The following is a 230686-nucleotide window of genomic DNA, read 5'->3' as shown; positions in this document are numbered from 1 at the left end:
GGATGGGGTTTTCGTCTATGACACCGAGGGGCGTCGCTATATCGAAGCCATGTCGGGCCTGTGGAGTGCGGCACTTGGCTTCAGCGAGGTGCGACTGGTCGAGGCGGCCATGAGGCAGATGCGTAAGCTACCTTTCTACCACACCTTTACTCACAAAACGCATCAGCCTGCCGTGGATCTCGCGGAGAAGCTCATCTCGCTGGCGCCGGTGCCGATGAGCAAGGTTTTCTTTACCAACTCCGGTTCTGAGGCCAACGACACGGTGGTGAAAATGGTTCGTTACTACAATAACGCCCGTGGTCTGCCGCTGAAGAAAAAGGTGATATCCCGCATCGGAGCCTACCATGGCGTGACCATCGCTGCGGCGAGCCTAACTGGCTTGCCGAACAATCATCGTGCTTTCGACCTGCCTATGATGGACATAGCGCATGCAATGTGCCCGCATCACTATCGTTTCGGCGAACCCGGCGAGTCGGAGGAGGCATTTTCGGATCGTCTTGCAAAAGGGCTCGAAACCCTCATCCAACGCGAAGGGCCCGATACAGTTGCTGCGTTCATCGGCGAACCTTTGATGGCGGCCGGTGGGGTTATTGTTCCTCCGCGCGGCTACTGGCAAAAGATCCAGGCGGTTTGCCGCAAGTACGATATTTTGTTGGTAGCAGACGAGGTCGTCTGTGGATTTGGCCGCACTGGCAACATGTTCGGCTCGACTACGTTCGGCATCGAGCCAGACATTATGGTGCTGTCTAAACAGTTGACCTCGTCATATCAACCGCTTGCAGCAGTGTTGATCAACGAACGGATTTATCAGGAGATCGCGGGGCAAAGTTCGACCATCGGGACCTTTGGACACGGCTTCACCGCGAGCGGGCACCCAGTGGCTGCGGCAGTGGCGCTGGAGAACATCAAGTTGATTGAAGAGCGACACCTGGTAGAACACGCGGCCGAAATGGGCGCGCGACTGCGAGCTGGCCTTTCGCAATATGCTGACCACCCGTTAATCGGGGAAATCCGAAGTGTCGGCTTCATTGCCGCCGTTGAGCTGGTCGCAGATAAATCGGAGAAAACCCGGTTCGAGCCGCTTCGCCGAGTCGGTAGTTATTTCAATGCTCGCTGCCAAGAGCACGGCATGATTGTCCGCAACATTGGCGACAGCATTGCGTTCTGCCCACCCCTGGTCACTACAGCGGAAGAAGTCGACCTTATCATCAACTGTTTCAGCAAGGCGTTGGAGGATACGCAGCGGTGGCTGGCGCAGGGGCATTGAGTACGGGTACGGCTCGACTTTGATAGGTTTGGCGTCGTATCGCGGACGATCCTGTGAGAGTAGGTAGCGGGCCTGCTAAATGGCTTACAGGCAAGCCCGTTGTAGTATTCACGGAAAATGCCACGACATATATAAGTTAGAGCCCTGATTATTCGGGGCTTTTTCGTTGGTGCCTGCCCCGGCCTCGCCTGCACCGGTGGTGTTAATGAAGACCACAGCGGTGACATCTTGGGTAACAATAGGCGCGAATTACAAATATGCAGCCGATGTTAATTCTGCCGATGGGTCAGGAATCGCTGGATAAGCTTGTGTATTTGTTGAATATTTCCTCACCTAGTCGCTATGGTCGGGCTCAATGCTCGCGTCGATCACGGGTTGGCAATACCGAGCTTCTGCGCCACTTTCAGGCACTGTCTTGCACGGAGCTTTTGAAGCCGTGACCCCAAGCGACGATTAGTTCAGCATGTTGTCAATTCTGGCGTTAGGAATACTCTTTATGGTCAGTTCCAGTTCATCCCAGTCGATGCAAGACTTCAGTCAAAACTTGCGCCTTCTCTGCGGATATTATAAGTCGGTGGCTAAGGTGTGCCGCTCCCTTGATATCAACCGCCAGCAGTTCAACAAATACTTGGGGGCGCAAGCGACTCCCTCGTCCTTTACCCTGCGCAAGATCTGCACTTTTTTTGGGGTGGATGAGGAGGAAATATTCTCCGAGCATGAATCCTTCCGCGCTCTGCTCAACAGGCAACGCACGGCGCGAGAGCCGGACAGTGCGGTACCAGCCGATTTTTTCCCGAGCTCCGCGCAGGAGTTATCGAAGTACCAGGGTTACTACTTTGTCTATTTGATGTCGCCTGCCGCGCCGGGGGAGGTGATCAAGTCGATTACCCGCTTGACCCGCTCCGGCGAAAAGATCCTGAGTAAAACCTACGAGCGGATGAGGCTGGGCGATGACCAGCTGAACAGTTTCGGCATCAATAAATATCGTGGGTTCTGCTTTGCCTCATCGGATCTGATTTACATCGTCGAGCGCGAGTACCTCTCGTCCCGGGGCTATATCTGGTCAGCGCTTTATCCCTCCTACCGCAGTCGTTTCCGTTTTCTCAACGGCTTGGTGCTCGGCGTTTCAGGTGACAATTTCCGCCGTCCTTTTGGTGCCCATATTGTATTTGAGCACCTAGGCGAGTCGATCGACCTGCGTAACGCTCTCACCAGTTGTAGCTGTTTTCCGATTGATGCCCCTGAGATTCCCGACGAGGTGAGGTCGCGGCTGCTGGTACATCCATCAGAAGGTGAGTTCAACCTCGTCCCTCCGCTGTTTTAGTCTTTTTTTAAAATTGACGCTAGGTGACGCTTTGGGGCGTCACCTGGCGTTTTTTTCTTCGTGCTCGCGAAATTGAGCTGGCTGTGCGGCAGATCGATAATGCCATACACCACTCAGAAGTCAGTTTCGTTAACGGCCAATCACATCATTCATTCCAGTTGAATGAGTGCCTGTTTCTACAAGTGATCCGCTGCGCCCGCCATAAAAATAAGAGGAACACCGATGAAATTCAAAAGAACATTGATGGCGGGGTTGATGGCGCTGTCCATTACTGCGCCATTGACCAGTGGTTTGGTGTATGCGGCAAACAATACCTTGGTTGTCGCTGATCGAGCCTCTTTCAAGGATTGGGATCCAGCTTCGGCTTTTTCGGAGGAAGTGCGGGTACTGGGCAATATCTACGAGACACTAGTTGTATATAACGCGCCAGGCAGTGCTGAGGAGTTTTCCCCCGGGCTCGCCACGTCCTGGGAAAGCAGCGACAACGGCAAGACTTGGACCTTCAAGCTGCGGCACGGCGTTAAATTTCATGACGGTTCGGCCTTTAATGCCGCAGCGGTCAAAAAGTCCATTGATTACGTCAAGGAGCTGAAACAGGGCGCTGCGTTTGTATGGAACGGTCTGGATACCGTCGAGGCCCTCGCTGACGATACGGTAGTGCTCAAGTTTAAGAGTCCCACTCCGGCCAATTTGATCGCGGCAGGTCAGTATGCCGCATACATCATTGCCCCGGCGGCGGTGGAGAAAGGTCATGACTGGATGATGGCTCCCAACGCCATCGGTACCGGTCCCTACAAACTTGGGCAGGTCGAACAGGGCCAGCAAGTGGTGCTTGAGCGATTCGATGGCTACTGGGGAGGTTGGAAAGAAGGGCAATTTGATCGGGTCATCGTGAAGGTCGTGTCCGAAGCCGCCACTCGTACCCAGATGATCAAAAATGGCGAGGCCGGTGTCGCTTGGGATATCCCTCTTGATCAGCTCAAGGTGTTGGGAGAGAACCCCTCCATCAAGGTGAGCACCGCGCCTTCGTGGAAGAACTTTCAATTTTTGATCAATACCCAGAAGTACCCTACGAACAACCTGGCATTTCGTCAGGCGCTGCAGTACCTCTGGGACTATGAAAGTGTCACCAAAGATATTTTGCATGGCTACGGCAGCGTTCCCAAGGGGCCTTTGCCCACCAGTATCTGGGGGCATGCCAGCGTGCCTATGGCCTCTTACGATCTGGATAAAGCCCGACAATTGTTGGAAGCCTCCGGTGTACCTAAGCAGGACTGGAAGGTCTCGATGCAGTACATCAGTGGCATCTATGCAAACGCTGCTGAACTATTCCAGGCGACGGCGTCTCAGGTTGGCGTTGAGGTGGAGTTACTCCCCGGCGAGTGGGGTGTGATCTGGGATAAGGCAAAGAAGCTGGATACCGCTCCCAACATGCAATCTATGGCTTGGTGGCCGACGTATCCGACACCCAGCGATTGGCTTTTCAGTGAGTTCCATACCGAGAAAACCACGCTATTCAATCTGTCTCACTACAGCAACCCAAGCTTTGATCAGTTGATCGAAGAGGCGGCGGCGCTAGAAGGCAGTGATCGGGCCAAATCCACTGAAAAGTACGTGCAGGCCCAGCAGCTACTGGCCAAGGACGCTCCTGCGATCTGGTACGCCGACGTGCAGCAGATACGTGTCTCCCGCAAAGACATCAAGGGTATGGAGAAGAGCCTGAATCCTGCTTATGAGGCGATTCTCTACTACAGCTTGAATCGCTGAATGCTGAGTCGTCCTTGATGAAGTGGTACGTGTAATACCTGATTTGCCATGTAAATCGATAACCAGGCAGTTAGTTAATTTGCCTGGTCATTCCCTCAAGGGTTAATCCGCTTTTGGGGTTTTATGTAGGGCGTAAGAAGTCAGGGTCAAGTTTTTTAGCCACAAGGGGTATTCCAAATGGCGAAGTATATAGCTCAGCGATTGATAGTGATGTTCTTCATTCTTTTGGGAGTGTTGACCATCACCTTCGTTCTGAGCCGAGCTCTTCCGGGTTCCCCGGTAGAAATGATGCTGGGAAACCACCCCACGGTGGAGCAGATTGCCGTTGCACGGGAAAAACTAGGGTTGGATAAGCCTCTGCCGATCCAATACTTCAACTACGTCGGTGATCTTCTCCGAGGTGATTTTGGCACTAGTCTGCGCACCGGGCGGCCGGTGGTGGAGGAAGTGGTCAGGCGGGTTGGCGCGACTTTTGAACTGACATTCCTGGCGATGTTCTGGGTGGTGGTGCTGGGGGTGCCGATCGGTGTCATCTCAGCGGCGCGGCAGAACTCAGTGGTCGACAATGCGGCACGAGCGGGGTCCATCGCCGGGACGGCGTTTCCAGTTTTCATCCTGGCCATGGGCTTGCAGTTATTGTTCTACGGCAAGCTCAACTGGCTGCCCCTGCAAGGACGTATCGATGCTTCCATTCTTCTCGATAGCCCTTTTGAGCGTGTGACAGGCTTTTACCTGATCGACACTCTGCTGGCCGGTAATTTCGTAGCACTGTGGAGCGCCATCAAACACCTGACGCTACCCGTGCTCACCCTGGTCATCGTGACCTTGGCCACTGTCACCCGGATCACCCGCAACATGATGGTGGAGGTGCTATCCGAGGAGTACATCCGTACGGCCGTTTCTTACGGTGTACCCAAGTGGCGTATCCATTACGCCTATGCCCTGAAGGCAACAATGATTCCGCTCCTGACAGTGGTGGGCCTGACCTTCGGTTACCTGCTCGGTGGTGCGGTAGTGGTTGAGTTCGTTTTCGATTGGCCCGGCCTGGGCGGCTTCGTGGTGTTTTCGATTGCCCAGAATGATTTCCCCGCCGTGATGGGAGCCACCCTGGTGCTGGCCACGACGTATCTGTCGATCAACCTGATCGTTGATCTCTTGTATCACCTTGTTGATCCGAGGTTGCGAGTCCAATGAGTATCCAAGACGTATCCCTGTCCATGTCCTCGCGAGCCCCATCATGGCGTATCAAGGCCTTGGCGTTTACCAGCGATAACAAGTTGTTTGTATTCGGCGCGCTGTTATTGCTGCTGATCATCCTGGCGGCAGTCTTCGCCCCCTGGCTTGCACCTTATGAACCGAACAAAATTGTCTTTTCCCAGAAATTGCTGGCACCCAACTGGGCACACTGGATGGGCACCGACGAGTTTGGTCGCGACATTCTTTCACGGGTGCTTTATGGCGCACGCACCTCGCTGATCATCGGAGTGAGCGTGACTCTGATTGCGATGCTGATCGGGATTCCGATTGGGCTTGTTTCCGGTTACTTCGGTGGTCGAGTGGATACGCTGCTGATGCGTTTCTCAGATGTGTTTCTGGCCTTTCCGCCGCTGTTGTTGCCGATCGCTATCACTGCTGCGCTGGGATCGGGATTGGCCAACGCCATGTTAGCGCTCGCTGTCTCCTGGTTTCCCTGGTACGCGAGGATCATGCGCGGTGCGGTAGTACGGGTTCGTTCAGAAACCTATATCCATGCCGCCCGTTCCATGGGCGTCAGTCACTGCCGTATCTTGCTTCGCCATGTACTGCCCAATGCCACCACGCCTGTGATCGTGCAGGGCTCCATGGACTTTGGTTACACCATTCTCGCCGCTGCCTCGCTGAGCTTTATCGGGCTGGGGGCCAAGCCGCCCATGATCGAATGGGGGCTGATGGCCGCGGCGTCGCGCTCGCAGTTACTCGAGAATCCCTGGACGGTGCTGTTTCCCGGAGTGGCGATTTTTGTTCTGGTGCTGGCCGTCAACCTGGTAGGTGACGGGCTGCGCGATGTGCTTGATCCAAAGAAGGGGATGCGCTGATGATCGACGAATCCTTGCAGTATTCGACTATTGAGCGTCTCGCCGCTGCGAATAACGACGCAGCTCAAGACCTGGTGCTGGAAGTGGAAGGGCTGACGGTGTCTTTCCCTGGTTTGTTCAAGACCGTACAGGCCGTACGCGGCATCGACCTTAAGGTAAGGCGCGGCGAGATCCTCGGGTTGGTGGGTGAGTCGGGCTCGGGCAAGTCTATGACGGCCATGTCTTGCCTTGGATTGATGCCTGAGGCCGCTCGGCTGGAAGGCAGTGTCAGGGTCGCCGGACAGCAGGTCAACGGCGCCTCGGCATCGCAGCTGGCGGCTTTGCGTGGCGGTGGCGCGGCGATGATCTTCCAGAATCCGATGAAGGCGCTCAACCCGTTCTTCACCATCGGGCGGCAGATGTTCGACGTCATCGGCTGCCATCGGCAACTGAGTAAGGCACAAATCCGCGCCGAGGCGCTGAGCTCGCTGGAAGCGGTGAGCATGCCCGACCCCCCTCTGGCGCTAGCCAAGTACCCGCACCAGATGTCTGGCGGTCAGTTGCAGCGAGTGGTGATTGCCATGGCGCTGGCCTGTCGGCCGAAACTGCTGATCGCCGATGAGCCGACCACGGCGCTGGACGTCACCGTGCAGGCGCAGATCATCGCTCTGCTGCGCAAGCTGGCACGGGAGCAGGACCTGGCGATTCTGTTTATCACCCACAACCTAGGGGTAGTGGCTTCGCTCTGTGACCGGGTGGCGGTGATGTATGCCGGCGAAGTGGTGGAGAGCGGTCCGGTGGGCGAGGTGTTCAAGCGACCTGCACACCCCTACACCCTTAAGTTGATGGGCACCGTGCCCAAGTTGGGGCAGGGACCCCAAGCCCTGGGCTTCATCCCGGGGCAGGTGCCGAACATGGCGGCTCCCCCGGCTGGCTGTGCCTTCAACCCACGTTGTGAACGCGCCACCGGACGCTGTAATCACGCTGCGCCGAGGGTTGTCATCGGCAAGGAGCACTGGGCAGCTTGCCACAACATATTGGTCAAGGTGTGAGGCTTCTTTGAAAGGTAAACGGCTATGAATAACAACAAACAGCCCGCACTGTTGAGCGTCAATCAGTTGCACAAGACCTACGCCAGCAGCGATGGCCTGGTGACGGCCATTGACCACATCAGCCTGGAGGTGCAGGTCGGTGAGACGGTCGCGCTGGTGGGGGAATCCGGTTGTGGCAAAAGTACGGTGGCCGCGACCTTGCTCGGTCTGCTGCCAGCCGATAGTGGGCAAATTCTGGTCGAAGGTCGGCCGCTGCCCACTGATGCCAGGGCGCGGGGCAGGAGCTTGAGTATGGTGTTCCAGAACCCGTACGCCTCGCTGAACCCGAAAATGACGATCAAGGCGATTGTTGCCGAGCCGCTGAAGGTTGCCTTTGGTTTGCGCGGTAGCGCTTTGCACGCGCGCATTCTCACGCTGCTGGGAAATGTAGGGATGGGCGAGGAGCACATGGAACGCTATCCCCATGAATTCTCCGGTGGCCAGTTGCAGCGTATCGCTATCGCCCGGGCCCTGGCGCTGGAGTCAAAACTGCTGATCCTCGATGAGCCTACGGCGGCGCTCGACGTGTCGGTCCAGGCCCAGGTGCTGCAACTGCTCAAGACGCTGCAGACCGACAATGGCCTGAGCTACCTGTTCATTAGCCACGACCTTGCGACGGTCGAGTATCTGGCGCAGCAGGTGCTGGTGATGTACTTGGGGCGCATCGTCGAGGCCGGGCCTGTGGAACAGGTGTTCGGCCGACCGCGTCATCCCTACACTCGTGCGCTGCTCAATTCAGTGCCCTCCATCGACCCGGAGCGCCGTGACCAGTTGCAAATCCTGAGTGGCGAGATCCCCAGCCCCTTGAACCGGCCTGCCGGGTGCCACTTCGCGCCCCGTTGCCCGCGGGCCAGTGAGCGTTGTCGCCGAGAGGTGCCAGCCGAGACCCAGGATCACGGCCACCGCTTTTCTTGCCACCACCCTCTGAACGATGAGAGCTGAACCCCTATGTACAATAAAAAAGACATGACCGCTCCCGGCATTGGTTATCAGGACCTAAGTTTGATGCAGGGCTATCCGCCGCCCCGGGAAAAGCAAGTCGGCCTGCATAATTGGGACAGTCCGCCCTATAACCGCTGGTCGTTCCAGCACATCAGCCAGTTGTTTCCGGTGGCCGCTATTCATCGCAGTCCCGGGCCGGTCACCGAACTCGAGCGCAACGAACGCTCACTGGACGACGTACGTTTCCAGCGGATCGACGGCGGACAAACCGATCTGGCGACCTTCTTGACCGATAGCTACACCGATGGTTTTTTGGTGCTTCATCAAGGCAAGGTGGTTTCGGAGCAGTATTTCAACGGTATGCAGCCGCACACGTTGCATCTGTTGCAATCGGTATCCAAGACCGTCGTCGGTAGCCTGGTCGGCAGATTGATCGGCCAGGGCAGAATCGATCCCCAAGCGCGTGTCAGCGAATATGTGCCCGAGCTTTCGGCAAGCGGTTATGGCGACGCTCGGGTACAGGATCTTCTGGATATGCGCACGGGAGTGAGATTCAGGGAGGACTACACCGATCCTGATGCTGAATTCATCCAGTTGGATATCGCCTCGGGTTGGCGTGAACGGGGAGAGCGGGAGTCACCTGACAGCATTTATGGTTTGTTGAAGTCGCTGAGTAAAGACCGTGAACATGGCCAGTTCTTTGAGTATCGCTCAGTGGATACCGACATGTTGGCCTGGGTCTGTGAGCGGGCCTGCGGCGAACGGCTCCCCGTTTTACTGAGCCGGGAAATCTGGTCAAGACTGGGGGCAGAACAAGACGCGAATATCACCCTCGATTGCGTTGGAACTGCATTGGCCGATGGCGGGATGAGCGCCACGCTGCGTGATCTGGCGCGCTTTGCCCAGATGTATCTGCAGGGGGGACATTTCAACGGCCAACAGATTGTTCCAGAGGAGTTTGTGCGTGCATGCGGCCGTGGTTCCACACCGGCTTTTGAAGTCCTCTATGGCTTCTATGTCAAACACTTTCCTGACGCCGCCTATAGCAATCAGTGCTGGGTGCTGGACAGTGAACTAGGTACCTACTCGGCGCGCGGAGTATTTGGGCAGAGTATCTATTGGGATCCGGCCTCTGAAGTGGCAATCGTAAAACTTTCCAGTTGGCCGGACTTTATCAATCCAGAGTGGACGTTGAATACCTTCCGAGCCTGTGCGGCAGTAGTTGAAGAACTGCAACGCAGCTGACGCGGGAGTATGAATGACCGCGGCTTGTCAGACACCTCCCAGCCTTAATGAAGAGGTGCCATATACAGGCTCTGCATAGCTACACCCAGACCCTGCAGGCCGCCGGCGGCTGACCCTCCCGGCCCGCACCTGGACGCTGTTAACAGCCTTCGTCCTGGCGGGCCTTACCCCTTTTATCCAGACCGCGCTTTTGCCGTGGCCGGGATAGCTGTTGCCAAAAATAAGACCTAGAGAAGAGACGGAGCGACCATGAACTTGAATACAACCCGGGCCTTGCGCTCATTGACCCCACTGGCGCTATTGGGCGCCCTTTCCAGCCCTGCGATGGCGATCCAGGTTACCGATAACCTTGATCTCGGTGGTGCCGTCCGGGCGCGTTGGGACTATGACCCGGATCGCGACATCCAGACGTTCAACTTCGACACCGCGATCCTCAGCGCCAAGTACAACTCCGACACCTGGATTGGCGAAGCCAAGTACCGTTTCTACGGTCGAGCCTACCCTTACAAGTACACAAATAATGTCGGTGACGTCCAGTTCGCCGAGTTGGCGTGGATCGGCTACAAGTTCAACCCCGACCAGCAGGTCCAGGTCGGCCTGAACCAGCTGCCGTTCGGTTTGCAGCCGTACTTCGGCAGCACGTTCTATCAAACCCTGGGCAGCGTCATAGGACTGGAAGACATCGAAGAAGTCGGTGCCAAGTACATCCAGCAAAGCGGCGACTGGAATGTTCAGGCCGGTTATTACCTGCGCCCGGCCTGGCAGGGCAAAGGCACCAGCAACGGTGAAACCTACTCCACCGTGGTCTCCGAAGCGGACAGCTATGTCACCGACGGCAGTAACAACCAGGAACGCAACACAGTGGTCCTGCGGGTGGCCAAGGCGCTGGACCTGGGGCCGTGGAAGTCCGAAGTCGGGATCTCCGGCCTGACCTCGTCCCTGGAGAACCGCGACACCAACAACGATGGCCGGCGCAATGCCATGGCGGTGCACTACATCGGCAAAAACGGTCCGTGGGGCGTGCAACTACAAGCCGCGCGACAGCAGATGTCCCCGCGCAACCCCGGCACCGATGAACTGGTGACTTTCGGCGGTTACGACGGCACCTTCAACGTCGCCAGTCGCGGCAACTTGTACGTGGCGGATGTGAGCTACGACGTCAGCGGCAAGTACCTGTTCGATCAGATCAGCGGTGTGAAGCTGTACGCCAACTACAGCGCCTTCGATAAATCCGCCGACGATTTCAAAACCTCGCAACGGATGATTTTCGGCACCTCGTTCTCCCTCAGCAAACTGTGGATCGCCACGGAATGGTTGTACGGCAAGAATGATCCGGTCATCGGTGGCGGCAGCCTCACCCAGAGTCTGGGGGCTGGAGGTAGTAACCAGTGGGAAAACCAGTTGTACATGAACATCGGGTATTACTTCTGATCCGGATTTTTTGGCAACAGCCCTAACGTCCTTTTCGCGAGCGGGCTCGCTCCCACAGGTTTAGCGCATAACCTGTGGGAGCGAGCCCGCTCGCGAATACCCCAAACAACACTTGCATCAGCCCCTGCCAGAGGCGTCAGATAGACCGGCATCGCAGCTTCAGCCAAGCGGCGCTGGGTCTGAACGTTACCCAAGACGCGGTCAGCCGTCAGATCAAGCAGCTCGAAGACTACCTCAGTGAGCCCTGTTCATTCGCACGCCTCGCTGTCGCCCGGGCCTGGCGCTGAAGTCAAAACTGCTGATCCTCGATGAGCCTACGGCGGCGCTCGACGTGTCGGTCCAGGCCAAAGTGCTGCAATTGCCCAAGGCGCTGCAGACCGACAAGCGATCCGTCCCTGAACACCCGCGCCGTGCGTGAGTACCTTGAGGCACTCAGTAAAGAGGCTCTGGCCGAAACGCTACCGAAGCGCCTATCGCTGACTGATCTGGACCGCTGCTCCATGAGGCCCTGCGTTTTTCGCCTGTTCCGCGAACTATCTGATCGATACCGAGCACGACGTCATCGTGGATGCGGGCGGACAGCGTAGCGGCAGATCTGGTCGTATCTTGTCTTCCCGTCACTCTTAATCCCTCAGCACAACGTTTACACTTAACTGCTCCGCACCCTCGAAGGAATCTCCCCGGTGAACGTCAACGACGCCAGTTTCGAAGAACTGCTCAACGCTTTGCATGACGGCGTCTACATCACTGATGGCGACGGCAAGACGCTGAAGGTCAATCAAGCCTATGAGCGCCAGACCGGGCTCAGTGGTGCTGATCTCATCGGCCGATCCATGCAGGAGCTGGTGAAGGAGGGCGTTCTTTCGCAATCGGCCACACTGCGTGTATTGCATGAAGGTCGGCCGGTGTCGGTGATGCAGAGCCTGAGTCAGGGCAAGAAATTGTTAGTCAGCGCCACGCCGATTCTCGACGCTGAAAACCGGATTTCATATGTTGTCAGTACCGTACGCGACATGACTGAACTGCTGCGCATGAAACACGAGCGCGATGAGTTGCAACAGCTTAAACAACTGCGCAACAGCACCGCCAAACTTCATGCTGGTCAACGAGACAGCCTCCTGCGTTCTCCGCTTATGGCCGATCAGGAGGTTTCAGGCCGCGTCTTCTCGCTGGCCCGGCAGGTTGCCAGTAGCTCGGTGAAGGTTCTGCTTCAGGGAGAAACCGGTGTCGGAAAAACCCTCGTGGCGCAATTCATCCACAACGCCAGTCCGCGTGCCAGTGAACCATTTCTCGCGCTCAACTGCGGTGCACTGCCCGAGAATTTGATTGAAGCCGAGCTGTTTGGCTATGCGCCTGGAGCGTTCACAGGCGCAGGCCCCAAAGGCAAGCGTGGCCTGTTGGAATTGGCGCATCATGGAACATTGTTTCTCGACGAAATTGGTGATTTGCCACTGCCGGTGCAGGTCAAGTTACTCAAGGTGATCGAAGAAAATCGCTTCATTCCGGTCGGTGGCCTGGAGTTGAAGGAGGTCGACGTGCGCATCATTAGTGCCACCCACCACGACCTCAAGCGTCTGGTGGCAGAAGGTCGTTTTCGGGCTGATCTGTATTACCGGCTCAACGTGGTGCCGATCAACATTCCAGCACTGCGCGAGCGTCGTGAGGAGATTTTGCCGCTTCTGCATTACTACCTCGATAGATTCAATGTCCGTTATGAACGCCAGGTTCAATGGAGTCTCGAAGCCCTCGATCTGATGAGCGACTACGCCTGGCCCGGCAACATCCGCGAGTTGATCAACATCGTCGAACGGCTGGTGGTGACCAATCAGACCGGGACTATTGAGGCACTGGACATGCCTGAGGAGATCCTCGACCTCAACCCGCTGAATACCGATGACAGCCGCTTACCGCTGCGCAAGATATTGGAAAACGCCGAGCGCAGTGCGATTCGTGCCGCGCTGCGTGTGCACAAGACCACGCGCCTGGCGGCCAAGGCGTTGGGCGTGAGTCAGGCGACCGTGGTGCAGAAGATGAAACGCTGGGAACATTCTGATTAGGATTCTAATCAGCCCCGAATAAATCGATCAGAAAACTAATCGGGACTGACCGGTAAAAACCCTCTTATTTTCGTGTGAACTGCGTAAAGGCCCATGCCGCAGGGCTTTGCGGGTATTGGCACGTCTTTCGCTATCTCATATGGCACGTCTTCCAATAAAACAACATCCACTGGACGAGCACTATGAACATCTCTGCTTTTAAAATCGCGAACAAATTGATCACTGGGCAAGGCGCTATCGAGCAGCTTTCGGCTGAACTGACCCGCCTCAATGTCAAAAACCCGCTGATCGTGACAGACGCCGTTCTGGTCCAGTCCGGCACTGTGGACTTGGCGCTGGCACAGTTGGGTGGCCGCTGTTACGGCATTTTCGATCAGGTCAAACCGGAGCCTGAAATTGCCATTGTTGAGGACTGTACCCGCACCTATCGCGAGGGCAGTCACGACGGGTTGATTGCTGTGGGGGGCGGCAGTGCAATCGACATCGCCAAAGGCGTCGCAGCGTTTGCCGGACATGAAGGCCCGCTGGCCGAACTGTTCGGTGTCGATCAGGTGAAACGCAAAGGCCCCGTGCTGATTGCCATTCCGACGACCGCTGGTACCGGTTCGGAAGTGACCAACGTGGCCATCTTTTCTGATAAGCAAGCGAAGCTGAAGAAAGGCATTGTCAGCGACTACCTGCTGCCTGACGTAGCGTTGGTCAGCCCGATCATGACCCTGACTTGTCCACGCAGTGTGACGGCGGCCAGCGGTGTCGACGCGCTGGTGCATGCGGTCGAGTCCTATCTTTCGGTGAATGCTTCGCCCATCACTGATGCCATTGCGCTGGGTGCGATCAAGCTGATCGCCAAGGCGCTGCCCAAGACTTATGCCAATCCGTCCAACCTCCAAGCCCGGGAAGACATGGCCACCGCCAGCCTGATGGCCGGCATGGCCTTCGGTAACGCCGGGGTAGGCGCAGTGCATGCGCTGGCGTACCCATTGGGCGGCCGGTTCAACATCGCCCATGGTGTCAGCAATGCCTTGCTGCTGCCGTACGTGATGGAGTGGAACAAGATGGCCTGCGTCGAGCGCTTCCGTGACATTGCCGAAGCCATGGGCGTGCGTGTCGCCGACCTGAACGACAAGGATGCGGCGGATCAGGCTGTCAAAGCCATGGCGGATCTATGTGCCGCGGTGGATATCCCAACCGGTATGCGCAGTTTCAACGTGCCTGAGGATGCCATCCCGGCGATGGCCGAAGAGGCCAGTAAGATCGACCGCTTGATGCGCAACAACCCGCGCAAGTTGACCGCCACCGATATTGAGAAAATCTACCGCGCAGCCTACTGATCCCGAAAAGCCGCGACGCCCCAGCCTGCCGGTTCGGGCGTCTGCCATTACAAGACCAATAAAACAGGTGCACTCAATGTCCAACACTACTGCGCAACGGAGCGAAAGCCCGTACATCCCGCTGGGTCCTTTCAAGGTTCGGTTGCCGTTTGTTCACTACAAAATCGAGCTTCCGGACTACCTTCAAGGCTTGCTGATGTGTGCCGTGGATCTGGCTGCCATTCCGCTGATGACCGAACTGCTCGGCATGCCATTTGAGGTCGCACTGGCCGTCGTGATGCTCAACGGCTTGCTTTACCTCGTGCACCATTTGCTCGGTGACCCGACCGTACCTGGCTGGATCACCCCGGCGGTACCCCTGTTGATGGCTTACTGTGCTCAATTTCCAGTGGGCCCGGAGCGTGTCCACGCCTTGATTGCCTTCCAGTTGATGTTGGGGTTTTTTTCAATTGCCCTAGGGGCGACCGGGATGGCGAAGAAGGTTGTGGAATATGTTCCCTCGGCGATCAAGTCAGGGATTATCGTCGGTGCCGGCTTGAGTGCTGTGATCGCGGTGTTCCAGGTTGGCGGTAAATTCAATGTGCTGCCCTGGACCGTTTCCATTGCGGTCGGCATCGCCTTCTATCTGATCTTCTCCCAGCACTTCAACGAACTGAAGCAGCGCAACCGCTTCTGGTGGAACTTCGCCAAGCTCGGCATCTTGCCGATCATTCTGTTGGCAGTGGTGATTGCGCCGCTGTTCGGTGAGGCGCCATGGCCAACCATTCAGTGGGGCATCAGCAAACCGGATTTCGCCGGGCTGTGGAGCAACTACACCGTGTTCGGTCTGGGCATGCCGCCACTGTCGATGTTCATCTCCGCGCTGCCGACCATGCTGGCGGTGTACATCATTGTCTTCGGCGATGTGCTCAGTGCGAAATCGCTCCTCGATGAGGCAGAAACTGTCCGCACTGATGAAGTCGTCGACTACAACGCCGATCGCTCTCACCTGATCTTCGGCGCGCGTAATGCGTTCATGAGTATCTTTGGCCCGGATGTCGCCATGTGCGGCCCAAAATGGGCGGCGATGCTGGTGGTGGTGATCGAGCGTTTTAAAGGTGGGCCGAAGGCGATGAAATCGATCATCGGCGGTGTCGGGTCGTTCCGTTGGGGGACCAACACCGGTCTGCTGTTGTTGCCGGTAGTGACTCTGGTACAGCCGATTCTCGGTGTTGCCCTGTCGCTGACGTTGCTGATCCAGGGTTATGTGAGTGTGCGTCTGGGCATCCTTGAAGCTCGTAGCCAGCGCGACTTGGGTATCGCGGGCGTGATCGGCGCGGTACTGGCGATCAAGGGTGCGAGCTGGGCATTCGGGATTGGCGTTGTGTTGTGTTTGCTGATCTACGGCAAAAACTTCTTCAAAGGTGAGGTGGATGGGACATTTACCAAGGATCTGAAGGCGGCGGATACCAAGCCGGCCAAAGGTGCTGAGTCGCCCAAGACTACTAAAAAGGTAGCAGAAGAGGCTATGGCTGACTGACAGGCCTGAGTCGCTCAATCTGACACTATTGCGGTGAGCTTCCTCCCACAGGTTTTGTATTGATCACATCATCTGTGATCAACACTCATCCATTTGTGGGAGGAGCCACGGGCTAACTCCAGCCACGCCCCACGAAAGAAAGTTCGCCTTGCCTTCGCCATGCGAGCGATACCTTCCAGGTTAGCGATGGTGGTCGGGTTGCTGCGATCGTGAAGCTGTTAGCGTCAAGTGTGTCGCAGAATATGCGGGGAGGAGGGTACCTCCGACAATTCGCAGTCGTACTTCCACCGAGACGAATAGACAGATACAAGCTGTCGTCTCTATGCTGGCAGCGACTTTACAAAAACAATCAAAAAAAGCCATGAATCGTACTGCTTACTTCTGCTTGCTGCGCAACTGGCTCGCCCGGCCGCACGGCAGCCTGGTGGCACGCTATACCTTGCTGTCCGTCTTTGTGATGAGCATCGCCCTCATTATGCTGGCAGTGCTCTATGAGCAATTGGCCAAAGATTTGCTCAATCGCTTGACTGGTGAACGTCTGGACGCCCAGGCCTTGTCCACAGCGAACCGCTTGTCTTCATTTCTCGATGATCGCTTTTACCAGGTCTCGGCATTGTCCAATCACCCGAACATGCCGGGGTTTATTGCCGATCAGTCCGCCCCCGGCAGTGACGTGGAGTCTTTGCTCAAGATCGAAGCGGATTTTCCGTTTCTGTATGGCGTGTTGTTTTTCGATGAACAGGATCATTTGGTCAACGTGCTGCCGGGGCAAGCCGCCTCTGGTGAGCCCTATTGGGCCAACACTCATTGGTCTATCGCCGGACTGCCGATCCAGTGGGTCGGTGATATCGAAGTGATCGGGCCATTGCTGGCCGAACCCGGGCGCTCGGGTGGCTTCTTGATCCGCAAGACCATCCGCAATGGTCGCACCGATCACCGCGTGCGCATCGCCTTGCACCTGCGCCTTGCATCGCTCACCGAGTTGCTCGTCAGTGCCGGGATGAGCGGGGTGGTTGCGCCGCTGCTGCGGGTGCCAGGCGGTGCCTTTATCGACCCCACCGGGCGCGCGGTCGAGGCGCCGAATCAGTGGCGTGACGGCCCCCAGATAATTCCCGGTTGGCAACTGGTGTTCAGAGTGCAGCCTGGGGCCATCCTTAAGCCGTTGAACGATGCACGCTGGTGGTTGTACTGGATAGCTGCTGGTTTTATCGTGTTTATCCTCATAGTGTTTTTTACTCTGTCCCGACAGTTGCGCTCGCGGGTCAGCACCTTGTTACAGGGCGCTCATCAGTTGTCCATGGGCGACCTCAGTTATCGCCTGGCTGAACAGCCCCGTGACGACGAAATCAACCATGTAGCGCGGGCGTTCAATGTAATGGCCGCGCGCTTGGCGGATGTGTTGGAAAACACTGTGCGGACAGAAAATCTCGCGGTACTGGGGGCCTTTGCCACGGGCGTGGCCCATGAGGTACGCAATCCCCTGACAACCATGAAAACTACAGTGCAAGCCTTGCTGCGCCGAGAAGAAGAGCCCGAGCGACGCCACTTGCTGATCGACCTGGGCAAGGAAATCGACCGCTTATCCCATGTCACCAGCGATCTGTTGGAATATGGGAGGCCTCATCCGGCTCAACCCGAGGTGGTTGCCGTCGCGTCGTTATTCGAGCAGATCGTCCGGCTGGCAGGGCCGGACGACCCGCAATTGCTGTGCGAAACAGAACCAGGCTTGCAGCTTTACGTCGACCCGGACCAGATCCGGCAGATCCTGGTCAACCTTTGTTTGAATGCCTTCCAGGCCTGCGACAACCAGAGCCCCGTGCGCCTGTGCGCCCAAGTATGGGGTGGGCAGGTGCGAGTCATGGTCATTGATCAGGGATGCGGTATTTCCGAGGCGGACTTGCAGCGCATCCGCCAACCGTTTTTTACCTCCAAGGCGCGGGGTACCGGGCTGGGGCTAAGCATCAGTCAGCAACTGCTGGATGCCAACGGTGCGCGCATGGACATTATCAGTACGCTTGGCGTAGGGACTCAGGTGATCCTGGACTTCCCCGCGCCCCCAGGGAACGAGGCGAAGTAAACCACCGATGTCGGACATTCACGTTTTGATAGTAGATGACGAAGAGGCGCTGGTGCGCTCCCTCAGCTATGCCCTGCGCGGTGAAGGAATGCGCATCAGCACGGCCGGCAGTGGTGAGGCGGCGCTGGAGTTGTTGGCGGGGGAGACCACCGGCATCGATATCGTGCTGCTTGACCTCGGCTTACCGGGCATCGATGGCATGGCTACGTTGGACGGTATACGCCAGCTTCACGCACGACTGCCGGTGATCATGATTTCCGCTCACGGTGACACCCGCGCCGCCGTACAGGCAGTGAAAAGCGGCGCCACTGACTACCTTACAAAACCTTTTGAACTCGACGACCTGCTGGCGACCATCACCAGCACCTTGTCATTGGCCAGATGCGAAGAGCCCGCAGTGGCGGTGAGTGATGAACTGGCCGCTGGCCTGCTCGGTCATAGCCCGGCGATGAGCACCTTGCACGCAGCGGTGGGGCGCATTGCCCGTAGTTCCGCAACGCGGATTTTGTTGCTTGGAGAATCCGGCACAGGAAAGACTTTGGTCGCCCAAGCCCTGCACAACCATAGCGGGCGGGGCGGGCAACCGTTTATCGAGGTCAACTGTGCGGCATTGCCGGAGCAGTTGATCGAGGCAGAGTTGTTTGGTTCGGAAAAAGGCGCGTATACCGGCGCTCACCAAAAGCGTGCCGGGCTGGTCAGTCAGGCAAATGGCGGCACGCTGTTTCTCGATGAGATCGGCGAATTGCCGCTGGCGCTTCAAGCCAAGCTCCTGCATTTTCTTGAGAACGGCAGCTACCGAGCCGTGGGCGCCAGTGCCGCGAGTAGCGCGGATGTGCGGGTGGTGGCGGCAACCAATCGGGATCTGGCCGATGACGTGCAATCGGGACGGTTTCGTGAGGACCTGTTCTATCGCCTGAACGTGATCACACTGGATATTCCTTCACTGCGCGAGCGCGGTGAAGACGTGCTGTTGCTGGCCCAGCATTTCGCTCGGCGCCAGGCTGTAGAGGAAGGGGTCGAACCGATCCGCTTCCTGCCGGACAGCGCCCAGGCATTGGTCCGTCACCGCTGGCCGGGGAATGTGCGCGAGCTCAAAAACCTGGTAGAGCGCTTGACCATACTGTCACCGGGGCAGGCGATCAGCGTGGCGATGTTGCCTTCAGCATTGCAAGGCCTGCAGATCGAGCCACTGGTACTGGGCGAGCAGCTCGAGCTCGCCGAGCGTGATCTGGTCACCGATGCTCTAAGCCGCGCATCGGGCCATAAGGGCCTGGCAGCAAGCCTGTTGGGGATTTCCCGGCACGCGCTCAAGCGCCGTCTGCATCGCCTGGGACTGGATCGCTCGACCGAGCGGTAGCCGCTCAACAATGCGCGCAGGTTGAGCGCCAGGCGCTCAATGCAATCGTCGCAAATCTCAGTAGCCGCTGCCGAGGCAAGTGGCTGCGATCAATTTCAAGCGCGCTCACCCCGGGCGCCCAGGTATGCCTGGCAGATTGCATTTCCAGGCTGGCGGCCGCTATGCGTCCGATCACAGCCACTTGCCTCGGCAACGGCTACAAGCGTTTCAGCAGTTCTGGCACACCCTTTGCTCTATCCCTCTGGCGAACTAACAAGAGGCGTTGCCAACGCCCTAAAGGATACTTATGTCTCTGCCACGTCCATGGTTTTATTGCTCGCTCACAATGTGCAGTCTTTTGCTGAGCGTTGTTGCCTCGGCTCAAGTCGGCCGCGTGGAGTTGGGCGCGGCCGCCTCTCAGGCAGACCTGACGATGGGCTGCCTTTACCCGATGACCGAGCGCGCAGCGATCTACGGCCAGGACAGCATCGCCGGCATCCAGATTGCCCTAGGCGAGTTGCAGGCGCAGCGTGAGGCCGGCCAGCAAGTGCCACGACTGCGCGTGATCATCGATGACGATCAGTCCAAGGCTTCCTATGGCGTAGGCCTGGCGAAAAACTTCATCCATCAGGACGGTGTGCAAGTGCTGTGCGGTATGGTCTCGTCCGGCGTGGGGCTGGCGGTCAGTCAGTTGGCCAAGCGCGAGAAAGTACTGATGATCGGCACCGACCATGCGTCCTCGCGCATGACCCTGGAAAACGGCCACCCGTACTATTTCCGCGTCACCAATGACACTTGGACCTCGATGGCCGCCGGTGCCCGCTACCTGCAAGCCCTGCAACAACAAACCGGATGGAAGCGCCTGGCGTTCATAGGTCCGGATTACGAATACGGCCACGTGTCCCGCGATGACTTGCACGAGGCCTTTGCCCAACTGGGTGTCAAGTTCGAAGACGTCACCGAACTCTGGCCACGCCTGTATGAGCCTGACTACTCCGCCTATATCGCCGCTCTGGAACAAGCTAAACCCGACATCATTGTCTCGGCCCTGTGGGGCGGTGACTTCCAGGCCTTCGTCAAGCAGGCAGCAAGCACCCGGTTGTTCGCCACCTCGCGCCTCGCCAACTTCGACACCGGTGGTAACTACGATTTCCTGGTGTCCCTGGGCGACCAGGCCCTTCCGGGGCTGATCCTCTCGGCACGGCACCATAACAACTGGCCGGATACGCCGCGCAATCGTTTCTTTGTCGAGCGCTTCCAGGCCATCAACGGTCGCTACCCGACCTACGCCGCCGAAGGTGCCTACACCGGTGTCATGGTGTTAGCCAAAGCCTATGAAAAAGCGCTGGGCAGCACCGACTCCCAGGAGTTGATACGTGCCTTGGAAGGCTTGGAAATTGCCTTGCCAGAAGATCCGCCCGGGTTCGTCTCAAGGATCGATCCGCAAACCCACCAGATTCAGCAGACCCAGGCAATCGGCACTCCGGTGCTCAATAACGATTACCCGCCCGCCAAGGTGATGCTGGGTAATTGGGTGGTGTATTCCGCCCAGGAACTGCAGCAGAACAGCGCAACCATCAAGCGTCGAATGAGCGCTGAAAGCCCTAACTCGAAAAAGAGTCGTCCCGAGAGTCCCTAGTCAATTCATCAATCGAAAGTGGAAGCACAGATGAACAATTATAAGAAAAACATACTGAAGCACCGTTTGACCCTCGCCATTACCGCTGGCGTGGCCCTGTCCATGGGTTCCTCGGCCATGGCTGCCGAGAACGGTAAGTTTCGTATCGGCGTGGTGACTTTCCTATCGGGCCCAGCAGCCGGGCCGTTCGGCGAGCCCTCCGCGAACGCCGCCAAAGTGCTGGTGGAAGGGCTAAACCAAGGCAAGCTCCCGGCGCCTTACAACACCATTGGTATCAACGGTGCCGAAATCGAGGTGGTGATCATCGACGAAGCGGGCGGCGCGGCTAAACAGGTCGAAGAGTTCCGTAACCTGGTGCAGCGCCAGAAGGTCGATGCAGTGGTGGGCTACATTTCCTCCGGTGACTGCCTGGCCATTGCGCCTGTGGCCGAAGAGCTGGGGGCCATGACCGTGTTTTACGATTGCGGCACTTCTCAGCTGTTCAATGAAGACAAGACCCCGCAGTTTGTGTTCCGCACCGGCCTTGATGCGGTCGTGGACAATATCGGCGCCGCCCGTTACCTGACCAAGACCCGCCCCGACGCGCAGAAAGTTGCCGGCATCCAGCAGAACTACGCCTTTGGACAAGACAGCTGGAAAGACTTCACCCACTCCATGGAGCAGTTGATGCCCAAGGCCAAGGTGGTCGAGTCGCAGATGCCCAAGGTCTTCCAGGGTCAATACGGCGCCGAGATTTCCGCTCTGTCGGTCAAACGCCCGGACATCATCCACTCCAGCTTCTGGGGCGGTGACATGGAAGCGCTTGTGTTGCAAGCCAATGCCCGTGGATTGTTGGAAGACGCCACCGCGGTCCTGACCTGCGGCGAGTCCGCTCTGGATCGCTACAAGGACCAGGCTCCCAACGGCATGGTCATAGGTGGTCGTGGCCCGTTTGGTGCGTTCGCGCCAGATAACGAACTCAATCGCTGGTTCAAGGACAAGTACCAAACCGCGTACAACACCGCGCCAACTTACCCGGCGAGCAAAATGGCCCAAGCCATTCTCGGCCTCAAGCACGCAGCGGAAAACGCCAAGGTTGAACCGGGCAAGATCCCTGCGCCGCAGGAGATCGCCAAGGCGTTCAAGGGCGCGACCTTTGAGTCGGTGTCCGGCACGGTGCAAATGGCTCGCGCCGGGGGGCATCAGGCGATGCAGGGCATTTCCTATGGCGAGTACCAATTCGACAAGGCGAGCAAGACAGGCAGCGTGCAAAACGTCATCGCCTTCTCCGGCGAATGCGTGACTCCACCCGACGGCACTCCCGCCCTGGAATGGATCAAGGCTGGCTTCCCCGGTGCCCAGTGCAACTGATCAATCTCGATTGATTGTTCCGAAGTGGCGGCCCGTTCGGCGTCGCCACCTTTATGCCAAGGTAGGACCTCTATGATGAGTCTTTTCGCGGTGCTGATTGACGGCACCATCTATGCCTCGTGGCTGTTTTTGGTCGCGGCAGGGTTGACGGTGATCTACGGGGTCATGCGGATCCTGAACATGGCCCATGGCAGTTTTTATGCCATTGGCGCCTACACCGCAGCTTCGCTGGTGGGCTGGTATTTCAATAACGGTATCGGCCCGGTCTGGGCCGGTTACCTACTGATGCTTGGCTGTGCCCTGGTGGCTGGGCTGATCGTTGGCCTGATTATCGAGCGCGGGCTGCTCAAGTTTATGTACGGCCGAGACGAAGTGCTGATGGTGATCATCACCTACGCGCTGCTGCTGGTGTTGGAAGACACCATGAAAATGATCTGGGGCGTGAACCCCTATTTCGCCTATCAACCCTATGCCGAAATGGGCCGTAGCGCCTTGGCCGGGCTGAAGGTTTCCAATTACGACCTGATGCTGGTAGGCGTTTCGCTGGTGCTTGGACTCGGCTTGTACCTGTGGCTGGAACGCACCAACCAGGGCAAGGTCCTGCGGGCTGTGATCCACGACCGTGAAGTGGCTATGGCCATGGGCGTCAACGTCAAGCGCATGTTCACCCTGGTCTTTGTGTTGGGCACCATGCTCGGTACCTTGGCCGGTGCCTTGACCGCTCCGGCTATTTCCGTAGCGCCGGGCATCGGCGTGGAAATTATCGTCCTGGCCTTCGCCGTGGTGGTGATCGGTGGCATGGGCAGTATCGAAGGAGCAGCGGTAGGCGCCTTGCTAGTAGGGCTGAGCCGTGCGGCGGCGGTGCACTATGCGCCGGAATTCGAACTCTTTGTGATTTACGGCGTCATGGCGCTGGTTCTGGCGGTACGTCCGCAAGGCCTGTTCGGTCGCGTGTTAGCGAGGAAAATCTGATGCGCATGGATAAAACAGAACTGATTCTGCTGGCGGTTGCGGCGCTGCTGGCCGCCGGTGGCTGGATTGCTCCGCAATGGCTGGTGTTTTTGCTGACCATGGCGTTGGCCAAGGCCATGGTAGTGCAAGGCGTGGTGATGCAGATGCGCGCCGGTCTGGTGACCTTTGGCCAGGGCTTGTTCTTCTGCGTTGGCGGCTATGCCGTGGGCATGAGTGGGCATTTCCTAAATATCACCGACCTAGCCGTGTTGCTGATGATCGGCGTTGGCGTCGCGGTTTTATTGGCGATGATTCTAGGCCTGCTGATGACCCGCTATCGGGAGATTTTCTTCGCCATGCTGTCGTTGGCGTTCTCGATGATCCTCTATGGCGTGCTGGTGAAAAGCTCGGCCCTGGGCAGTACTGACGGCTTCAACGTCAAGGCCTGGACCCTGTTTGGCTGGTCGCCAGCCGCCGGGCAGGGACCGCTGGTTTTGTTCATGATCATTGTTGCCAGTTCGACGGTGCTGGCTGTGTTGCTGCATCGCTATAGCCGCAGCAATGCCGGGATGATGTGTGAAGCAATTCGTGAAAACGAAGTGCGTGTCGAATACCTCGGGCAGTCCCCACGCTGGGTGCTGTACATGAACTACGTCGCCGCCGCAGCCGTTTCGGCATTGGGCGGTGGTTTCATGGCCTTGTCCGCCGGGCATATCGATCCGGAAATGGCCTACTGGATCACCTCCGGTGAGTTCGTGTTCATCGCCTTACTCGGCGGCACCGCCCACGTGGCGGCACCCTTTATCGCCGCCATCGTGTTTGCCGTGGTGCGCACTTACGCCATCGAACTGGTGCCCCATAGCTGGCAGATGATTCTGGGCTTCACCTTACTGGCGATCATCGTGTTCCTACCCAAGGGCTTGTGGAGCCTGTTTACCGGTAACGCTAGGAGGGCAAAAGCATGACCTGCATTCTCGAAACCCAGGGTCTGTGCAAGGAGTTTGGCGCTGTCACTGCAGCCAAGGACGTCAATGTGCGGATCAACAAAGGGGAAGTGGTCGGTGTGATCGGCTCCAATGGTGCCGGCAAGACCACTTTCATCAATATGGTCACAGGTTACTTGAAGCCGAGTCGGGGCGAGATCCTGTTCAATAACCAGTCGATCATTGGTCGCACGCCTCGAGCGATTACCCGCTCGGGCATGGCCCGCTCGTTCCAGGTCGCCCAACTGTTTGCGCAATTGAGCGTGCTAGACAACCTGCTGATTGCGGTGGCGGCGGCCGAAAGCCCGTTTCCAGCGCTGCTTGTGCCTATGCGCAGCGCCTCACGGATTGCCCGTGCCGACGCCATTCTTGTCGAGTTCGGCATACCGCAATGGCGTGACACTCTGGTCACCGCGGTACCGCAGGGGGTGCGCAAACTCATCGATATTGCCATGGCGTTGATTGGTGATCCGCAGATGTTGCTGCTCGACGAACCCACCAGCGGCGTTAGCGCCGAAGAGAAAACCGCGCTGATGGACACCGTGATGCGCGTCGTTGCCGAGCATCAAGTAACCGTGCTGTTCGTCGAGCATGACATGGACGTGGTACGCCGCTATGTGTCGCGCATTCTCGCGTTCTACAGCGGTGAAGTCCTGGCCGACGGCGCCCCGGAAGACGTCTTGGCCAATGCCCGGGTGCAGGAGTTCGTCACTGGCGGCGCCAAAGCCCACGACAAGGCGCAAAGGAGTGCCGTGAAATGAGCCTGGAAATTCGCAATCTCAATGTATCGATTGAAGGTATACCGATCCTCAATGACGTCTCGCTGTCCATCGCCCCCGGGCAAATGGTCGGTCTGATCGGCCACAACGGTGCCGGTAAGACCACCTTGATTCGCGCCATCATGGGTTTGTTGCCCACGGACCGCGGCGAGATGTTTTTTGGCGGACAGGACCTGCGCGCGCAGCCGGCTTTTACTCGCGCAGCAGCGGGTATCAGCTACTTGCCCGAAGACAGACGCCTGATTCCGTCGCTGACCGTGGAAGAGAACATCATGCTGCCAGTGTGGGCCAACAAACTGGCCGACAGCAAACAGCGTTTGGACTGGGTCTATAGCCTGATTCCAGAGATCGCCCAGTTCCGTGACCGCAAGGCGATGCAGTTGTCCGGTGGTCAGCAGAAGCTGGTGGCCATGGCCCGGGCACTGATGCCGGGCAATCAACTGTTGATTCTGGACGAACCTTTCGAGGGCGTAGCGCCGGTCCTGTCCCGGCGTTTAAGCGAGGTGATTGCCAAGCTGGGCCAGGAAGGCCTGTGCGTGTTGATCTCTGAATCCGATGACACACATTCTGCCGACCTGGTCGATGCGTTGTTTCGCATCGAGCGCGGCAGCGTGACAGCAGGGTAGGGCAGATGTATGTCGACATTTAACTTTGAAACCACGCCACGTGTGATCTGTGAGATCGATGGCGCGTTGCGCCTGGGCACCTTATGTCGCGAGCTAAAGGCCGAGCGGGTATTGCTGGTCAGCGATCCGGGGTTGTTGCGCGCCGGTTTGCTCGATGCACCCTTGCGAGCCCTGCACGAAGCCGGGGTCGAAGCGACACTGTACAGCGATGTGCAGGCCGATCCACCGTCGGAATCGGTACAGCACGCGGTGGATGCCGCCCGTAACTGCCGTGCCCAAGCAGTGATCGGCCTGGGCGGTGGCAGCTCCCTGGACACCGCGAAGTTGGTAGCCTTGCTCTGTGGTCGCGAGCAGGCGCTGGAGTCGATCTACGGTATCAACCTGGCCCAAGGCCCGCGTTTGCCATTGATCCAGGTGCCGACCACGGCAGGGACGGGCTCGGAAGTGACGGCGGTAGCAATTGTCACCACTCCCAGCCATGAGAAAAAGGGCGTTGTCAGCCCATTGCTGTATCCGGATATCGCGCTGCTGGACGCCCGACTGACCGTCGGCCTGCCTGCAGCTGTCAGTGCCATGACCGGTATCGATGCCATGGTCCATGCCATCGAGGCCTACACCAGCGTGCACAAGAAGAATGTGCTGTCCGATGGCCTGGCAATGCAGGCGTTGCGCCTGCTGGCGGGTAATCTGGATCGGGTCCTGGCGACGCCTGGGGATTTACCGGCTCGCTCCGACATGCTTCTCGGTTCGATGCTAGCGGGCATGGCCTTTGCCAACTCGCCGGTGGCGGCGGTGCATGCCCTGGCGTACCCATTGGGCGGCCACTTCCATGTACCCCACGGCTTGAGCAACGCCTTGGTGCTAGTGCCGGTGCTGAACTTCAATCGTCCGGCAGCCGAGGCGCTGTATGCGCAACTGGCGGCGGCAGTGCTGCCAGGGCAGCGCTTTGCCAGCGAGGCGTTGGCCTGCGATGCCTTTGTTGAGTTCATGACCCGGTTGGTGGGACGCATGCCGTTTGCCCAGCGGCTACGGGATGTGGGCGTGACTGCCGACGACCTGGATCGCCTGACCGATGACGCGATGAAGGTCGAGCGCCTGCTTATCAATAATCCGCGCCCGGTAACACGCCAAGATGCCCGCGCCATCTATGCCTCGGTGCTGTAAACAAAAAGGACTGACCGATGAATTATGAATTCAGAAGCGTGCCGCGCATAGTCTGCGAAGCGGGCGCGTTGCACAGCGTGGGCAAGGTGTTCAAGGATCTCGGTGCGCAACGGGTGATGCTGGTGTGCGATCCTGGCATTGTCAGCCTGGGTTTTGCAGTTAAGGCCCAGGCCTCGCTTGAGGTGGCTGGCTGCGCAGTCACAGTGTTCGACCAAGTGGTTCCCGACCCTTCGTCCGCCGTGGTCAAAGAGGCCGCCGAGCAGGCCCGACAATTCAAGGCCGATGGCGTGCTGGGCCTCGGCGGCGGCAGTTCCTTGGACGCCGCCAAACTAGTGGCGTTGCTGATCAACAGCGAACAGCCTTTGGAGGAGTTGTATGGAACCGACAAAGCCCTGGGGCAGCGGGTGCCGCTGGTGTTGGTGCCGACCACGGCAGGCACCGGCTCTGAAGTGACTTGGGTCTCCGTCATCACTGACGAGCAACAGCGCAAGCAAGCGGTGTATTCGTCGCAACTGATGCCGGACGTGGCGGTGCTCGACCCGCAACTGACACTCGGACTGCCGGCCAGGGTCACCGCCGCCACCGGTTTGGATGCCATGGTGCATGCAGTCGAGGCCTACACCAGTCGCACACGCAAGAACCCGATTGCCGATGGCTTGGCCACCACCGCCTTGGGATTGCTGAGCGCCAACCTGCGCAAAGTATTGGCCAACGGTCAGGACGTGGTGGCGCGTACGGCGATGCTGCAAGGCTCGCTGATGGCGGGCATGGCCTTCGTCAACGCCTCGGTGGCGGCGATTCATGGGTTGGCCTATCCGCTAGGGGCACGCTTTCACATTCCCCACGGCCACGCCAATGCCCTGGTGATGGCGCCGGTACTGCGTTTCAACCTAAGCGCGGCGCAAAGCCAATATGCGGAGCTCGCGACGTACCTGTTGCCGGGCCGCCATTTCGAGCACGAAGCCGAGGCCGCCGAAGCCTTTGTTCAGGCAATTGAAGTGCTGGTGGCCGACAGTGGCCTGGAAACCCGGCTGTCGAAACTGGGAGTGGACGAACCCGCCCTCACCGAAATGGCCAACTCGGTGGTGGTGAACCTGCGTCGCCTGATCGACAGCAATCCCAGGGACATGACCGAGCAGGACGTAGAAGCCCTCTACCGCAGCATCTTCTAACCGACTGACGCGCATCGCTCATTAGCGTGCGGTGCGCCGAAGGGATACGCGCTCTGATTCGACAGTGTGTATCCATTTGTCCCTCCCTTTATTCACCTCGTCTGCCAACGCGGAGGGGAGGGTTTTGTGTGCTTTTTTAACCATGAGTATAAAAATAATGAACTGCTGCAATAAAAACAGCCGCATGTTGGCACCTGTCGTCGGTACCTATGTCTTAGGGCTGGCGCTGGCCGCGTCTGCCTTTCCGGCCGTTGCCGAGGGCTTTCTCGAAAACGCCAAGGCGAACCTTACCTCGCGCAACTTCTACATCAACCGCAACTTTACCAACCCGGCTTACCCGCAGAGCAAGGCCGAGGAGTGGACTCAGAGTTTTATCCTCGACGCCAAGTCCGGCTTCACTCAGGGCACCGTGGGTTTTGGTGTGGACGTGCTGGGGCTGTATGCGCTCAAACTCGATGGTGGTCGCGGTACCGCCAACACCCAGTTGCTGCCAGTGCATGACAATGGCCGTCCAGCCGATGATTTCGGGCGACTGGGCGTGGCGTTGAAGGCTCGGCTGGCAAAAACTGAGCTGAAGGTCGGCGAATGGATGCCGGTACTGCCGATCCTGCGTTCCGATGACGGCCGCGCCCTGCCGCAAACCTTCCGCGGGGGCCAGGTGACTTCCCAGGATATCGACGGTTTGACCCTGTACGGTGGGCAGTTCCGCGGCAACAGTCCACGCAACGACGCGAGCATGGACGATATGTCGATGACCGGGAGGGGCGGGGTTACCTCCGATCGCTTCAACTTTGCCGGGGGCGAGTACAGCTTCAACAGCAAGCAAACCATGATTGGCCTGTGGAATGCCGAGCTCAAGGACATCTACAACCAGCAGTTCATCAACCTGGTGCACAGCCAAACAGTGGGTAGCTGGGTATTGGGCGCCAATCTTGGCTACTTCATCGGCAAGGAGAGCGGCAGCGAGCGGGCAGGGGAGCTGGACAACAAAACCGCCTCCGCCATGTTCTCGGCCAAGTATGGCAGCAGCACCTTTTACCTGGGCTTGCAGAAAATCAGCGGCGACAACGCCTGGATGCGGGTCAATGGCACCAGCGGCGGCACCCTGGCCAACGACAGCTACAACTCCAGTTATGACAATGCCAAGGAGCGGTCCTGGCAGTTGCGTCACGACTTCAACTTCGTTGGTGTGGGCATTCCCGGGTTGACCCTGATGAACCGCTACATCAGCGGTGAAGACGTACACACCGCGACTGTGAGTGACGGCAAGGAGTGGGGCCGGGAGAGTGAGTTGGCCTATGTGATCCAGAGTGGCAGCCTGAAAAACCTGTCGCTGAAATGGCGCAACAGCACCCTGCGTCGCGATTACAGCAGCCTGGAGTTCGACGAGAACCGTCTGATTATCAACTACCCCTTCTCGGCGCTTTAATACCGCTAAACAGATCGCACGCTACGCCAGCGGCTACAGACTTTTGTAGCCGCCGCTCGTTTGTCATTAAGCGAGCACTTTCATTTCAATGTTTTGTATGTCCTGAGCGGTAAGGACGCAAGGCGCATTAGTCGTGCGCTTCAATAACCACCGTGACTGAAAAGGAAAACATCATGACTGCTGCAGTTCCTAAGATGGATGATTTTTTGAAGGACGCTCCTTCTAACTGGGGCAAGTGGGGCGCGGAAGATGAAGTTGGCTCTCTGAATTACCTGACCGCGCAAGAAGTCATGCGCGGGGTTGCGCATATTAAGACGGGAAGCGTATTTACTTTACAGCGTATGATCGGTGATCCCGCAGGCGATCCGGTTTGGCCAGGCCGTACCCCGGCGGAACGTACTATGGTTCTCGATGAGTCAAGCTGGGACAATGATCATGGCCCATGTTATCCCGGCGGGTTGCACTACGCTGATGACAAGATCGACGCGTTCCTGCAAGGCTCCACGCAATATGATGCGCTTGGCCACCTCTGGTACGGCGGGAAAATATGGAACGGCTACGACGCGCGAACAACTGTGGGTGGCCTCGACAAGGCCAGTGTCGCACCTATCGGCGAGCGAGGAGTGGTCGGGCGCGGCGTATTACTGGATATGGCACGGCATCGTGGCAAGCGTATGCTGGATAAAGGTGAGACATTCACTCACATGGATCTTATGGCGTGCGCAGAGGCTCAGGGCCATACGATCGAGCCCCACGATATCCTGATTATCAGGACTAACTTCCTTCAAGCTTTCTATGAGCAGGGCGAGGCGTTTTACGACGGATTCTGCGAGCCAGGCCTTACATATTCGGAGGAGCTTGTTCGATGGTTCCATGACAAGGAAATTCCAAACCTTGTCACCGATACCATCGCCAATGAGGTCACGACAGACCCAGTATCAGGTGTGGCTCTGCCACTACACTGCGCTTTGATGCGTAATCTTGGTATCGCCTTTACGGAGATCTGCGACCTGGAAAAACTAGCCGAAAGTTGCGCTAAAGACAGGCAGTATACTTTCCTTTATGTGGCCGCCCCGCTAAAAGTACATCGCGCTGCCGGATCACCGGTCAATCCGGTAGTGATCAAATAGTCGTTTATGCTGGGGCAGGGTTACTCCTGCCTCAGCATAAGTGAAAGTCGCCGATTTCTGTCTCAATCTAGTACATTTGCTGGCTCAGTGATAGAGATAATCAATCTGTAGCTGGGCGAACTCTATGGCTTCTTTGTGAGTGTCTGCCTCCATTGTTTTTTGCCAAGTGCCTGATACAGATTCGCGAATATGCTTATAAGCGCACAGCTTAGTTAGTGAGCTGAGCTGTTAATCAATTAATTCAATGTTAATAACGCTCGGCTTCGCCTTATGTACTTAAACGCACAGTATATCGTTACCGGTAGATCAATGAATTAACTGCTCAGGACACTAGAGTGGGCGGATATGCTCGCTTTAGCCGCCCCGTTCAACCCCAAACTCACGCGGCACTGCCCATTCCTTGCACCAACATAATCTCGGCGATGATCGGTACCGGCGTCATCAGGTGAGTGCGCATCATGGTGCTGGCCCGTGGCGCATCGCGCGCCAGAATAGCTTCAACCAGCGCAGCATGTTCCTTGCGCTTCAACGCCAGGGCTTCTTCGGAGAAAACCGTCTGGGTCAGCCAAAGGTGGCGGTAGCGTTCGGCCTGATCAAATAGATAGCCACGTGCCTGTAACAGGTGTTTTGAACCACAACCGGTAGCAATAGCCGTGTGGAAGGCCTTGTGCCGTTCGTCCCAGACATCCAAGACCTGCTCTCGGGTTTTGACATCCATAACTTTCGAGAGGGTATGGGACTGGGCAAGGATCTGCGCCTCCCAAGCGTCGTCACCGCGCTCAATGGCCAAGCCTACGATCATCGCCTCGAGGTTGGCGCGGGCATCGTAGATGTCCTGCATTTCTTTCAACGACATGGGCGCGACCCGGTAGCCCTTCTGGCTGATCACCACCACCAGATGTTCGGCCACCAATTGCGAAAGCGCCTCTCGCAGCGGGCCAACCCCCAAGTCATAACGCTCCTTGAGCCCACTCATGAGGAGCTTCTCTCCGGGCTTGAAGACCCCGCGAATGATGTCCTGTTTGAGTCGCTCATACCCGCTGAATGCATAGTTCTGCTTGGGGGTGAGGCTATCCAAAGGTACTGCTCCTGAAAACGACAAGGTCCAATCATACCTAAACATCTGTCATACGAAAAACATAAGACGAAACGGTGTTTTGTCGATAATGCTAAAAAATGTAGACATTTAGAATTTATGGCGATATTTTTGCTCTGAGCCTGATCCGCATCAATGCTGGAGGGGCCAATCCCTACCTTCTGCCCAGGAACTGCCATGAACGCCTTTACGCAAATTCAGGACCTTGTGATACCACTGCCATCGGAGTGCAAGGGTTTCACTCTCACCCCTTCCAGCCAGTCACCGCGCCTGCTTGAGCTGAAATTTGCCAAGCAAACCGTCGACGCGTTCATAAAGGCGGTGACGCAATGGCCGGTCCAGGCTCTGGAGTACAAATCGTTCCTGCGCTTCCGGGTTGGCCAGATACTTGACGAGCTGTGCGAAGGCACCCTGCGCCCGGTGTTGATCAACACCATTCTCGACCGCGCCACCGGCGGCATGCTGATCACGCCGGAGGGGTTGAACGAAGTGTCCCAGGCCGATGACATGGTCAAGTTTTCCTCGGCCGTCGCGCACTTGATCGGTCGCTCCAACTTCGATGCCATGAGCGGCCAGTTCTACGCGCGCTTTGCAGTGGTCAACACCGACAACTCCGACAGCTACCTGCGCCAGCCACACCGGGTCATGGAACTGCACAACGACGGCACATTTGTTCAGGAGCGCACTGACTATGTGCTGATGATGAAGATCGACGAGCAGAACATGGAGGGTGGCAACACCCTGCTGCTGCACCTGGACGATTGGGGAGACCTGAACCATTACTACACGCATCCGCTTGCCCGCCGTGAAATGCGCTTCACCGCGCCACCGAGCAAGAACGTGCGTGAAGACGTGTTCCATGCGGTGTTCGACAACGACGCCGAAGGCCGCCCGACGATGCGCTACATCGACCAGTTCGTGCAGCCCAAGGACTTTGAGGAAGGCATTTGGCTGACCGCCATGAGCGAATCCCTGGAAGGCAGTCAGGAGAAGGTTTCGGTACCGGTGCCGGTCGGAAGCTTCGTGCTCGTCAACAACATGTTCTGGCTGCACGGTCGTGACCGCTTCACCGCCCACCCGGGCCTGCGTCGTGAGCTGATGCGTCAGCGCGGCTACATCAGCTACCAAAAAACCATGTACCAGCGCGGCCAGTAAGGTTTGCCAAACGCTGAAGTGACGAGGGCCACCTCATGTGGCCCTTATCGCGCTTCCAACAAAAACGTAATTCAGGTGGGTGCAAGCTAATGGCTGCGTACGACTTCATCATCATCGGTGGCGGCATTGTGGGTATGTCCACGGCCATGCAACTGGCCCAGGTTTACCCGGACGCAAAAATCCTCTTGCTGGAGAAAGAGTCCGGCCCCGCCAAGCACCAGACCGGCCACAACAGTGGCGTAATCCATGCTGGCGTCTACTACACCCCGGGCAGTCTGAAGGCGCGCTTCTGCCTGGAAGGTAACAAGGCCACCAAGGCCTTCTGCGACAAGCACGGCATCCCTTTTGATGAGTGCGGCAAGCTGCTGGTGGCCACCAACGAGCTGGAAATGCAGCGCATGAGCGCGTTGTGGGACCGCACCGAAGCCAATGGACTGAGGCGTGCATGGCTTTCGGCCGCCGAGCTGCGCGAGCGCGAGCCGAACATCGTCGGCCTGGGCGGCATCTACGTGCCTTCGAGCGGCATTGTGAACTACGCCGAGGTCACTGCGGCCATGGGCCGAGAATTCGAGGCCGCCGGTGGTGAGATCCGCTACAACAGCGAAGTCGTCGCCATCGGCGAGCGCCCCGATGAAGTCGTGGTCCGCACCGACACCCTGGAGCACCACGGGCGCTTCCTGATCACCTGCTCGGGCCTGATGGCTGACCGCGTGGTGCGTATGCTCGGGATCAAGCCCAACTTCATCATCTGCCCGTTCCGCGGCGAGTATTACCTGCTGCCCAAACAGCATAATCAGATCGTCAACCACCTGATCTATCCGATCCCGGATCCGTCCATGCCATTTCTCGGCGTGCACCTGACCCGCATGATCGACGGCACCGTCACTGTCGGCCCCAACGCAGTGCTGGCGATGAAGCGCGAAGGCTATCGCAAGACCGATTTTTCGCTGTCGGACATGTTCGAAACCCTGACCACCCCGGGCATTCTGAAGGTGCTGATGAAGAACCTGCGCCCCGGCCTGATCGAGATGAAGAACTCACTGTTCAAGGGCGGCTACCTGAAGGAAGTGCAGAAGTACTGCCCGAGCATCAACAAGAGCGACCTCACCGCCTACCCGGCCGGTGTGCGCGCCCAGGCTGTCTCGCTTGACGGCAAGTTGATCGACGATTTCCTGTTCGTCAATACCGCCCGTAGCGTCAGCGTCTGCAACGCCCCGTCGCCTGCAGCGACCTCCGCCATCCCGATCGGCGCATACATCGTCGACAAGGTCCGTGAGCAGCTAGCAAGCACTGGTGTCAGTTTTGTCAAACCCGCCAACTCCACTCGGACCGCCCCGATGGCGGCTTCCGGCGTAACCCGCTAACGAGGAATTTCGCGTGCAACTCAACGATCCGAAACTGTTCCGCCAGCAAGCCTATATCGACGGTGCCTGGGCAGATGCTGACAGTGGTCAGACCCTCATGGTCAACAACCCGGCCACCGGTGAAATCATTGGCAGCGTGCCGAAGATGGGGGCGACCGAAACCCGTCGTGCCATTGAAGCCGCTGACAAGGCGCTACCGGCCTGGCGCGCCCTGACCGCCAAGGAGCGCGCCAACAAGCTTCGCAAGTGGTTCGACCTGATGATGGCCAACCAGGAAGACCTGGCCCGCCTGATGACCCTGGAGCAAGGCAAGCCACTGACCGAGTCCCGTGGCGAAATCGCTTATGCCGCTTCCTTTCTGGAGTGGTTCGGCGAAGAGGCCAAGCGCGTGTATGGCGACATGATCCCCGGTCACCAGGTCGACAAGCGCCTGATGGTGCTCAAGCAGCCGATCGGTGTCACCGCCGCCATCACTCCGTGGAACTTCCCTTCGGCGATGATCACCCGCAAGGCCGGTCCGGCCCTGGCCGCCGGCTGCACCATGGTCCTCAAGCCGGCCTCGCAAACGCCTTACTCGGCCCTGGCCTTGGCCGAGCTGGCCGAGCGCGCCGGCATTCCGAAAGGCGTGTTCAGCGTGGTCACCGGCAGTGCCGGCGAAGTCGGCAGCGAGCTGACCGGTAACCCGCTCGTGCGCAAGCTGACCTTCACCGGCTCCACCGAAATCGGCCGCCAGCTGATGATCGAGTGCGCCAAGGACATCAAGAAGGTGTCGCTGGAACTGGGCGGCAATGCACCCTTCATCGTCTTCGATGACGCCGACCTGGATGCGGCCGTCGAGGGCGCGCTGATCTCCAAGTACCGCAACAACGGCCAGACCTGCGTCTGCGCCAACCGCCTGTATATCCAGGACGGCATCTACGATGCCTTCGTCGACAAGCTCACCTCGGCCGTGGCCAAGTTGAACATTGGTAATGGCCTGGAAAACGGCATCACCACCGGCCCCCTGATCGACGCCAAAGCTATGGCCAAGGTTCAGGAACACATTGAAGATGCTGTGAGCAAAGGCGCTCGCGTGGTCGCCGGCGGCAAGCCGCACGCCCTGGGCGGGACCTTCTTCGAGCCGACCGTGCTGGTTGATGTACCGCGCAACGCCGCCGTCGCCAAGGAAGAAACCTTCGGCCCACTGGCGCCGCTGTTCCGCTTCAAGGATGAAGCCGATGTGATCGCCATGGCCAACGATACCGAATTCGGCCTGGCGTCTTACTTCTATGCTCGGGACTTGAGCCGGGTGTTCCGTGTGGGCGAAGCGCTGGAATACGGCATTGTCGGCGTCAACACCGGGATCATCTCCAACGAAGTCGCGCCGTTCGGTGGCATCAAGGCTTCGGGTCTGGGCCGTGAAGGCTCCAAGTACGGCATTGAGGACTACTTGGAAATCAAATACCTCTGTATCGGCGTGTAATCACTGCGGACATTCATCAAGCGTCAAGTGGGGGTGGAAATGAACACCCACCGAACCTGTAACAATGCCATATGGCTGTCATTCCCCGGAGTTCCTTAATATGAATCGCTCGTATCTTTCGCTCGCCGAAAAGGATGTTCAGCATCAACTGCACCCCTACACGGATGCGCGACTGCACCAGGAAGTAGGCCCGCTGATCATCGAGCGTGGCGAAGGCGTTTACGTCTATGACAATCAGGGCAAGCGTTATCTTGAAGCAATGTCGGGTCTTTGGAGTGTGGCGCTTGGTTTCAGTAATGAGCGCCTGATCAAGGCGGCAGAGCAACAGCTACGCAAACTGCCCTTTTATCACCTCTTCAGCCACAAGGCTCACACGCCCAGTATCGAATTGGCCGAGAAGCTGATCGAACTCGCCCCGGTGCCGATGAGCAAAGTCTTCTTCACTAACTCAGGCTCTGAAGCCAACGACACCGTCGTCAAGATGATCTGGTATCGCAACAATGCCATCGGCAAGCCTGGCAAAAAGAAGTTCATCAGCCGTCACAATGCGTATCACGGCATTACTGCTGTCAGCGCCAGTTTGACCGGGCTGCAGGTGAATCAACGTGGTTTTGATGTGCCGTTGCCCGGCTTCTTTCACGTTGCTTGTCCGCACCACTATCGCAATGCCAAACCTGGCGAGACCGAGGAACAATTTGCTGATCGCCTGGCAATCGAACTGGAAAATGTCATCCTCCGGGAGGGCCCGGAAACAGTAGCCGCTTTTTACGGCGAACCGCTGATGGGGGCGGGCGGCGTGATCGTGCCTCCGCGCACATATTGGGACAAGATTCAAGCGGTGTGCCGCAAATATGACGTGCTGGTCGTTGCGGATGAAGTGATTTGCGGCTTTGGTCGTACCGGTAAAATGTTTGGCTGCGAAACCTTCGGCATCAAGCCGGATGTAATGGTGGTTTCCAAGCAACTATCTTCTTCGTATCAACCGATCGCGGCAGTCCTGATCAACGATAAGGTCTTCGAGGGGATCGCCGATCAGAGCCACACCTTCGGTACTCTGGGCCATGGCTTCACCGGCAGCGGCCACCCGGTTGCGACTGCAGTTGCGCTGGAAAACATAAAGATCATCCAGGAAGATCGGCTTGTTGAGCGCGCCTGCGAGTTGGGCGAACAACTTCAGGCCGGACTGGCTCAATTTGCTGATCATCCGTTGGTAGGGGAGGTCAGGGGCTGTGGACTGATCGCCGCTGTGGAGCTCGTTGCGGATCGTCGGACAAAGGAGCCGCTGGATACGGTTGGGAAGCTGGGGCGCTACCTGGCGGGACGTGCGCAGGAGTACGGCATGATCACAAGGGCGATGGGAGACTCGATTGCATTCTGTCCACCACTGATATCCACGACAGAAGAAATACAGTTTGTGGTTGATACGTTTAGCCGTGCACTCGACGACACTGACCGTTGGTTTGGTCTGGGTGTCAACCAAAGCATGTGGCATCAGTGGGAGGGCTACACGCACAACTCCTGATAGCGCGTCTCGGTGTCATGAAGGTGTATCGATCATCGGCGCGGCCCAGGTACTGGTCGCGCCACCATCTTCGTTTCGTGAGTAAAAATGATTCTTCACGGATTACCGGGAAAGACGCTCTTGATCTTCATGAAAAAGCGCTCGCTGTCCCGGTAGCCGTACACCCTCTGTTTGATAACCATGATTTATATCTTTTTAATTAATCGGTGTGAGTTGACCAACGAATCCGGCTCACAATGTCTCTAGGTCAGCCTGTTGTTCCGGGTGGGTGCTGGCTAACCTCCAGGTCAAAAGCTGTATTCATTTCCACTACAGCCGCCTCGATTTGAGTGCGTCCCCCTCTAGCTCCAAACTTCGAAAAATGATCTGACCGCAACGCGGGTTTTAGTCAGGCCCGACAGGCAGGAAACGTGTGGAGTGAGGCGTCAAAGTACTTGTTTCAGTCGTTCACGGACTTCGTGAAGAACCCAGTGGCTGCACGACCCACTGCGGCTCCTTCTAAAGGTTATGATCTTCCAGTGTCGCGGCGAGAGTGCACAGCTTCGTCAATTCGGTTGAGATGATTCTTGTGCAATTGCCTAATGGAATAGGCGGCTAGAATGGGGGCCACTTTCGGTAGCAGAGTGCATGGCGACCTCCAGCCATCCATGGCAGGAGCTTTCATTCGGGGGGACTTTTCCTGATGCGCCTGGGTTGAGATTTGGTTCTTCAAACCAAGATGGAGTCTTGATCAAAACCTTGGGACAGGCCGCTCTACGACGCTCCAATATGACGATGTGTCGATAAGGCTCAGGACGCGACCCTGTTCTTTGTCCAGGCTCAGGGTGCCTCGGATCAAATCACCGGCCAGCCAACTCGGTGTGTTAGCCGCCAGCACTCTTCCTTCGGCGTTGAGTAACAACGCCTCATTACTGACTCGCATAAGGCTGCGCACGAGCAAGGGCTCCAAGGAGTGCAGAGAAATATCGGCAGCAGCTACACCAATGAAGCGATCTGCGAAAAAAATAGGAACCGAGAACGCAACGATGTACTGCTCCGTGCCGTACAAATCCACAAACGGGCCGTCTATGGAGGGCTGCCGGGTTTGCTGGGGGCGGGTGTACCAAGGCATGTGCAGGTAATCGTAAAAACGGTCGCTACGGCTATTAAAATTCAGCGTCAGAGGCTTGATTTCTTCTTTTTGGGTTCGGCACCACCATTCCAGATGCATTTCGCGGCCTTCCAGCTCACCAGGAGCGAATACCACGCCGGCACCATGAAACTTGAGGTTCTCCGAGTTCAGGATTTGCCGAATAATCGGCAGCAATGGCTTCAGGTCGCCTTGGCCGGGGCGCTCCTTTTTGCTACACGTATGCTCCCAAATGCTCAATACCGCGGCGCTCATATCGTTGAGCCCCTTGAATACGTTACTTACGGAAGCATTGATTAACGTGGCACATTGGGACAGCTCGTTTGCTGACATTTCGTTAGCCATGGCTCTACCTCATGACTCAGAGAAGACAATGCGGTGCCTGCAGTCGACGGGGTATGCGACACCGAGCTGCATAGCGAGCGAATAATTCAGCAAGTTTCGTTCCATTCATGAGTCGCCTTCTGCCATTTGTTGTAGTCGTAGGGTGCTTAGGCGGCGAACGCCTCGTGTTACATGTGCTTCTGCCAGTGCGCCGGCCAGATTGGCGTCGTTTGCTACGATGGCTTCCAGGATAGCTCTATGCTCCCGCTCGATGGCCTGTGGATCCGGTTGGCCGGCAAACGGCAGCCATAACAGTTCCCCAAGCTCCGCCTGCAGACGCGCTTCGCTGTGAGTCAGGCGCACAGACTGCGCTGCCACGGCTATTTCGATATGGAATCTGGCGTCTGCTCGGCGGCGCTCTCGCCGCTCTTGAGCGTTGGCCAGGGCGTCGACAAGGCTGCTCAGTCTTGTATGTTGCTCAGGCCCGGTGCGCTGAGCCGCCAGTCGGGCGGCGGCGCCTGAAATGGCAGCGTGTTCATCGGCGAGGTCACGCAGTTCAAGCGTGCTGAATTCACGTAGTTGATCGAACAGGGACTGATCTGAGGTTTGCGGCGCGGCGCAGATGAAGCTCCCGCCGCTGCGTCCGCGCCGGGTTTCGATAACCCCGCGCTCGCGCAAGCCCGCCAGCGCGTCCCGCAGCGTAACCGTGGCGACGCCGAGTTGGGTGGCCAGGGCACTTTCATTGGGGAGCTGTTCGCCTTCTGTGAACAACCCCAGATCGATCATTTCTATCAGGCGACGGGTAACAGACTCCGTTTTACCTTCCTGGTTAAGGCGTATGAGGCTTGAAGTAGGGCTCATGGTTGATTCATTCATGGGCGGCGCCATTTTACGCCTGTGGCAATAGTCCGATGTAGCGTCAAGCGCGTCCGGATGTGCGTTTCTTTTAAAATTCTATTTCATATTTAATATTATTTTTGTACGTATTCGTGGGGGAATTATAGAATTTTAACGCCTGAAAAGTCAAAAAAACACCTCATATTCGCTTTTCTGGGGTTCTCATGGGTTAAAAGATATGGTTCCATATGTTTAAGGCGATTTGAGATCGCATCCATCCGAACCCAGGAGCAGTTTTAACCATGAGTCAGTTGACCCGATCAGAGTGGGAAGCCAGAGCCAAGGCGCTGAGCATTGAAGGGCGAGCCTTCATCAATGGCAAATATGTGTCGGCCAGTTCAGGTGCAACCTTCGAGTGCATAAGTCCTATTGACGGGCGTGTGCTTGCCTTGGTCGCTAGTTGCGATGCGGCAGATGCGAATTTGGCGGTGGCCAGTGCCCGGTCGGTGTTCGAGTCCGGTGTCTGGTCACGCCAAGCACCGGCAATGCGCAAGGCAGTGATGGTGCGTTTTTCCGAATTGTTGCAGGCCCACGCCGAAGAGCTGGCTCTGCTGGAAACATTAGACATGGGCAAGCCGATTTCCGATTCGCTGTCGGTCGACCTCCCGGGGAGCATTGACAGTATCCGCTGGTGCGGTGAGGCAATAGACAAAATCTACGATGAGGTGGCAGCGACCTCGGTTGATCAGCTCGGGCTGGTTACCCGGGAGCCGGTAGGGGTGGTTGCGACTATCGTGCCGTGGAATTTCCCACTGATGATGGCGTCTTGGAAGTTGGGGCCGGCGCTGGCTGCCGGTAACTCAGTTGTCCTCAAACCCTCGGAGCGTTCTCCGCTGACGGCTATCCGCATCGCACAGCTTGCTCTGGAGGCGGGTCTTCCAGCGGGTGTGCTCAATGTTCTGCCGGGCTATGGCCACACCGTGGGCAAGGCGTTGGCCCTGCACAGTGATGTTGATACTTTGGCGTTTACCGGGTCGACCCAAGTGGCCAAGCAACTACTGGTTTATGCGGGTGAGTCGAATATGAAGCGAGTCTGGCTCGAGGCCGGCGGCAAAAGTCCCAACATCGTATTTGCTGATGCCCCCGATCTGCAGGTGGCGGCCGAAGCAGCAGCGACAGCCATCGCCTTCAACCAAGGTGAGGTTTGCACTGCCGGTTCACGTTTGCTGGTGCAGGCATCGATCAAAGAGCGTTTTGTACCGATGGTTGTCGAGGCCATGAAGGGCTGGAAGCCGGGTCATCCTCTCGACCCTGATACCAACGTCGGCGCAATGGTTGACGGCCGTCATCTGGATGGGGTGATGCAGTACATCGAAGAGGGTCAAGCGCAAGGTGCGCGGCTCTTGCTCGGGGGACGCGTTGCACGGGTAGAAGCCGGTGGCAGTTATGTAGAGCCAACCCTGTTCGACAACGTCAGCAACTCGATGAAAATCGCCCGGGAAGAAATATTCGGTCCCGTACTGTCAGTCATCGAATTCGACGAAGCAGAGGATGCGGTACGCATCGCCAATGACACCCCTTACGGTCTGGCCGCAGCTGTCTGGACGTCTGACCTGTCTCGAGCCCACAACATGGCCCGCGCACTTCGTGCCGGCAGTGTTTGGGTCAACCTCTATGACGGCGGTGACATGATGGCGCCATTCGGCGGCTTTAAACAGTCCGGTAATGGCCGTGACAAATCTCTGCATGCCTTTGATAAGTACACGGAGATCAAGGCCACCTGGATACAACTCTGAGTCAACTCTGGTTAATCGCGCAACGGATGGAATGGCACTGTCCGATCAACGCCTATTAAAACAAATTCCTTTTTGAAGGATGTTGCAATGAACAGCTCAATTAGCGCCAAGGTAGCTGTAGATCAAGACGCGGAACAACTCCGCGCCCTTGGGTACACCTCAAATTTCGAACGTAGTATGAGTCTGTGGCAGAACTTTGCCCTTGGATTCACCTATCTGTCCCCGGTAGTAGGGGTCTACACCTTGTTCGGCCTGTGCTTGGCCGCCGGCGGGCCACCAATGTTCTGGTCCTACCTGCTGGTGGGGTTCGGCCAGATGCTGGTGTGTCTGATTTTTTGCGAAGTGGTTTCTCAATACCCGATTTCCGGCGGTGTCTATCCTTGGGCCCGTCGTCTGGTTGGCAAGAAGTGGGCATGGATGGTCGGGTGGATTTATGCCATCTCCCTATGTGTCACCATCGCCGCCGTCGCGCTGGGGGCTGGCCCCTACATTGCAAACCTTCTAGGTTTCGAGTCGTCGCCGGTAACTAACACGTTGGTCGCGCTATTTTTGACGGCGACGGCGACGGTCTTGAATCTCAGTGGTACCAAGCTATTGGCGCGGGTGGCGATGTTCGGTTTTCTCTGCGAACTGGTCGGGGCTTTGTTGATCGGTGGATACCTGCTGATCTTCGAGCGCCACCAGCCTTTGAGCGTATTGTTCAATACTTTTGATATTTCCATTGATGGGGCCTATTGGCCTGCGTTTCTCACGGCCTCATTGGCGGGGATGTTTCTCTACTACGGCTTTGAAGCTTGCGGCGATGTTGCCGAGGAAACCCCAAATCCTAGCCGTCAAGTCCCAAAGGCGATGCGGATGACTATCTGGATCGGCGGCGCCGCCTCGATCTTTGCGGCTCTGGCGTTGATCCTTGCAGTTCCAGATATGGCTGCGGTCATTTCCGGGCAAGACAAAGACCCTATGTCGACCATATTCGGCAGCGCGTTCGGTCCTGTGGGTTCTCGGGTAGTCATGGCGGTCATTACGGTTTCGTTCGTTTCCTGCGTGCTGAGTTTGCAGGCATCCGCCAGTCGTCTGCTCTATGCCTATGCTCGAGACGAAATGCTCATGGGCAGTAATGTGCTGAAAAAACTCTCGCCTACGACACACGTCCCGACTGCAGCCTTGGTGGTGTGTGGCGTGCTGCCCGCGATCATTGTGTGTGTAGGCTTCTACCTTCAGAACGCTATTGCGCTGGTAGTGAGCTTTGCCGCCATCGGTATTTACCTGGCGTTCCAGATGATTGTTGGCGGTGCACTGTACGCCCGTATCCGTGGGTGGAAACCCAAGGGGCAGTTCACCATGGGGCGTTGGGGTTGGATAGTGAACATCGCTGCCCTCTGCTACGGCATGTTCGCGATCATCAATATGTCCTGGCCGCGTACCCCGGATGCGCCTTGGTATGTGAACTACGGCATCGCACTTGTCGGTGCCATCGTCATCCTTGTCGGTGTCCTATACATGACCCTGTTTCGTCCCTATGAAAAGGGCAAGGCACCAGCTTCGGATGCCTGGAAAAACCGCTAACTGACATCAATGCCTGCCGCTAAGCGCGGCAGGCAAACCGATCTTCTAACAATAAGGTTGAAGGCTATGACGTCTCGAATCCACTCACTACTGTTCGGGCTGTTTTTGGTTCTGGCCAGTCATGCAAGTTTTGCGGCAGGCCAAAACGATACCCTCAGCGTAATCCATGACTATATGAAGGCTTGGAATGCCCACAATGCGGATGCCGCGGCCGAGTACTTCTCTGATAACGTTGAGTTTCTCGACGCCTCGGTGGGCACACCTCAGGTTGGCCGCGAAAACGCAAAGTCTCAAGTAATTCAGGTGTTCATGCAGGCGGTGCCGGATTTGCAATGGAAAATGTTCGGCGAGCCGATTGTCAATGGAGACAACATTGCCTTTGAATGGGAGTTCAATGGCACAAATACCGGCCCCTGGAGTGCGGAGACCCCAGCCACTCAGCGCCCCCTCAGCTTTAAGGGTGTTAGTTTCATACATCTCAAGAACGGCAAAATTCTCACGCAGCATGACTACTACGATGCCCTTGGTTTTAACAAACAATTGGGCTGGTAACGGGTTATTACAGTTTGCAGTACCAGGGGAGGCCTGCTTACGCAGTGAGGTCACCCTGGGCAGGGTGCTGTCGATACTAGCGATCCGTACTTGTATTTAGTGGCGCGATTTATACCAGATGCACGATGCATGGGGAGTTTGACCATGTTCATCTGATGATTCACAGAGTTTACGGCACGATCTGCTTATTCCTGTTGGAGAAGATGTTCCAACAGCCATTTTGACGAAGTGGTCGAGGCTTCTCCTTAGGAAGCCAGTTCCCTTGCGCAGCCGAGAAATTCGCTTTCAAGCATTGTTCCTCGCTGGCCTGGGCGGGAACGAAAAAACCTATCTCGCGTTTTTGTCGAAGCTAAGTGGCGTATTCGCCATACCGCGCCACAAACTCGCCGACTTTTCCGAGATTGGGTGCGTCATGATGCGTTTCACGACTCCCTGGACGATGCAACTGAAGCTGATTTCAACGAGCAGTTACGCCCGCCTTGAGCAGGCTGGTTTGCTGTGAAACATCGTGTTAAAGATACGTGCCTCCACTGGTTTGCTAAGACGTGCAGGGTATCTAATCCGTAGATATACCTGGCTAGCGAGTTTCTCGACCTGAGGTAGCATCTCGATCCCGCCCTCCAGTTTGACCGCCTGTGCATCGGCTTTTCCTGTGCGCGTACCCCATCCTTCGTCATCCGTAAGCACAGGCGATTGAATTGAGTTTTCTGCTTGGAACAACCTGGATCCACAGCCGACTTCAATTCGAAGGAATGATGAAAAACGTCGCCATTGCAAAAAGCCCGGCATTTGGCCGGGCTCTCTTTGAATGCAAAACATCGTTATCATCCACGCCTCACGGCCGCCAGATCCCTACATCCTTCGCATCCACCGCCTTGGGCAACAGGCCGGCGGCAAAAAATGCATCGGCGATTTTCTGTTGCTCACCCAACTCGTCGCTTTTGACCGGCCAAACGTTATTTAGCATTACACAGACGTTGTTGCCCTCTAACTTCCAATAGCTCGACAAAGGCGCGTACCTTCTCGGGACGAAAACGTGGCAACTCGGATCTTACCTGTGTTTCGGTGGGTTTGATGTGCGAGGACCCTCCGGCGGCGATCAGCGTCTGTTAGCCATTTGTCCAGTGATGGCGGCCCTATGGGGCAGAAGCGCGACAGCCGGGAAAGCTGTCGCGCTCTGACATTCGACTCAGCGGTAGGCGTCGACCAGACCAGCCTCAATGAAGTGTACTGAGCTCTCCATCGCCTGCTGACCTTCTGGCAGCATGCAGGAGTAGAAGTGCCAGGCGTGGAACATTGCAGGCCACACTTCCAGATTGACTCGGACACGGTTGTCCGCCAAGTGGTTTGCAAGGCGCATAGCGTCACTTAGCATCAGCTCGTTCTCGCCAATCTGTACCAGCATTGGTGGGAGTCCAGTGACGTCCGCAAAAACAGGAGAAGCCAAAGGGTGGTTGGCCAGCGTGTCGCCCAGGAATGCTCTGGCAAGGATATCCAGAACAGGCTTGGAGTTCAGCGGATCGAGGCCTTCACGGTTGCTCATGGAGGCGCCTGTGTGTTCAAGGTTTGCCCAAGGCGAGATGGAGGAACCGACCGCAGGCAATGGAAGCCCTTTGGATTTTGCCGCCACCATGACGCTTACAACCATCGCGCCGCCAGCTGACTCGCCTGAAAATGCAATCTTGTTTGCCGGGATTTTTTGTTCAAGCAACCACTCATATGCGCGCAAAGTGTCGTCGATGGATGCTGGAAACTTATGCTCTGGAGCAAGGCGGTAGTCAGGCATGTACACCCGGGCTCCAAGCATTTTTGCGTAGTTGCCGCCAATGCCATGGTAGCCGTCAGGACGACCAACTATGTACGCCCCACCGTGGATGTACATTAAGACTGCGTCGGTCTTGACCTCATCCGGAGTTACCAGCGTGCCAGGGACACCGCCCATGTCCACGCCTTCAAACTTGACCCCAGCAGGCGCCGGATTCTGCGCAAGCATTTTTGCATAGGAATCGCGGATATCGCTCATTTTCGTGTTGGTATCGATTCCCTTAAGAACAGGTACCAAATCGCTCAGGCTGTTGGCCCAGGTTTGAACGGCTGTTTGTACTTCGGTATTCATATTGACCTCAATAGATCGGTGGGCAAAGGAGTGTCTAATTGAGATATTATTCTTGTTATTAGGGAATTTGGTTCCCTATAACGGGTGCAAAGGCGCCCCACCATCGTGAGAAGCTGAGGTCGTATGGAAATTCATAACCTGAACGACATCGCCGCTTTCGTAAGTTCAGTAAATTCTGGAAGCTTCACTGCGGCGGCCAAGCAACTCGGTCTTACCCGTTCGGCAGTGGGTAAGTCGATTGTCAGGCTAGAGACCCGATTGCGGGTGCGTTTACTCAACCGCACAACCCGCAGCCTGAGCATGACGGATGACGGTCAGGTTCTATATGAGCGATGTGTTGGGGTCTTACAGGATCTCGACGATGTTGAGGACGCGCTCGCGTTTCGTCGTTCGACACCTAGTGGGAGATTGCGGATGAGCCTGCCAGTTGCCTTGGGCAGGCTTCACGTTCTTCATCACATCGAATGCTGTTTGAAAGATTGGCCCTCACTCAGCATCGACGTCACGTTTTCGGACAGGCTGGTAGACCTGATCGATGAGGGGTTCGACTTAGCCATGCGCATTGGCCCTCCCAAGGAGGACTCTCGATTGCTCACGCGCACGGTGGCTTATCAGCAAATGATCACCTGTGTTTCGCCCAAGTATCTGGCTGAGCATCCAAAGCCTCAAACACCCGAAGATCTGTCCGCGCACGAGTGCCTGCATTTCGTGAGCGGGGGGAGATTGCTTCCCTGGAATTTCCGTGTGAAAGGTCAGCCTGTTTCGGTCACTCATGCTGGGCGGCTGCAGATGGACAGCGCAGAAGCGTTGCATCAAGCAACTATCGCAGGCTTGGGAATTGCGACGCTTCCGTCCTACGTGGTTAACGATGAGCTACGCAGCGGCAAGCTCGTTCAACTGCTTGCAGAGTATGTCGAGGCAGCAGAGCCTATCCGTGTGATCTACCCGAGCAAGCGACACCTGTCTCCCAAGGTACGCCTCTTCATCGATAAGCTTGTAGAGGCATGGTCACCTTGTCCGCCATGGGAACAGCGTTCGGCTGACAATGTCCGTCCTGCTTGATGGGAGGATTTTGCCAAAGGAGTGCAGTCCCTACCGAGCATGCGGCATGCTGATTCATTTGTCAGTCCAAGTGCTGTGTCCGTCCCCGATGTAGTCAGTGATCCTATTGATGCCGGAAAACCGCCAAGGCTGTTGCCGCTGACCGAAATACTGCCGTTAGACGATTGGGAAGCAGTGGCCGCAGTTCAGCAGGACAAGCTCGTGACAGATGTACGCGAAAGCATCGGGGATGCCTGCTGTAATCGCTATGACCTATTCAAACGACGTGAGTCACAAGTACAGGTAAGGTGGCAGGTCTTCACTTGGACTGTTTAACGCCCAGCGAACGCTGTAACAGCTGCCGCAATTGTGGTCGCAACGGCAATTCAAGGAACGAATAACCTTGAGTTATTCGCATACTGGTTACCCAAGGGCGCTCTCCTCAAGACCTTGGGCGACCTGAGCAAGGCACTGTAAATTTTCTTCGGCCCGATCGGTTGGTACGTATTCTTCATCGGCGTATTCGCGACGCTGTTTGCCAGTATTTCAGGCAAGACCACCGCGTCCCGATGCTGATTACCGATGCCTTTCAATACGTTCGTCCTGAACGTCGCGGGAAGTACGGCAAAGAGTTTCACCATGATCCGATGCACAAGTGGTTCATGCTGTTCATCCTGGTGACGCCGTTGGTCTGGTCGTTGCCAGGCATGCCGGATTTCGTGACCCTGACCATCGGTGTCAGCGCGCTGAACATCATTGGCATGCCGGTCATTTCCCTGGGCCTGCTGATCATGTCCAACCAGAAATCGCTGCTGGACAAGAAGTATCGCAACAGCCTGTTTGAAAACGTCGCGCTGCTGTTTGCGACAGGCCTCGCGCTGTGGGTCGCCTTCCAGTTGGGCGTCGATCTGTTCACCTGATATCGAGCCGTCGAGGGGACGCAAGGTCCCCTCGGTAGCCACCCTTCAGTCAGTCACAGAACCCTGCGGTATTCTCCCGGCGAAACTGTCCACCAGGCTCGCCACCACCATCTCTCCCATTCGCGTGCGGGTCTGCAGCGTCGCACTGGCGCGATGGGGTTGCAGTACCACGTTCTCGTTGCCGAACAGTGTCTCGGGGACGTACGGTTCATCGACAAACACATCCAGCGCCGCACCCGCGATCTCACCAGTAGCAAGCGCCGCCACCAGATCGACCTCGTTGACCAGCTTGCCGCGCGCCACGTTGATCAGATACCCCTCCTTGCCCAGCGCCTGCAGCACCTCGGCATTGATGATGGCTTCAGCCTTGTCGGCAGCGGCCGCGAGAATCAGCGCATCACTGTTGCTGGCTAGCTGCTTCAGATCGGCGATGAAAGTGTGGTTCACATCGCTCATCGGCTGCAGATCGGTGTAACTGATCGGGCAGCCGAACGCCGCGGCCCGGGTCGCCACGGCACGGCCGACCCGACCCATGCCGACGATGCCGATGCGCATGCCCGACACCTGACGCGCCAACGGCAACGGGGCCAACGGCGTCGGGCTATGGGGCCATTGCCCCGAACGCACATAACGATCACTGGTGCACAGACCCCGGCACACGGCAATCAACAAGCCGATGGCCAGGTCGGCGACATCTTCGGTCAGCGCGCCGATGGTTGCGGTCACGCGGATCCCGCGATCCCTGGCGTAAGCCAGATCCACCGCATCGGTGCCCACGCCATTGACCGCCACCACTTCCAGTTTGGGTAACTGGGCCATCAGCGCCTGGCTGATCCCGGTATGCCCGCCGGTGATCACCCCGCGAATGTCCGCGCCGTGTTCCTGCAAGTAAGCCGGCTTGTCGGCCTGCTGGAAGTAACGTCTGACGGTAAACAGCTCATCGAGCCGCGTGTTGATTTCGGGGATCAGGATCGGGCTGAGCTGCAAGACTTCTGGCTTCATGTAAACCTCGCGTAACAGAATAAAAAGTCCGGTTTAACCGCGACCGGCAAACGGCATGGCGCTGGCCATGACGGTCATGTTCAGGACGTTCGCCTCCAACGGCAGAGCGGCGATGTAGCGCACGGCATCCGCCACATGCTTGACGTCCACCATCGGCTCCACCGCGATGGTGCCGTTGGCCTGGCGCACGCCTTTGGTCATGCGCACCGACATGTCGGTCAGGGCGTTGCCGATGTCGATCTGGCTGCAGGCGATGTTGAATTCGCGCCCGTCCAGGGCGAGGGATTTGGTCAGTCCCAACACCGCGTGTTTGCTGGCGGTGTAGGCGCTGCTGAACGGGCGTGGGGTATGGGCTGAGATTGAGCCGTTATTAATGATGCGTCCGCCCTGTGGCTGCTGCCGGCGCATCAGTCCGAAGGCTCCACGGGCGCAGAGGAAAACGCCGTTGAGGTTGGTGTCGATCACGTTGCGCCACTGCTCGAACGTCAGCTCATCCAGCGGCACGGCAGGGGCGTTGACTCCGGCGTTGTTGAACACCACGTCGAGGCGTCCGTATACCTCGGTGATGGTGGCAAATAGCGCATCGACACTGGCCGGGTCGCGCACATCGGTGGGCACCGCCAACGCTTCGTGTCCCTCGCTGAGCGCCAATTCGACCAATGCCTGCAACGGCTCCGGCCGGCGACCGGCCAATACCAGGGTGAAGCCGTCGGCCATCAGAGCCAGGGCCACGGCGCGGCCGATTCCGCTACCGGCGCCGCTCACCAGGGCCACTTTCAAAGGACTGTTCATGTTGTTATCTCCTTCTTCAATTCACGAGGGCGTAAGCCGGGTTCAAGGTCGCTGACTGACGCGCATTTCCAGTTGGCCGATGCCATCGATCCCTGCGTTGATAATGTCGCCGGGGTGCAGCACATCGACGCCTGCCGGGCTGCCGGTCATGAGCAGGTCACCGGCCCGCAGCGCCACCGACTGCGAGATGCGGCTGATGATTTCACTGACCGACCAGATCTGCCTGTCGAGGCTGTCGCGCTGGCGCTCTTCGCCGTTGACGTTCAGCCACAACTCGCCGTCCGGGTGTCCGGCGCGAGTGACTGACACGATGGCGGTCATCGGCGCGGCGCCGTCGAACACCTTGGCACCTTCCCACGGCAAGCCATTGCTTTTGGCCGAGCGCTGGACATCACGACGGGTCAGATCAAGACCGGCGGCGTAGCCCCAGACATACGCCAGCGCCTGACTCTCCGGAATATTGGCGCCGCCTTCACCGATGGCGACGACCAATTCGATTTCGTGGACAAACTCTTCGGTCAGCGGCGGGAACGCCACTTCACCCAACGCATCCACCACGTTGCTCGCTGGTTTCATGAAAAACACGGGCGGCTGGCGGGACTGGCCCTGGGTGTCTGGCCAAGGGTAGTTGCGGCCGACGCAAAATACCCGACCAACGGGGAAACGCTGCTGGCTGCCGGCGACTGGCAAGGTCACGGGTAAATCCGGAGTGAAAACGTATTCGGTCATAGTCATTTTTGTCGTGGTCCTGTTGGAAGCATCAGCCTACGGCGGCTTCGTTTTGCGAAGTTGGACGAAAGCCGCCTCGTCTTGGAGAAAAACGCTTTTCTGCGCTCATGTTTTCCGGTTAGCGCGCCTTGAGCTCGATGCGATACAAGCGACCGAGCAACAACGAATAGGACAGGGTGCCAATCAGCGCCACGCCGCCAATGAACCAGAAGGCGTAGGCAAACGAGCCCGTCGCGTGGACGATGGCGCCAATCACGATCGGGGTGACGATCCCGCCGATGTTGGCGGCGAGGCTGGTGATCCCGCCGGTCAGGCCGATCAGTTCCTTGGGCGCGACTTCCGATACCGCCGCCCACGATGACGAGGCAATCCCTTGGGCGAAGAAAGCAATGGTCAGCACGGCAATGCAGATCACGTTCGAGTCGGTGAAATTCACCAGGACGATCGACATGCCCAGCATCGATCCGACCACCAATGGCAACTTGCGCGCGAAGGACATTGAGTAGCCGCGTCGTATCAGCAGGTCGGAGACGATGCCGGCCAGCAGAATGCCGACCGTTGCACCCACGAACGGCAGCACCGCGAAGATCCCGGCCTTGATCATGGTCAGCTTGCGTTCTTCGATCAGGTACGTCGGGAACCAGGTAAGGAAAAAGTACAACGCCGAGGTACTGGCGAACTTGCCGATGCAAATCGCCCAGATCTGCCGATAGCTGAACAGCTCGGCGATCTGCCGCCAGTTGAACCGGGTGCGCTCCTGGCTGCTCTTGACCAGGCCACCCCCGGCTTCGATGTACTTCAGTTCTTCCTGGCTGACGTTCTTGCAGCTCAGCGGATCGCGGTACAAGTAGAGCCAGATCAAACCGAACACAATGCCGAGTATCCCGGTGCTGTAGAAAACATGGCGCCAGTCATAGGTCGTGGCCAGCCATAACAGCACGCCGGTAAACAGTGCCGTGCCCAGATATTGGCCGCACACGTAAATGCTGCTGGCCAGGCCTCGTTCACGGGCCGGGAACCACACCGTGACCGCTCGGCTGTTGGCCGGAAACGCTGGAGCCTCCATGGCACCGACCGCCAGGCGCAGCCCGAACAGCGAAGCGAATCCTGTGGCAAAGCCTTGGCACACGGTGACCGTCGACCAACTGATCAGCGATACACCGTAGGTGAACCGGGAACCGAAGCGATCGGCGATGAACCCGGCGGGGACCAAGGCCAATGCGTAGGTCCAGGCAAACGCGGAAAAAATCAGGCCCATTTCGATCTTGTCCAGGCCCAGATCCTTGGCCATGAACGGTGCGGCAATCGAGATGTTCACGCGGTCGATGTAGTTGATGATGGTCGCAATCAGCAGCAATGACAGCATGAACCAGCGCCGACGCGTCGGCAGTCGCTGAGGCAACAGGGCGTCCCGGGCGCCGGCGCTCACCGACGGCGCGGTGGACGGGGAGGTTTGCGAGTTCGACATGAGTAGACCTTTTTATTGTTAGAAGAATCGAGATGTTCGCGCGCAGCCGAAGCCGATGCCCCCCAGTGTTGGGGCAGAGCAATCGCTACTTGAATGAGAGGCGCGGACAGCCGCTGTCAGGCGCTCAGATACGCCTTCGGACTGGCTCGATCGGGGGAGGGTTGGCGAGGGGGAAAAACAGGTTCATCACGTGCGCACCTTTTGATTGTTTTTGGACGGGTCGGGCTGCATTGGCTGTCACAGTGGTCGTACAACATCTCAAAATCAACTGAGGCGTTAGATCGTTTTTTCTTCTGAAAAAGGCGATTAATGCAGGTGTCCAAGAAAAATCAAATCAGCTCATTTCCTTCGTTACGTGTCATCGTTTTCATAACTATATGTTTATAAAAGAGTAATTGTTTTTGTGTGCTCGTATTTTTTTGGACAGACGACACATCACACACCGATACAATTAATTCTCTGTATTTCGTTGTCATCCTATGACGTGTTGAAGCCAACGGTGTCTGCCTTCACAATCACCGCGGTCGCCGCCTGCATCGCGGCGCGACGACAACCTGTCCATGTACCTGTCGAGGATCCTCAGGCGATGTCGTCACCGAGTCGAGTGCCCACTTACGTCATGCAGCAACGCAGCGAGTTGACGGACTTTTACATCCGCGACAAAAAGGGACGGCGCGCCGAAACCAGCCCGCATCGCCATGAGTATTTCCAGATCCAGGTCAACCTCGGTGGCGATACCGTGCAGCACATCGGTAACGTCGAACGTCCGTTTCCGCGCAATACGCTGGCCTTCATCCTGCCGCATCGCGTGCACGTGATTCCGCATCCGGCCGACAGCAATTTCATGGTGATCAATTTTTCCCAGACCTTCCTGCTGCCGCATTTGCAGTGCGACCCGATGGATCTGGAGGAGGTCTCGATTCTGCTGGCGCCAGAGTTGTCACCGTTCCGCTTTCAGGAGCATCTGGATTTCATTCTGGCCGATGAGGATTTCAGAAAAGTCTGTGGCTTGATCGAACAGATGCGAGTGCTCGATGAAAACCGTCAATTCGGTACCCGCGAGATGCTCAAGGGCCTGCTGCTGCAATTGGTGGGGAGTGTCTGCGCCCTGTATGCCGAGCCGCTGAAACGGTTGGCTGAAGAGAACGCCGCTGAAGTCAGTCGACGCGATGCATTGAGCCGGATGTCCGAATATTTGCGCAAAAACATCACTGACCCCGACCTCAACCTGATCAAGGTTGCTGCCGCGACCTACCTGTCACCGACGTACTTGACGCACTGGTTGCGCAAGGAAATCGACAAGACCTTCACCGAGCTGGTACTTGAACGCCGGATGCACGCGGCGCGCAATTATCTGCTCAATGGAACAAGGCCGGTGGGGGAGGTGGCGAGGTTGTGCGGCTTTGCCGACGAGGCCTATTTTTCGCGACGCTTCCGCCAGATCCACGGCCAGCCACCTGGACAATTCAGGCGTCAGCAGCTCAATCCTGATACGCCGCAATCGCCGTCGAATACGTGATTGGGGGGGCATTTTTATTAAACGGAGCGACTGTTTCGACTGCGCCAGAACTGGCCCGGCGTAGCGCCCATGATTGACTTGTAGACCCGGGTTAGATGCGGCTGGTCGGCGACCCCCGAGGCTATGGCTACCTCAGCCAGACCGATGCCAGTTCTCACCAGTTTATGCGCTCGTCGTACCGGTGCCTGCAACTGATACGCGTGTGGTGTCACCCCGCAGGCCTGGCGAAACGCTCGCGTCGGTTGAAACGACGGCAACCCGGTGAACTTCGCCAGGTCATTGAGCGTCACCTTGTCCGAGAGTTTTTCATCTAGGTAGCAACGCGCAGTACCGAGGCTGCTCGCAAACTGAGGGTACACATAGAGGTAGAAAAATTTTCGAACTCAAAATTTCCCTTTATTTTCAATAACAAAGAGAAAGGTTCGATTCCGGCTTCGGCACCATATATATCAAGGGTTTGCGAGCGAAAGCTAAGCAAACCCTTGTTCGTTTCTGGTCCGCAATTATTGATCTGGTCCGCAATTCACTTCGTTGGAGAGACCTTTTTCCCCTTTCGATTGCGGATGTACTGCTCGGTCATTACGACGGTCGTATGCCCAAGTTGATCTCTAGCCTGCAAAATATCGCCGCTTGACTCCGCCTTGTCCGTACCGGCTTTAGCGCGCAAATCGCGCATCTGGAACTCGGACTTTGCAACCCCGGCTGCATCTCTGGCCAAGTCAAACCTTCCCCGCAACATCGCCACCGACATTGGTGTGCCATCCTCGGTAACGATCAGCCGCGTTGAGCGGACCTTATGTTCTGACTTTCGGGACATGATTCGATCAATCAAATTCTTCAGCTCCCCAGTGATTTCGATTCGGCGCTTGGCGTTTGTTTTGCCCTGCAATAACCGCGCAGAACTCTTCCACCGCGGTGAGTCCGATAAACCCGCAGAAACCTTCGAGGTCGCCCTGCCAGGCCCGTCGTGTACGCGGGTTGTCGAGATTGGCGAACCCTTCCACTGACACCGGCACCGCCGCGAGCTGGTGGAACTGGTCGGCGGTCAGGAACGCAGCCGCCCAATGAAAACGGCCTGGCCCCCTTTGGGGGAGCCAGGCCGTCTACCTGCAGCAGCGTTCAGACAATGTCAGTGCTTGCCATGTTGGTCACACCGACCAACTGGATGATGTTGGTGATACCCACACCGTCACCGTCCTGTGCCAGGTAGCCGTCGCCTCCAATGACGCCGAAGTAGTAGTTGGTGGTGCCGTTCAGCGCGCCATCGGCGGCCGAGATGAATCCGGCCAGGGTGGCAACGGGTGTCAGCACTTCGCTGTAGTTGGCTCCAGAACCTGCCGTCGTGAAGTCCAGCTTGTCGACGCCGGAGACGAAACCGGCGGAGATCACGCTAGTCGTTGCGGACAGCAGCGCGTCGGTATCGGCATCCAGGGATTTGAAGCTGAAGGTGTCCATACCCGCGCCGCCGGTGAAGGTCTTGCCGCCAGCGATGGTCACGTCCAGGGTCTGGGCAGCGGTCGAATCTCCGTCATAATCCGTCACCGTCACGTCGAAGGTCAGGCGGGCGTCAGGCGTCGACGAGGTCACAAAGCCCATGTCGACGATCTTGACCACGTCGCCGTCCCATGTTCCTGCTTCGCCGGCCTCCACGGGATTGCTCTTGCTGCCTTCACCATCTTCGTTTCCGAATGCCAATGTGGCACCCGTGCTTGCCCCGGTGACGCCGACGTTGCCATTTAGGTTGTACCCGTTGCCGGTGACGCCCTCGGTGGAAACCAGCACCTGCAAGCCCTGGATCACGTAGTCCTCGGTGCCGAAGTTGTAGTCATTGCGCTCGAGGATCACCGCGCCGTCGTTCTGATCCAGTGTGATCCCGTACGCCGCGGGATTCGCAATTGGATGGAAGTTGTTGTTGGTGGTGGAGGGGGTTTTCAGAATGATGTCCTGGCTGTCGACAATGATCGCCCGGGTGATCGGATTGTTGGATCCGTCAGGATCGACCAGCTTCAACACCAGCACCAGATCCTCGCTGCCGATGCCGTCGAACTTGATGAAGATCCCGTTGCTCGTGGCGGTGGGCGCCAAGTTGGTGTCGCCGAATGGATTGGCGGTGAAGAAGTCCAGGTCCATCACCTCGCCCTGCTGGATGGTGTCGCCGGCCACGCCGGCCGCAGTCCCGGACACACTCACCCAGGACGTCGCCGCAGAGAACAGCTCACCAGGGCTGAAGGCGTTATCGCCACCCGCCTTGATGTTGTTGGCTCCGGTTCCACCGCTCGCTTCGGCGAATCCACTGAACTGCACGAAGAAATCGTCTGCCAACTTGGCCACCGAGACCGGCGGCTGTTGGTTGATCGGCGTCGTGCCGCCGATCGCATAACCGGTGAAGCCCTGCGCGGTCGACGTCCGCAGGATGCTGAAGCTTTCGATCTCGTCGGTCAGGCTCAGCGTGTAGGTGTCGGCCACCTTGTCGAACGTCAACGTACCGGTCGCATTGGTGGTAGCGCCCTGGTTCGGGTTGTTGGACACATAGGTAAAGGCGATGTTGAACACCGCCGTGGCGTCGGTTTCAGAGAACCAGGTTACCGACCTGTTGGTAATGGCGTTCGCTCCTACCGAGACGCCCGTCATGCTCAGGGACAAGTCGCTGTTCGAGGCGCTGTAGAGTGTTCCCAGTCGATCATCCGCGCCGATGTCGTAAGCGAAGGTGCCGGTGCCGCCGGGGGTCGGATTGGCGGAGTTCCGGTAGACCAGGTTCGACTTGGCCGTTACCAACGGCGAGTCATCATCGACCGTGATCACCAGCTTTTCGGCTGCGGCCGTCACCGTATCGCCATCTGCGTCGGTAGCCTGCAGGATGCTGCCGAGCTGGAGGACAAGGTCGTTCTCGGTGTTGTCGCCCGCCACCCCATTGAGGCTCGGGTGGTCGAGTTGGTCGAGCTGCGTGAAAACGTAGGCGCCGGTCGCCGCGGTCAGCGCAAAGGTGAACACTTCGCGGTCATCGGCTTGGTAAATGCCGTCGCTGGCTCCGACGTCCACGTAGGCCGTCAGCGTGTTGCCGGTCACGTCATATTTCACCGCCCCGCCCTTGGAGGTCAGCGTCTGCAGCAGATTGCTGGTGTCCGTGGACAGGCCATAGATCAGCGGATTGTCGACGCCGGACTGGAAGATCGAGTCGATGCTGCCTGAGGCGAACGCGACCTCCCCGCTAACATCGTTGGTCCCGCCTGCGATCCCGCCGGGCAACCCGTCCTCGTCCACCGTCGCTGTCACGGGCGTGCCGTTTGCCGTCGGCCCATCGTCCTGGAAGGCGACACGGGCGCCGATGCCGACCGAGGCGGTGTCGGTGTCGCCATCGCCGTCGGTGACGGTGGCGATCGCGAGCAGCGCGGCGTTGTCGATGGCGAGCGACTCATCGTGGCTGGCGCCGCCGGTGGGGTGCTTGATCGAGTGGTACTGCACGACGCTGAGCATGCCGGTGCTGGCGTCGATCGCCACGGCGAAGGCGGCTTCGCCGTCATCGGCGCCGCCGGAAATGCGGCCGACCACCAGCGCGCCTTCCTTGGTCAACAGGATGCTATTGCCTTCCGTCGTGTCCAGGCCGGAGTCGACGCCGGCACTGGCGACATTGAGCGAGTAGGCAGTGCTGGCCAGACCGTCCTGGCCGCCGCTGCTGGCGCTGGAGTCGATCACCGAGGCGCTGCCCTGGGCGTAGGCCGCGGTCATGTCGCTGCTGACAGTGGCAACGGCGGCGAACACGGCAAGCGGGCCGAGTAGGTCGTCGGCATCAGCGTCATTGCCCGTCGTTTCATCGTGCCGGACCAGGCCAGCACCGAGCGCCGCCGAGGCTGTCGGGCCATCGTCCTGGAAGGCGACACGGGCGCCGATGCTGACCGAGGCGGCGTGGGTGTCGCCATCGCCGTCGGTGACGGTGGCGACCGCGAGCAGCGCGGCGTTGTCGATGGCGAGCGACTCATCGTGGCTGGCGCCGCTGGTGGGGTGCTTGATCGAGTGGTACTGCACGACGCTGAGCACGCCGGTGCTGGCGTCGATCGCCACGGCGAAGGCGGCTTCGCCGTTATCGGCGCCGCCGGAGATGCGGCCGACCACCAGCGCGCCTTCCTTGGTCAGCAGGATGTTATTGCCTTCCGTCGTGTCCAGGCCGGAGTCGACGCCGGCACTCGCGACATTGAGTGAGTAGACGGTGCTGGCCAGACCATCCTGGCCGCCGCTGCTGGCGCTGGAGTCGATCACCGAGGCGCTGCCCTGGGCGTAGGCCGCGGTCATGTCGCTGCTGACAGTGGCAACGGCGGCGAACACGGCAAGCGGGCCGAGTAGGTCGTCGGCATCAGCGTCATTGCCCGTCGTTTCATCGTGCCGGACCAGGCCAGCACCGAGCGCCGCCGAGGCTGTCGGGCCATCGTCCTGGAAGGCGACACGGGCGCCGATGCCGACCGAGGCGGCGTGGGTGTCGCCATCGCCGTCGGTGACGGTGGCGACCGCGAGCAGCGCGGCGTTGTCGATAGCGAGCGACTCATCGTGGCTGGCGCCGCCGGTGGGGTGCTTGATCGAGTGGTACTGCACGACGCTGAGCACGCCGGTGCTGGCGTCGATCGCCACGGCGAAGGCGGCTTCGCCGTTATCGGCGCCGCCGGAGATGCGGCCGACCACCAGCGCGCCTTCCTTGGTCAGCAGGATGTTATTGCCTTCCGTCGTGTCCAGGCCGGAGTCGACGCCGGCACTCGCGACATTGAGTGAGTAGACGGTGCTGGCCAGACCATCCTGGCCGCCGCTGCTGGCGCTGGAGTCGATCACCGAGGCGCTGCCCTGGGCGTAGGCCGCGGTCATGTCGCTGCTGACAGTGGCAACGGCGGCGAACACGGCAAGCGGGTCGAGTACGTCGTCGGCATCAGCGTCATCGCCCGCTGTTTCATCGTGCCGGACCAGGCCAGCACCGAGCGCCGCCGAGGCTGTCGGGCCATCGTCCTCGAAGTTCACCGCGCTGCCGACTTCCTGGGGCACGGCGACGATATTGGGCAAAAGGAAGCCGCCGATATCGAAGGGGGAGTTGAGCTGGGCATTCGCATTTCCGATGTTCTCGATCAACACGCGGTTGTGCAGTTCGCTGGTGGTGTATTCGATCGAGTACTTGGACTGGAAGCCAGCAATCGTCACGGTGCGATCGGCGCCGCCATTGCTGAGGTTGAACGTCACGGTGATATTGCCAACCGTCGTGTTGGCGGTGACGCCGTCGAGACCGGCGATGATATTGCCGTTACCATCGCGGATCGTGACGCTGGTGATGTAGGCCAGGTTGTCGTCTGCGTCCAGGAGCCCCTCGTAGTAGCCACTCGTCTCCTCGAAATCCGTGGTGTAGGCGCTGATCATAGCCGTGGACGCCTTGGGCGGTGTCTGCTGCGCAATGACAAAGGTCGCACCCGTCGCGCCGAAGAGTCCGCCAAAGTCGATGTTGTCTTCGACGATCGCCTCGCCGTGCGTCAGGCCGGGCACGGTGTAGAGCGGGTTGGGGTTGGTCACGAAGGTGAAGATCATCCCTTCGCCAGGATCGACCCCCTGGTTGTTGGTGCCGATGGTCGTGGCGCCGCCGCCCTGGCTGGTATTGACGGTGTCACCCGCATCCTTGCCATTGACGATCTTGTCCGGATCCAGGCCGGTGACGACGAGCCCCACGTCAGAGCTGCCGGCTTTGAACATCAGGAACTTGTTCTGCCCGGACGGCACACCGGAGAAGTCGAAGGCGGCATCCTGGCTGGCGGTGGCCCAGAGGTGGTCCGTCATGTCGACCACGTCGTCGGGGTTCGAGGTATCCGGGTTCTGGAGCGGCGCGAACTGCGTCATCCAGACCTTGGCGCCGGTTGCCGTCTGTTCCAGATAGGCGGAGAAAACGATGGTGCCGCTCGGATCTGCCACGTCGTCCTCGGGCGCGTCGGTGGCCCCCTCAGCGCCTATGCGGCCCAGGACGATGTTGTTGTTGGTGGAGTCCGTGTACAGGAAGATTCTCCTGCCATCGAGGGTATAGAGACCGCTCCAGTCCGTACCGGCATTGGCATTGGTCGGGTCGCCGAGCGCTTTGCCCTCGGCATCGGTGAAGGCGAGATCGAGGTAGCTGCCGGTGATGGTGATCAGGTCGGTACCGGTGTTGCCAGCGGCGCCGGTATAGCCACTCAGCGCAGTCTGCATTGGAGTAACGGCGCCCAACAGCGCGAACAATCGGGACTCGAACGCCAACGGGAGGTCGTTGGTTTCGTCGGTGCCGTTGATTGCGGCAACGGTAATGTCGTTATCGGTGTTGTCGCCTGGGATGCCGGGTGTGGCAGTGGCGTTCTGTAAACCGCCTGATTCATCAGTTGTGATGCTGCCGCTCAACGTAATAGCCATGACGTTCTCCTGAGGAGTTCCGGTCATCGAGGCCTGACCGTTGACCTTGCATTGCTAAACGCCATCATGGAGAACGGCCGGGGGATTGGGCATGGCCCGATACTCCCAATCGGGGCAGGAGAATCGGACTACCTGGATGCGCAAACGGGATGTGGGAGGACGCGACGCCGCAAATCCCACGTGTGGATGAGGGTATGGCGCCTGTGTTCAAGGCCGCCCGGTGCGGGGAGGCAGCTTTAACATGGGGGGGCGGCATGGCGTTCAAGGAGCCAGCAGACAAGGATTTAAAGCGCAGTTTGAATATCGCTTGGTGGCTGGTATCCCTGGCGATCCTTGCGCCGATCCTTTCGATAGTCCTGCCTTATCCATAAGCGCTTGGAGCAGTTGGAAGAGGCCGCAGTGATCCATGCGACCGAGATATTCGATCAGGAACAAATCTTCGTAGACGCTGCTTGACCAAGGTGGCCAATTGGCCGTAAATCAACCCCATCATGTCGATCTTGCGCGTTATGAGAGGCGACTTCAGAAGCCTGGCCATTGAGCTGGGCTTTTTCTTGCTTAGATTTTTTTCAGCCATTACGCTAGCGACTGTCGTCGGGGGAGTAGCGTAAATGGGCTTAATTGAAGTAAAGCAGCGTGACGTCATTCAAATTCAAAGCCTGAAGAGCAAATGGGTTGAGGGAGTAACGATTCCAGCAAACCCTCCGAAGTTGCTTTGGGTGGTTTGTGAAGGGGAGAAGATTGCAGGAATCTTTTCCAATTGGGAGGAGGCGAGCATCCTTGTTGGTGCGCTTTATTGGGCGCAGCAAACGAGGCAGTTTTTGCGCGAAAAGGCGCTGGAAGAGGAAAAGAAGAATCCTGGCACCAGCCCCAAGCCCGGTGATTAATAGCCTTGAAGCCACAAAGAAGTATCGCACCAAGCCTCGGCATAACGCCGGGGCTTTTTATTTGTGCGCCAGGCATGGCGCGTTGCGCGCAAGCGCAACAAGAGGATGGTTTGCTTTTTTTACCGGACTTGTCAGAGCGTTCCAAGGGTCAACTCCATCGCCAGTGCAGCGGACAACGCCAGCATCATCAGCAACGCGATAAACATCAGGCCCAACTGAGCGATCTGCTTATAAAGGGGCATCGGCCTTTTTGTGATTCGAGCAATTGATTTATCAGAGGAAGCCATCATCAATTCTCACTTTTCCGCGGAACACGTAATAGCCCCAGAAGGCGTACATCAGAATCACCGGCAGGTTGTACGGCGTGCTGATCAGGGCGAACAGCCGACTGGTGGCCGGTGATACCGCCGCCCACAGGCTGGCGGATGGCGGGATGATGTTCGGCCAGATGCTCAGTGCCTGGCCGATGTAGGCGAGGAACATCAGCACCAGGGTGAACAAAAACGGCCAGTGCGGCCTTGTGGTCGGTAAGCAGCATCGCAAAGGGCGGGCTTGACCTGAGCAGCAAGGCAATGGAGTTGCATGGCGGTGTCACGCGTTTCATTTTTCACCCCTCGCGTCATGCCGAATCTGGCGAGCCCCGCCGTCATCCATGATGTCCGGGACGACAGCTGTTGCGGGTACCACGGGGTGGTGCAACTAATGAGCCATTTCAATAGGGCGAAGAAAAAGCTCAAATTAATTAACAGGCTGTTTCTGAGTATTTCAAGCGAGGGAAAGGGTGAAGGCGGGGAGTATTCCTCAATTTAGGTGATAAACGCCCGGTTGGGTGGGTGTAATGCCCCATTTATGGAGATAGTAGCGACCCGATTTCACCGACCGCTTTTGGTAGGGGCCGCTTGCCCTGAGGCGACGTGGATTTAACGGGTCGAGAAAGGCCGCTTCTGGCTGATAGCCGTCACCTTCATCCCGTTACGCTCGCGAATGTAGTGCTAAGGGTGACGCGGTCAAGATAGATGTCTTCTGACGTTTTTGCCTGCACCTGCCTGACTCTGGCTCCTTGCAGTAAACGGAGGGCACCTTATGCCCCTATTTTTGAGGATGATGAATGAAACAAGGACTAGTTTTGCTGCTGGCTTTGTTGTTTATGTTTTTGACAGGTTGCACGACTACGCCACCAAAAGATCAAAGCAATCTCTGCAGTATTTACCGTGAGTATCCCGACTGGTATGTGGACTCGCTGCAAATGCAGAGTGAATATGGAACGCCTCTGCATGTGGCCATGGCGATCATGAAGCAGGAAAGCAGCTACGTGGCGGACGCATTGCCGCCTCGTGACTACCTGCTCTGGGTGATCCCCTGGGGGCGAGTCAGTTCGGCTTACGGTTATGCGCAGGCTCAAGACCCGGTATGGGGTGAGTACAAGGACAATACGGGCAACGGTGGTTCGCGTGACAGTTTCGACGACGCGATCATGTTTATCGGTTGGTACACCACTGGCACCCAACGTCAGCTCGGAATCTCCAAATGGGACACCTACAATCAGTACCTGGCTTACCACGAGGGGCGTGGGGGATTTAGCCGCAATTCCTATCGCAGTAAACCGTGGCTGATGCAGGTTGCCCAGAAAGTGCAAAAGCAGTCAGAGATTTACAGCGCGCAACTCAAGCAATGCCGCCAGGAACTGGAAGATGATCGGAGTGGGTGGTTTTAGCGTGGCAGATGGGTGATTAACCCGACGTATTGGGCGACTAGACCGGTTGCGTCGATCTGACCATCACTGCCAAGTTCTCTCAATTCAACGATTTCTGTCGATACAAATAACCCAGATGTACTCAATGGTTCTGGCATGTCGGTGAACTGAAAACGTCTATGTGAGTTTTGGCGGGAGTTCCGTTTCGGCGGCATTCCACTGAAATTCACCGACATCAGCATGACGATTTCGCGGATACCAAAAAAGTGGAATGAATGTTCTGTCGCATGTCGTTTCTGTTAATGAAAATGCGCAAAAAATACCCCTGGCATTTGCCTAACATGAGCCATCGATTACCGCCGCATCACGATGCCAGGAGATCTGCCATGCGCTTTGTAAATCCAATCAAGCACAGTTTGAAAAACGCTAAACCAACCTTAGGTTGCTGGCTGACGCTCGCGAGCCCTGCGGTCGCTGAACTGATTGCTCATTGCGGTTTTGATTGGTTGGTCATCGATGCCGAGCACGGCCCTAATGATACCCAGGATATTGCTGCTCAACTTAGAGCCATTGATGCGGCGGCTTTTAATGGGGCAAGAGCCGTAGGTGCTGTGCGGGTAACCGCCAATGATCCTTCTTTGGTCAAGCGCGCCATGGATTGTGGGGCACAGACTATTGTCTTCCCGAACATTAACGGTGCAGCTGACGCGCAAGCCGCAGTGGCATCGATGTTATTTCCACTACCAGATCAAAGTGGTGTCAGAGGCGTCGCTGGAATGGTCAGAGCGGGGGCGTATGGGCTGGACAGTAACTATGTCAAAGACGCAAACAACCAGGCTTGTGCCATTGTCCTGATCGAGTCAGTGGAAGGGGTAGAGAACGTCGACTCTATAGCTCAAGTCGAGGGCGTTGACTGCCTGTTCATTGGTACGGCTGATTTGTCTGCAAGCATGGGGCTACTGGGGCAGACCGGGCACGATGATGTCAAGGCTGCGGTAGAGAGCGTCTTGACAGCTGCCCGCAAACATTCCAAGGCAGTAGGAATCTTTGCGACTTCGGTGGAAGAAGCCCGCCAGTACAGGGAAAAGGGCGTGACCTTTATCGCGCTTCACTCTGATACAGGTTGGTTGACCAAGGGGGCGACAGACGCCCTGGATGCTCTTAACTTCAAAAGATAATACCTGATTGAATATCGAGTGGTATCGATGAGTATTTGTTGTTTTCATTGTTTGTGTCGGAGGTTGTAAATGTCGATGTCAGATCGTGATGGGAAAATCTGGAAAGATGGCGAGTTAGTTGAATGGCGTGAGGCCAAAACTCATATTTTGACCCATACACTTCATTATGGCATGGGCGTGTTCGAGGGTGTGCGCGCATACGAAACTGCGCGTGGCCCTGCAATATTTCGTCTGAAAGAGCATATTCGTCGTCTTTTTAACTCGGCTAAAATTTTTCAGCTGGAAGTTCCGTTCGACGAAGAAACTATTCGTAACTCGTGTGAAGAAGTCATTCGAGCAAACAAGTACGACGCTTGCTATCTACGTCCTTTGGTTTGGATCGGTTCAGACTTTCTGAGCATCGCAGCAAAAAACAACACAATTCATGTCGCTACCGCTGCATGGCCCATGGGATCTTACTTGGGGGAGGAGGGCATGGAAAAAGGCATTCGAGTAAAAACATCGTCTTTCACCCGCCACCACGTCAACGTTTCCATGGTGCGTGCAAAAGCTTGTGGCTATTACATCAACTCGATCCTGGCTAACCGAGAGGTTACTTCGCTCGGATTTGACGAGGCGCTATTACTGGATACCGAGGGTTATGTGAGTGAGGGGGCTGGCGAGAATATTTTCATGGTTCGAGACGGGGTTATCTACACTCCCGATCTGGCGTCTTGCCTTGATGGCATAACCCGTGACTCGGTTATGCTAATTGCTCGGGATTTGGGCTTCGAAGTTCGGGAGAAACGGATCACTCGCGACGAACTGTATTGCTGCGATGAGGCGTTCTTTACAGGTACCGCTGCTGAAGTGACACCTATTCGTGAACTCGATGGTCGGACAATTGGCGCGGGCTCGCGAGGCCCGATCACACAGCAGCTTCAAGAGGTCTACTTCTGCGCAGTACATGGAACTAATGAAAAGTACGCTCATTGGTTGACCCATGTTTGATGGTCGGGTGACCAGGATGTCGCGGCTATTGCTGGAGCCACAGTCAACTATTCCTAATGGTGGCTAGACTTCTTGATGTGAGGTGAGATAACCATGAATAGTTCCCAGCACGGTACTCCTGAAAGTTTGGAGTTTTCCGCCAGCGAAAGCGACACGCAGGAGTCTGCAGAGTGGCGTGATGCGCTACTTTCCTTGATTGAAAATAGTGGCCCTGAGAGGGCTCGCGAAATCATCGATGAGCTGGTCAGTCTCGTCCGTGATCCCGGCATTGGCTGGAAACCTACGCTGGGTACGCCCTACATCAACCCCATCCCCGTGACAAAGCAGCCTGCATTCCCAGGCGATTTGGCAATCGAGGAACGCCTGTCATCGATAATTCGCTGGAATGCTCTAGCCATGGTCGTACGTGCTAACCAGGCATATGGGGACTTGGGTGGTCATATCGCCAGCTACGCGAGTGCGGCTGATTTGTTCGAGGTTGGTTTTAACCATTTCTTCAGAGCGAGGAGCGACGCTTTTGGTGGCGACCTGGTCTTCTATCAGCCTCATTCGGCACCAGGCGTTTACGCGCGAGCTTTTCTTGAGGGGCGGCTGGGAGAAGAGAACCTTCAGCATTACCGGCAGGAGATCACCGCTTCTGGCCACGGGGTACAGGGCTTATCCAGCTATCCACACCCTTGGTTAATGCCGGACTTCTGGCAATTTCCGACGGGATCGATGGGCATCGGCCCAATTAGTTCGATCTTCCAGGCCCGATTCATGCGGTATCTTCACAACCGTGGCTTGTTAAACACATCTGAGCGAAAAGTGTGGGGCGTTTTCGGTGACGGTGAGATGGATGAGCCGGAAAGTATGTCAGCTCTTACTTTGGCTGCAAGGGAGGGGCTGGATAACCTGATCTGGGTAGTCAATTGCAATCTTCAGCGGTTAGATGGGCCGGTACGAGGCAATGGGCGAATCATCGACGAGCTGGAAGCATTGTTTGTCGGGGCTGGCTGGAACGTCATAAAACTGGTTTGGGGGTCTGATTGGGATGGGCTTTTCGCCCGTGACACTGACGGAAGCCTGGTGCGGGCCCTTTCGGAAACCGTTGATGGGCAGTTCCAGACTTTTGCGGCGAAAGACGGACGTTACAGCAGGGATCATTTCTTTGGTCAAAACGAAGCATTGGCAAAGCTTGCCCAAGGTTTCACAGACGAACAAATCGATCGGCTGAAACGTGGCGGCCACGATATGGTGAAGATCTATGCCGCCTACCACGCTGCTTCTGTTCATAAGGGCCAGCCTACTGTGGTTCTTGCCCAGACCAAAAAAGGTTATGGGATGGGCGAAGCCGGCCAAGGGAAAATGACGACTCATCAGCAAAAGAAGCTTGATCGCGAAACGCTTATCGGCTTTAGAAATCGATTCAATCTTCCTTTGACTGATGAGCAGGTTGAGACTCTCTCGTTCTACAAACCTGCCGATGATAGTCGTGAAATTCGCTATCTCCTTGAGCGTCGGCAAAGCCTTGGGGGCTTTACGCCAAGCCGGCAAACGAATGTTCCGGTGGTCGCGGTACCCGGATTGGATGTGTATGCAAGCTTTGCCACTAAAGCGCAAGGCAAGGAAATGTCCACGACTATGGCTTTTGTCAGGATGCTCAGCAGCTTGCTGAAAGATCCTGTTTTGGGACGGCGTGTGGTTCCCATTGTGGCAGATGAAGCCCGGACGTTCGGGATGGCGAATCTGTTCAAGCAAATCGGTATCTATTCCAGCGTCGGTCAGCATTATGAGCCAGAGGACATTGGCTCGATTCTGAGCTATCGGGAGGCGCTGGATGGTCAAATACTCGAAGAGGGTATCAGCGAAGCGAGTGCCATCAGCTCCTGGGTGGCAGCGGCAACCAGCTATGCCACCCATGGCCTGCCCATGCTGCCGTTCTACATCTATTACTCAATGTTCGGTTTTCAGCGAGTCGGCGATCTCATTTGGGCGGCAGCTGATCAGAGGGCTAGAGGCTTTCTGCTCGGAGCCACGGCAGGCCGTACAACCTTGGGCGGGGAAGGTCTGCAGCATCAAGATGGCAGTAGCCATTTGATGGCTGCTCTGGTGCCAAATTGCAGAGCTTATGACCCTGCATTCGCTGGTGAATTTGCCGTAATTCTAGACCATGGCATGCGTCAGATGCTGGAGGAACAGGTTGATGAGTTCTACTACATCACCCTTATGAACGAGAACTACGCTCAGCCTAGCCTGCCGACTGATGTTGAGAAAGACATCATCAAAGGCATGTACCTCTTCTCAGAACAAAAGTGTGGAGCGGAATCGAACAAAGTTCGGCTGCTCGGATCAGGAACCATCTTGCGAGAAGTGATGGCTGCAGCAGAACTCCTGAGCGCAGATTGGCAGATCGATTCCGAGGTATGGAGTGTCACGAGTTTTACAGAGCTCGCCAGGAACGCCAGAGGAGTAGAACGTTGGAACCGGCATCATCCTGAAGGCGATCAGAAGACTAGCCATGTGGCTGAGTGTTTGCCGAAGGGGACTCCAATCATTGGTGCGACCGATTACGTGCGCGCGCTTGCGCAACTTATTGGTTCCTATGTTGAGGATCACTATGTCGTTCTGGGTACCGATGGTTTTGGTCGCAGCGATACTCGGGCAGCTTTACGCAAATTTTTTGAAGTCGACCGTCATCAGATAGTCCTCAGCGCCCTGTGGGCCTTGGTGCACGAAGGGAAACTTAGTGCTGAAATCTGCTCTCGTGCAATTGAAAAATACGACATTGGATTTGACGAAACAGCCCCTTGGGAATGTTGATGTGAGTTTGTGACGGTGGCATCGAAATGGCTTTCGCCCATTATTCCAATTAACGCTGTCAGGCAAACATTGAGAAAGTAGTTTTCAATGAAATTTTGCCGTTCGCTTCACCATCAGTTCGTAAGTTAGCCCGGGGGCTTGGGGTGCCACTGCATGAAATTAATTATACGTCAGGACTTCGGACTTTTAGCAAATTTAGCCTTTGCCGCGCTTCGGGCTTAAACTGATATTATTGCTTAACCGAGAACTAGTCCCTTGCGAGGTTGTTTCAAGGCGCGGGCTCCCAGCCCAGCCCAGTGCAGTATGCGAACCGGTGGGAAGATACTACGGCCTTCTTGAAAAAAACTTATGCTAAGATCCCTTACTCTATTGAGGGGATATGGAATGTATATTCTGTATTTTTGGGGTTTTTGAAATGATCATACCAAAGGTTAAGATAGACGCTACGGATCGCCGCATATTGGCGGCGCTCCAGCGGAATGCAAGGCTGTCGAGTGCGGAGCTTGCTGAGCTGGTATCACTGAGCGCATCGCCATGCTGGAGACGGGTCAAAAGGCTCGAAGAAATAGGTCTGGTGCGAGGCTACCATGCCAGCATTAATACTGAAATGCTTGGATACGCTATTACTGCCTTTGTACAGGTATCCCTGGGTCAAAAGGATACTACCCATATGAAGGCGTTCGAGGAGTCGATAACTTCTTTTGAGCAGGTTATAGCCTGCCACTGCATTTCAGGTGTTTATGATTACCAGTTAACGGTCTTGGCAACTGATTTGGCTGAATTTAGTGAGTTTGCCAGAAACAATATAAATGGTTTTCCAGGTGTCAAAGACGTTTGCACCTCCTTTGTCGTAAAGGAAGTCAAAGCGCCAGTGAGTTTGATGGTCGGGTAGTAGGGGGTATGTATCTAACCTGCTTGAAGTACATGCTACTTGCCAGCGCTTAACAGCTTTGCTTCTGACTTGTACTTATTGCTGTAAAAAATCCCCGCACCTCCTGGGGGAAGATGCGGGGCAAAATAGTACACATGGTGAGGAGGGTCAGCCTCTTCAAATGCAGGCTTGGCTGCATTCGAAGCATCCGTCAAAGGCGTCACCTGTAAGTCCTACCTTGGCCGACCCTCCTCGATGCGCATTCAAAGCCAAAGGAGCGGAGTAGGGAAATTAATAATTATCAAAAATAGATTAATGAGAGCTGGAACAACGTCGGACACAGAGCGAACGTTGGCACTTGAAACAGGTGGTTTTTCCTGACCGCAAGGGTGTGCCGGTTCGATTCCAGTGTCGGGCGCCACATAAAATCAAGGGCTTGCAAGTGAAAACTGATGCAAGCCCTTGTTTGTTTCTGCTCCATTATTTCTATCTTGATCGTGGTTGCCTGATGCTTCAGGACGCCGGGTCTGCCTTGCGGCGTTCGCTGCCGGTTGGGTTGCCGGTATCGATCAGCCTTCTTTCCAGCAGTACGTTTTCCAAGGCCTGGCGGTCTGACGGGTTCATTTGATGTTCTCGCTCCTTGAGTTCCAACAGGATCGGGCTGGACCACTGGCGGTAGGTTTGTTCAGCACTACGATTGGGTGACATGGGTACCTCCTTGATCAGGCTCCTGCCAATAAAGGCGCCGCTGTTCGATACGCCAAAAACCCTAGTCGACGAAGCAGGTTCTCGCCACTGCTTTACGTCGGACTGCCATTCCCCCAGATGCCCGTAGCGGCAGTGCGCTGTACGTAGTCGCTAAAGTCGCGGGCCGGCCGACCCAGTGCGCGCTGCACGCCATCGGCCACGGGTGTGTTGCGACCGTCGAGCACAGTCGTGAACAGATACAACACCAGATCCATCAACTCGGGGGGAAGTTGTTCCTGTTCCATTGCCTGTCGATAGGCGTCCGGCGGTACGGCCACGAATTCGATATTGCGACCGGTGGAGCGGGCAATTTCGGTCACGGCTTGAGCAAAGGTCAACGCCCGAGGGCCGGTCAATTCATAGAGCTGGTCAGTGTGTCCGGGTTGGGTCAGTGCCGCGGCGGCACACTCGGCGATGTCTTCTGCATCGACAAAGGGCTCGGCGACCTGGCCGACGGGGAGTGCGAGTTCACCTTGCACAATGGGGTCAAGAAAGTGTGCCTCGCTGAAGTTCTGGCAGAACCAACTGGCCCGCAGGATCGTCCAGTCAATCCCGCTGTCCTGTACGACGCGTTCGGCCTGTTCCGCTTCAACTTCGCCGCGCCCGGATAACAAGACCAGTTTGCGGACTCCGCTTTTCACCGCCAGGTCGGTGAACGCCTGGATGCTTTCAAGGGCGCCTGGAACGGCGAGATCAGGTTGAAAGGAAACGTAGACCGATTGAACGCCATCGATCACGGCGTCCCAAGTTGATCGATCTTCCCAGTCGAAGGGTGGATTGGCGTCGCGCGAACCCCGGCGAACGGGCAGGCCGGCCGCTTCGAGTCGTTGTGTGATTCGCCGTCCGGTTTTGCCGGTGGCGCCGAGGACCAGCGTGATTGGTTGAGCCGTTTTCATTGCGTTCATCTCCATCGGTTAATGTGAGTGATGCTCATGTTTAAAAGATGATAGATCCTCATGTTTTGCCGTCAAGCCGCCAAAGCGAATTCCCCGACGTGTGGCATCTGTTATTGGGCGTAGGGAGTGGCGATGCTAAGGTGAGTACATGTCACGTTATTGATCGGGAATTCGCTCGTGCGCAAAAAGCCCTCTGAAACCCTCGAACAGCCTGCTGCGCAAGCGGTTCGACGCAATCCCACGCAACAGCGCAGCCGCGAGCGTCAGGAGCGGATTCTGGCGATGGCCACTCAATTGATCGCGGACAAGGGCAGCGACCAACTCAAGATGAGTGAAATAGCCGAGCGCTCCGAGATCTCGATTGGTTCCCTATATCAGTATTTTCCCGACAAGAGTTCCGTGATCCGTACGCTGGCCGAGCGCTACAACGCTGAAAGCCGCCGTTGCATTGAAGAGGCAATGGATGCCGTCGAGGATGCCCGGGGTTTGCACGCCGCCTATTCGCAGCTGCTCGATCAGTATTACGAGATCGTGATGGCGACACCGGTGATGCGTGACATCTGGTCCGGCATGCAAGCCGACAAGCAGTTGTTGCAGCTTGAACTGGGGGAGAGCCGGGTTGCCGGAGCGCTGCTGTCCCAGGCCATGCTTCGCGTCTATCCCGACTGCGACGAACAGCAGGTCGAGGAGTCCGCGTTTTTGATCTGGCACCTAGGGGAGGCGACCATGCGGTTGGCGGTCACTTGTGCACCCGATGAGGGGCGAGCGCTGGTCGAGGCGTTCAAGCGCATGTCCCTGCGCGAGATCATGGAGCCCGCGCGCAGGAACATCGACTCGCCGTAAAAGCCTGGCGGTTGTTTCAGTTTCCCTAAACGAAGGGTTGGCCGCCAAAGCCACGGGGCAGTCGTTGCAGGCCAGCCATCGCGGTCAGTCGCTCGGTCCAGGCTGAACGCCAGTTATTGGCGGTGAGCATGGCTTTGGCTTTGCGTGCTGCGCGGCGGGCAGCGTTGCGTTCGGTCTTGCGTGCTTCTTTGTAGGCGTCGGTGTTTCGGCAACTTCTGCACTTCACCCGATTGAGTTCGCGGGTCGATACGAGGTTATTGCCGTGGTGACCGCAGGCCAGGTGCCCGCTGACTTTGAAATGAGTGACCATTGGAACGTCTCCTTCGTGACGTGTGAGCGGTTGACTCCACGTGAGCGGGGACGTTCGATTGGTTTTGCGCAACAAAAAATCCCGACGCCAGGCCGGGTTGTAAGAAAGGATGGAAATGCAACAGGCAGCCAACGGTTCGGGGACGTCACTGTCACCGATCATGCTGCCCGGATCGGGCCTGTCCTCGCACCGCAAATCCGTGACGGATCATCTGAACCGAGGCAGAGGCCGGTCGACAGGTTTGAGAGACGACAGCGTGTGCCGGATCAGCGGCGTGTCCTTCTCGATATCGTTCAGGCGATCACGAATTCTGAGGGCGGTGGGGTGTCCGCCTTGATGATCGACCCAGTCGGCGATTTCCTTGCAGGCCGCTGCCAGGCGAGCCTGACGGGAGTCCAGCAAGGTGAGCAGGGTGGTGATGGACTCTTTTTCGGACATGGGAGACACCTCCGTTCAAGAAACCTGGGTGTGGCAGCAAAAAGCCCGCCTGGGGCGAGCTTTCTGCCGAAAGGGTTACTGATCCTTCAACTATTTCAGTATAGACCCGTTAAAAAATGGTGACGCTCGTCAACTTTGTCGGGCTGTCACTTGTGATTTAGCGTTCAACTGGCGGCAAACACGCAGGGCGTCCTCTTCAGCCTCGTAGCCATCACCGATAAAGCCTTGGGTGCGGGTATCGGCGATGCGGTACCAGACCGCGGCATCCGGTGGCAGGTGGTCAACCTCACCTTCACGGCGGCCATGGATGATGATCTTGTTGCAACGCTTCACAACGAAAATGTCTTCCATGGCGTCTCCGCAGCGGATTCGTGTTCAGTTCAACTATAGAAGTCATTGCTGATCGTGCAAAAAATAGGCAGGTCAATTCGTCGGTTCAGGCGCTGGCCTCTGCCCGGTGCAGTCGTGCCGGCGGATTTACGCCAGCACCGCGACCGCTTTTATTTGTGCCCAGAGTGGCTGGCCAGGATGGACGTTCAGTTGATCACGGGAATAACGCGTGATCCGCGCAAGCAGTGGCGTGCCGGCGGCGTCCAGGCGAATCAGCACATGGGCGGCGTTATCGGCGTTCATTTCACTGACCACGGTGACCGGCAGGCGATTGAGAATGCTGCTATGCCCGGCATTGTCCAGGCTCAGGCTCACATCCCGCGCCTGGACCTTGCAGCGCAGTGCCTGGCCCACGTCCATTGGCGTATGAGGCACACGAATGTCGAGGTTGGTGTCGGGCAGTTGCAGGCTGAGCAATTGATAGCCGGCGTCATAGGCGCTGACGCGACCTTCGATCACCACGCCAGCGTCGTCCCCCATTGCCAGCGGCAAGTCGAGGCGTGCCAGGGTCTGGCCGATCGGACCGCTGGCCAGTGCCTTGCCGTTGTTGAGCAACACGATATGGTCGGCTAGCCGCGCGACTTCATCCTGGGAGTGACTGACGTACAGCACCGGGATGTCGAGTTCGTCGTGCAGGCGTTGCAAGTAGGGCAGGATTTCACTTTTGCGTTGGGCATCCAGCGCCGCCAGTGGCTCATCCATCAACAACAGTTTCGGGCTGGTGAGCAGCGCGCGGGCGATGCCGACGCGCTGTCGCTCACCGCCTGAAAGATGTTGTGGGTGCCGGTCCAGTAAATGGCCGATGCCCAGCAACTCAGTGGCGTGGGCCATGTCGACCCGACGCTGCGGCTTGGGAATGCGCTTGAGGCCGAACTCCAGATTGGCCAGCACCGACAGATGCGGAAACAGGCTGGCTTCCTGGAACACGTAGCCGAGCGCGCGTTTGTGCGGCGCGACGAAAACCCTGTTGTCGCTGTCTTGCCAGACTTCATCGTTGACCTGGATAAAGCCTTGATCGGCCCGTTCCAGGCCGGCGATGCAGCGCAGGCAAGTGGTCTTGCCCGAGCCGGAGTGGCCGTAAAGTGCCGTGACGCCACGGCCCGGCAGCTGCAGGTCGACGTCCAGGGCGAAGCCTGAATAACGTAGTTTCAGACGCATTTGAATCATCGATCAGCTCCAGCCCGCTTTGGTTTTACGGCTGGAATACAGCGCCAGCAGGACGACAAACGAGAACACCAGCATCGCCCCGGCCAGCCAATGGGCCTGGGCATATTCCATGGCTTCGACGTGATCGTAGATCTGCACCGAGACCACGCGGGTCTTCTCGGGAATGTTGCCGCCGATCATCAGCACCACGCCGAACTCACCGACGGTGTGGGCGAAACCGAGAATGGCCGCGGTAATGAAACCGGGGCGGGCCAGGGGCAGCGTCACGCTGAAAAAGGTGTCCCAGGGATTGGCCCGTAATGTCGCAGCCACTTCGAGCGGGCGCGTGCCAATCGCGGAAAAAGCGTTTTGCAGCGGCTGGACCACAAACGGCATCGAATACAACACCGAACCAATGACCAGCCCCGCAAAACTGAACGTGAGGGTGCCAAGGCCGAGTGACTGGCTGAGCTGGCCAATGAACCCGTGAGGGCCGAGCGCCAGCAACAGATAAAAACCGATCACTGTCGGTGGCAGCACCAGGGGCAGGGCGACAATCGCCCCGACCGGACCGCGCAGCCAGGAACGGGTGCGCGACAGCCATAGCGCAATCGGAGTGCCGACAATCAGCAGGATGACGGTCGTCAGGGACGCCAGTTTCAGGGTCAGCCAGATGGCGGAAAAATCGGCACTCGATAGCGACATTTAGATTTCGTAACCGTAGGACTTGATGACAGCGGCCGCTTTCGGCCCCTTGAGATAGTCAACCAGTGCCTTGGCGGCCGGGTTGTCCTTGCCCTTGTTGAGAATCACCGCGTCCTGTTTGATCGGGTCGTGCAGGCTGGCGGGAACGATCCAGGCCGAGCCGCTGGTGATCTTGCCGTCCTTGTAGATCTGCGACAGGGCGACAAAACCCAGCTCGGCGTTGCCGGTGGAGACGAACTGGTAGGCCTGGGTGATGTTCTGGCCTTCAACGATCTTGTCCTTGACCTTGTCGGTCAGACCTTCCCTGGCCAACACCTGGGTCGCCGCCAGGCCATAAGGCGCGGCTTTTGGGTTGGCGATGGACAGGTGCTGATAGGCGTTCTTTTTCAGTACATCGCCCTTGGCATCGACGTAACCTTCCTTGGCCGACCACAGCGCCAGGGTACCGACCGCGTAGGTGAAGCGCGAACCCTTGACGGAGTCGCCTTCGGCTTCAAGTTTTTTCGGGGTGCTGTCGTCTGCCGAGAGGAACACTTCGAACGGCGCGCCGTTTTTGATCTGGGTGTAGAACTGGCCGGTGGCACCAAAGGAGGTGACCAGCTTATGCCCGGTGTCTTTCTCGAAATCAGCGGCGATAGCCTGGATGGGCGCGGTGAAGTTGGCGGCGACAGCCACCTGGACTTCGTCCGCCTGGGCTGAGCCGAAGGCGAATACGGCGAGAAGGCTCGCCAGGCAGGTCGGGGCAAAACGTGAGGCACGAATGGTCATGAAACGGCTCCGTTAAAGGCAATTGCGGCAGGGGTAAATCGTTATGTACATAAATATATAGCGAATTGCCTTTGAACGGAATGTGTCGCCGTGAAATTGTATACAATTTTAACGAAACTGATGCTCAGGGGCGACCTAGCAGCCTCGCTAATCCTTCTTCAGCCAGTTTTCGAGTCAGTGCCTCGCTGGTCAATTCGACCCCGAGGGTAAAGGCCTGACCGGCCCAGAGGTTGCTGAAGCCCGCTTCACCTTTGGCCCGCAACGGCATCAGCGCGCCACCGGCAAGGGGGAAGGCCGGGGCCTTGGCGCTCATGGGGCCCAGCTCACGCATCACCCGATTGAGGATGCCCCGGGCCGGGCGACCGGTGAACACGTTGGTGACGGCCGTCTCGCTTTCCCTGGCGGTGCGCAAGGCTTTGTGATGGGACGGGCTGACCTTGGCTTCAGGCGTGAACAGGTACGCCGTACCCACCTGTACCGCCGAAGCGCCGAGCATGAAGGCGGCGGCGACGCCTCGGGCGTCAGCGATGCCGCCAGCGGCAATCACCGGCACTTTCACCGCATCGACGACTTGGGGCACCAAGGCGAAAGTCCCCACCTGACTGCTCAGGTCATCGCTGAGAAACATCCCGCGATGGCCCCCGGCCTCGTAGCCCATGGCAATGATTGCATCGCAGCCATGCTGCTCAAGCCACACCGCTTCTGCGACGGTGGTGGCCGAGGACAGTACCTTCGCACCGGTGGCCTTGACCCGGTCGAGCAGGGATTTTTCCGGCAGGCCAAAGTGAAAACTCACCACTTCAGGGCGAAACGCTTCGACCACTTCGCAGGCCGCGTTATCGAACGGCGCCCGGTTGGACACTGGCGTCGGCGCATCGAAGTCGATACCGAGCTCCTGGTAGTAGGGTTGCAGCAGGTTTTTCCAGTCCTGTGCGCGTTGCTCGTCAGGGGCTGGAGGCTGATGGCAGAAGAAGTTGACGTTGATCGGGCGCTGGGTGTGTTGGCGGATGGTTTTCAGCTCTTCGCGCAGTTGATCCGTGCTGAGCATTGCCGCTGGCATCGAGCCCAACCCGCCGGCATTGCAGGTGGCAATCACCATGGACGAGTTGGTGGCACCGGCCATCGGCCCCTGAATGATCGGCAGTTCGATCCCGAGCAGGTCAAGAATGCGGGTATCTGGCCATTGGTTCATGTGCTGTGTTCTCCGACGTTGGATCCGGGCAGGGACGGTAGAGCAGGATTTGTAACGCAACGACTGGCGCAAGGCCAGTCGTCATTTCAGCGGGGCCGGTTTTCTTCAGCATCGGTGGAAGGAGTGATCCATAAACCGGGAAGAATCGTGAAAACTGTTGAAGCGATCATTGCCGAAGGAGCGGGCATCGTACTCGCGGTCGGTTTTTTGTCCTTCGGATCGCTCTGGCCCGTCAGCAGGTCAACCTGGCGACCCGATTGGCTTAAAGTCGAGTACGGCGATCCGTTGTCATGTGCTATTTCAATTGCACTACCACCATCAGACTGATCCCATTGAGAGGCTGTAATGTTCAAAGGTATTTTGATCGACAAAGACGACAGCGGTTACCGGGCCACGCTGCAAGAGATCCAGGACGATCGGTTACCCGAGGGCGATGTCACGGTGCGCGTTGCCTACAGCACGCTGAACTTCAAGGATGGCCTGGCGATCACCGGCAGCAGTCCGGTGGTGCGCAAATTCCCGATGGTGCCGGGTATCGACCTGGCCGGTGTCGTCGAAGTCAGCGGGCATCCGGACTACAAGGTTGGTGACGCAGTATTGCTCAATGGCTGGGGTGTGGGCGAAGGGCATTGGGGCGGATTGGCGCAGAAGGCGCGCCTGAACGGTGACTGGCTGATTCCGCTGCCCAAGGCGTTTACCGCTGCCCAGGCGATGGCCATCGGTACTGCAGGCTACACGGCCATGCTGTGCATCCTGGCGCTGGAGCACAACGGCGTGACGCCCGGGCAGGGCGAAATTCTGGTGACCGGCGCCAACGGTGGCGTCGGCAGTTTCGCCATCGCCTTGCTGAGCAGGCTCGGCTACCGGGTGGTCGCATCCACCGGACGTACCTCGGAGCACGACTACCTGAAGCAACTGGGCGCCGGCGAAATCATTGATCGCGCCACATTGTCCGAGCCGGGCAAGCCGTTGGCCAAGGAGCGCTGGGCGGCCGTCATCGACTCGGTCGGCAGCCACACCCTGGCCAACGCGTGCGCCAGCACCAAGGCCAATGGCACCGTCGCGGCCTGCGGCTTGGCCCAGGGCATGGACTTTCCGGCATCCGTTGCACCGTTCATCTTGCGTGGCGTGACCCTGGCCGGCATCAACAGCGTGACCCAGCCCAAAGCCAAACGCCTGGAGGCCTGGAGTCGCCTGGCCCGGGATCTGGACTTCAACCTGTTGCCGCTGATCAGTCGCGAAATCGGCTTGAGCGAAGCCATCGAAGCCGCGCCGCGCTTGCTGGCCGGGCAGTTGCGCGGGCGCGTGGTGGTGGATGTGAACCGCTGATCACTGCGACTCGCGTTCCAGCAACTGGCGTTTGCGCTCGACACCCCAGCGATAGCCCGACAGATTGCCATCGCTGCGCACCACGCGATGGCAAGGGATCGCCACGGCCAGGCTGTTCGCACCGCAGGCCTGAGCCACGGCGCGAACGGCTTTTGGTTGACCGATGCGCTGGGCTACATCGGCGTAGCTGGCCGTGCTGCCCACGGGAATCTCCCGCAGCGCTTGCCAGACACGCTCCTGAAACGCCGTGCCGCGTACGTCCAGCGGCAAATCAAGGCCGATGGCCGGCGCCTCGATAAAGCCGACGACCCTGGCAATCAATTGCTCGAATTCATGATCGGCGCCTATCAGGTTGGCGCGGCGGAATTTGTCTTGCAGATCGCAGACCAGTTGGTGCGGATCATCGCCCAGCAGAATCGCGCAGACCCCGCGTTCACTCTGCGCCACCAGAATCGCTCCCAGCGAACACTGTCCGACAGCAAAACGAATGTCGTTGTTTTGACCGGCCGCGCGGTAGTCCCCGGGTTTCATTCCGAGCAGTTGGTCTGCCGCTTCATAAAACCGGCTGTTGGAGTTGAAGCCGGCGTCATACAGGGCATCGGTCACCGAGCCGCCGTCCGCCAGTTGCTCGCGTACCTTGCGTGAACGATGAGCATCGGCGTAGCCCTTGGGCGTCAGGCCGGTGACGGCTTTGAACACGCGATGGAAGTGGAAGCTGCTCAGGCCCGCCGCCTCGGCCAATTCGCCCAGGGCGGGCAGCGTTTGCGCGCTTTCGATCTGGTGGCAAGCAGCGGCCACGGTGGCGGCATGTTGCGCGGCGAGTTCGCTCTGATCCTTTGTCGCGCGTTTGCTCGGACGATAACCCGCGGCCCGGGCCTGTTCGGCGCTATCGAAGAATTCGACATTGTGGGGTTTGGGCAAGCGCGCGAGGCTGCTGGGATTACAGTAAATGCCAGTGGTCTTCACGGCATAGACAAACTGCCCGTCAGCCTTGGGATCGCGCGCGACCACGGCGGCCCAGCGCGGATCGTTTTCGATGGTGATCTTGGTCGATTGGGTTGTCATGGCGTCACGTCCATTGAGGGGTTGCCTGCACATTAACCATGGGGCAATTCCCACACACTCCGGTGCTTGCGGTCAAATTCGAAGTCTTTATCTGGCGGTACGGAACGTGAAGTTGATGCGTTGCTCGCCCAGCTTCGGATGATGGCCGTCCTTGATCGGCAACACGCCGTGATAACGCAGGCGATCTACGCCACCCCAGACCACGATGTCACCATGGAACAGGGGAACGCGCTGATTTTTGTCGCTACGTGCAAAGCCGCCGAACAGGAACATCGCCGGCAACCCCAGGGATACCGAAACGATGGGGGCGTCGTAGGAATGTTCGTCTTTGTCTTGATGCAATGACATTTTTGCCCCGGGAATGTAGCGGTTGATCAGGCAGGAATCCGGTGCAAAATCGGCGAAACCCGCTGCCTGCGCCGCCGCTTGTGCCAGTTGGAAAAACACCTCGGGCATCATTGGCCAGGGCCGACCGGTTTGTGGATCGTCGCGGGTGTACCGATAACCACTGCGGTCAGTGGTCCAGCCGAATTGACCACAACTGCTCAGGGCGACCGACATGGTGAAACCGCCGGGTGTGACCATCTGCCGAAACGGCGCGGCCACCAGCACCGCCTCCAGGGCAGGCAGCAAGCGTTCCAGCCAGGGCAGGGCGAAGCCTCTGAGCACGTAGGACTGTTCACCAATCTGCTCGCGCCAGGGCTGTTGCTCGGGTTCTGCATCGGCAAACAGATCGAAAGTCAGCGGGTTCATGGGTTCATGACGCATCGTGAAAGATGATTCCAAGGGTATGCCGTTTGCCGCTGTGCAGGCGACTCACGCCGTGACGCAGGGTCACGCGGTAGTAACCGCGAGTCCCTTTGACCGGCCGTTGGTTGACTGCAAAGATCAACCCGTCACCTTGCTTCAGGCCGATGACCATTGGGCGTGACTGCATGCGCGGGCGCTGTTCAGTCAGGACAAATTCGCCGCCGGTGAAGTCTTCATCGGGGTCTGACAGCAGGATCGCCACTTGCAGCGGGAAAACGTGCTCACCGTATAAATCCTGATGTAAACAGTTGTAGTCCTGCGGGCCATATTGCAGCAACAAGGGGGTCGGACGGTTCTGACCAGCGGCATGACAGCGTTCGAGGAAGGCTGGAAGGGTTTCAGGAAAGCGGATCGGCAAGCCCATCTGTTCATGCCAGCGATTGGCGATGGGCACCAGTCGTGGGTAGAGCGCGCCGCGCAAGCGGGCCACAAGTTCCGGCAACGGGTAGCTGAAATACTTGTACTCGCCTCGGCCGAACCCGTGGCGAGCCATCACCACGTGGGAGCGAAACAGCTCGGTTCGGGGGTACAGGGCGCTGACCAGCTCGCAAGCCTTGTGGCTCAACAGCGACGGGATGACGGCGTAGCCGTCCTGATCAAGTTGCTGCTCCAGCCGGGGCCAGTCCAGCCTGTCCAGATATTGCTCGCTCATTGCCGGGCCTCTTGTTGTTGAGGTGGCCAGTCTGCAAGGCAAGGACGAAGCTGGCACTCCGGTGCTTGCGGTCGAACTGCGAGTGGGAGCTGACGTCCATTGTCGCTCCGGATCGTGTTACAGCGCTTTGCTGACGCTGATTTCGCTGATGACGTCGTCCTGTCCATGAATGGCATCCAGCGCCGCCTTGGCTTCTTCCGGGGTGCCGTTTTCAAGCTGGGCAAACTCGAAGCGGCGCTCACCGTTGAGTTTGTATTTGATGACGTACTTGGTCGTTTGGGCCACGGTTGTATCTGCCTGTCTTGTGTTTCGGGTTCGCTGATCAGCTCAGTTTCGTGCTGGAACGGCGAATGATTTTGATCGAGTGCGTCAGGGTGGGTTTGCGCGTCACGCTGATAGCGCGGCGGTTGACGGTGTCGATCGTGATGTTCCAGAAGCCGGTGCTAGGGGCCGTGATGCGGGCCGGAAACGTGTCGAATGCACCGCCGTGATAGGTGTGACGACCGCCATTCTTGAAGCTGCGGAAGTTGGCGTCGTTCATCAAACGGATGTTGCACATTTGGGAGCATTGAATGACGACAATGTCGTCTTCATTGAGGTGCTCGCGCTGATGGATAAATTTCATGAGGCGCCTCCAGAAGGGCTTTTTCTACAAAATCAAAACGATAGCATGGGCGATTGGCGCAGTTTATCAGCCCGAACGCCTTATTATCCGGCCGCTTTGACAATTAAAAACGCTTATTTCACGTTTGATGAGCGATAAAGCAGTTTGTCTCGGAGAAAAATCGCAGTTGCGCTGTCCGAGGGTCTTTATCGGAGGTTTGGTATGAAGTGGGGTTTGTGGTTGTTGCCGATGGCATTGACGATCAGTGGTTGTGCGAACGTCTCGGACATCGACGAGTCCTTGCCGACGATGAACGTGATTTCTGGCAAGAAGCCCCATGAATACGCACAATGCCTGAGCGAAAAACTGGCTGAGAGCCGTGGCGCCTTGCAGATCCAGCCGCACAAGGATGGTTTGCGCGTGATCGTGCCGCTCAAGTTTTCCGCGGGGCCGTCTGCCGTGTTTGACATTGAAGAACGCTCTGGCGGCAGCAGCATCAAGCTGCACGAGAGCATGTCCAATGTCCCGGTGCGGCCAAAGGATGTACAGAATGCCGCCAACGAGTGCATTTCCGGCTGATAGACTATCGACCATCAGCACCGATGCCGCCAAAGCCCTGCTTTGGCGGCATCGTTATTTCTGGAGTCGAATATGAAGCGAGAGCAGGTCCGGGAGCGCCATGCAGAGGGTTTAATCTCTGCCACCCATGTGATTCAGAATCCGGCGGAGCTGGGGGAATGGATCGTGTTTTTCAAGAAAAGTGCCGGGCGCAGCTATTTCCTGGTGGATGATAACGATGAGGTCGAGTCCTTCAGCCGCCTTGATGATCTGATCGATACCGTGCGCGGGCTCGGAATCAAATTCGCCGAAATCCATATGTAGGGCGCGGCGCCTTACTTGCAGATCACCACGACGTTACGGCTCTTGTAGTTACCGACGTCGGCGCCGAGAGTCTTTTCGCTCTCCTTGAGCGAGGGGGTGCCATCGGTTCCGACGATCTTGTAGCCGCTGCCTGCGCAGGACGCATCGGCCTTTTCGTAGCACGCAGCCCAGGAGTTGGCTTCCCCGGAGCAGTCGATCGATAGACCTTGCTCTCCGTTGGCCAGGTAGGTCTGTTCCGACGTTGCGCAGCCGCTCAGGGCCAATACCGTTAGCAAAGGCAAAATTTTATTCATGGCTTGATCATCGTCAGGGGGGTGGGCTAAGGCTGAGACAGCGTTCCAGGCAAAAGGTTATAGCCAAAGGCCACTTCTTTTTCGTTATTCATAAAAAAGCCCTGCGCCATGGCAGGGCTTTTCCCGTCGGGCGTCGATCAGCTCTTGTCCTTGCCGCGGCGCTTGGGTTCCGGGTGCTCAAGCTCCAGCACCGAGGCCACTTCGATTGCCAAGGCTTCGGAAGGGAAAGGTCCGGCGATATTTTCACCGGCGACACTGGCCACCCACCATTGACCGTCTTTCTCCTGATTGATCAGGAATCCGTTGACGCTTTTTACTGCCGACATCTATTTGCCTCGTTGTCTGGTTCAATCGCGGCATGATACCGCCAAACGCACTCAACGGGTGTCGATGGGCGTATGGTGGTTCGTTCCGGGCGGTCAAGCCGTGCAATTGCGCAAGTCTCTGCTATGAATAAGGGCTTGCGCAGTGACCTGCGCACTCCCGCAGGGAACTATCGGCAAGTTTATTTCTCTATGTTGGCATCGGTTAGCCAGCGCGGGGGCATTGTAAGGTGCACGCCGCCTGATTAGACTGCGCCGAAACTCGTACACGCACAGCCCTTACAAGGACTTATATGATCAAGAAATGCTTGTTCCCAGCAGCCGGTTACGGTACTCGCTTCCTGCCAGCGACTAAAGCCATGCCCAAAGAAATGCTGCCGGTGGTGAACAAGCCACTGATCCAGTACGGCGTTGAAGAAGCACTGGACGCTGGCTTGAACGAAATCTCCATCGTCACCGGTCGCGGCAAGCGCGCCCTGGAAGACCACTTCGACATCAGCTACGAGCTGGAAAACCAGATCAAGGGCACCGACAAGGAGAAATACCTGGTCGGCATCCGTCGCCTGTTGGATGAGTGCTCGTTCTCCTACACTCGCCAGACTGAAATGAAAGGTTTGGGTCATGCGATCCTGACCGGTCGTCCACTGATCGGCGACGAGCCGTTCGCCGTGGTGTTGGCGGATGACCTGTGCGTCAACCTGGAAGGTGACGGCGTACTGAAGCAGATGGTCAAGCTGTACAAGCAGTATCGCTGCACCATCGTCGCGATCATGGAAGTCGACCCGCAAGAAACCAGCAAGTACGGTGTGATTGCCGGCGACCTGATTGGTGACGACCTGTACCGCGTGCGCAACATGGTCGAGAAGCCAAAGCCGGAAGATGCCCCGTCGAACCTGGCGATCATCGGTCGTTACATCATGACGCCGGACATCTTCAGCCTGATCGAACAAACCGACCCAGGCAAAGGTGGCGAGATCCAGATCACTGACGCCCTGATGAAACAGGCGCAGGACGGTTGCGTGATTGCCTACAAGTTCAAGGGCAAGCGTTTCGACTGCGGTGGCGCTGAAGGCTACATCGACGCGACCAACTTCTGCTTCGAGAACTTCTACAAGACGGGTAAGGCTTACTGATAACTGGAAAAGTTTACTTAATTTTGTGTTAAAACACAGAAATGGATAAAAAAGGACCCCGACATCGCTCGGGGTCCTTGCTTTTGTATCGCGGTAAGATATGCCTGCGTCTGAAACGCATTTGTGCTAGTTGTGTAAGCAGAGCATCTACTTTATATATCTAGACCTAGATTGCACCGAACTCTGTCGAGCGCCAGACGCCACTTGCTGTGGCAATGAGATTGTCACTTGCTCGAAGTTCACCGGAGACGAAAACCAAATTGCCGGTAATCTTATTGACTCTAGCGGTCCCGACTACCCAGTCGCCAACTTTTGCCCCAGCAACAAAATCGGTGTGTAAACTAACTGTGATGCATGGTTTGTTGCCAATTGCGTGAAAAGCGGTGCCACCCAGAGTATGATCGAGAAAAGTCATTATCATTCCTCCATGCAGACGCTCCAGCGAATTCAAATGTTTGGAATCTATTTGAAACTTGAATGACCAAACGTTTGCCTCGTTCTTGTGTAATAGAGGGCCAACCGTTTGTTCAAAGCTTTCATAGGGAAATAGTTGGGGGAACAGTTCGTAACCGTCACCGTCTTTGTTAGGGATTTTCGAGAGTGAATCCATGATTACCTCAATGTTGTTTTTCGATTGTAAGGTGAGGTGAGCGTTTATCCATCACTCGTCTCCATAGTGGTGGAAAAAGTGCAACCATTGCCATGGTGAAGTATCCATAAGGCATAACAAGTGCTGTGGGTTGTTGCTTCAAGTCATGGAAGGGCTTGGTAGGATGAATATGGTGATCTGAATGATGTCCCAAGTTAAATAATGCATAGTTGGTCAGTGAATAATTGTCCCAGGAGCTTGAGTAGTCTGGCTTGCAATTGTCTTCTCGATTTAGGCCGTAGTGCTGAATGTAATTCACTGTTTCAAGTATAAATATAGCAATGACGCCCTGAGCTATAAATGCAGCAAGCGCAATTGGCCCAAGAAGAATAAATACGGCTATGTAAATAAGGCTCTGAATAATCCATAGAGTCATGGCGCGGTTGTGGATCGGATGATACTTATGGCTTGAGAGTATTGCAGAACGGGCGCATTCTCTTTTCCACATAGATAAACCACCTAAAAAAATTGATTGAGTGTAAAAATTATATAGAGATTGGCCATATTGCGCTGTTGAGTGGTCACGCTCTGTTGCTACGTTTGGATGATGGCTGTACAAATGCTGCAATTTGAAGTGAGGGTAGCTCGTTAGAAACATGAGTATTGAACCTAAATGCCTATGCATAGGAGCTCGTCTATGAAACATTTCATGAGCTAGAACAACTCCGACGATCCCTGTTGTCAATCCGCATGCGTAGATTAGTGCGATTTTTTCGAGTGTCGTAAACTTCCCGTCTGGAATGATAATTATCGTGGCGGCTACTGTGGTAATGACGGCTACAAAGGTGACTCGAGCAATTAACTCTGGAATTTTCGCTAAATTGGAGCCATTATTTGATGCGATGAGTGGTCTGCCTAATACTTCGACAACAGGATAAATTACAACGCCAAGAACTATAGTGGTATAGACCCAATTGCCTCCGTTCCATAAACCTAACCCGACAGACAAGGGGTGGAGCAAGGCAAGGCAATATGCTAAATCACGAATCATTAAATTGACTCCACAAGCATACCCACCGGGGTAAAGGGGGTGACCTTATAAGGTAAATCAGCAATATTAATAATAAATTTCATTTCTTGGATACTATAGGCCCGTCTGTGCGATGCTATTCCATCACTGATGAAGTTTCTGGAGTAGAAGGGTGAGAGAAATTGTACCAAGGTAGGTCCATAAAAAGTTCGTCGTAGATCAAAGATTATTACCTTCTTGGAAATTCTCTTAAGCTCCTGAAGTAGTCTTATGACTGTGCTCGCTGGAAAGTGGTGCAGTGCCTGGCAGTTCAGTGCGACATCAAATTTTAGGTCCGAGAAGGTAAGGTCAGTTGCATCTGCAATAAGCCATTCAATATTCATATGTCCGAATTCTGTTTTATTCGTCTCTATGTGGCGCTCTGAAATATCACTACCTACGGCATGAATGTAAAATTCACCTTGGTTGACTTGTGATGTTATATTTCTGAGTAACCAGCAACTTCCTCCGCAAACCTCAATTACCGATGTGCTGCCACCTACTTGCGCTCGTAAATTTTTTAGGACGAGACTGGTGAGTTTCCGCTGGAGCCCAGATGCATTTGCAAACGCTTCCAAATCTCTGACAACCTCGGCCGCTGATTCACTTTCAGGGAATAAGTCAAGAATCTCCGGCTTTTCCTGATAGATCAGTCTGTCAACAAAACCCAAGTGTTGTTGACGATATGTGGCGAACTGGTCTTCAAATGAATTCATGTGACTAGCTTCTCTGCTGTAACGCGGTTTGCAAAAGCTCGACTTTCTTTCGCCGCTGACGAATCGCTCTCATCGTCTTTTGTTGGTGAAAATATCGATTGGCACGCTCCTTTAGGTAGAATGCAGCCGAACTCTCACTTGTTCGGTAGTACATGATCCAGTCGTCGATGTCATCGCACCCCATCATATGGAGCGGGGGATGATCAATTGGAACCAAGCCAAAATCGACAAAGTATCTAAGTGTTTGATATCGAGTAATCCCGACTATGAAGTCGAAATTGTCATTGATCGCTCGCGTTGCAGCGTCTCGGAGTAGAATGCCAATTGCAATATTGCCGCGGAAGTTTGGCGTTAAGACTACATTGGTTGCTTCAAGAAGCCTTGGCCTGTGTCCGATATCGGGCAGATACCGAAAATAAGGATTTGCCTCGGAGTAAAAGCTCTCGCATAAACCAAGCGTCCCCTCCATCTTGTTGTCAAAGAAAAGGCCGAAGCACCGAGTATTTGGTCCAGGCAGAATTGATGGTTTGAAAAAGCCGAGCGACTCGTAGGACTGCCTGATTATCTCTTCGTACTGATACATTAAGGTATGATCTGATCGATCAATTTCCCAAATCGAGTAATTTTGCAGGTCATAAAGATCTTTCATGCTATTTCTCCAATCTGAGCACTACTTCAATGCAGAGTTTAGAGTTGGTCGGTCAACTGCATCCGCCGTCAATACGTCATTGAATAACTGGCCGTAGAGACGGAACGTCATGCGGCGTGCGTGCACTACGTAATCCACTTCATCATCATGAATGAGCTCGATCGCCTCGACTGCCTCCTGTAGATGTTTCGCATCGAATCCTCCATGACTGCGCAAAAAAGTCACCGCGTTACTTGGTATCCCGTACTGCTCCATCATGACATTCGCGAACATAGTGCCGAAATCGGCTCCTAGCCCTTCGGTTGCCGTGGCGACTCCAAGGATGCCAATGGGATTGCCATATGTTGCCATGTAATAGTTCTGCGTAATCAAGCCCCAAGCGCCTGCGGAAGGCTGGGAATCGAGAAAGTAATCTGAATGAAGGCCAATATTTTTTAGATCCTTGATACAGAAGAGGTCGTGGCCATTTTCCTCTAGGATCTGTTCAAAAAACCAGTTGCGAAGCTCCCGACGATCATCGCTCAGACGCGCTCCGCCCAAGGCCAGCATTCGTGATGTATGGCGTACCAAGTGATATGTCTCGCGAAGGTAGGCTGCGTAATGGGTTTCGGTCATGCCGCCACTCGTTACAACTTTCAACAGTGGGTTGGTTTCAACGAACTGTTTATATTCGTTCTTCGTCTTCTCTACGATGAAATCAAACTTGTGCATGTTGACTCTCCTTGCGATTGGAGTCCGACGGTAATCGCGCTCTTGTCAGCACTAAAATAGGAAAAATGTACCAGTGATCCAGAGATGGAGGTCTGTTATCCACGTCTGTCTACGAGTAGCCCCCATCCCGCGTACCTCTTCTCGCTATTTCGAGCTAAAGTTCTCGGTGCGGCAGGGCAAGAAAGCTTGGTCGGCGAATTCCGGCTGGCAAATTATTGTTCAAGCTGAAAGGATTAATTTGTTACAAGTTTTTTTTGACGTGTCATGTTGGGGTGTTATCTTGGGTTTGTCGCTCTAATTAGGTCGTTTATTAAGTGTCGTAATCAAAACAAAAAAGAGTCTAATGTATGACGCATCCATTGCCTGGAAGTGTACTTGATCACGCGATATGCGTATTAGATTGTTCGCCTCCACCATTTGGGGCGACTCGAGGAAGGGGGCGTAGTTGCTGGGACTTTCTCCGGTTTTTTCAACGACTCACCAATCAAACCGTTAGATACGAAGCGTCTTTTTTCGGATATGGTGTGATCCATGCTCTCGGTGTGTCGCTGGATCGCGAAATTACCCATAATCTGCCCCTATCATACCGAAGAGGTATCAGAACGACTGCAGGAGGCGTGCAAAGCCCTCCGCTGTCGTCTTGGTTTGCTTCGGGTAGGCCATTGCTAGTAAAAGCACCTGTAAAGCCAAGTTCAGCATGGGAAGAGAATTTTGTTGCGCATGGGTACAGGAATATGGCTATTCATGGCTTTTTTGATAAAGAAGCCGGAACAATCTCAGCGTTTGGATTTTACAACTATATCTCTGGAAGTGATGATAAAGTCGTGGACTTTCTCATTGCTAGTGCTGCACTTACTCATTCTGCATTACATGAACTCCCTCAAACCATTGAGCGTGAATTTCATCTGGTGGACGGTAAGGAGTTGGCGGCCCTGACCGGGCGAGAAGAGGAGGTTGTCTACTGGGTAAGTCAAGGTAAAACTAACGCAGACATAGCGCTCATCCTTGGGATTAGTTCAAATACAGTTAGAAATCATCTGTACAACGCATCGGAAAAGCTGTCTGCAAGCAATAGAATGGAACTTGTTTCTTTTATGGCTCAACGCTTTACCTCTTAACGATTTAGATTCGGAGAATCCGCAATGGACAGTAAGGCATTTTTCTGGAAGGTGCAGGAGGGGCATTTACCTACGCCGAAGGCTGCTGAAACGCTTGGAATCAAAATCTTAAATGTTGATGTTAACGAAGGAAGTATTGAAGTCTCGTTTGAAGCTATCGAGGCCTTCACGAACCCAGCGGGCAATGTACAAGGCGGGTTCCTTGCGGCGATGCTTGACGACACGATGGGGCCGGCTCTAGCTGCAACGCTCAAGGAGGGTGAGTTTGCGCCAACCTTGAGCCTAAATGTAAATTTTCATGCTCCAGCCAAGATAGGGGGGTTAATTGGGAGGGGGCGTGTGGTTCGGCGAGGAGGGCAGGTTTGCTTTCTCTCTGGTGAGCTTGAGCAGGCGGGGCAAGTTATTGCCACTGCAACCGCAGCAGCGCTGGTCCGAAAGCTATAACGGATCCCTAAAGATAACTTGCTGGCGTTGGCAAAATACCCGGATAACAACAATTGGTTGAAGATTAGGCCAGGGGGCGAATCGCTCGAGTAGTATTTTCATTTTTCGGCCTCATATCAACTGCAGCGCTTGCCCCAGAAGTGTCTATGGGTATGCTGGTCACCTGCCGAGGAGATTGAAAATGGCCTACGATTTTGACCTTTATGTGATTGGTGCCGGTTCCGGCGGTGTGCGGGCTGCGCGGTTTGCCGCCGGGTTCGGTGCGAAAGTGGCCGTGGCCGAGAGCCGCTACCTGGGCGGGACCTGTGTGAACGTCGGCTGCGTGCCGAAAAAATTGCTGGTTTACGGTGCGCACTTCGCCGAAGACTTCGAGCAGGCTTCCGGTTTTGGCTGGGGTCTGGATGAAGCACAGTTCGACTGGCCGACTTTGATCGCCAACAAGGACCGCGAGATCAATCGCCTCAATGGCATTTATCGCAACCTGCTGGTCAACAGTGGCGTGACCTTGCATGAAGGTCACGCGAAGATCGTCGACCCACATCAGGTCGAGATCAATGGCGAGCGCTTTAGCGCCAAAAACATCCTGATCGCTACTGGCGGCTGGCCGCAGATTCCGGAGATTCCGGGGCACGAGCATGCCATCAGTTCCAATCAGGCGCTCTTCCTCAAAGAGCTGCCCAAGCGGGTGTTGGTGGTGGGCGGTGGCTACATTGCGGTTGAGTTCGCCGGGATCTTCCATGGCCTCGGTGCGCAGACCACGCTGCTGTATCGCGGCGAATTGTTCCTGCGCGGCTTTGACGGTTCCGTGCGCAAGCATTTGCAGGAAGAGTTGACCAAGCGCGGCATGGACCTGCAATTCAATGCGGACATCGAGCGCATCGAGAAGCAGGCCGATGGCAGCCTGAAAGTCACGCTCAAGGATGGTCGCCAACTGGATGCCGATTGCGTGTTCTACGCCACGGGTCGTCGTCCGATGCTGGACAATCTGGGGCTGGAAAACACCGGGGTCAAACTCGACAAGAAAGGCTTCGTCGAGGTCGACGAGCTGTATCAAACCGCCGAGCCGTCGATCCTGGCGCTGGGCGATGTGATCGGCCGTGTTCAGCTGACACCGGTGGCGCTGGCTGAAGGCATGGCGGTGGCACGGCGCCTGTTCAAGCCAGAGCAGTATCGTCCAGTGGATTACAAGATGATCCCGACGGCGGTGTTCAGCTTGCCAAACATCGGCACTGTCGGTCTGACCGAAGAAGAGGCTCGCGAAGCCGGCCACGAGGTGCAGATCTTCGAAAGCCGCTTCCGGCCGATGAAGCTGACCCTGACCGAATGCCAGGAGCGCACGCTGATGAAGCTGGTGGTGGACGCCGGGACCGACAAGGTCCTGGGTTGCCACATGGTCGGCCCGGAAGCCGGTGAAATCGTCCAGGGCCTGGCGATTGCCTTGAAGGCCGGCGCCACCAAGCGCGACTTCGACGAAACCATCGGGGTGCACCCGACGGCCGCCGAAGAGTTCGTCACCATGCGGTCGCCGGTCGCTGGTTAATTGTCCTTCGCTGCGTCTGCCGCTGCCGCAAGGGTCGCGGCCAGACGTACGCGTTCTTCCAGATCCGCCCGGGTCTTGGCCAGATCCATTTCCAATGACCTGTTGAGCTGCGACTGCTCATCGACGTTCTGTTTGAGTGCCTGGCTTTCCAGCAGGGCGACACGCAGGCGTTCCTGGAGGAGGGTGCGCTCGCCGTCGACGCGGGTGGTCTGTTCCAGCAACTGATCCTGGCGGGTATTGCTTTGCTTGAGCTGTTCTTGCAGCAGGCTTAGCTCGCGCAGCGTGCCGCGGTTTTCAGTCAGCAAGCGTTCGTTGTCGCGGTGCAACTGGGTGATTTCATCCTGGCGTACCAGCGCGCTTTGTTGTGCCTGGCGCAGTTCCATCTGTAGCTGTTGCACCTGGCCTTCGTGGCGACTCATTTCCTGTTCGCGCTGTTCCTTGACCGCATTGCGGTAGTGCTCCAGCGCGTCGCGGGTGTGCAGGTGTTTTTCCTCAAGGGAGCGGATCTGCTCGTCCTTGTCTTTCAACCGCAGTTCGAAATCAGCCAGCGCCTGGTTCAACCCGGCGTTTCGGGTCTGCTCCGTTTGCAGCATGGCGCGGGTTTCGTGCAGGGCTTCGGATTCCTGAGTCAGTGCCAGGCTTTGAAATTCGTATTGCTGGTGCAGTTCGCTGTTGGTCTCTTGCGCTTTGCCGAGCTGGTTATCCAGCGCCTTGCGTTGTTCTTCGTACTGCGCGCGCGCCTGGTCGATGGGTTCCTGCGCCTGCTCCTTGAGTCTTTGTGCGAGCCGCGCCACCAGCGCCATCAGTTCGTCGTCAATCGGTTCCGCTGGCGCTTCGGCAGGTTCGCTCCGGTTATCCAGCTCCTTGAGATATCGATGAATCGTGGTTTTCGAGCCGGTATTGCCCATCTCGATGCGTACGGCATCGATGCTGGGGTTTCCGCCGCGGGCGAGAATCGCCAACCGAGCGGCTTGAACCACCGCTTTATTTACACCGCCGCGTGCCATGAGATCTCCAGGGTTTTGATGATGTGGTACGTACCACGTAAATACACATTGTACCATTCAATTCATAAAGTTAAATGCTGAATGTAACTGACACGGGATATACTGGTATTACCCCGTGTGATACACCCAATACCGGTTTTTGACCCGTCAAAGCGGTATGAATTCAAGAGTTGACCCCCATGTCTGAGCTGGATCGTTACCTACAGGCGGCGACGCGCGACAACACCCGTCGCAGCTATCGCGCAGCCATCGAGCACTTCGAAGTCACATGGGGCGGTTTTCTGCCGGCCACTGGCGACAGCGTGGCGCGCTACCTGGTGGCCCATGCCGGTGTGTTGTCGATCAACACGCTGAAACTGCGTTTGTCGGCATTGGCGCAGTGGCACAACAGCCAGGGTTTTGCCGATCCCACCAAGGCGCCGGTGGTGCGCAAGGTGTTCAAGGGTATTCGCGCTCTGCACCCGGCCCAGGAAAAACAAGCCGAACCCTTGCAGCTTCAGCATCTGGAACAGGTGGTCAGTTGTCTGGAGCAAGAAGTGCAAGTCGCCAGGGCCGCAGGCGACCGAGCGGGTTTGCTGCGGGCCAGGCGCGACATGGCCTTGATCCTGCTGGGCTTCTGGCGCGGCTTTCGTAGCGATGAGTTGTGCCGGCTTCAGGTGGAACACGTGCAGGCCAGCGCCGGTTCCGGCATCAGTCTCTATCTGCCGCGCAGCAAGAGTGATCGCGACAACCTCGGCAAGACCTATCAGACGCCGGCCTTGCAGCGCTTGTGTCCGGTGCAGGCTTATATCGACTGGATTACCGAGGCGGCACTGGTGCGGGGGGCGGTGTTCCGTGGCATCGACCGCTGGGGGCATCTGGGCGAGGGGGGATTGCACGCCAACAGTGTGATTCCGTTATTACGTCAGGCGTTGGCCCGAGCAGGTATCGCCGGCGAGCTTTACACCAGTCACTCCTTGCGTCGCGGTTTTGCCACCTGGGCGCATCAGAGTGGCTGGGATTTGAAGTCGCTGATGAGCTATGTAGGCTGGAAAGACATGAAGTCAGCCATGCGCTACATCGAAGCCAGTCCGTTCCTCGGCATGGCGCGTATCACGGAAAAGCCCGTGTCACCCTAGGGGGTGTTCTCAATTAGTTTCCCCTCCGCGCCGGGTCTGCTGTTGTGCAGGGCAAGGCGCGAGAAGCGCAGTTTGGTCATTCCAAATCAGCTTCGAGCAACACAGCCCTGCACAACAGCAGGCCCGGCCCTTCGGGTTGTGCCTTAAAGCTGGCCATGCTGCGTTGCCGGCCTTGGAAAGGGAACAACCATTCCCAGCGGCCTACGCCTTGCCTGGCCAGCTTTAAGGCGACAACGCGGAGGGGAAACTAATTGAGAACACCCCCTAGATACCGTTTTCTTCTATTAATACAGCTGGCTAATAGCGAAAGCCAATCAGCAGCATCAGGTTTGCCAATGAGCCAACCGTCCGTCGAGTGGGTAAAGTTCTCTCCATCAACTTCTTAACCCCTGACGGAGAGTCAACGATGCCTATCATCAACAGCCAAGTTAAACCGTTCAAAGCTGACGCATTCAAAAATGGCGACTTCGTAAAAGTCTCGGACGCTGACCTGAAAGGCAAGTGGTCTGTGGTGTTCTTCTACCCGGCCGACTTCACCTTCGTCTGCCCGACCGAACTGGAAGACCTGGCCGACAACTACGACGCGTTCCAGAAGCTCGGCGTCGAGATCTACAGCGTTTCAACCGACACTCACTTTGCCCACGCTGCCTGGCACAACACTTCGCCAGCCATCGGCAAGATCCAGTACACCATGATTGGCGACCCGACTCACGCCATCTCCCGCAACTTCGACGTGCTGATCGAAGAAGCAGGCCTGGCTGACCGCGGCACCTTCGTGATCAACCCGGAAGGCCAGATCAAGATCGTTGAACTGAACGACGGCGGTGTAGGCCGTGACGCTTCCGAGCTGCTGCGCAAGATCAAGGCTGCCCAGTACGTCGCTGCTCACCCAGGTCAGGTTTGCCCAGCCAAGTGGAAAGAAGGCGAGGCCACTCTGGCGCCGTCCCTGGACCTGGTCGGCAAGATCTAAGTCTGTGACGCGTTTCATCAGGGCGGACTTCCGCACCTTCTAAGCAAGCTGCACCGCCCAATAAAAACGCCCGGGCGAGATTCGCTCGGGCGTTTTTTATGCCCGCTTTATATGAAACAGTAAAAAGGAAATCGCCCGTATGTTGGACACCAATCTTAAAGCCCAGTTGAAATCGTACCTGGAACGGGTCACCCAGCCGATCGAGATCGTTGCTTCCCTCGACGACGGTGCGAAATCCCAGGAAATGCTCGAACTGTTGAAAGACGTTACCAGTCTTTCCACCCAGATTACCTTGCTCGACAACGGCGATGATGCACGCAAGCCGTCGTTCTCGATCAATCGTCCGGGAGCCGATATCAGCCTGCGTTTCGCCGGCATCCCGATGGGCCACGAATTCACGTCCTTGGTGCTGGCCTTGCTGCAAGTCGGCGGTCACCCGTCCAAAGCCAGTGCCGAAGTGATCGAACAGATCCGCTCGCTCAAAGGCGAGTTCAACTTCGAGACTTACTTCTCGCTGTCCTGCCAGAACTGCCCGGACGTGGTCCAGGCGCTGAACCTGATGGCGGTACTGAACCCGAGCATTCGCCACGTCGCCATCGACGGCGCGCTGTTCCAGGCTGAAGTCGATGAGCGCCAGATCATGGCGGTCCCAAGCATCTACCTCAACGGTGTGAACTTCGGCCAGGGGCGCATGGGCCTGGAAGAAATCCTCGCCAAAATCGACACCAGCGGCATCGAACGCCAGGCCGAGAAGATCAGCGCCAAAGAAACCTTTGATGTGCTGGTGGTCGGCGGTGGGCCAGCCGGTGCTTCGGCGGCGATCTATGCGGCTCGCAAAGGTATTCGCACCGGCATCGCGGCAGAGCGTTTTGGTGGGCAGGTGCTGGACACCATGGCCATCGAGAACTTCATTTCCGTGCAGGAAACCGAAGGTCCGAAACTGGCCGTGGCGCTGGAAGAGCACGTTAAGCAGTACGACGTGGATATCATGAATCTGCAGCGTGCAGACAAATTGATCACTGGCAAAGAAGGTGAGTTGCACGAAGTCCACTTCGCCAGCGGTGCGAAGCTCAAGGCCAAGACCGTGATCCTCGCAACCGGCGCGCGGTGGCGTGAAATGAACGTGCCGGGCGAGCAGCAATACCGCAACAAAGGCGTGGCGTACTGCCCGCACTGCGACGGTCCGCTGTTCAAGGGCAAGCGCGTGGCGGTGATTGGTGGCGGCAACTCCGGCGTCGAAGCGGCCATCGACCTGGCCGGTATCGTGTCCCATGTCACGCTGCTGGAGTTCGATGTGCAGTTGCGTGCCGATGCGGTATTGCAGCGCAAGTTGCACAGCTTGCCGAACGTTACCGTGATTACCAGTGCGCAAACCACCGAGGTCACCGGCGACGGCCAGAAGGTCAACGGCCTGCGCTACAAGGATCGTCAGAGCGACGAGTTGCGCAGTGTGGAGCTGGAAGGGATCTTTGTGCAGATCGGTCTGCTGCCCAACACCGATTGGCTCAAAGGCACCATCGAGTTGTCGCCCCGTGGCGAGATCATCGTTGACGCTCGGAGTGAAACGTCGGTACCGGGTGTGTTTGCCGCCGGCGACGTGACCACCGTGCCGTACAAGCAGATCGTGATCGCAGTGGGCGAGGGCGCCAAGGCTTCGCTGAGTGCTTTCGATCACTTGATCCGCACTTCTGCACCGGCATAAACCCCGGCACTGAAAATAAAAAACCCCATGATTGATCATGGGGTTTTTTATGGATCAAAAGATCGCAGCCTGCGGCAGCTCCTGCACCGATCTCCGTAGGAGCTGCCGCAGGCTGCGATCTTTTGATTCTGATTTACAGTGGTGCTGGCTGAATGATCTCGACCCAGTAGGCGTCCGGGTCCTTGATGAATGCCAGGCTCTTCATGCGGCCATCGCTCAAGCGTTTCTGGAAATCGCAGCCCAGTGCTTCAAAGCGCTCGCAGGCGGCGACGATGTCCGGCACCGAGATGCAGATGTGGCCGAAACCGCGGGGGTCGGTGTTGCCATTGTGGTAGGCGAAATCCGCATCGTTCTCGGTGCCATGGTTGTGGGTCAACTCCAGAATGCCGGGGATCGATTTCATCCACTCGGTGCGCGCGGCGGCATCGGCCGGGATCTGGTTTTTGTCGACCAGCGCAAGGAAATACAGGCTGAACTCGGCTTCCGGGAAGTCGCGTTTTTCCACCAGGGTAAAACCCAGAATGCGTGTGTAGAAGTCCAGGGACTTGGTGATGTCCTTGACCCGCAGCATGGTGTGGTTGAAGACAAATTTCTGCGTGGCGGCGTCCGGTTGGGCGGTGACGCCGGGGAAGGTGTTCAATTCGTGCAGGCTCATGGGCCCTCCGGGAAATATGTGGGCTAACGAATGGCGACAATGATACGCAAGGGTTCGGACATCACCAAACCCAAACAGTCGGCTATTGCCTGACAGCCGGCCTGGGCCCAGACTTTACGGCTTGATCCTTGAGTGCCCATTGCAATGATTCGATTCCGTAACGTGCTGTTCATCCTGCTAAGCGTGTTTTCGCTGGCTGGCATTGCCCGCGCCGATGCACCAGTAGTGACCTGGCCGGAAGGCTGGCAGGTCGAAGTCGTGCCTGAATCGGCGTCGGGGGTCAGTCGCCAGCGGGCGGTAAAAAATGATCAGAATGGATCGCCGCTCATGGTGATGGAACTGACCATGAGCCCGGTGCAAAGCGATCACCAGGTAAACCTCGAAGGCGTATTGCTGGAGATGCGCAAGTCGGTTCAAAAAGACTTCTTTCAGGGCGGGTATCAAAGTGTCTGCACGCGAATTCATTCGACTACGTTGAGTCGATTGGCCGCGCTGGAAACAACCTGCACCATCACGCAAAATGGCAGGCATGTGCTTTCTCAAACATTGGTGGCCGCGGTGGATGCCGATAAGGCCTATGTTCTTTCCTACGCAGGGCAGGCCGAGGCTTATAAGACGAGCCAGGATGAAATAGACGCTGCCCGTAACAGTCTGAAACTTTAGTCAGCGACAGTGCTTTTTCGATGCATGAAGAAAATTTTAGATATCCAAATGGATTAAGCGCAAAGTTGGTGGCAGTCAGGTAGTTGACGGGTGTCCGCCCCGGGCATTTAGATAACCCATGAAAAAGCCCTGCATAAGCAGGGCTTTTTTGTCGCCGCGAGAGTTAGCCGCGCAGCCAGGAATCAACGGTGGCTGCACCGTACTGTTCTTTCCAGGCTTTCAGGCCGCGGTGGTTGCCGCCCTTGGTTTCAATCAGCTCGCCGGTGTGCGGGTTCTGATAAACCTTGACCACGCGGGCGCGGCGGGTTTTAGGTGCTGCCTGCTGCAGGCCGGATTTTGCCGGGTTAGGGTCGAGAATGGCGATGATGTCGCGCAGGCTCTTGCCATAGGTTTTCATCAAGCCCTGGAGCTTCTCTTCGAATTCGATTTCTTTCTTGAGCCCGGCATCGTTCTTCAGGGATTCCAGCTGCTTGAGCTGTTCTTGAAGAGCCTTTTCGGCTGCACGGAATTCAGCGAGTCTGGACAATATCTTTACTCCAATAGTGTGTTTGGCTGATACCAACCGCAAACAAAGCTATAAGCCAAGAGCCTTGAAGCGACTCGGTGATAGTGGCTCACCTGCCAATTTAGCGCAGGCATGTAAAATTGTAGTAGTTAATTGGCCAAGAGTAAATCCTGTCTTTTTTTTCATGTAACGGCAGTAGTGTTTTGATTCAAATTGGTGCGCGTAATCGTTTTTTTGTCGGTTAAATCCGCTAGTTAATGGTTGCTTAATGCACTAATGAATTCCGTGCCGGGCATGGGTTTGCCGAACAGATAACCTTGCAGGAAGTTGACCCGGTGAGCGCTCAGGTAATCACTCTGCTCACGGGTTTCGACACCTTCGGCCACCAGGGCAAGGTCGAGTTTGACCGCCAGTTCGATGATGCTGTCCAGAATGTGGCTGGAGAGTGTGTCGATGCCGATCATGGCGACAAAACTCTGGTCGATTTTCAGAAAATCGACATTGAACTGCCGCAGGTAGCCAAGGCTTGAGTGGCCCGTGCCGAAGTCGTCGATGGCGATTTTCACGCCCAGTTCGCGAAGTTGCTCGAACAATTGCAGGGTGATGGCCGTGGGCTCGATCAGTTCGCGCTCGGTCAGTTCCAGTACCAGATGGATCGAGCCTGGTTCAAACGCATCGAGAAACTCGCGGCAATCCTTGATCAGCTCCAGGTCCTGGCAATGGCTGGCGGTGATGTTGATACCAATGTGAAACGGCTTGTTGAATCTGACGGAGTGCGGCGCGAGCAGGGCGGCGGTTTGTCGCATCAGTGAGCGGGTCATTGGCACTATCAGCCCAGAGTGCTCGGCAAACGGAATGAACAGATCCGGACGCACCAGGCCTTCCTTCGGATGTTTCCAGCGCATCAGCACTTCAGCGCCGGACCAGCTTTTGCTGTCGCCATGCACCACGGGTTGGAAATACGGAATGAACTCCGCAGCTTCCAGTGCCCGCTGCATTTCCTGGGTGGGTGCCGATGAGCGCTTTTGCAGGAAGTGACCAATTGCCCCGGCAATCACACCGAAGAAAATCAGCAGGCTGAACAACGGTGGATATTCGCTGCTCATGTATCGCCAGGTTTCGCCTTTGGGGAAACCCGCTTCCACGGCAAAAGCATAATGCTGGGAGGTCAATCGACTTTGCGCAACGGGCAGGTCAGGCGCAGCGCCCCTGTGAACCTTGCCGTCGGCGGATATCCAGTCCGGGCCAACTTGCAGCAATAGCAAAGTCTTGCGGCTTATCAAGCGCAGGATATTGCTCAAGTGATGACCATAGAGGGTCGTCAGTGCACCTTTTTTTCCTTCACTCAGGCGGTAGACCAGCAAGGCGGTGTCGGGTGTTACCGGATTGCCGCTCATGAGCCATAAGGCGCCCTGGGTGTAGTCACCGGGGTTGACCTTCTCCTGGTAGTCGCCGAACAGAGAGCTGCAATAGAGGTTGTTGTCCCACACCAGATTGGTTGAGCTCACGAATGGGCGGCGAGTGACCTGCTCGCGCAGGGCCAGACTGACGTCAGCGCAACGTTGGCCCGCCAGCGGCAGTAGTTCACGAGCGGCCTGAGCGGTGTTGTCGAGCATCAGGTCGAACTGGCGAATCGCTTCTTCGGCAGTTTGTTCGGTGTCTTGTTTGAGCGCACGCCCTGCTTGCATATAAAGAATGGCGGTCCCCAGCAGCACCGGGAGCAATCCACTGATCAGGGTCACAGCAATTCTTGTGTTGCGACTACGGGTTTTGGCTTTCAACGGCATTCGCGAATCCTGTCACGAAGAAGTAAGGCTCTCAAATGATGGCAGGGCAAAACGCCTCCCATGAAGAGTTCGGGTATGGGCCATGATAGTTGGCCGTTGGCGGTTATGCCGCTCAACGCAAGTCAAGGCTTTCGGCCAGGCTGATAAAGGCCAGCGTCGCGGGTGATGCCTGGCGTCGGTCGAGCACCGCCAGGCCGACCTGGCGCAACACTGCTGGCGACAGCGGTTTTTTCACACAGCGGCGGTCAATTTGATTGGGCAATGAACCTTCTGCAACGATCGTCACACCGTCGCCACGAGCGACGACATCCAGGGTGCTGATCAACTGCGAGCAGCGATATCGGATGTTGGGCGTCAGTCGGGCCACCGTGAACAGGCGTGAAACCAGCTCCGAAGAACCGGCCTCGGTCAGCACGAACGGGAAATCGCACAGGTCCTTCAGGTTCAGGCTGTCGTGAACCGCCAGCGGGTGGGCGGCGGGCAGCAGCGCGACCATCTGGTCTTCGATCAGCGCGACCGTGTCGAAACGTTCCTCGGGCAATACCACAAAGCCGATGTCGATCCGTCGTTCCTCCAGCCACTGGAGCACCTGGCGGTCGGGGCCTTCGTCGATATGCACCTCTATGCCGGGATGGGCGGCGCGGTACTGCTGCAGTATCAACGGCAGCAATTTGATCGATGACGTCGGGCCAAAGGAGCCGATACGCAGCGTGCCGCGTTTCATGCCCCGCGCATCGGCCGCTTCCTGGCGCAGGGTGTTGGCCAGGCCGAGCATCGCCCGGGCACGCAGCAACAGCTGCTGGCCAATGTCGCTCAATTCGACCTGGGATTGATGCCGGCGCAACAGTTCGACACCCAACTCCAGCTCCAGGGACTTCAAGGCATGGGACACCGCCGATTGGGAAATACCCAGGCGATTGGCCGCAGCCGTGAAGCCGTGGAGTTCGGCCACCAGGGAGAAAATCTCCAGTTGAGTGAGGGTCATGAGTGTTTGCTCATTTTACGATTACTGGGTATTAGTCGAATGATACGTCATCTCTCCGACATCCGGTCCTGGAATCTTATGACGATCTGCGAGCAAAGCCTGTCAAAACCCTCGGATTTGCCGGTGTATCTGAAACTGGCGGTGGTCACCATGGTGTGGGGTGGCACCTTCGTCGCCGGTCGCTATCTGGCTGGCGGCCTCAGCCCGTTACTGGCGGCCAGCCTGCGGTTTCTGCTGGCCAGCGTGGCGTTGCTGCTGTTTGTACGCATGGCGCGGACACCGCTGGTCCGGCCTAGCGTCCGGCAATGGCTGCAGTTGTTATTGCTTGGCTTTTTCGGGATCTTTTTTTACAACCTGTGCTTCTTTTATGGCCTGCATTTCATCAACGCTTCACGGGCGTCCTTGATCGTGGCGTTGAATCCGGCGGTGATCGGCCTGGCCTCCTGGCTGCTGTTCAAGGAGCGCTTGAACCGGGCCAAAGTCGTCGGCATTGCGATCTGCATGGCGGGCGCGAGCATGGTGATCGTCAGTCGCGACCCGCAATTACTGGCCGGCGGTGCCGATACCTGGCTCGGCGATCTGCTGATTTTCGGTTGCGTCCTCGGCTGGGGTGTCTACTCGCTGTTCTCCAAAGAGCTGAACCACACCCTGGGACCGGTGCAAACCGTGACCTATTCGATCCTGCTGGGCACCGTCATGCTCTGGATGGCCTGCATCATGCGCGGTGAGGTGAGTGTTACCGCGATCGCCCATCTGGGTGCGCAGCAATGGTTGAGTCTTTTGTACCTGGGGGTACTGGGTTCGGCGCTGGCTTACATCGGCTACTACGACGGCATCCGCAAAATCGGTGCGACCCGTTCCGGGGTGTTCATTGCCTTGAACCCGCTGACAGCGGTGATCCTTGGCGCGCTGCTACTGGATGAGCCGCTGACGCTGGCCATGTGCCTGGGTGGCGGGCTGATACTGGCGGGAATTTTCCTCTGCAACAAACCCCTTGCGCGGGCCAGGAAAAAGGGGATTTTATACAGAAGGCGGACAAACTGATTTACGCTGTGTAGAATCGGTTTACGCATACAATAATAATCGTCTTCTGGCAGCAGAAGCCTCGCCCGCAAGAGCCTTGGGTCGACAATGAAGATATTCGGGTTTCAACTGATCTACGGTGACTTTCTCGCCCGCAGTGTGCGGGGCATCTCCTGTGCGCCACCCACCGGTCTCAGCATTGCTTACAACTAACCTTTGTTAATTGATAAAAGAATGATGAGGCGCCGACCATGGCAGATTTATACGAAAACCCAATGGGCCTGATGGGCTTTGAATTCATCGAGCTCGCATCGCCGACCCCGAACACCCTGGAGCCGATCTTCGAGATCATGGGCTTCACCAAGGTGGCGACCCACCGTTCCAAGGACGTGCACCTCTATCGCCAGGGCGCGATCAACCTGATCCTCAACAACGAACCCCACAGCGTGGCCTCGTACTTCGCGGCCGAGCACGGTCCGTCGGTGTGCGGCATGGCGTTTCGCGTCAAGGATTCGCAAAAGGCCTACAAGCGTGCCCTGGAACTCGGCGCCCAGCCGATCCACATCGAAACCGGCCCGATGGAGCTGAACCTGCCGGCGATCAAAGGCATCGGCGGTGCGCCGCTGTACCTGATCGACCGTTTCGGCGAAGGCAGCTCGATCTATGACATCGACTTCGTGTTCATCGAAGGTGTGGACCGCCATCCGGTCGGTGCCGGCCTGAAGATCATCGATCACCTGACCCACAACGTGTATCGCGGTCGCATGGCCTACTGGGCCAACTTCTACGAGAAGCTGTTCAACTTCCGCGAAATCCGCTACTTCGACATCAAGGGCGAGTACACCGGCCTGACCTCCAAGGCCATGACCGCACCCGATGGCATGATCCGCATCCCGTTGAACGAAGAATCGTCCAAGGGCGCCGGGCAGATCGAAGAGTTCCTGATGCAGTTCAACGGCGAGGGCATCCAGCACGTTGCGTTCCTGTCCGATGACCTGATCAAGACCTGGGACCACCTGAAAAGCATCGGCATGCGCTTCATGACCGCGCCGCCGGAAACCTACTACGAAATGCTCGAAGGCCGTTTGCCGAACCACGGCGAACCGGTGGACCAACTGCAGGCACGGGGCATTTTGCTGGACGGCTCGTCCGAGTCGGGCGACAAGCGTCTGCTGCTGCAGATCTTCTCGGAAACCCTGATGGGGCCGGTGTTCTTCGAGTTCATCCAGCGCAAGGGCGACGACGGTTTCGGCGAAGGCAACTTCAAGGCGCTGTTCGAATCCATCGAGCGTGACCAGGTTCGTCGTGGTGTTCTCTCCACCGACTAAATCCTTGCAGATGTAGTAACTGTAGGAGCGAGCCTGCTCGCGATAGCTATCTGTCAGCCAATATCTATGTTGAGTCTGAAGACGCCATCGCGAGCAGGCTCGCTCCTACAATTGTTTTGTGTGTGCTTAAGGTCTGCGTTGCCGCACCAGATGCTTGAACCCTTCAAACATCAATACCAGCACGGCCATCCAGATCGGGATGTACGTCAGCCATTCGCCAGCCTTGATGCTCTCCCCAAGCAACAACGCCACGCCCAGCAGCAACACCGGTTCGACGTAGCTCAACAAGCCGAACAGGCTGAATGGCAGCAGGCGACTGGCAATGATGTAGATCACCAGTGCCGATGCGCTGATCACGCCGAGCATCGGGATCAACAGCGACAACCATGGATGCTGGTCAAACACACCGAAACCTTGCGCGCCGCTCTGCACGAACCAGAAGGCCACCGGCAGTGTCAATGCCATGTCCAGCCATAACCCGCCGAGGTTGTCCGCCGCCAGCCGTTTGCGCAGGATGAAGTAGGTTGGATAACCAATGCAGACCAGCAAGGTCGCCCAGGAAAAACCACCGACCTGATACACCTCGTTGATCACGCCCAGGCAGGCGAACACCACGGCGATTTTTTGCAGATAGGACAGGCGTTCGCCGTAGGCCAGGCGACCGGTCAAGACCATGGTCAGCGGCAGCAGGAAATAGCCGAGTGATACGTCGAGGCTGTAGCCGTTGAGCGGTGCCCACATGAACAGCCACAATTGCACGCCGAGCAGGGCAGAGGAGGCGATCAGCGCGCCCGCAAGTTTCGGATTGGCCATGGCGCGCCGAACGATCTCCAGCACGCGCTTCCACTCCCCGGACACCACCATGAACACGGTCATGCACGGGACGGTCAACAGCATGCGCCAACCGAAGATTTCCACGCCACTCAAGGGGGAGAGCAGCGACGTGTAGTAATACATGACGGCAAACAGCACCGAGGCTGAAACCGATAGAGCGATACCTTTAGACAAGCTGTCCTCGCAAGGTTGAAGGTGAAACGGGGGGGAGGATACGTGGTTTTAGCGTCGAATATTGACCAATCAATCAACACGGCCCAACTGTAGGAGCGAGCCTGCTCGCGATAGCGATCTTTCAGCCAACATCTCTGTTGAATGTAGTACCGCCATCGCGAGCAGGCTCGCTCCTACAATGGGTTTTGTGTTGACTCAGGGAGTGCGCGGTTTACGGCCAGACACAAAATGGCTCACATCATTGAACCCCGGTGTCGACGCATGTCCCTGTGTCACCAGCGAATCGATGAACGCCTCGTCCTCGGCCGTGATCTTCACCGCCTGCGCCTTAGTGTAGGCGTCCCATTGCGCTTCGGTACGCGGCCCGACAATGGCCGAGGTAACGGCGCTGTTGTTCAACACCCAGGCAATCGCGAACTCGACGATGCCCACACCGCGCTCCTGGGTGTATCGCTGGATTTGCTGGGCGATGCGCAGGGACTCGACGCGCCATTCGGTTTCCAGGATGCGTTTGTCCTGGCGCCCGGCACGGCTGTCGGCGTCCGGTTTCACATCCGGCACGTATTTGCCGCTGAGCACCCCGCGCGCCAGCGGGCTGTAGGGCACCACGCCCAGACCGTAGTTTTGCGCCGCCGTGATCTGCTCGCTTTCAGCCTGGCGGTTGACGATGTTGTACAGCGGCTGGCTGATCACCGGCCGGTCAACGCCAAGCTTGTCGGCCACACGGATGACTTCGGCGATGCGCCAGCCGCGGTAGTTGGACAGACCCCAATAGCGGATTTTGCCCTGGCGGATCAAGTCGCCGATGGCCGATACCGTGACCTCCAGCGGCGTATTGTGGTCTTCGCGGTGCAGGTAATAGATGTCGAGGTAGTCGGTGCCCAGGCGCGTCAGGCTGGCATCTATACCGTTGAACAGATGCTTGCGGTTCAGGCCGCTGCGGTTGGGGACACCGTCCACGGGACCGAAGCCGACCTTGGTCGCCAGCACCCATTCATGGCGGCGGCTGGCGATGGCCTCGCCGACGATTTCCTCGGAACGGCCGTTGGTGTAGACGTCGGCGGTGTCGATGAAATTGATGCCCTGGTCCCAGGCCTTGTCGATGATCCGCAGGGAATCTTCGGTGCTGGTCTGTTCGCCGAACATCATGGTGCCCAAGGTCAGGGTGGACACCTGCAGGCCCGAATGACCCAGCGTGCGGTAGATCATGAGCAAATCCTTTTACCAGTGGGAAAGGCTCAATCAGATACCAGAATCGCTCTGCGGGGCAAACCGAATTATCCGGCCAACGCTGAAAACCCTGTGGGAGCGAGCCTGCTCGCGAAAGCGGTGTGTCAGTCAGCATTGATGTCGCTGACACTCTGCCTTCGCGAGCAGGCTCGCTCCCACAAGGGCGGTGGTGGTGATCAGGCGCGCAAGGTACGGGTCATGCGCAACGCCAGCAGACTGCCGCAGACAATCACGCCCGCCAGCAGATACAGCGCCGCATCGGTCGAACCGGTGCTGTCCTTGACCCAACCCACCAGGTACGGGCTGAGGAAGCCGGCCATCTGTCCCATCGAGTTGATCAGCGCCAGGCCGCCAGCCGCGGCGCCGGCACTGAGCAGGGCGGTCGGCACCGGCCAGAACATCGGCAGGCCGGTGAGGGCGCCCATGGTGGCGATGGTCAGGCCGAGAATCGCGATGGCCGGGTTGGCGGCGAAGTTCACCGCAATCAGCAGCCCCAGCGCCCCCATCAACATCGGCACCGCCAAATGCCAGCGACGTTCCTGGCGCAGGTCCGCCGAACGGCCGACCATCAGCATGAACACCGCGGCCAGCAGGTACGGAATCGCACTGAGCCAGCCGATCACCAGGTTATCGCTGAAGCCCAGGTTCTTGATGATCGATGGCAGCCAGAAGTTGATCGCATAGACGCCACTCTGGATGCAGAAGTAGATCAGGCCGAAGGCCCAGATCGCCGGGTTCTTGAACACCGCCAGCAGCGAATCGGTCGTGGTTTTCGGCTTGTTCGCCAGATCTTCGGCGTGGTCGGCTTCCAGCACCGAGCGCTCGAACGGGGTCAGCCACTTGGCGTTGGCGTAGCTGTCGCTGAGCAGGAAATAAGCCAGCGCACCGAGGATGACGGTGGGAATGCCTTGCAGCAGGAACATCCACTGCCAGCCGGCGAGACCGCCTTGACCTGCGGCGAAGTGGTTGAGAATCCAGCCGGAGAACGGACTGCCGAGCAGGCCGGAGACCGGGATCGCCGACATGAACAAGGCCATGATGCGGCCACGGCGGAAGGTCGGGAACCACTGCGAGAGGTACAACACAACACCCGGGAAGAACCCGGCTTCGGCCGCGCCGGTGAACAGGCGCAAGGTATAGAACTCGGTCGGCGTGGTGACGAACAGCAGACAGGTCGACAGCGTGCCCCAGGTGATCATCATCAGCGCGATCCAGCGCCGTGGGCCGAATCTGGTCAGGGCCAGGTTGCTTGGCACGCCGCACAGTACGTAGCCGATAAAGAAAATGCCGGCGCCGAGGCCGTACACGGTTTCGCTGAACTTCAGCGCGTCGAGCATCTGCAGTTTGGCAAACCCAACGTTCACCCGGTCGAGGTAGTTGAACAGGTAGCAGATGAAAATGAAGGGGATCAAGCGCAGGGTGATGCGCTTGTAGACGGCGTTTTTGTCGTCAGCGATGGCGTCGGACGCTACGGCGCTCTGTGTCATGGCGGCTCTCTCTTTATTATGATTTTTTGCGATGCAAAGGGTAACGTTGATCGCCCAGAGAGTCTCGACCACCCTCAGGGTGCCTGTCTTTGTGCCTGAGCACAGGGTTTGCAACCAAGGCCTGTGCGGGTGAACAACCCGTTCCATCACCGTCTTCAAGGATCACTTGCATGTTCGAACTCGATCACGACCTGGCCCAGGACATCGTCGACCGGGCGATGGCTATCCTGCCGTACAACGTCAACGTCATGGACAGCCAGGGCTTGATCCTGGGCAGCGGCGAGCCGGAGCGGGTCAACACCCGGCATGAAGGCGCGCAACTGGTCCTGGCCAATGGCCGGGTGGTGGAGATCGATGCGCAGACGGCGATTCATCTCAAGGGCGTGCAGCCGGGCATCAACCTGCCGCTGATGCTCGACCAGCGCCTGATCGGCGTACTGGGCATCACCGGCGAACCCGAGCAACTGCGCACTTACGCCGAACTGGTGCGCATGACCGCCGAAATGCTGGTGGGCCAGCGCAACCAGCAGGCCGAACAGCAATGGCGGCGCCAGCGCTGCGATGATCTGCTGGCGTTGTTGCTCAGCGAAGCCGGGGATTCTCCGCGACTGGTCGATGAAGCGGCGCAGCTGGGCCTCAAGCCCCAGATGACCCGGGTGCCATACCTGTTCGAACTGGGCCTGGAGCACGCGCCAGGGCAAACCGTCGAGGCACTCAGCGCCTGGTTGACGTCCCGTCACCCCGACAGTTGGTGCGTGAGTTCAGCCAAGACCTCGTTGCTCTGGTGCCGGCCGGCGAGCCAGACGGTCGAGAACGAGCGCTTGCTGGACAAACTCGACGGCCTGGGCTGGAACATCCTGCGCATTGCCGTGGGTGGGCAGGCCGATGGACTTTCGGGCTTGCGTCGCTGCTATCGCCGGGTCGGTGACTTGCTGGCCTACGGGCGCGAGGTGTTGCCGCGCTCCCGATTGCTGACGCTGAACCGCTATCGGCTGCCGGTGATGCTCTGGCGCCACCGCAACGACGACGCCCTCGACGAATTGCTCAATCCGCTGCGCAAGGTCATTGCCAAGGACAACAATGGTCAGTTGCTGGCAACCCTGCGCAGCTGGTGCGAATACGACGGCCAGAGCCAGGCCTGCGCCGATGCGTTGGGCATCCATCGCAACAGCCTGCGCTATCGCATGGAGCGGATTGCCGAGCTGAGCGGGGTTGATCCGTTGCGGCTGGACGGCATGCTGGCGTTGTATCTGGGGGTGCAACTGCTGCCCGAGTCAGACTCAATTTCGTGAGCGACAAAATCCCCCTGTGGGAGCGAGCCTGCTCGCGATGGCGGCGCATCAGTCAGCATGAATGTCGCTGACACACCGCCATCGCGAGCAGGCTCGCTCCCACAGGTAAAGCGTCTGTCCATAGTCTTTGTGGAAATGAACAATAATCCTCAACACCGCTTGTGCAGCGGCCCGGCGTTATTGTTCATGGCGGCTGGCAGCATGTGGGCATTGGAACTGGAGAATTCCCATGAAAATCGTGATCGCCCCCGATTCGTTCAAGGACAGCCTCAGCGCCCAAGGCGTGGCCGATGCCATTGCATTGGGATTGGCGCAAGTCTGGCCTGATGCCCAACTGATCAAATGCCCGATGGCCGACGGCGGGGAAGGGACTGTCGAGTCGATCCTGGCCGCGTGCGAAGGCCAGCAGCGCCGCACCGTGGTTCGCGGGCCACTGGGGGCCACGGTGGAAGCCGCGTGGGGCTGGTTGCCGCAGAGCCACACCGCGATCATCGAAATGGCCGAGGCCAGCGGTTTACAGTTGGTCCCGGTGGCGCAACGGGATGCGTGCATCAGCAGCACCTTCGGTACCGGGCAATTGATCCGCGCCGCACTGGATGCCGGTGCGCAACGGGTGATCCTGGCGATTGGCGGCAGTGCGACCAATGACGGCGGTGCCGGTGCCATGCAGGCCTTGGGCGTGAAATTGCTCGACGCCCAGGGGCAGACGCTGTCACCGGGCGGCCTCGCGCTTGCGCAATTGGCCCGCGTCGACCTGAGCGAGATTGATCCGCGCCTGGCCCAGGCGCGCTTCGACATCGCCGCCGACGTCAACAACCCGCTGTGCGGCCCCCACGGCGCCTCGGCGATCTTCGGCCCGCAAAAAGGCGCCTCGCCCGTGCAGGTCGAACAACTGGACCGTGCCCTGGGGCACTTTGCCGACCATTGCGCGACTGCCTTGAACAATGACGTACGTGACGAGCCGGGCAGTGGCGCGGCGGGCGGCCTGGGGTTTGCCGCCAAGGCGTTCCTCGGTGCGCAATTCAAGGCCGGGGTCGAGGTGGTTGCCGAACTCGTGGGCCTGGCCGACGCCGTTTCAGGGGCCGATCTGGTGATCACCGGTGAAGGGCGTTTCGATGCGCAAACCCTGCGCGGCAAGACGCCGTTTGGTGTGGCGCGGGTCGCCCGGGAACACGGCGTGCCGGTCATCGTCATCGCCGGCACCCTGGGCGACGGTTATCAGGCGCTTTATGAGCATGGTGTCGACGCTGCGTTTGCCCTGGCAAGCGGGCCGATGACCCTGGACCAGGCCTGTGCCGAGGCGCCGCGCTTGCTGCGTGAGCGGGCGACCGATATCGCTCGTGTCTGGCGGATGGCCGTTCGCGGCGGCTGAGGGTTTTTCACAAAAGCCCCGATGGCAGTTTTGGCGGTGGATTTGAACGCCATGGTGGCGCACTTCGTGATTTGAGATAGGGTTGTGGCTGGGAGCACCCGCGCGACAGGAGACCGACATGCGCTATTCAGCCTTGACCCAACGAATCGCCGGTGACGGAGCGGCGGCCTGGCAGATTCACGATCGAGCGCTGCAATTGCGCGAACAGGGCGTCGACGTCCTGCTGCTGTCAATTGGCGATCCCGATTTCGATACGCCGCAACCCATCGTCCAGGCCGCCATCGCCAGCCTGTTGGCCGGTGATACGCACTATCCTGAAGTGCGCGGCAGTCGAGGGCTGCGCGACAGCATCGCCCGCCGGCACCGGCAACGCAGTGGCCAGGTGGTGGATGACGAGCATGTGATCGTCTTTCCGGGTGCGCAGTGCGCGGTGTATTCGGTGGCGCAATGCCTGCTCGATCCGGGCGATGAAGTGATAGTCGCCGAGCCGATGTATGTGACGTATGAGGGCGTGATCGGCGCTTGCGCGGCCACAGTGGTCCCGGTGCCAGTGTGCCCGCAGAACGGGTTTCGCGTTGACCCGGCGGATGTCGCGGCACGGATCACGGCAAAAACACGCGCCATCCTGCTCAACAGTCCGAACAATCCATCCGGCGCCAGTCTGTCGTTGCCGATCTGGCAGGAGCTGGCGGCGCTGTGCATTCGCCACGATTTGTGGCTGATCAGCGATGAGGTCTACAGCGATCTGCTGTACGAGGGTGAGCACATCAGCCCGGCGAGCCTGCCGGGTATGGCCGAACGGACGGCGACGATCAACAGCCTGTCCAAGTCCCATGCCATGAGCGGTTGGCGGGTGGGTTGGGTGATCGGGCCCAAACCCATGGCCGGGCACCTGGTCAATTTGTCGCTGAGCATGTTGTTCGGCATTCCGGATTTCGTGCAGAACGCTGCGCAGTTGGCGCTGGACCGGGACTTGCCGGAAGTGGCCTCGATGCGCGAAGAGTATCGCCAGCGCCGAGACCTGGTGTGTACAAGTCTGAGCCAGTGTCCGGGCCTCAGGCCGATTCGCCCGGATGGCGGGATGTTCGTGATGGTCGATGTAGGCCAGACCGGGTTGTCGGCCCAGCGTTTTGCCGAACGACTGCTGGAAGACTATGGCGTGTCGGTACTGGCCGGTGAAGCCTTCGGGCCGAGTGCGGCGGGGCATATCCGCATCGGGTTGGTGGTGGATCAGATGAAGCTGGCTGATGCATGCCGGCGGATTGCCTTGTGTGCGACGGGTTTGCTGGAGGTGCGGCGGGCCTGAGGTCGTTGTGTTGCATGTGCGGGCCCCATCGTCGGAACGCCGCCCGGAGCAAGCTCGCTCCTACAGGAGTACGCACTCCAATGTGGGAGCGAGCCTGCTCGCGAAAGCTATCTGTAAAACATCTAATCCCTCAAGCCTTCCACGTTTGTGCATTGACTAAATTGGCTGGCCGTTCACCCGCCAGCGCCGCCAACAGGTTGTCCACCGCGCATCTGGCCATGGCCTCCCGTGTTTCATGGGTGGCCGAGCCGATGTGCGGTGTCGCCACCACGTTGTTCAACTGCAACAACGGCGAGTCCTGATTCAACGGCTCGCGTTCGAATACATCCAGCCCCGCCGCGCGAATCTGGCCCGCACGCAAGGCTTCGATCAGCGCTGCTTCGTCCACTACCTTGCCCCGTGAAATATTGATGAAAATGGTCTCGGGGCGCATCAGGGCGAACTGTTCTGCGCCGATCAGCCCTTCGGTTTCAGCGGTCAGCGGCAACGTCAGGCAAACGAAATCGGCCTGTTGCAACAGCTCCGGCAGGCTTCGATAGCGTGCATTGAACCGCTGTTCCACCGCCGGTTTCGGTGACTGGCTGTGATAAATCACCGGCATGCCAAACCCGAAATGCCCGCGCTGCGCGAGGGCTTCACCAATGCGGCCCATGCCAATGATGCCCAGGGTTTTACCGTGCACGTCGCTGCCGAAATGCGTGGGGCCGATGTTGCGGGTCCAATTGCCTTCGCGAATCAGGTTTGCCAATTCCACTACGCGCCGGGCCGTTGCCAGGATCAGCGCGAAACCGGTGTCGGCGGTGGTTTCTGTCAATACATCCGGCGTGTTGCTGAGCAGGATGCGCCTCTCGGTCAGGTAGTCGATGTCGTAGTTATCGACACCCACCGAGACGCTGGCAATGGCTTGAAGGTTGGGGGCCAGATCGAGCAGTTCGGCATCCAGCTTCAGGCTGGCACCCAGCAAACCATGGGCGCGGGGCAGGGCATCGCGCAGTTTGGCCAGGCCCTGGGCATCAAGGTTTTCGATCAGCGTCACTTCGGTCTGCTCGTGCAGGCGAGCCATCAGCAGCGGCGAGAGTTTCTTGTACAGGACGACCTGCTTTTTCATCTTCGGGATCTCAACTTCAATTCAGGAATGTGCCGTGGCGGTGCGCGTTACTGTGGCCATGGGCCGCTCCCGATCGCTGGCGCCGGGCTTGAGGCAGATGGTCAGCAGCACCGAGAACATCAGCGCGCCGCTCATCAACAGGTACGAGGCGCCGGGCGAGCCGGTGGAGCTGTTCAGGTAACCGACCAGATAGGAGCCGCCAAAGGAACCGAGGGCGCCCATGCTGTTGATCAGCGCCATGGCGCCGCCCGCGACGTTGGCCGGGAGGATCTCCGGAATGATTGCGAAGAACGGTCCGTAAGGTGCGTACATGCAGGCGCCGGCAATCACCAGCAGGGTGTAGGACCACCAGAAGTGTTCGGCACCCAAGGCGTAGGAACCATAGAAGGCAATCGAGGCAATCAGTAGTGGCGGCCAGACGAAACGTTTACGTTTTTGCAACTTGTCCGAACCCCAGGACACCAGCAGCATGCCGATCACCGCTGCCAGGTATGGCAGCGCCGACAGCCAGCCGGCCTGGACCATGTCCATTTGCGCGCCGGCCTTGAGGATCGAAGGCAGCCACAACACGAAGCCGTACACGCCAATGCTCCAGCAGAAAAACTGCAGTGCCAGGATGATCACTTTGGGTGAGCGGAACGCTTCTGCGTAGTTCTTCACGGCCTTGATGCCGACCTGTTCGGCGGCTAGGGCGCTTTCCAGGTCCTGTTTTTCCTGGTCGTTGAGCCACTTGGCCTGGGACGGACGATCATCGGCCAGACGCCACCAGATGAATGCCCACAACACCGCTGGCAAGCCTTCGACGATGAACATCCAGCGCCAGCTGTAATGCTGCACCAGATAGCCCGAGACCACCGACATCCACAGCATGGTCACCGGGTTGCCGAGGATCAGGAAGGTGTTGGCCCGAGAACGTTCGGCACGGGTGAACCAGTGGCACAGGTAGATCAGCATCGCCGGCATCACTGCGGCTTCGACCACGCCGAGCATGAAGCGGATGACGATCAGCCAGTAGGCATTGGAGACAATCCCGGTCAACGTCGCCAGGCTGCCCCAGAGGATCAGACTGACGAAAATCAGCTTCTTCACACTGTGTTTCTGCGCGTAGATCGCGCCGGGTACCTGGAAGAAAAAGTAACCGAGGAAGAACAGCGCGCCGAGCATCGACGACAGGCCTGGCGTGATCATCAGGTCCGCGGCCATGCCGGACGCGGCGGCGAACCCATAGTTGGCGCGATCCAGATACGCCAGACTATAGGTGATGAACACGATGGGCATGATGTACCACCAGCGGCGGGTGGCGAGCGTTGCGGTTTTCATGGTGGTGCTCCTGAGCTTGTTGTTTTTGTCGCAGCAGGTAACGGTTTAAATCTTTGGTGCCTTTACTGGCCTCATCGCGAGCAGGCTCGCTCCTACATTGGATCTACGTTCGACACATATCCCCTGTGGGAGCGGGCTTGCTCGCGATGGCGGCCCCAAATTCGCTGACCATTTCGGCGCGGGTCGGCAACCCCTCCATATCCCCCCGGCTCTGCACCGCACGGCTGCCAATCCAGTTGGCGCGTTTCACGGCCTCGACAACGCTTTGGTTTTCCAACAGCGCGCTGATCATGCCGACGGCAAAACCATCGCCGGCACCCACCGTATCGACCACTGTTTGTACCGGTACGCCGGCCACGAAACCTTGATCAAGCTGTGTGCGGTAAAAAGCCCCGTGTGGGCCAAGCTTGATCGCCACGGCTTCGGCGCCCTGGTCAAGGTAGAACGCTGCGATGTCGGCCGGGTCTTCGAACCCGCTCAGCAAGCGACCTTCGCTCAACCCCGGCAGAACCCAATGGGCGAGGGCGGCGAGTCGGTTGATCTCGGTGATCATTTGTCGTTCGCTGGCCCACAGGCTCGGGCGCAGGTTCGGGTCGAAGGACACACTGCGCCCGGCCTCGCGCATGCGGGTCATCAACTCGAACGACATTTGCCGCGCCGACTCCGACAGCACCGGGGGAATGCCGGTGGCGTGCAGGTGTCGGGCCTTGAGCAATTCGGGCACGATCGAGTGCGGTGAAAGGTGACTGGCCGCTGAACCACGGCGGAAGTACTCGACTACCGGATCGCTGCCATCGTCGGTGCGGGACTTGAATTGAAAACCGGTCGGGTGGGCGGTGTCGATGTCGACGTGGCGGCAATCCAGGCCTTGTTTTTCCAGGGTGTCGACCACGAACCGGCCCAACGAATCGGCACCGACACGGCTCAGCCATGCCACGTTGAAACCCAGTCGGGAAAGGCCAATGGCGACGTTGCTGTCAGCCCCGGCAATGCGTTTGTGGAATGCGCCGACGTTGGCCAGGTCACCCGCCTGTTCGGCGACGAACATCGCCATGGTCTCGCCGAAGGACAGAATATCGATCTCAGACATGAGCACTCTCCAGCTGCGACTGACCGAGGTGGGCGAGGGCGGTAACGTGCTCGGTGGTCAGTTGCACCAGGTCATCGCCTTGCAGCGGATATTCCGCGGCCCGCATAACGCCTTGGGCCATGTGTCGCAGCAGGTGTTCCCACTGTTGCAAATCGCTGGCAGCGGGTGGGATGGCCACCAGTTTGCCGTCGGCGCGACGGGTCACCGCTTTGCAGTGCACGTAACCGACGTGACGCCCGAGCAAGCGCGCGGCGCTGGCGGCGGACTGGTCCTGCCAATGCCAGTTGCCGATATCGAAGGTCATCTTGATCGGCAGCGTGTGCTGCTCGACGTCCGCGAAAAAGCGCTGGAAGGGTTCAATGCGGCCGCCGTGCAGGGTCTGGTCGTTTTCCACCAGCAACTGCACGGCGCTTTCGCCCAGCACTCGGGCGAGGGTTTGCAGATCGCTGTTGTCGGTGAAATAGCCCAACGACACTTTTAGCCATTTGGCGCCGAACGCCTGGGCGCGTTGCAGGGCCGTGATCAGTTCGGGATTGGGCCTGGATTGCCCGGCCAGCCATAGCTCCATGGGCGACGAATACACGCTCTGCAGGCCTTCTGCTTGAGTGGCATCGGCCAGTTGAGCGGGGTCCTCGATGGTCAGCAATTCTTCGCGCCACTCAATGCGCGTGGCGCCGGCGGCGGCGAGAATCTCGATGAAGCTGCCCTGGCCGCGTTGACGCACTAGGTCGGCGCCGTAGCTGGAGAGGCTGATGGAAACGGCTGGTTTGTTCATTGTTTTTCTACCTCTGAAACCGGTTTCATTTTTGTTCAAAAAAATATCTGTAGATGTTGTGGTGGTTTTGAAGGCCCTATCGCGAGCAGGCTCGCTCCTACAATGGCTCTGTGTTCGCAATTCAACTGTAGGAGCGAGCCTGCTCGCGATGGGGCCAGAACTGTCACTGGGAAATCCCTCGGGTCGAACCCCGCACCACCAGCCGCGCCGAAAAATCCAGCGTCCGCACCGCCCCGTCATCCCCGCGCAACCGCTTGAGCAGACACTCAAACGCACTGGCACCCATCTCGGTGGTCGGCTGCGCGAGGGCGGTAATGCCGCTGCCCACCAACGGGTACCAATCCAGGTCATCGAGGGCGATCAAGCCCACGTCATCGAACAGGTTGCACTTGAGTTCACGCAACGCATGGGTGCTGGCTAGCGCCGCAATCCCGTTCGCGCAAAACAGCGCCTTTGGGCCGGGGCCTGGAGTGTCGAGGAAGGATTTCAATTGTGCGATCAGTTCGCTGCCGGTTTCGATGTGCGTGCCGCGAAGCGCCGGGCGTTGCTCGATTTGCGCCTTGAAGCTGCTGACCCGCTCGATCCGCGAACTGGTGCCATCAAACGGCTCAGTCACCAGCAATACATCGCAATAACCGCGCTCTTCAAGGTGGTCAAGGGCTATGTCGATGGCCTGCGGGTTGTTCAGCCCGACCATATCGCTTTCAAGGTGCTCCACCTTGCGATCCACCAGTACCAGGGGCATTTCCCGGTGCAGTTCGTGCAATTCGTCACGATGATGACCGAGGGTGTTCACGATCAGGCCTTCGATGTTGTACGAGCGCAGCAGGGCCAGGTGCTGTCGCTCTTGCTCGTCGTCGCGGTCGGTGTTGCACACCACCAGGCTATAGCCGTGCTGACGGCAGGCGGTTTCCACCCCGTGCATCACGGCAATTGAGTAAGGGTTGCGGATATCGGCCACCAGCATGCCGATCAGGCGGGTGCGCCCGCGTTTCAGGCCGCGGGCCATCTGGTTCGGGCGATAGCCGAGTTCGGCAATTGCCTGTTCGATGCGCTGGGCAATGGCATCGGAGAGCAGGGCGCGATCATCGCCAATGAACCGCGAAACGCTGGCCTTGGAGACCTTGGCGTGTTCGGCCACGTCGAGCATGGTCACGCGGCTGCGCTGGGCGGCGGAGAAATCATTCACAGTCTGAAACCTTCTTATTGGATTTATAAGGTCGAGTGCTTCGTGAGATAGCGCTGAAACCGGTTTCAGGAGACACCAAAAGCCATTTCGTCGTCAAGCCCCGGATGGTTGATTGTCGAACAATGAGCGACAAGTGGCCGTCAGGCCAGCACGCTCAACCATGCCGAACCCAGCAGCAACAGGCTCATGCAGCGATTGAAGCGTTGCATGGCACGGGGTGAGCGCAACCAGCGGCTTGAACCGGCGCCGAGCAGCGCCCAGGCCGCGAGACATGGCAGGGAAACCAGAAAAAACACCAGGGACAAATACACCACCTGCACTGCGCGATGCTCGCCACTCCCGGCGAATACGCTGACTACCGCCAGCGCCATCATCCAGGTTTTCGGATTGACCAGTTGCAGGCTAGCGGCGCCCATCCATCCGAGGCGCGCTTCGCTGTTGCGGGCGGCAATGGCCGTCGCCGGGGCGCTGAAAATCTGCCAGGCCAGATAACTCAGCCACGCCACGCCGGCCCATTGCATGACGCTTTGCACGGCGGGCCACGCGGTCAATGATGAACCGATGCCCGTGCCCACCAGCAACACAAGGGTCGCAGCGCTGGCACAGGCGCCGACGATGATCGGCACAGCCGCGACCCACCCGTATCGAGCACTGTTGCTCAGCACTAGAATATTGGTCGGGCCGGGGGTGATCGAAGCCACGAAGGTAAACAGAAGGAAAGGCAGTAACGTCGGTAACGAGGGCAGCATCGCGGGCTAACTCCGGTGAAGATCAGTGAAGTCGATCTTCACAATCCCCGGGCCTACCTGTCTGGAAGATTTGAGCAGCGTTTGCGGTACAGCGCCGGTGTCAGGCCGTAGGCGCGCATGAACCAGCGCCCCAGATGGCTCTGGTCGGCAAAGCCCAGCGCCATCGCCACCGCTGCCGGTTGTTCGCCACGGGCCAGCAGGCGGCGGGCGGTGGCCAGGCGCAATTGCACCAGATACGCGTGGGGCGCCATGCCATAGGCAGCCTTGAACGCGCGGGTCAGGCGGAATCGGTCGACGCCGGTGACGGCGGCCAGTTGATCGAGGCCGATGTCGTATTGTGCGTTGGCATGCAGGTATTCCCGGGCTTTCTGCGCCACCCGCGGCAGACGCGGGTCTTGGCCATCGCTTGCGCGCCAGTGCAAGTGGCTGGTCAGGCGCTCGAGCAAACCGTCGAGGGCGGTCTGGCGGACGATCTTCAGTTCACCGCGATGCAGGGTTTCAAACGCCAGGCTGGTGGCCTGGGCCAGGCGCACATCGCTGGCCAGGGTGGCGGCGAAGCTCAGCTGGCTGTTGTCGGGGGCATGATCGAACACGGCGCCGAGTTCGCGCTGCAACCACTGCGGGTCGAGGTACAGCATGCGGTAGGTGAAACCGTCGGCGGTCGGCGCTTCGCCGTCATGGATGTCACCGGGCTCGAGCAGAAACACCTTGCCCGGCGTGCTCTGGTGCCTGGCCCGTCGGCAATTGAATTGCTGGACCCCTTGCTCGGTGACGCCCACCAGATAACTGTCGTGCCAGTGCGGGTCGTAGGCGTGGCCCTCGAAATGCGCGCGCAGGGTCTCGATGCCGGTGTCGGCATCCTGGGCCAGGTCGATCCAGTTGTGAGCGCGCATGGGGCACCTGCGAAACGGTTTGCCGGGCTATTTAACGCCTCGAAAGAGGGCCATGCCTAGAACGTTTGTGCAGTCATCAGCCGAACAGTCCTGCGGCAATATTGATCGAGAACCCGAGAATGGCTGTGTTGAACAGAAAACCGATCAACGACTGCGCCAGCACGATCTTGCGCATGCCCCGGGTGGCGACGCCGACATCCGAGGTTTGCACCGCCACGCCGATGGTGAACGAGAAGTACAGGAAGTCCCAGTAGTCGGGGGTCGTCAGCCCTTCGGCAAAGCGCAGCGCCGGTTCCTTGCCGCCCCAGATGTAATACAACCTGGCGTAATGCAGGCTGAAGATGACCCCGATCAGCAGCCATGAACCGATGACGGTCAGGGCGGTGAAGCCGTAATGCAAAAGCTTGCGGGTGGTTTCCAGGTCTTTGCTGCCGGCCAGTTCGAAGGTGATGGTCGCCAGGCTGGCCAGTGCCGCAATACACACCAGCGCCAGCACCAGCCCGGCGTTTTCGTCTTCGATTTCGGCGATGCGTTTCACGTCGGTCGCTTTCGAACGCACAGTCAGCCAGAGCATCAGCAGCAGGTAGATCCAGACGCCGGCATTCCAGCCGATGAGGATCTTGCTGATGGGCGAATCGGCCGGAACCAGAATGCCCACCGCGATGCCCAGCAGGATGGCGGCGGACAGGCGAGGGTGGGTGCGGGGCAGGAAGGACATGGAGGCTCGATGGTTCGGGGCTTTGCAATCACCTTAGCCCAGGTGACCCCAATCTTGAAATCACCGAGATCCCCTTGTGGGAGCGAGCCTGCTCGCGATGGCTGTGTGTCAGTCGACGATGATGTTGACTGATAGTCCGCCATCGCGAGCAGGCTCGCTCCCACAGGGGGTTAGTGTTTTTGTCCGGTGTTTTTATGTCGCTTGCGCACCAGTTTCATCACCACCACAAAGAACACCGGTACGAACACCACGGCCAAGGTCGCCGTGATCATCCCGCCGATCACCCCGGTGCCGATGGCCTGCTGGCTCGCCGAACTGGCGCCGGTCGCGATCGCCAGCGGCACCACGCCAAGGATGAACGCCAGGGAGGTCATGACAATCAGCCGCAACCGCAGGCGTGCCGCTTGCAGGGTGGCGTCGATCAGGTCGTGGCCTTCGTCGTAGAGGCTCTTGGCGAACTCGATGATCAGGATCGCGTTCTTCGCCGACAGGCCGATGATGGTGATCAGTCCGACCTTGAAGAACACGTCGTTGGGCATCCCGCGCAAGGTCACAGCCAGCACCGCGCCGAGCACACCCAGCGGCACCACCAGCAGCACCGAGGTCGGGATCGACCAGCTCTCGTACAACGCCGCCAGGCACAGGAACACGATCAGCAGCGACAGCCCCAGAAGGATCGGCGCCTGGCTGCCGGACAAACGTTCCTGCAACGACAACCCGGTCCATTCCTGGCCCAGGCCCGCCGGGCCCTGCGCCACCAGCCGCTCGATCTCGGCCATGGCCTCACCGGTGCTGTGGCCCGGCGTCGGCTCACCGGAAATGCTGATCGCCGGGTAGCCGTTGTAGCGGGTCAACTGCGCCGGGCCCTGAGTCCATTTGGCCTGCACAAAAGCCGACAAGGGCACCATTTTTTCTTGGGTGTTGCGCACGTGGATTTTCAGCAGGTCTTCCACCTGACTGCGCTGGTCGCCCTCGGCCTGCACCACGACGCGCTGCATCCGTCCCTGATTGGGGAAGTCGTTGATGTAGGCCGAGCCCACGGCCGTGGACAGCACGTTGCCGACGTCGGCGAAGGACACTCCCAGCGCGTTGGCCTGCTTGCGGTCGACCACCAGTTGCACCTGCGGCGCCTCGGCCAGGGCACTTTCGCGCACGTTCATCAGGATCGGGCTTTTTTCGGCCGCCGCGAGTAACCCGGTGCGGGCTTCCATCAACTTCTCATGGCCGAGACCACCGCGATCCTGCAGGCGGAACTCGAATCCACTGGACGTACCCAGGCCATCCACGGGCGGCGGCAGCACGGCAAAGGTCACCGCATCCTTGATCTGGCTTAGGGCGACGTTGGCCCGGTCGGCAATCGAAGCCGCCGAATCGTCGCTGCCGCGCTCGGACCAGTCTTTTAGCGTGCTGAACGCCAGCGCCGCATTCTGCCCGCTGCCGGAGAAGCTGAACCCGAGAATCACCACGCTGTCGCGAATGCCCGGCTCACCGGCGTTGTGCGCTTCAACCTGCTCGGCCACCTGCACCGTGCGATTCTTGCTCGCACCCGGTGGCAACTGGATGTCGGTGATGGTGTAACCCTGGTCTTCCACCGGCAGGAACGAAGAGGGCAAGCGACTGAAGGCCAGGCCCAGGCAGATCAGCAGCACGCCGTAGATCAGCAGGTAGCGCCCAGTGCGCTTCAACGCGTAGGCCACCCAACCCTGATAGCGCTCGGTCAGTTGTTCGAAGCGACGGTTGAACCAGCCGAAGAATCCGGACTTTTCATGGTGCTCGCCTTTGGCAATTGGCTTGAGCAACGTCGCGCACAGGGCCGGGGTCAAGGTCAGGGCGAGGAAGGCCGAGAACAGGATCGAGGTGGCCATCGACAGCGAGAACTGCTGGTAGATCACCCCGACCGAGCCCTGCATGAACGCCATCGGAATGAACACCGCGACCAGCACCAGGGTGATGCCAATGATGGCCCCGGTGATCTGCTGCATGGCCTTGCGCGTGGCTTCCTTGGGCGACAGGCCCTCGGTGGCCATGATCCGTTCGACGTTCTCCACCACCACGATGGCGTCGTCCACCAGAATGCCGATGGCCAGCACCATGCCGAACATGGTCAGCACGTTGATCGAAAACCCCAGCGCCAGCATCGTCGCAAAAGTGCCCATCAACGCCACCGGCACCACCAGGGTCGGAATCAGCGTGTAGCGGATGTTCTGCAGGAACAGGAACATCACCGCGAACACCAGCAGCATCGCCTCAAAGAGGGTGTAGACCACCTTGGTGATCGAGACCTTGACGAAAGGCGAGGTGTCGTACGGGATCGAGTACTCGACGTTCGCCGGGAAATAGCGCTTGAGTTCGTCCATCTTCGCCCGCACCAGGGTCGCGGTATTCAGCGCGTTGGCACCAGGCGACAGCTGCACGGCCACGGCGGTGGACGGCTTGCCGTTCAGACGCGTGGAAAACTGGTATTCCTGGCTACCGATCTCGACCCGCGCCACATCGCTGATGCGCACGGTCGAGCCGTCCGGATTGGCCTTGAGGACGATGTCGGCAAACTCTTCGGGGGTCGACAACTGACCCTTGACCAGAATGGTCGCGGTGATTTCCTGGGTGGTGCGGGTCGGCAGATCGCCGATGCTGCCCGCCGACACCTGGGCGTTTTGCGCAACGATGGCGGTGTTGACGTCCGCCGGCGTCAGGTTGAAGGCGAGCAGTTTCTGCGGGTCGATCCAGATCCGCATCGCCCGTTCGGCGCCGTACAGCTGCGCCTTGCCGACGCCGTCCAGACGCTTGACCTCGTTCATCACGTTGCGCGCCAGGTAATCGCTGAGCGCCACGTCGTCGAGCTTGCCATCGCTGGAGGTCAGGGTGATCAGCAGCAGGAAGCCGGAGGAGACTTTCTCCACTTGCAAACCTTGCTGGATCACCGCTTGCGGCAGGCGTGACTCCACGGCTTTCAGGCGGTTCTGTACATCCACCTGGGCCAGTTCCGGGTTGGTGCCCGGTTGGAAGGTGGCCTTGACGGTGGCGCTGCCCAGGCTGCTCTGGGATTCGAAATACAACAGGTGATCGGCACCGTTGAGCTCTTCCTCGATCAGGCTGACCACGCTCTCGTCCACGGTTTGCGCCGAAGCGCCCGGGTACACGGCGTAGATTTCGATTTGTGGCGGCGCAACATCCGGGTATTGCGCCACCGGCAGTTGCGGAATGGCCAGCGCACCGGCCAGCAGGATGAACAGGGCAACCACCCAGGCGAACACCGGGCGGTCGATAAAGAACTGCGGCATAAAAAAGCGTCCTGCTTACTGACCAGTTACCTGGGCAAGGGGAAGAGGGGTGTCGTCGATCTGCACTTTCTCGCCGGGGCGGGCGTGCTGCAGGCCCTCGATGACGATGCGGTCGCCGGCTTTCAGGCCGCCGGTGACGATCCAGCGATCGTTCTGTACGGCGCCCAGTTCGACCGGTTGCTGCCCGACCCGCTGTTCGGCGTCGAGCAGCAGCACCTGGGCGATGCCGGCGCTGTCGCGCTGGATGGCCCGTTGCGGCACGCTGATACCCTGCTGGTTGACCGCTTGTTCCAGGCGTACGCGCACGAAACTGCCGGGCAGCAAGTCGAGGTCGGGGTTGGGGAACTCGCTGCGCAGGATGATCTGGCCGGTGCCCGGGTCGACGGTGATGTCGCTGAACAGCATTTTGCCCGGCAGCGGGTAGAGGCTGCCGTCATCCTGAATCAGCGTGGCCTTGGCCTGGTCCTGGCCGACCTGCTGCAACTGGCCGGAACGGAAGGCGCGGCGCAGTTCGTTGAGTTCGCGGGTGGACTGGGTCAGGTCGGCATGAATCGGGTTCAGTTGCTGAATCAGCGCCAGCGGCGTGGTTTCGTTCTGCCCGACCAGTGCGCCTTCGGTGACCAGCGCGCGACCGACACGCCCGGAAATCGGCGCGGTGACGGTGGCGTAACCGAGGTTCAACCGGGCACGTTCCACCGCAGCCTTGTTGCCGGCGACGTCGGCGGCGGTCTGCCGGGCGTTGGCCCGGGCGTTGTCGTAGTCCTGGCCGCTGATGGCCTTGTCATCGATCAACCGGGCGTAGCGCTGTTCCTGCAATCTGGCCTGGAACGCGTTGGCTTCGGCCTTGCGCAACGCCGCTTCGGCGCTGTCCAGGTCAGCCTTGAACGGCGCTGGGTCAATGCGGAACAACACATCGCCCTGTTTCACGTCACTGCCTTCACGGAAGGTGCGCTGCAAGACCACGCCCGCCACGCGGGCACGCACTTCGGCCATGCGCGGTGCGGCAATCCGCCCGCTCAGTTCGCTGCTGATGGTCAGTGGCCGCGCTTCGATGGTTTCGATGCGAACCGTGGCCAGCGGCGCCTGTTCCTCGGCGTTCGAGGACTTGTCACACGCGCCCAGTGTCAACGCCAGTGCAATCAGGCTGAGCCTGGCAAGCAGATTATTCGACATGTAATACCCCAATAAAGACCCCCAGCATCCTACTGGGCGACGGCGAGGGTAGCGGTGAAGCTTTGTTGGTGCTGTGTGAAATTGTGTAAGGGTTTTACTCAGGTGTGCGTCAGGGCGTATATCCTTCAGTCCTTGATTTCTATTGCGCCTTACAGGCCGCCTTCGCGAGCAGGCTCGCTCCCACAGTTGAAATGCGGTCCCCTGTGGGAGCGAGCCTGCTCGCGAAGAGGCCAGTGCAGACGCCACAGCACTTTCTGGAAACACCCCATGCCCAACATCCTCCTGGTCGAAGACGACACCGCCCTCGCCGAACTGATTGCCAGCTACCTGGAACGCAACGGTTATTCCGTCAGCGTGATCGGTCGCGGTGACCATGTGCGCGAACGTGCGCGGCTCAATCCGCCGGACCTGGTGATCCTCGACCTGATGCTGCCCGGCCTCGACGGCTTGCAAGTCTGTCGCCTGCTGCGCGCCGATTCGGCGACTTTGCCGATCCTGATGCTCACCGCCCGCGACGACAGCCACGACCAGGTCCTGGGCCTGGAAATGGGCGCCGACGACTACGTCACCAAACCCTGCGAGCCACGGGTGCTGCTGGCCCGGGTGCGGACGTTGTTGCGCCGCAGCAGCCTCAGCGAGCCGCAGACCGCCAACGACCGCATTCTGATGGGCAACCTGTGCATCGATTTGTCCGAACGCACCGTGACCTGGCGCGAGCAATTGGTGGAGCTGTCCAGCGGTGAGTACAACCTGCTGGTAGTGCTGGCCCGGCATGCCGGCGAAGTGTTGAGCCGCGACCAGATCCTGCAACGCCTGCGCGGCATCGAATTCAATGGCACCGACCGTTCGGTGGACGTGGCGATTTCCAAGCTGCGGCGCAAGTTCGACGACCATGCCGGCGAGGCGCGCAAGATCAAGACCGTGTGGGGCAAGGGTTACCTGTTCAGCCGCTCCGAGTGGGAATGCTGAGCCGATGTTCAGAATCCTCTTTCGTTTGTACCTGGTGACCATCGTCTCTTTCAGCGCGGCGATCTATCTGGTGCCGGACATGGTGGTCAAGGTGTTCCAGGAGCGCTTTGTCACCTACAACCTCGATTACTCGCGAGGGCTGCAAACGCTGATCGTCAAACAGTTCCACGCGGTCCCGGCCGAACAGTGGCCGGCCCTGGCCGCTGAAATGGACAAGGACTTCTCTCCTCTGCACATCGTGCTCAGCAGCAATGACGACAGCAGCCTGGCGCCTGATGAACAGCAGCGCTTGCGCCGCGGCGAGAACGTCGTGCGCGTGGGCGACTGGGGCTGGCGCACACTGGCGGTCGCGCCGCTGAATGAGCGCACCGTGGTGCAAATGGTCGTGCCACCGGATCCGCTGGACGTCAACCTGTTGTACTGGAGCATCAACGTCCTGATCGGCGCGACCATGCTTGCGTGCCTGTTGCTGTGGCTGCGCCCGCACTGGCGTGATCTGGAACGCCTCAAGGGCGCCGCCGAACGCTTTGGCAAGGGCCACTTGGGCGAGCGCACGCAAATCTCCCCGAGTTCCAACATCGGCAGCCTGGCCAGTGTGTTCGACACCATGGCCGGCGACATCGAGAGCCTGCTCAATCAGCAGCGGGACTTGCTCAATGCGGTGTCCCACGAGTTGCGCACGCCCCTGACGCGCCTGGATTTCGGCTTGGCATTGGCACTGTCCGACGACTTGCCGGCGGCCAGCCGCGAGCGCCTGCAAAGCCTGGTGGCGCACATTCGTGAACTCGATGAATTGGTGCTGGAGCTGCTGTCCTACAGTCGCCTGCAAAACCCGGCGCGGCTACCGGAGCAGGTCGAGGTGTCGCTGGATGAATTCATCGACAGCATTCTTGGCAGCGTCGACGAAGAAATGGAGTCCCCGGAAATCGTCATCGACGTGCTGCTGCACGGCCAGTTCGAACGCTTCAGCCTGGACCCGCGCCTCACCGCCCGCGCCTTGCAAAACCTGCTGCGCAATGCCATGCGCTACTGCGAGAAGCGTATTCAGATCGGTGTGCAGGTTTATGTCGGCGGCTGTGAAATCTGGGTCGACGATGACGGCATCGGCATTCCGGACGACGAGCGCGAGCGGATCTTCGAACCCTTCTACCGCCTCGACCGCAGTCGCGACCGCGCCACGGGTGGTTTCGGATTGGGACTGGCGATCAGCCGCCGCGCGCTGGAGGCACAGGGTGGGACGCTGACGGTGGAAGCCTCGCCGCTGGGCGGGGCGCGGTTTCGCTTGTGGTTGCCGGCTTCGGCCTGACGCGCTTCGCAGGCGCTGCCGCAGCGCCTGCGTTGAGCCAAGGTTTCTCAGGTACTCAGGCGACTGCGCAACAGCTTCGCCATCGCCTCCAGATCCGCGATCGGTTGATGCCCGATCAGCATCCAGGCGTGTTCCATGTCAGCCCAATACACGATGTTCAGCTCGCGCCGCTGCTCCCGGGCGAATTGGCGGCTGCCGCTGTTGGAGCGGGTGACGCACAGCGCCATGGGGCCGTGCGTCTGATCGAGGTAGGTGATCTGGGCGATGGGCGCGCCGTCGTACTCGAGGATTTGCGCACGCTTGAACTCGGCACGGGGCAGGCTCAGTTTTGCCGGCGCGAGGTTGAGGCCCAGACGCGCATCAATGGTCCGCAGTTGTGCCCGTTGGGCGGCTTCATCAGCGGGTAAATGATCCAGGGTTTCCGGCACGTAGAGCGCCATGTAATCGGCCACCAGGCCGCGCCAGTTGTGTGTCTGCCGGCTCGCTTGCCAGCCGAGGAACAATCGGTCCGCCAGCACGCCGCCGGCCAACAGCCCGGCCGCGGCCGCCAGGAACCAGCGTCGGCTGAGCACGGGGCGGGCAGGTGAGGGCAGCGTGGCGAGCATGGCTTGCAGGCGATCCACCGGCGCCTGCCGGGCCAGTTCATCGTAGGCGTCCTTGAACGGCAGGCTGCTGCGATCCAGCCATTGCAGGCGCAGGCCGAGCATCGGGTCGGCGATGATCGCCGCGTCGATACGCGCGCGCTGCTCGGTATCGAGTTGGTTGTCGAGGTAAGCCACCAGTTGTTCGTCCGAGAGTATCGCGTTCATCAATGTTCTCCCCGGTAGGGGGTGGGCACCGTGTGCAACGGTGGGTATTCAGCCAGTTTCGCCCGCGCGGCGGCCAGGCGACTCATGACCGTGCCGATGGGCACTTGCAGTACTTCAGCGACTTCGCGGTAGGACAAGCCTTCGACGTAGGCGAGAAACACCGTTTCGCGCTGGGTCTCGGGCAACGCATCGACGCGGCGGATGACCTGCGCTGCCAACACGTGGGTCTGGGCCACGGACTCACCATCGAACGACAAGGCCTGATCGGCGTCCACGCAGCCCTGACCCTGGCGCACCCGCCGGGCGCGGACTTCGTTGAGCCAGATCGAATGCAGAATACTCAGCAGCCAGTGGTCCATGCGCGTCCCCGCCACGTATTGCCCGGCCCGTTCCAGCGCCCGCACGCAAGTGGCTTGCACCAGGTCATCGGCGACATGCCGTTGCCGGGACAGCAGCAGGCCGTAGCGCCATAAACGCGCCAGATGCTGGTTCAGTTCCGTTCGTATTGCCTGATCGCTGGCGATGGCGACCTCCGTCCGCTCGGGTTGTCAGGTTTTCGATGAGCCATTGATGGCTTCGGCCAGGTCCTGGTACTCCTCGCATTGAGTGCTGCCACAGATGGATTCGATCTGCCGCAGTTGCTCCTGTGCAAGATCCAGCCGGCCTTTGATCACATAGGCTTCGCCAAGGTATTCGCGGACCTGCGCATATTGCGGGTCGAGTTTCACCGATTGCAGGTAATAGCCGATGCCTTCATCGGTACGTCCCAGTTTACGCGTGGCGTAACCGCGATAGTTCAACGCTTTTGCCGTATTTGGCTGTTTCAGCGTGTCGAGCAGGGCCAGGGCTTCTTCGTAACGCCCGTCCTTGGCCAGTCGATAGGCATAGTTGGTGCGGTCTTCGTCCGGCACCAGTTTGCTGGTCTGCCTGACGCAACGCTTGGATTTGCTGTCGAACACCTGACCTTTGGGGCAGTTGGGCCTGATGGGCGCGTCGTCGTCCCCGCCACCTCCGTTGGCCAGGGCGAGGGAGCCGGACAACGCAACGCTCAGCAACAGAGGGGGCATCGAAACAGCAAAACGAATCTTCATGGGCGTTGCTCCACAGGTTCATGGTTTTGGATCAGGTCGCGCCCCGCCAGATGCAGCGCAAGGTTGATGTGATGAGAACACCGCAGCGTGAGCAATTATTCGTTGTGGGAGCGAGCCTGCTCGCGATAGCGGAGCGTCATTCAACTTTGATGTCGACTGATACACCGCTATCGCGAGCAGGCTCGCTCCCACATTGGAGTATCAACCCAGCAAACGAATCGGAGTACCCGCCGACCAGGCCTGAATGTCCTCGATCATTTGCGAGAAAAACAGTTGGTAGTTCTGTTGGCTCACGTACCCGACATGGGGCGTCGCCAGTACATTGTCCAGGGTCCGGAACGGGTGCAGGGCGGACAGCGGCTCTTGCTCGAAGACGTCCAGTGCGGCGCCGGCCAGCCGTTGTTTCTGCAGCGCCTTGATCAGCGCCGCTTCATCGACAATGGGGCCGCGAGCGGTGTTCACCAGCAATGCCGTGGGTTTCATCCAGCCAAGGGCTTGCGCGTCCACCAGGCCCCGGCTGCGCTCGCTGAGCACCAGGTGCACCGACAGCACGTCGGCCTGTTCGAACAGTTCTTGTTTGCCGACAAAGGTCACACCGACCTGCGCCGCACGTTCGGCGGTGAGGTTTTCACTCCAGGCGATGACGCGCATGCCGAACACCTGACCGAACTGCGCGACTCGCTGGCCGATGCTGCCCAGACCGAGGATGGCCAGTGTCTTGCCATGCAGGTCGCCACCCAGGCCTTGTTGCCATTGGCCGGCACGCAGGGCATTGGCTTCGACCACCAGGTTGCGGGTCGCGGCCATGATCAGCGCCCAGGTCAGTTCCGGCGCGGCGTGTTTGTAGCTGTCGGTACCGCTGACCGAAATGCCCAGCGCGGCGGCGGCTTTCAGGTCCAGGGCGGCGTTGCGCATGCCGCCGGTCACCAGCAGTTTGAGTTTCGGCAGCCGGCGCAGCAGGTCTTCATTGAAACGGGTGCGCTCGCGCATCACGCAAATCACCTCAAACCCGGCCAGGCGCTCGGCCAGGGATGGGGTATCGGAGGGGTAGTCATGGAGAAAACTCACCTGGCCGACGCTGTCCAGTGCCGACCAGTCCACCACGTCCCGCGCCACATCCTGCCAATCATCAATCACTGCAATCTGCACAGGCATCAGCCTTTCCTCTTCAACGCACGGGGTTGGTCTTGTTCAGCCAGGCGAGCAGGGCCTGGTGGAATTGTGCCGGTTCTTCCATTTGTGGCGCGTGGCCCATGCCTGGGAACTCGACCAGCGTGGACTGGGGAATCAGCCTGGCCACTTGTTTGCCGAGGACGTTGTAGTGCCCGATCTTCGCCTTGACCTCGGGCGGGGCGATGTCACTGCCGATGGCGGTGGTGTCGGACGTACCGATCAACAGCAGGGTCGGCATCTTCAGGTTCTGGAATTCGTAGTAAACCGGTTGGGTGAAGAACGCGGCAAGGTGGTGAATAACTGTATTACTCCACTTTGCCGATTACTGGCTAAAGAATGCGGCAAGATCGGGGAGACGGTAAACTGGCTTCCTGAGCTGCTGCAAACGTAATGAATACTGGGGTCTACGGTGCCAAAAGCAATTTCCTACATTCGGTTTTCGACTGGTAAACAGGCGAAGGGTAGCAGCCATGAGCGACAGCAGGCGATGCTTTCCCGGTGGCTTGATGCCAATCCTGAATACACCCTGAGTGGCGAGAGCTTTCAGGATCAAGGCGTCTCAGGATACAAGGGTAAGAACACTAAGCGCGATCTAGGGAACCTCCTTGAAGCTGTTGAGAATGGAGCCATCCAAAAGGGTGACGTGATTCTGGTTGAAGCTGTTGACCGGATTGGGCGTCAAGCACCGTTCAAGATGTTTCCGATTCTGAGTCACATTGTTGAAGCTGGCGTTGACATCATCACGCTTGACGATGGGATGAGGTACGACGAAACGTCGATTAACAATAACCATCTATTCCTACTCATTGCGAAGGTTCAACAGGCTCACCAATACAGTGACGCTCTCAGCCGTCGCATGAAGGCCAGCTACACGTCACGAAAGAAATTAGCGGCGGATGGGGTGGTTCCCAAGAGGAACACGCCTGTCTGGCTCACATCTGAGGGGGTGTTGATTCCTGAGATTGCACCACTCGTGAAGCAAGCGTTTGAAGACTACGCCTCTGGTCTGGGGGAACGTCGCATCTTTGAGCGTGTGTTTGAAGGGAATACCAATCCTGTACTTGCACGGATGGCACCGTCTACTGTGAAACGCTGGATGAATAACCGAACGGCTATAGGCGAGTGGAACGGGATTCCAAACGTGTATCCGGCTGTCATCGAGCCTGAGTTGTTCTACCGGGTACAGAAACGCATGCAAGACAAATTTGCTCCGCGTGGTGCCCCTACGAAACATCGCTTCACTGGTTTGGTTGTCTGTGCTGAATGCGGGAAGAACTTCAACACAAAGCATTACGCAGACACCGGAATAACCTCCATGGAATGCTCAAGCCGTGCCCGCCGTGGGGCCACAGGTTGCTCCAACAATCGTTCAATCCCTGAGCCGATCATTGACCTGGCTTTTCAGTTTACGAATGGTGGTCACATCATGAAGGCTCTTGAAGGGCAACAGCTCACGGCTTCACAGAAGCGTGGCATGGAGCTTGATGGCGAGATTGGTGAAGTGAACAAGAAAATCAAACGCATCATCGGCTTCATGGAAAACCTTGATGAAGGGGATGATGAAGACTTGGCAGGTAAATATGCGAGCCTTCAGGCAGAACGCAGAGTGTTAAAGGCAGAAAAGGAAGGTTTGGTAACTGACAGCGGTGCAAGCGTCATGGACAAGGTGACGAACATGAAGGACGTTCTCAAAGACCCAATGAAAGCTAATGCACTACTGCAAACCGCTGGTTATCAATTGGTGTGCCATGTTGATGGGCGTGTGACGTTTGAGGATGAAACATTCACGTATGAAGGCTGGGGTAGGACTGAAGACGTTCACAAAGTGATGTTGCCTGACGGCAGACACATCAAGCTCCCAATCCACCGTAAGGGCAGGGCCACCAAGAGCAGTCCTGTGGATGTCTCGCAACTGGGACCGCTTGACCTTGTTAAGAGGACGTGACGCACACATTCTGTGTGTAGCTGCACACTGAAAATGGCTGTAGCCCTTATAGAACAAGGCTTACAGGCGGATCGGTGGGAGTAAAACCTCTCCTAAGAGCAGGGTTGGCGGGCTTCTTTGTGTCTGGAATTCAGGGGAGTAGATTTCACATCCCCTAGGCTTTAGGTTAGTTTTTAAAACTGTCCTAGCTCCCGCTCAGAGCGGGACGTAGAAACCCCCAGCCCCAGGGCGAGCGTGTGACGTGATGGCGTCGGGACATTGCACTCGGTAACATCGTGCCACCACACACACCAAGGAATTCAGCATGAAGGCATGGATTGGGGCGGTTGCACTGGCTGGGTTAATGGCGAGTGGTCATGCAATGGCATTGGGAAACGGGAGCGAGCTTGCCTCAATGTGCAGAAGCTCAATTCAACAAGTGACGACCTTTAAGTCTGACGACCCAATTGGAGCGGGAAGGTGCTTCGGATTGATCGAAGGAACGGTAGCCACTGTCCTCATGGTGGATACGCAGAACAAAGCTCAACCAAGATTCTGCTTGCCCAAAAACGTCAACACACTCCAGATGATGAAAGTCGTGGTCAAGTATTTGGACGACAATCCTGCACTGCTGAACCTGAATGAACCATCACTGATTCTACGTGCCGTAGTGGACGCTTGGCCTTGCAGTAGATAGGGCGACTTTCCAGCGAAATTCAAATTTCCGCCGCCGGAGCGGCCTTAGCACTTCGTCAGTGTGCTGTGTGGTGGCTGGGAAAAATAAGCTGGTGTGGAAACACAGGTTTTAAGCGAGGGGTGGTTAGCAAGAAACGACGGGCTCAAATAGAAAGCTGACAAATCTCAAAATAAAGTTGGGTGCATCTGTGCCCGCTGGAAGCTCCTACAGGCTCAGAAGGAGACGTTGAGAGCCAGCATCAGGCGACGTACAGCAGTAGGGTTGAACTCGCTCCCACGAGCGGTACGCAAGCCTTTAGCGTTGAGGCAATCAGCTACTGACTGAAGCGTATTCACTTTGTCATGAAGGCAGGACTTCAGGTGTGGTTCTAGGGCGGCTTGGTAGCTGGCGATCTTATCCATACGGATTGCATTGGCTGCTGTGATATCAGCGACTGCACGTCCCTTGGCGAGCGCGTCAGACCTGTTCTTCACCTTCTGCACTGCTACAGCATCACCAGCGTCAGCACGGCTCTGAAGGGCTGCCAGAGCTTCACGGGTACGACCTGAAATGAACTCGCGTTCCTGTTGTGCCAGTGCTGCGTACAGGTGCAGTTCGAAGGTCTGGGCCTGTGGCATGGTTGCCACTTTGAACTTGGTGGTTTTCATCAAGCCTGCAATGTGGTGAACGTCACGGCTCAGACGATCCAGCTTTGCCACAACTAACTGCGCGTCTTGCTCCTTGCACAGAGCCAAAGCTTTCGCACCTTCAGGGCGATCCTCGATTGCCAGCTTGCCCGATACAACGTCAACGAATTCACCAACCACTTCCCAGCCATTCTGTTGAGCAGCACGGGTGATGTAGTCGCGTTGAGCTTCCAATCCTAGACCAGAGTCGCCTTGGCCTTTGGTAGAAACTCGGATGTAGGCGACGACTTTCATGGTGGCTCTCCGTTGTGTGTGGAAGCAGTTTACGGAGAAAGACAGCGAGTTGTCAATTGGGGGAACGACCGTTAGTGCAAATGACACTGTGATGTCCAGCCAAATGACAAATGGAAAAGGTGGTGTGCAGGTCATCGGATTTCGATGTGCTAGGGGATTTGACGTGCTACAGATACCATTCGTCGCTTTCGTTGAAAAGTTGTTGCACGAATCTAGAAAGTCAGGGTTGAGGCTCAGGTGGGGCGTCGAATTGAATGCGGGTTTGCACAAAACTGTAATCGGTGTGGGAGAAGCGATCCGGCTTAGCACAAAGGCAGTCAAGCCCCCGTATTCACTGGGGTTGGTCCCTAGATGGTGCGCATTGTCATCAGGAAACCATTAGCGGGTAAGGGTTTCAGTTAGTTATGGGCAGGTTGTTATCAGGTTATGAACGTCCGTGTGATGATCTTCCCGCCATCAGTCCAAGAGCCTATCATTGGCCGATAACGGTCAGTGAGAAGGCAGGGATGGACAAGTTTTGGACGTTGATTTGGAGTGCGGTCTGTGGGGTCGCTGCACTGTTTGCAGGGAAGGTTGTTGATCAGTATTACCCAACTGAATTGGTCGGGAGGTTCTTCACCTTCCTTAGCACGATCCCGGCTTGGTATTTAGAACCGGTGGGTGTGCCACGATTGCTGTTAGTTGATTTGGTAGTGGCGCTTATTGCAGCTCTCGGCTTCATTGCATGGAAAAAGTTTGTGCATTATCGCGAGGAAAAAGCTTCAGAAGCCCCAGTGCCAATGTTGAAGCCTGAAGTGAAAGTTGCAGAAGAGCAGAGGCATGTACTGACAGTCATTGCGAATGCAATCAATGCAGGGGTGCCACTCACGGTTAAGAAGATTTTTGATTTTGCTGGGATGGATCAATTGAACTTCAATCATGCTCTTCATGAGCTTCAGAATAATTCTTTGATCCACACTTACGTCAGCTATCAGAAGGGGAAAATGCTTCAACTTACCCCAGCAGGAACAAAGTATGTTGTTGATCATGACCTTGCACACAAAAGAATAGTCAATGAGTTTGGTGGTCAAAGACCAAGATAATGGGGGTGTAATAACCCCTTCTTTGATTTTGATCTTTAATAGCAAGATTTTGATTTTGTAAGAGCAAGAGCTTTTGATCTTTAAAATCAAGAGCTTTTGATTTTGATCTTACAGATCATCTCTTGATATTAATGAGAATCTTTTGTATTTACCCATTAAGAGTTTTTTAAAATACTCAGGAATCTTGATTTGTCAACCCTGCCAATCAGGAATATTTTCATCCAGTGCGACAAATTCGATATTCCGTTGGCTTCTATTGCGATACTGGCTGTGCTATGGGCGAGAAGGCGTCTGTAAGCTCGTATGAGGCGTTTTGCGTGTAAAGTGCATGCGTGATGTACGTTTTCGGTTGTCGTTGCTTATACGTGATCACAGGAGCTTGCAGGCATATACTGTATCGCTGCTTGAATGATGGTGTGTCAGACGGTTTGCATGGTGATTTGCATGCGTTGCACGCTGATTGCTGCACACGAAATATCGATGGAGCCCTTATAAACCGTGGTCTGTAGCGAATCGGGTCGGAGTAAATCCTCTCCTAAGAGCCGTGTGTGCGTTTGTTTGCTTCGCATACGAGAAAGCCCCGGACGCCAATCAAGGGCCGGGGCTTCGGGGTGTATCTACAGAATGTGTATCAACAGAATGTGAATCAGAATGGCGTATCGCTGTTGAGGTTCATTGCAACAGGAACAACGGCACCACGCATCATGGCGAAGTCTTCAAAGAGAGTCGTAGCACGAGCTGGGGCAACAAAAGACGCTTTGAATGCAGCTAGAGACGTGACAGCAACTTTATCCTTACGATCTCGGAGGAAGTAACGCTGAGTATCAGGGTTAGTGATAACACTTCGTTTGCCGGGAGCGTAGTTGCTGATGAAGTATTCGGTGTTTTCAGCAATTACCATTTCAAGAGTGTCGGCCATAACAGCAATCGGCTTACCATGCAGCACGTCGAATAACATCTGTGCATGATGCTCGGTAAACAGACTGGAATTGCGTTGAGAGACAATAGCGTCTTCGAAGGCGTAGGCGTAGACAGCGAGTTCAGGACGAACTTCAGATAAGCGGGTTAGTTCACGAGACATTACAACTTCAACGCGGGAGGCTTCGCACATAGAGTATCCGCTAGCGTCTTTGCCAGTCATCAGGGTCTTGATGTTCTGAAGTTCCTTGGTCTTCAGGGTTTCAAGCATATCGACGTTTGGAAGGGCTGCCATGTGTTCAGGGTTGCTTTCGTCGTAGTGGTTGGCGATCCACTGCGTTAGCTGGCAGCGTTGCGTAGGCTTGATTTTGCACGCCTTGATTGTTTCAACAACAACTGTCTTTCCAAGGTAGGCGAGAACACGAGCAACAACGTCAGATTCCTTTTCAATCTTGTCTACAGCATGCTTTGTATCGAGTGTGGCACGACTGATAGAGCGACCATGACCAAAATACTTTGTCCCGTGCGAACGGTTCAAAGCTTTAGGGGCAGGGACAAGATTGTCAGCGTATAGAAGACCGATGAAGGCGTGACCTTTAACTGGGGCAATGTGTGACAGCTCGTAATCGTTGCGATCACCATAGCCGTTGTAACGCATGTTGGCTTTGTAGAGTTCGTGAAGAGCGGAGAGAGTTTCAACTGTGTGGCCGCGTAGGATTTCCAGCGTTCCAGCACGCATACATTCGCGGGCCAGGAAATAGAAGAACGCACACTTCATTGCTTTTTCAATTGGGTCTTTACGACGGGACTTGTTCGAGCATTTATCTTTGCAAGTGCGAGTGCAGAATATTGCTGTTGCTACGGATGGTCTGAAACGTTTCTTACAAGCTGGGTTCTTACATGTCTTTTGTTTAACGGCTGCTTTGGTAGTGGATGTCATTAGTTGTAGCTCCTGTCAGGATTGCTTGGGGAATATGGGTTGTGTTGGTTGTGTTGTAAGCTTTGCGGCACGAACTAGAGCAGAATGCTGAAGCGCGAACCTTTGCATAGACGTGACCGCAATTGCGGCATGTGCAAGTCTTCATGTATTGGTTCTCCATTGATTGGGAAGTATTGCGAAGGGCGGATGAACTACCTTATTTAACGTAGCCATCGTTACAAATGGAAGTGAGGATTGCACCGGGGGCAATGGTATTAAGAAAGGCTTGAGCTTCAACAGCCAAAGGGCCAGTCCATCCAGCAGCATCAATAGTGCTTAGATGCGTATCAACTAAGTGACGCTCAAGCAGCGTGTAGACCATCGCTTTGCGGGTTGGCAGGTTAAGGCAAGCTGTGAAGTTGATAGTCATAGTCAGGTTGTTGAATGGTGGGATATACCCGACTAGGTGTGCATCTGGGTTATTCGGTTGTCCAGTGAAGTTGTTCATTGGTTGGTTCCTTGTTTTGAATTGGGGGTTGATGTGATGGCTCAGTGAGCGAACATTTCACCGGGTGGGGAAAGTTTTGGTGCTACAGGTGACGGCTCTCTGTGTACTCTTCGTTGTTGGGGAAGTTCACGTTGTTTGGGCTCAACATGTATATCGTCGGCATACTCTGGGAGAGCCCGTATAAACGCTGTGGCGAGGTCTACGCGTACTTGCAGTGGGATAGCATTGGCATGCTTGCCAAGAGCGTCTAGAAGCCCTTGCAGGAGCCCGTACATATCATATGTGTTATAAGTCCTCACTGCCATTTAGCCTCTTTGCGGTATTGCTCAACATGCTTGTCCTTACGTCGTTTACGTTGACGTAGTTGAAAGTCTTCTTCAGGGGTGTAGTCCCATTCAGCAACTTCAATTGCTGTAATGGGGTTGGCTGGAAGTTCTTCAGGTTTCACTTCTGGTGTTGGCTTATTTTTCAGGGTGAGTGTTGGCTTGGCCTTACGTTCTGTCATTTTTCGTGTTGGTTCCTTTTGTTATTGGTTTGGTAGTTGCTGACTTTGCTGTTGGAGTTGGTCGAGTTCTTCTTGTTCTTTCTTGCATTCGGTTACAGTCTTCTTTGCTGTGCAAGTTAAGAAGATCAGGTGGCGGTTGGTTGTGGATTGCTGGCGAGCAATGCCTAAGTATTCCGCTCGAAGTTCGAGTGATCTTTGATCGACGTATACCTTTTGTTCCGCCATTCTACGATCCGTGTAGGTTGTTGATTCCTGTAGCGTATTGGAGTCGCCTCTATATATCAGTGAGGTATTGAAGAGGGTAGTTCCAAAACAAAGTACGATAAGGAAGAAGATGGTTCCGAGCCAACCCACACCGAGTTTCATATCGGCCATAGTGGTTGTCTCCTTTGGGGGCAGGGCGGGAGGCCAAAGCCTCTCCCCTTATTGGCGAACTTGTGATTGTGTGGAGCGGTTGTTTCCAATGATGTTGCCCAACGCACGATCTACAAGTTGTGGAAGGTTGGCGTCACGTTTATCAAGTTCCTGAGTAACGTGGGCCATGACCAATGCACTATCTTCTTCAGTAGCTTTGCCGTGAAGTTCAATGTTGATTTTCGGACCTTCAATTGTGACGACAGGGGCGTTAGTAATGGTTGTTGGTGCCATTACGCCAGCGGGTTGTTGGTTGGTGGGATCAACAGGCTTGCCAGCTTCTTGCACTCGACTGAAGGCGTCGGCGTGCTGCTGCCAGTTCGCCATATCGATTTGAAGTTGGGGCAAAAATCCTGGGACTACGGCCTGAGCGAATGGCGTCTCTTTCTGGTCACTGATATTTGGAGTTGGCTTGGCTAAGGCTCCAATCCGCTTCTGCCAGTTCTCCATGTTGAGTCCAAATTGCGGCATGACCCCCGGCATTACAGCTTGCTTGTATGGAGTCTCTTTCTGATCCTTAATAGGAATCGAGTGGCTTGACAAGTCTTCAGCTTGCTTTTTGTAACTATCCCGATTGTCTTTAACGTTGAATAGCCAGTTGTAAAAACCGCCAATAGGCCCGCCCTGATGTTGGGAGTTTCCATCAACATTGGAATAGTCGTGTGTGCCAACCATGCTTAGAGAGACTGGAGTATCAGCCGTTGTCATTCGTTCTTGCGTCTTCTGTTGGTCGCTCTTTTCGCTACCATCAGCGTTCTTGTTCGCCATCATACGAAGAGCGCCAGTCATTACGCCTGTGAGTGCAATATCGAAGTTTGCAAGGGAGGTCTTCAGCGGCTGCATTGCCTCATTCAATTCGCGTTCACTTTGGATACGATCCTTGATTACTTGAGATAGTTCAGCATCAGAGTTGATGTTGTTCGTATTCAGATAGGCTTGGTTGTCAGCACGTTGTTGAGCAGACGCTACGCTGTTGCGGTTACGTTCAAGCGACTCGCCGTTATCAGCAACGAGCTTCTTCATGCCTTGATCATACCAATCAAACTTAACGCCTTTACCGCCCTTCAGGTCTTTGTTGTAAGAACCCAAGCCTTTCTTGTAATCGGTAATGCCATGCTCTTTCATGTACTCGCGTACAACGTAAGGTGTGAGCATCGGCATACGATCGTTGATGATGTTGGCATCAGAAGCAGCACCAGTACCATCGCTCGCCATCTGGCCAAGTTGTTTGTTCAACTCCTTGTTGTCTTCTTTGCTTGTCCCGGCAACACTGAAAGCCTGTTGACGCACGTTCCAAGTGTTGGTGATTTCGTCAAGCGTCTTGCCAGCAGCGGCCATGTTGATCGCCAGCGTTCTGAAGTCTTTGGCTGTATCAGTATCGATTGCACCACCATTTTCATTCTGGGAGTGAATGAACGAATCACGGTAAGCCTTCACGATTTCAGGGTTCTTACTGATCGACATGAAAGCGTTATTGAAGCCTTCAGCTTGTTCCACACCTTCTTGACGTTCGTGAATACGATTGCCAATCATGTTGGCGGCAGCAGTGAGGGCACCGATTGCAGCTCCAATACCGCCTAGAGCCATCAGGCCGCCCATTGCACCAAAGCCGCTGGAGCTTTGTGAGTTTCTGGCGTTCTGGTTTGCTTGCCACTGTTGTTGGCGAGCTTGAGCCCATTGAAACTTCTGATCTTTCTGAGCTTGGTTTGCAGCCTTGTTGGCATTCGTTTGTTGCAGACTTGCCAACTGTACAGTGTGCTTCGCAGCACGTTGTTGGGCTGTAGTCTGTGATTGATTCATTACCTGTTGAATACGTTGAATCTGGGTCATCGACTTCAAGTGTGCATTGCTGGCCTTTTGGGTAGTTGCACGAGTCTTGGCGGCAATAGCTTCTAACCTGGCCTGCTTGGTCAGAGACGCTGTTAGAGCGTTCTGTGAGGCGAGCTGTTGCTTGGTAATGCCTTTGGCTCGCATCTGTACTGCGTGAGCCTTAGCGGCCACTACAGCGCCTTCCTGTTGGGATTTAACAAGCTGGGATACTAGGCGAGTTTGCTCTTTAGTTCCGGCGAACTGAAGTTTCTGTTGTGATAGCTCTGCTGCAAAGGTCTGGCGTTTCTGATTGCCTAGAGCAATTTCTGCTCGATGCTCTCGACTCATTGAACTGTTGAGTTTGGCCTTGGCCTTATCAATTGCAGAAGTATCAACGTTCAACTTCAGAGACTTTGACATATTGGCAGCAAGCTTGTTGTACTGTGCTCCAAACTGTGCCATTTGTTTTGTGCTACGGGTCATCAAGGATTGGAAGCGATGCAGTGGCCCGCTTTCAATATCAAATACAAGTTTGCCCGTCAGACGTGCGATTTCTTCTTGGATACTCATTATGGATTATCTCTTTGCCAGCGATCTGGCTGCTGATTGGTCTGCTGTAGGGCTTACAACACTTCCACCAAATGCACGAATTCCAATCTGTGGTTGGTATTGGTTGGTCATGGTTGCAAGTGTCGTCGTTAGTGTTGCCTTGTTGCCACCAATGTAGAGTTGTTGGGCTGCTTCAATATGGCCAAGTCTTGCAGCGTCTTTGTAGAAGTCATCAGTGATTCTGCGTACAGGCATTGTGGAGCTAATAGCAATGCATAGACCGAATTCTGTATTGAACCAAAACAGATGAAACTTAGGACGCACACCCAACCTTTGTTTTAGGAAGCGTCGAAAGAGTCGGGTCAGGTTAGCAATATCCACTTGTGGTCCTACGAGATAAATGCTGTATTGAGTTCCACTTTCATAAAGTGCGTGAAGATGGCGGTTGGATTGTCGTTTGAATTCTTTAGTCATTAGTGGCCTCCTTTTGTGTAAGCTTCAGTGTGGGTTTTAAGCGATGCGTAGCATTCAATCGCTAGGTTAAGCACGGATTCATCAAGCTCTTGCATGAGTTCGAATGCTCCCAGTTCTGCGATCGATCGTTCATCTGGATTGTCAGAGCAAAGTGCAAAGATGAAAGCCAGTAGTTCAGATTGTTGTTGCTTCAGATGTAGTTCTTGCACAGTGGTATCTCCTGAATAAGTAGGTGGTGTGCTGTATGCGACTTGGGAAGTTGTTGGGGCGCTACGGCCCCAGGATTTGTTAACGACTGTATTGGTAGCCGTTAACGTCGCTACGTTTGAATCTTGGGTTTTGTTGTTGAGAAAGATCAGCACGAACTTCAGCCAGAAGCTGAGCTTTACGTTCTGCTTCGCGACGTTCAAACTCTGCCATTACCTCAGCCTCTTGTTGCTCTTGACGTTTTACTGCTGCGTTGTGTTGTTCGATTTCACGCTGGTATGCGGCTTCAGCTTTTGCACTGATCAGTGGAATATCCTTTTGGAACAATTCTTCTGATTTGCGAGCCGTGAACTCAAGCAAGCCTTTTGTAAGTGCTGGGATGGTGTGCTCTAGTTCCCAACCCAAAGCCTTCAGGTCTGCGTACTTCTCAAGAGCTTCATGGGTAGTTCGGCTGTAGAATACACAAGAGCCTGTTGGGTTAACGCTTCCTTCATGCGAAGGAGCACCAACACGGGCCAGTTGGATTGCTTGAGCAACATAAGCGGCGAGTTCAGTTTTGTTTGCTTTACGGATTTCAAGTTTCATTATGTAAATCTCCTATTAGAATGTTGTGGTGTTGAAGAAGTGAGTGGCGGAAAAGCTCAGTAGGCCAATTGATGCACTGCTTAGAATCATCAGGAATGCCATGTACATCACTGGCCTCCTTTTTCAATGGCTTCAGCAATGACAGAGGCTCTATAGTCTTCTGCAAGTTGCTCGCTGGTTTTCATTGGAACGATTACAGAAGGCTGGATGTTGATTTTGATTGTTACGTTGATCGTGGTGTTGTGCATGGAACGATTTTTCCTTATTGGTTATGTTGTGGGGTTGCTGCTGCTTCTCGCTTTCGCTTTCTAGCGGCTGCCTTTCGACAATACTCGTGACAGTATTGGCTACGGCATGTAAACGCTGTATAGCTTCTTAGGCAGTAATTGCAGGTTTCAGTTTTGGCTGGCATTGTCTTTCGTCTCCTTATTCTTTTTGCGGTTGGCTCTCTTCCTGCACTTGCTGGAGCAGTAAAGAGCGGTACAAAGACTTGTGATAAATGGAGTGCCACACTCCATGCAGGGTTTTACGATTTTCATTCGAGGGCGTACCTCCTTTTTAATGGTGATTTAAATTGATTAGGTTGGTTTGTCACGCAGTCGTAGTGGAGATCAAGAAAAGGGCCATCGCTGGCCCATAATCTTGTTGTCATCGTTCCATGACAATCACCACACTTGATAGTGCCTATTACGATAATCGGAGTTTGAAAAAGCAGATAAGCAAACCGATTGCCGCCTGAAGGCGCAGTAGGGGAATAAGTTGTTGGTATCGCCATTCACCAACGGGAACTAAGTAACTCTCCCAATCCAAAAGAGAGTTGGCGTGCGTTGAGGAAACGCATGGAATCCACTGTCGAGTGGAAATCTTTGAAGAAGGTCAGGAGCGAAGTCCAAACCTTGAAACTTGGAAGAGAAACTTTTATCTCTATCTATAGGTTATTGTAACACGAGACTTGGGTTTGTCAAGCATATTCTGTGCCAAGTCGTCAACTAATTTAAATTAATCGATGGTTGGAAGGCTGGCAGGGCTTGGCTATGCGGTGGTTTGCGGGCGTTAGGTAGGCAGGGAAGGGGCAACTGCTAGCAGCGTGAATCAACGATGAACCAGACCTTTGAAGTGTTCAATTCGTCCCACAGGGTCAGACGTGTATCCGTTCCACACGGGGGCTTGTCTGTCTCTAGGGCTCCGATTGTGTCAGCGATTGACGGCCTGTTACGCGGCGGATAGGATAAACCCCACAACGCAGCATGTTGGGTGAAGATCATGTCGTAGATCAGCGCCGAGTTCCACGCGACTTGCGTATGCCCCGGGCCTTTGTTCACGCCGGCGAGCATGTCGACCCAGCGATCGAATTCCGGCTTCCAGCGGCCGCCGTAATAGGTGCTGCGTTCATAGTTGCGGATACCGTCGGCGCTGAGTTTGAGTTCGCGCTCGTACCATTGGTCAACCGTGCGGTAGGGCACGCCGAGGGCTTTCCAGTCTTCCAGGCCGATGGGGTTGACCAGCGCCAGTTGCTCGACCTGTTCGGGGTATAGCAAGGCATAGCGAGTGGCAAGCATGCCGCCGGTGGAATGCCCCAGCAGAGTGGCTTGCTGGATGCCCAGGGCCTTGAGCAATTGCTGGGTGTTCGTCGCCAGTTGCTGGAAACTGTACTGATAGTGCGCCGGTTTGCTGGAGGTGCAAAAGCCGATCTGGTCCGGGGCGATGACCCGATAGCCGGCGTCGCTGAGGGCTTTGATCGAGCTGTCCCAGGTGGCACCGCAGAAATTCTTGCCGTGCATCAACACCACGCTGCGACCATTGGCCTTGCCGTGGGCGGCGACATCCATATAACCCATTTGCAGGGATTGGCCCTGGGATTCAAAGGCGAAGTGCTTGAGGGTGTAGGGGTAGTCGAAACCCTGCAACTCGGGACCGTATTCCGGTCCTTCCGCGTGGGCTATGACGGGCAGGGTGGCGGTCAACAGCAGGCCAGGTAACCAGCGGGAAAAGGGGCGCGACATGGGAGAGCTCCATGGAAAATCCGCCGATGCTGGATCGACTCGATTAGGGCGGCATTAAACACAGGCAACCGCCGCCCTTGATGGTTCAACCCATCCAGCCCAGAGTCGCCATGGCCAGCACGCCGTAGCGGGCACCTTTGGCCAGGGTGACGATCAGCAGGAAGCGCCCCAGCGGCTCGCGCATGACCCCGGCGACCAGCGTCAGCGGATCGCCGAGCACCGGCAGCCAACTGAGTAGCAATGACCAGTGGCCGTAGCGTTGGTAATGCAGTCGGGCCTTTTCCAGGTGTCGGGGGCTCACCGGAAACCAGCGTCGGTCGCGGAACCGCTCGATCCCGCGCCCCAGCCACCAGTTAAGCAGCGACCCCAGAACGTTGCCAAACGTTGCCACCGCCAGCAGTGCCCAGAGCCAGTACCTGTCGCTGAGCAGCAATCCGACCAGCACGGCTTCGGATTGCAACGGCAGCAGCGTGGCGGCACCGAATGCCGCGAAAAACAGCCCGAGGTACGCGCCGGACATCAATGGGCGGGGTAGTCCGCAACCACCACGTCAGTGCCGTCCTTTTTCAGGCCGATGACCTGATAGGCATCGCTCATGCCGTCCATTTCCATGCCGGGCGAACCCATGGGCATGCCGGGCGCAGCGACGCCCAACAGATCGTCGCGCTTGCTCAAGGCCAGGACCTGGTCGGCCGGGACATGACCTTCAACGAATTTGCCGTTGATCAACGCGGTGTGGCACGACGCCAGGCGCGGCGGCACGCCGTGCTGTTGCTTGAACTCACTCATGTTGGCTTCGACGTGGTCTTCGACCTTGAAGCCATTGGCCTCCAGATGGGTGATCCATTTTTTGCAGCAGCCACAGTTGGCGTCGCGATGAACCTCGATCGGAATGAGGTCGGCGGCCTGGGCCAGGGAGGACATGAACAGGGCGCTCAGGGCGATCAGACGCAGAGGGTTTCGCATGGGATTCGTCTCGGCTAACGGGCAAAAAAACGCATTCTGACCATTTTTATTGGTCAGACATTCAAGGAGTGTTTCGAATTGCTACAAAGGTCTGCCATTCGATAATGGTAGATCATCGCTGTCAGGCAGATGAGGGGCACATTACAAAATCGTCAGGTTGAAATGCCGAGGGTAAGTATCGGTGTTGATTAAAACCAACTAGCCGCTATGTAAGAAAAGTCTGAAGGACCATTCTTTAATGTGCCAAGACCCAATAAACAAGAAGTTTTACAGTATGTATCTTAATTGTACGAAAATTGTTAAAGCTCTGAATTAAAGTTTGGTGGCCTCAAGTGCTCCGGCCGATACTCCTGACCTCCTAACTTGGCCAAACAAGGAGTTTTCAATGACTATCGGATATACCGGCGCCTGGACCGCGAAAGCGGGCCTGTTGGTTCGAGATACCGTCAGCAGATCAAAGCCTGTTCCCCAGAGCGTCAAGGTCAGGCAGATGCTTGACCTGGTGGGCGACAATCCAGTTGAACTGGATACAGTCAAGATGGACAAGATGAAATTGCGCAAGCAGATGAAGGGTTTTGATCCTACTAATGTTTCAGTCAAATCTATGGGCAGTCTCAGTGTCTTTCTGAAAGAACGTGGCCTGATCAGTGATGTGACGGCGGTCACGCTGAGCAATGCCGGTGACAAGTTCGACCGGTTTGGCATCAAAGACCCTGACGCTAAGTTCAATGCACTGGAATATTTCGCCACGCAACTGGAGAACATCCAGAATAACAATCTGAAGGGTAACAAGTACGCCAACTACCTGGTTCCCGAGTTCAAAAAAGCGATCTACGTGCTGCAAAACCTGGAAACTTACGGCAAGAGCAACGGCCCCATGGTGAGGCCAGGCAGTATTCTCTCGGACGAGGCCTGAGGCCATGTTGCCCGGCCCGCCCGGTTCATTGAGCGGGCCGGCGGCCCTTACTGAAAGTCCTCATGGTTATCGCCGCAATGAAGCTAAAACTCTTCATCGGCTGTAACATGAGACCCCGCTTGTAGCCGCTTATCCCCGAAACAGGGTAAGCGCTTGGCATGCGTGTCGATACAAACCGGATACATTTTCAGATTCAGGAACCCGCAATGACTCAGTCGCAACGTTTGAAATACTCGATTCTGATCTCCCTGGTGGTGCTGGGGATCATGTTTGGCCTTTCCTGGTTGCAGAACACCGGCGTCATCAGCGAAAAACTGTTCCAGTACATCGCCATTGGCGTGGCGGTGGTCGTGGTGGTCATCAATGGCGTGATGCGCCGCAAGGTCAAGCCCTGATCATACGATCATCGGTTGCGCAAAATGGCAGCAGCCTGGGGATGCAGGCTGTAGCTCTTGTCGGGATTGAGGACAATCACGCCTTCACTGCACAAGCGCTTTAGCACTTCACGCACGCTGAGAAAGGACAGGGGAATATCCAGGTCCAGCAATTGGCTGTGCACGCCGCGCACACCAAGGCTGCGGTCGTTTTCGGCGGCCGTCAGCAGGGCGTCGATGACTTTCAGGCGGATCAGGCTGGTTCGCAGGCCAAAGCTTTTGAGCAGGATCCTTATCCGCTCGTTGCGGCGGCGATCGGTACGCGGCTCGAATACGCCGACTCCCATGGAAGTACCCTTTGGCGCGTTGCTGCCATCCGTTGGCAGTTGCGAGTTGTACATTGCAAAACTCCTTTTCAGAGCCTGATCAGGAAAAAATGGGCGCTCTTACAGGACTAGACGTATGAGCAGCCCGAATCATGAAGGTTCGAATGTAGAAAATTTGTCGCCATCGCGTGATCAACCTGTCAGACCATGGGTTGTTGCGCAGTAATTCCTTAAATTTTCGTGGTGAGCTTCGTCCCTACAGGGAGGCACGGTGCGCGTGGATATGCGCAGCTGTGGCCATCGTTTTTTCGATCAGGAGCGAGTGTGATTATTTCCAGCCAGTTAACCAGGTTGAGCCTGGCGGGTGTGACTCTGGGGTTGAGCCTGGGGCTGAGCCTTACGGCGAGCGCGAGTGGTGCGCCTGCGCAAACGAGCGCGGACATCCGCCGAACCGGTTTCGGCGTGCCGCACATCCGCGCCGACAACGAGCGCGGGCTCGGCTACGGCATCGGCTATGCCTATGCTCAGGACAACCTGTGCCTGCTGGCCAACGAGATCATTACAGTCAACGGTGAACGTTCGCGGTATTTCGGACCGGATCAGTTCACCGTTGAGGAGCGGGAGAATCTGGTCAGCGATGTATTTTTCACCTGGCTGAACACCCCGCAAGCCGTCGCCGGTTTCTGGCAGGCCCAGACCCCGCCAGTGCGTGAGTTGGTCGAAGGCTATGTGGCGGGGTACAACCGCTCCTTGAGCGAGCGTCGAGCCCAGGGTTTGCCGCCGCAGTGCCAGGGCGATTGGGTGCGCGACATCACCCCCTCGGATCTGGTCAAGCTGACCCGGCGCCTGTTGGTCGAAGGTGGCGTCGGCCAGTTTGCCGAAGCCCTGGCCGGTGCCACGCCACCCAAAGCCGCGGCCCAGGCGTTGAGTGCACAGCCAGCGTTCCAGGTGGCCGACACGCGGATGCAGCGCTTCGCCCTGGACCGGGGCAGCAACGCCGTCGCGGTCGGGAGTGAGCGTTCCTTCAACGGACGCGGCATGTTGCTGGCCAATCCGCACTTTCCGTGGGTGGGCGGCATGCGCTTTTACCAGATGCACCTGACCATTCCCGGCAAACTGGACGTGATGGGCGCGGCGTTGCCCGGCCTGCCGCTGATCAACATCGGTTTCAATCAACATCTGGCCTGGACCCACACAGTGGATTCGTCCAGGCATTTCACGCTGTATCGCCTGCAACTCGATCCCAAGGATTCGACCCGTTACCTGCTCGACGGTCAGTCCTTGCCGATGGACAAGCAGACTGTGACCGTCAACGTCAGGCAGGCGGACGGGCAGGTCCAGGCGATTTCACATGTGGTCTACAGCTCGAAATTCGGTCCGGTGGTGCAATGGCCGGGAAAACTGGATTGGGATCGTCAGTTCGCCTTTAGTCTGCGCGACGCCAATCTGGATAACGACCGCGTTCTGCAGCAGTGGTACGCGATGAACCGCGCTGAAAACCTCAAGGATTTCCAGGCCTCGGTGCACAAGATCCAGGGCATTCCGTGGGTCAACACGCTGGCGGCGGACGATCAGGGGCAGACGCTGTACATGAACCTCTCGGTGGTGCCCAACGTCAGCGTCGACAAGCTGGTGCAATGCAGCGATCCGCGAGTTGGCTTGCAGATGATCATTCTCGACGGCTCCAACAGCGCCTGTGCCTGGGACATCGACCCGCAGGCGCCACAACAGGGTATCTATGCAGCGGACAAGTTGCCGCAATTGCTGCGCAAGGATTTTGTCCAGCACGCCAACGACTCGGCATGGATGGCCAACCCGGCGCAACCGCTGACCGGCTATTCGCCATTGATCAGCCAGGACAGCCAGCCATTGGGGCTGCGTTCACGCTTTGCCCTGGACCGTTTGAACACGCTGGCCCAGGCCGGCAAGGTCGGGGCAGCGGACTTGCAGCGCATGGTCATGGACGATCAGGTTTATCAGGCGAATCTTGTGATGCCGGATCTGCTGCAGTTCTGCGCGGCGGATCTCGGTGCCGATGCCAAAGCGCTCACGCCACTGTGCGCCAGCCTCAAGGCCTGGGACCGCAATGCAAACCTGAGCAGCGGTCTGGGCTTTGTGCACTTCCAGAATGTCATGGAGGCGTTGGAGCCAGTGCCGGACGTATGGCGCGTGGCATTCGATCCGCAGGACCCGCTACATACGCCGCGTGGACTGGCAGTCGATCAACCGCAAGTGGCGAAGGCGCTACGGGCAGCGATGCTGGCTTCGGCTGAACTGGTCAAGGCATCAGGACTGAAACCCGACAGCCGTTGGGGCGATATCCAGGTGGTCAGCAGCGGCGGACAACAGACGCCGATCCACGGTGGACCGGGTACGCTGGGGGTCTATAACGCCATCCAGAGCGTGCCGCGCAGCGATGGCAAGCGCGAAGTGGTCAGCGGCACGAGTTACCTGCAAGTGGTGACTTTTGACGAAAACGGACCGCAGGCCAAAGGGCTGCTGGCGTTCTCGTTGTCCAGCGATCCGGCCTCGAAGTACTCACGGGACCAGACACAGGCATTCTCCAGGAAGCAATGGAGCGTGCTGCCTTTCACCGAGCAACAGATCCTGTCCGATCCGGACTATCAGGTGCAGACGATCCGTCAGCAGGATGCAAAGGTGGCCGCGCAGTAAAGTAGTGGAGTTTTGCATGAGCGCTGAAGGCCGCACCCCGCAAGGGTGGCGGCCTTTTCAGCTTTTTGGGGACTTTTGCGGAATTGCGTTGACCACCAGATTGCCGTTCTGGTTGCGGGTCAGGTAGACCGGCAGGACCCGCGGCAAGGACTTCACCAGGCCGTTGATCTCTTTGATGTTGTAGATGCCGCCGATATGGATCGAGCCGGTGCTGTGGTCAGCCACCATCAACGGTTTGTCCAGGTAGCGATTGATCAAGGGCAGCGCATCGCTCAGGGCCAGATCGTCGAGCACCAGCTTGCCCTGGCGCCAGGCCAGCGAGCTGTCATTGTCATAGGTCTGGCTGATGCGGGGGATGAAGTCGCCGTGGCGATAACTGGCCTGCATCGCCGGGCCAAGGCGCAAACCGTCGCCTTGCAGGTCGGCGTTGCTGCTGACCAGTACCGAACCCTCGATCAGATTGACCTTGACCTGGTCTTCATACATCCAGACGTTGAATTGGGTGCCGGTCACGCGAATCCGGCCTTCGGCCGCCTTGACCACAAACGGATGACGGGTGTCATGGCTGACCCAGAAGAACGCTTCGCCTTTTTCCAGCGTGACTCGTCGCTGATCCTTGTAGTTGCTGTAGGTCAGCTCGCTGCCCAGGTTCAGTTCCACCTGGCTGCCGTCCTTCAAGGTGACCGTTCGAACATTGTCGGACGCTTCGAAATGCTGGTACGCGTTCGGAACCCAGCCCAGGTGCCAGCCGCCATAACCGGCCAAAGGCACTGCCAGGGCGCACACCGCCGCTGCAATAGCCAGGCGGCGCCACGGGTTTACGGGTTGGGTGCGAACCAGCGGCACCACAGGTTCGGGACGGGGTAAGTCGCCAGCGACATCCCAGATCTCCAGCATCGCTTCGTACTCGAAGGCATGGAGCGGATGCGCATCACGCCATTGCTCGAACGCCTGGCGTTCTTGCTCGGTACAGTCACTGGCGTGCAGACGCATGCACCAATGCGCGGCGGCGTCGGTGATGGCGTCGTATTCGGCTTCCGAAAGCGTGTGGTCGGTCATTGGCCCTTCCTGATTTCCTGCATTCTAACCTTGGGGGAAGTCTGCGAGAACATCAGTCATGGCATTTAACCATCAATGGGTAATTTTTTTTCAACGTCTGGCCTCTGAAACACCTGCTGTCGGGTAGCAGTATCCATAGGGCGCGTGAAAAAAAGATCAAAACAAACACCGCTGTGCAGCGCAGATCCGGGAATCTGCGCGTTATTACGCCAGGATCAGGTTTCAGAGGTCGTAGCGACCGGTACCGGGTCCAGTTGCCGGCCCATTTCGCAGATCAAAAAGGCGATCGAGTCTGCATTGTGCAAAATGACGTCGATTCGGAACTTCGAATCCTGCACGTTTAAAAAAGCTTCCCGTGCCTTTTCCATGGTCTTGCTGCCAGTCAGCCGCAGGATAGCCTTGCCGATATGGTAAGAATCCGCAATCGAATCCAGGCTGATCCACGATTGCAGCCCATTGTTCCAGCGTGCGAACAGTTCCTCCTTGGGCGTTTCCATCGACAAGGCTTTTCGCTGGAAGTCCAGCTGAGTCTGTTTCCTTTCTGCGCCATAGGCGGTGATCGACGAAACCAGATCGCTGAACGGCCGCCTGGCCTCAAGGGGTGCAATGTCCACGGCCTCGGAAAACATATGAGCGAACTCGTGTATCAGCGTGGCGGCCTGGCTGTGGCCGTCGACATCGAAGGGTTGGGTTAAACCGGATTTGTACCAGTCGAGCTGTTGATCGAAGAACCTTTCGGTGAAATGCACATTGCGCTGTTGATCCTTGTCCAGGACAAACGCGATGAGGTTGTCCCTCGGGTCCCGGTTTGAACCCACAATAAAGCGTTGCGAGTTCATCAAGTCTTCATCGGGATCGACCAGCGCGTTGCAGATGGGAACGATGGCTTGTTTGATTTTGTCGATCAGTGCTTTGTCGACCTGGCCAACATCAAAGAAGTGTTTGAGAAAGGTATCGAGCCGTGTGCCCGGGACGAGTTTCCTGAGCTGTACCAGGTTGTGCAGGCTGTTGAACGCGTAAAAGCGCGCCAAGTCGATGGCCTGCACGATCATGTGGGCTTTTTCGGGATGTTTTGCGCGGATTTCTTCCATCCCCCGGGCCTTGATGTTCAGCACCTCCTGGGCGGCATGGGCATAGGCAAACTGGTTGTGCATTTTCGAGACGGCTTTGCCGAAGTGCACGGTATGGGTGTCCGGGTCGATCACCAGTTGCTTGTCGGATGCCGCCTGTAACACGGGGCCTTCTTCTTCCCCTTTGATTATTTTCCAGACAGCCCCGATCTTGTTTACGCCGTAGACCTTGCCGGCAATGGCGGCGAAGGATTTCTTGCTGGCTGTTTCAAGGTAGGTGCCGTCCGTGCTGCTTTTCGTCAGGTCCTTGAGCTCGACCGATGTTTCGAACGGTTGCAGCCGCGTGCGCAGCGGTGCTGTCGACCGGGCCTGTGACCAGGGTTGCGTGATCACGGGGGTGACAACCGGTTGCGCAACGGCTTCGCCGGTTGCCTCGGCGGTATCGACCCATCCTTCAAGCGATAACCGGCCCAACGACACGATTTGCGCCGCCCCGGCGATAAAGTCGCGCATTGCCTTCCCCCAGTGATGGTCCTGCAGGTTTTCGGCCGAATTCAGGGCGTCCTTGTAGGCCTTCCAGAGAAACTGCACATACGCGAGTTTGCCCGGCAGCAGGCCTGAGATGCGCTCGATGCCGGAGCCGAACAGGTGTTTAACGGCCTCCCAGTCAGACTGAGCGGTAGCGTTTGCCTGGCTGCCGAGCATCTTCACCAGCAGATTAGTGTTGTCATGGAACAAATGAGTGAGCAGGTTGCCACCGATGGGGTTGGACGCAAGGGTGATTTCGCTCGATTGGCCGACGGTGGACTTGAACAGGTTGCGAAACACGGTTTGCTGACTGTCCGGCAGGCGACGGAGCAACATGTCCTGCAATGGCCCCGGTGTGTTGAGCGCCGAGACAATGCTGGCCTCATTATCAAACTCAACGAACGGTGAGCCACCGGGGTGGTAGGGGGCATAGAGGATTTGCGGGCCTGCCTTGCCTTCGCCGGGACCCACCAGGTACAGGCCCAGCGCCTTGACGGCGGAGGTACCGCTTGTCTTGAGCAGTTCCAGTGGTCGGGCAATGGCGTGTGCGCCTTCTACGGCCGCCCGGGCGATGGCGTCCGGCATGTCGAATACTTGCCGAAGCAAATCGAAAGCACTGTCGGACAGTCGCTGCTGCAGTTTCAGTTCGTGGGCGTGTTGCAGCAGTTGCCAGGGCAGTTGTTTGGCGAAGCGCAACACCCTGCTTTCGACGTCGGCCGCTTGATTCGACAAGCTGTCCGTGACCTGTTTGGCGTAGTTCTGCGCAATGTCCAATGACAGCAACAGTTGGCGGACAGCCGCCTGGTCCAGACCCCGGGGCAGCGATTGAGTGGTTGCCGACCCGACCTTGAACCCGGTGCCTTGCGCAATGTTGACGTGGTGCAAGGCGAACTCGGTGAGGGTCCGGGCGGGGCCGACCAGGGCCAGGTTCGGGGTGATTTCAATATTGTCAGGGTCCAGCGCTGTGGCGGGGAAGCGGCTGGCGAGCAACGATTTCAGTGTTTCATGCACATACGACTTGAGGGGTTTGATCCCGTGTAAATAGTCTTTGTCCTCAACAACGCTGTTGCGGTATTGCTCCAGCAGTTCAAGGTGCAGTCGCTGCTCTTGCTGCGGAGCCATTCCCAGCCAGGCGGGCAGGGACTGCTGTTGGCTGATCGCCCGGGCGATCGACGTGGCTCTTCGCAGGTTGGTGTTGAGCACCGTTGTGGTCAGGGCTTTAAGGGCTTTTTTCTTCTTCGTGTCGCTCAGATCGAAAGTGCGTACGTGTTCGTAGCGAGCCAAAAAGTGCTCGATGGACGATTGCGCGACCCGCTCCAATGCAGGTCCTTCAATCAGCCGCAGCGGACCCAATGAGTAGCGCTGGTGAAAGATGCGTTGGGTCGGGGTCAGGTTTTCCAGCAACGCCAGGCGTTGTTGCGGTTCGAGCAGGCGCCGGTTCAGTTCCAGCCGTGCACGATTGATGGTGTCAAAGACTTCCAGGCCCTCGGCGGGTGTCCACAGGATCGTCCGGCCGGAATGCGAGGGGTCGAGTCCGCCACGCTCGGTCAACAGTAGGCAATGGGCCAGAGGCAGGACATCCTCCTGGCCGGAGCACTCCAGCGTCAATGAGTAGGCATCGGGTCGGAAGCCCTTGAGGGACGGACGGTTTAGCCGGTCGGTCTGGTCCGGATTGAATACCGTGTCGACAATGTCCCGATCCGCATCCCGCAGCGTCGAGTCGAGTACCCGCAGGCTGGCTTCGCCACGCAGGCCAACGGACAGTGCATGGGTCAGGCGGGGTTTGATGTTTTCCAGATAGACCCGTTGCAAGGCCAGAGAAGCGACCGGTTGTGCTGCGAAATCTGCGTTGATCTGTGTTTCGATGTCGCTGAAGGTCTTGACGAAAGTCTCCACCGTATCGGCCAGCACAGTTGAGGGACGCTGATCGCCGGATAACACGGGCCGCGTGCTCCAGCGTTCGTCGGTAGTCAGTATCAGCAGGCGCTCGCTGATCATCGAGCGGATATCCAGCGCCTTGTCGAACAGAGCATGGATGTCCACGCTGCCGTCACTGTGACGGAACACTTGCAGGGCATATTCCAGGTTCTGCAGTTGCTTGCCGATGATCCGGTCGAAGAGCTTGGGGAAGATCTCGCCGGAAATCACTTCGCCGGTCACATTCGGCCGGTCAAAACCAATGAAACACTGGCGCTCCTCCAGGCTCAGCAGGCCGTAGAACTCATCCTCGTGACCGGCTGCGCTGAACTTGCTCAGCACCGTATCGCGCAAGTCCTGATAGTCCTTGAGCACCTGCAGGCCTGCGGTGGGCGTGTAGAGAAACGCATTGCTGGCGCTGACCATCAGTGAGCCGGCCAACTCCACATAGTTGGCCTGGTACTCCCACAGGCGCACGGTTTCGACGGACATCGATTCGTTCGTCCGGCTAGCCGTCGAGATCAACGCGTGCAAATCCTGGCTTTGCTCAGGGGTGATGATCTCGGCTTCGCGCTTGAGCAGCAGTTGCACTCGCGCCTGATCGGCGATGGCCTGGCCGAAGAGCTGGCGACGCGATGCGCCATCGGCGCTCGGCGCAACCCAGAAACCTTCGAGCTGCCCGACCAGCAGGCTGATCAGTTGGCGCGAGATCGTCGTGACGCCTGCCTCCCAGAGTGGCTGGTCGGTTTTTGCCGGGGACTTTTTCGGATGGGAAAACTCAGGGGAAGACCCGGCTGGCCAACGCTGATGGCGATAGTGCAGGAGGACGGCCTCACTCAGGGACAGGGAGTTGACCCAGCGTCGCGCCGGATGGCTTTCGTCAGCATTCTCTGGCGTTGTTGCCTGGTAGAAGTTCACTTGGCTCTGGCTCTGATCCAGACCGGGAAACGACGCCGCCAGCTTCTGATTCAGTAATGTGTCGAGCAGCGAGGTCAGGGACGGCAGCGCTTTCAATTCGTCGAGCAGGGCCTGGTCGTTGAGTTGCTGATGGGTGGAGAGGGTGTCGCGCTGGTCTTCGAACACGTCGCCGTCGATGGTTTGAAAGTCCAGTTCGATGTCGGCGGCGTCCACCACGGTCTTGCGTTGAGACAGCGCCATGAAGGCCAGCAGGTCGTCGTCTTCGCTGGCCGCCTTGAGTTGCGTCACCAGTTGTTTGGTCAGGGCGGTACGGTTGGCGAATTTTTTGATTCCGGCGTACGGGGTGTAGAGAATCATGCCATTGTCTTCGGGCGTCGCGGTCAGCACAAAGCTGCCAGCCAGCGCCACGGGTTCCAGGCCCTGGATTTTCAGCAGGATTTTCTTCGCCAGCATGGGCGGCGTCTGCTCATCACGCAGTGCCTGGGTGGCCAGTTCGATTTGGCTGAACCATTCGAAGTCCTTTTGCGTCAGGCCGTGGGTTTTGCCAAGTTCTTTCCAGAGGCCGCGCGACGTCAGCGCCTCGGGGAAAAACAGCGGAGTTACTGGTGTAGACATCGTCGAGTCTCGTTCAAGGTGCCACTCAAAGGCGCCTGTGGATTGAGCTTCGAGACTAAAAGCCGGTGCGTTGGCGCAGGTGGTAAATAGATAACGCACGGGGCGTGGACATTCGTGACAGGGATATACCTCATCGACCCTGAGCGAAAGGTTGACAGGTCGCATGCCGCGCGTTGTTAATCGGCGGGTCTTTGTACGCTGTTGTTCCCTCCAATAATTAGTCTGGAGCTTCAGATGTCTGCGCCACACGATCACGCCTCTACCGCGGTCCCGTCACACCTGTCATTCGAAGCGCTGAGCGCTTTGCTGGAGAAGATATTTCTGCGTCACGGCACGTCGGCCGAGGTTGCCCGGGTGCTGGCGCAAAACTGCGCCGGTGCCGAGCGCGACGGCGCGCACAGTCACGGGGTATTCCGCATTCCCGGTTATGTTTCGACGCTGCAAAGCGGCTGGGTCAATGGCCAGGCCGTTCCGGTGGTCGAAGATGTGGCTTCAGGGTTTGTGCGGGTCGACGCCAATAACGGTTTTGCGCAACCGGCCCTGGCGGCGGCACGCGAGCTGCTGGTGCAGAAAGCCCGAAGTGCCGGCATCGCGGTGCTGGCGATCCGTAACTCACACCATTTCGCGGCCTTGTGGCCGGATGTCGAACCCTTCGCGGATGAAGGCCTCGTGGCATTGAGCGTGGTCAACAGCATGACCTGCGTGGTGCCCCACGGCGCCGACCGGCCGCTGTTCGGCACCAACCCGATTGCCTTTGCTGCCCCGCGAGCCGGTGGCGAGCCTATTGTCTTCGACCTGGCCACCAGTGCCATTGCCCATGGTGATGTGCAAATTGCCGCCCGCGAGGGTGAACGCTTGCCGGCAGGGATGGGCGTGGACAGCCTCGGCCAGCCGACCACAGACCCGAAGGCGATTCTTGAGGGCGGCGCGTTGCTGCCGTTTGGCGGGCACAAGGGCTCGGCGTTGTCGATGATGGTCGAGTTGCTTGCGGCGGCACTGACCGGCGGCAATTTTTCCTTCGAGTTCGACTGGAAGGACCACCCTGGCGCCAAGACCCCCTGGACTGGCCAATTGCTTATCGTGATCGATCCGGGCAAAGCGGCGGGGCAAAGCTTTGCCGAACGCAGCCAGGAACTGGTGCGGCAGATGCACGGTGTCGGCCTGAAGCGTTTGCCGGGGGATCGGCGTCATCATCAGCGCGCCAAGTCGCTGGCCAATGGCATTGAACTGGATGCCCGGACGCTGGCGAATCTGCGGGAGTTGGCGGGGGACTGATTCTGTCAGCAGGTGCTGTAGAACCTGTGGGAGCGAGCCGGCTCCGGGCGGCGTTCCGACGAAAGCGGTGTATCAATCAACATGGATATTGACTGACACGACCTCTTCGCGAGCAGGCTCGCTCCCACAGGGTTTACGGTGTTTGATCGGAATGCTTAGCGACGCCCCAGCAACAACCCCACCACCAAACCAAACCCGGCGGAAATCGCCACGGTTTGCCATGGATGCCCGCCGATATAGGTTTCAGTGGCCTCGACCGCGGGCAGGGTGCGGTCGCGTACGCTGCTCACCGAATCCCTGGCCTGCTGGAGTTTCAGGGCGATTTGTCCGTGAAGGGTCTCCGCTTCTTCCCCGACCAGTGAGGCGCTGCTTTTGAGCAGCTTTTCCGACTCTTCGATCAGCGATTGAAGCTCGCTGAACGCTTGATCCTTGATTTGATCTTCGGCGGCTTGCGCGGCGGTTTTGCGGGCCATTGAAGTACTCCTTGCAGGTAGGTGGACAGTGAACAATGGAGTCTGCCGTCGTCGGAAAAGTTGCAGCTGTTTTGCCCGGGTAGGCCATCTTGCTGAAAAACCGGCGCAGGACATTTCGTCCTACAGTGTAAGATGTCGCCTATTTTACGCAGCAGGAAATTCCCATGAGCTTCAATCTGGCCGACAAACCCCTCGCCGAGCGCGCTGCGCTTGAAGACGAGAAATCCCGTCTGTTCGAACTCTGGCAAAACAACCTGGGCAAAGCCAAGGGTGAGGCCGCGCGGTTGTTCGGCGAACGGGCCAAGCGCAAAGGCAAGTGGGCGGAATGGGTGCGCGCCGAACTGGATGGCATGTCGCCCCCGGAATACGCCAACATGGTGCGCAGTGAAGTCAATCGCCTGATGGCGGCCAACAAATAACATCGGCTGTCAGGCGAAACTCCTGACAATCGCCTCGCGCACTTTCAACACCACCGGGTCGAGCTGGGTGCTGGTCCGCCAGCCCAGTTCGATCGGGTAGCGCGGCAAGGCCAAGGGGCAGGGCAGCAGCGCCAGCCCGCTGAGCGTTGCGATGCTTTGGGCGGCATGGGCCGGAATGGTTGCCACGGCCCGGCTGCCTTTGAGCAAATGTGGCAACGCGGCAAAATGCGTGGTCGAGGCGCACACCCGCCGACTCAGCCCCAGCGCCGCCAATCCTTCATCGGTAATCCCGATAAAACCGCCGGACGACACCAGAATGTGTTCGCGTGCCACAAACTCCTCAAGACCGATGCTCTGCTGGCCCTCGACCAGGCTCGACGGGTCCACCAGGCACAGATAACCACCTTCCCCCAGCACCTGACGGCTGAGTAGCCGCTCGGCAAACCCGCCCGCGGTGATCGCCAGGTCAATGCTGCGCTCCATCAACGCCTGGGCGACGATCTGGCTGTGGGTCTGGCGGAAAATCAGCCGCAGTTTCGGCGCGCACCGGGCGATTTCTTCGATCAGCCGCCGGCCGTAGGCAATTTCGAAATCATCCGACATTCCCACGGTGACCGAGCGACCTTCGTACTGTTGCGCGGCCGGATCGACCATCGCCAGACTCTGCCGGCATTTGTTCAGGGCATCGCTGACCACCGGTTTGAGCTGATTGGCCTTGAGCGAGGGGGCCAGGCCTCTTCCAGTGCGCACGAACAGCTGATCGCCATACACCTCGCGCAACCGACGCAAGGCCGCGCTGACGGCCGATTGCGTCACGCTCAGGCGCAATGCGGCGCGGCTGGCGCTGGACTCTTCGTGCAGTGCTTCGAAGACTTTGAGCAGGTTGAGGTCGACATCGGTGATATTCATTTGGCTCATATCATTCAGCAGCGAATCGGTCTTTATTGATGATTGCCTGACGCCGGAGAATGATCAACACCTGATGCGAATGGAGTTTCCGAGATGCCCAAATCAATCGTTGCGGCTCTGCAAATCGGCGCCTTGCCCGGTGGCAAGGCTGAAACCCTGGAACAGATCCTGTCCTATGAAAACGCGATCATCGAATCCGGCGCCGGGTTGGTGGTGATGCCGGAAGCGCTGCTGGGCGGTTATCCCAAAGGCGAGGGCTTTGGCACCCAATTGGGCTATCGCCTGCCGCAAGGGCGCGAAGCCTTTGCCCGTTATTTTGCCAATGCCATCGACGTACCCGGCGCAGAAACCGAGGCACTGGCGGCGCTGTCCGCACGCACCGCAGCCAATCTGGTGATCGGCGTGATCGAGCGCGCCGGCAGCACCTTGTACTGCACCGCGCTGTACTTCGATCCGCAGGCCGGGCTGCTGGCCAAACACCGCAAACTGATGCCCACCGGCACCGAACGGCTGATCTGGGGCAAGGGCGATGGTTCGACCTTGCCGGTGATCGACAGCCAGGTCGGGCGCGTCGGTGCGCTGGTGTGCTGGGAAAACATGATGCCGCTGCTGCGCACGGCGATGTACGCCAAGGGCGTGGAGGTGTGGTGCGCGCCGACCGTGGACGAGCGGGAGATGTGGCAAGTCAGCATGCGTCACATCGCTCATGAAGGGCGCTGCTTCGTGGTCAGTGCCTGTCAGGTCCAGGCATCGCCCCAGGCCTTGGGCCTGGACATCGCCAACTGGCCGGCGGATCGGCCGTTGATCGCCGGCGGCAGCGTGATCGTCGGTCCCATGGGCGACATCCTCGCAGGACCTCTGCGCGACAGCGCCGGGCTGCTCACCGCGCAAATCGACACGGACGACCTGGTACGTGCCCGCTACGATTTTGACGTGGTCGGCCACTATGCCCGGCCGGATGTGTTCGAACTGACCGTGGACGAGCGCGCCAAACCCGGGGTGCGCTTCATCGCTTGATACCCTGCGGGCTTTGGCCAAAGCAGTCAGACAACTTGATAGCTTTGACCATTGCCCGGTAACCCGCGCAGAGCGAGTATTTCCCTGTTGATTACGGTTCCCCCAACCCAATAAAAAACACAGAGGGATTCTGGCAATGCGCGATTACTTGTCTGCTACTTCTCAGTTCAACTATCAGCACACCGTCGATGCCGCACTCGCGGGCGATTTGACGGCCCTCAACGCCTGCGTCGAATGCTGTGACCGGCATGCCTTGCCGGGCCGCATCGCGCTGTTCTGGGAAGGACGCGACGGCACCGGTGCGACGTACACCTTCACCGACTTGCAGGACAAGGCCGCGCGTTTCGCCAACTACCTGCTGGCCCAGGGCGTGAAGAAGGGCGACAAGGTGGCCGGCCTGTTGCCACGCAATATCGAACTGTTGATCACCGTGTTCGCCACCTGGCGCATCGGCGCGGTGTATCAACCGCTGTTTACCGCGTTCGGCCCCAAGGCCATCGAGCATCGCCTGAGCAGCTCTGGCGCCAAAGTGGTGGTAACCGATGCGGTGAACCGGTCGAAACTCGCCGAAGTCGCCGATTGCCCGACCACGGTGACCGTCACCGGCGCCAAAGGGCAGGGCCTGGTGCGTGGCGATTCCAGTTTCTGGGCCGAACTGGCCAATTATTCCGCCGACTGTGAACCGGTGCTGCTGACCGGCGAAGATCCGTTCCTGCTGATGTTCACCTCGGGCACCACCGGCCCGTCGAAAGCGCTTTCGGTGCCGCTCAAGGCCATCGTTGCGTTCCAGAGCTACACCCGCGATGCGGTGGATCTGCGCCCGGAAGACGCGTTCTGGAACGTCGCCGACCCGGGTTGGGCCTACGGTATTTATTTCGGTGTCACCGGGCCAATGGCCATGGGCCATCCGATCACCTTTTACGATGGTCCGTTCACCCTCGAAAGCACCTGCCGGGTAATCAACAAGTACGGGATCACCAACCTCACCGGTTCGCCGACGGCCTACCGCTTGCTGATTGCCGGCGGCGATGAATTCGCCAAATCGATCAAGGGCAAGCTGCGCATCGTCAGTAGTGCCGGCGAGCCGCTGAACCCGGAAGTGATCCGCTGGTTCGCCGACAACCTCGGCGTGGTCATCCACGACCACTACGGGCAGACCGAACTGGGCATGGTGCTGTGCAACCACCACGGCCTTGAGCACCCGATTCACATGGGCGCCGCCGGTTTTGCCTCGCCGGGCCACCGCATCGTGGTGCTGGACGACGAGTACAAGGAACTCGGCGTTGGCCAGCCGGGCATCCTGGCCATCGACCGCAGCCAGTCGCCGATGTGCTGGTTCGCCGGCTACGAAGGCGGGCCGACCAAGGCCTTTGTCGGCAACTATTACCTGAGTGGCGACACCGTCGAGTGGAACCCGGACGGCAGCATCAGCTTCGTCGGTCGCAGCGATGACGTGATCACCACCTCCGGCTACCGGGTTGGCCCGTTCGACGTGGAAAGTGCGCTGATCGAACACCCGGCCGTGGTCGAGGCTGCCGTGGTCGGCAAGCCCGATCCGGAGCGCACCGAACTGGTCAAGGCCTTCGTCGTGCTCAGCGCGCAATACCGCGCCGCCCCCGAGTTGGCCGAAGAGCTGCGCCAACACGTGCGCAAGCGCCTGGCGGCGCACTCGTACCCTCGTGAAATCGAATTTGTCAGCGAATTGCCGAAAACCCCAAGCGGCAAATTGCAGCGCTTTATCTTGCGCAACCAGGAAATCGCCAAGGCTCAAGAGGCTGCGGCGAAGAACCTTCAAGCTTGAATCCAGGGAAACAATGATGCAGATCGAGAACAAGATTTTTATCGTCACCGGTGGCGCTTCCGGCCTCGGTGCTGCCACCGCCGAGGTGCTGGTTGCTGCTGGCGCGAAAGTGATGCTGGTGGACATGAACGCCGAAGCCGTTGCAGCCCAGGCCCAGCGCCTTGGCGCGCACAGCGTGGTGGCGGACATCAGCAACGAAGCGGCGGCCGAAGCCGCCGTGCAGGCGACGGTCAAGGCCTTTGGCGGCCTCAATGGTCTGGTCAATTGCGCCGGCATCGTGCGTGGCGAGAAGATTCTCGGCAAGAATGGTCCACACGCGCTGGCCAGTTTCAGCCAGGTGATCAACGTCAACCTGATCGGCAGCTTCAACATGCTGCGTCTTGCGGCAGCGGCGATTGCCGAGACCGAAGCGGATGCCGATGGCGAGCGCGGCGTGATCATCAACACCGCGTCTGCCGCGGCTTACGACGGTCAGATCGGCCAGGCGGCTTACGCGGCGTCCAAGGGTGCGATTGTCAGCCTGACCTTGCCGGCGGCCCGCGAACTGGCGCGTTTCGGCATCCGTGTCATGACGATCGCCCCAGGCATCTTCGAGACGCCGATGATGGCCGGCATGACCCAGGAAGTCCGCGATTCCCTGGCCGCTGGCGTGCCATTCCCGCCGCGTTTGGGCAAACCGGGCGAGTATGCCGGGCTGGTCAAGCATATTATTGAAAACAGCATGCTCAACGGCGAGGTGATCCGTCTCGACGGTGCCTTGCGCATGGCCGCGAAGTAAGGAGGATTTGTCATGACTATTTCCAACGATCCAATCGTTATCGTCAGCGCCGTCCGCACCCCGATGGGTGGCTTCCAGGGCGAACTGAAAAGCCTGACCGCGCCGCAACTCGGTGCGGCCGCCATCAAGGCCGCCGTCGAACGTGCCGGCGTTGCCAGTGAATCCGTCGACGAGGTGTTGTTCGGCTGCGTGCTGCCGGCAGGCCTTGGCCAGGCCCCTGCGCGCCAGGCGGCGCTGGGCGCGGGGCTGGATAAATCGACCCGCTGCACCACCCTGAACAAGATGTGCGGTTCCGGCATGGAAGCGGCGATTCTGGCCCATGACATGCTGGTGGCGGGCAGTGCCGACGTCGTGGTCGCCGGTGGCATGGAAAGCATGTCCAACGCGCCTTACCTGCTGGACCGCGCCCGTGCCGGCTACCGCATGGGCCATGGCCGGGTGCAGGACTCGATGTTCCTCGACGGCCTCGAAGACGCCTACGACAAGGGCCGCCTGATGGGCACCTTCGCCGAAGAATGCGCCGAAACCAACAGCTTCAGCCGTGAAGCCCAGGACGCGTTCGCCATTGCCTCGACCACACGCGCACAGCAGGCGATCAAGGACGGCAGCTTCAAGGACGAAATCGTCCCGCTGACCGTGACGGTCGGCAAAGAGCAGGTGGTGATCAGCAATGACGAGCAGCCACCTAAAGCCAGGCTGGACAAGATCGCTTCGTTGAAGCCGGCGTTCCGCGAAGGCGGTACGGTGACGGCGGCCAACTCCAGTTCGATCTCCGACGGTGCCGCTGCGTTGGTGCTGATGCGCCAGTCGCAGGCACAGAAACAAGGCCTGAAACCGTTGGCGGTGATCCATGGCCACGCCGCGTTCGCCGACACCCCGGGCCTGTTCCCGGTGGCGCCAATCGGTGCAATCAAGAAACTGATGAAGAAAACCGGCTGGTCGCTCAATGACGTCGATCTGGTGGAAGTCAACGAAGCCTTCGCCGTGGTCGGCATGGCCGCGATGACTCATCTGGAAATCCCCCACGAGAAACTCAACGTGCACGGCGGCGCTTGCGCCCTCGGGCACCCGATCGGCGCGTCCGGTGCGCGAATTCTGGTGACCCTGCTGTCGGCCCTGCGCCAAAAAGGCTTGAAGCGTGGCGTTGCAGCGATTTGTATCGGCGGCGGTGAAGCGACGGCCATGGCCGTGGAATGCCTCTACTAAGCCAACCCCGCCCCTGTGGGAGCCAGCCTGCTGGCGATGACGGTGTGTCATAAAAGTAGATATTGACTGACACGATGCCATCGCCAGCAGGCTGGCTCCTACAGAGTTCTGTGGCGTACCCCGATTTTAAGGATTCACCATGATCCCCAATGACGACCAACAACAAATCCGCGACATGGCCCGGGACTTTGCCCAGGAACGGCTGAAACCGTTCGCCGCCGAGTGGGACCGTGAGCACCGCTTCCCCAAGGAAGCCATCGGCGAGATGGCCGGGCTGGGCTTCTTCGGCATGCTGGTGCCGGAGCAGTGGGGCGGATGCGATACCGGTTATCTGGCCTATGCCATGGCGCTGGAAGAAATCGCCGCCGGCGATGGCGCCTGCTCGACCATCATGAGCGTGCACAACTCCGTGGGCTGCGTGCCGATCCTCAACTACGGCACGGATGAGCAGAAAGAACGCTTCCTCAAACCACTGGCCAGCGGTGCGATGCTCGGCGCTTTCGCCCTGACCGAGCCCCAGGCCGGTTCCGACGCCAGTGGCCTGAAAACCCGTGCGCGCCTGGAAGGCGATCATTACGTGCTCAACGGCTGCAAGCAGTTCATCACCTCAGGGCAGAATGCCGGGGTGGTGATCGTATTTGCAGTGACCGATCCGAGCGCGGGCAAACGCGGCATCAGCGCCTTTATCGTGCCGACCGATTCGCCGGGCTATACCGTTGCGCGGGTCGAAGACAAGCTCGGCCAGCATGCGTCCGACACCTGCCAGATTCTCTTCGAAGATGTGAAGGTGCCGCTGGCCAACCGTTTGGGCGAGGAGGGCGAAGGCTACAGGATTGCCCTGGCCAACCTTGAAGGCGGCCGCGTCGGCATCGCTTCGCAATCGGTGGGCATGGCCCGCGCCGCCTTCGAAGCTGCTCGCGATTACGCCCGTGAGCGCGAGAGCTTCGGCAAGCCGATCATCGAGCACCAGGCCGTGGCCTTCCGCCTGGCGGACATGGCGACCCAGATCGCTGTGGCGCGGCAAATGGTGCACTACGCCGCCGCCCTGCGCGACAGCGGCAAGCCAGCGCTGGTCGAAGCGTCGATGGCCAAACTGTTCGCCTCGGAAATGGCCGAGAAGGTATGCTCCTCGGCGCTGCAAACCCTTGGCGGCTACGGTTACCTCAACGACTTTCCGCTGGAACGGATCTACCGCGATGTGCGGGTCTGCCAGATCTACGAAGGCACCAGCGATATTCAGCGCATGGTCATTTCGCGCAACTTATAAGAAGGAGTCCCTTGTGAACTACGAAACGATTTTGCTGGAAACCCACGGCCGCGTAGGCCTGATCACCCTCAACCGTCCACAAGCGCTGAATGCGTTGAACGCGCAGATCGTCAGCGAACTGAACCAGGCCCTTGATGGCTTCGAGGCTGACTCGAACATCGGCTGCATCGTCCTGACCGGTTCGAAAAAAGCCTTCGCCGCCGGTGCCGACATCAAGGAAATGGCCGAGCTGACCTATCCGCAGATCTACATCGACGACCTGTTCAGCGACAGCGATCGCGTGGCCAACCGTCGCAAACCGATCATCGCGGCGGTCAACGGTTTTGCTTTGGGTGGCGGCTGTGAGCTGGCGTTGATGTGCGACTTCATCCTGGCCGGCGACAACGCCCGATTCGGTCAGCCGGAAATCAACCTCGGCGTGCTGCCGGGCATGGGCGGCACCCAGCGCCTGACCCGCGCGGTGGGCAAGGCCAAGGCCATGGAAATGTGCCTGAGCGGCCGCTTGATCGATGCCGTGGAAGCGGAGCGTTGCGGCATCGTGGCGCGTATCGTACCGAGCGATGAGCTGCTGGATGAAGCGCTGAAAGTCGCGGCGTTGATCGCCAAGAAGTCGCTGCCGATTGCGATGATGGTCAAGGAAAGCGTCAACCGTGCCTTTGAAGTGAGCCTGGCTGAAGGCGTGCGCTTTGAGCGCCGGGTGTTTCATGCGGCGTTTGCGACGCAGGATCAGAAGGAAGGGATGGCGGCGTTTATTGCCAAGCGTGAGGCTGAATTCCAAGGTAAGTAAAGTAGCGGTCTTGCGGGCCTCATCGCGAGCAGGCTCGCTCCCACATTGGACCTCAGCGTTTATGAGATCCCTTGTAGGAGCGAGCCTGCTCGCGAAAAACCTGAGGGCACCGGGTTGATTCAGGTGCCCTGCGTCATCGTTGACCTCCATCGCGAGCGAGCTCGCTCCTACAGGGCTTCACACCAGGTAGTTCTTCAGTTCGCGGGCAATCACCATCCGCTGAATCTCGCTCGACCCTTCGTAGATCTGCGTGATCCGCGCATCCCGGTAGTACTTCTCCACCGGATAATCTTCCAGATACCCATAGCCGCCATGAATCTGAATGGCGGACGAGCAGACCTTTTCCGCCATTTCCGACGCAAACAGCTTGGCTTGTGACGCCTCCGACAGGCAGGGTTTGCCGGCCGTGCGCAGGCGTGCTGCGTGCAGGATCAACAACCGCGCGGCGTTCAATTGCATGTGCATGTCGGCCAGCAGGTTGGCGATGCTCTGGTGTTCATTGATCGTTTTGCCGAACTGCACACGATCACGGGAGTAGGCCAGCGCCGCTTCGAACGCCGCGCGGGCGATGCCCAGTGCCTGGGCGGCGATGCCGATGCGGCCGCCTTCAAGGTTGGACAGGGCGATGGCCAGGCCTTTTCCGCGCTCGCCGAGCAGATTGGCTTCGGGGATGGTGCAGTTGTTCAGGGTCACCGCGCAGGTGTCGGAAGCGCGGATGCCCATCTTGTGTTCGGTGCGGTCGACGATAAAACCGGCAGTGTCGGTCGGCACCAGGAACGCCGAGATGCCACGTTTGCCCAGGTCCGGATCGGTCACGGCAAACACAATCGCCAGCTTGGCGCGCTTGCCATTGCTGACGAACTGTTTGGCGCCGTTGATCACCCACTGGCCGTCGCGCAGTTCGGCGCGGGTGCGCAGGTTGTGCGCCTCGGAACCGGCCTGGGGTTCGGTCAGGCAGAAGCAGCCGATGACCTTTCCACTGGCCAGATCCGCCAGCCAGGTCTGTTTCTGTTCTTCACTGCCGTAGTTGAGCACCGGCCCGCAGCCCACGGAGTTGTGGATACTCATGAAGGCGCCGGTAGCACCGTCGCCGGCGGAAATTTCTTCTACCGCCAGGGCGTAGGCCACGTAATCGACATAGGTGCCGCCCCATTCCTCGGGGACCACCATGCCCAGCAGGCCCAGTTCGCCCATCTTCGCCACCAGACCGTCATCGATCCAGCCGGCCTTTTCCCAGGCCTGGGCATGGGGCGCGATTTCGCCGCGGGCAAAATCCCGGGCCATGTCGCGGATCATGACTTGCTCTTCGCTCAATTCGATATCGTGCATGGCTCAGTTCTCGCTCTGGTCAAACTCGCTGAAGAAGCTCGCCACGTGTTCGGCGTCCAGCGCCTCGAGGGTGGGCGGGTTCCAGCGCGGTGTCTTGTCTTTGTCGATCAGCAAGGCGCGCACGCCTTCGATCAGGTCGCCGCGCTCGAACCACTGGCGGTCCAGGTGCAGCTCAAGGGCGAAACATTGTTCAAGCGGCAGCTCGCGTCCGCGACGGAGCATTTCCAGGGTCACGGCCATGGCCAGCGGCGAGCGGGTTTCCAGCAGGTCGGCGGTGGTGACGGCCCACTCATGGCTGTCGGCAACCGCTACCTGACGCAGTTGCTTCACAATACTCGGCACATCGGGTTGGGCGAAGAAGTGGTCGATGGCCGGGCGCAAGGTCGCCAGTGGCGCATCAGGCAGATGCTGCCTGGCGAGTGTTGCCAGCAGGCCTTGCAGGTCCTTGAGTGGCGTGTCGTGCCATTCGAGCTGGTCGAGTTTTTCGTCCAGCGTGCCCAGCTTGGCGCTTTCGATGTACCAGTCGGCCAGGCCGCAATACAGCGCATCGGCGGCACGAATCTGAACGCCGCTGACGCCGAGGTAAATCCCCAGTTCACCGGGGATGCGCGGCAGGAAGTAACTGCCGCCGACGTCCGGGAAGTAGCCGATGCCGACTTCCGGCATGGCCAGGCGGCTTTTCTCGGTGACCACGCGCAAGTCCGCGCCTTGCACCAGGCCCATGCCGCCACCGAGGACAAAACCGTCCATCAGGGCCAGCACCGGTTTGCGGTAGTGGTGGATCGCGAGGTCGAGGGCGTACTCCTCGACGAAGAAATCTTCATGCAGGGTGTCGCCGCTTTTGAAGCTGTCATGCAGCGAGCGAATGTCACCACCGGCACAGAAGGCTTTTTCCCCGGCACCACGCAAGACCACGGCATGGACTTGCGGATCCTGGGCCCAGGCGTCGAGCTGGCGGTGCAGGTTGCGCACCATGTCCAGGGTGAGGGCATTGAGGCCGGCGGGGCGGTTGAGGGTCAGGTGACCAATGTGGTTGCGAACCTCGGCCAGCACTTCGTTTTGCAGGGCATCCATGAACTGCGCCCCCTTCGATGAAACCTGAGCAGTCATCACTAACTCCCTGCTTTTATTGTCTTTATCGAGATGCTCGCGCGCGAGCGATGAAGGATCGTATCAGTGCAAATTTGCCTTGTACAACCCGAATAAGTGCAGGTTATCTGTGCAATTTTGCATGTCGGTGTCCGGTATTGTTACAGCGTAGACCAAGGCGAATTCAGGCAAACGCCGCGAGCAGATCCTCTTCGAACGCCTTCTGCGCCTCGCCGGCCACCTGTGCCCGGTGCCGGGCCAGATGAAACTCGACATCGAAACTCATGTCGCCTCGGCGCACGGCCCTGAGCAAACCCTTGTCTTCCCAGCCACGAGCGAAGTGGCTGGGCAAGTAACCGACATGCCTGCCGGAAAGGATGAAGGCGAGGGTGCCTTCGACTTGTTCGGAGCGTGCCGAACACAACTTGCCCTGGAAGGGTTCGTCACTGCGCAGGAAGCGATAGGGGTGGTCGACCCGGTCGCAGGCTTGCAGATCCTGATCGTCCGGGTTCGGGTTGGTGAACAGCGGATGGCCGGGGGCGCAATACAGATGCTGGGTTTCAATGAACAATTGGCGGTAGTCAAACGCGCTTTGCACTTGCGAGAAATAGCCGATGGCCAGGTCCAGCCGCTGTTGCAGTAGCAGGCGCTCCATTTCACCGGGCATGGCACTGATCAGTTCGATGCGCACTGACTCGTCCCGTTCACGGAAGCGTCGGATCGCCTCGGCCACCCGTTGCAGCACCGATTGATCCAGGGCTTCGGACAGACCCAGGCGCACTTCGCCGATCAAGCGCCCTGCCACGCCGTTGGATTGATGACGGAAGGCTTCGATGGACTGGAACAATCCACGGGTGGCGCTGAGCAGTTGTTCGCCCTTGGGTGTGATCCGGAACCCGCCCTTGCCACGACTGCATAGCCGATAGCCAAGGCGCGTTTCCAGTTTGGCCATTTGCTGGCTGATGCTCGACTGGCTCAACCCCAACTCGCCCTGGGCGGCGCTGAAGCCGCCGCACTCCACCACGCTGACAAACAGACGCAACAATTGCAGATCCAGATCGTGGAGTTGGCCGAGCATCAAACATTACTCCGTCATAAAGTCAGGTTAATTAACTTGATATTTTACCAATGTATCCGACGACGCATCCTGCATCCACTTCCTCTGGTCAGGTGTTCGTCATGGCTCCCATGTTCAAGCTGTGTTTACCCGCGCTGTTCCTTGCCATGGCCGCCTCGGCCCAAGCCGAAGACAAGGTGGTCAATCTGTACAGTTGGGCCGATTACGTGGCACCCGAAACCCTGCAGCGGTTCGAGCAGGAAACCGGCATCCATGTGCGCTACGACACCTTCGACTCTTCGGAAGTACTGGAGACCAAGTTGCTCACCGGCGGCAGCGGTTATGACGTGGTGGTGCCGTCCTCCAGCGTGCTGGCCCGGGGTCTTGCGGCGGGGGCGTTGAAACCGATTCCCCACGAAGGCCTCAAGGGTTACGCCAACCTCGATCCGGACTTGCTGGAAAAACTCGCCGCCGTCGATCCAGGCAACCGTTACAGCGTGCCTTACACCTGGGGCACCCTGGGTTTGGGCATTAACGTCGAGGCGGTCACGCAGCGCTTGCCGGACGTGCCGCTCAACAGCCTGGACCTGCTGTTCAAACCCGAGTACGCGAGCAAGTTGAAAGACTGCGGCATCGCCATTCTCGACTCGCCCCAGGAGGTGATCGGCCTGGCGCTGCATTATCTGGGTAAAGATCCCTACAGCACGGACAAGAAGGATCTGTCAGCCGCCGAGGCGTTGCTGCATCAGCTACAGCCGAACGTGCTGTACGTCGCCACCGGGCGGCAGATCAGCGACCTGGCCAATGGCAGCGTGTGCCTGGCGCTGACCTACAACGGCGATGCGAGCATGGCCGCCGACCAGGCACGCAAGGCCGACAAACCCTATGAAATCGCCTACCGGATTCCCAGGGAAGGCACCCTCGTGTGGCAGGACAACCTGGCGATCCCCAAGGACGCTCCGCACCCCGAAGCTGCCCGCGCCTTTATCGAGTTCATGTTGCGCCCCGAGTCCGTGGCGGCACTGACCAACACCTTGTTCTTCGCCACGGCGAACCAGGCCGCCACGCCGCTGGTGGATGAAGCGGTGCGTACCGATCCGGACATCTACCCGTTGGCTGACGTGCGGGAACGGCTGTACGCCGACCGCAGCATGAACCTCAAGGACATGCGCCAGCGCACCCGCTTGTGGACCACTTTCCGTAGCCGCCAATAAGACATAAAGAAGGAGCCTTAAATGGACGTCCCGATGCAGAACGATCAAGCCCTTACCCGTGACAGCCTATACGGCACAGCCGCTGAAAGTACCTACGCCGGTATCACCAGTTTCATGCGTCGGCGCTACAGTCGTGACCTGCGTGGCGTTGATGTGGCCGTCAGTGGTGTGCCGTTCGACACCGCCACCAGCAACCGCCCCGGCGCACGCTTCGGACCACGGGGCATTCGTGCCGCCTCTGCCGGGATCGCCTGGGAACGGCACTGGCCGTGGACGTTTGATCCGTTCGATCACCTGGCTGTCATCGACTACGGCGATTGCGATTTCGATTACGGCTCGCCGCAGTCGACGCCCGAAATGATTGAGGCCCACGCCGAGCACATCCTCAACGCCGGCACGGCAATGCTGACCTTTGGCGGCGACCATTTCATCACCTATCCGCTGCTCAAGGCCCATGCCCGCAAGCACGGGGCGCTGTCGCTGATCCACTTCGACGCCCACAGCGACACCTGGCCGGACGAAGAGGGCAAGCGCATCGACCATGGCACCATGTTCTGGCACGCGGCCAAAGAAGGGCTGGTGGACCCGTCGCGCTCGGTACAAATCGGCTTGCGCACCACCAACGACGATCATCAAGGCTTTCAAGTGCTGGACGCGCGGCAAGTGCATCGTCGTGGCTGCGAGGCGATTGTCGAAGCGATTCGCGCGCGGGTCGGCGACAACCCGGTGTACCTGACCTTCGACATCGACTGCCTCGATCCGGCGTTTGCTCCGGGTACCGGAACACCGGTGTGCGGCGGCTTGAGCACGGTGCAGGCGCTGGAGATTCTCGGTGGTCTGCGCGGGATCAACCTGGTGGGCATGGACGTGGTGGAAGTGGCGCCGGCCTATGACAGCGCGGAGATCACGTCACTGGCGGCGGCGACGCTGGCGATGGAGATGCTGTGTCTGTATGCGGCCAGACATAAGGTCGATAAGTAATACGCCTGACCCTGTAGGAGCGAGCCTGCTCGCGATGGCGGTCTTGCCTTCAACATCTCTGTTGACTGGCAGGGCCTCATCGCGAGCAGGCTCGCTCCCACAATTTTGATTTGTGTCAGGCCACTGGAACGATTGGCAGGTCGAGGATCTGACCACCGCTGAACCGTGCGGACGAACCGGAAATGGATTCGTGCGGCACGCCTTTGGCCACGTCACTGACACCGTCCAGTCGTGCCAAATGCTCAGCACTCAACTGCACATTCAGCGCACCTAACGTGGCGTCCAGTTGCTCCCGGGTCCGGGAGCCGAGGATCGGGATCAACGCCGTGGTCGAGCGCCTGGCCTTTTCCCGCAGCCAGGCGATGGCCACGTGGGTCGGGCTGGCGTCCAGTTCGGCGGCGACATCGATCAAGGTGTCGAGCAGGGCGGTTTCGCGGGCGCTTTTTTCGGCGTGAATCAGCACGCCGAGCTTGTTCGCGCGATTGTCGCCCTCACTGTTGCGATATTTGCCAGTCAGGAAGCCGCCACCCAGCGGCGACCACAAGGTCGCGGCCAGGCCCAGGGCTTCGGCCATCGGCAGTTGTTCACGCTCGGCGGTGCGTTCGGCAAGGCTGTACTCGACCTGGATCGCAGCAATCGGCGCAAAACCGCGTACCTCGGCCAGCAGGTCGGCACGGGCGATGCGCCACGCGGGGAAGTTCGACAGCCCGGCGTAATGAATCTTGCCGGCACTGACCAGATCATCGAAGCCGCGCAGGATCTCTTCCATGGGCGTGACGCCGTCGCTCATGTGCGCCCAGAACAGGTCGATATGCTCGGTCTTCAGCCGTTTAAGGCTTTCTTCGACGGCGCGCACCATGTTCTTGCGGCTGTTGCCAGTGTGGGAAATGTCGGCCGCCGGTGTAGTCCCGAGGGTGTATTTGGTGGCGATGACCAGGCGATCCCGTTCTGCGGCGATGAATTCGCTGAGCATGGCCTCGGACTGCCCGCCCTGATAGCCGTTGGCGGTATCGATGAAGTTACCGCCGGCTTCCAGGTATCCATCAAAAATGCACCTGGCTTCGTCACGCTCGGCGCCATGGCCCCAGCCGGTACCGAAGTTACCGGCGCCCAACGCCAGTTCGGAAACCCGCAAGCCGGTTTTACGACCGAAAACTTTGTAATGCATGGGATGACTCCAGAGTGATGGCGACAAGGCTTATTAGATTACAAGCAACATCTATTAAATATGATGCCAGTAATCTAATGCGTCAAGGCGCTTTTCCTTCCTGTATAAAACCGCCGATCACTGGTCGCGTTATCCATGCGCAATGGCATACTGCCGCCCATGACTATCGATTCCCCCTTAAGCGCCTGGCAGCATGCCATCGAACAAAAGGGCTTCGTCCAGGACGAGGCCCAGGAACATGCCGTGTGGGCCCTGCAAAAATGCCACGAAGCGCTGCACGAAGGCCGCGCGCCCATTTCCGGCGTGTACCTGTGGGGGCCGGTGGGGCGGGGCAAGACCTGGTTGATGGACCAGTTCTACCAAAGCCTGCGAGTACCGGCGCGGCGCCAGCACTTTCACCACTTCATGGGCTGGGTGCACCAGCGCTCGTTTCAACTGACCGGCACTGCCGATCCGCTCAAGGCGTTGGCCCGTGAACTGGCCGAAGAAGTGCGCGTTCTGTGTTTCGATGAGTTGTTCGTCAACGACATCGGCGACGCGATTATTCTCGGGCGGCTGTTCCAGGTGATGTTCGAACAGGGCGTGGTGGTGGTCTGCACGTCCAATCTGCCGCCGGACCAGTTGTACGCCGACGGCTTCAATCGCGACCGCTTCATGCCCGCCATCGCGGCGATCAAGCAGCACATGCAGGTGATTGCAGTGGATGGCGGGGAAGATCATCGCCTGCATCCGGGGGCCGCTTCGCAACGTTATTGGGTGGCCGAGCCCGGCAGGCCCGGCGCGCTGGATGAAGTGTTTCAGGTATTAAGCGTCGGCCAGTCAGTATCGAGCGAGCCGATAGAGGTCGGTTACCGCACCCTCGAGGTGGTCAAGGCCAGCCCGACGGTACTCTGGACCCGTTACGCCGCGCTGTGCGAGCAACCCTTCGCGGCCATGGATTTCATCGCCCTGTGCGATACCTACGGCGCTATTCTGTTGAGTGACGTGCCCAACCTCAGCGCACAGAAACGCGCCGGGCGCATTGCCCGCGGCACCGAGGACGGTGTCGAGCGGGTGGACGCGGGGGATCGCGAGTTGCCGCAGTTGTCGGTGCATGACGACGGGGTGCGACGGTTCATTGCCCTGGTCGACGAGTGCTACGACCGCAAGGTACCGCTGTACCTTGAGGCGCAGGTGCCGATGGCGTCGCTTTACACCGAGGGTTATCTGGAGTTCCCGTTCCGCCGCACCCTCAGTCGATTGCAGGAAATGCAACTGCAACGGTTTGCCGAAGTTTGATCGGGATTTGATCGGGAGCAGCGAACATGAATCAGCCCCTGTCACACCATTTGCTGACCATGGCCTATCAAAACGCGTGGGCCAATCACCGACTGGCCAAGGCTTGGCGTCAGTTGAGCCCGCAGGAACTGAGCGCACCCCGGGTCAGCTTCTTCCCGACGATCCGCGCCACGCTCAACCACATCCTCACCTGTGACTGGTTTTATGTGGACGCCCTGGAGCGCGAACTGCGCGGCGACGATCCGCATCCCGATTGTCGGGTGTTTTTCAAGGAAGACGAGCCCTGCCTCACGGCGACGGACCTGATTGGCGAACAGGCCCACGTCGACCGCCGGCTGATCGCCTACTGCGAACAGATGCGCGACGCCGACCTCGGCAAAATCGTGACCATCGCCCGCGACAACCCGCAACACGACAGTCGTTTGCGCCTGTTGTCCCATTTGTTTGAACACCAGATCCATCACCGCGGCCAGGTTCACGCCATGCTCAGCGGCACCTCGGTCCAGCCACCGCAACTCGACGAGTTTTTCTGCGCCGGAGAGTCGCACTTGCGCGCCGAGGATTTTGCCGAGCTGGGATGGACCGAAGCCTTGATCTGGGGCGCTTGAGCGCCAAAAATTTGCGCGGTTGCGATTGTCGGTACCACGGTGCTCGCGCTATGGTCTGCCGGCACTTCAGCGTGAAATACATGCTGGGGGCTACTTCATGTGTGATCGAGGATGGAAATGGACTCCGCAGAAATTCTTGTGCTTCAGGCCAGTTACACCAATCCGGTGCATGCCGAGGCTATTTGTCTGGTGTTGAACCACTACGCCGAGGACCCGATGGGAGGCGGTCAGCCGTTGCCAGCCAATGTACTGGCGCAACTCCCGGCAGAGCTCGCCAGGCGCCCCCACGCTTTCAGCGTGCTGGCCTTTGTCGGTGGCGAGCCGGCCGGGCTGGTCAATTGCTTCGAGGGGTTCTCGACCTTTGCCTGCCGGCCGCTGGTCAATGTGCACGATGTGTCGGTGGTGAAAAAATTTCGCGGCCTGGGATTGAGTCAGAAGATGCTGCAAAAGGTCGAGGACATCGCCCGTCAACGTGGCTGCTGCAAGCTCACCCTGGAAGTGCTGGAAGGCAATGCCGTGGCGCAGGGTTCGTATGAAAAAGCCGGTTTCGCCGCCGGCATGTTCGACCCGGCTCATGGTCGAATGCTGTTCTGGACCAAGAGCCTCTGACTCAACAGGCAAAAAAAGGGCGCCGATCAGGACGCCCTGTAGTCTTCTCCGACTGTAGAGCCGCAGTCAGGAGGCCATGGATCATTTCGGTCTGTAGGTTTCAGTCATTTGTGCGGTTTGATCGTCCGGGACCCGCAGCTCAGTGCTTTGGATAGGGTGGCCCAGAGCTTGTTGCTGGGCCAGTCGCAGGCTTTCGTAGTAATAGCGCATGCGTTCGGCTCCACCTTCGGCAAAAGCGCTGGTTGAGCCCAAAGCCATCAGGCCGGCGAGAATCATTGCGGTGCGTTTCATGGTTTGCCTCCCACTACAGATGTCGGATGCCTTTCGTCCATGAATCAATGAAGCAGTGTCGAAATGGCATTATCCGCCGAATCCGTTAAATGGGAATTAACTTCACCCACGGCCTTAATGGCTGCAACGGGGCATGAAAAAGGGGCCGGAACCGGCCCCTTCAAGGATTACTGCTGGACGACCGTCGGTGGCGACTTGGGCTTCATCAGACTGAAGTCGATCAACGCACGTTGCTTACGCTCATAGGGGTTACCGATCATCAATGGCCGGGCCTTGAAACTGTCGCTGACCACACTCTTGCTGCGATCGAGTTCGTCGAAGCTCAAGCCTGCCAGATCGGCCCAGGTGTGGATCAGGTGCGAGCTGCTGTAAGGACGCGAGAGATCGCCTGCGAGGTTCCAGTCATGGGCTGCTCGCCATTTCGGGGAAGCCCAGGCCATGAACGGAATGGTGTACATCGGTGCTGTCGGCTTGTTCTCGTTGCGCCCCAGGGTGCTGTGGCCCACGGAATCGAACACGTCTTCGCCATGGTCGGAGAGGTACAGCAAGAAGCCGTTCGGGTCGGTCCTGGCGTAGTCCTTGATCAGGCTGGACACCACGAAGTCGTTGTACAGCACGGCGTTGTCGTAGCTGTTGTACGTCGGCAACTGGTCATCGCGAATGCCGGCAGGCACGCCGTCACGTTCCTGGAACTTGTCGAAGGTCGACGGGTAGCGGTACTGGTAGCTCATGTGCGTGCCAAGCAAATGCACGACGATGAGTTTGCGCGGTGCCGCATCGGCCAGGGCCTTGTTGAACGGCTCGATCACGTCGCCATCGTACTGGGCGGCGTTCTGGTTGCGGTTGTTGTTCAGGTACACCTGCTCGTCGGCCTGTTCGGAGAAGGTCGTGAGCATGGTGTTGCGCTTGGTCATGGTCTGCTGGTTGGTGATCCAGAAGGTCTTGTAGCCCGCCTGTTTCATCATGCTGACCAACGATGGTGTCGACAGGTACAGGTCCGGGTTTTCTTCGTCGGCGAAGGTCAGGACCTGCTGCAGTGCCTCAATGGTGTAGGGGCGCGGTGTGATGACGTTGTCGAATACGTCCAGTTGATCCTTGAGCTTGTCCAGTTCCGGCGTGGTTGCCCGGGGATAGCCGTACAGGCTCATGCGCTGACGGTTGGTGGACTCGCCGATCACCAGCACCAGGGTCGCAGGCGTGTTGGCCGTGGCGTCTTTGAGGTTGTGCAGTGGTGGAATCTTACTGGCGCTTTCCAGCATGTCCTGCATTCCGGCCAGGGTGTCGAGGTAACGGTGATAGGCCACGGCCATTTGCCATGGCACCGCAGGTTCGATGCGGGTTTCGAACTTCTCGAAGCCGGCGGCGAAACTGCCGGTGCGCTGGGTCTGCTTGATCAGCGGATAGGCGACCATGGCGAACAGGAGGGCTGTTGCCGCGACCAGCGCCTTGCCACGGGGCAGGTACACCGGGCGCAGGCGTGTCCACAGGAACCAGGAAAAAGCGCTGTGGGCCAGGAACGCCGGCACCATCCACCAGGCAAAGTACTGGGTCATGTACTCGCCGGCTTCAGTCACGTTCGACTCGAACATGATGAAGATGACGCTCTGGGAAAATTCCTGCTGATAAATGAAGAAATATCCCAGGCTCGCCATGGAGCACGCCCACAGTACAACGCCGATCACGGCGGCCATGACCCGGGTTTGCCGGGGGAACAGCAGCATCGGCGCCAGCCAGATGGCGCTCATGACGAAGGCTTGGCGGAATCCGGTAAAGCCGGAGGTGCCAGTCAGCTGGATCAGTAGTTGGGTAATGCCGGAAAAGTACCAGAAGAATACAAACAGCCAGAGGAATCCGGCCCAATCAAATTCTGCCGCAGTCGTTTTGCTGCGTTTAAACAAAGACATTCAGCGCTCCAGCCGAGAATTCACTACCACCGCCGGGACTTGGATATCGCGGACGACGAACGAGGGCCGCGCGGAATCGGGCGACCTAAACGTGTAATTGTCGTGTAACAATTGTGAAAATTATGTGAGTTGCCAGGAGTGGCAGGGCGTGAGCCGGTGCGGAAGCAGTGCAATCAGCTCCCGCTTGAAAGGAGGGGGTGTCAGGCCAGTGGAGCGCGTTGCGTCACAGCCAGGGGCTGCGTCTGACCGGTTTGCAGCAGCAGCCGCAAGTGCGCCAGCTCCTGTTTCAATTGATCGCGTTCGTCCTTCAACTGGCGCAATTCATCGCGACGGATTGTGACGTAAAGGGTTTGTGCTGGCAGTGCGGTGTGTACTGTGCCCATTGCTCACCTCGCAAATGGCGTGTCTCAACTGTAGGTACGCCTCGAAATCCGGGGCTGACCTACTATCGGCGCCAATTTTGATTTCTTTTGCCCCCAAAGGGAACTTTTTTATTTTTCATGGTCGTTGTGTCTTCGGTTTGATTCCCGACGTTATCCATCAGGATCGGGCACAATGCCCGGAAACTTCACGCCAACGCTCTGGACTAACCTCATGAGTCGCGTTGGGCTATAACCTTTGACACACTTTTATTTGTAGTAGGGAGCATCAGCACATGCAACTCGGGATTATTGGACTGGGCCGCATGGGCGGCAATATTGCGCGGCGCCTGATGCTCAACGGGCACACCACCGTTGTTTATGACCGCAATACCGCCTTTGTCGAAGCCCTGGCCACAGAAGGCTCCACGGGCGTCACCGATCTGCCAGCGCTGGTCGCTGGCCTGGCCAGGCCGCGTGCGGTCTGGGTCATGCTGCCGGCAGGCGCACCGACCGAAGAAACCATCGACACCCTGAGCACCTTGCTCGAAGCCGGCGACACCATCATCGACGGCGGCAACACCTTCTATAAGGACGATATCCGTCGAGCGAAGACCCTGTCGGAAAAAGGCCTGCATTACATCGACGTCGGTACGTCCGGTGGCGTCTGGGGCCTGGAGCGCGGTTACTGCATGATGATCGGCGGCGATGCCGAGACCGTTAAGCGCCTCGACCCGCTGTTCGCAACCCTGGCCCCGGGCCTGGGCGACATCCCGCGCACCAAGGACCGCAAGTCCGACGACGAGCGTGCCGAACACGGCTACATTCACGCCGGTCCCGCCGGCGCCGGGCACTTCGTGAAGATGATCCACAACGGCATCGAATACGGAATGATGCAGGCCTTCGCCGAGGGCTTCGACATCCTCAAGACCAAAAACAGCGAGAGCCTGCCGCAAGACCAGCGTTTCGACCTGAACGTCGCCGACATCGCCGAAGTCTGGCGTCGTGGCAGCGTGGTGTCCTCGTGGTTGCTGGATCTGACCGCCGACGCCCTGGCCAGCGATCCGAAGCTTGACGGTTTCTCCGGGTCCGTGGCCGACAGCGGTGAAGGACAATGGACCATCGAAGCCGCGATGGAGCAAGCGGTGCCGGTGCCGGTGCTGTCGAACTCGCTGTTCTCCCGCTACCGCTCGCGTGGGCAAGGGACCTTTGGCGACAAGGTTCTCTCGGCCCAGCGCTTCGGCTTCGGCGGCCATGTGGAGACCTCGAAAAAATGACCCACACGATCCGCAGAAAATCCAAGGCTGAACCCGCGCCGCCGACCACGCTGTTCCTGTTCGGCGCCCACGGCGATCTGGTCAAGCGCCTGCTGATGCCGGCGCTGTACAACCTCAGCCGTGACGGTTTACTCGGGAATGGACTGCGGATCATCGGCGTTGACCACAACGCCATCAGCGATGAAGGCTTCGCGAAAAAACTCGAAGACTTCATCCGCAACGAGGTGGCCACCAGGACCGGCAAGGGCGATCAAGCCCTTGACCCGGCGCTGTGGGCCAAGCTCGCCAAAGGCATCAGCTACGTCCAGGGCGATTTCCTGGACGACAGCACTTATCAAGCGCTGGCGGCAAAAATCGCCGACAGCGGTACCGGCAATGCGGTGTTCTACCTGGCCACCGCGCCGCGTTTCTTCAGTGAAGTGGTGCGTCGCCTCGGCTCGGCCGGCTTGCTGGAAGAAACCCCCGAGGCTTTCAGAAGGGTGGTGATCGAAAAGCCCTTCGGCTCCGACCTGCATACGGCCGAAGCCTTGAACGCGTGCCTGCTCAAGGTGATGACGGAAAAGCAGATCTACCGCATCGACCATTACCTGGGCAAGGAGACCGTGCAGAACATCCTGGTCAGCCGCTTCTCCAACAGCCTGTTCGAAGCGTTCTGGAACAATCACTACATCGACCACGTGCAGATCACCGCCGCCGAAACCGTCGGCGTGGAAACCCGTGGCAGTTTCTATGAGCACACCGGCGCGCTGCGGGACATGGTGCCCAATCACCTGTTCCAGTTGTTGGCGATGGTGGCGATGGAACCGCCCGCCGCATTTGGTGCCGATGCGGTGCGCGGCGAGAAAGCCAAGGTCGTTGGCGCGATCCGCCCATGGACGGTCGAGGAGGCCCGCGCCAACTCAGTGCGCGGCCAATACGCCGCCGGTGAGATCGACAACAAGGCACTGCCGGGTTATCGCCAGGAAAACAACGTCGCCCCCGACAGCAATACCGAAACCTATGTGGCCCTCAAGGTCATGATCGATAACTGGCGTTGGGTCGGCGTACCGTTCTACCTGCGTACCGGCAAGCGCATGAGCGTGCGTGATACCGAGATCGTGATTTGCTTCAAACCGGCGCCCTATGCGCAGTTCCGCGATACCGAGGTCGATGAGCTGCAGCCGACCTATTTGCGCATTCAGATCCAGCCGAATGAAGGCATGTGGTTCGACTTGCTGGCCAAGCGTCCCGGTCAGGCCTTGAAAATGGACAACATCGAGCTCGGGTTCGCCTACAAGGATTTCTTTGAGATGCAGCCGTCCACCGGCTACGAAACCCTGATCTACGATTGCCTGACCGGCGACCAGACGCTGTTCCAGCGCGCCGACAACATCGAAAACGGTTGGCGCGCGGTGCAACCGTTCCTGGATGCCTGGCAGCAGGACTCCAGTGTGCAGAGCTATGCCGCCGGGGAAAACGGCCCCAAGACCGGCGAAGAATTGCTCACCCGTGACGGTCGCGTCTGGCACCGCCTCGGATAATGTGGGAGCGAGCTTGCTCGCGATGGCGGCGGCACATTCAACATCCTTGTGTCTGACAGACCGCTATCGCGAGCAAGCTCGCTCCCACAGGGTCGGCAGTGTCAGAGCCAGTAGCTCACCGCATACCACCCGAGCACGCCCATCACCACGGTGTATGGCAATGCCATCCAGACCATTCGCCCGTAAGATAGGCGCACCAGCGGTGCAATCGCCGAGGTCAGCAAGAACAGAAACGCCGCCTGGCCGTTGGGCGTCGCCACGCTCGGCAGGTTGGTGCCGGTATTGATCGCAATGGCCAGCGTTTCGAAATGCTCACGGGTCATCTCGCCCGCGATGAACGCGCGCTTCACTTCGGTGATGTAAATGGTTGCCACGAACACGTTGTCGCTGATGGCGGACAGCAGGCCGTTGGCAATGAACAGCATGCCCGGTTGTTGGTCTGCCGGAAGCGTCAGCACCCAGTGGATCAGCGGGGCAAACAGTTGCTGATCGTGAATCACCGCGACCACAGCGAAAAACACCACCAGCAATGAGGTGAATGGCATGGCGTCCTTGAACGCGGTGCCCAGGCGGTGTTCGTCGGTGATGCCGGTAAAGGCGGTGATCAGCACGATCACCATCAAACCGATCAAACCCACTTCGGCGATGTGAAACGCCAGCCCGGCAATCAGAATCAATGCGGCAAAGCCTTGTACCAGAAGCGCTGCACGTTGGCGCGTGGTGCGCTCGGCATTGTCTTCGGCGGCGTAGTTGGCCAGCACCGCACGGACGTTATCCGGCAGCAGCGTGCCGTATCCGAACCAGCGCAGCTTTTCCAGCAGGACGCACGTCACCAGCCCGGCAACCAGTACCGGCAGGGATACCGGCGCAACCCGGGTAAAGAACTCGGCGAAGTGCCAGCCCATTTCATGGCCGATCAGCAGGTTCTGCGGTTCGCCGACCAGCGTACAAACGCCGCCCAGCGCGGTACCCACGGCACCGTGCATCAGCAGGCTGCGCAGAAAGGCGCGGAACTGTTCGAGATCGCCCTGGTACAGGGTGGGCAGGTGTTTGTCGTCGCTGAACTCGCTGTCCTGACGCGGATCGTTACCCGAGGCAACGCGGTGATACACCGAATAAAAGCCTACGGCGGCACTGATGATCACGGCGGTCACGGTCAGGGCATCGAGGAACGCCGACAGAAAGGCCGACAGAAAGCAGAACATCAGGGCCAGCAGGGCCTTGGAGCGGACCCCGAGCAGCAGGCGCGAGAACAGGTACAGCAACAGGTCCTTCATGAAATAGATGCCGGCCACCATGAACATCAGCAGCAGGATCACCGGAAAGTTGTGCAGCAACTCGTCGTACAGTGCCTGGGGCGTGGTCATCTTCAGCAGCAGGGCTTCAATCATCAGCAGGCCGCCAGGCATCAGCGGATAGCATTTGAGCGCCATGGCCAGGGTGAAGATGAACTCCAGCACCAGTAGCCAGCCGGCAGCCACCGGGCCTGCGGTCCAGAGCACCAGGGCATTGAGGATGAGAAAGCCGACGATGCAGGCCTTGTACCAACGGGGCGAGTGCCCGAGAAAGTTGTGCGCGAACGCCTGGGCCATTGAACCGGACATCGGCTGCTCCTTGTCTTGAGAAGCGCGCAACTTGCCGTAAGCGCGCGAGAAGATCAAGCGCAGGAAAAATGCCGGTGTTTATCCCTGGAAGCGAGCGATGACCGCCTTGTAGTTTCCTTGCAGCGAATAGCCTCCAACGACGATGTTGCCATCGGCTTGCGCGGCGATACAGGTGGCGGTATCCAGGCTGGGGCCGAGGCGGGTACGTGTATAGCCACTGCCTTTGCCAAAACGGCGATCGGGAAGGCCGTTAGGCAGGTATCGCCCGAGAATGAAGTCTGCTTCGACGCCGCCGATGGTGGCGCCCGCCGTCAGCACAGTGCCATCGGGCTGCAACTGCGCGGCGGTCCACTGGCATCCGCTGTAACCGATTTCCCGACGCTGCGGGTGTCCTCCGTTGCAATGAGTGTCGGGGCGGCCGTTGCTGTGCATTTTAAATGTCAGGCAGTGCATTGGTTCGCTGCTGCTGCCAAAACACAGGACGTCACCTTCGTTTTGCTGGACCACCCGGCTGACCCGGGCGCCATGCCCTTGCGCCTTGAAGGTCATGAATCCATCCACGGCAAAACGGTCGTCGAGGCGCCCGTCAGGGTGATAGCGTGCCAGCAAGCCTTCCTCGGGAAAGTTGATCGATCCACCGACCAGGATTCGGCCATCACGTTGTACCGTCAGGCTGCTGAGCCAGGTATTCATCAGCAGGTGCCTGACCATCACGAAGCCGCGGTCATTGAACGAGCAGTCCAGCGAGCCTTCGACATCCAGTCGTATCAACATACCGACGTGATCGGCCAGTTCGAAGTGATGGTTGGCCAGGATCAGGATCCGGCCGTCTTGTTGTACGTCGACATCGCAGGCTTCAGCGCCCGGCACACCGGGAGGGAGCCATTTATCGCGCATGCCCAGGGACAAACCGCCAGGCAATCGCACGACACGGCGGCCATTATCGCCAAAGCTTCGAACCAGGCGACCGTCCTGATCCAGCAATGCCAGGGCCGGGAGCGTGCGGTGTGCGTTTTCGTATTGCAGGCCGGCCAACAGGATATTGCCGTCGGGCAAGATCAGGACCTTGGTGCCCATGGCTTCGAACCCCGGCTCGAATTGCCCGATGACACTGCCTTGTTTGCCGAACGTGAGGTCTGCGCAACCATCCTCCAGCAAGCGGGCCAGGCCAAAGCGGCTGCCATCGGCCATGCCGACTTTTGCAGCTACCAGCAAGCGACCTTGCGCATCGATCGCAACGCCATTGGCCAGGCTGAAAAGGCTGTCGGCGAAATAGACCTGGGTTTTGCCGTTGGCGGCAAACCTCGTATCGAGGGCCCCGGCGTTGTTCCGGGTGGTGGGGTAGGCAAAAGCGGACTGGATAGACATGCGCCGCATCTCCTTGCGAGTCGTCCTGGTCCAGAAGTTTGGGTGGCGACTTGTAAGGACAATATTCAATCCCTGAATGAAAGGATGCGCAACGGTCAGAACTAACAGACGGAGGGTCGTTGTGTGCCACAACAGTGTCTTTTCGAACCAATGGCGAGCCTGCAAAGTATCAGGCGTATGCAAAGTTCGAATTAAACAGTGTCAACTAGTGCGCGCGGCCAGAAAAAACCTGCGAGCTAAAGACAGGAGGAGGGCGCGGATTACTCCGGAGTAATCCGCAAAACGATCAGTGCGGCATCGACCACGATTGCAGTGTGTAACCTTCTTCGCTCAATTCGGCGCGGGCCTGTTCCAGCAGCAATTCGAGTTGTGCGGGATCGGAGTAAGCGCTGCTTGGGATCTGCTTGCGGCCAATGCTGGTGCTGGTGCGGTCGATAACGGTCAGGCTGAGTTCGCCATTACCGTCCTGTGGAGCCCAGGCCACGCATTTGAATGGTTTAAATGCGCGGTCGGCAATCAGAAGTGCTTCGTTGATACGCAGCGGGGCGTTCATAGGGTCTTCTCTCTGTATGCCCAATCAAGTGATGTGCCGACGGTTGGGCTTACCGTTCGGCTGGTTACTTGTACTGATGCCCGCAACCGGGGTTTGGGTCACACACAATCAAAAGAAATTTCCACTTTATTTCACAGGCTCAAGAATGAGCCTGACATTGAAAGCTGAATGAAGGGAAAGAGTCGTTAGGCAACTAACATAATCGCAACTTATAACTGGTTGCATTGCATGCCTATAGTCAAACGGTACAAGCCCCTGTCAAATTCTTGCTAATGTTACAGCCAGGTCCGCCAAATGACTGTTTTTAATAAATTTTCGTAAATTTGGCGCCAAGGAACAGTCATGAGTGATGCGCCTGCCTTACGACGTTTATTAGTGGTGGACCCCTGTGACGATTGCTATCGTCTGTTCCCTGGATTGCGCGCGATTGGTTGGGACGTTGACAGCTGCACGCTAGAGAACGCCGCTGACCGAACCTGCGACGTGGGCTTGTTACGTTTGCAGCCCTTTCACCTTGAGCACCCGGAGGCTGTCAAAGAGTTGATCAGCCGCAGCGGCACCGAGTGGATAGCTGTACTCAATCAGGAAGTGCTGCGACTGCAAAATGTCGGCGACTTCGTCTGTGAGTGGTTTTTTGACTTTCATACCTTGCCGTTCGATGTGTCCCGGGTTCAGGTAACACTGGGCCGGGCGTTTGGCATGGCACGGTTGCGCGGGCAGGGCACGGTCCATGTTGACCAGCCCGAGCACGAATTGCTGGGCGACAGCAAACCTGTCCGTGAACTGCGAAAACTGTTGAACAAACTGGCTCCGACCGAATCTCCGGTGTTGATTCGCGGTGAAAGCGGCACCGGCAAGGAACTGGTCGCACGAACCCTGCACCGTCTGTCCCAGCGTCACAGCAAACCCTTTATCGCGATCAATTGCGGCGCGATTCCCGAACACTTGATCCAGTCCGAGCTGTTTGGTCATGAGAAAGGCGCATTTACCGGTGCGCACCAACGCAAGGTCGGACGGATAGAAGCCGCCAACGGTGGCACTCTGTTTCTCGACGAAATCGGTGACCTGCCACTGGAGTTGCAGGCCAACCTGCTGCGGTTCCTCCAGGAAAAACACATCGAGCGGGTGGGCGGCAGTCAACCGATTGCGGTGGATGTGCGGGTTCTGGCGGCGACGAACGTCGACCTTGAAGCGGCCATCGCGAAGAAACGCTTTCGCGAAGACTTGTATTACCGCTTGAACGTACTGCAAGTGTCGACCGTTCCGCTGCGCGAGCGCCATGGCGACCTGGCGACGCTGGCCAACCACTTCTCCCATTTCTACAGCCGTGAAACCGGGCGCCGCCCACGCAGCTTCAGCGACGACGCGTTGATTGCCATGGGCAAACACGACTGGCCAGGCAATGTTCGCGAACTGGCCAACCGCGTTCGTCGCGGGCTGGTGTTGGCCGAAGGCCGGCAGATCGAGGCCCGTGATCTGGGGTTGATCAGTCAGCATACAATCGCCGCGCCGATGGGCACCCTCGAAGAATACAAGTCCCGGGCCGAACGCCAGGCATTGTGCGATGTATTGAACCGCCACAGCGATAACCTGAGCGTCGCCGCCAAAGTATTGGGTGTGTCGCGACCGACCTTCTACCGGTTGTTGCACAAGCACCAGATTCGCTGAGCCCCCAGCCGGAAACCAAAAACCCGTTGCGATTGCAGCGGTTTTTTTTGTTCGGCTCAGAAGTAGTAAGGAAGTTTCAGGCTGAACTGGAAGTCTGGGGCATCGTCCGTCATGCCGATGGACAGGTTGGGGACGATGGTCAGGTTGTCGGTGGCCGCAATGGTCATGCCGATGTTGAAGTAACCGGCATTGGCATCGCTGGAGACCACCGATTGCCAATCTCCGCCATCTTCCTTGAGCTTGCTTTTGCGTTGCACCAGGTCGGAGACCGAGAACGACATACTCATCTTTTCGTTCAAGGCGAACGCAATACCGGCGCCAATCTGGAAGCTGTCGCCGATGCGTACTTTGCCCGGTGTCTTGACCGCCGGGTTGGAACTGATGTCGTCGAAAGACTCTTCCAGGTTGTGCGTGTAGGACAGGCTGCCGAACAGCACGGCCGGATCGAACGTCTTGACCAGCGAGATCCCCGGCGTAATCGACCAGACGCCGTTACCGGTAGGCAAGGATTCAGGCACGGCCAGGTTGGAGTTATCGGCCACTCGAACCAGCTTGATGCCGAACGGGTCTTTGCCGGTAGGCGCCTTGACGCGCAAGGTCACCACAGCATCCGGCGTGTTGGCCGATTCGTCGAGGAATTTGTAGGCGATACCGAAGTTGACGTCACCAATGGTCGGGTCTTCCTTGACGGTCTCTTCGGTGGTGACGTTTGCGGTGCCACTATTGCCGCCACCGGACTGGTATGTGGACTCTCGGTAGACCACCGGCACGTTCAGGTCGAACTGCCAGCGATTGTTGAAGTTGTAGCGACCGGTGAGGTCAAGTGTCCAGGTGTCGGCCTTGATCCGGTCCAGGTTGATGGCGCCCAGGAAGATCGAGTCCAGGGCGAGAAAACCGTTGAGGACAAGTTGGCGGGTATCGTATCGGGAGTAGGTTATCCCGGTTTCGACGCTGAACTTGCCACCGCCGAAGAACCCGCTGGCCTCGTCATACAGGTTCGAAACGCTTTGCGCCGGTTGCGAGTCATTGGCCAGCGATTGTCCATAAGAGCTGCCGCTGCCCCCGGCTGCGCCCCCTGAAGCCGCCGCGGCACCGGTGCCGGTGGCGACGTTTGGATTGCCCTTGAGGTCCGCTGGCGACTTGGCCAAGCGTTTGGGAGGGGGCGCAGCGGGCTGTTCTTCGACCTGGCGGACCCGTTGTTCGAGCACCGCCAGGGCTTTTTGCTGTACTTCGTATCGTTGCTTCAACTCCAGAAGCTCTTGTTTGAGAGCCTCCAGTTCCGGGTCAGGTGCTGCCTGCAACATCGCCGCCGGGAGTAGAGCACTCAAGCATGCAACTGCACGCAGTGATACTGATCGGTGCATGGAATAAGCCGTCCATTTGTGCCCAATGGTCCAGACTCAGCGTAGTTCAATAGCCCATGGTCCGTAATGCAGCGAGTTGGTTGAGGTTGCAGTCCAATGCACCCGCACTCGGGCCATTATTGTTGAGCACTACGTTGAGTTGAGTCATGTTGTCGACCACATTGCTGCTGCCCAGCAACCGGGTGTTTTGCAGCAACCCGCCTTGGGCGACCTGTTGCAGGCTGGTGCCCTGGTTGTTGTTGGCGGTAATGGCCATCTGAACACCGCCACTGGTCGCGGACACGGCGACACTGCCTGCGGCATTGCTGCCGGTAATGGTTTGACCGGCTATCAGCGCCTGGCCCTGGCTCGGTACCAGTGCAGGGGCCGTGCTGGCCTCTTTGACGTTGATGGCGATGTTGTTGTTTGCGCTGTTGCCATCGCCTGCGGCCCGTGTGACCTGGGTTATGCCCCGGGAAGTGCTCAGGGCTGCGCCCCCCGTCACGTGACCGCTGCCCGACCTGGACGAACCGCCATGACCGGATTGCTTGATGGTTGAAACATAGAACTCGGGCTTGACCGTTGCGGCTTGAAGCTGCATCGAAGTGGAGGCCCCGATCAGATCACCACTGGCATTGCGCCAGGTACTGCTCATGACGACACCGAAGCTGATGACCCGCCCCGGCATCACATATCGGCCACGCAACTCGGCCAGTTCCTGGTCCTTGATTTCGATGGGCCTGAACTCATCAGCAAAACCTGAAGTGTTCGCTGCCAGACAGACAGCGACCACCCAATACGAGGTTTTCATTTGCTGCTCCCGGAGCATCCTGCCCCCTATCATCTTGTTGGCGATTAAAAGAAGTCGCTCTGTATGAAACCAAAATCCATCAATTCGGCATCTTTGACCGGGTTGAAGTTATCCATCTTGTTCTTGGCTGTCAGCGGTTCCGGTGGACTGCGTAACGCATTGGTCTTGTCGTAACCGGGACCGACGATAGCGAAAATAATGCCATTCCAGCCTTTGACAAAGTCATCATGGGAGTAGCGTTTGTGACCGAGTACCGGGTCGCCGATATAGACCCAGTGCTTGTCCGCCCGCTGCAACACCACGAAGTGCTTGTAGCCGCGAATTTCCATCAGCACCACCACCGGAATCGTCACGGCTTCGAGTCTTTCCGGCGGGATCCTGTAGCCCCGGGCGCGCATGCCGATGCGTTCTATGTAGCGCTTCATGTCCAGCATGGAAAAACCCTGGGTACGCACAAGGTCCTGGTCTGCGGTGACCAGCATGCCTTTGATGATGTGCTCCTCATCGACGTCGAGCCAATAGGCCTGGCGCAGTATCGTTGCCAGCGCGGCGGCGCCGCAGCTGAAATCGGTTTTCTGTTCGACGATGTCGCTGAACTTGCGCTCGCGCAAACTCTGTACGTGCTTGTACACCAGCACGCCACCCGGCAGGGCGGCAACCGGCATCTGTGCAGCCTGGGTCAGGCCAGACAGGCAGAGCAGGGCGAACAGGACAGTCTTACGCATGATCGATACGCCTTGGGACTGTGGAAAAGCCCCGTCGCCGGGGCTTTCATTGCAATCGAGATTACAGACAGGACTTGCAGCCCGCGGAGATGGACAGCGAGTTGCTTTGCTGGTTGCCCACACCAGACGATACGTTCGCTCCGCCGTTGCCGGAGAAGTTGTTCATCGAGCCCGTTATCGAAGCATTGTTGGTTACAGGGGCTTTCCAGCCCTCTGGCGTCATCAATTGTTGAGTGGTTACGCCAGCCAGACCGAGTACACCCACGGATACGAAATCAGTCTGGGTGCTGTCGTCATGGTTGGCGTTGTTGGTGACGTTCAGCCCGGACGTGCTTTGGTTGGCCGCCGCCGCCGCTAGTGCTACACGACCGCCGGAAACGGCAATCGCCAGGTTGTTTTTCTGTTGGTTGAACTCGCCGGTGGTCACGTTGATGCCGAGGTTGCCGGAACCGCTGTTGCCAGCGTTATTGAGCGTTGTGTTGTTGGTGTTGGAGTGGTTCCTGGCGGTGTTGCCGGTGCTCTTCTGAGTCGCGCTGGAGACGGCGACCGCGGTGCCGAAGATGAAGCTCTCGTCAGCCGTGGCAAGGGCGGCGGCGTTGTCTTGCTGGTTGCCGTTACCGGCTGCGACGTTGGCGCCCATGTTGCCGTTGGAGTTGTTCAGGGAGTTATCGACTTTAGCGTCGTTTTTGGTGTCCCGATTCAATACGCTGCTGTCACTGCTTTCCTGCGAGTCCAGCACGGAGGCCCCGGCGCCTGCTGTAATCTGCAGAATTTGTTCCAGCGTCGGGCCATTAGGCTGCTGGTTGTTGCTCTGGCCATCGCTCTGGCCGTTGCCTTGATCATCATCAAGACCGCCTGCTTGTGCTGCGAATGCCATCACTGCTGCCAGAGCGAAAGCCAGAGGTTTGAGAGCAGTTGTCGGGTTCATGGTGTTTCTCCGTGCTCATTAGTTGGTCAGGTGTTGGTACTTCCCTAATCGCACTGTTTCGGGGTCAGTCAGCGACCCGGATGCTCAGGGTGTTAGCCATTCGGTTCCCCACCCCGGCACTCTGGTTCACCTGGATCACTCCCCGGCTGCCGGTGAAGGCCTGGTCGCTTGTCACGACCTGGCGACTGCCGTTTGGGGCACCAGTTGCTCCGGAGTTCGGTAACAACGCCACGTTCTGTTGAGAAAGGGCACTATCGTCGATGGCTTGCGGTGCAGCACTGATGCTGATGCGCATGGCGTTGGCCATCTGGTTGTTCGCACCGGCACCCTGGTTGACACCCAGTACGCCGTTGCCATTACTGAAGGAGGAGCCGCCGATAGTGGCCGTCGCGTCCATCGACGGATTGGCGGGCGTGGTGATTTTCTGCCGGATGCTGGTGGTCGCACCGGCCTGGGTACCAATGGCGATCGCGCGGACGTTGGCCTGCTGCTGTTGATCGCCAGCCGCGTGGTTGACGTTGAAGTTGCCGCGGTATTGAGTACCGGAATCCTGGAGGGTGGCGTTGTTCACCGAACTGACGCCCGAGTCGGCCATCACGCTGGTGCAGCCGAGCAGGGCAATTAACAGCAGGGATCGACTCATCTCATTGGCCTCCCGCCATTCTGCCCAGTGAACCGAGGCCGCTGCTCATGGCGCGGTTGATGGTTCCGGAAATCGCGCTGCCACTGCCACCGCCGTGGCCGACGGACATGCCGGGCATACCGTTGGGATTGGTGACGACGTTGAGGCCTTGCAGGCCACCCAGGCTTTGTCCGTTGCTGTGGCGAAGGGCCGTTCCGGTGGTGACCCCGGCAATGTCGGCGTCGCTGAGTTCGCCGGTGACGCGGGCCGATGGGTTGGCATTGAGGGTGTTCGGGTTTGGATCTCTGCCGCCGCTGCGACCGATGGGCGTCGGGTGAATGGTGCGATCAAGCACGATGACACCGTTACCTTCGGCTTGAACGTCAAAACTGAAAGCCGCGCCTGCAGCGCTCGCGATCAGCAGCAGGCACGTCAAGGCTTTTTTATTGAGTATCCCCACGACGTTCTTTCCTTCTCATGTGGGCTGGCTCTGGTTGGCTTTGTGAAGGAGAGAGCGAAAGCTGTGCCGGTTTTTGAATATCTCGTTGATTCAATGGCTTATGAATATTGTCCGGATAGCCTTTGCCGAGAATGTTTCAAAGGTGAGACGAAACCCTGCGCAGGCAGCCCTTATTTGCGGATAAATCGCTCTGGAACAAGGGTTTCAGCGGCGTTGTATCAATGACTTAACAAATCCGGTGATCCAGCGGTGAAGGGCGCTGAAACAGGCGGTTTGAGGCAGGAAGGGTGTTTCAGGATCGGACACTTTTCCCCCGGGACAGGGGGGGATGGTGGGGAAATTGCCCCAAACACCGGTCAGGTGCCGAGCAATCGGGTCACGGCGTTCAGTGCCTGGAGTCGGCGTTCTGCCCAATCTCCGCGCAGCACTTGAACCGGTTGTGCGTGGCGCTCAAGCCAGGCCAGGGTCTGCTCGAAAAATGCCTGGCGCTCACTCAATCGGGGCTGGCAACGCTGGCCATCATCCGTCCATTCGATGTGTTCCGGCGACAGCAGCAAGTGCAAGTCGTAATGCCGGGCCAGTAGCGCTTGTTCGATCCAGGCGGGGCAGTCGCCAAACAGGGTTTGGCTCCAGAGGATATTGCTCAGCAGGTGCGTGTCGAGGATCAGCAAGGACGGTTGTTGCGCCCGCGCTTCGTCTTCCCATGCCAATTGACCGCGGGCGATGTGCGGAATGTCGGCCAAGGTGGTGTTCCGCGGATTCTGCTCAATGAACCAGCGCACATACTCGTCGACCAGAACCCCGCCGAAACGCTGTTGCAACTCGGCCGCCAGCCAGCTTTTACCGCTGGATTCCGGGCCTGTGAGTACCAGGACTTTCATGCGCGCAACGCCGGATCGGCGCGCCATTGGCGCCAGCCCTGCACGGCGATAACGGCGAACAGCCCGTACAGGGTGGCGGTCAGGTACAGGTCCTTATAGATGAACAACCCGACGAAAATCACATCCAGGGCGATCCATAGTGGCCAGCACTGGACTCGTTTTTGCGCCATCCAGACCTGCGCCACCAGACTGAATCCGGTCAGCGCGGCATCGAGCCAGGGTTGTGCAGCGTCGGTCCAGTGGGCCATGGCTGCCCCCAGCAACAGGCTGCCGAGTGCGCCGATGGCCAGGCTCAACGCCACGGAACGGGAATCGAGCCAACTGACTTCGCGGCCATGGGTCGTTTCACCCCCCCGTGTCCACTGCCACCAGCCGTAAAGCTGCAAGGCGGCATAGACGACTTGCAGCAACATGTCCGAATACAGCTTCACCTCAAAAAAGATCCAGCTATACAGCAGCACCATGACCAGGCCGATGGGCCAGCACCAGGGGTTCTGTTTGACCGTCAGCCAGACGGCAATGACACCGAGGGCGGCGGCAAACAGTTCAAGCCCGGACATGGAGGTTCCTTGGTGAAATCGAAGAGGGGGCGGATTGTAACCGGATTGGCGTCGGGAATCCCGTGGCGCAAGGTGTGCTTCATTGGTACGCGATAACACGGCAGCGCCAATCGGACTTGTCTGATAGGATTTCGGCCCCGCACGGGTTAACCCGGAACAGGGTTGTTTTTTCACAGGATTTTTACGGTTCTGTGGTGATCCTTGATACGCGGGGCTTCAGCATCGCTGATCGCAATTCAAGCTTTTGAAAAATACTAACGGGGCATGCCGATGTGCATAGCCTTTTGGGGGATTGATGGATCTTTGGACCGCCTTTCAGGCATTGATTCTTGGGGTTGTAGAAGGGCTGACCGAGTTTTTGCCCATTTCCAGTACCGGCCACCAGATCATCGTGGCCGACATGCTCGGCTTCGGGGGCGAGCGGGCGATGGCGTTCAACATCATTATCCAGTTGGGTGCCATCCTGGCGGTGGTATGGGAGTTTCGACGCAAGATCTTCGACGTGGTCATCGGCCTGCCGACCCAGCCGGGCGCTCGGCGGTTTACCGCGAACCTGTTGATCGCGTTCTTGCCGGCCGTGGTGTTGGGTGTGATGTTCGCCGACCTGATCCACGAGTACCTGTTCAATCCGATCACCGTGGCAGCGGCGCTGGTCGTGGGCGGGGTCGTCATGTTGTGGGCCGAGCGCCGCCAGCATGAAGTCCACGCCGAAACGGTGGATGACATGACCTGGAAAGATGCCCTGAAAGTCGGCTTCGCCCAATGCCTGGCGATGATTCCGGGCACTTCGCGTTCGGGCTCGACGATCATCGGCGGGTTACTGTTCGGCCTGTCGCGCAAGACTGCTACCGAGTTTTCGTTCTTCCTGGCGATGCCGACCATGGTCGGTGCAGCGGTGTACTCGGGTTATAAATACCGTCACCTGTTTGTCCCGTCTGATTTCCCGGTGTTCGCGATCGGTTTCGTCACGGCGTTCGTCTTCGCGATGATCGCGGTCCGCGGGCTGCTCAAGTTCATCGCCAACCACAGCTATGCGGCGTTTGCCTGGTATCGCATTGTGTTCGGCCTGATCATCCTGGCGACCTGGCAATTCGGCTGGGTCGACTGGAGCGCGGTCAAGCCGTGAGTGACTCAAGCTCGCGCAATAACCCCGGGCGCCAGCCCGGGGGACAGATCCGCCAGCCACGGCTGAAGTGGCTGGTGTTTGCAATCCTGTGCGCGTTGCCGCTGTCGGGTTCGGTGTCGTCATGGCTGCACGGGGTGTCGCTGATTCCCCTGGCGGCCTACGGCATCGTCAGCGTGGTGACGTTTTTTCTGTACTGGAGCGACAAGCGCAAGGCCCGCGCCGAGCAATGGCGTACGCCGGAGAATGTCCTGCATGCGCTGGAGCTCGCCGGTGGCTGGCCCGGTGCCTTGCTGGCCCAGCAAGCGTTTCGGCACAAAACCCGCAAGGTCTCGTACCAGTTGGTGTTCTGGATCATCGTGCTCATGCACCAGGTGTTCTGGATCGACCACCTGTTCCTCGGCGCGCACTTGTTCGCCTTGTTCTGATAAACAAGGCGCTATAGCAACAGGCCGACTTGAGTGCGCTTTGGCAGTTTGCTCACGAACGCTGCAGCAAGCCCTGTAGTTCTTCGCTGCCGAGCGGGTAGGGCGTTTCCATGATGATCCACTGGGCGCGCGCCAGATAAGGCGCCGGATGAATTCCCGGGCGGTCGCAATGACCGAGAAACAGATCCTTGTCGACCTTGAAGGCCAGGGAATCACCCCGCAGGCCCTGCAAGGCGAACATCTTGTTCCCGGCAATCGAAAACACCCGCACGCCTCCCCATTTATAGTCTTCCCGCGCTCCGGGCAGGCTAAGGCAGAATTTTGCGACATCCTCTTCGCTCATCCGTCCGGCTTTCATAACAAGCGTTCCCCACAGGCATTGAATGACTCGACTAAATGGTCAATCCAGGCGCGTACCGCCGGCATGACCCCGCGCCGATGAGGATAGACCGCTTGCAGCCAGCCACCGGGTAGCGACCACTCGGGCAACAACTGCACCAGCGAGCCGTTGTCCAGTTCCTGCTCGCAATACATCATGGGCAGCATCGTAAAGCCCAGGCCGGAGAGGGTGCTGGCCTTGCGCACGATAAAGTCATCGATGCCCAGCCGGGCCTCGAGCGCGAGTTCATGACTTTTGCCTTTTTGATCCAGCAGGCGGATGTGCACCATGCGGTCGGCTTCCAGGGCACCGAGCACCGGCAGGCTCTTCAGATCTTCGGGATGGTTGATCTCACGGCCAACAAGGAAGCCGGGACTGGCGACCATCAGCATCTGCGCCTGGCGCAGGCGGCGAGTGACCAGCAGCGGGTCTTCGTCGCCCAGTTCCCGTACGCGCAGGGCCACGTCAATGCCTTCGTTCACCAGGTCGACCCGTCGGTTGAGCAACATCACCTCCAGCTGGACTTGCGGAAACCGCTCCAGAAAGTCGCTGATCACCCCCGGCAATATTTCATGGGCCAGCCCGACGGGGCAGGACACCCGCAAACGCCCGCGGGGCTCACTGGACATGCTGGCCACAGCCTCGTCGGCCATTTCCGCCTCCAGCAGCATCGCCTGGCAGTGCCGGAGGTAACGTTCACCAACGGCGGTCAGCTTCAGTTGTCGGGTGGTGCGTTGCAGCAATCGTGCGCCAAGGCGCTCTTCCAGCTCGGCGATGCGCCGTGACAATCGGGACTTGGGGATGCCCAGCAAACGCCCGGCTGCGGCGAACCCCCCGGCTTCCACGACTTTGGCGAAGTAATACAGGTCGTTGAGGTCTTGCATGATGTAAATCCGATTGTTCTATCTGTGGGACGAACTATCGCATTGTTGCCGTCTAATCAGCTATTGGTTTCGTCTGTAGGATTAGTCCCATCAGATCGCCCTTGTGGGCGATCCTCACTTGGAGATCCCACATGAAACTGCTGCATATCGATTCGAGCATCCTGGGCGACAACTCGGCTTCCCGTCAGTTGAGCGGTGAAGTCGTCAAAGCCTGGCAAGCCGCCGAGCCAACCGCCGTGGTGACTTACCGCGACTTGGCCGCCGACGCCATCAGCCACTTCTCCGCCACCACCCTGGTCGCCGCCGGCACCACCGCTGAACTGCGCAACGCCGCACAACAGCACGAAGCCGAACTGAGCGCCTCGACCCTGGCCGAATTCCTGGCTGCCGATGCCGTGGTGATTGCCGCACCGATGTACAACTTCACCATCCCGACTCAACTGAAGGCCTGGATCGACCGCATCGCGGTGGCCGGTCAGACCTTCCGTTACACTGAAGCCGGCCCTGAAGGCCTGTGCGGTGGCAAGAAAGTCGTGATCGTTTCGACCTCCGGTGGCATGCACGCCGGTCAGGCAACCGGTGTTGCCCACGAGGAGTATTTGAAGTTGCTGTTCGGTTTCATCGGCATCACCGACATCGAAATCGTCCGCGCCGAAGGCCTGGCTTACGGTGACGACGTTCGCAACAAGGCCATGAGCGCTGCCCACGCGCAAATCAGTGAGCAGTTGTTCGCCGCTGCGTAAGGCTTGCGTAAAAGTTGGCACCGTACAGGTAAAGCCCCAAAAAACTCTGTAGTCTGGTTACGCAAGTACCAGCTACGGAGTTTTTTGTTTCTGGTCGTTTCAGATTGTGGTCTGACTTATGCTGTCAGGGTTCACGTCACAAGTCCGGTAACAAGGTGGGGCATCCGATGATGCGTCTTTGTGCAACTTTACTGATTTGCCTGCTCAGCAGCCTGAATACAGTGCACGCCGCGCCTGCACCGCATCCTCACTGGAGCGTCGGCTTCCATGAGATGACTTTTCTCGACCCGCTGGACCTGCAGCCGATGCGCGCCATCGCCTTCTATCCTTCCAGTGATCGGGAGCACACCAGCAAGCTCGAGGGTTATACCGTCGAAGCGGGGGAGGACACCAAGGTCGCCATCGGCCGGTTCCCGATGCTGATGCTGTCCCACGGAAACACCGGCACCCCACTGGCCCTGCACGACCTTGCCACGTCACTGGCGCGCAAAGGCTTTGTCGTGGTGGCGGTGATTCACCCCGGTGACAACTCCAAAGACCACAGCCGACTCGGTACTTTGAGTAACCTGTACGGCCGGCCGATCCAGATTTCCGAAGCCATTACCGCGACCTTGGGCGACCCCATGCTGTCGCCGTTCGTCAATGCCGACCAGGTAGGGGTCATCGGTTACTCGGCCGGTGGCGAGACCGCATTGATTCTGTCCGGCGCGACCCCGGACCTGGATCGCCTGCGCCGTTACTGCCAGGAGCGCCCGGATGACCACGATGCCTGCAACACCCAGGGCGAATTGATTGTCGACCGCGACGACCTGCAACCGGTGGCCGATTCTCGCGTCCACGCATTGATGCTGATGGCGCCGTTGAGCCTGAAGTTCGGCCGCCACACCCTGGCCGATGTGCATGTGCCGGTACTGCTTTACAGCGGCGATGGCGACAAACTGGTGGCTGTCGACAAGAACGCCGCGGCGCTGGCGCGCAAACTGCCGACGGCGCCTGACTTCAAGTTGCTGGCCGGGGCAGGGCACTTCGTGTTCATGGCGCCGTGCAATGACGAGCAGATCGTGATCATGCCCGCGCTGTGCACCGATGCCGATGGCGTCGACCGGCAAGACATTCACCGCAATCTGATCTCTGAAGCCGGAAGGTTCTTCTCGCGCACCCTGGGCAGGGCGACTCGGGCGGGTATGCAAACGGCTGATCAATAGCCGCGTCACCTCTTGTGGGAGCGAGCCTGCTCGCGATAGCGGTGTGTCAGGCAATTGCAATGCTGGATGGAAAGGCCTCTTCGCGAGCAGGCTCGCGCCCACAGGTGACTGCACCAAGCCTTATGCCATTGCGCGGCGCTTGAGTAGCAGGGTCAGCCCCAATCCCGTCACCGACAACAATGCCGCACTGAAGAAAATCCACGCATAACCCAGGTTCAACGCCACTGCGCCCATCAACGGGCCGGCAATGGCCAGTGCCAGGTCGAAAAACACCGCATAAGCACTCAGGCCCGCGCCCCGGCTGGAGTTGGGCACCTGTTTGATAGCCTCGACACCCAGCGCCGGGTACACCAGGGACAGACCGAATCCGGTCAGGCCGGCGCCAATGAGCGCATACCCGGTCGAAGGGGCCAGCCACAACAGCACCAGGCCAACCGTCTCAATGCACATGCAGGCAATGGCCGACGTGAACCCGCCGAAACGGCTGATGGCGGATATGAACAGCAGCCGCGAAAGAATGAAACACACGCCAAACACGGTCAGGCAGTAGGCCGCGCCGGTCCAGCCGCGATTGACGTAATACAAGGTGATAAAGGTCGTCAGGGTGCCGTAGCCAATGGACGCCAGGCTCAGGCTCGCGCCAAACGGCGCAATGCGCCCGAACACCGCCCAGAACGGCAAACGTTCACCGCGCACCACCGGCACCGAAGGCTTGTTGCGAATCAGCACCAGTGCGACCAGGGCCAGCAGCGACAGGGCAATGCCCAGGCTGGCGAAACCCAGTTGTTGCACCATGACCACGCCCAGCGGCGCACCAATGGCAATCGCCCCATAGGACGCGATGCCGTTCCAGGAAATCGACCGCGCGGTATGCTCGGCGCCCACCTGGCCCATGCACCAACTGATGGTGCCGACGCCGATCAATCCTTGGGCGATCCCCAGCAACAGGCGCCCGGCGATCAGGATCAGCAGGCTGAGCAAGGGAAAGCCTTGCAACAGGGTCGACAGCCAGGTCAGCACGCCGCTGAGCACAATCCCCGACAAGCCGTAGATGATTGCACGCTTGGTGCCAACGCTATCCGACATCCGCCCGGCCATGGGCCGGCTGAGCAGGGTGGCGAGGTATTGCGAGCCGATGGTCAGCCCGGCCACGATGGCGCTGAACCCGAGTTGTTCGTGGACATAACCCGGCAATACCGCAATCGGCAAACCGATGCAGAGGAAGGCAATAAAGGTATAGAAAACGATGGAGACGATCTGCAGGGTGATCGCCATGGAGCTTTGCGGAGGCACTTGCTGCACAGACATGAGGGCTCGTTCGCGGGCGGCGGTGGGAGAACTGCATCATGGCGCGGCGTTGGGATAAAAGAAAGCAGGCTAACGGTTTTTGCTCGTCAGTGCCCTTGAGTCAGCCATCGCGAGCAGGCTCGCTCCCACATTTTGAAATGCATTCCCCTGTGGGAGCGAGCCTGCTCGCGATGATTTATGCACCAACAAGAAACCTTGGCCCGGAATGCAAAAAGCCCCGTCACATGGACAGGGCTTTTCACTTGAAGCTTGCAGCTAAAGGCTTGGTAGCTGCTCTTAGAACACCACACCCTGGCTACGCAGGTAGTCGTCATAGGTGCCGCTGAAGTCGGTCACGCCATTCGGGCTCAACTCGATGATGCGGGTGGCCAGGGACGATACGAACTCACGGTCGTGGCTGACGAAGATCAGCGTGCCCGGGTAGTTTTCCAGCGCCAGGTTCAGCGCTTCGATCGATTCCATGTCCAGGTGGTTGGTCGGTTCGTCCATCACCAGTACGTTCGGCTTTTGCAGGATCAGCTTGCCGAACAGCATGCGGCCTTGCTCACCACCGGAGATGACCTTGACCGACTTGAGGATTTCGTCGTTGGAGAACAGCATGCGGCCCAGTGTGCCACGGATGATCTGCTCGCCCTGAGTCCACTGGCCCATCCAGTCGAACAGGCTGACGTCGTCTTCGAAGTCATGGGCGTGGTCCTGGGCGTAGTAGCCCAGCTCCGCGCTTTCGGTCCACTTCACGGAACCGGCGTCCGGGGTCAGCTCGCCCATCAGGGTGCGCAGCAGGGTGGTCTTGCCGATACCGTTCGGGCCGATGATCGCCAGGCGCTCGCCGGCTTCGACGGTGAAGCTGAAGTTCTTGAACAGGGTCTTGCCGTCGAAGCCCTTGGACATCTGCTCGATGGTCACGGCCTGGCGGTGCAGCTTCTTGGTCTGTTCGAAACGGATGAACGGGCTCACGCGGCTCGAAGGCTTGACCTCGGCCAGCTGGATCTTGTCGATCTGCTTGGCGCGGGAAGTGGCCTGCTTGGCTTTCGAGGCGTTGGCCGAGAAGCGGCTGACGAACGTTTGCAGTTCGGAGATCTGGGCTTTCTTCTTGGCGTTGTCCGACAGCAATTGCTCACGGGACTGGGTAGCCGCCGTCATGTACTCGTCGTAGTTGCCCGGGAACAGACGCAGCTCGCCGTAGTCCAGGTCAGCCATGTGGGTGCACACGCTGTTGAGGAAGTGACGGTCGTGGGAAATGATGATCATGGTGCTGTTACGCGCCTTGAGAATCGTTTCCAGCCAGCGAATGGTGTTGATGTCCAGGTGGTTGGTCGGTTCGTCGAGCAACAGCACTTCAGGATCGGAGAACAGCGCCTGGGCCAGCAATACCCGCAGTTTCCAGCCTGGAGCCACTTCGGACATCGGGCCGAAATGCTGTTCCAGGGGAATACCCAGGCCCAGCAGCAGTTCGCCGGCGCGGGATTCGGCGGTGTAGCCGTCCATTTCGGCGAATTCGGTTTCCAGTTCGGCCACGGCCATGCCGTCTGCTTCGCTCATTTCCGGCAGCGAATAGATGCGGTCGCGCTCGGCCTTGACCTTCCACAGCTCTTCGTGACCCATGATCACGGTGTCGATCACGGTGAATTCTTCGTAGGCGAACTGGTCCTGGCGCAATTTACCCAGGCGCACGTTCGGCTCCAGCATGACCTGGCCGCCGGACGGCTCGAGGTCGTCGCCGAGAATCTTCATGAAGGTCGACTTGCCGCAACCGTTGGCGCCGATCAGACCGTAACGGTTGCCACCGTTGAACTTGACCGAAACGTTTTCGAAGAGCGGCTTGGCGCCGAACTGCATCGTGATGTTAGCTGTAGAAATCAAAGGTTTTTCCTGCGAAGCATTCAGAGTAGCTAGGGTTGCGGCAGTACCGGTTCAGTACCCGTTTCCACTGTTCGGTCCCCGGGACATTCATCCCGATCGGCAGTGGAAGATCCATCTGGCATTAAGTGGACAGCAGCATGTGGTGCGCTTGGCCCGAGTGAACGTGCGCTGAAAGGGGATTTTCCCGCTTTCAACCTGGGGGCGCGTAAAGTTTGGCGGCGATTGTACTGGTCTGGCTCTTTAAACGATAGGGCGATGAGGCCTCTGCAACGCTTTGGCGGTTTTTGCGGACACATTTTCACAGTTGCAGGTTAACTATTGGTTACAAACTGTGGCTAAAATGCCATCTAACAGCTGAACGGCGACCATCGGCGTGGCTCGATGGCACCAAGGGTGCAGCTGTTTCGTATTCAGCCGCTGCACAAGACCCGTGAGGGCGCAGTTTGTATACTTCCGACTTGTGACGATTTCCGTGAAACTGATCATAGCCGTTATCTACATTGTCTCTATTGCGTACGTCCACCTGCGGGGCCGAGTGCGCCATAAGCTGGGCCGCCAGTTGAGTGATCACTCGACGTTCCTGGCACCGATCAATTGCTTTCTTTATCTGTTTTCGAAGATCCCCAACAAACCGTATCTCGATCCGGCTGATTTTCCCGACCTGAGCCCGCTGCAGGCGCATTGGGAAGAAATTCGTGCCGAAGGCCAGAACTTGCTTCACGCCGGCGAGATCAAGCGTTCGAACCAATACGATGACGTCGGTTTCAACTCGTTTTTCAAGACCGGCTGGAAGCGCTTCTATCTCAAGTGGTATGGCGATAGCCACCCGTCGGCCATGAAGCTCTGCCCGCGCACCACCGAACTGGTACAAGGCATTGGCTCGATCAAGGCGGCGATGTTCGCCGAATTGCCACCGGGCTCCAGACTGGTGCGCCACCGCGACCCGTATGCCGGTTCGTACCGTTATCACCTCGGGCTGGACACACCCAACACCGAAGGCTGCTACATCAATGTCGATGGCCAGAACTACCATTGGCGCGATGGCGAAGCGGTGATGTTCGATGAGACCTACATTCATTACGCAGAGAACACCACGCCGCACAATCGCATCATTTTGTTCTGCGATGTCGAGCGGCCGATGAAATATCGGTGGGCAGCGGCATTCAATCGCTGGTTCAGCCGCAATGTCATGTCGGCGGCCGGTGCACCGAACGAGGACGGAGACCGGACCGGTGGGCTCAATCGATTGTTCAGCAAGGTCTACAAGGTTCGCCTGCGCGCCAAGGAACTGAAAAAGCGCAACCGCAAGCTTTACTACCTCCAAAAGTGGTCGATCTTTGCCGGGTTGCTGGCGGTCTTCATTCTGATCTGAGCCGGGTGTTCGGGCGGCAGGCCTCATCGCGGGCAAGCCACGCTCCCACAGGTTTGAGCCAACCACAAATGTCATGAATGCCCACCGTCCATTGTGGGAACGAGCCTGCTCGCGAAGAGGCCGGATCAACGCCGTATTGCATCGTGCCGGCGAGTTTTTGGTTAACAAATCCGAACCTCGGGCGTAGCGTGGTATCGAAGTCCTTATCCACGCGGACGCAGAGAGGCACCCCATGAACCGATACGTGTTTGGCGCCATTGCGCTGGCCTTGAGTACCGTATTGGGCCCACTGGCTCAGACCGACGTCTCTGCTTCGCTGCAGTTGGCCCAGAACCTGCCGGGCAGCACCAACAACAACCCTTACAACAGTCCGATTCGGCGGGCCAATCCCAACAGCATGCAAGGTACTCAACCCAGTGCCCCGGCCATACGCGGGCCGAATACCGTGCCGGTCCCGCGCCCGCCGACGCTGGACAACGGTGGCATCGGCAATCGCTATCCCGACCGGACAGCGCCCGCCAGCCCACCGAAATTCATTCCCAATCCACCCCCGCGAGACACCGGCACCAGCAACCGTTGAGTGGCAAGCATGGCGTCTGGCCGCTATTTTTCACCAGATCTCACTTTCATCAGAAAAGGAATCCTGCATGTTGCGTAAGAATTTATTGGCAACCTTCTGTGCCAGCGTATTGATCAGCGCCACTGTCCCGGTGCTTGCCGCGCCCATCCGAACGATGAAAAGCGAAGAAGGCACCCTTGAGGTCACTCCCATCGTGACGGGACTGGAGCACCCTTGGGCCCTGGCATTTTTGCCGGATCGTAAAGACATGCTGGTGACCGAGCGGCCCGGCAACCTGCGACTGGTGACCGCCGACGGCAAGCTGTCGGCACCTCTCAATGGCGTACCCAAGGTCTGGGTCAAGGGGCAGGGCGGTTTGCTGGATGTAGCGCTGTCGCCCGATTTCAAGCAGGACCGGATGGTCTATCTGTCTTATGCCGAGGGTGACGCTCAGGGCGACAAGGCCGGTACAGCGGTGGGCCGCGGTCGGCTCTCCGACGATATGACGGCGCTCAAGGATTTCCAGGTGATCCTGCGTCAGGAACCCAAACTCTCGGTTGGCAATCATTTCGGCTCGCGGCTGGTGTTCGATCGCGACGGCTATCTGTTTGTGACCCTGGGGGAAAACAACGACCGCCCGACCGCCCAGGACCTCGACAAGCTGCAAGGCAAAGTGGTGCGCATCTACCCGGATGGCACGGTGCCCAAGGACAACCCCTTTGTCGGTCAGGCCAACGTGCGCCCGGAGATCTGGTCCTACGGGCAGCGCAATCCGCAAGGCGCGGCGCTCAACCCGTGGAACGGCACGCTGTGGGAAAACGAACACGGCCCCCTGGGCGGCGATGAAGTCAACATCATCGAGCGCGGCAAGAATTACGGCTGGCCGCTGGCGACCCATGGCATCAACTACTCCGGTCAACCGATTCCCGAAGCCAAGGGTGAGACCGCCGAAGGCACCGTCGCCCCGAACCACGTCTGGGAAAAATCCCCGGGCCTGAGTGGCATGGCGTTCTACGATGCCGATCGTTTCAAGGCCTGGCAGCGCAACGTGTTTATCGGCGCGCTGGTCAGCCAGGAACTGATCCGCCTGGAGTTCGAAGGCGACAAGGTGATCCATGAGGAGCGCATGCTCGGGGAGTTGAAAAAACGCATTCGCGATGTACGGCAGGGGCCGGATGGTTACTTGTATGTTTTGACCGATGAGGAGAACGGCGGGTTGTACAGGGTGGGCTTGAAGTAACCAACCGTTGGCGAGTTCTGCAGCCGCGATAGTGAGCGGCCGCAGATTTCAGGGAATTTGTATTTCCAGTCTTGCATATCCAGTGTAGGAGCGAGCCTGCTCGCGATTGCAATTTCAACCTCACCACAGGCGATGGGTCAGATCTGCCGAGTCGCGGCAACTGGTCTCTTTCGATCCTGAAACCCGCGAACCACCAGATACAACAATGGCCCAATCGACACGAACACAGCGGTGATCAATAGATAAGGCACCACCGAAAGCGTCGACTGCCCGCGCTTTCGCGCATCCTGGTACATCCAGAACCCCGCCAGCGTCGCCAGCAGGTAAAGATCGATCACCATCTGCGCAGTATCCGGGCGTGACATCAGGCTGATGCCGAAGTCGATCAGCGATTGTTCGGCCTGGAGCATCACCGAAACCGTGTAGCCGGCAAAAGCGATCAAGGCGATAAGGGGCAGGGCGATGGCCTTCATGTTTTCCTTCCGTGGGCAATGAATAGAATCAGTAGCCTATAGCGACCACCGCAAACTTGCCATTGACTTGCCATCAACGCCCGGCTAATTTCCGGTCATGACTTCCACTGTATTGCGCTGCCAGCCAAGCATTATTACCGCCATTCCTCATTTGGCGGGCTAGCTCACGACTGCAGCACCCAACCCGCCCTCGAGGCGGGTTTTTACTTTCTGTCTCCCGGGCCCCGATCAATGTCAGGAGACGACCATGAGTTTTACCGCTGATCAACAGGCCCTGCTGGAACGCTACGTCAAAAAAATCCTCGCCGCGCCGGTGTATGAACTGGCCGTGCGCACGCCGTTGCAACCGGCTCCGGCCTTGTCCGAAGCCTTGGGCAACCAGATCCTGCTCAAGCGCGAAGACCTGCAACCGACCTTTTCCTTCAAGATCCGCGGCGCCTACAACAAGCTGGTGCAACTGAGCGAAGCGCAAAAGGCTATCGGCGTGGTCACGGCTTCTGCCGGCAATCATGCGCAGGGCGTGGCGTTGGCCGCGCGGGAACTGGGGATCAACGCCACCATCGTCATGCCCTGCACGACACCGCAACTGAAGGTCATCGGGGTGCGCAGTCGCGGCGCCGATGCGGTGTTGCACGGCGAAAGCTTTCCGTTTGCACTGGCCTATGCACTGGACCTGGCCTTGGAGACCGGTCGCACCTTTGTATCGCCGTTCGACGACCCGGAGGTGATCGCGGGGCAAGGCACGGTGGCCATGGAAATCCTGCGCCAGCACCAAGGGCCGCTGGAGGCGATCTTCGTGCCGGTGGGCGGCGGCGGGCTGATCGCGGGTATCGCCGCCTACGTCAAATACCTGCGGCCGGAGGTGCGCATCATTGGCGTCGAGTCGGAACATTCCGCGTGCCTGCAAGCGGCGATGCATGCCGGCGAACGGGTCGTGTTGCCGAGCGTCGGCACCTTCGCCGATGGGGTGGCGGTGGCGCAGATCGGCGCTTACGGTTTTGAGGTCTGCCGGTTCTGCGTTGATGACGTGGTGACGGTCAGCAACGATGAGCTTTGCGCCGCAATCAAGAATATCTACGACGATACCCGCTCGATCACCGAACCTTCTGGTGCGCTGGCCGTGGCCGGGATCAAGAAATACGTCGCGCAGACCGGTGCTTTGGGGCAGACACTGGTGGCGATAGACTCGGGTGCCAATATCAACTTCGACAGCCTGGGGTACGTGGCCGAGCGCGCCGCGTTGAGTGGCGCCCCGGCATGACGCTTGGGCCGGTCTACAGCGGACGCCGCAAGCAGGTGCCGCGAGGGTCCGCCGGATGGCCGGGTTATTCCTGAACGGCTTTCTCGACCTTGGTCGACGCCGACCAGATCCGGTAGCGCACTTCGATGTCCTTGGGCACGTACAGCACGAGCGGCAGCTTGCTGTTGTAACGCAGCAGGAAGCCGTCACCGACCACCGGTACAAATCCTTGTTTGCTCGTGCCGGCCGGGCAGGCCATCAGCGTGCTCATCGGGCCAATGACTTTGTCCAGGCGGTAGAACGGATAGCCCCAACCCTCGAGGTTCTTCTCCTCGAGAATGCCGCCCAGGCGCGGGTTATTGCAGTCGACGGTCATCGTCTTGCCGGCCAGGATCTCGACCTGGAAGTCGTTTTCCCGGGTCTGTGGCGCGAGGTGGATCACCTGGCGGGTAAACCCGCTTTCGGCCTTCGGATAGGGTGCGGTGTCTTCGAGTTTGGCGGCATGCGCCACGCCGACAAGCCCCAGTGCGACTAGCGCTGTGCAAGCGTTAACGGTCAACGAATTCATGATGCCTCCTTGCTTGAAGTGAAGGGCGGCATTTTCACTGTCGTGTGCAGTGAATGCAAACCCGGGATGCGCAGTGTGCAAATTGCAGGGTCGCCAGGGTCTATAATTGCAAACGGCATGAGAGTCGTTACAGGTAACCCGTCTGAACCCTTGAATTGCCGATGAACTGCACCGCGAAATTCAGGGTATGTTTTATGCTGTAGCTGTCCTTGAAGCTTGCCGGGATTTCAAATGAGCGAGCATTGATCGTCAAGCAGTCTTACAAAGGAGGGAGTCGCCATGTTTCTTTCTGCCTTGGAAATTCGCAATATCATCGAAAGCAGTTTTCTGCCCAAGCGCTGCCAGTGCACGCTGTCACCGGATCTGTCGATGACCGTCAAAATCTATGCAGACGGGCAAACCGATCAACTCGATCTATTGGTCACCGGTATCGATGCCTCCGGGCTCAATGGTTGTCGGGAAATCAACGAGTTGATTGCCCAACTGCGTTCCAGACAGCATCACGTCGAGATCGAGCCGCACTCTATGCTGGGCAAAGCGCTCTAGCTTGCCGTTTCGAGTTCCACGGACACGCGCCGGGTCTGGAAGAACGCCAGGCCCAGCGCCAGTTCAAACCCTACTGCCAGCAAAATGCCCGGACCGACGTGACCGTTGAGCCATTCGGCAAAACCGAGCACGGCCAATCCCCAACAGCCGACGACGAAGCCTAGGCTCAGCGCATTGCGGGTTGCACAAGGGGGTTCGTTGCGAACCAGAAAAGAGATCACGCTCAACGCCCCAAACAGCACGGCGGTGCGTCGCGCGACCAATCCCACCGCGAATGAAAACTCGATGTCCCAGAACGACAATAGCCATTGCGGTGTCAGGCCCCAGACCAGGCTGAGCAAAAGACATAAGGCGGCGGTAAACGTCGACAGCGTGCGAAACGACAACTGCATGGCGAATCCTTGCGGCAGAGAGGGAGGCGCTAGAGCATAGCGCCGCAACCCTCAAAGGAATACCGCCGAGTGCCAAATCAGACTTTTCGGTCAGCCCTGGTTCTCGCAAGCGTCGGAAAGTTTACGGTAGGAAATTTCTGCGGGTTTTCCCGTGTCATCAATGTACTTCATCTCGGCCTTCACCACTTTGCACTCCAGAGTGTCCGGCTCGGTCAGTGAAATCACTTTGCTGACATGCAATGGCATGCCGTAGTGATAGGGCACGGCTTGAGAGGTCGTGGTGTCATTGGCCTGAGCCAGGCCGGCAAATGCGGTGCAGGCGAGGGCGGCGGTAACCAGCAGGGTGCGAGTGTTCATCAGCGATCTCCGGTGCGGACGGAATGTCAGTTCGATGTGTCGCTTGTCGAACTTGCCGCACTGGGCGTCAGAACAGTCTGAGGGCGTGCGGTCCAGTGAAGTGTTGGACCGCACGGTTAAACGAGGGTTAACCCGGCTGAACACCGCCTGTCGCGGATGCGCGATCCTGTGTATCAGTTAAGACCATCGGGCGCCTGATGGAAAGTCATCGCGAACAAGGGTGGACACAAATGCTGTGAACGACCCGCAACCCTGTGGGAGCGAGCCTGCTCGCGATGGGGCCCTCGAACTCAGTGCAAATCCAGTTGCTGCCGATAAGGCAAATCCGGCCCGGTCTTGCTGCACGTCAATGCCGCCGCCTGCACCGCGAACTTCAGCATGCGGTCGATCTGCTCGCGGCCAAGTTGCTTCACGCCCTCCACTGAATCCAGCTGCTGTTCGGTCAACCAGGTAATCAGCGCCGCCTGAAAGGTATCGCCCGCGCCCACGGTGTCGGCGATTTTTACCCCACAGGCAGGAGCCGACCACGAACCGTGAGTCCGGCTGAACACGCTCGCGCCTTCGCCACCCCGGGTCAGGAATACCAGCTGACAGCGGTGCTGCAACCAGCCTTCGATCACCTGCGCCGGGTCCTGGCCGGGGTACAGCAGATGCAGGTCCTCGTCGCTGACCTTGATCAGGTCGGCCAGCGCCACCAGCGTCGCGATCCGCGCGCGCCAGAGCTCAATGTCCGGCTCCGGGTTCAGGCGCACGTTCGGGTCGAGGCTGATCAGGCGCTTGCCGCTTTCCCGGCGCACCAATGCCAATAGCGTGTCGGCAATCGGCTGCACCACCAGGGAGAACGAGCCGATATGCAGGCCACGTACCTCAGGCCCGAGTGTCGGCAGGTGCTCCGGTTGCAACTGTCGATCCGCACAGCCTTCGCCACGGAAGCTGTACTGCGGCGAGCCATTGGCCCCGACCGCGACCATCGCCAGGGTGGTCGGCGCGGCAAAATCCAGCAGGTAGTCCTGGCACACGCCTTCATCTTGCAGTACCTGCAGCAGGCGCCGGCCCAGATAGTCGGTGGACAACCCGGCCAACAGCGCCGCGTCCACGCCCAACCGGCGTAAGCCCACCGCCACGTTGAACGGCGAGCCACCGGCAATGGCCTTGAAATTCACTTTGGACGCCAGACCGATGGCGTCGTCTTCACTGAAAAAATCGAACAGCGCTTCGCCACACACCAGGTACATAGTTGTTCACTCTTTAATTAGGGTCACGACTTGCTGTTGATAGCGTTCATACGCCTGCTGACACGCTTGTACATTGTCGGCGACCGGCTGGGTTTCACTGGCCGGGTCGAGTTTTACGCAGCGCTCGCACAAATCCACCAGGTTGTCTTCACGCCCGTTCGCCCAGGATACGCACCAGGCCGCCTGAATCGCCGCACCCAAGGCTGCGGCCTCGCTTTGTTCGGTGCAGATCACCGCTGTATTCATGGTGTCGGCGACGATTTGCCGCCAGACCGCACTTTTTGACCCGCCGCCGATCAGCCGAATGCTGCGGCTTTGTAAGCCATTGCGGCGTAGCAGGTCCAGTCCGTAACGCAAACCGAACGTCGTGCCTTCGACCACCGCACGGCACAGGTTGGCCCGGGTCAGGTTGGTCATGGTCAAACCCGAAAGGCTGGCGCTGGCATGGGGCAGGGCGGGTACCCGCTCACCGTTGAAGAACGGCAGCATGCAAACGCCTTCGGCACCGATTGGCGCCTGGGCAACCAGTTCGTTGAATTGATCGATGTCGAGGTCCAGCAGGTCACGAATCAGACCGGTGGCATTGGTCAGGTTCATGGTGCAGATCAAAGGCAGCCAGCCGCCGCTCGACGAACAGAAGGTGGCAACCGCGGAATCCACGGCGACGTTCGGCTGATCGGCATAGGCGTACACAGTGCCCGACGAGCCGAGGCTCATGGTGATTGCACCGGGCTGGATGTTGCCGGTGCCGATGGCGCCCATCATGTTGTCGCCACCGCCACTGGAGACCAGCGCCTTCGGGTTGATGCCCAGATGTTCGGCAATGCCCGGGAGAATGCTGCCGACCGCCTGGTGGGCGTCGATCAGCTCCGGCAGCGCCGCTTGCAGGCGTCCGCTGGGGTCGATGTCACGCAACAATTGCAGATCCCACTGGCGCGTACGCACATTGAAGTAACCGGTGCCCGAGGCATCTCCGTATTCGCTGCAACTGCGGCCGGTGAGCCAATGATTGAGGTAATCGTGGGGCAGCAAAATGTGGGCGACACGGGAGAACACCTCGGGATGCTGCTCTTTGGTCCATAACAGTTTGGACAGGGTGTAGCCCGGTGCGATGACTACGCCGAGGCGTTCCAGCGATCCCTTTTCGCCACCCAGGTGGGCCAGCAGTCGGTCATTCTCCGGGGTGGTTTCGGTATCGCACCAGAGTTTCGCCGGACGTAGCACCTTACCCTGATCGTCGAGCAGCACCAGGCCGTGTTGCTGGCCGGAGACGCCAATGCCGAGAATCGACGGGCCATCGACTTTGGCCGTCAATAAAGCGCGACGGGTGGCGGTGGCGAAGGCTTCCAGCCACTGCTGGGTGTCCTGTTCGCGGCGGCCATTGGGGCCGCTGATCAGGCTGTGGCTGGCGGCTCCCTGGCCAAGCACTTCACCACTGGCCGCATCAAGAATGATGGCTTTGGTGCCCTGGGTGCCGCAGTCGATGCCGAGGAAAAGTTGTCGGGTTGTCATGGAAGATCCTTGGATCGTCAGATCGATATCGTTGAGCATTAAGCATCTCTACTGACTGTCAGGCCGCCATCGCGAGCAAGCTCGCTCCCACAGGGTTTGTTGTTAAACACAAAACTCGCGTCCGCTGAAGACTCCTGTGGGAGCGGGCTTGCCCGCGATGACGGCAGCACCTTCACCTCAAGACTCAAGCCAGCACCCGCTCCAATGTCCGCGATACACCCACCTCACGCAAACTATTGCAGCACCACTCAAACGCCGCGACAAACTCCGGCGAGCGCGCAATGGCCGTACCAAAAATCTCCTCGACCGCCAGCAAGCGCTGGGTAATCAGCACATCATCGGCCACCAGCGCCTGGCAGAACGCCGCCCGCGGATCCGCAATCGAGTAGATCTCGCCATGCTCATCCACGCCTTTGAGGTAAAGCGCCCACGCCGCCACCACCAACGCCGCGCGCTTGGTCTCGCGGCCATCGGCGATCAGGCGGTTGATAGTCGGTACGGTGAATTTCGGAAACTTCGACGAGCCGTCCGAACAGACACGCTCCAGTTGGTCGGCAATCGCCTGATTGGAGAAACGTGCCACCAGGGTGTTCTTGTACTCGGTCAGGTCGATTCCCGGTACCGCCGGCAGCTGTGGCGTCACGTCCAGGTCCATGTAGGCGCGCATGTAGCGCACGAACAGCGGGTCGTTCATGGTCTCGTGGACGAAGCGGTAACCCTTCAGGAACCCCAGGTACGTCAGCGCCAGATGACTGCCGTTGAGCAGTTTGATCTTCATTTCTTCGTAGGGCGTGACATCGTCGGTGAATTGCACGCCGACCTTTTCCCAGGCCGGGCGACCGTTGACGAACCTGTCCTCCAGTACCCATTGCGCGAAGGGTTCGCAGACCACCGGCCAGGCATCGTCCAGGCCATGCTTGTCGGCCAGTTGCAAACGGTGCCGGGTGCTGGTCATCGGCGTGATGCGGTCGACCATGGCGTTGGGGAAACTGACGTTGGCGTCGATCCAGTCGCGCAATTGGCGGTCGTGCAAGGCGGCGAAGGCCAGCAGGGCCTTGCGGGTGACGGCGCCGTTGTGCGGCAGGTTATCGCAGGACATCAGGGTGAAGGCCGCTGTGCCAGCGGCGCGACGCCTGGCCAGTGCGGCACAGAGGAAACCGAACACGGTTTTCGGGGCATCAGGGTGCGCCAGGTCATGCTGGATCTGCGGCAAGTGCGCCATGAACTCGCCGGTACTGTCGTCGATGCAGTAACCGCCTTCGGTGATGGTCAGCGAGACGATGCGGATCTCGGGGCTGGCCAGTTTGTCGATCAATGCCTGGGCACCGTCTTCGGCCAGCAGCATGTCACGGATGGCGCCGATCACCCGCACTTCGGTGTCGTCGCTATCGCCGAGTTCGAACAGGGTGAACAGATAATCCTGATCCTTGAGGTCGTCACGGGCGCGGCAGTCTTCAGCGCGCAGGCCGACACCGCAGATGGCCCAGTCCAGGCCTTCGCCGGTATTCATCAAGGCGTCGGTGTAGTACGCCTGATGGGCACGGTGGAAACCGCCGACGCCGATGTGCGCGATGCCTTGGAGAGTCTCGCCCAAGGCGTAGGCGGGAAGGACCACTTCAGGGGCGAGGCGGCTGAGGTTGTGTTTATTCAGTTTCATCGCAGGCTCTCTGAAATCAGGCAGCAATGCGTAACGGGCGGGTCAACGCCACGCCGTCGGCATCGAATAAATGGCAGTGTTGCGCATCCAGATGCAGGCTCAGGGTTTCACCGTAGCGGCTGGCCAGATCGCCGCGAACGCGCATGGTCAGCGCTTCGCCGGATGCCGTCCGGACGTGGCAGAAGGTGTCGCTGCCCAGGCGTTCGCTGACATCGGCGGTGACCTGCAAGGTGCAATCGCCGGTTTTGGCCAGCTCCAGATGCTCCGGGCGAATGCCCAGCGTCACCGCACTCCCGACGCTCAGGTGCCTGCCGCTCAAGGGCAGGTTGATGCGGGTTCCGGCGTCCAGCTGCACTTCACAGCCCTGGTTGTCGACGCGGACGACCTTGCCCTTGAGGAAGCCCATTTTCGGCGTGCCCAGGAAACCGGCGACGAACAGGTTGGCCGGCTGGTGATAGAGATCCAGCGGCGAGCCGACTTGCTCGATCTTGCCGCCATTGAGTACGACCACTTTGTCGGCCATGGTCATCGCTTCGACCTGATCGTGAGTCACGTAGATCATCGTGGCTTGCAGTTCTTTGTGCAGGCGCAACAGTTCCAGGCGCATCTGCACCCGCAGGGCGGCATCGAGGTTGGACAACGGTTCGTCGAACAGGAAGATTTTCGGGTTGCGCACGATGGCCCGGCCAATCGCCACGCGCTGGCGCTGGCCGCCGGACAGTTGCTTGGGCTTGCGCTCCAGCATCGGCCCCAGTTCGAGGATGCGCGCCGCTTCGCCGACCTTCTTCTCCACTTCGGCTTTCGCCACACCGGCCAGGTCGAGGGCGAACGACATGTTCTTGCGTACGCTCATGTGCGGGTACAGGGCGTAGGTCTGGAACACCATCGCCAGGTCGCGCTTGGCCGGGCTCACTTCGGTGATGTCGCGACCATCGAGCTCGATGGTGCCGCCGCTGACTTCCTCCAGCCCGGCGATCAGCCGCAGCAGCGTGGATTTGCCGCAGCCCGACGGGCCGACGAAGACCACGAACTCCTTGTCGTTCACTTCAAGGTCGATGCCCTTGATGATGGAAAAGCCTTCGAAGCCTTTTTGCAGATTCTTGATTTTCAGGTTGGCCATGATGATGGGCCTCCGCTTGTTGTTATTCGATTGAACCGGGTTGGCTTTTTTGTGGGAGCGAGCTTGCTCCGGGCGGCGTTCCGACGATGAACGTTCAGGCGACGCATTCTTCCGGTCAGCCAGCGTTATCGTTCACGTCCATCGCGAGCAGGCTCGCTCCTACAAGGGACTTTCATTTCACGGCGCCGAACGACAGGCCGCGTACCAGTTGTTTCTGGCTGATCCAGCCGAAGATCAGGATCGGCGCACAGGCCAGGGTCGAGACGGCCGACAACTTGGCCCAGAAGAGCCCTTCGGGGCTTGAGTACGAGGCGATCAAGGCAGTCAATGGCGCGGCTTTCGACGAGGTCAGGTTCAGCGACCAGAAGGCCTCGTTCCAGCACAGGATCAGCGACAGCAGCACCGTGGACGCCAGGCCGCCCTTGGCGATGGGCAGCAACACCCGGAGCATTTCCTGCGCCAGCGTCGCGCCGTCCAGCCGCGCGGCTTCGAGGATGTCCTTGGGAATGTCCTTGAAGTAGGTGTAAATCATCCAGACCACGATCGGCAGGTTGATCAGCGTGTAGATCACGATCAGCGCAATGCGCGTGTCGAGCAGGCCGAAACTCTTGGCCAGCAGGTAAATCGGCATCAGCACGCCCACCGGCGGCAGCATCTTGGTCGAGAGCATCCACAGCAGCGTGCCCCTGGTGCGCTGGGTTTCGTAGAACGCCATGGAGTAGGCCGCCGGCACCGCGATCAACAGGCACAGGGCTGTGGCGCTGAAGGAAATCACCACTGAGTTCCAGGCGAAACTGAAATAGTCGCTGCGCTCGTTGATGTGCAGATAGTTCTCCAGCGTCGGCATGAAGATGAACTGCGGCGGCGTGGCGAAGGCATCGATTTCGGTTTTGAAACTGGTCAAAACCATCCAGAAGATCGGAAAGAAGATCAGGATCGCGATGGCCCAGGCCAACGTACCGAGCAGCAGGCTTTGCAGGCGACGGGATTGTTGAAGAGTCATGGCAGGCCTCAGGCTTTGTCGGTCAGGTTTTTGCCGATCATCCGCACCAGGATGATCGCGGCGATGTTGGCGATGACCACGGCGATCAAGCCGCCCGCCGAGGCCATGCCGACGTCGAACTGCACCAGCGCCTGGTTGTAGATCAGGTAGGCGAGGTTGGTCGAGGCGTAGCCGGGGCCGCCGTTGGTGGTGGTGAAGATTTCGGCGAACACCGAGAGCAGGAAGATGGTTTCGATCATCACCACCACCGCAATCGGCCGTGCCAGGTGTGGCAGGGTCAGGTGCCAGAAAATCGCGATGGGCCCGGCACCATCGAGGCGCGCGGCTTCTTTCTGTTCCTGGTCGAGGGACTGCATGGCGGTCATCAGGATCAGGATCGCGAAGGGCAGCCATTGCCACGAGACAATGATGATGATCGACAGCAGCGGGTAGTGCGCCAGCCAGTCCACCGGTTGCGCGCCGAACAGCTTCCAGACGTAGGCGAGAATCCCCGAGACCGGATGGAAGATCAGGTTCTTCCAGATCAGTGCGCCCACCGTGGGCATGATGAAAAACGGCGAGATCAGCAGCACCCGCACGACGCCGCGACCGAAAAACTCACTGGCCTCAAGCAAAGCACTGATCAGCACACCGAACACCACACTGATCAGCAGCACGCTGCCCACCAGCAACAGCGTGTTGCTGGCGCCGGGCAGGAAGCCCGAGTCGGTGAGGAAGTAGGTGAAGTTTTCCAGCCCGACGAACTCGTTCTCGCCGGGGTTGAGCAAGTTGTAGCGAATCGTCGAGAAGTAGACGGTCATACCCAGCGGTACGATCATCCACAACAGCAGCAAGGCCACCGAAGGGCTGACCAGAAACCAGCCGGGATTGGCCACGCGACTCTTGCGCTGTGGTTGGGCAATGTCCATGTGAGCTTTTGCAGTTGATGTATTCATGGTGTTGAACCGATTGGGTACAGGCAATGAAGATCAACTGTGGGAGCGAGCCTGCTCGCGAAAGCGATGTTTCAGTCACGAAAATGCGTCGGTTGTACCGGCCTCATCGCGAGCAAGCTCGCTCCCACAGAAGGCGAGAGCGGGGTCTGGCTTACTTGGGATAACCCGCGCGCTTCATCTCGCGCTCGGTGGTTTGCTGGGCCGCTGCCAACGCCTGGTCGACCGTGGTCTGGCCGATCAGCGCCGCCGAGAAGGATTTGCCGACCTGGGTACCAATGCCCTGGAACTCGGGAATGGTCACCAACTGGATGCCGATGTACGGCACAGGCCTGGCGCCCGGCTTGCTCGGGTCCGTGGCCTTGAGCGATTCCAGCGTGACCTTGGCAAACGGTGCGGCGCTCAAGTACGCCTCGCTGTAGGTCGAGGCCCGCGTGCCCGGCGGCACGTTGGCGATGCCGTCTTTTTCCGCGACCAGTGCGCCGTATTCTTTGGACGTGGCCCAGGCGCTAAAGGTTTTCGCCGCGTCCTTGGCCTTGGAACTGGTCGGAATGGCCAGCGCCCAGGAGTACAACCAGGCCGAGCCTTTGTCAGTGACCTGATGGGGCGCCTAGGTGAAGCCGACGTGATCGGAGACCTTGCTCTGGGACTTGTCGGTGACGAACGAGCCGGCGACGCTGGCATCGACCCAGATCGCGCATTTGCCGCTGTTGAACAACGCCAGGTTTTCATTGAAACCGTTGCTCGACGCCCCCGGCGGGCCGGATTTCTGCATGGTGCCGACATAGAAGTTCAGCGCGTTTTTCCATTCGGGACCGTTGAATTCCGGCTGCCACTTTTCATCGAACCAGCGCGCGCCATAGGCATTGGCCACAGTGGTGACCAGTGCCATGTTCTCGCCCCAGCCAGCCTTGCCCCGCAGGCAGATGCCGTATTGTTCCTGCTCGGGTTTGTTCAATTTGGCGGCGAATTCACCGATCTGTTCCCAGGTCGGGCGCTCGGGCATGGTCAGGCCGGCGTCCTTGAACAGGTCGGTGCGGTAGTAGGTGATTGAGCTTTCGGCGTAGAACGGCAGGGCGTACAGCGAGCCTTTGACCGACAGGCCTTCGCGCACCGACGGGAACACGTCGTCAAGGGCATAGCTGGTCGGCAGATTATTCATCGGCTCCAGCCAGCCCTTGGCGCCCCAGAGTGCGGCTTCGTACATGCCAATGGTCAGCACATCGAACTGTCCGCCCTGGGTGGCGATGTCGGTGGTCAGGCGCTGGCGCAGGACGTTTTCTTCGAGGACCACCCAATTGAGCTTGATCTGCGGATGCTCGGCCTCGAAGGTTTTCGAGAGCTTTTGCATGCGGATCATGTCGCTGTTGTTGACGGTGGCGATGGTCAGGGTCTGTGCGCCAAGGCTGACGCTGCTGAGGGTCATGCAGGTGAGGGCAAGCAGAGCTTTTACCGAAGGTTGCATCGTGCACTCCTTTCCTGCACCCGGCGGGATACAGAAGGACAGTTATTGTTTTTGTGTCTTCCTGCGGAGGGAAGAATCTGTGCTGATTACATCCTTCAATGGAGGGCGAGACAAATCATCCATCGCACTTTGATCGATACTTTTTTGCACTGGGTTTTTGGGGGGTAGACACTGGGAAGGGCTTTTCAGCGATGGTGCGGTATTGAATCCGTACAGGTTTTAGGGGGGGTAACGCTGTACCTGTGGGAGCGAGCTTGCTCGCGATGGCGGTGTATCAGGTTAATAAATATCGACTGATACGGCCTCATCGCGAGCAGGCTCGCTCCCACAGGGATTTGAGGTGTGCCTTCAGCCCAGGTTTTGCTCGGTCAACCGCTGCACCACCAGCCGCCGGTAATGCGAAGGCGTCATGCCCTTGAGCTGCTGGAAGCGCCGGTTGAAGTTGGAAATATTGTTGAAGCCCGATTCGAAGCAAACATCGGTCACCGGCTTGTCGCCATCGGCCAGCAACTCGCAGGACTTGCTGATACGCAGGCGATTGACGAACTCGATGAAGTTGCGTCCGGTGGCCTGCTTGAATACCCGGCTGAAATAAGTCGGTTTCATGCCCAGGTGCTCGGCGACTTCCTCCAGCGTCAAGTCCCGGGCGTAATGGGCGAAGATGTAATCCACCGCGCGGTTGGTGCGGTCGATGTTGTGTTCGTCGGCCAGTTGCGGGGTCGTGGCACCGGATAGCAATTGGTAGTCGTCGGTGGCCGCGAGCAATTCCAGCAGAATGAAAAAGTGCCCGAGCCGGGTGATGCCGGTGGTATCGGCAATGCGCTGCATCAAATCCATGGCCTTGCCGATGGTGTGCTTGCAGCGAAACTCGATGCCGTACTGCGCGCGCTCGAGCAGCGGTGCCAGGGCCTTGAGTTCGGCGAACACCGGATAGCCGCTGTCGAACAACTCGTCGGTGAAGTTGACCAGCATGTCGCGCTTGGGCACCACTTCGTCCTCGGCCACCTGACTGATCCAGTTGTGGGGCAGGTTGGGGCCGGTGAGAAACAGTGTCTGGGGATAGAAGTTGCCGATGTAGTCGCCGATGAACACCTTGCCGGAACTGGCGACGATCAGGTGCAGCTCGTATTCCTTGTGGAAATGCCAGCGCACCAGCGGGCAGGGGAAACCGTGCTGGCGGTAGATGATGGACAAGCCGTTGTGGTCGTCCATCAACTCATAGGAAGGATCGGTGACTCTGGCGGTGCGGGTCATGTCAGGGCGCTTGTGTTGTTATCCCGCCCCGATCATGCCTCTTGCCGCAGGGCTAATGCTACTACCGTCGGTGCGTCTGTTCATGCAAGGCACGGCCGTAAACCGCTTTCATGCTGGTCGCACTCCAGCAATAACGGACGATGTCGGACTCGTCGAAAAAATCGGTGCTGATGATGCTGCAACGCGTCACCCAGTGTCCCGTGGTGTTGAACCAGTCGTTGATCTGCCGCTTGATATGCCCGGGGCCACCCAGTAGCGAGTAGGTGGTCGCGGACAGTGACCAGAGGAAGGTTTCGTAGGGCGCATCCTCCAGGGTTTGCGCGATATAGCGTTGCAGCTCGGCGGGGTCGGAGAACCTGTTGTCGCGCCACTTGTGCGGGATACGCGGCCAGAAGGACTCGCCATCGAGTTCCTCCAGGGCGGGTGCCGCCATGATCACCCGGCGATGCCGGCTCGCAGTTTTCAGTTCTCCCACTGTTTTGAGTCCGTCGCCGGGAAGGACGGCCCGCAGCCCTAGACGACGCACGAGCCAGTCACTGAGCCTTTTATGATCGAAAGGTTTTTTGCCATCGGCCAGTTGATGGAAGTCCAACACGATGAATTCGTCCGGGTTTCGATCAAGGAACAGCAGCACCGCGTCGATCAGATCGTCCAGGACTCGATGCGAGCGAAAGCCGTTATGGTGAAAGTAGAAGCCCGATCGAGCCGCACCGGCCGTGTAGCCCAGGCGGATGTCGAAGGCGCGGGCGCCGTTGGCCAGTTGCCAGGAGAACGTGTCGTTCTGACAGGCGGTCCAGTTGCCGGTCACGACGTCGTAGTTCGGCGCTTGTTTGTCCATGCCGGCGTTATGCACGCCAGGCCAGACGATATCGGTGAGTTTGAGTTGATTGATCTCGAGGGTGTTGCTCATCCAGGTTTGCTTGTCGAGCAAACCACGCGTGTTGCCGGTCATGGCCATTCCTTGTGCGAAACACCCCATCCATGGGGTGTGAAGCGCTCAGGTTAACCGGTCGGGTACAGCAAGGGCGGTATCTATGTATCGCGCAAGGAGGGTGGGCTACTCCTGATTAAGGCGGTTCTTCGCCTCGATCCATTGCGCCATGTATTGAGTGCTCTTGTGCTGGTGATGACGCAGCATGCTGCCGGTAAAGTTATCTCGTCTGATGTTGGCCAGATCCCGCTGGCAATCGACCAGTCGCTGGATCAACGCCGGGCCATGAACGGATTTCTGGTAGCGGCCGGCAAGCAGGGTTTTCCCGTGCGCCTGGGCGCCCAGCCAGCGGGTCTTGTCGTTGTGCAGTTGCACGGCATGATCGGCGAATTCGCGTGCCGAACGGGTCACTGCACCGGGCCATGCCTCTTCGCCATGCATCGCCTCGGCACCTACTGGCGTTGTCACATTCGGTGTGCCACAGAGCATCGCATCGACAATCTTGCCTTTGATTCCCGCGCCAAAACGCAGAGGCGCCATACAGACCCGCGCCGACGACATGACTTGCAGGGCGTCTTCTGCCCAGTTCATGACATGAAAACCCTGGGCCGGGTTATGCAGGGCAGTCGCCTTGGGTGGCGTGTAGGCACCATAGATATGCAATTGAGCGCCGGGTATTTGCTCGCGAATCAGCGGCCAGATAGCGGTTTTCAACCAGAGCACTGCATCCCAGTTGGGCGCATGGCGAAAGTTACCGATATGAAGAAAGTGTGCCCGGTCTTCAAACGGTACCGGCTCATTGGTCGGAACATCGACCATCAATGGGCACCAGTGCAACAGGTTGCGCGCAAACCTGAATTGCTCGACCAGCAATTCGATTTCCACTTCGGAAACCATCAGCGTCAAATCACAACGATAAAATGAGGCGATCTCGCGCTTCGCCATATCGGTATGGGCCATGTGTTCGAATTCTTCGCGCGACGCCGGGGCGAACAGGTCGCTGAAGTCATCGTTGTCGTCACTGGCCTTCAAGCGTTCCTTGAGGCGTTGATGCCGACCCTGCCTGAGGCTTTGCAGGTCGCAACTTTCGAGCACGCGCAAGGCATCGGGGCAATGCTTCTCGACCCGCCAGCCGAACTGTTCCTCCATCATGAATTGATCGAACAACACGATGTCTGGCGCCAGTTCGCTGATGAATGCATCGAAACTGCTGTTGTTCAGCTCGATGGGGACCTCGCGAATACCCAGCGCCGTCAGGTCTGCACGTTGCTCGCCGAAGCCCGCCGGGCTGCTGAACGTGATGTCCCAGCCTTGTTCCAGGAAAACATCGAGAATTTGCATGACATGCCCGCTGGCCGCCGAAGAGCGGGGCTCGGGCCAGACGTAACCAATGACCAGGACTTTGGTTGCGCGGGGCTCAATCATGGACGGGAATTCCTTGAAACGAAGACAGGGCAGGGACGAAAAAGGCGCGCATTAAACCACAGCGCAGCGCAGTGTCACCCGAGAATGCCTTTGACCTTGTCACGCAACTGATCAATGGAGAACGGTTTGCCGATCAAGTGCATGCCTTGAGGCACTTCGATGTTTTCGGCATACCCGCTGGCAAACAGTATTGGAAGGGCTGGACGTAACGCACGGGCTTGATTGGCCAGTTCGCGGCCGTCCATGACCGGCAGGCCAACATCAGTCATCATCAGGTCAATGTGTTGGTTCACGTCCTTGAGTGTCTCCAGCGCCTGTTCACTGCCATCGGCTTCCAGCACCTTGAATTCCAGTTCTTCCAGTACGTCGACGATCAGCATGCGCACGATGGCATCGTCTTCGACGACAAGGATGGTGGAGGCGTTGGCGGATGACATAGTCAAGTTCCCGAAAAGATTGGCATTGCCGGTCGCTGGAAATCGTCGGCCTCTTGCATGAGTAAGTGGCGGATCCCGACAAGTTCCCTACGTTGTAAAAAAGAATTGCAGTGCAGGCCACGCGAGGATAACCCGTGGCCTGGGAACGGGCGCAGTGCAATGTAGGACCTTGCGCGCAAACATGTCAGAAAATTGGATCAATGTGCCAGTTTTGGGGCAAACTCCTTGCAATCTGACAGTTCGACAAGGCCCGCCCCATGCCCTCCGCGTCCTCGGTTGATGAACAACGATTTCGTAAACTCCTGAGCCGCAACATCAGCCTGCCATTGGGTCTGGGTCTCATCAGCGCCGTGTTCTTCGTGTCGCTGATCAGCTATTTACTGTCGACGATCCAGTGGGTGGAGCACACCGATCGGGTGATCAATAACGCCAATGAAGCGGTCAAGCTGACCGTGGACCTGGAAACCGGGATGCGCGGTTTCCTGCTCAGTGGCGACGAACATTTCCTCGACCCCTACGAAACCGCCAAGCCGCGCATCGCCGTGGCGCTCAACACCATGCTCGAACTGACCGCCGACAACCCGGTGCAGACCGACCGCTTATTGCGGTTGCAGGCCTTACAGCAGGAGTGGTCCGACTATGCACAATCGATGATCGATTTGCAGCGCAGCAGCGGGGACTATCGCGCCGTGGTCAAGGCCGGACGCGGCAAACGCCTGACCGATGAAATTCGCAAGCAGTTCGAGGCGGTGATCGACACCGAGCAACAGTTGCGTGCATCGCGCAATGATGAAGTGCGACGTACCACGGTCATGAGCATCAGTCTCTACCTGTTGTTCATTGCCGGGGTCAGCGGGTTGCTGGCGTATGTCGGGCGTCGCGATTTGATGACCCTGTCGCAGAACTACAGCGTCAACCTTGCCGGCCAGCAAGCCAGCGCTCATCGTCTGGAGCAACAGGCCTGGCTGCGCAACGGCCAGACCGAACTGGCCGAGCAGGTGTTGGGGCAATTGAGCCTGAACATGCTGGGTCGCAACATCCTGCAGTTCTGCGCGCAGTACCTGGGCACCGCCGTAGCGGCTATTTATGTGCGCGAAGACCACGGCGGCCTCAAGCGCATCGCCACCTACGGTTTTTCCCGCGAACAGCAAGACCGTGAACAGCAGATCTACAGCGACGAAGGCATTGTCGGCCAAGTAGCGCAGCAGGCACGGCTGATTCGCCTGGACGAGGTGCCGGGAGATTATTTCAAGGTCAGCTCCGGCCTCGGTGACGGTTTGCCGCGCAGTGTGCTGGTGGTGCCAACCAGCGATGACGAGCGGGTCAATGGCGTGATCGAGTTGGGCTTTCTGCGTCCACTGACGGACCGTGACGTTGAATTGCTTGAGCTGATTGCCGGCAACATCGGCACCTCGATCGAGGCGGCACGCTATCGCCAGCGTTTACAGGAGGTGTTGGCCGAAACCCAGCAACTCAACGAAGAATTGCAGGTTCAGCAGGAAGAACTCAAGACCGCCAACGAAGAGCTCGAAGAACAATCGCGGATTCTCAAGGAGTCCCAGGCGCACATGGAAACCCAGCAGGTGGAGCTGGAGCAGACCAACGAACAACTCGCCGAGCAGGCACAAGCATTGGCCGAGCAACGCGACGCCATGGACTTGAAGAATACCGAGCTCAATCAGGCCCGGATCCAGCTCGAAGAACGCGCAGTAGAATTGCAGCGATCGAGCAAGTACAAGTCCGAATTCCTCGCCAACATGTCCCATGAGCTGCGCACGCCGCTGAACAGTTCGTTGATCCTGGCCAAGCTGCTGGCGGAAAACCCCGAGCAAAACCTCAGTGCCGAGCAAGTCAAGTTCGCCGAGTCGATCTACTCCGCCGGCAATGATTTGCTCCACCTGATCAACGACATTCTGGATATTTCCAAAGTCGAGGCCGGCAAGCTGGAAATCCGTCCGGAGAACACCAGCGTGGTGCGTCTGGTGGATGGCCTGCGCAGCCTGTTCCAGCCGTTGGCCACCGACAAACAGCTGGATTTCCAGGTGGATATGCAAGACGGTGCGCCGCTGATGCTGTTCACCGACCGGCAGCGCCTGGAGCAGGTCCTCAAGAATCTGCTGTCCAACGCCGTGAAGTTTACTGAAAGCGGCAGCGTCAGCCTGTCTGTCGCCACAGCGCCGAATGACGGCATCGCGTTCAGCATCGGCGATTCCGGGATCGGCATCGAGGTGGATCAGCACGAAAGCATCTTCGAAGCGTTCCGTCAGGCCGATGGCACCACCAATCGGCGTTACGGCGGCACCGGGCTGGGGTTGTCGATCTCCCGTGACCTGGCGGCCTTGCTCGGCGGCTCCATCAGCGTGAGCAGCACGCCGGGGCAGGGCAGTGTGTTTACCCTGGTCTTGCCGCAGCAGTACGTGGAACCGGGCGAAGTGCCAGTCGAACCGATGCGAGCCGTTCCTGTGGCGGCCGCGCCGAGTGGATTGCCGCCCACATTGTCGCCACGGGTGGCCGAAGTCGACATTCCGCGTTTCGACGACGATCGCAACAAGGGGCCGTTCACCACCCGCTGCATGCTGGTGGTGGAGGATGAGCCGAACTTTGCGCACATCCTCTACGACCTGGCCCATGAACTGGGTTATCAGTGTCTGGTGGCCCACGGTGCCGACGAAGGCTACGACCTGGCCAAGGCGTTCATCCCCGATGCGATCCTGCTGGACATGCGCCTGCCGGATCATTCCGGTCTGACCGTGCTGCAACGCTTGAAGGAACACGCCGAAACCCGGCACATCCCGGTGCATGTGATTTCGGTCGAAGACCGGGTCGAGGCGGCGATGCACATGGGCGCCATTGGCTATGCGGTCAAACCGACCACCCGCGAGGAACTCAAGGATGTGTTTGCACGCCTCGAGGCCAAGCTGACCCAGAAGGTCAAGCGCGTGCTGCTGGTCGAGGACGACGACTTGCAGCGCGACAGTATTGCCCGCCTGATCGGCGACGATGACATCGAGATCACTGCCGTTGGCCTGGCGCAGGAGGCGCTGGACCTGCTGCGCACGTCCGTCTTCGATTGCATGATCATCGACCTCAAGCTGCCGGACATGCTCGGTAATGACCTGCTCAAGCGCATGTCCACCGAAGACATCTGCTCTTTTGTGCCCGTCATCGTCTATACCGGGCGCAACCTGACCCGGGATGAAGAGGCCGAACTGCGCAAGTATTCGCGTTCGATCATCATCAAGGGCGCACGCTCGCCGGAGCGGTTGCTGGATGAGGTGACGCTTTTTCTGCACAAAGTCGAATCACGGTTGTCCCATGAACGGCAGAAGATGCTCAAGGTCGCCCGCAGTCGCGACAAGGTCTTCGAGGGCCGCAAGGTGCTGCTGGTGGATGACGATGTGCGCAACATTTTCGCCCTCACCAGCGCGCTGGAGCAAAAGGGCGCGGTCGTGGTCATTGGCCGCAACGGCCGCGAAGCGATTGAACGATTGAATGAGGTGCAAGACATCGATCTGGTGTTGATGGACGTGATGATGCCCGAAATGGATGGCTTTGAAGCCACCGTTGAAATCCGCAAGGACCCGCGCTGGCGCAAGTTGCCGATCATCGCGGTGACGGCCAAGGCCATGAAGGACGATCAGGAGCACTGCCTGCAGGCCGGCGCCAACGATTACCTGGCCAAGCCCATCGACCTGGATCGCCTGTTTTCGCTGATTCGTGTGTGGTTACCGAAGATGGAACGGATCTAGTGGAGCGCAATTCCTCAGTGGAGCGAAACAGCGAAATCGAATTGCGGTTGTTGATCGAGGCGATCTACCTCAAGTACAGCTACGATTTTCGCGATTACTCCGGCGCTTCGATCAAGCGCCGGGTCAACCACGCGTTGAGTCAGTTCGAGTGCAATACCATCTCGGCGTTGCAGGAAAGGGTCCTGCACGACCCCACCGCCTTCATGCAATTGCTGCAATTGCTGACCATTCCGGTCAGCGAGATGTTTCGCGACCCCTCGCACTTCCTGACCATCCGCAAGGAAGTGGTGCCGTTGCTGCGAACCTACCCTTCGATCAAGGTCTGGATCGCCGGATGCAGCACCGGTGAAGAGGTGTATTCGATGGCCATTGTGCTGCGCGAAGAGGGCCTGCTCGACCGCACGATCATCTACGCCACCGACATCAATCCGCGCTCGTTGGAAAAGGCCAAGCAAGGGATTTTCTCAATGGAGAATGTCCGCGCCTACACTGCTAATTACCAGCAGGCCGGTGGCCAGTGTTCGTTTGCCGACTATTATACGGCGGCCTATGGGTACGCGATTTTCGACAAGACCCTGCGCGAGAACGTGACCTTCGCCGATCACAGCCTGGCAACGGACAGCGTATTTTCCGAAACTCAATTAATTTCATGTCGTAACGTATTGATTTATTTCAATAAAAAACTTCAGGATCGGGCGTTCGGACTGTTTCATGAGTCCCTCTGCCATCGCGGTTTCCTGGTGCTGGGCAGTAAGGAAACCCCGGAATTTTCAGCCTGCGGCAATCGGTTCGAGCCGTTGGTCAAACAAGAACGGATCTATCGAAAATCATGAACAGTGCAACGAGATTGCCGGCTATCGAAGCGATCGTGATCGGTGCCTCCGCCGGTGGCGTCGAGGCGCTGTTGAACATCCTCGGCCCGCTGCGCGAAGGCATCGGCCGTTTGCTTGTCGAGCTGGAACGAACCGCATGCTAAGTAATATCCAGGCCAAACTGCTGATCGTGGACGATCTGCCAGAGAATCTGCTGGCGCTCGAAGCACTGATCAAGCGTGAGGACCGCATCGTCTACAAGGCGCTATCCGCCGACGAAGCCTTGTCCCTGCTGTTACAACACGAATTCGCCTTGGCCATCCTCGATGTGCAGATGCCCGACATGAATGGCTTCGAGCTGGCCGAGTTGATGCGTGGCACGGAAAAAACCAGGAACATTCCGATCGTTTTTGTCAGCGCCGCCGGGCGTGAACTGAACTACGCGTTCAAGGGCTATGAAAGCGGTGCCGTGGATTTCCTGCACAAACCGCTGGACATCCAGGCGGTCAAGAGCAAGGTCAATGTGTTCGTCGACCTGTATCGCCAGAGCAAGGCGATGAAGGAACAAGTGCTGGCCCTTGAGCAAAGTCGCCGCGAACAGGAGACCCTGCTCAAGCAGTTGCAAAACACCCAGCTGGAACTGGAACAGGCGGTGCGCATGCGCGATGACTTCATGTCCATCGTCGCCCACGAGGTGCGCACGCCGCTCAACGGTCTGATCCTTGAAACCCAGTTGCGCAAGATGCACCTGGCCCGGGACAACGCCGCCGCATTCACCCTGGACAAGATGCACGCCATGGTCGACCGCGATGAGCGGCAGATCAAAAACCTCATTCGCTTGATTGAAGACATGCTCGATGTCTCGCGCATTCGCACCGGAAATTTGTCGATCCGGCCGACGCGCATCGATCTTTCGACGCTGGTTCGCCACCTGTTGCACAACTTTTCCCAGCAGATCGACGCCGCCGAGGCGTCGGTCACCCTCGATGCCGCGCAACCGGTGATCGGAAACTGGGACGAATTTCGTATTGAGCAGGTCATTTCCAACCTGTTGACCAACGCCTTGCGCTACGGGGCCAAGAGCCCGATCTCGGTGAAGGTCTACAGTGAAGGTGGCCAGGCGCTGGTGGACGTGCAGGATCAAGGGATCGGCATCAGCGAAGAAAACCAGAAACGGATTTTCCAGCAGTTCGAACGCGTATCGGCCAAGCACGCCGTCGCCGGGCTGGGCCTGGGATTGTTTATTTCAGAACAGATTGTGGCCGCCCATGGCGGTACTATTACCGTCCAGAGCAGGATTGGCGAAGGCGCCTTGTTTCGCGTTTGTCTGCCGCTGTAGGAAAACAGACAGGTAAACGCAACCTCTGATCGACCCCACGGTCGTATCAGCAGCAATTGACCGAACAAAGGCTTCCCATGAGCGAAGATGCACAAGATGTAGTACTCGTCGTCGAGGACGATCCCTCGATTCTGATGGTGCTGTCCGCTTATCTGTCGGGCGAGGGTTACCGCGTATTGCAGGCCGAAAACGGCGAACAGGCCTTTGAAATCCTGGCGAGCAAACCGCACCTGGACATGATGATCACCGACTTTCGCCTGCCCGGTGGAATCTCCGGCGTGCAGATCGCCGAGCCCGCCGTGAAGCTGCGACCCGAACTCAAGGTGATTTTCATCAGCGGCTATGCCCAGGAAATCCGTGAGACCGACAGCCCGATCACGCGCAAGGCGCCGATCCTGGACAAGCCGTTCGATCTGGACAAGTTGCAGGAACTGATGCAGGACATGCTTTCGTAAGCGCGTTGGCCGTGCGTGTACCTGTAATTTCTGACAGTTGACGGTAGTGCGGTAACGGCAGATAAACGTTCCGGATGTCATGTGGCTAATCCCTGCATGTGAATCCGGAGCGAGTGCAATGCACAGACATACACCGACACTTTCAGTGATTGATCCGCGTCGCGCCGTCGTACGTGAGATTGCCTATCATCGGCGATCGGACCAGCAAGCCCCTGAGGCTCGCATCACCCAACATATCTACAGCACTCCAAACCGAGTCAGTTACAGTCGCGATCCGCGGCTTTTTTCCATATTTGAGGACGATAAGTCCACTCCCGCCAATCAAACCACAATCACTACGCTCACCGGGCAGCCTTTGCTCTCTGTGAATCTGGACGCCGGATGGCGGGTTAGTCTTTACGGGGCTGCCCGGCAAAAGCTGGAAGATTGGGACCAGAAACGTAATCACCTGCGTATGACCTACGATTGCTTATCGCGCCCAGAGAGTGTTTTTGAATCGGCGACAGGTGCAGAGCAGCGTACGGCTTGTTTTGCGTACGGCGATAATTCGCAAGAGTCCGCCAGGCACAATCGCTGCGCTCAGTTGATCCGTCACGATGACGGTGCGGGTACTCAGCACTTCAGCGAATTCAGTTTGTTCGGTGCATGTTTGCAGCAGACTCGTCGCTTTCTGGCGCAGATTCAATTGCCTGACTGGCCAGTGAACGAAACCGAGCGCGATAAATTGCTCGAGCCTCAAGGGTCGCTCACACAAACAGGATTTAACAGTGTGGGCGAGTCGGTACGTTTTGTAGACGCATTGGGCAATGAGCAAAACCAGCGTCAGAGCGTCGCCGGGGAGTTGTTGGACACACGCATCAAGCTGTTCGGAGCCCATGACGAAATCACGCTTGTAAGCAACATTCGATACAACGCCTGGGGGCAAACAGAGCAGCAAACGGCCGGCAATGGCGTAGTAACCCGTACCGTTTTCGATCCCGAGGATGGGCGCCTGACAACGCTGCAAGCGCAACTGGCAAGCCAGCCGCCGTTGCAGCATCTGACGTATGCCTATGATCCAGTCGGTAACCCGATTCGTATCACTGACGCTACCCAGTCGACCCGCTACTCGCGCAATCAAAGCGTTGCCGCGGTCAGCACCTGGCAGTACGACACCCTCGGCCAACTTATCCAAGCCAGCGGTCGACAACGCTGCAATGCCTCGGGCGGCCCCCATTTACCTGCATTCGTTTCGCCACCGGACCCTGGCCAACTGGAGAACTATATCCAGACGTTCGACTACGACGCCGGTGGCAACCTGGAGATCCTGCATCACCACGCTGACAGCGCAAGTCGAACCGAACGAACGGCCGTTGCAACCTTGAGCAACCGAAGCCTGCCTTGGGGCGATGGCAGTGAATCGCCAGGTGACAGTGAAATTGATGCTGCTTATGACGCCTGCGGCAATCTCAAAGTGCTGCAACGGGGACAGACACTGCACTGGGATGCACACAACCGCTTGTGCCAGGTCGATCAGGTGGTGCGCGAGGACGAACCTGCAGACACGGAGATCTATGTCTATGACGGCGATGATCAGCGCGTACGAAAGATCCGTACGGCTTTTACCGGCACATTGAGCCGTACCCATGAAACCCGCTACTTGCCGGGCGTGGAGATTCGTACAGGCCCCGATGAAACCCTGAATGTCATCAGTGTCCAGAGCGGTCAATGCAGCGTGCGGATCCTGCACTGGGAAAGGGGGGCACCGCCGGAAGGTGCCCGGCATCAGCTGCGTTACTGCCTTGCCGATCATCTGGAATCCAGCACGCTGGAACTGGATAAAGACGCCAGACTCATCAGCCAGGAAAACTACTATCCCTACGGCGGCACAGCCTGGTGGGCAGGCAGGGACAAGGTTGAGGCCAGCTACAAGACGATTCGATATTCAGGGCAGGAGCGGGATGCAACGGGGCTGTATTACTACGGTTTGCGGTATTACATGCCGTGGCGACAGCGCTGGCTGAGCGCCGATCCGGCAGGGACGATAGATGGGTTGAACCTGTATCGGATGGTGGGGGGCAATCCGATCGGGCATGTCGACTGGCTCGGATTGGCCAAAACCCGGATTGGCACTGTAAAGCGCGTTACGGCGACCCTCGCTGCAATTGGCCGGGGAACCGTCAAGGGGGCTGCGGGATATGGCGCAAAACAACTGGTAAAAAAGGCGTTGAGCGCATCGCTGGGGCAACTGGCACGTTATCCCGTTGCAATCATGTCAGGTGTGGCGGCGGGCTATGTCGGTGGCTCGACGGTGGCCCATGTTCTGGATCGCGAAGGTGACAGCGGTTTGCGCAAAAACCTGACCGTGGCGGGTGTGGGAATTGTCAGCTTTGGTGTGGGTTTCACCCTTGGTTTAACAACACCCGACCCAATCGGTATGGTTGAAGGGGTTGTTAAATCAATGGGTTCGAAGTTGGTTGGGCGGGTAGTTTCCCGAATAGGCCCTACCATTACTCCCGACATCAGTACGCGAGGTGCGCTGGCCGTTGATACGATTGCCAATTTGAGCGGCAACATGGTTAAGGGTATGTGGTCCGCAAGCGCGCCTGAAGGCGTTCATCCAATACTGAATACTGTGGCCGGTGTCGTGATGAAAATGGCCGTAGGCGACTCGATTCGCTTTGCGGGAGGTGTGGACTCTCGACTCAAGGAAAGTAGGCATCACCGATTGATGGCGGTGCCAACAGGGGGGGATTTGATAAACGCCGGGAAATCGTTGATTCACGATGCAGCGGTACAGTCGGTTTACAAACTGGGCAATACCGAAGTCGACAACGGGCTGACGGCTGTTTTGGGGGCGCAGGCCTCAGAGTCGGCATGGCGGGCTGGGCTCAGACAGTTGAAACCCGCTAATGAGGTCGGAGCTATCGGGATTTACTTGCACAACGAGCAGAGTAACGGGCAGGGGAACACGGAGTATAAAAAAGTACGCAGCACGATGACGCAGGTATGACTGCTGGAACATTGCCGAGTCCATCACTCGCGTTCAGGCGCGGATCATCTCCCTCACCTTCGCCGTCAACAGGTCGAAGGTAAACGGCTTGGTGATCAACTGCATGCCCGGATCGAGGAAGCCGCCGCGCACCGCGGCGTGCTCGGCGTAGCCGGTGATGAACAGCACCCTGAGGTCGGGCCGCAGTTGCCGGCCGATTTCCGCCAGTTGCCGGCCATTCATGCCGGGCAGGCCGACATCGCTGATCAGCAGGTCGATGCGCTGGGGCGAATCGAGTATCGGCACGGCGCTATCACCATCACAGGCCTCGACGAAGGCATAACCCAGATCGCTCAACACCGTACTGACCAGGACCCGCACCGCCGGATCGTCCTCGACAATCAACACCGTCTCGCCATTATTGGCGAGCGGTGAATGTTCGACGTCCAGTGGATGGTCCCGGGGCAGGTCACCGCCAAAGCGCGGCAGAAACAGACTCACCGTGGTGCCTTTGCCCACTTCGCTGTGGATGGCGACGTGGCCACCCGACTGTTTGCTGAAACCGTAGATCATCGATAGCCCGAGGCCGGTGCCCTGGCCGATGGGCTTGGTGGTGAAGAACGGGTCGAAGGCGCGGTTGATGGTGCTTTGCGGCATGCCACAGCCGGTGTCGGTGACGCTGAGCACCACGTAGTCACCCGCATCGAGATTGCTCTGGCCTTGGGTGAAGTCCTCATCAAAGTGCTGGTTCGAGGTAGAGACCACCAGCCTGCCGCCATTGGGCATGGCATCGCGGGCATTGATCACCAGGTTGAGCAGGGCGCTTTCCAGTTGATTGGGGTCGGCTTCGGCCACCCACAGTTGCTCATCCAGTTGCATGTCCAGACGAATGCTTTCGTTGATGCTGCGCTGCAGCAGTTCATCCATGGAGATCACCAGGCTGTTCATCTCCACGGGTTTGGAGTCCAGCGACTGACGGCGGGAAAACGCCAGCAGGCGGTGAGTCAGGCCCGCCGCGCGGTTGGCCGAAGTCACCCCCAGGTCGATCAGGCTGTCCAGGTCTTCGGTTCGCCCTCGGGCCAGGCGTCGACGCAACAATTCCAGGCTGCCGATGATGCCGGTCAGCATGTTGTTGAAATCATGGGCGATGCCGCCGGTGAGCTGGCCGACGGCTTCCATTTTCTGCAACTGGCGCAACGCTTCTTCGTTGTGGCGCAATTGCTCGGTCCGCTCTTCCACCTGCTGCTCAAGGGTCTCGAGAGTGTTTTGCAGGCGCAACTCGCTCTGGCTCAGGTCAATCAGGCGATCCCTGGCTTCGTACTGTCGTCGACGCCCGCGCAAGGCGGTGGTGATCAGACTGATCAGTGTGACCGGGTGAAAAGGCCGTTCGAGGAAGGTGACGTTGCCCAATTGCGCGCCGAAGCGTGATGCCGGATTCTGCTGCGGGCCACCATGGTGTGTCATCAACACGATCGGCAGGTCCGACCACGCAGGCTGCTGTTCAATCAGGCGGGTCAGCGGTTCGAGATCAGCACCCAGCAGCGCCTCGGAAGAGATCAGCAGCAGGCCGGCACCCTGTTCCAGTTCGGCGCACAATCCCGGCAGGTCGCGACTGATCACTCCTTGGAACCCTGCCTTTTTGAGCATCGTCAAGGTCATCTGGCCGTCGCGCCCCCGCGGTGCAAGGATGATGGCGCGTTCGGGTGTCGCTTGCACGGCCTTCACGGGATATCGTCCATCTGCCATTCATGGGACAAGGCGCCGTCGAGGATAGCGTCCAGACCTTCGATACCGTTGGCGGCCTTGGCTCGGTTCAAATCGTTGGATAGAGACAAACCAGCGTCCTCACATGGCCAGGGTCAACGAGACAGCCGCTGCGAAGTGCTGCAACGGGCTGCCTTTTCACTTGACCCTGGGCCGGGACGACGGTTCAACGAAATTTCAGGCCGGGTCAAAGCCCTTGTTGCAACGACGGATCATCGGGGTTCATCTGCTCGAGTTGGGCCAGCAGGATCTGCACGTTTTGCAGCTGCCCGCTTTCCTTCCAGTAATTGATCAGCAGCACCCGTGCCTTGCGATCGTTCGGGTGGCGCTGAACGATTTCCTGCAACTGTTTCTGCGCCGCTTCGAGCTCCTGCTCACCGTGCAACGTGGTGGCCAGGTCGTAGCGGTAATCGCGGTTATTGGGCTCAAGTTCAACGGCCTTGGACAGGCCGAGCAGGGCGAATTCGCTTTGCTCGTGATGCAGCAGCCAGAGCCCCAGGGCGTGTTGCAGGTAGGCCGAGTTGGGCTGCGCCTGCAGCTGCCTGGCCAACAGTTGCCGGGCGGCGTCGTTTTGGCCCTGTTTATCCAGCACCTCGATTTGCAGCACCAGCGCCGGCAGGTTGTCCGGCGCCAGGCGCAGGGTGTTGTCCAGCGCCTGTTGCGCTTGCTTGAGCTCGGCATTGTGCAGGTGCAGCCGGGCCAGTTGGTATTGATTTTCGGCGCTTTGGGGGGCGCTCTTGAGCACTTGCTCCCAGGCATCGATGGCTTGCTCCAGCGGCCCGAAATACAAACCCAGATCATCCGGGGACAACCCCAGCAGCGCGTTGATGGCTGCCAGCCGCACGCTTTGTTCACTGTCATCGAGCAATGGCCCCAGCAGCAGACTGCGTTGGCCGCTCGGCACCAGGCCACTGATGCTCCTGATCGCCGCGATACGCACTTCGGGCGCCTCGTTCTGCAAGTCGGCATCCGCCAGTTTCAGGGCCACCGAGCTTGGGTAGTTAGGCAGCTCGGCATGCAGCCAGACACGACGCTTGGGGGACAGGTCCGGACGGGCCAATTGCTGATAGAGCACCCGCGCGGCACCTGGTTTGCCACCCCGGGCTGCCGCCAGCGCTTCGCTGTAGCCATGCTGGATAGCCTCGGGAACCACCGGGGTGGTATCGCGCAGGGAAAACCACACAAGGCCGATGACGAGCAGGGCGAAGAGGCTGATAAACAGAAAGCGGCGGGACTTGGGCATGCAGGAATCCGGAAACTGGCGAGCTTAGGCAAAGGCGCCAGCTTCGGTCAGGCCAGGCCTTGAGTCAAACCTTGACGACGCTCACGCTCGATTCGAACGGTTGAACAGCCCTCCACTCGACAATCAACGGGCCTGCAAGCTGCGTCGACAGCAAAACCTCTCGAGGCCCCGCAGCAGTGACTACGCTTGCTGGAGGTGTTTCGACGAGTGTTCCCATGCAAGCGTTGTTGCAGTACTTCAAGGCCATGCTCCACCCCGGGCCCGGGGTGTTGCTGTTTGCCTTGCGAACCATGGCGGCCGGGTTGTTGACCCTGTACCTGGCGTTTTTGTTCGACCTGGACCAGCCCAAGTGGTCGATCATGGCCGTGGTCATCATCAGCCAGCCACTGGGCGGCATGGTGCTGGCCCGCAGCTTTGGCCAAGTGATCGGCACCACGACGGGCGCGGCCGTGGCGGTGCTGATCATGGCGATCTTTCCCCAGGCGCCGTTGCCGTTCATCACCACCCTGGCGTTGTGGCTGGCGTTGTGCACCGCCGGTGGCACCTTGTTGCGCTATACCAGTTCCGGGGCGTTTGTCCTCAGCGGCTACACCGCCGTGGTGGTGGCCTTGCTGGCGGTGCCGGACCAGGACGGCATGTTTTTGCTGGCGGTGACCCGCGTCACCGAGACGTTGCTGGCGGTTGCCTGTGTGTGCGTGGTCAGCCTGCTTACCGCCAGGCCCGAAGCCGTGGCCCGGGATTACTTCGCCAGGATCGATCAAATCACCCGGTTGCTCGCCACCCATGCCAGTGCCGTCATCCGCACCGAAGAGAGCGAAGCCGATTTCCAGCAGCGGCAAATGCAGCTGTTGGGCCAAATCAGCGGCCTGGAGGGCGTGCGCCGGCACATGTACTACGATGCGCCACGGTTGCGCAGTGCCAACGGTCTGGTGCAACTGCTGGGCAACCAATTGGTGCTGTTGACCGCGCGGCTGACCGCCTTGCGCCACCAGCGGCTGCTGCTGACCGAGCGCTGGGAGGGCGAGTTGCCTGAAGAAATTCAACGGCTGCGTGCCGAAGAACTGGCCTTTCTCGATGAGCTGGCGCGGGAGGGACGTTCGCTGTCCAGTGAAAAGCGCCACCATTTCACGTCGCTGCAACAACGCTTTGATGAGCTGGCCTACAGGGCCGAACAATTGACGGAGCCGCTGCCGGCCACCTTGCGTTCGCTGGCCTGGTCACTGCGCTGGGAGCAGGCGCGCCTGCTGCAGCAACTGGAGCAGATTCTGGAGTTGAGTGATGCCATCCAGAGCGGGCGACCGGCCAGCAGCGTGTATCGCGGGCGGGAAAACCCGCTGCACCTGGACTTCACCCTGGCGACCATGAACGCCGTCCGGGCCTTTTCCGCGCTGTTGATAGCCGGCCTGATCTGGATCGAAACCGGCTGGGACGGTGCGCGAGGCGGGATGGTGCTGGTGGGCATCCTTTGCTCGCTGATGTCGACGTTTCCCCGGCCGCTGCTGGCGGTGCAAAGCTACGCCAGGGGATTCGGGCTGGCACTGGTGGCCTCGGCGCTCCTTCAGTTCATGTTTGTGCCGATGATCAGCAATTTCGAGATGCTTGCCTTGCTGCTGGCGCCCTTGCTCTACGCCGTTGCGGTGGGGCTGGCCAGTCCACCCACCACAGGTACCGGTATTGGCCTGGGGCTCACGACCTTTCTGTTGCTTGGTCCGTTGAACGTGGGGATTGGGCAAAACACTGCCATTCAGTGGTTCGAGTTTGCCGGGGCCTATACCTGCGCGACCGTGCTGGCCTTGAGTGTCTATGCGCTGATCTTTCCGTTCATGCCGGATTTGCGCATGCGCCGGCTCCACAAAGAGAACTGCGAACAGGTGTACGCCTTGCTGAAAACCTCGGCGAGCGATGAACAGCAGTTTGCCTTCGAGAGCCGCATGGTTGATCGCCTGACCATGATGCTCGGCGTGCTGCCGGCGACCCGGGAGCCACAATCGCGGGAGCAGTTCCAGGTCAGCCTGGCCTGTATGGCACTGGGTATTGCCTTGAATCAGCTCAGGCAGCAAGGGCAGAACAACGCACTGCTGAGTGCGGATCTGCAAAGTCGCCTGTTTTCGACAGTCCGGGAAACGGGCAGGCTGGTCGCCGGCCGGCCCGGGGTCGAAGTGGCGCAGGTACTTGATAGTCTCCACACACTGGGCGACGACCTGGATGCCCTGCATACCGATGTTCATGCGCACTTGTGGTCGGTATTCCGTATGCGCGTAGCGCTGTTGATCGTGGTGTCGTTCGTCGAGCGTTATCGCGGCTACTTTCAACCCTCAGGCCCTGAAGGAGACCCTGTCCTTGCCCATTGATCTGGAAGTGGGTGGCGCCTATCTGCCCCCGATTGCCCAGGCGCTGCTGCTGGGCTTGCCGATTTTCCTGCTGCTGGACTGGACGTTGCGGCGTCTCGGTGTGCTGCAGTTTGTCTGGCACGAGGCGTTGTTCGAAGGAGCGCTGTACGCCTGCGTCTGCGCCACGCTGATTCTGGTCATGGGAGCCTGATGCCTTGAAGAACATCCTTTCCCGACTCTCGACGGTGGCAGTGGTACTGCTGGCCTTGATCCTGGGCTGGTTCGCCTGGGAGCATTACACCCGCGCGCCCTGGACCCGGGATGCCCGGGTGCGCGCCGATGTGGTGACCTTGTCCGCCGACGTCTCGGGGCGAATCGTCAGCCTGGCCGTGCAGGACAACCAGCATGTGAACAAAGGCCAGGCGCTGCTGGAGATCGATCCGGCGCGTTACACCCTGGCGGTGGAGCATGCCAAGCGCGCGGTGGAGGTGGCGAAAGCCTCACTTGGGCAAGCCCAGGCGGCCATTATCGCCAGCGAAGCCTTGCTCAAACAACGTCAGAGCGAAGAGCAACGGCGGCGCACGCTCAAGGATCGTTCGGCGATTTCCGGCGAAGAGTGGGAGAAAGCCAACACCGATGTGTCGGTGGCCCAGGCCGACTTGATGCGTAATCAGGCCAATCTGGTGTTGGCCCAGGCCAACGTGCAACTGGCCATCGCGGCCTTGACCCAGTCCGAGCTCAATTTGCAGCGTACCCACGTCGTCTCCCCGGTGACCGGCTTTGTCACCAATCTGCTGACCCGGGAGGGCGACTACGCCTCAGCCGGCGGTCCATTGCTGGCGCTGGTGGACAGCGACAGCTTCTATGTCAGCGGTTACTTTGAAGAAACCAAGTTGCCGCGGATCGGGGAGGGCGACCGGGTCAAGATCGAGTTGATGAGTGGCGAAACGTTCGGCGGCAAAGTGCAGAGCATTGCTTTCGCTATTGCCGACCGGGAAAACCTGCCCGGTGGCCGCCTGCTGGCGAATATCAACCCCAG

General features: G+C 58.2%; 206 protein-coding genes and 15 pseudogenes (2 of these 221 only partly in view). 103 read left to right on the top strand and 118 right to left on the bottom strand.

Annotated features, from left to right (window positions below; all coding sequences use genetic code 11):
• The 26 genes and pseudogenes from WHX55_RS16395 to WHX55_RS16270 all read left to right on the top strand — a co-directional run.
• Nucleotides 1-1267: the 3' portion of an aspartate aminotransferase family protein gene (locus WHX55_RS16395; RefSeq protein WP_353740817.1), read on the top strand. Its footprint begins 110 nt before the window's first position; only the last 1267 of its 1377 coding nucleotides appear in the window; its start codon lies beyond the left edge, outside the window; it ends in the stop codon at nt 1265-1267.
• Between the two features lie 496 nt (nt 1268-1763).
• The gene (locus WHX55_RS16390) at nt 1764-2591 is read left to right on the top strand and encodes a helix-turn-helix transcriptional regulator (protein ID WP_056723403.1); all 828 of its coding nucleotides are present in this window, start codon (nt 1764-1766) and stop codon (nt 2589-2591) included.
• A 222-nt stretch (nt 2592-2813) separates the two neighbouring features.
• Entirely contained in the window at nt 2814-4358 is a 1545-nt protein-coding gene (locus tag WHX55_RS16385) for an ABC transporter substrate-binding protein (protein ID WP_353740816.1), read from the top strand.
• Between the two features lie 177 nt (nt 4359-4535).
• Nucleotides 4536-5552: an ABC transporter permease gene (locus WHX55_RS16380; protein ID WP_223549251.1), complete on the top strand. Its 1017-nt coding sequence runs from the start codon at nt 4536-4538 to the stop codon at nt 5550-5552.
• A complete protein-coding gene (locus WHX55_RS16375) occupies nt 5549-6433 on the top strand; it encodes an ABC transporter permease (RefSeq protein WP_353740815.1) in 885 nt (294 codons plus the stop codon). Before WHX55_RS16380 ends, WHX55_RS16375 begins: the two co-directional genes overlap by 4 nt.
• Entirely contained in the window at nt 6433-7464 is a 1032-nt protein-coding gene (locus tag WHX55_RS16370; protein WP_353740814.1) for an ABC transporter ATP-binding protein, read from the top strand. Before WHX55_RS16375 ends, WHX55_RS16370 begins: the two co-directional genes overlap by 1 nt.
• A gap of 24 nt (nt 7465-7488) precedes the next feature.
• On the top strand, nt 7489-8445 hold the full coding sequence (locus WHX55_RS16365; RefSeq protein ID WP_353740813.1) for an oligopeptide/dipeptide ABC transporter ATP-binding protein: 957 nt from the start codon (nt 7489-7491) through the stop codon (nt 8443-8445).
• A gap of 6 nt (nt 8446-8451) precedes the next feature.
• Complete coding sequence (locus tag WHX55_RS16360; RefSeq protein WP_353740812.1) at nt 8452-9690, top strand: serine hydrolase; 1239 nt, start codon at nt 8452-8454, stop codon at nt 9688-9690.
• A gap of 249 nt (nt 9691-9939) precedes the next feature.
• Nucleotides 9940-11121, top strand: a complete 1182-nt coding sequence (locus WHX55_RS16355) for a hypothetical protein (protein ID WP_150658880.1) — start codon at nt 9940-9942, stop codon at nt 11119-11121.
• 116 nt (nt 11122-11237) lie between these two features.
• Nucleotides 11238-11386, top strand: a pseudogene (locus WHX55_RS16350) (LysR family transcriptional regulator); the annotation flags it as partial.
• A gap of 108 nt (nt 11387-11494) precedes the next feature.
• Nucleotides 11495-11691 (top strand): annotated as a pseudogene (locus tag WHX55_RS16345) (IS5/IS1182 family transposase); the annotation flags it as partial.
• A 113-nt stretch (nt 11692-11804) separates the two neighbouring features.
• The gene (locus WHX55_RS16340; RefSeq protein ID WP_056723387.1) at nt 11805-13178 is read left to right on the top strand and encodes a sigma 54-interacting transcriptional regulator; all 1374 of its coding nucleotides are present in this window, start codon (nt 11805-11807) and stop codon (nt 13176-13178) included.
• A 182-nt stretch (nt 13179-13360) separates the two neighbouring features.
• Nucleotides 13361-14509: an iron-containing alcohol dehydrogenase gene (locus tag WHX55_RS16335; protein ID WP_056723386.1), complete on the top strand. Its 1149-nt coding sequence runs from the start codon at nt 13361-13363 to the stop codon at nt 14507-14509.
• A 76-nt stretch (nt 14510-14585) separates the two neighbouring features.
• On the top strand, nt 14586-16028 hold the full coding sequence (locus WHX55_RS16330; protein WP_353740811.1) for a hypothetical protein: 1443 nt from the start codon (nt 14586-14588) through the stop codon (nt 16026-16028).
• Nucleotides 16029-16389: 361 nt separating this feature from the next.
• Nucleotides 16390-18105, top strand: coding sequence for an ATP-binding protein (locus WHX55_RS16325; protein WP_353740810.1), 1716 nt, complete (start codon nt 16390-16392; stop codon nt 18103-18105).
• A gap of 52 nt (nt 18106-18157) precedes the next feature.
• On the top strand, nt 18158-19462 hold the full coding sequence (locus tag WHX55_RS16320) for a sigma-54 dependent transcriptional regulator (protein ID WP_353740809.1): 1305 nt from the start codon (nt 18158-18160) through the stop codon (nt 19460-19462).
• Between the two features lie 337 nt (nt 19463-19799).
• Nucleotides 19800-21080 carry an ABC transporter substrate-binding protein gene (locus tag WHX55_RS16315; protein WP_353740808.1) on the top strand — a complete coding sequence of 427 codons (1281 nt, stop codon included), beginning with the start codon at nt 19800-19802 and terminating at the stop codon, nt 21078-21080.
• 30 nt (nt 21081-21110) lie between these two features.
• A complete protein-coding gene (locus WHX55_RS16310; protein ID WP_353740807.1) occupies nt 21111-22430 on the top strand; it encodes an ABC transporter substrate-binding protein in 1320 nt (439 codons plus the stop codon).
• Nucleotides 22431-22502: 72 nt separating this feature from the next.
• Nucleotides 22503-23402, top strand: a complete 900-nt coding sequence (locus WHX55_RS16305) for a branched-chain amino acid ABC transporter permease (protein ID WP_123722561.1) — start codon at nt 22503-22505, stop codon at nt 23400-23402.
• A complete protein-coding gene (locus tag WHX55_RS16300; protein ID WP_248687254.1) occupies nt 23402-24346 on the top strand; it encodes a branched-chain amino acid ABC transporter permease in 945 nt (314 codons plus the stop codon). The genes WHX55_RS16305 and WHX55_RS16300 overlap by 1 nt, the downstream gene beginning before the upstream one ends.
• Nucleotides 24343-25125: an ABC transporter ATP-binding protein gene (locus WHX55_RS16295; protein ID WP_056723366.1), complete on the top strand. Its 783-nt coding sequence runs from the start codon at nt 24343-24345 to the stop codon at nt 25123-25125. Before WHX55_RS16300 ends, WHX55_RS16295 begins: the two co-directional genes overlap by 4 nt.
• Complete coding sequence (locus tag WHX55_RS16290; protein ID WP_056723361.1) at nt 25122-25769, top strand: ATP-binding cassette domain-containing protein; 648 nt, start codon at nt 25122-25124, stop codon at nt 25767-25769. Before WHX55_RS16295 ends, WHX55_RS16290 begins: the two co-directional genes overlap by 4 nt.
• A gap of 9 nt (nt 25770-25778) precedes the next feature.
• Nucleotides 25779-26933, top strand: a complete 1155-nt coding sequence (locus WHX55_RS16285) for an iron-containing alcohol dehydrogenase (protein WP_353740806.1) — start codon at nt 25779-25781, stop codon at nt 26931-26933.
• A 17-nt stretch (nt 26934-26950) separates the two neighbouring features.
• Entirely contained in the window at nt 26951-28105 is a 1155-nt protein-coding gene (locus WHX55_RS16280; RefSeq protein ID WP_218497860.1) for an iron-containing alcohol dehydrogenase, read from the top strand.
• A gap of 184 nt (nt 28106-28289) precedes the next feature.
• Nucleotides 28290-29534, top strand: a complete 1245-nt coding sequence (locus WHX55_RS16275) for an OprD family porin (RefSeq protein ID WP_218497861.1) — start codon at nt 28290-28292, stop codon at nt 29532-29534.
• A 173-nt stretch (nt 29535-29707) separates the two neighbouring features.
• Entirely contained in the window at nt 29708-30664 is a 957-nt protein-coding gene (locus WHX55_RS16270; protein WP_056723356.1) for a cyclase family protein, read from the top strand.
• Between the two features lie 379 nt (nt 30665-31043).
• Here WHX55_RS16270 and csiR read toward each other — a convergent pair whose 3' ends face one another.
• Nucleotides 31044-31742: a DNA-binding transcriptional regulator CsiR gene (csiR, locus tag WHX55_RS16265; RefSeq protein ID WP_353740805.1), complete on the bottom strand. Its 699-nt coding sequence runs from the start codon at nt 31740-31742 to the stop codon at nt 31044-31046.
• A gap of 195 nt (nt 31743-31937) precedes the next feature.
• On the opposite strand from csiR, the gene glaH reads away from it, so the two are divergent.
• The 4 genes from glaH to WHX55_RS16245 all read left to right on the top strand — a co-directional run bounded on the left by glaH (nt 31938) and on the right by WHX55_RS16245 (nt 37263).
• On the top strand, nt 31938-32915 hold the full coding sequence (glaH, locus tag WHX55_RS16260; protein ID WP_353740804.1) for a glutarate dioxygenase GlaH: 978 nt from the start codon (nt 31938-31940) through the stop codon (nt 32913-32915).
• A gap of 89 nt (nt 32916-33004) precedes the next feature.
• Nucleotides 33005-34279, top strand: coding sequence for an L-2-hydroxyglutarate oxidase (gene lhgO / locus WHX55_RS16255; RefSeq protein ID WP_353740803.1), 1275 nt, complete (start codon nt 33005-33007; stop codon nt 34277-34279).
• A gap of 13 nt (nt 34280-34292) precedes the next feature.
• The gene (gabD, locus tag WHX55_RS16250; protein ID WP_353740802.1) at nt 34293-35741 is read left to right on the top strand and encodes an NADP-dependent succinate-semialdehyde dehydrogenase; all 1449 of its coding nucleotides are present in this window, start codon (nt 34293-34295) and stop codon (nt 35739-35741) included.
• A gap of 100 nt (nt 35742-35841) precedes the next feature.
• Nucleotides 35842-37263: an aspartate aminotransferase family protein gene (locus WHX55_RS16245; protein ID WP_353740801.1), complete on the top strand. Its 1422-nt coding sequence runs from the start codon at nt 35842-35844 to the stop codon at nt 37261-37263.
• Nucleotides 37264-37993: 730 nt separating this feature from the next.
• On the opposite strand, the gene WHX55_RS16240 is transcribed toward WHX55_RS16245, so the two are convergent.
• A complete protein-coding gene (locus WHX55_RS16240) occupies nt 37994-38737 on the bottom strand; it encodes a histidine kinase (RefSeq protein WP_223548029.1) in 744 nt (247 codons plus the stop codon).
• A 105-nt stretch (nt 38738-38842) separates the two neighbouring features.
• The gene (locus WHX55_RS16235) at nt 38843-39577 is read right to left on the bottom strand and encodes an FCD domain-containing protein (RefSeq protein WP_353743055.1); all 735 of its coding nucleotides are present in this window, start codon (nt 39575-39577) and stop codon (nt 38843-38845) included.
• A gap of 278 nt (nt 39578-39855) precedes the next feature.
• On the opposite strand from WHX55_RS16235, the gene WHX55_RS16230 reads away from it, so the two are divergent.
• The 3 genes from WHX55_RS16230 to WHX55_RS16220 all read left to right on the top strand — a co-directional run bounded on the left by WHX55_RS16230 (nt 39856) and on the right by WHX55_RS16220 (nt 43467).
• Nucleotides 39856-41349, top strand: coding sequence for an aldehyde dehydrogenase (locus WHX55_RS16230; RefSeq protein ID WP_353740800.1), 1494 nt, complete (start codon nt 39856-39858; stop codon nt 41347-41349).
• Between the two features lie 87 nt (nt 41350-41436).
• Nucleotides 41437-42915, top strand: a complete 1479-nt coding sequence (locus WHX55_RS16225) for an amino acid permease (protein ID WP_150727167.1) — start codon at nt 41437-41439, stop codon at nt 42913-42915.
• A 66-nt stretch (nt 42916-42981) separates the two neighbouring features.
• Nucleotides 42982-43467 carry an ester cyclase gene (locus WHX55_RS16220; protein WP_353740799.1) on the top strand — a complete coding sequence of 162 codons (486 nt, stop codon included), beginning with the start codon at nt 42982-42984 and terminating at the stop codon, nt 43465-43467.
• A gap of 122 nt (nt 43468-43589) precedes the next feature.
• Here WHX55_RS16220 and WHX55_RS16215 read toward each other — a convergent pair.
• Nucleotides 43590-43760, bottom strand: a pseudogene (locus tag WHX55_RS16215) (ATP-binding protein); the annotation flags it as partial.
• On the opposite strand from WHX55_RS16215, the gene WHX55_RS16210 reads away from it, so the two are divergent.
• Nucleotides 43730-43969, top strand: coding sequence for a hypothetical protein (locus tag WHX55_RS16210; protein ID WP_353743091.1), 240 nt, complete (start codon nt 43730-43732; stop codon nt 43967-43969). The pseudogene WHX55_RS16215 and the gene WHX55_RS16210 overlap by 31 nt on opposite strands.
• Before the next feature lie 333 nt (nt 43970-44302).
• Here WHX55_RS16210 and WHX55_RS16205 read toward each other — a convergent pair.
• Nucleotides 44303-44422, bottom strand: a pseudogene (locus tag WHX55_RS16205) (ABC transporter substrate-binding protein); the annotation flags it as partial.
• A gap of 234 nt (nt 44423-44656) precedes the next feature.
• Nucleotides 44657-45583 (bottom strand): alpha/beta hydrolase, encoded by a 927-nt coding sequence (locus WHX55_RS16200; protein ID WP_353740798.1) that lies wholly within the window; start codon nt 45581-45583, stop codon nt 44657-44659.
• A 123-nt stretch (nt 45584-45706) separates the two neighbouring features.
• On the opposite strand from WHX55_RS16200, the gene WHX55_RS16195 reads away from it, so the two are divergent.
• Both WHX55_RS16195 and WHX55_RS16190 read left to right on the top strand, forming a co-directional pair.
• Nucleotides 45707-46645 (top strand): LysR family transcriptional regulator, encoded by a 939-nt coding sequence (locus WHX55_RS16195; RefSeq protein ID WP_353740797.1) that lies wholly within the window; start codon nt 45707-45709, stop codon nt 46643-46645.
• A gap of 426 nt (nt 46646-47071) precedes the next feature.
• A pseudogene (locus WHX55_RS16190) lies at nt 47072-47544 on the top strand (Mn2+/Fe2+ transporter); the annotation flags it as partial.
• Between the two features lie 45 nt (nt 47545-47589).
• Here the strand turns inward: WHX55_RS16190 and WHX55_RS16185 are convergent.
• From WHX55_RS16185 to WHX55_RS16170, 4 genes are all read right to left on the bottom strand, one after another.
• Nucleotides 47590-48546 carry a 2-hydroxyacid dehydrogenase gene (locus WHX55_RS16185; RefSeq protein ID WP_353740796.1) on the bottom strand — a complete coding sequence of 319 codons (957 nt, stop codon included), beginning with the start codon at nt 48544-48546 and terminating at the stop codon, nt 47590-47592.
• 33 nt (nt 48547-48579) lie between these two features.
• Nucleotides 48580-49338 (bottom strand): SDR family oxidoreductase, encoded by a 759-nt coding sequence (locus tag WHX55_RS16180; protein WP_353740795.1) that lies wholly within the window; start codon nt 49336-49338, stop codon nt 48580-48582.
• A 42-nt stretch (nt 49339-49380) separates the two neighbouring features.
• The gene (locus WHX55_RS16175; protein ID WP_353740794.1) at nt 49381-50073 is read right to left on the bottom strand and encodes a fumarylacetoacetate hydrolase family protein; all 693 of its coding nucleotides are present in this window, start codon (nt 50071-50073) and stop codon (nt 49381-49383) included.
• Between the two features lie 112 nt (nt 50074-50185).
• Nucleotides 50186-51535: an MFS transporter gene (locus tag WHX55_RS16170; RefSeq protein ID WP_353740793.1), complete on the bottom strand. Its 1350-nt coding sequence runs from the start codon at nt 51533-51535 to the stop codon at nt 50186-50188.
• 586 nt (nt 51536-52121) lie between these two features.
• On the opposite strand from WHX55_RS16170, the gene WHX55_RS16165 reads away from it, so the two are divergent.
• The gene (locus WHX55_RS16165; RefSeq protein ID WP_353740792.1) at nt 52122-53054 is read left to right on the top strand and encodes an AraC family transcriptional regulator; all 933 of its coding nucleotides are present in this window, start codon (nt 52122-52124) and stop codon (nt 53052-53054) included.
• Between the two features lie 17 nt (nt 53055-53071).
• Here the strand turns inward: WHX55_RS16165 and WHX55_RS16160 are convergent, their stop codons facing one another.
• The 4 genes and pseudogenes from WHX55_RS16160 to WHX55_RS16145 form a co-directional block, all read right to left on the bottom strand.
• Nucleotides 53072-53344 (bottom strand): helix-turn-helix domain-containing protein, encoded by a 273-nt coding sequence (locus tag WHX55_RS16160; RefSeq protein ID WP_353743054.1) that lies wholly within the window; start codon nt 53342-53344, stop codon nt 53072-53074.
• A gap of 233 nt (nt 53345-53577) precedes the next feature.
• Nucleotides 53578-53946: pseudogene (locus WHX55_RS16155) on the bottom strand (tyrosine-type recombinase/integrase); the annotation flags it as partial.
• A gap of 7 nt (nt 53947-53953) precedes the next feature.
• A pseudogene (locus tag WHX55_RS16150) lies at nt 53954-54103 on the bottom strand (integrase); the annotation flags it as partial.
• A gap of 70 nt (nt 54104-54173) precedes the next feature.
• Nucleotides 54174-59453 carry a DUF5801 repeats-in-toxin domain-containing protein gene (locus tag WHX55_RS16145; RefSeq protein WP_353740791.1) on the bottom strand — a complete coding sequence of 1760 codons (5280 nt, stop codon included), beginning with the start codon at nt 59451-59453 and terminating at the stop codon, nt 54174-54176.
• Between the two features lie 611 nt (nt 59454-60064).
• On the opposite strand from WHX55_RS16145, the gene WHX55_RS16140 reads away from it, so the two are divergent.
• Nucleotides 60065-60340 carry a hypothetical protein gene (locus WHX55_RS16140; protein WP_353740790.1) on the top strand — a complete coding sequence of 92 codons (276 nt, stop codon included), beginning with the start codon at nt 60065-60067 and terminating at the stop codon, nt 60338-60340.
• A 273-nt stretch (nt 60341-60613) separates the two neighbouring features.
• On the opposite strand, the pseudogene WHX55_RS16135 reads toward WHX55_RS16140, so the two are convergent.
• Nucleotides 60614-60853 (bottom strand): annotated as a pseudogene (locus WHX55_RS16135) (cytochrome d ubiquinol oxidase subunit II); the annotation flags it as partial.
• A 595-nt stretch (nt 60854-61448) separates the two neighbouring features.
• Between WHX55_RS16135 and WHX55_RS16130 the strand changes: the two are divergent.
• The 6 genes from WHX55_RS16130 to WHX55_RS16105 all read left to right on the top strand — a co-directional run bounded on the left by WHX55_RS16130 (nt 61449) and on the right by WHX55_RS16105 (nt 67895).
• Nucleotides 61449-62054, top strand: coding sequence for a hypothetical protein (locus WHX55_RS16130; protein WP_353740789.1), 606 nt, complete (start codon nt 61449-61451; stop codon nt 62052-62054).
• Nucleotides 62055-62419: 365 nt separating this feature from the next.
• A complete protein-coding gene (locus WHX55_RS16125; protein WP_353740788.1) occupies nt 62420-63211 on the top strand; it encodes an aldolase/citrate lyase family protein in 792 nt (263 codons plus the stop codon).
• A gap of 69 nt (nt 63212-63280) precedes the next feature.
• Nucleotides 63281-64201, top strand: coding sequence for a branched-chain amino acid transaminase (locus WHX55_RS16120; protein WP_353740787.1), 921 nt, complete (start codon nt 63281-63283; stop codon nt 64199-64201).
• Nucleotides 64202-64294: 93 nt separating this feature from the next.
• Nucleotides 64295-67003, top strand: a complete 2709-nt coding sequence (mdeB, locus tag WHX55_RS16115; protein ID WP_353740786.1) for an alpha-ketoglutarate dehydrogenase — start codon at nt 64295-64297, stop codon at nt 67001-67003.
• 95 nt (nt 67004-67098) lie between these two features.
• Nucleotides 67099-67230 (top strand): E3 binding domain-containing protein, encoded by a 132-nt coding sequence (locus WHX55_RS16110; RefSeq protein WP_257605506.1) that lies wholly within the window; start codon nt 67099-67101, stop codon nt 67228-67230.
• Nucleotides 67231-67382: 152 nt separating this feature from the next.
• Nucleotides 67383-67895 (top strand): Lrp/AsnC family transcriptional regulator, encoded by a 513-nt coding sequence (locus tag WHX55_RS16105; RefSeq protein ID WP_224794481.1) that lies wholly within the window; start codon nt 67383-67385, stop codon nt 67893-67895.
• Nucleotides 67896-68387: 492 nt separating this feature from the next.
• Here the strand turns inward: WHX55_RS16105 and WHX55_RS16100 are convergent, their stop codons facing one another.
• The gene (locus WHX55_RS16100) at nt 68388-68582 is read right to left on the bottom strand and encodes a hypothetical protein (RefSeq protein WP_353740785.1); all 195 of its coding nucleotides are present in this window, start codon (nt 68580-68582) and stop codon (nt 68388-68390) included.
• 92 nt (nt 68583-68674) lie between these two features.
• The gene (locus WHX55_RS16095; protein ID WP_353740784.1) at nt 68675-69517 is read right to left on the bottom strand and encodes an NAD(P)H-binding protein; all 843 of its coding nucleotides are present in this window, start codon (nt 69515-69517) and stop codon (nt 68675-68677) included.
• 177 nt (nt 69518-69694) lie between these two features.
• On the opposite strand from WHX55_RS16095, the gene WHX55_RS16090 reads away from it, so the two are divergent.
• Nucleotides 69695-70360: a TetR/AcrR family transcriptional regulator gene (locus tag WHX55_RS16090; protein ID WP_353740783.1), complete on the top strand. Its 666-nt coding sequence runs from the start codon at nt 69695-69697 to the stop codon at nt 70358-70360.
• A gap of 25 nt (nt 70361-70385) precedes the next feature.
• Here the strand turns inward: WHX55_RS16090 and WHX55_RS16085 are convergent, their stop codons facing one another.
• From WHX55_RS16085 to WHX55_RS16050, 8 genes are all read right to left on the bottom strand, one after another.
• On the bottom strand, nt 70386-70670 hold the full coding sequence (locus WHX55_RS16085; protein ID WP_150723675.1) for a hypothetical protein: 285 nt from the start codon (nt 70668-70670) through the stop codon (nt 70386-70388).
• A gap of 207 nt (nt 70671-70877) precedes the next feature.
• A complete protein-coding gene (locus WHX55_RS16080; protein WP_057714650.1) occupies nt 70878-71108 on the bottom strand; it encodes a hypothetical protein in 231 nt (76 codons plus the stop codon).
• Nucleotides 71109-71237: 129 nt separating this feature from the next.
• Nucleotides 71238-71459 carry a hypothetical protein gene (locus tag WHX55_RS16075; protein WP_353740782.1) on the bottom strand — a complete coding sequence of 74 codons (222 nt, stop codon included), beginning with the start codon at nt 71457-71459 and terminating at the stop codon, nt 71238-71240.
• A gap of 126 nt (nt 71460-71585) precedes the next feature.
• The gene (modC, locus tag WHX55_RS16070; protein ID WP_353740781.1) at nt 71586-72665 is read right to left on the bottom strand and encodes a molybdenum ABC transporter ATP-binding protein; all 1080 of its coding nucleotides are present in this window, start codon (nt 72663-72665) and stop codon (nt 71586-71588) included.
• Nucleotides 72666-72668: 3 nt separating this feature from the next.
• Complete coding sequence (gene modB, locus WHX55_RS16065) at nt 72669-73349, bottom strand: molybdate ABC transporter permease subunit (RefSeq protein WP_150757017.1); 681 nt, start codon at nt 73347-73349, stop codon at nt 72669-72671.
• Nucleotides 73350-74117 carry a molybdate ABC transporter substrate-binding protein gene (gene modA / locus WHX55_RS16060; protein WP_353740780.1) on the bottom strand — a complete coding sequence of 256 codons (768 nt, stop codon included), beginning with the start codon at nt 74115-74117 and terminating at the stop codon, nt 73350-73352.
• A gap of 124 nt (nt 74118-74241) precedes the next feature.
• Complete coding sequence (locus WHX55_RS16055) at nt 74242-75309, bottom strand: nitronate monooxygenase (RefSeq protein WP_353740779.1); 1068 nt, start codon at nt 75307-75309, stop codon at nt 74242-74244.
• Nucleotides 75310-75395: 86 nt separating this feature from the next.
• Complete coding sequence (locus tag WHX55_RS16050; RefSeq protein WP_353740778.1) at nt 75396-75662, bottom strand: hypothetical protein; 267 nt, start codon at nt 75660-75662, stop codon at nt 75396-75398.
• Between WHX55_RS16050 and WHX55_RS16045 the strand changes: the two genes are divergently transcribed.
• On the top strand, nt 75655-76638 hold the full coding sequence (locus WHX55_RS16045) for an MDR family oxidoreductase (RefSeq protein WP_150723681.1): 984 nt from the start codon (nt 75655-75657) through the stop codon (nt 76636-76638). The two genes, WHX55_RS16050 and WHX55_RS16045, sit on opposite strands and share 8 nt — an antisense overlap.
• On the opposite strand, the gene ada is transcribed toward WHX55_RS16045, so the two are convergent.
• The 5 genes from ada to WHX55_RS16020 all read right to left on the bottom strand — a co-directional run bounded on the left by ada (nt 76639) and on the right by WHX55_RS16020 (nt 79790).
• Nucleotides 76639-77703 carry a bifunctional DNA-binding transcriptional regulator/O6-methylguanine-DNA methyltransferase Ada gene (ada, locus tag WHX55_RS16040; RefSeq protein ID WP_353740777.1) on the bottom strand — a complete coding sequence of 355 codons (1065 nt, stop codon included), beginning with the start codon at nt 77701-77703 and terminating at the stop codon, nt 76639-76641.
• A gap of 87 nt (nt 77704-77790) precedes the next feature.
• Nucleotides 77791-78471 carry a DNA oxidative demethylase AlkB gene (gene alkB / locus WHX55_RS16035; RefSeq protein WP_353740776.1) on the bottom strand — a complete coding sequence of 227 codons (681 nt, stop codon included), beginning with the start codon at nt 78469-78471 and terminating at the stop codon, nt 77791-77793.
• A complete protein-coding gene (locus tag WHX55_RS16030; protein ID WP_150757022.1) occupies nt 78461-79165 on the bottom strand; it encodes a 2OG-Fe(II) oxygenase in 705 nt (234 codons plus the stop codon). The genes alkB and WHX55_RS16030 overlap by 11 nt, the downstream gene beginning before the upstream one ends.
• 117 nt (nt 79166-79282) lie before the next feature.
• Nucleotides 79283-79450, bottom strand: coding sequence for a hypothetical protein (locus WHX55_RS16025; RefSeq protein WP_191624874.1), 168 nt, complete (start codon nt 79448-79450; stop codon nt 79283-79285).
• Between the two features lie 37 nt (nt 79451-79487).
• Nucleotides 79488-79790 carry a DUF1883 domain-containing protein gene (locus WHX55_RS16020; RefSeq protein WP_007912251.1) on the bottom strand — a complete coding sequence of 101 codons (303 nt, stop codon included), beginning with the start codon at nt 79788-79790 and terminating at the stop codon, nt 79488-79490.
• Between the two features lie 201 nt (nt 79791-79991).
• Between WHX55_RS16020 and WHX55_RS16015 the strand changes: the two genes are divergently transcribed.
• Together WHX55_RS16015 and WHX55_RS16010 are read left to right on the top strand one after the other, a co-directional pair.
• Nucleotides 79992-80348 (top strand): hypothetical protein, encoded by a 357-nt coding sequence (locus tag WHX55_RS16015; protein ID WP_150723685.1) that lies wholly within the window; start codon nt 79992-79994, stop codon nt 80346-80348.
• 72 nt (nt 80349-80420) lie between these two features.
• Nucleotides 80421-80651, top strand: a complete 231-nt coding sequence (locus tag WHX55_RS16010; protein WP_008053025.1) for a hypothetical protein — start codon at nt 80421-80423, stop codon at nt 80649-80651.
• Nucleotides 80652-80662: 11 nt separating this feature from the next.
• On the opposite strand, the gene WHX55_RS16005 is transcribed toward WHX55_RS16010, so the two are convergent.
• The gene (locus WHX55_RS16005; protein WP_223448371.1) at nt 80663-80944 is read right to left on the bottom strand and encodes a hypothetical protein; all 282 of its coding nucleotides are present in this window, start codon (nt 80942-80944) and stop codon (nt 80663-80665) included.
• Between the two features lie 137 nt (nt 80945-81081).
• Entirely contained in the window at nt 81082-81270 is a 189-nt protein-coding gene (locus WHX55_RS16000) for a hypothetical protein (protein ID WP_007985505.1), read from the bottom strand.
• A 290-nt stretch (nt 81271-81560) separates the two neighbouring features.
• Between WHX55_RS16000 and galU the strand changes: the two genes are divergently transcribed.
• Nucleotides 81561-82400, top strand: a complete 840-nt coding sequence (gene galU / locus WHX55_RS15995; protein ID WP_093220174.1) for a UTP--glucose-1-phosphate uridylyltransferase GalU — start codon at nt 81561-81563, stop codon at nt 82398-82400.
• Nucleotides 82401-82566: 166 nt separating this feature from the next.
• Here the strand turns inward: galU and WHX55_RS15990 are convergent, their stop codons facing one another.
• From WHX55_RS15990 to WHX55_RS15970, 5 genes are read right to left on the bottom strand one after another with little or no spacing between them, the layout of a single operon-like run.
• Nucleotides 82567-83010 carry a PaaI family thioesterase gene (locus WHX55_RS15990; protein ID WP_150723687.1) on the bottom strand — a complete coding sequence of 148 codons (444 nt, stop codon included), beginning with the start codon at nt 83008-83010 and terminating at the stop codon, nt 82567-82569.
• Between the two features lie 7 nt (nt 83011-83017).
• The gene (locus WHX55_RS15985; RefSeq protein WP_353740775.1) at nt 83018-84040 is read right to left on the bottom strand and encodes an alkane 1-monooxygenase; all 1023 of its coding nucleotides are present in this window, start codon (nt 84038-84040) and stop codon (nt 83018-83020) included.
• Entirely contained in the window at nt 84040-84774 is a 735-nt protein-coding gene (locus WHX55_RS15980; protein ID WP_150723689.1) for a class I SAM-dependent methyltransferase, read from the bottom strand. Before WHX55_RS15980 ends, WHX55_RS15985 begins: the two co-directional genes overlap by 1 nt.
• Before the next feature lie 4 nt (nt 84775-84778).
• The gene (locus WHX55_RS15975; RefSeq protein ID WP_353740774.1) at nt 84779-85423 is read right to left on the bottom strand and encodes a hypothetical protein; all 645 of its coding nucleotides are present in this window, start codon (nt 85421-85423) and stop codon (nt 84779-84781) included.
• A gap of 21 nt (nt 85424-85444) precedes the next feature.
• A complete protein-coding gene (locus WHX55_RS15970) occupies nt 85445-86134 on the bottom strand; it encodes an iron-containing redox enzyme family protein (protein WP_353740773.1) in 690 nt (229 codons plus the stop codon).
• 347 nt (nt 86135-86481) lie between these two features.
• On the opposite strand from WHX55_RS15970, the gene WHX55_RS15965 reads away from it, so the two are divergent.
• The 3 genes from WHX55_RS15965 to gorA all read left to right on the top strand — a co-directional run bounded on the left by WHX55_RS15965 (nt 86482) and on the right by gorA (nt 89236).
• Nucleotides 86482-87252, top strand: a complete 771-nt coding sequence (locus tag WHX55_RS15965) for a LuxR C-terminal-related transcriptional regulator (protein WP_224789642.1) — start codon at nt 86482-86484, stop codon at nt 87250-87252.
• Nucleotides 87253-87276: 24 nt separating this feature from the next.
• Nucleotides 87277-87696 (top strand): PaaI family thioesterase, encoded by a 420-nt coding sequence (locus tag WHX55_RS15960; protein WP_150723692.1) that lies wholly within the window; start codon nt 87277-87279, stop codon nt 87694-87696.
• A 181-nt stretch (nt 87697-87877) separates the two neighbouring features.
• Nucleotides 87878-89236 (top strand): glutathione-disulfide reductase, encoded by a 1359-nt coding sequence (gorA, locus tag WHX55_RS15955; protein WP_353740772.1) that lies wholly within the window; start codon nt 87878-87880, stop codon nt 89234-89236.
• Here the strand turns inward: gorA and WHX55_RS15950 are convergent.
• Complete coding sequence (locus WHX55_RS15950) at nt 89233-90243, bottom strand: DNA-binding protein (RefSeq protein ID WP_353740771.1); 1011 nt, start codon at nt 90241-90243, stop codon at nt 89233-89235. The genes gorA and WHX55_RS15950 overlap by 4 nt on opposite strands.
• 179 nt (nt 90244-90422) lie before the next feature.
• Here WHX55_RS15950 and WHX55_RS15945 point away from each other — a divergent pair, with 179 nt between their 5' ends.
• From WHX55_RS15945 to ahpF, 3 genes are all read left to right on the top strand, one after another.
• Nucleotides 90423-91361: a site-specific integrase gene (locus WHX55_RS15945; protein ID WP_353740770.1), complete on the top strand. Its 939-nt coding sequence runs from the start codon at nt 90423-90425 to the stop codon at nt 91359-91361.
• 406 nt (nt 91362-91767) lie between these two features.
• A complete protein-coding gene (ahpC, locus tag WHX55_RS15940) occupies nt 91768-92331 on the top strand; it encodes an alkyl hydroperoxide reductase subunit C (RefSeq protein ID WP_007975937.1) in 564 nt (187 codons plus the stop codon).
• A gap of 139 nt (nt 92332-92470) precedes the next feature.
• Nucleotides 92471-94033, top strand: coding sequence for an alkyl hydroperoxide reductase subunit F (gene ahpF / locus WHX55_RS15935; RefSeq protein WP_353740769.1), 1563 nt, complete (start codon nt 92471-92473; stop codon nt 94031-94033).
• Nucleotides 94034-94166: 133 nt separating this feature from the next.
• Here ahpF and gloA read toward each other — a convergent pair whose 3' ends face one another.
• Nucleotides 94167-94688: a lactoylglutathione lyase gene (gene gloA / locus WHX55_RS15930; RefSeq protein WP_090455458.1), complete on the bottom strand. Its 522-nt coding sequence runs from the start codon at nt 94686-94688 to the stop codon at nt 94167-94169.
• 144 nt (nt 94689-94832) lie between these two features.
• On the opposite strand from gloA, the gene WHX55_RS15925 reads away from it, so the two are divergent.
• Entirely contained in the window at nt 94833-95351 is a 519-nt protein-coding gene (locus WHX55_RS15925) for a DUF4946 domain-containing protein (RefSeq protein ID WP_150753533.1), read from the top strand.
• A 163-nt stretch (nt 95352-95514) separates the two neighbouring features.
• Here the strand turns inward: WHX55_RS15925 and WHX55_RS15920 are convergent, their stop codons facing one another.
• From WHX55_RS15920 to WHX55_RS15910, 3 genes are all read right to left on the bottom strand, one after another.
• Nucleotides 95515-95877, bottom strand: a complete 363-nt coding sequence (locus WHX55_RS15920) for a histone-like nucleoid-structuring protein, MvaT/MvaU family (RefSeq protein ID WP_008065377.1) — start codon at nt 95875-95877, stop codon at nt 95515-95517.
• Nucleotides 95878-96110: 233 nt separating this feature from the next.
• On the bottom strand, nt 96111-97643 hold the full coding sequence (locus WHX55_RS15915) for an EAL domain-containing protein (RefSeq protein WP_151213607.1): 1533 nt from the start codon (nt 97641-97643) through the stop codon (nt 96111-96113).
• 112 nt (nt 97644-97755) lie between these two features.
• Entirely contained in the window at nt 97756-98628 is an 873-nt protein-coding gene (locus WHX55_RS15910; RefSeq protein WP_150757028.1) for a LysR family transcriptional regulator, read from the bottom strand.
• 78 nt (nt 98629-98706) lie between these two features.
• Here WHX55_RS15910 and WHX55_RS15905 point away from each other — a divergent pair, with 78 nt between their 5' ends.
• Together WHX55_RS15905 and hppD are read left to right on the top strand one after the other, a co-directional pair.
• Nucleotides 98707-99672 (top strand): EamA family transporter, encoded by a 966-nt coding sequence (locus WHX55_RS15905; protein WP_150753536.1) that lies wholly within the window; start codon nt 98707-98709, stop codon nt 99670-99672.
• A gap of 230 nt (nt 99673-99902) precedes the next feature.
• A complete protein-coding gene (gene hppD / locus WHX55_RS15900; RefSeq protein ID WP_057714671.1) occupies nt 99903-100979 on the top strand; it encodes a 4-hydroxyphenylpyruvate dioxygenase in 1077 nt (358 codons plus the stop codon).
• A gap of 126 nt (nt 100980-101105) precedes the next feature.
• Here hppD and rarD read toward each other — a convergent pair whose 3' ends face one another.
• From rarD to WHX55_RS15885, 3 genes are all read right to left on the bottom strand, one after another.
• On the bottom strand, nt 101106-101987 hold the full coding sequence (rarD, locus tag WHX55_RS15895; protein ID WP_150757029.1) for an EamA family transporter RarD: 882 nt from the start codon (nt 101985-101987) through the stop codon (nt 101106-101108).
• A gap of 195 nt (nt 101988-102182) precedes the next feature.
• A complete protein-coding gene (locus tag WHX55_RS15890; RefSeq protein ID WP_353740768.1) occupies nt 102183-103196 on the bottom strand; it encodes an aldo/keto reductase in 1014 nt (337 codons plus the stop codon).
• Between the two features lie 197 nt (nt 103197-103393).
• Nucleotides 103394-104704, bottom strand: coding sequence for an MFS transporter (locus WHX55_RS15885; RefSeq protein ID WP_353740767.1), 1311 nt, complete (start codon nt 104702-104704; stop codon nt 103394-103396).
• 170 nt (nt 104705-104874) lie between these two features.
• Here WHX55_RS15885 and WHX55_RS15880 point away from each other — a divergent pair, with 170 nt between their 5' ends.
• From WHX55_RS15880 to WHX55_RS15870, 3 genes are all read left to right on the top strand, one after another.
• Nucleotides 104875-105996, top strand: a complete 1122-nt coding sequence (locus WHX55_RS15880; protein WP_150757032.1) for a sugar diacid recognition domain-containing protein — start codon at nt 104875-104877, stop codon at nt 105994-105996.
• 229 nt (nt 105997-106225) lie between these two features.
• Nucleotides 106226-107368: a glycerate kinase gene (locus tag WHX55_RS15875; protein ID WP_353740766.1), complete on the top strand. Its 1143-nt coding sequence runs from the start codon at nt 106226-106228 to the stop codon at nt 107366-107368.
• A gap of 118 nt (nt 107369-107486) precedes the next feature.
• Nucleotides 107487-108674 carry an aminotransferase class I/II-fold pyridoxal phosphate-dependent enzyme gene (locus tag WHX55_RS15870; protein WP_150753542.1) on the top strand — a complete coding sequence of 396 codons (1188 nt, stop codon included), beginning with the start codon at nt 107487-107489 and terminating at the stop codon, nt 108672-108674.
• Between the two features lie 130 nt (nt 108675-108804).
• Here the strand turns inward: WHX55_RS15870 and WHX55_RS15865 are convergent, their stop codons facing one another.
• The 10 genes and pseudogenes from WHX55_RS15865 to WHX55_RS15820 all read right to left on the bottom strand — a co-directional run bounded on the left by WHX55_RS15865 (nt 108805) and on the right by WHX55_RS15820 (nt 120970).
• Nucleotides 108805-109782: a D-glycerate dehydrogenase gene (locus WHX55_RS15865; RefSeq protein WP_353740765.1), complete on the bottom strand. Its 978-nt coding sequence runs from the start codon at nt 109780-109782 to the stop codon at nt 108805-108807.
• Nucleotides 109783-109803: 21 nt separating this feature from the next.
• On the bottom strand, nt 109804-111102 hold the full coding sequence (locus WHX55_RS15860; RefSeq protein ID WP_150723708.1) for an MFS transporter: 1299 nt from the start codon (nt 111100-111102) through the stop codon (nt 109804-109806).
• Nucleotides 111103-111147: 45 nt separating this feature from the next.
• Nucleotides 111148-112192, bottom strand: a pseudogene (locus WHX55_RS15855) (sugar kinase).
• Complete coding sequence (locus tag WHX55_RS15850) at nt 112185-112967, bottom strand: TIM barrel protein (RefSeq protein ID WP_151213599.1); 783 nt, start codon at nt 112965-112967, stop codon at nt 112185-112187. The pseudogene WHX55_RS15855 and the gene WHX55_RS15850 overlap by 8 nt, the downstream one beginning before the upstream one ends.
• Nucleotides 112968-113130: 163 nt before the next feature.
• A complete protein-coding gene (locus tag WHX55_RS15845; RefSeq protein ID WP_151213598.1) occupies nt 113131-114156 on the bottom strand; it encodes a LacI family DNA-binding transcriptional regulator in 1026 nt (341 codons plus the stop codon).
• 140 nt (nt 114157-114296) lie between these two features.
• Nucleotides 114297-114905, bottom strand: coding sequence for a LysE family translocator (locus WHX55_RS15840; RefSeq protein ID WP_353740764.1), 609 nt, complete (start codon nt 114903-114905; stop codon nt 114297-114299).
• A gap of 53 nt (nt 114906-114958) precedes the next feature.
• Entirely contained in the window at nt 114959-115798 is an 840-nt protein-coding gene (locus WHX55_RS15835) for an AraC family transcriptional regulator (RefSeq protein ID WP_353740763.1), read from the bottom strand.
• A 76-nt stretch (nt 115799-115874) separates the two neighbouring features.
• Nucleotides 115875-116516, bottom strand: coding sequence for a DUF1345 domain-containing protein (locus WHX55_RS15830; protein WP_353740762.1), 642 nt, complete (start codon nt 116514-116516; stop codon nt 115875-115877).
• A 170-nt stretch (nt 116517-116686) separates the two neighbouring features.
• Nucleotides 116687-119797: an efflux RND transporter permease subunit gene (locus tag WHX55_RS15825; RefSeq protein WP_353740761.1), complete on the bottom strand. Its 3111-nt coding sequence runs from the start codon at nt 119795-119797 to the stop codon at nt 116687-116689.
• Between the two features lie 15 nt (nt 119798-119812).
• Nucleotides 119813-120970 carry an efflux RND transporter periplasmic adaptor subunit gene (locus tag WHX55_RS15820; protein WP_150757040.1) on the bottom strand — a complete coding sequence of 386 codons (1158 nt, stop codon included), beginning with the start codon at nt 120968-120970 and terminating at the stop codon, nt 119813-119815.
• 267 nt (nt 120971-121237) lie between these two features.
• Between WHX55_RS15820 and WHX55_RS15815 the strand changes: the two genes are divergently transcribed.
• On the top strand, nt 121238-121939 hold the full coding sequence (locus WHX55_RS15815) for a response regulator transcription factor (RefSeq protein ID WP_007985461.1): 702 nt from the start codon (nt 121238-121240) through the stop codon (nt 121937-121939).
• Nucleotides 121940-121943: 4 nt separating this feature from the next.
• The gene (locus WHX55_RS15810; protein ID WP_353740760.1) at nt 121944-123245 is read left to right on the top strand and encodes an ATP-binding protein; all 1302 of its coding nucleotides are present in this window, start codon (nt 121944-121946) and stop codon (nt 123243-123245) included.
• Nucleotides 123246-123292: 47 nt separating this feature from the next.
• Here WHX55_RS15810 and WHX55_RS15805 read toward each other — a convergent pair whose 3' ends face one another.
• The 5 genes and pseudogenes from WHX55_RS15805 to WHX55_RS15785 form a co-directional block, all read right to left on the bottom strand.
• On the bottom strand, nt 123293-124054 hold the full coding sequence (locus WHX55_RS15805; RefSeq protein WP_150757042.1) for a transcriptional regulator: 762 nt from the start codon (nt 124052-124054) through the stop codon (nt 123293-123295).
• On the bottom strand, nt 124054-124548 hold the full coding sequence (locus WHX55_RS15800; protein WP_150723719.1) for a sigma-70 family RNA polymerase sigma factor: 495 nt from the start codon (nt 124546-124548) through the stop codon (nt 124054-124056). The genes WHX55_RS15805 and WHX55_RS15800 overlap by 1 nt, the downstream gene beginning before the upstream one ends.
• Before the next feature lie 54 nt (nt 124549-124602).
• Nucleotides 124603-125145, bottom strand: coding sequence for a tetratricopeptide repeat protein (locus tag WHX55_RS15795; protein ID WP_353740759.1), 543 nt, complete (start codon nt 125143-125145; stop codon nt 124603-124605).
• Nucleotides 125146-125346: 201 nt separating this feature from the next.
• The gene (locus tag WHX55_RS15790) at nt 125347-126300 is read right to left on the bottom strand and encodes a D-2-hydroxyacid dehydrogenase family protein (protein ID WP_353740758.1); all 954 of its coding nucleotides are present in this window, start codon (nt 126298-126300) and stop codon (nt 125347-125349) included.
• Between the two features lie 13 nt (nt 126301-126313).
• A pseudogene (locus WHX55_RS15785) lies at nt 126314-126631 on the bottom strand (alpha/beta hydrolase); the annotation flags it as partial.
• Nucleotides 126632-126727: 96 nt separating this feature from the next.
• Between WHX55_RS15785 and WHX55_RS15780 the strand changes: the two are divergent.
• The gene (locus WHX55_RS15780; protein WP_353740757.1) at nt 126728-128263 is read left to right on the top strand and encodes a recombinase family protein; all 1536 of its coding nucleotides are present in this window, start codon (nt 126728-126730) and stop codon (nt 128261-128263) included.
• Between the two features lie 304 nt (nt 128264-128567).
• Entirely contained in the window at nt 128568-128939 is a 372-nt protein-coding gene (locus WHX55_RS15775) for a Rap1a/Tai family immunity protein (RefSeq protein WP_353740756.1), read from the top strand.
• Nucleotides 128940-129151: 212 nt separating this feature from the next.
• On the opposite strand, the gene WHX55_RS15770 is transcribed toward WHX55_RS15775, so the two are convergent.
• Nucleotides 129152-129859: a recombinase family protein gene (locus WHX55_RS15770; RefSeq protein ID WP_353740755.1), complete on the bottom strand. Its 708-nt coding sequence runs from the start codon at nt 129857-129859 to the stop codon at nt 129152-129154.
• A 506-nt stretch (nt 129860-130365) separates the two neighbouring features.
• On the opposite strand from WHX55_RS15770, the gene WHX55_RS15765 reads away from it, so the two are divergent.
• Nucleotides 130366-130941, top strand: a complete 576-nt coding sequence (locus WHX55_RS15765; protein ID WP_353740754.1) for a hypothetical protein — start codon at nt 130366-130368, stop codon at nt 130939-130941.
• A 646-nt stretch (nt 130942-131587) separates the two neighbouring features.
• Here the strand turns inward: WHX55_RS15765 and WHX55_RS15760 are convergent.
• From WHX55_RS15760 to WHX55_RS15705, 12 genes and pseudogenes are all read right to left on the bottom strand, one after another.
• The gene (locus tag WHX55_RS15760; protein ID WP_353740753.1) at nt 131588-132799 is read right to left on the bottom strand and encodes a hypothetical protein; all 1212 of its coding nucleotides are present in this window, start codon (nt 132797-132799) and stop codon (nt 131588-131590) included.
• Between the two features lie 196 nt (nt 132800-132995).
• Entirely contained in the window at nt 132996-133286 is a 291-nt protein-coding gene (locus WHX55_RS15755; RefSeq protein ID WP_353740752.1) for a hypothetical protein, read from the bottom strand.
• A 295-nt stretch (nt 133287-133581) separates the two neighbouring features.
• Nucleotides 133582-133791, bottom strand: coding sequence for a hypothetical protein (locus tag WHX55_RS15750; RefSeq protein ID WP_353740751.1), 210 nt, complete (start codon nt 133789-133791; stop codon nt 133582-133584).
• A gap of 21 nt (nt 133792-133812) precedes the next feature.
• Nucleotides 133813-134166, bottom strand: a complete 354-nt coding sequence (locus WHX55_RS15745) for a hypothetical protein (RefSeq protein WP_353740750.1) — start codon at nt 134164-134166, stop codon at nt 133813-133815.
• A 48-nt stretch (nt 134167-134214) separates the two neighbouring features.
• Nucleotides 134215-136584, bottom strand: coding sequence for a hypothetical protein (locus WHX55_RS15740; RefSeq protein WP_353740749.1), 2370 nt, complete (start codon nt 136582-136584; stop codon nt 134215-134217).
• A gap of 6 nt (nt 136585-136590) precedes the next feature.
• Nucleotides 136591-137037 (bottom strand): hypothetical protein, encoded by a 447-nt coding sequence (locus WHX55_RS15735; protein ID WP_353740748.1) that lies wholly within the window; start codon nt 137035-137037, stop codon nt 136591-136593.
• The gene (locus WHX55_RS15730; protein WP_353740747.1) at nt 137037-137246 is read right to left on the bottom strand and encodes a hypothetical protein; all 210 of its coding nucleotides are present in this window, start codon (nt 137244-137246) and stop codon (nt 137037-137039) included. Before WHX55_RS15730 ends, WHX55_RS15735 begins: the two co-directional genes overlap by 1 nt.
• 79 nt (nt 137247-137325) lie before the next feature.
• Nucleotides 137326-137829, bottom strand: a complete 504-nt coding sequence (locus WHX55_RS15725; protein WP_353740746.1) for a hypothetical protein — start codon at nt 137827-137829, stop codon at nt 137326-137328.
• 107 nt (nt 137830-137936) lie between these two features.
• Complete coding sequence (locus WHX55_RS15720; protein ID WP_353740745.1) at nt 137937-138077, bottom strand: hypothetical protein; 141 nt, start codon at nt 138075-138077, stop codon at nt 137937-137939.
• A gap of 1002 nt (nt 138078-139079) precedes the next feature.
• A pseudogene (locus WHX55_RS15715) lies at nt 139080-139832 on the bottom strand (alpha/beta hydrolase); the annotation flags it as partial.
• Nucleotides 139833-139917: 85 nt separating this feature from the next.
• Nucleotides 139918-140352 (bottom strand): YqaA family protein, encoded by a 435-nt coding sequence (locus WHX55_RS15710; protein ID WP_150753557.1) that lies wholly within the window; start codon nt 140350-140352, stop codon nt 139918-139920.
• The gene (locus WHX55_RS15705) at nt 140352-140798 is read right to left on the bottom strand and encodes a DUF411 domain-containing protein (protein WP_150753558.1); all 447 of its coding nucleotides are present in this window, start codon (nt 140796-140798) and stop codon (nt 140352-140354) included. The genes WHX55_RS15710 and WHX55_RS15705 overlap by 1 nt, the downstream gene beginning before the upstream one ends.
• Nucleotides 140799-141183: 385 nt before the next feature.
• Here WHX55_RS15705 and WHX55_RS15700 point away from each other — a divergent pair, with 385 nt between their 5' ends.
• Both WHX55_RS15700 and WHX55_RS15695 read left to right on the top strand, forming a co-directional pair.
• Nucleotides 141184-141714, top strand: coding sequence for a hypothetical protein (locus WHX55_RS15700; protein ID WP_150723725.1), 531 nt, complete (start codon nt 141184-141186; stop codon nt 141712-141714).
• 206 nt (nt 141715-141920) lie between these two features.
• Nucleotides 141921-142109 (top strand): hypothetical protein, encoded by a 189-nt coding sequence (locus WHX55_RS15695; RefSeq protein ID WP_056724563.1) that lies wholly within the window; start codon nt 141921-141923, stop codon nt 142107-142109.
• Nucleotides 142110-142117: 8 nt separating this feature from the next.
• On the opposite strand, the gene WHX55_RS15690 is transcribed toward WHX55_RS15695, so the two are convergent.
• On the bottom strand, nt 142118-142489 hold the full coding sequence (locus tag WHX55_RS15690) for a fe2+ zn2+ uptake regulation protein (protein WP_150723726.1): 372 nt from the start codon (nt 142487-142489) through the stop codon (nt 142118-142120).
• Nucleotides 142490-142738: 249 nt separating this feature from the next.
• On the opposite strand from WHX55_RS15690, the gene WHX55_RS15685 reads away from it, so the two are divergent.
• Nucleotides 142739-145087, top strand: coding sequence for an acylase (locus WHX55_RS15685; protein ID WP_353740744.1), 2349 nt, complete (start codon nt 142739-142741; stop codon nt 145085-145087).
• 57 nt (nt 145088-145144) lie between these two features.
• On the opposite strand, the gene WHX55_RS15680 is transcribed toward WHX55_RS15685, so the two are convergent.
• Together WHX55_RS15680 and WHX55_RS15675 are read right to left on the bottom strand one after the other, a co-directional pair.
• Nucleotides 145145-146146, bottom strand: a complete 1002-nt coding sequence (locus WHX55_RS15680) for a FecR family protein (RefSeq protein ID WP_150723728.1) — start codon at nt 146144-146146, stop codon at nt 145145-145147.
• A 215-nt stretch (nt 146147-146361) separates the two neighbouring features.
• Complete coding sequence (locus tag WHX55_RS15675) at nt 146362-151194, bottom strand: DUF6543 domain-containing protein (protein WP_353740743.1); 4833 nt, start codon at nt 151192-151194, stop codon at nt 146362-146364.
• 234 nt (nt 151195-151428) lie between these two features.
• Between WHX55_RS15675 and WHX55_RS15670 the strand changes: the two genes are divergently transcribed.
• On the top strand, nt 151429-152469 hold the full coding sequence (locus tag WHX55_RS15670; RefSeq protein WP_353740742.1) for an Ldh family oxidoreductase: 1041 nt from the start codon (nt 151429-151431) through the stop codon (nt 152467-152469).
• Between the two features lie 155 nt (nt 152470-152624).
• On the opposite strand, the gene WHX55_RS15665 is transcribed toward WHX55_RS15670, so the two are convergent.
• Nucleotides 152625-152942 (bottom strand): DUF883 family protein, encoded by a 318-nt coding sequence (locus WHX55_RS15665; protein ID WP_150723731.1) that lies wholly within the window; start codon nt 152940-152942, stop codon nt 152625-152627.
• 164 nt (nt 152943-153106) lie between these two features.
• Between WHX55_RS15665 and WHX55_RS15660 the strand changes: the two genes are divergently transcribed.
• A complete protein-coding gene (locus tag WHX55_RS15660) occupies nt 153107-153361 on the top strand; it encodes a hypothetical protein (protein ID WP_007970091.1) in 255 nt (84 codons plus the stop codon).
• A 9-nt stretch (nt 153362-153370) separates the two neighbouring features.
• Here the strand turns inward: WHX55_RS15660 and WHX55_RS15655 are convergent, their stop codons facing one another.
• Nucleotides 153371-154279 (bottom strand): LysR substrate-binding domain-containing protein, encoded by a 909-nt coding sequence (locus WHX55_RS15655; RefSeq protein ID WP_353740741.1) that lies wholly within the window; start codon nt 154277-154279, stop codon nt 153371-153373.
• A gap of 84 nt (nt 154280-154363) precedes the next feature.
• On the opposite strand from WHX55_RS15655, the gene WHX55_RS15650 reads away from it, so the two are divergent.
• The 6 genes from WHX55_RS15650 to WHX55_RS15625 all read left to right on the top strand — a co-directional run bounded on the left by WHX55_RS15650 (nt 154364) and on the right by WHX55_RS15625 (nt 161126).
• Complete coding sequence (locus tag WHX55_RS15650; RefSeq protein WP_353740740.1) at nt 154364-155287, top strand: carbon-nitrogen hydrolase family protein; 924 nt, start codon at nt 154364-154366, stop codon at nt 155285-155287.
• Between the two features lie 136 nt (nt 155288-155423).
• The gene (locus WHX55_RS15645) at nt 155424-157088 is read left to right on the top strand and encodes an AMP-binding protein (RefSeq protein WP_353740739.1); all 1665 of its coding nucleotides are present in this window, start codon (nt 155424-155426) and stop codon (nt 157086-157088) included.
• A gap of 16 nt (nt 157089-157104) precedes the next feature.
• Nucleotides 157105-157866, top strand: a complete 762-nt coding sequence (locus WHX55_RS15640; protein ID WP_353740738.1) for an SDR family NAD(P)-dependent oxidoreductase — start codon at nt 157105-157107, stop codon at nt 157864-157866.
• 12 nt (nt 157867-157878) lie between these two features.
• Entirely contained in the window at nt 157879-159072 is a 1194-nt protein-coding gene (locus WHX55_RS15635) for an acetyl-CoA C-acyltransferase (RefSeq protein WP_353740737.1), read from the top strand.
• A 139-nt stretch (nt 159073-159211) separates the two neighbouring features.
• Complete coding sequence (locus WHX55_RS15630; protein ID WP_046042095.1) at nt 159212-160339, top strand: acyl-CoA dehydrogenase; 1128 nt, start codon at nt 159212-159214, stop codon at nt 160337-160339.
• Between the two features lie 13 nt (nt 160340-160352).
• Nucleotides 160353-161126 (top strand): enoyl-CoA hydratase, encoded by a 774-nt coding sequence (locus WHX55_RS15625; RefSeq protein ID WP_056724587.1) that lies wholly within the window; start codon nt 160353-160355, stop codon nt 161124-161126.
• A gap of 72 nt (nt 161127-161198) precedes the next feature.
• On the opposite strand, the pseudogene WHX55_RS15620 reads toward WHX55_RS15625, so the two are convergent.
• The 4 genes and pseudogenes from WHX55_RS15620 to WHX55_RS15605 all read right to left on the bottom strand — a co-directional run.
• A pseudogene (locus tag WHX55_RS15620) lies at nt 161199-161276 on the bottom strand (outer membrane lipoprotein carrier protein LolA); the annotation flags it as partial.
• 27 nt (nt 161277-161303) lie between these two features.
• Nucleotides 161304-162455, bottom strand: coding sequence for an acyl-CoA dehydrogenase family protein (locus WHX55_RS15615; protein WP_150753569.1), 1152 nt, complete (start codon nt 162453-162455; stop codon nt 161304-161306).
• Nucleotides 162456-162458: 3 nt separating this feature from the next.
• On the bottom strand, nt 162459-163565 hold the full coding sequence (locus WHX55_RS15610; RefSeq protein WP_150753570.1) for an enoyl-CoA hydratase/isomerase family protein: 1107 nt from the start codon (nt 163563-163565) through the stop codon (nt 162459-162461).
• Nucleotides 163566-163728: 163 nt separating this feature from the next.
• The gene (locus WHX55_RS15605) at nt 163729-164622 is read right to left on the bottom strand and encodes a LysR family transcriptional regulator (protein WP_150757054.1); all 894 of its coding nucleotides are present in this window, start codon (nt 164620-164622) and stop codon (nt 163729-163731) included.
• Nucleotides 164623-164723: 101 nt separating this feature from the next.
• Here WHX55_RS15605 and WHX55_RS15600 point away from each other — a divergent pair, with 101 nt between their 5' ends.
• Nucleotides 164724-165815 carry a polyamine ABC transporter substrate-binding protein gene (locus WHX55_RS15600; RefSeq protein ID WP_353740736.1) on the top strand — a complete coding sequence of 364 codons (1092 nt, stop codon included), beginning with the start codon at nt 164724-164726 and terminating at the stop codon, nt 165813-165815.
• Between the two features lie 21 nt (nt 165816-165836).
• Nucleotides 165837-166796, top strand: coding sequence for an agmatinase (speB, locus tag WHX55_RS15595; RefSeq protein WP_056724599.1), 960 nt, complete (start codon nt 165837-165839; stop codon nt 166794-166796).
• 115 nt (nt 166797-166911) lie between these two features.
• On the opposite strand, the gene WHX55_RS15590 is transcribed toward speB, so the two are convergent.
• Nucleotides 166912-167964 (bottom strand): aldo/keto reductase, encoded by a 1053-nt coding sequence (locus WHX55_RS15590; protein ID WP_353740735.1) that lies wholly within the window; start codon nt 167962-167964, stop codon nt 166912-166914.
• 159 nt (nt 167965-168123) lie between these two features.
• On the opposite strand from WHX55_RS15590, the gene zapE reads away from it, so the two are divergent.
• The 3 genes from zapE (at nt 168124) to WHX55_RS15575 (ending at nt 170459) form a co-directional block, all read left to right on the top strand.
• Complete coding sequence (gene zapE / locus WHX55_RS15585) at nt 168124-169242, top strand: cell division protein ZapE (RefSeq protein ID WP_353740734.1); 1119 nt, start codon at nt 168124-168126, stop codon at nt 169240-169242.
• Nucleotides 169243-169268: 26 nt separating this feature from the next.
• Nucleotides 169269-169850: a DinB family protein gene (locus WHX55_RS15580; protein ID WP_150723744.1), complete on the top strand. Its 582-nt coding sequence runs from the start codon at nt 169269-169271 to the stop codon at nt 169848-169850.
• Nucleotides 169851-169967: 117 nt separating this feature from the next.
• Complete coding sequence (locus WHX55_RS15575; RefSeq protein ID WP_150723745.1) at nt 169968-170459, top strand: GNAT family N-acetyltransferase; 492 nt, start codon at nt 169968-169970, stop codon at nt 170457-170459.
• An 81-nt stretch (nt 170460-170540) separates the two neighbouring features.
• On the opposite strand, the gene WHX55_RS15570 is transcribed toward WHX55_RS15575, so the two are convergent.
• The 3 genes from WHX55_RS15570 to WHX55_RS15560 form a co-directional block, all read right to left on the bottom strand.
• A complete protein-coding gene (locus WHX55_RS15570) occupies nt 170541-170750 on the bottom strand; it encodes a hypothetical protein (protein ID WP_150723746.1) in 210 nt (69 codons plus the stop codon).
• A 167-nt stretch (nt 170751-170917) separates the two neighbouring features.
• The gene (locus tag WHX55_RS15565; RefSeq protein ID WP_353740733.1) at nt 170918-172654 is read right to left on the bottom strand and encodes a phosphoethanolamine transferase CptA; all 1737 of its coding nucleotides are present in this window, start codon (nt 172652-172654) and stop codon (nt 170918-170920) included.
• A gap of 200 nt (nt 172655-172854) precedes the next feature.
• On the bottom strand, nt 172855-173037 hold the full coding sequence (locus tag WHX55_RS15560; RefSeq protein ID WP_046042083.1) for a DUF6026 family protein: 183 nt from the start codon (nt 173035-173037) through the stop codon (nt 172855-172857).
• Nucleotides 173038-173309: 272 nt separating this feature from the next.
• Between WHX55_RS15560 and gnd the strand changes: the two genes are divergently transcribed.
• Together gnd and zwf are read left to right on the top strand one after the other, a co-directional pair.
• Nucleotides 173310-174290 (top strand): phosphogluconate dehydrogenase (NAD(+)-dependent, decarboxylating), encoded by a 981-nt coding sequence (gene gnd / locus WHX55_RS15555; protein WP_150723748.1) that lies wholly within the window; start codon nt 173310-173312, stop codon nt 174288-174290.
• A complete protein-coding gene (gene zwf, locus WHX55_RS15550) occupies nt 174287-175810 on the top strand; it encodes a glucose-6-phosphate dehydrogenase (protein ID WP_150753577.1) in 1524 nt (507 codons plus the stop codon). The genes gnd and zwf overlap by 4 nt, the downstream gene beginning before the upstream one ends.
• Before the next feature lie 101 nt (nt 175811-175911).
• Here the strand turns inward: zwf and nhaB are convergent, their stop codons facing one another.
• The 3 genes from nhaB to WHX55_RS15535 all read right to left on the bottom strand — a co-directional run bounded on the left by nhaB (nt 175912) and on the right by WHX55_RS15535 (nt 179335).
• Nucleotides 175912-177414, bottom strand: coding sequence for a sodium/proton antiporter NhaB (gene nhaB, locus WHX55_RS15545; RefSeq protein ID WP_150753578.1), 1503 nt, complete (start codon nt 177412-177414; stop codon nt 175912-175914).
• Between the two features lie 78 nt (nt 177415-177492).
• Entirely contained in the window at nt 177493-178782 is a 1290-nt protein-coding gene (locus tag WHX55_RS15540; protein ID WP_150753579.1) for a hypothetical protein, read from the bottom strand.
• A gap of 286 nt (nt 178783-179068) precedes the next feature.
• On the bottom strand, nt 179069-179335 hold the full coding sequence (locus WHX55_RS15535; protein WP_007970062.1) for a hypothetical protein: 267 nt from the start codon (nt 179333-179335) through the stop codon (nt 179069-179071).
• A gap of 342 nt (nt 179336-179677) precedes the next feature.
• Here WHX55_RS15535 and WHX55_RS15530 point away from each other — a divergent pair, with 342 nt between their 5' ends.
• Nucleotides 179678-181003 (top strand): sigma-54 dependent transcriptional regulator, encoded by a 1326-nt coding sequence (locus WHX55_RS15530; protein WP_353740732.1) that lies wholly within the window; start codon nt 179678-179680, stop codon nt 181001-181003.
• 56 nt (nt 181004-181059) lie between these two features.
• On the opposite strand, the gene WHX55_RS15525 is transcribed toward WHX55_RS15530, so the two are convergent.
• The 8 genes from WHX55_RS15525 to pnuC all read right to left on the bottom strand — a co-directional run bounded on the left by WHX55_RS15525 (nt 181060) and on the right by pnuC (nt 187333).
• Nucleotides 181060-182367 (bottom strand): transporter, encoded by a 1308-nt coding sequence (locus tag WHX55_RS15525; RefSeq protein ID WP_151213578.1) that lies wholly within the window; start codon nt 182365-182367, stop codon nt 181060-181062.
• A gap of 46 nt (nt 182368-182413) precedes the next feature.
• Nucleotides 182414-183175: a hypothetical protein gene (locus WHX55_RS15520; RefSeq protein WP_150753582.1), complete on the bottom strand. Its 762-nt coding sequence runs from the start codon at nt 183173-183175 to the stop codon at nt 182414-182416.
• A 26-nt stretch (nt 183176-183201) separates the two neighbouring features.
• Nucleotides 183202-183882: a C39 family peptidase gene (locus tag WHX55_RS15515; RefSeq protein ID WP_150723755.1), complete on the bottom strand. Its 681-nt coding sequence runs from the start codon at nt 183880-183882 to the stop codon at nt 183202-183204.
• 61 nt (nt 183883-183943) lie between these two features.
• Entirely contained in the window at nt 183944-184810 is an 867-nt protein-coding gene (locus tag WHX55_RS15510; RefSeq protein WP_353740731.1) for a heme utilization protein, read from the bottom strand.
• A 64-nt stretch (nt 184811-184874) separates the two neighbouring features.
• A complete protein-coding gene (locus WHX55_RS15505) occupies nt 184875-185453 on the bottom strand; it encodes an adhesin (protein ID WP_353740730.1) in 579 nt (192 codons plus the stop codon).
• A 1-nt stretch (nt 185454) separates the two neighbouring features.
• A complete protein-coding gene (locus tag WHX55_RS15500; protein WP_353740729.1) occupies nt 185455-185892 on the bottom strand; it encodes a hypothetical protein in 438 nt (145 codons plus the stop codon).
• 356 nt (nt 185893-186248) lie between these two features.
• Nucleotides 186249-186773 carry an AAA family ATPase gene (locus tag WHX55_RS15495; protein WP_150757069.1) on the bottom strand — a complete coding sequence of 175 codons (525 nt, stop codon included), beginning with the start codon at nt 186771-186773 and terminating at the stop codon, nt 186249-186251.
• Nucleotides 186770-187333: a nicotinamide riboside transporter PnuC gene (gene pnuC / locus WHX55_RS15490; RefSeq protein WP_150753588.1), complete on the bottom strand. Its 564-nt coding sequence runs from the start codon at nt 187331-187333 to the stop codon at nt 186770-186772. The genes WHX55_RS15495 and pnuC overlap by 4 nt, the downstream gene beginning before the upstream one ends.
• A 295-nt stretch (nt 187334-187628) precedes the next feature.
• Here pnuC and WHX55_RS15485 point away from each other — a divergent pair, with 295 nt between their 5' ends.
• Together WHX55_RS15485 and WHX55_RS15480 are read left to right on the top strand one after the other, a co-directional pair.
• Nucleotides 187629-188459: an undecaprenyl-diphosphate phosphatase gene (locus WHX55_RS15485; protein WP_150753589.1), complete on the top strand. Its 831-nt coding sequence runs from the start codon at nt 187629-187631 to the stop codon at nt 188457-188459.
• Entirely contained in the window at nt 188456-188884 is a 429-nt protein-coding gene (locus WHX55_RS15480; protein ID WP_150753590.1) for a DUF1294 domain-containing protein, read from the top strand. The genes WHX55_RS15485 and WHX55_RS15480 overlap by 4 nt, the downstream gene beginning before the upstream one ends.
• Before the next feature lie 11 nt (nt 188885-188895).
• On the opposite strand, the pseudogene WHX55_RS15475 reads toward WHX55_RS15480, so the two are convergent.
• Together WHX55_RS15475 and WHX55_RS15470 are read right to left on the bottom strand one after the other, a co-directional pair.
• Nucleotides 188896-189242: pseudogene (locus WHX55_RS15475) on the bottom strand (MmcQ/YjbR family DNA-binding protein).
• On the bottom strand, nt 189239-190147 hold the full coding sequence (locus WHX55_RS15470) for a LysR substrate-binding domain-containing protein (RefSeq protein WP_150723764.1): 909 nt from the start codon (nt 190145-190147) through the stop codon (nt 189239-189241). Before WHX55_RS15470 ends, WHX55_RS15475 begins: the two are co-directional and overlap by 4 nt.
• A 131-nt stretch (nt 190148-190278) precedes the next feature.
• Between WHX55_RS15470 and WHX55_RS15465 the strand changes: the two genes are divergently transcribed.
• On the top strand, nt 190279-190890 hold the full coding sequence (locus WHX55_RS15465) for an FMN-dependent NADH-azoreductase (RefSeq protein ID WP_150757071.1): 612 nt from the start codon (nt 190279-190281) through the stop codon (nt 190888-190890).
• A 167-nt stretch (nt 190891-191057) separates the two neighbouring features.
• On the top strand, nt 191058-192095 hold the full coding sequence (locus WHX55_RS15460; protein WP_353740728.1) for a dienelactone hydrolase: 1038 nt from the start codon (nt 191058-191060) through the stop codon (nt 192093-192095).
• A gap of 120 nt (nt 192096-192215) precedes the next feature.
• Here the strand turns inward: WHX55_RS15460 and WHX55_RS15455 are convergent, their stop codons facing one another.
• Together WHX55_RS15455 and WHX55_RS15450 are read right to left on the bottom strand one after the other, a co-directional pair.
• Complete coding sequence (locus WHX55_RS15455) at nt 192216-193403, bottom strand: MFS transporter (RefSeq protein WP_353740727.1); 1188 nt, start codon at nt 193401-193403, stop codon at nt 192216-192218.
• Nucleotides 193404-193679: 276 nt separating this feature from the next.
• Nucleotides 193680-195266 (bottom strand): ABC-F family ATPase, encoded by a 1587-nt coding sequence (locus WHX55_RS15450; RefSeq protein WP_150723768.1) that lies wholly within the window; start codon nt 195264-195266, stop codon nt 193680-193682.
• Between the two features lie 472 nt (nt 195267-195738).
• Between WHX55_RS15450 and lpxO the strand changes: the two genes are divergently transcribed.
• The 3 genes from lpxO to WHX55_RS15435 all read left to right on the top strand — a co-directional run bounded on the left by lpxO (nt 195739) and on the right by WHX55_RS15435 (nt 198437).
• A complete protein-coding gene (gene lpxO / locus WHX55_RS15445) occupies nt 195739-196638 on the top strand; it encodes a lipid A hydroxylase LpxO (protein WP_353740726.1) in 900 nt (299 codons plus the stop codon).
• 232 nt (nt 196639-196870) lie between these two features.
• Nucleotides 196871-197218: a hypothetical protein gene (locus tag WHX55_RS15440; protein ID WP_150723770.1), complete on the top strand. Its 348-nt coding sequence runs from the start codon at nt 196871-196873 to the stop codon at nt 197216-197218.
• Nucleotides 197219-197285: 67 nt separating this feature from the next.
• Entirely contained in the window at nt 197286-198437 is a 1152-nt protein-coding gene (locus tag WHX55_RS15435) for a PQQ-dependent sugar dehydrogenase (protein ID WP_353740725.1), read from the top strand.
• A gap of 137 nt (nt 198438-198574) precedes the next feature.
• On the opposite strand, the gene WHX55_RS15430 is transcribed toward WHX55_RS15435, so the two are convergent.
• Complete coding sequence (locus tag WHX55_RS15430) at nt 198575-198910, bottom strand: DUF2834 domain-containing protein (RefSeq protein ID WP_353740724.1); 336 nt, start codon at nt 198908-198910, stop codon at nt 198575-198577.
• Between the two features lie 247 nt (nt 198911-199157).
• Here WHX55_RS15430 and ilvA point away from each other — a divergent pair, with 247 nt between their 5' ends.
• Nucleotides 199158-200171 carry a threonine ammonia-lyase, biosynthetic gene (gene ilvA / locus WHX55_RS15425; protein ID WP_150753596.1) on the top strand — a complete coding sequence of 338 codons (1014 nt, stop codon included), beginning with the start codon at nt 199158-199160 and terminating at the stop codon, nt 200169-200171.
• Nucleotides 200172-200235: 64 nt separating this feature from the next.
• Here ilvA and eco read toward each other — a convergent pair whose 3' ends face one another.
• The gene (gene eco / locus WHX55_RS15420) at nt 200236-200718 is read right to left on the bottom strand and encodes a serine protease inhibitor ecotin (protein WP_150753597.1); all 483 of its coding nucleotides are present in this window, start codon (nt 200716-200718) and stop codon (nt 200236-200238) included.
• A 279-nt stretch (nt 200719-200997) separates the two neighbouring features.
• On the opposite strand from eco, the gene WHX55_RS15415 reads away from it, so the two are divergent.
• Entirely contained in the window at nt 200998-201264 is a 267-nt protein-coding gene (locus WHX55_RS15415; RefSeq protein ID WP_150753598.1) for a DUF1652 domain-containing protein, read from the top strand.
• Here WHX55_RS15415 and WHX55_RS15410 read toward each other — a convergent pair.
• The 13 genes and pseudogenes from WHX55_RS15410 to WHX55_RS15350 form a co-directional block, all read right to left on the bottom strand.
• On the bottom strand, nt 201261-201656 hold the full coding sequence (locus tag WHX55_RS15410) for a hypothetical protein (RefSeq protein ID WP_150753599.1): 396 nt from the start codon (nt 201654-201656) through the stop codon (nt 201261-201263). The genes WHX55_RS15415 and WHX55_RS15410 overlap by 4 nt on opposite strands.
• Nucleotides 201657-201746: 90 nt before the next feature.
• Nucleotides 201747-202013, bottom strand: a complete 267-nt coding sequence (locus WHX55_RS15405) for a DUF2790 domain-containing protein (RefSeq protein WP_150723777.1) — start codon at nt 202011-202013, stop codon at nt 201747-201749.
• A gap of 290 nt (nt 202014-202303) precedes the next feature.
• Nucleotides 202304-203248, bottom strand: coding sequence for a carbohydrate kinase (locus WHX55_RS15400; protein WP_353740723.1), 945 nt, complete (start codon nt 203246-203248; stop codon nt 202304-202306).
• Between the two features lie 6 nt (nt 203249-203254).
• A complete protein-coding gene (gene xylB, locus WHX55_RS15395) occupies nt 203255-204760 on the bottom strand; it encodes a xylulokinase (protein WP_150753601.1) in 1506 nt (501 codons plus the stop codon).
• Between the two features lie 184 nt (nt 204761-204944).
• Entirely contained in the window at nt 204945-206417 is a 1473-nt protein-coding gene (locus WHX55_RS15390; RefSeq protein WP_353740722.1) for a mannitol dehydrogenase family protein, read from the bottom strand.
• A 16-nt stretch (nt 206418-206433) separates the two neighbouring features.
• On the bottom strand, nt 206434-207537 hold the full coding sequence (ugpC, locus tag WHX55_RS15385; protein ID WP_150753603.1) for a sn-glycerol-3-phosphate ABC transporter ATP-binding protein UgpC: 1104 nt from the start codon (nt 207535-207537) through the stop codon (nt 206434-206436).
• 172 nt (nt 207538-207709) lie between these two features.
• On the bottom strand, nt 207710-208540 hold the full coding sequence (locus WHX55_RS15380; protein WP_150753604.1) for a carbohydrate ABC transporter permease: 831 nt from the start codon (nt 208538-208540) through the stop codon (nt 207710-207712).
• Between the two features lie 8 nt (nt 208541-208548).
• A complete protein-coding gene (locus tag WHX55_RS15375) occupies nt 208549-209448 on the bottom strand; it encodes a sugar ABC transporter permease (protein WP_224789043.1) in 900 nt (299 codons plus the stop codon).
• A 178-nt stretch (nt 209449-209626) separates the two neighbouring features.
• Nucleotides 209627-210937: pseudogene (locus WHX55_RS15370) on the bottom strand (sugar ABC transporter substrate-binding protein).
• 348 nt (nt 210938-211285) lie between these two features.
• Nucleotides 211286-212191, bottom strand: coding sequence for an AraC family transcriptional regulator (locus WHX55_RS15365; RefSeq protein WP_150753606.1), 906 nt, complete (start codon nt 212189-212191; stop codon nt 211286-211288).
• Nucleotides 212192-212252: 61 nt separating this feature from the next.
• Nucleotides 212253-213143 (bottom strand): phospholipase, encoded by an 891-nt coding sequence (locus WHX55_RS15360; protein WP_353740721.1) that lies wholly within the window; start codon nt 213141-213143, stop codon nt 212253-212255.
• Between the two features lie 105 nt (nt 213144-213248).
• Nucleotides 213249-214547, bottom strand: a complete 1299-nt coding sequence (locus WHX55_RS15355; RefSeq protein WP_353740720.1) for a glycosyltransferase — start codon at nt 214545-214547, stop codon at nt 213249-213251.
• Nucleotides 214548-214621: 74 nt separating this feature from the next.
• The gene (locus tag WHX55_RS15350; RefSeq protein WP_150723788.1) at nt 214622-214984 is read right to left on the bottom strand and encodes a response regulator; all 363 of its coding nucleotides are present in this window, start codon (nt 214982-214984) and stop codon (nt 214622-214624) included.
• Between the two features lie 257 nt (nt 214985-215241).
• On the opposite strand from WHX55_RS15350, the gene WHX55_RS15345 reads away from it, so the two are divergent.
• From WHX55_RS15345 to WHX55_RS15320, 6 genes and pseudogenes are all read left to right on the top strand, one after another.
• Complete coding sequence (locus WHX55_RS15345) at nt 215242-218733, top strand: response regulator (protein WP_353740719.1); 3492 nt, start codon at nt 215242-215244, stop codon at nt 218731-218733.
• Nucleotides 218733-219566 carry a protein-glutamate O-methyltransferase CheR gene (locus WHX55_RS15340; RefSeq protein ID WP_150753610.1) on the top strand — a complete coding sequence of 278 codons (834 nt, stop codon included), beginning with the start codon at nt 218733-218735 and terminating at the stop codon, nt 219564-219566. The genes WHX55_RS15345 and WHX55_RS15340 overlap by 1 nt, the downstream gene beginning before the upstream one ends.
• Nucleotides 219563-219667, top strand: a pseudogene (locus WHX55_RS15335) (chemotaxis protein CheB); the annotation flags it as partial. The gene WHX55_RS15340 and the pseudogene WHX55_RS15335, both read left to right, overlap by 4 nt.
• 35 nt (nt 219668-219702) lie before the next feature.
• Nucleotides 219703-220884: a hybrid sensor histidine kinase/response regulator gene (locus tag WHX55_RS15330; protein WP_150753611.1), complete on the top strand. Its 1182-nt coding sequence runs from the start codon at nt 219703-219705 to the stop codon at nt 220882-220884.
• Between the two features lie 77 nt (nt 220885-220961).
• A complete protein-coding gene (locus WHX55_RS15325) occupies nt 220962-221339 on the top strand; it encodes a response regulator (RefSeq protein ID WP_007970583.1) in 378 nt (125 codons plus the stop codon).
• Between the two features lie 118 nt (nt 221340-221457).
• Nucleotides 221458-224331, top strand: a complete 2874-nt coding sequence (locus WHX55_RS15320; protein ID WP_353740718.1) for an RHS repeat-associated core domain-containing protein — start codon at nt 221458-221460, stop codon at nt 224329-224331.
• 33 nt (nt 224332-224364) lie between these two features.
• Here the strand turns inward: WHX55_RS15320 and WHX55_RS15315 are convergent, their stop codons facing one another.
• Both WHX55_RS15315 and WHX55_RS15310 read right to left on the bottom strand, forming a co-directional pair.
• Nucleotides 224365-226035 carry an ATP-binding protein gene (locus WHX55_RS15315; RefSeq protein WP_353740717.1) on the bottom strand — a complete coding sequence of 557 codons (1671 nt, stop codon included), beginning with the start codon at nt 226033-226035 and terminating at the stop codon, nt 224365-224367.
• 226 nt (nt 226036-226261) lie between these two features.
• The gene (locus tag WHX55_RS15310; protein WP_150757091.1) at nt 226262-227317 is read right to left on the bottom strand and encodes a tetratricopeptide repeat protein; all 1056 of its coding nucleotides are present in this window, start codon (nt 227315-227317) and stop codon (nt 226262-226264) included.
• A gap of 215 nt (nt 227318-227532) precedes the next feature.
• On the opposite strand from WHX55_RS15310, the gene WHX55_RS15305 reads away from it, so the two are divergent.
• The 3 genes in view from WHX55_RS15305 to WHX55_RS15295 are tightly spaced (at most 4 nt apart) and all read left to right on the top strand, a layout consistent with a single transcriptional unit that may run on beyond the window.
• Nucleotides 227533-229668 (top strand): FUSC family protein, encoded by a 2136-nt coding sequence (locus WHX55_RS15305; RefSeq protein ID WP_353740716.1) that lies wholly within the window; start codon nt 227533-227535, stop codon nt 229666-229668.
• Nucleotides 229658-229858 carry a DUF1656 domain-containing protein gene (locus WHX55_RS15300; RefSeq protein ID WP_032829912.1) on the top strand — a complete coding sequence of 67 codons (201 nt, stop codon included), beginning with the start codon at nt 229658-229660 and terminating at the stop codon, nt 229856-229858. Before WHX55_RS15305 ends, WHX55_RS15300 begins: the two co-directional genes overlap by 11 nt.
• A 4-nt stretch (nt 229859-229862) precedes the next feature.
• A protein-coding gene (locus WHX55_RS15295; protein WP_150753616.1) for an HlyD family secretion protein crosses the window boundary here: on the top strand, nt 229863-230686 show its 5' portion. It continues 127 nt past the right edge of the window; the window shows 824 of its 951 coding nt (coding positions 1-824); the start codon lies at nt 229863-229865; its stop codon lies off the right edge, out of view.

This window comes from Pseudomonas fluorescens (assembly GCF_040448305.1).
In the GTDB taxonomy this organism is placed as follows: domain Bacteria; phylum Pseudomonadota; class Gammaproteobacteria; order Pseudomonadales; family Pseudomonadaceae; genus Aquipseudomonas; species Aquipseudomonas fluorescens_BH.
The sequence above is the reverse complement of the archived record's forward strand: the minus strand, read 5'-3'. Positions and strand labels throughout refer to the sequence as shown.

Coding starts and splice junctions, on each gene's coding strand:
- WHX55_RS15330 (WP_150753611.1), top strand. CDS start 219,703: ATGCTAAGTAATATCCAGGCCAAACTGCTGATCGTGGACGATCTGCCA.
- WHX55_RS16220 (WP_353740799.1), top strand. CDS start 42,982: ATGACGTCTCGAATCCACTCACTACTGTTCGGGCTGTTTTTGGTTCTG.
- WHX55_RS15415 (WP_150753598.1), top strand. CDS start 200,998: ATGTTTCTTTCTGCCTTGGAAATTCGCAATATCATCGAAAGCAGTTTT.
- WHX55_RS15755 (WP_353740752.1), bottom strand. CDS start 133,286: ATGAACAACTTCACTGGACAACCGAATAACCCAGATGCACACCTAGTC.
- WHX55_RS15830 (WP_353740762.1), bottom strand. CDS start 116,516: ATGTCCTTCCTGCCCCGCACCCACCCTCGCCTGTCCGCCGCCATCCTG.
- WHX55_RS16385 (WP_353740816.1), top strand. CDS start 2,814: ATGAAATTCAAAAGAACATTGATGGCGGGGTTGATGGCGCTGTCCATT.
- WHX55_RS15965 (WP_224789642.1), top strand. CDS start 86,482: ATGACGCATCCATTGCCTGGAAGTGTACTTGATCACGCGATATGCGTA.
- WHX55_RS15875 (WP_353740766.1), top strand. CDS start 106,226: ATGAAAATCGTGATCGCCCCCGATTCGTTCAAGGACAGCCTCAGCGCC.
- WHX55_RS15515 (WP_150723755.1), bottom strand. CDS start 183,882: ATGCGTAAGACTGTCCTGTTCGCCCTGCTCTGCCTGTCTGGCCTGACC.
- WHX55_RS15565 (WP_353740733.1), bottom strand. CDS start 172,654: ATGTCTTTGTTTAAACGCAGCAAAACGACTGCGGCAGAATTTGATTGG.
- WHX55_RS16195 (WP_353740797.1), top strand. CDS start 45,707: ATGGAAATTCATAACCTGAACGACATCGCCGCTTTCGTAAGTTCAGTA.
- WHX55_RS16375 (WP_353740815.1), top strand. CDS start 5,549: ATGAGTATCCAAGACGTATCCCTGTCCATGTCCTCGCGAGCCCCATCA.
- WHX55_RS16200 (WP_353740798.1), bottom strand. CDS start 45,583: ATGAATACCGAAGTACAAACAGCCGTTCAAACCTGGGCCAACAGCCTG.
- WHX55_RS15320 (WP_353740718.1), top strand. CDS start 221,458: ATGCACAGACATACACCGACACTTTCAGTGATTGATCCGCGTCGCGCC.
- WHX55_RS16355 (WP_150658880.1), top strand. CDS start 9,940: ATGAACTTGAATACAACCCGGGCCTTGCGCTCATTGACCCCACTGGCG.
- WHX55_RS15435 (WP_353740725.1), top strand. CDS start 197,286: ATGTTGCGTAAGAATTTATTGGCAACCTTCTGTGCCAGCGTATTGATC.
- WHX55_RS15810 (WP_353740760.1), top strand. CDS start 121,944: ATGTTCAGAATCCTCTTTCGTTTGTACCTGGTGACCATCGTCTCTTTC.
- xylB (WP_150753601.1), bottom strand. CDS start 204,760: ATGACAACCCGACAACTTTTCCTCGGCATCGACTGCGGCACCCAGGGC.
- WHX55_RS16390 (WP_056723403.1), top strand. CDS start 1,764: ATGGTCAGTTCCAGTTCATCCCAGTCGATGCAAGACTTCAGTCAAAAC.
- WHX55_RS15975 (WP_353740774.1), bottom strand. CDS start 85,423: ATGAAAGATCTTTATGACCTGCAAAATTACTCGATTTGGGAAATTGAT.
- WHX55_RS15760 (WP_353740753.1), bottom strand. CDS start 132,799: ATGACATCCACTACCAAAGCAGCCGTTAAACAAAAGACATGTAAGAAC.
- WHX55_RS15380 (WP_150753604.1), bottom strand. CDS start 208,540: ATGACTCTTCAACAATCCCGTCGCCTGCAAAGCCTGCTGCTCGGTACG.
- WHX55_RS15455 (WP_353740727.1), bottom strand. CDS start 193,403: ATGTCTGTGCAGCAAGTGCCTCCGCAAAGCTCCATGGCGATCACCCTG.
- glaH (WP_353740804.1), top strand. CDS start 31,938: ATGAACGCCTTTACGCAAATTCAGGACCTTGTGATACCACTGCCATCG.
- WHX55_RS15840 (WP_353740764.1), bottom strand. CDS start 114,905: ATGCTGCCCTCGTTACCGACGTTACTGCCTTTCCTTCTGTTTACCTTC.
- WHX55_RS15530 (WP_353740732.1), top strand. CDS start 179,678: ATGAGTGATGCGCCTGCCTTACGACGTTTATTAGTGGTGGACCCCTGT.
- lhgO (WP_353740803.1), top strand. CDS start 33,005: ATGGCTGCGTACGACTTCATCATCATCGGTGGCGGCATTGTGGGTATG.
- WHX55_RS15835 (WP_353740763.1), bottom strand. CDS start 115,798: ATGCGCGCTCACAACTGGATCGACCTGGCCCAGGATGCCGACACCGGC.
- WHX55_RS15820 (WP_150757040.1), bottom strand. CDS start 120,970: ATGTCGAATAATCTGCTTGCCAGGCTCAGCCTGATTGCACTGGCGTTG.
- gloA (WP_090455458.1), bottom strand. CDS start 94,688: ATGAGCCTGCACGAATTGAACACCTTCCCCGGCGTCACCGCCCAACCG.
- WHX55_RS16120 (WP_353740787.1), top strand. CDS start 63,281: ATGTCGATGTCAGATCGTGATGGGAAAATCTGGAAAGATGGCGAGTTA.
- WHX55_RS15410 (WP_150753599.1), bottom strand. CDS start 201,656: ATGCAGTTGTCGTTTCGCACGCTGTCGACGTTTACCGCCGCCTTATGT.
- WHX55_RS15360 (WP_353740721.1), bottom strand. CDS start 213,143: ATGACCGGCAACACGCGTGGTTTGCTCGACAAGCAAACCTGGATGAGC.
- WHX55_RS16230 (WP_353740800.1), top strand. CDS start 39,856: ATGAGTCAGTTGACCCGATCAGAGTGGGAAGCCAGAGCCAAGGCGCTG.
- WHX55_RS16180 (WP_353740795.1), bottom strand. CDS start 49,338: ATGAACAGTCCTTTGAAAGTGGCCCTGGTGAGCGGCGCCGGTAGCGGA.
- WHX55_RS15520 (WP_150753582.1), bottom strand. CDS start 183,175: ATGCTCCGGGAGCAGCAAATGAAAACCTCGTATTGGGTGGTCGCTGTC.
- WHX55_RS15970 (WP_353740773.1), bottom strand. CDS start 86,134: ATGCACAAGTTTGATTTCATCGTAGAGAAGACGAAGAACGAATATAAA.
- WHX55_RS15465 (WP_150757071.1), top strand. CDS start 190,279: ATGAAACTGCTGCATATCGATTCGAGCATCCTGGGCGACAACTCGGCT.
- WHX55_RS15590 (WP_353740735.1), bottom strand. CDS start 167,964: ATGCATTACAAAGTTTTCGGTCGTAAAACCGGCTTGCGGGTTTCCGAA.
- WHX55_RS16045 (WP_150723681.1), top strand. CDS start 75,655: ATGTTCAAAGGTATTTTGATCGACAAAGACGACAGCGGTTACCGGGCC.
- WHX55_RS16370 (WP_353740814.1), top strand. CDS start 6,433: ATGATCGACGAATCCTTGCAGTATTCGACTATTGAGCGTCTCGCCGCT.
- WHX55_RS15805 (WP_150757042.1), bottom strand. CDS start 124,054: ATGAACGCGATACTCTCGGACGAACAACTGGTGGCTTACCTCGACAAC.
- WHX55_RS15350 (WP_150723788.1), bottom strand. CDS start 214,984: ATGTCATCCGCCAACGCCTCCACCATCCTTGTCGTCGAAGACGATGCC.
- WHX55_RS15670 (WP_353740742.1), top strand. CDS start 151,429: ATGTCTGCGCCACACGATCACGCCTCTACCGCGGTCCCGTCACACCTG.
- zapE (WP_353740734.1), top strand. CDS start 168,124: ATGACTATCGATTCCCCCTTAAGCGCCTGGCAGCATGCCATCGAACAA.
- WHX55_RS15305 (WP_353740716.1), top strand. CDS start 227,533: ATGCAAGCGTTGTTGCAGTACTTCAAGGCCATGCTCCACCCCGGGCCC.
- WHX55_RS16100 (WP_353740785.1), bottom strand. CDS start 68,582: ATGTCACCCAATCGTAGTGCTGAACAAACCTACCGCCAGTGGTCCAGC.
- alkB (WP_353740776.1), bottom strand. CDS start 78,471: ATGCGTCATGAACCCATGAACCCGCTGACTTTCGATCTGTTTGCCGAT.
- gnd (WP_150723748.1), top strand. CDS start 173,310: ATGCAACTCGGGATTATTGGACTGGGCCGCATGGGCGGCAATATTGCG.
- WHX55_RS15575 (WP_150723745.1), top strand. CDS start 169,968: ATGGACTCCGCAGAAATTCTTGTGCTTCAGGCCAGTTACACCAATCCG.
- WHX55_RS15795 (WP_353740759.1), bottom strand. CDS start 125,145: ATGAAGATTCGTTTTGCTGTTTCGATGCCCCCTCTGTTGCTGAGCGTT.
- WHX55_RS15510 (WP_353740731.1), bottom strand. CDS start 184,810: ATGAACCCGACAACTGCTCTCAAACCTCTGGCTTTCGCTCTGGCAGCA.
- WHX55_RS16080 (WP_057714650.1), bottom strand. CDS start 71,108: ATGTCCGAAAAAGAGTCCATCACCACCCTGCTCACCTTGCTGGACTCC.
- WHX55_RS16270 (WP_056723356.1), top strand. CDS start 29,708: ATGACTGCTGCAGTTCCTAAGATGGATGATTTTTTGAAGGACGCTCCT.
- WHX55_RS16130 (WP_353740789.1), top strand. CDS start 61,449: ATGAAACAAGGACTAGTTTTGCTGCTGGCTTTGTTGTTTATGTTTTTG.
- WHX55_RS16335 (WP_056723386.1), top strand. CDS start 13,361: ATGAACATCTCTGCTTTTAAAATCGCGAACAAATTGATCACTGGGCAA.
- WHX55_RS15345 (WP_353740719.1), top strand. CDS start 215,242: ATGCCCTCCGCGTCCTCGGTTGATGAACAACGATTTCGTAAACTCCTG.
- ilvA (WP_150753596.1), top strand. CDS start 199,158: ATGAGTTTTACCGCTGATCAACAGGCCCTGCTGGAACGCTACGTCAAA.
- WHX55_RS16365 (WP_353740813.1), top strand. CDS start 7,489: ATGAATAACAACAAACAGCCCGCACTGTTGAGCGTCAATCAGTTGCAC.
- WHX55_RS16125 (WP_353740788.1), top strand. CDS start 62,420: ATGCGCTTTGTAAATCCAATCAAGCACAGTTTGAAAAACGCTAAACCA.
- WHX55_RS15705 (WP_150753558.1), bottom strand. CDS start 140,798: ATGCGAAACCCTCTGCGTCTGATCGCCCTGAGCGCCCTGTTCATGTCC.
- pnuC (WP_150753588.1), bottom strand. CDS start 187,333: ATGTCCGGGCTTGAACTGTTTGCCGCCGCCCTCGGTGTCATTGCCGTC.
- WHX55_RS15960 (WP_150723692.1), top strand. CDS start 87,277: ATGGACAGTAAGGCATTTTTCTGGAAGGTGCAGGAGGGGCATTTACCT.
- WHX55_RS15570 (WP_150723746.1), bottom strand. CDS start 170,750: ATGAAACGCACCGCAATGATTCTCGCCGGCCTGATGGCTTTGGGCTCA.
- WHX55_RS15890 (WP_353740768.1), bottom strand. CDS start 103,196: ATGATCTACCGCACGCTGGGTCATTCGGGCCTGCAGGTGTCCACCCTG.
- WHX55_RS15440 (WP_150723770.1), top strand. CDS start 196,871: ATGAACCGATACGTGTTTGGCGCCATTGCGCTGGCCTTGAGTACCGTA.
- WHX55_RS16000 (WP_007985505.1), bottom strand. CDS start 81,270: ATGTCGGCAGTAAAAAGCGTCAACGGATTCCTGATCAATCAGGAGAAA.
- WHX55_RS15390 (WP_353740722.1), bottom strand. CDS start 206,417: ATGAAACTGAATAAACACAACCTCAGCCGCCTCGCCCCTGAAGTGGTC.
- WHX55_RS15775 (WP_353740756.1), top strand. CDS start 128,568: ATGAAGGCATGGATTGGGGCGGTTGCACTGGCTGGGTTAATGGCGAGT.
- WHX55_RS15405 (WP_150723777.1), bottom strand. CDS start 202,013: ATGAACACTCGCACCCTGCTGGTTACCGCCGCCCTCGCCTGCACCGCA.
- WHX55_RS16360 (WP_353740812.1), top strand. CDS start 8,452: ATGTACAATAAAAAAGACATGACCGCTCCCGGCATTGGTTATCAGGAC.
- WHX55_RS15980 (WP_150723689.1), bottom strand. CDS start 84,774: ATGAATTCATTTGAAGACCAGTTCGCCACATATCGTCAACAACACTTG.
- WHX55_RS15600 (WP_353740736.1), top strand. CDS start 164,724: ATGGCTCCCATGTTCAAGCTGTGTTTACCCGCGCTGTTCCTTGCCATG.
- WHX55_RS16300 (WP_248687254.1), top strand. CDS start 23,402: ATGCGCATGGATAAAACAGAACTGATTCTGCTGGCGGTTGCGGCGCTG.
- WHX55_RS15725 (WP_353740746.1), bottom strand. CDS start 137,829: ATGAAACTTGAAATCCGTAAAGCAAACAAAACTGAACTCGCCGCTTAT.
- WHX55_RS15710 (WP_150753557.1), bottom strand. CDS start 140,352: ATGTCCGGCGCGTACCTCGGGCTGTTTTTCGCGGCATTCGGTGCCGCC.
- WHX55_RS15770 (WP_353740755.1), bottom strand. CDS start 129,859: ATGAAAGTCGTCGCCTACATCCGAGTTTCTACCAAAGGCCAAGGCGAC.
- WHX55_RS16145 (WP_353740791.1), bottom strand. CDS start 59,453: ATGGCTATTACGTTGAGCGGCAGCATCACAACTGATGAATCAGGCGGT.
- WHX55_RS16015 (WP_150723685.1), top strand. CDS start 79,992: ATGAAGTGGGGTTTGTGGTTGTTGCCGATGGCATTGACGATCAGTGGT.
- WHX55_RS16380 (WP_223549251.1), top strand. CDS start 4,536: ATGGCGAAGTATATAGCTCAGCGATTGATAGTGATGTTCTTCATTCTT.
- modC (WP_353740781.1), bottom strand. CDS start 72,665: ATGATTCAAATGCGTCTGAAACTACGTTATTCAGGCTTCGCCCTGGAC.
- WHX55_RS15470 (WP_150723764.1), bottom strand. CDS start 190,147: ATGCAAGACCTCAACGACCTGTATTACTTCGCCAAAGTCGTGGAAGCC.
- eco (WP_150753597.1), bottom strand. CDS start 200,718: ATGAATTCGTTGACCGTTAACGCTTGCACAGCGCTAGTCGCACTGGGG.
- WHX55_RS16170 (WP_353740793.1), bottom strand. CDS start 51,535: ATGTCGAACTCGCAAACCTCCCCGTCCACCGCGCCGTCGGTGAGCGCC.
- WHX55_RS15535 (WP_007970062.1), bottom strand. CDS start 179,335: ATGAACGCCCCGCTGCGTATCAACGAAGCACTTCTGATTGCCGACCGC.
- WHX55_RS15615 (WP_150753569.1), bottom strand. CDS start 162,455: ATGCACGATATCGAATTGAGCGAAGAGCAAGTCATGATCCGCGACATG.
- WHX55_RS15605 (WP_150757054.1), bottom strand. CDS start 164,622: ATGCTCGGCCAACTCCACGATCTGGATCTGCAATTGTTGCGTCTGTTT.
- WHX55_RS16235 (WP_353743055.1), bottom strand. CDS start 39,577: ATGAGCCCTACTTCAAGCCTCATACGCCTTAACCAGGAAGGTAAAACG.
- WHX55_RS15540 (WP_150753579.1), bottom strand. CDS start 178,782: ATGTCTATCCAGTCCGCTTTTGCCTACCCCACCACCCGGAACAACGCC.
- WHX55_RS15505 (WP_353740730.1), bottom strand. CDS start 185,453: ATGAGTCGATCCCTGCTGTTAATTGCCCTGCTCGGCTGCACCAGCGTG.
- gorA (WP_353740772.1), top strand. CDS start 87,878: ATGGCCTACGATTTTGACCTTTATGTGATTGGTGCCGGTTCCGGCGGT.
- WHX55_RS15560 (WP_046042083.1), bottom strand. CDS start 173,037: ATGGGCACAGTACACACCGCACTGCCAGCACAAACCCTTTACGTCACA.
- WHX55_RS15680 (WP_150723728.1), bottom strand. CDS start 146,146: ATGACCGACCACACGCTTTCGGAAGCCGAATACGACGCCATCACCGAC.
- WHX55_RS15745 (WP_353740750.1), bottom strand. CDS start 134,166: ATGGCCGATATGAAACTCGGTGTGGGTTGGCTCGGAACCATCTTCTTC.
- WHX55_RS15690 (WP_150723726.1), bottom strand. CDS start 142,489: ATGTACAACTCGCAACTGCCAACGGATGGCAGCAACGCGCCAAAGGGT.
- WHX55_RS15525 (WP_151213578.1), bottom strand. CDS start 182,367: ATGCACCGATCAGTATCACTGCGTGCAGTTGCATGCTTGAGTGCTCTA.
- WHX55_RS16290 (WP_056723361.1), top strand. CDS start 25,122: ATGAGCCTGGAAATTCGCAATCTCAATGTATCGATTGAAGGTATACCG.
- WHX55_RS16165 (WP_353740792.1), top strand. CDS start 52,122: ATGTCGTCACCGAGTCGAGTGCCCACTTACGTCATGCAGCAACGCAGC.
- WHX55_RS15735 (WP_353740748.1), bottom strand. CDS start 137,037: ATGACTAAAGAATTCAAACGACAATCCAACCGCCATCTTCACGCACTT.
- WHX55_RS15750 (WP_353740751.1), bottom strand. CDS start 133,791: ATGACAGAACGTAAGGCCAAGCCAACACTCACCCTGAAAAATAAGCCA.
- WHX55_RS15905 (WP_150753536.1), top strand. CDS start 98,707: ATGACGATCTGCGAGCAAAGCCTGTCAAAACCCTCGGATTTGCCGGTG.
- WHX55_RS15400 (WP_353740723.1), bottom strand. CDS start 203,248: ATGTACCTGGTGTGTGGCGAAGCGCTGTTCGATTTTTTCAGTGAAGAC.
- WHX55_RS15825 (WP_353740761.1), bottom strand. CDS start 119,797: ATGCCGCAGTTCTTTATCGACCGCCCGGTGTTCGCCTGGGTGGTTGCC.
- WHX55_RS15655 (WP_353740741.1), bottom strand. CDS start 154,279: ATGAGCCAAATGAATATCACCGATGTCGACCTCAACCTGCTCAAAGTC.
- WHX55_RS15850 (WP_151213599.1), bottom strand. CDS start 112,967: ATGAACAAACCAGCCGTTTCCATCAGCCTCTCCAGCTACGGCGCCGAC.
- WHX55_RS16020 (WP_007912251.1), bottom strand. CDS start 79,790: ATGAAATTTATCCATCAGCGCGAGCACCTCAATGAAGACGACATTGTC.
- WHX55_RS15910 (WP_150757028.1), bottom strand. CDS start 98,628: ATGACCCTCACTCAACTGGAGATTTTCTCCCTGGTGGCCGAACTCCAC.
- WHX55_RS16030 (WP_150757022.1), bottom strand. CDS start 79,165: ATGAGCGAGCAATATCTGGACAGGCTGGACTGGCCCCGGCTGGAGCAG.
- WHX55_RS16075 (WP_353740782.1), bottom strand. CDS start 71,459: ATGGAAGACATTTTCGTTGTGAAGCGTTGCAACAAGATCATCATCCAT.
- WHX55_RS15925 (WP_150753533.1), top strand. CDS start 94,833: ATGATTCGATTCCGTAACGTGCTGTTCATCCTGCTAAGCGTGTTTTCG.
- WHX55_RS15870 (WP_150753542.1), top strand. CDS start 107,487: ATGCGCTATTCAGCCTTGACCCAACGAATCGCCGGTGACGGAGCGGCG.
- WHX55_RS15365 (WP_150753606.1), bottom strand. CDS start 212,191: ATGACCCGCACCGCCAGAGTCACCGATCCTTCCTATGAGTTGATGGAC.
- WHX55_RS16005 (WP_223448371.1), bottom strand. CDS start 80,944: ATGAATAAAATTTTGCCTTTGCTAACGGTATTGGCCCTGAGCGGCTGC.
- WHX55_RS16275 (WP_218497861.1), top strand. CDS start 28,290: ATGTTGGCACCTGTCGTCGGTACCTATGTCTTAGGGCTGGCGCTGGCC.
- WHX55_RS15665 (WP_150723731.1), bottom strand. CDS start 152,942: ATGGCCCGCAAAACCGCCGCGCAAGCCGCCGAAGATCAAATCAAGGAT.
- WHX55_RS15740 (WP_353740749.1), bottom strand. CDS start 136,584: ATGAGTATCCAAGAAGAAATCGCACGTCTGACGGGCAAACTTGTATTT.
- WHX55_RS15355 (WP_353740720.1), bottom strand. CDS start 214,547: ATGATTGAGCCCCGCGCAACCAAAGTCCTGGTCATTGGTTACGTCTGG.
- WHX55_RS15985 (WP_353740775.1), bottom strand. CDS start 84,040: ATGATTCGTGATTTAGCATATTGCCTTGCCTTGCTCCACCCCTTGTCT.
- WHX55_RS15630 (WP_046042095.1), top strand. CDS start 159,212: ATGATCCCCAATGACGACCAACAACAAATCCGCGACATGGCCCGGGAC.
- WHX55_RS16285 (WP_353740806.1), top strand. CDS start 25,779: ATGTCGACATTTAACTTTGAAACCACGCCACGTGTGATCTGTGAGATC.
- zwf (WP_150753577.1), top strand. CDS start 174,287: ATGACCCACACGATCCGCAGAAAATCCAAGGCTGAACCCGCGCCGCCG.
- nhaB (WP_150753578.1), bottom strand. CDS start 177,414: ATGTCCGGTTCAATGGCCCAGGCGTTCGCGCACAACTTTCTCGGGCAC.
- ugpC (WP_150753603.1), bottom strand. CDS start 207,537: ATGGCCAACCTGAAAATCAAGAATCTGCAAAAAGGCTTCGAAGGCTTT.
- WHX55_RS16325 (WP_353740810.1), top strand. CDS start 16,390: ATGAATCGTACTGCTTACTTCTGCTTGCTGCGCAACTGGCTCGCCCGG.
- WHX55_RS15495 (WP_150757069.1), bottom strand. CDS start 186,773: ATGAAAGTCCTGGTACTCACAGGCCCGGAATCCAGCGGTAAAAGCTGG.
- WHX55_RS15815 (WP_007985461.1), top strand. CDS start 121,238: ATGCCCAACATCCTCCTGGTCGAAGACGACACCGCCCTCGCCGAACTG.
- WHX55_RS15700 (WP_150723725.1), top strand. CDS start 141,184: ATGACTATCGGATATACCGGCGCCTGGACCGCGAAAGCGGGCCTGTTG.
- WHX55_RS15950 (WP_353740771.1), bottom strand. CDS start 90,243: ATGGCACGCGGCGGTGTAAATAAAGCGGTGGTTCAAGCCGCTCGGTTG.
- WHX55_RS15650 (WP_353740740.1), top strand. CDS start 154,364: ATGCCCAAATCAATCGTTGCGGCTCTGCAAATCGGCGCCTTGCCCGGT.
- WHX55_RS15860 (WP_150723708.1), bottom strand. CDS start 111,102: ATGAAAACCGCAACGCTCGCCACCCGCCGCTGGTGGTACATCATGCCC.
- WHX55_RS15660 (WP_007970091.1), top strand. CDS start 153,107: ATGAGCTTCAATCTGGCCGACAAACCCCTCGCCGAGCGCGCTGCGCTT.
- ahpC (WP_007975937.1), top strand. CDS start 91,768: ATGCCTATCATCAACAGCCAAGTTAAACCGTTCAAAGCTGACGCATTC.
- WHX55_RS16295 (WP_056723366.1), top strand. CDS start 24,343: ATGACCTGCATTCTCGAAACCCAGGGTCTGTGCAAGGAGTTTGGCGCT.
- WHX55_RS15460 (WP_353740728.1), top strand. CDS start 191,058: ATGATGCGTCTTTGTGCAACTTTACTGATTTGCCTGCTCAGCAGCCTG.
- WHX55_RS15645 (WP_353740739.1), top strand. CDS start 155,424: ATGCGCGATTACTTGTCTGCTACTTCTCAGTTCAACTATCAGCACACC.
- WHX55_RS15695 (WP_056724563.1), top strand. CDS start 141,921: ATGACTCAGTCGCAACGTTTGAAATACTCGATTCTGATCTCCCTGGTG.
- mdeB (WP_353740786.1), top strand. CDS start 64,295: ATGAATAGTTCCCAGCACGGTACTCCTGAAAGTTTGGAGTTTTCCGCC.
- WHX55_RS15310 (WP_150757091.1), bottom strand. CDS start 227,317: ATGCCCAAGTCCCGCCGCTTTCTGTTTATCAGCCTCTTCGCCCTGCTC.
- WHX55_RS15885 (WP_353740767.1), bottom strand. CDS start 104,704: ATGACACAGAGCGCCGTAGCGTCCGACGCCATCGCTGACGACAAAAAC.
- WHX55_RS16085 (WP_150723675.1), bottom strand. CDS start 70,670: ATGGTCACTCATTTCAAAGTCAGCGGGCACCTGGCCTGCGGTCACCAC.
- WHX55_RS16055 (WP_353740779.1), bottom strand. CDS start 75,309: ATGAACCAATGGCCAGATACCCGCATTCTTGACCTGCTCGGGATCGAA.
- galU (WP_093220174.1), top strand. CDS start 81,561: ATGATCAAGAAATGCTTGTTCCCAGCAGCCGGTTACGGTACTCGCTTC.
- WHX55_RS16225 (WP_150727167.1), top strand. CDS start 41,437: ATGAACAGCTCAATTAGCGCCAAGGTAGCTGTAGATCAAGACGCGGAA.
- WHX55_RS15945 (WP_353740770.1), top strand. CDS start 90,423: ATGTCTGAGCTGGATCGTTACCTACAGGCGGCGACGCGCGACAACACC.
- WHX55_RS16280 (WP_218497860.1), top strand. CDS start 26,951: ATGAATTATGAATTCAGAAGCGTGCCGCGCATAGTCTGCGAAGCGGGC.
- WHX55_RS16105 (WP_224794481.1), top strand. CDS start 67,383: ATGGAATGTATATTCTGTATTTTTGGGGTTTTTGAAATGATCATACCA.
- WHX55_RS15990 (WP_150723687.1), bottom strand. CDS start 83,010: ATGGATTCACTCTCGAAAATCCCTAACAAAGACGGTGACGGTTACGAA.
- WHX55_RS15720 (WP_353740745.1), bottom strand. CDS start 138,077: ATGCACAACACCACGATCAACGTAACAATCAAAATCAACATCCAGCCT.
- WHX55_RS15790 (WP_353740758.1), bottom strand. CDS start 126,300: ATGCCTGTGCAGATTGCAGTGATTGATGATTGGCAGGATGTGGCGCGG.
- WHX55_RS15430 (WP_353740724.1), bottom strand. CDS start 198,910: ATGAAGGCCATCGCCCTGCCCCTTATCGCCTTGATCGCTTTTGCCGGC.
- modB (WP_150757017.1), bottom strand. CDS start 73,349: ATGTCGCTATCGAGTGCCGATTTTTCCGCCATCTGGCTGACCCTGAAA.
- WHX55_RS15375 (WP_224789043.1), bottom strand. CDS start 209,448: ATGGACATTGCCCAACCACAGCGCAAGAGTCGCGTGGCCAATCCCGGC.
- WHX55_RS16095 (WP_353740784.1), bottom strand. CDS start 69,517: ATGAAAACGGCTCAACCAATCACGCTGGTCCTCGGCGCCACCGGCAAA.
- WHX55_RS15915 (WP_151213607.1), bottom strand. CDS start 97,643: ATGCCGTTGAAAGCCAAAACCCGTAGTCGCAACACAAGAATTGCTGTG.
- WHX55_RS15880 (WP_150757032.1), top strand. CDS start 104,875: ATGTTCGAACTCGATCACGACCTGGCCCAGGACATCGTCGACCGGGCG.
- WHX55_RS15635 (WP_353740737.1), top strand. CDS start 157,879: ATGACTATTTCCAACGATCCAATCGTTATCGTCAGCGCCGTCCGCACC.
- WHX55_RS16175 (WP_353740794.1), bottom strand. CDS start 50,073: ATGACTATGACCGAATACGTTTTCACTCCGGATTTACCCGTGACCTTG.
- WHX55_RS15640 (WP_353740738.1), top strand. CDS start 157,105: ATGCAGATCGAGAACAAGATTTTTATCGTCACCGGTGGCGCTTCCGGC.
- WHX55_RS15580 (WP_150723744.1), top strand. CDS start 169,269: ATGAATCAGCCCCTGTCACACCATTTGCTGACCATGGCCTATCAAAAC.
- WHX55_RS16305 (WP_123722561.1), top strand. CDS start 22,503: ATGATGAGTCTTTTCGCGGTGCTGATTGACGGCACCATCTATGCCTCG.
- WHX55_RS16140 (WP_353740790.1), top strand. CDS start 60,065: ATGGGCTTAATTGAAGTAAAGCAGCGTGACGTCATTCAAATTCAAAGC.
- WHX55_RS15865 (WP_353740765.1), bottom strand. CDS start 109,782: ATGAAAAAGCAGGTCGTCCTGTACAAGAAACTCTCGCCGCTGCTGATG.
- speB (WP_056724599.1), top strand. CDS start 165,837: ATGGACGTCCCGATGCAGAACGATCAAGCCCTTACCCGTGACAGCCTA.
- WHX55_RS16010 (WP_008053025.1), top strand. CDS start 80,421: ATGAAGCGAGAGCAGGTCCGGGAGCGCCATGCAGAGGGTTTAATCTCT.
- WHX55_RS16310 (WP_353740807.1), top strand. CDS start 21,111: ATGAACAATTATAAGAAAAACATACTGAAGCACCGTTTGACCCTCGCC.
- WHX55_RS16185 (WP_353740796.1), bottom strand. CDS start 48,546: ATGAAGCCAGAAGTCTTGCAGCTCAGCCCGATCCTGATCCCCGAAATC.
- WHX55_RS15765 (WP_353740754.1), top strand. CDS start 130,366: ATGGACAAGTTTTGGACGTTGATTTGGAGTGCGGTCTGTGGGGTCGCT.
- modA (WP_353740780.1), bottom strand. CDS start 74,117: ATGACCATTCGTGCCTCACGTTTTGCCCCGACCTGCCTGGCGAGCCTT.
- WHX55_RS16240 (WP_223548029.1), bottom strand. CDS start 38,737: ATGGCTAACGAAATGTCAGCAAACGAGCTGTCCCAATGTGCCACGTTA.
- WHX55_RS15485 (WP_150753589.1), top strand. CDS start 187,629: ATGGATCTTTGGACCGCCTTTCAGGCATTGATTCTTGGGGTTGTAGAA.
- WHX55_RS15610 (WP_150753570.1), bottom strand. CDS start 163,565: ATGACTGCTCAGGTTTCATCGAAGGGGGCGCAGTTCATGGATGCCCTG.
- ada (WP_353740777.1), bottom strand. CDS start 77,703: ATGACAACCCAATCGACCAAGATCACCATCGAAAACGATCCGCGCTGG.
- hppD (WP_057714671.1), top strand. CDS start 99,903: ATGGCAGATTTATACGAAAACCCAATGGGCCTGATGGGCTTTGAATTC.
- WHX55_RS16330 (WP_353740811.1), top strand. CDS start 14,586: ATGTCCAACACTACTGCGCAACGGAGCGAAAGCCCGTACATCCCGCTG.
- WHX55_RS16245 (WP_353740801.1), top strand. CDS start 35,842: ATGAATCGCTCGTATCTTTCGCTCGCCGAAAAGGATGTTCAGCATCAA.
- WHX55_RS15675 (WP_353740743.1), bottom strand. CDS start 151,194: ATGTCTACACCAGTAACTCCGCTGTTTTTCCCCGAGGCGCTGACGTCG.
- WHX55_RS15325 (WP_007970583.1), top strand. CDS start 220,962: ATGAGCGAAGATGCACAAGATGTAGTACTCGTCGTCGAGGACGATCCC.
- ahpF (WP_353740769.1), top strand. CDS start 92,471: ATGTTGGACACCAATCTTAAAGCCCAGTTGAAATCGTACCTGGAACGG.